201 protein-coding genes, 6 pseudogenes and 1 riboswitch are annotated in these 217,098 nt (G+C 74.1%); of the genes and pseudogenes, 98 read left to right on the top strand and 109 right to left on the bottom strand.

The annotated features are described in order from the left end of the window. Positions 1–310: 310 nt before the first annotated feature. From AB0469_RS18650 to AB0469_RS18640, 3 genes are all read left to right on the top strand, one after another. Positions 311–1,201, top strand: a complete 891-nt coding sequence (locus AB0469_RS18650) for an endonuclease/exonuclease/phosphatase family protein (RefSeq protein WP_366452506.1) — start codon at positions 311–313, stop codon at positions 1,199–1,201. A gap of 69 nt (positions 1,202–1,270) precedes the next feature. After that, positions 1,271–2,017, top strand: a complete 747-nt coding sequence (gene cseB / locus AB0469_RS18645; RefSeq protein WP_366452498.1) for a two-component system response regulator CseB — start codon at positions 1,271–1,273, stop codon at positions 2,015–2,017. A 13-nt stretch (positions 2,018–2,030) separates the two neighbouring features. Continuing rightward, positions 2,031–3,284 carry a HAMP domain-containing sensor histidine kinase gene (locus tag AB0469_RS18640; protein ID WP_366452497.1) on the top strand — a complete coding sequence of 418 codons (1,254 nt, stop codon included), beginning with the start codon at positions 2,031–2,033 and terminating at the stop codon, positions 3,282–3,284. An 18-nt stretch (positions 3,285–3,302) separates the two neighbouring features. On the opposite strand, the gene AB0469_RS18635 is transcribed toward AB0469_RS18640, so the two are convergent. After that, positions 3,303–3,989, bottom strand: a complete 687-nt coding sequence (locus AB0469_RS18635; RefSeq protein WP_366452496.1) for a hypothetical protein — start codon at positions 3,987–3,989, stop codon at positions 3,303–3,305. 173 nt (positions 3,990–4,162) lie between these two features. Between AB0469_RS18635 and AB0469_RS18630 the strand changes: the two genes are divergently transcribed. Next, entirely contained in the window at positions 4,163–4,615 is a 453-nt protein-coding gene (locus tag AB0469_RS18630; RefSeq protein WP_366452495.1) for a hypothetical protein, read from the top strand. Between the two features lie 81 nt (positions 4,616–4,696). Further along, positions 4,697–5,335 (top strand): SMI1/KNR4 family protein, encoded by a 639-nt coding sequence (locus AB0469_RS18625; protein WP_366452494.1) that lies wholly within the window; start codon positions 4,697–4,699, stop codon positions 5,333–5,335. On the opposite strand, the gene AB0469_RS18620 is transcribed toward AB0469_RS18625, so the two are convergent. The 4 genes from AB0469_RS18620 to AB0469_RS18605 all read right to left on the bottom strand — a co-directional run bounded on the left by AB0469_RS18620 (position 5,325) and on the right by AB0469_RS18605 (position 9,186). After that, positions 5,325–5,969, bottom strand: coding sequence for a response regulator transcription factor (locus AB0469_RS18620; protein ID WP_366452493.1), 645 nt, complete (start codon positions 5,967–5,969; stop codon positions 5,325–5,327). The two genes, AB0469_RS18625 and AB0469_RS18620, sit on opposite strands and share 11 nt — an antisense overlap. Further along, the gene (locus AB0469_RS18615; RefSeq protein ID WP_366452492.1) at positions 5,933–7,279 is read right to left on the bottom strand and encodes a histidine kinase; all 1,347 of its coding nucleotides are present in this window, start codon (positions 7,277–7,279) and stop codon (positions 5,933–5,935) included. The genes AB0469_RS18620 and AB0469_RS18615 overlap by 37 nt, the downstream gene beginning before the upstream one ends. Next, positions 7,276–8,139, bottom strand: a complete 864-nt coding sequence (locus tag AB0469_RS18610) for a CPBP family intramembrane glutamic endopeptidase (RefSeq protein WP_366452491.1) — start codon at positions 8,137–8,139, stop codon at positions 7,276–7,278. The genes AB0469_RS18615 and AB0469_RS18610 overlap by 4 nt, the downstream gene beginning before the upstream one ends. Positions 8,140–8,274: 135 nt before the next feature. After that, positions 8,275–9,186: a CPBP family glutamic-type intramembrane protease gene (locus AB0469_RS18605; protein ID WP_366452490.1), complete on the bottom strand. Its 912-nt coding sequence runs from the start codon at positions 9,184–9,186 to the stop codon at positions 8,275–8,277. 112 nt (positions 9,187–9,298) lie between these two features. On the opposite strand from AB0469_RS18605, the gene AB0469_RS18600 reads away from it, so the two are divergent. Together AB0469_RS18600 and AB0469_RS18595 are read left to right on the top strand one after the other, a co-directional pair. After that, positions 9,299–10,543: a sensor domain-containing protein gene (locus tag AB0469_RS18600; RefSeq protein ID WP_366452489.1), complete on the top strand. Its 1,245-nt coding sequence runs from the start codon at positions 9,299–9,301 to the stop codon at positions 10,541–10,543. Beyond that, the gene (locus AB0469_RS18595; protein WP_366452488.1) at positions 10,531–11,232 is read left to right on the top strand and encodes a response regulator transcription factor; all 702 of its coding nucleotides are present in this window, start codon (positions 10,531–10,533) and stop codon (positions 11,230–11,232) included. The genes AB0469_RS18600 and AB0469_RS18595 overlap by 13 nt, the downstream gene beginning before the upstream one ends. Positions 11,233–11,304: 72 nt before the next feature. Here AB0469_RS18595 and AB0469_RS18590 read toward each other — a convergent pair whose 3' ends face one another. Further along, positions 11,305–12,468 (bottom strand): acyltransferase, encoded by a 1,164-nt coding sequence (locus tag AB0469_RS18590; protein ID WP_366452487.1) that lies wholly within the window; start codon positions 12,466–12,468, stop codon positions 11,305–11,307. Between the two features lie 152 nt (positions 12,469–12,620). Here AB0469_RS18590 and AB0469_RS18585 point away from each other — a divergent pair, with 152 nt between their 5' ends. From AB0469_RS18585 to AB0469_RS18575, 3 genes are all read left to right on the top strand, one after another. Further along, on the top strand, positions 12,621–12,896 hold the full coding sequence (locus tag AB0469_RS18585; RefSeq protein ID WP_366452486.1) for a hypothetical protein: 276 nt from the start codon (positions 12,621–12,623) through the stop codon (positions 12,894–12,896). Between the two features lie 476 nt (positions 12,897–13,372). After that, a complete protein-coding gene (locus AB0469_RS18580; RefSeq protein ID WP_366452485.1) occupies positions 13,373–14,737 on the top strand; it encodes a glycosyl hydrolase family 28-related protein in 1,365 nt (454 codons plus the stop codon). Between the two features lie 132 nt (positions 14,738–14,869). Then, on the top strand, positions 14,870–15,103 hold the full coding sequence (locus AB0469_RS18575) for a hypothetical protein (protein WP_366452484.1): 234 nt from the start codon (positions 14,870–14,872) through the stop codon (positions 15,101–15,103). Positions 15,104–15,216: 113 nt separating this feature from the next. Here the strand turns inward: AB0469_RS18575 and AB0469_RS18570 are convergent, their stop codons facing one another. Then, complete coding sequence (locus tag AB0469_RS18570) at positions 15,217–16,401, bottom strand: cytochrome P450 (RefSeq protein WP_366452483.1); 1,185 nt, start codon at positions 16,399–16,401, stop codon at positions 15,217–15,219. A 198-nt stretch (positions 16,402–16,599) separates the two neighbouring features. Between AB0469_RS18570 and AB0469_RS18565 the strand changes: the two genes are divergently transcribed. Further along, a complete protein-coding gene (locus AB0469_RS18565) occupies positions 16,600–17,082 on the top strand; it encodes a VTT domain-containing protein (RefSeq protein WP_366452482.1) in 483 nt (160 codons plus the stop codon). A 247-nt stretch (positions 17,083–17,329) separates the two neighbouring features. On the opposite strand, the gene AB0469_RS18560 is transcribed toward AB0469_RS18565, so the two are convergent. Beyond that, complete coding sequence (locus AB0469_RS18560; protein ID WP_366452481.1) at positions 17,330–18,439, bottom strand: FUSC family protein; 1,110 nt, start codon at positions 18,437–18,439, stop codon at positions 17,330–17,332. A 32-nt stretch (positions 18,440–18,471) separates the two neighbouring features. Next, positions 18,472–18,711 carry a hypothetical protein gene (locus AB0469_RS18555; RefSeq protein ID WP_366452480.1) on the bottom strand — a complete coding sequence of 80 codons (240 nt, stop codon included), beginning with the start codon at positions 18,709–18,711 and terminating at the stop codon, positions 18,472–18,474. A gap of 220 nt (positions 18,712–18,931) precedes the next feature. Here AB0469_RS18555 and AB0469_RS18550 point away from each other — a divergent pair, with 220 nt between their 5' ends. From AB0469_RS18550 to AB0469_RS18535, 4 genes are all read left to right on the top strand, one after another. Beyond that, positions 18,932–19,906: a helix-turn-helix domain-containing protein gene (locus AB0469_RS18550; RefSeq protein WP_366452479.1), complete on the top strand. Its 975-nt coding sequence runs from the start codon at positions 18,932–18,934 to the stop codon at positions 19,904–19,906. A 145-nt stretch (positions 19,907–20,051) separates the two neighbouring features. Continuing rightward, positions 20,052–20,798 (top strand): MBL fold metallo-hydrolase, encoded by a 747-nt coding sequence (locus AB0469_RS18545; protein ID WP_366452478.1) that lies wholly within the window; start codon positions 20,052–20,054, stop codon positions 20,796–20,798. Between the two features lie 399 nt (positions 20,799–21,197). After that, positions 21,198–21,659 carry a lamin tail domain-containing protein gene (locus AB0469_RS18540; protein WP_366452477.1) on the top strand — a complete coding sequence of 154 codons (462 nt, stop codon included), beginning with the start codon at positions 21,198–21,200 and terminating at the stop codon, positions 21,657–21,659. 187 nt (positions 21,660–21,846) lie between these two features. Next, entirely contained in the window at positions 21,847–22,512 is a 666-nt protein-coding gene (locus AB0469_RS18535; protein ID WP_366452505.1) for a DUF5701 family protein, read from the top strand. Positions 22,513–22,537: 25 nt separating this feature from the next. Here AB0469_RS18535 and AB0469_RS18530 read toward each other — a convergent pair. The 3 genes and pseudogenes from AB0469_RS18530 to AB0469_RS18520 form a co-directional block, all read right to left on the bottom strand. After that, positions 22,538–22,765: pseudogene (locus AB0469_RS18530) on the bottom strand (SWIM zinc finger family protein); the annotation flags it as partial. Between the two features lie 83 nt (positions 22,766–22,848). After that, positions 22,849–23,622, bottom strand: coding sequence for a hypothetical protein (locus AB0469_RS18525; RefSeq protein ID WP_366452476.1), 774 nt, complete (start codon positions 23,620–23,622; stop codon positions 22,849–22,851). Between the two features lie 69 nt (positions 23,623–23,691). Continuing rightward, complete coding sequence (locus AB0469_RS18520) at positions 23,692–24,543, bottom strand: LysR substrate-binding domain-containing protein (protein WP_366452475.1); 852 nt, start codon at positions 24,541–24,543, stop codon at positions 23,692–23,694. 82 nt (positions 24,544–24,625) lie between these two features. On the opposite strand from AB0469_RS18520, the gene AB0469_RS18515 reads away from it, so the two are divergent. The 10 genes and pseudogenes from AB0469_RS18515 (at position 24,626) to AB0469_RS18470 (ending at position 31,494) form a co-directional block, all read left to right on the top strand. Beyond that, the gene (locus tag AB0469_RS18515; protein ID WP_366452474.1) at positions 24,626–25,135 is read left to right on the top strand and encodes a cupin domain-containing protein; all 510 of its coding nucleotides are present in this window, start codon (positions 24,626–24,628) and stop codon (positions 25,133–25,135) included. 131 nt (positions 25,136–25,266) lie between these two features. Further along, positions 25,267–25,617, top strand: a pseudogene (locus AB0469_RS18510) (DoxX family protein); the annotation flags it as partial. A gap of 580 nt (positions 25,618–26,197) precedes the next feature. Beyond that, positions 26,198–26,521 (top strand): annotated as a pseudogene (locus AB0469_RS18505) (SDR family oxidoreductase); the annotation flags it as partial. 91 nt (positions 26,522–26,612) lie between these two features. After that, a complete protein-coding gene (locus tag AB0469_RS18500; RefSeq protein ID WP_366452473.1) occupies positions 26,613–26,948 on the top strand; it encodes a hypothetical protein in 336 nt (111 codons plus the stop codon). 46 nt (positions 26,949–26,994) lie between these two features. Next, positions 26,995–27,633: a hypothetical protein gene (locus AB0469_RS18495; protein WP_366452472.1), complete on the top strand. Its 639-nt coding sequence runs from the start codon at positions 26,995–26,997 to the stop codon at positions 27,631–27,633. Between the two features lie 68 nt (positions 27,634–27,701). Continuing rightward, positions 27,702–28,379 carry a signal peptidase I gene (lepB, locus tag AB0469_RS18490; protein WP_366452471.1) on the top strand — a complete coding sequence of 226 codons (678 nt, stop codon included), beginning with the start codon at positions 27,702–27,704 and terminating at the stop codon, positions 28,377–28,379. A gap of 133 nt (positions 28,380–28,512) precedes the next feature. Beyond that, positions 28,513–28,866: a PRC-barrel domain-containing protein gene (locus AB0469_RS18485; protein ID WP_366452470.1), complete on the top strand. Its 354-nt coding sequence runs from the start codon at positions 28,513–28,515 to the stop codon at positions 28,864–28,866. 251 nt (positions 28,867–29,117) lie between these two features. Next, a complete protein-coding gene (locus tag AB0469_RS18480; protein WP_366452469.1) occupies positions 29,118–29,507 on the top strand; it encodes a hypothetical protein in 390 nt (129 codons plus the stop codon). Positions 29,508–29,662: 155 nt separating this feature from the next. Further along, positions 29,663–30,202 (top strand): winged helix-turn-helix domain-containing protein, encoded by a 540-nt coding sequence (locus AB0469_RS18475; protein ID WP_366452468.1) that lies wholly within the window; start codon positions 29,663–29,665, stop codon positions 30,200–30,202. Then, positions 30,199–31,494, top strand: a complete 1,296-nt coding sequence (locus AB0469_RS18470; RefSeq protein ID WP_366452467.1) for an MFS transporter — start codon at positions 30,199–30,201, stop codon at positions 31,492–31,494. Before AB0469_RS18475 ends, AB0469_RS18470 begins: the two co-directional genes overlap by 4 nt. Positions 31,495–31,584: 90 nt before the next feature. On the opposite strand, the gene AB0469_RS18465 is transcribed toward AB0469_RS18470, so the two are convergent. After that, positions 31,585–33,714 carry an MMPL family transporter gene (locus tag AB0469_RS18465; protein WP_366452466.1) on the bottom strand — a complete coding sequence of 710 codons (2,130 nt, stop codon included), beginning with the start codon at positions 33,712–33,714 and terminating at the stop codon, positions 31,585–31,587. 63 nt (positions 33,715–33,777) lie between these two features. Here AB0469_RS18465 and AB0469_RS18460 point away from each other — a divergent pair, with 63 nt between their 5' ends. Continuing rightward, complete coding sequence (locus AB0469_RS18460) at positions 33,778–34,272, top strand: MarR family winged helix-turn-helix transcriptional regulator (RefSeq protein ID WP_366452465.1); 495 nt, start codon at positions 33,778–33,780, stop codon at positions 34,270–34,272. Position 34,273: 1 nt separating this feature from the next. Here AB0469_RS18460 and AB0469_RS18455 read toward each other — a convergent pair whose 3' ends face one another. From AB0469_RS18455 to AB0469_RS18445, 3 genes are all read right to left on the bottom strand, one after another. Next, a complete protein-coding gene (locus AB0469_RS18455; RefSeq protein WP_366452504.1) occupies positions 34,274–35,491 on the bottom strand; it encodes a VWA-like domain-containing protein in 1,218 nt (405 codons plus the stop codon). A 140-nt stretch (positions 35,492–35,631) separates the two neighbouring features. Beyond that, positions 35,632–36,906 carry a MoxR family ATPase gene (locus AB0469_RS18450; protein WP_366452464.1) on the bottom strand — a complete coding sequence of 425 codons (1,275 nt, stop codon included), beginning with the start codon at positions 36,904–36,906 and terminating at the stop codon, positions 35,632–35,634. Between the two features lie 234 nt (positions 36,907–37,140). Beyond that, positions 37,141–38,592, bottom strand: a complete 1,452-nt coding sequence (locus AB0469_RS18445; RefSeq protein ID WP_366452463.1) for a hypothetical protein — start codon at positions 38,590–38,592, stop codon at positions 37,141–37,143. A gap of 292 nt (positions 38,593–38,884) precedes the next feature. Here AB0469_RS18445 and AB0469_RS18440 point away from each other — a divergent pair, with 292 nt between their 5' ends. Then, positions 38,885–40,849 (top strand): translation factor GTPase family protein, encoded by a 1,965-nt coding sequence (locus tag AB0469_RS18440; protein ID WP_366452503.1) that lies wholly within the window; start codon positions 38,885–38,887, stop codon positions 40,847–40,849. Positions 40,850–40,863: 14 nt separating this feature from the next. On the opposite strand, the gene AB0469_RS18435 is transcribed toward AB0469_RS18440, so the two are convergent. The 5 genes from AB0469_RS18435 to AB0469_RS18415 form a co-directional block, all read right to left on the bottom strand. Continuing rightward, entirely contained in the window at positions 40,864–41,403 is a 540-nt protein-coding gene (locus tag AB0469_RS18435; RefSeq protein ID WP_366452462.1) for a hypothetical protein, read from the bottom strand. Between the two features lie 155 nt (positions 41,404–41,558). Continuing rightward, complete coding sequence (locus AB0469_RS18430; protein WP_366452461.1) at positions 41,559–41,999, bottom strand: VOC family protein; 441 nt, start codon at positions 41,997–41,999, stop codon at positions 41,559–41,561. Between the two features lie 23 nt (positions 42,000–42,022). Continuing rightward, positions 42,023–42,757 (bottom strand): dienelactone hydrolase family protein, encoded by a 735-nt coding sequence (locus AB0469_RS18425; RefSeq protein WP_366452460.1) that lies wholly within the window; start codon positions 42,755–42,757, stop codon positions 42,023–42,025. Positions 42,758–43,039: 282 nt separating this feature from the next. After that, the gene (locus tag AB0469_RS18420) at positions 43,040–45,064 is read right to left on the bottom strand and encodes an ATP-binding cassette domain-containing protein (protein ID WP_366452459.1); all 2,025 of its coding nucleotides are present in this window, start codon (positions 45,062–45,064) and stop codon (positions 43,040–43,042) included. Between the two features lie 470 nt (positions 45,065–45,534). Next, positions 45,535–46,953 (bottom strand): cellulase family glycosylhydrolase, encoded by a 1,419-nt coding sequence (locus tag AB0469_RS18415; RefSeq protein ID WP_366452458.1) that lies wholly within the window; start codon positions 46,951–46,953, stop codon positions 45,535–45,537. 314 nt (positions 46,954–47,267) lie between these two features. Between AB0469_RS18415 and AB0469_RS18410 the strand changes: the two genes are divergently transcribed. The 3 genes from AB0469_RS18410 (at position 47,268) to AB0469_RS18400 (ending at position 48,866) form a co-directional block, all read left to right on the top strand. Continuing rightward, positions 47,268–47,513, top strand: coding sequence for a hypothetical protein (locus tag AB0469_RS18410; protein WP_366452457.1), 246 nt, complete (start codon positions 47,268–47,270; stop codon positions 47,511–47,513). A gap of 364 nt (positions 47,514–47,877) precedes the next feature. Then, positions 47,878–48,390 carry a hypothetical protein gene (locus AB0469_RS18405; protein WP_366452456.1) on the top strand — a complete coding sequence of 171 codons (513 nt, stop codon included), beginning with the start codon at positions 47,878–47,880 and terminating at the stop codon, positions 48,388–48,390. Positions 48,391–48,392: 2 nt separating this feature from the next. Beyond that, positions 48,393–48,866 (top strand): flavodoxin family protein, encoded by a 474-nt coding sequence (locus tag AB0469_RS18400; RefSeq protein WP_366452455.1) that lies wholly within the window; start codon positions 48,393–48,395, stop codon positions 48,864–48,866. A gap of 117 nt (positions 48,867–48,983) precedes the next feature. Here the strand turns inward: AB0469_RS18400 and AB0469_RS18395 are convergent, their stop codons facing one another. Beyond that, positions 48,984–50,336: a cytochrome P450 gene (locus tag AB0469_RS18395; RefSeq protein WP_366452454.1), complete on the bottom strand. Its 1,353-nt coding sequence runs from the start codon at positions 50,334–50,336 to the stop codon at positions 48,984–48,986. Between the two features lie 659 nt (positions 50,337–50,995). On the opposite strand from AB0469_RS18395, the gene AB0469_RS18390 reads away from it, so the two are divergent. Then, a complete protein-coding gene (locus AB0469_RS18390) occupies positions 50,996–52,288 on the top strand; it encodes a cytochrome P450 (protein WP_366452453.1) in 1,293 nt (430 codons plus the stop codon). Positions 52,289–52,371: 83 nt separating this feature from the next. On the opposite strand, the gene AB0469_RS18385 is transcribed toward AB0469_RS18390, so the two are convergent. After that, positions 52,372–53,619, bottom strand: a complete 1,248-nt coding sequence (locus tag AB0469_RS18385; protein ID WP_366452452.1) for a cytochrome P450 — start codon at positions 53,617–53,619, stop codon at positions 52,372–52,374. Positions 53,620–53,865: 246 nt separating this feature from the next. On the opposite strand from AB0469_RS18385, the gene AB0469_RS18380 reads away from it, so the two are divergent. Beyond that, the gene (locus AB0469_RS18380) at positions 53,866–55,152 is read left to right on the top strand and encodes an MFS transporter (protein WP_366452451.1); all 1,287 of its coding nucleotides are present in this window, start codon (positions 53,866–53,868) and stop codon (positions 55,150–55,152) included. Between the two features lie 87 nt (positions 55,153–55,239). Here AB0469_RS18380 and AB0469_RS18375 read toward each other — a convergent pair whose 3' ends face one another. The 6 genes from AB0469_RS18375 to AB0469_RS18350 all read right to left on the bottom strand — a co-directional run bounded on the left by AB0469_RS18375 (position 55,240) and on the right by AB0469_RS18350 (position 63,666). Next, on the bottom strand, positions 55,240–57,828 hold the full coding sequence (locus AB0469_RS18375) for an acyl-CoA reductase (RefSeq protein ID WP_366452450.1): 2,589 nt from the start codon (positions 57,826–57,828) through the stop codon (positions 55,240–55,242). After that, the gene (locus tag AB0469_RS18370) at positions 57,825–58,976 is read right to left on the bottom strand and encodes an acyl-protein synthase (RefSeq protein ID WP_366452449.1); all 1,152 of its coding nucleotides are present in this window, start codon (positions 58,974–58,976) and stop codon (positions 57,825–57,827) included. Before AB0469_RS18370 ends, AB0469_RS18375 begins: the two co-directional genes overlap by 4 nt. Further along, positions 58,973–60,133 (bottom strand): GNAT family N-acetyltransferase, encoded by a 1,161-nt coding sequence (locus AB0469_RS18365; protein ID WP_366452448.1) that lies wholly within the window; start codon positions 60,131–60,133, stop codon positions 58,973–58,975. The genes AB0469_RS18370 and AB0469_RS18365 overlap by 4 nt, the downstream gene beginning before the upstream one ends. Beyond that, complete coding sequence (locus AB0469_RS18360; protein ID WP_366452447.1) at positions 60,130–61,623, bottom strand: MFS transporter; 1,494 nt, start codon at positions 61,621–61,623, stop codon at positions 60,130–60,132. Before AB0469_RS18360 ends, AB0469_RS18365 begins: the two co-directional genes overlap by 4 nt. Then, on the bottom strand, positions 61,620–62,888 hold the full coding sequence (locus AB0469_RS18355; protein ID WP_366452446.1) for a phenylacetate--CoA ligase family protein: 1,269 nt from the start codon (positions 62,886–62,888) through the stop codon (positions 61,620–61,622). Before AB0469_RS18355 ends, AB0469_RS18360 begins: the two co-directional genes overlap by 4 nt. Positions 62,889–63,144: 256 nt before the next feature. After that, positions 63,145–63,666 (bottom strand): GNAT family N-acetyltransferase, encoded by a 522-nt coding sequence (locus tag AB0469_RS18350; protein ID WP_366452445.1) that lies wholly within the window; start codon positions 63,664–63,666, stop codon positions 63,145–63,147. A 135-nt stretch (positions 63,667–63,801) separates the two neighbouring features. Here AB0469_RS18350 and AB0469_RS18345 point away from each other — a divergent pair, with 135 nt between their 5' ends. After that, on the top strand, positions 63,802–64,725 hold the full coding sequence (locus AB0469_RS18345; protein WP_366452444.1) for an endonuclease/exonuclease/phosphatase family protein: 924 nt from the start codon (positions 63,802–63,804) through the stop codon (positions 64,723–64,725). Positions 64,726–64,867: 142 nt separating this feature from the next. Here AB0469_RS18345 and AB0469_RS18340 read toward each other — a convergent pair whose 3' ends face one another. After that, positions 64,868–65,209 (bottom strand): HopJ type III effector protein, encoded by a 342-nt coding sequence (locus AB0469_RS18340; protein ID WP_366452443.1) that lies wholly within the window; start codon positions 65,207–65,209, stop codon positions 64,868–64,870. A gap of 276 nt (positions 65,210–65,485) precedes the next feature. Between AB0469_RS18340 and ligA the strand changes: the two genes are divergently transcribed. The 3 genes from ligA to AB0469_RS18325 all read left to right on the top strand — a co-directional run bounded on the left by ligA (position 65,486) and on the right by AB0469_RS18325 (position 71,631). Next, the gene (gene ligA, locus AB0469_RS18335) at positions 65,486–67,537 is read left to right on the top strand and encodes an NAD-dependent DNA ligase LigA (protein ID WP_366452502.1); all 2,052 of its coding nucleotides are present in this window, start codon (positions 65,486–65,488) and stop codon (positions 67,535–67,537) included. 99 nt (positions 67,538–67,636) lie between these two features. Continuing rightward, on the top strand, positions 67,637–70,447 hold the full coding sequence (locus AB0469_RS18330) for a hypothetical protein (RefSeq protein ID WP_366452442.1): 2,811 nt from the start codon (positions 67,637–67,639) through the stop codon (positions 70,445–70,447). 158 nt (positions 70,448–70,605) lie between these two features. Continuing rightward, positions 70,606–71,631 (top strand): hypothetical protein, encoded by a 1,026-nt coding sequence (locus tag AB0469_RS18325; RefSeq protein ID WP_366452441.1) that lies wholly within the window; start codon positions 70,606–70,608, stop codon positions 71,629–71,631. A gap of 91 nt (positions 71,632–71,722) precedes the next feature. Here the strand turns inward: AB0469_RS18325 and AB0469_RS18320 are convergent, their stop codons facing one another. Continuing rightward, the gene (locus AB0469_RS18320) at positions 71,723–73,522 is read right to left on the bottom strand and encodes an ATP-binding cassette domain-containing protein (RefSeq protein ID WP_366452440.1); all 1,800 of its coding nucleotides are present in this window, start codon (positions 73,520–73,522) and stop codon (positions 71,723–71,725) included. Positions 73,523–73,790: 268 nt separating this feature from the next. Between AB0469_RS18320 and AB0469_RS18315 the strand changes: the two genes are divergently transcribed. The 3 genes from AB0469_RS18315 to AB0469_RS18305 all read left to right on the top strand — a co-directional run bounded on the left by AB0469_RS18315 (position 73,791) and on the right by AB0469_RS18305 (position 76,005). Continuing rightward, entirely contained in the window at positions 73,791–75,020 is a 1,230-nt protein-coding gene (locus AB0469_RS18315) for an acetylhydrolase (RefSeq protein WP_366452439.1), read from the top strand. A gap of 197 nt (positions 75,021–75,217) precedes the next feature. After that, positions 75,218–75,403 carry a hypothetical protein gene (locus AB0469_RS18310; protein ID WP_366452438.1) on the top strand — a complete coding sequence of 62 codons (186 nt, stop codon included), beginning with the start codon at positions 75,218–75,220 and terminating at the stop codon, positions 75,401–75,403. 149 nt (positions 75,404–75,552) lie between these two features. After that, entirely contained in the window at positions 75,553–76,005 is a 453-nt protein-coding gene (locus AB0469_RS18305; RefSeq protein WP_366452437.1) for a hypothetical protein, read from the top strand. A gap of 91 nt (positions 76,006–76,096) precedes the next feature. Here AB0469_RS18305 and AB0469_RS18300 read toward each other — a convergent pair whose 3' ends face one another. Beyond that, on the bottom strand, positions 76,097–76,312 hold the full coding sequence (locus AB0469_RS18300) for a zinc-binding dehydrogenase (protein ID WP_366452436.1): 216 nt from the start codon (positions 76,310–76,312) through the stop codon (positions 76,097–76,099). 84 nt (positions 76,313–76,396) lie between these two features. Between AB0469_RS18300 and AB0469_RS18295 the strand changes: the two are divergent. Further along, positions 76,397–76,600, top strand: a pseudogene (locus AB0469_RS18295) (TetR/AcrR family transcriptional regulator C-terminal domain-containing protein); the annotation flags it as partial. 225 nt (positions 76,601–76,825) lie between these two features. On the opposite strand, the gene AB0469_RS18290 reads toward AB0469_RS18295, so the two are convergent. The 6 genes from AB0469_RS18290 to AB0469_RS18265 all read right to left on the bottom strand — a co-directional run bounded on the left by AB0469_RS18290 (position 76,826) and on the right by AB0469_RS18265 (position 81,339). Beyond that, positions 76,826–77,713, bottom strand: a complete 888-nt coding sequence (locus AB0469_RS18290) for a hypothetical protein (RefSeq protein WP_366452435.1) — start codon at positions 77,711–77,713, stop codon at positions 76,826–76,828. Positions 77,714–77,880: 167 nt separating this feature from the next. After that, positions 77,881–78,738 carry a hypothetical protein gene (locus AB0469_RS18285; protein WP_366452434.1) on the bottom strand — a complete coding sequence of 286 codons (858 nt, stop codon included), beginning with the start codon at positions 78,736–78,738 and terminating at the stop codon, positions 77,881–77,883. Beyond that, a complete protein-coding gene (locus AB0469_RS18280; RefSeq protein WP_366452433.1) occupies positions 78,719–79,612 on the bottom strand; it encodes an aldo/keto reductase in 894 nt (297 codons plus the stop codon). Before AB0469_RS18280 ends, AB0469_RS18285 begins: the two co-directional genes overlap by 20 nt. Further along, complete coding sequence (locus AB0469_RS18275; RefSeq protein WP_366452432.1) at positions 79,609–80,793, bottom strand: cupin domain-containing protein; 1,185 nt, start codon at positions 80,791–80,793, stop codon at positions 79,609–79,611. The genes AB0469_RS18280 and AB0469_RS18275 overlap by 4 nt, the downstream gene beginning before the upstream one ends. A 19-nt stretch (positions 80,794–80,812) precedes the next feature. Beyond that, positions 80,813–80,944 (bottom strand): hypothetical protein, encoded by a 132-nt coding sequence (locus AB0469_RS18270; protein ID WP_366452431.1) that lies wholly within the window; start codon positions 80,942–80,944, stop codon positions 80,813–80,815. 167 nt (positions 80,945–81,111) lie between these two features. Continuing rightward, the gene (locus tag AB0469_RS18265; protein ID WP_366452430.1) at positions 81,112–81,339 is read right to left on the bottom strand and encodes a hypothetical protein; all 228 of its coding nucleotides are present in this window, start codon (positions 81,337–81,339) and stop codon (positions 81,112–81,114) included. Positions 81,340–81,764: 425 nt separating this feature from the next. Between AB0469_RS18265 and AB0469_RS18260 the strand changes: the two genes are divergently transcribed. Together AB0469_RS18260 and AB0469_RS18255 are read left to right on the top strand one after the other, a co-directional pair. Further along, a complete protein-coding gene (locus tag AB0469_RS18260; RefSeq protein WP_366452429.1) occupies positions 81,765–82,880 on the top strand; it encodes an XRE family transcriptional regulator in 1,116 nt (371 codons plus the stop codon). After that, entirely contained in the window at positions 82,877–83,695 is an 819-nt protein-coding gene (locus AB0469_RS18255; RefSeq protein WP_366452428.1) for a class I SAM-dependent methyltransferase, read from the top strand. The genes AB0469_RS18260 and AB0469_RS18255 overlap by 4 nt, the downstream gene beginning before the upstream one ends. A 69-nt stretch (positions 83,696–83,764) precedes the next feature. Here the strand turns inward: AB0469_RS18255 and AB0469_RS18250 are convergent, their stop codons facing one another. Then, positions 83,765–84,181 (bottom strand): hypothetical protein, encoded by a 417-nt coding sequence (locus AB0469_RS18250; RefSeq protein ID WP_366452427.1) that lies wholly within the window; start codon positions 84,179–84,181, stop codon positions 83,765–83,767. Between the two features lie 163 nt (positions 84,182–84,344). On the opposite strand from AB0469_RS18250, the gene AB0469_RS18245 reads away from it, so the two are divergent. Next, positions 84,345–84,503, top strand: a complete 159-nt coding sequence (locus AB0469_RS18245) for a hypothetical protein (RefSeq protein WP_366452426.1) — start codon at positions 84,345–84,347, stop codon at positions 84,501–84,503. A gap of 23 nt (positions 84,504–84,526) precedes the next feature. On the opposite strand, the gene AB0469_RS18240 is transcribed toward AB0469_RS18245, so the two are convergent. The 3 genes from AB0469_RS18240 to AB0469_RS18230 form a co-directional block, all read right to left on the bottom strand. After that, positions 84,527–85,423, bottom strand: coding sequence for a YhjD/YihY/BrkB family envelope integrity protein (locus tag AB0469_RS18240; protein WP_366452425.1), 897 nt, complete (start codon positions 85,421–85,423; stop codon positions 84,527–84,529). A 112-nt stretch (positions 85,424–85,535) separates the two neighbouring features. Next, positions 85,536–86,405: an ion channel gene (locus AB0469_RS18235; protein WP_366452424.1), complete on the bottom strand. Its 870-nt coding sequence runs from the start codon at positions 86,403–86,405 to the stop codon at positions 85,536–85,538. Positions 86,406–86,407: 2 nt separating this feature from the next. Continuing rightward, a complete protein-coding gene (locus AB0469_RS18230) occupies positions 86,408–87,439 on the bottom strand; it encodes a YncE family protein (RefSeq protein WP_366452423.1) in 1,032 nt (343 codons plus the stop codon). Positions 87,440–87,544: 105 nt separating this feature from the next. On the opposite strand from AB0469_RS18230, the gene AB0469_RS18225 reads away from it, so the two are divergent. After that, on the top strand, positions 87,545–88,078 hold the full coding sequence (locus AB0469_RS18225; protein ID WP_366452422.1) for a hypothetical protein: 534 nt from the start codon (positions 87,545–87,547) through the stop codon (positions 88,076–88,078). On the opposite strand, the gene AB0469_RS18220 is transcribed toward AB0469_RS18225, so the two are convergent. From AB0469_RS18220 to AB0469_RS18175, 10 genes are all read right to left on the bottom strand, one after another. Continuing rightward, positions 88,057–90,114, bottom strand: a complete 2,058-nt coding sequence (locus AB0469_RS18220; RefSeq protein WP_366452421.1) for a PE-PGRS family protein — start codon at positions 90,112–90,114, stop codon at positions 88,057–88,059. The two genes, AB0469_RS18225 and AB0469_RS18220, sit on opposite strands and share 22 nt — an antisense overlap. Positions 90,115–90,319: 205 nt before the next feature. Further along, positions 90,320–91,177: a carbohydrate-binding protein gene (locus tag AB0469_RS18215; protein ID WP_366452420.1), complete on the bottom strand. Its 858-nt coding sequence runs from the start codon at positions 91,175–91,177 to the stop codon at positions 90,320–90,322. Positions 91,178–91,290: 113 nt separating this feature from the next. After that, entirely contained in the window at positions 91,291–92,223 is a 933-nt protein-coding gene (locus tag AB0469_RS18210) for a helix-turn-helix domain-containing protein (RefSeq protein ID WP_366452419.1), read from the bottom strand. Between the two features lie 529 nt (positions 92,224–92,752). Then, positions 92,753–93,721: an ABC transporter substrate-binding protein gene (locus AB0469_RS18205; RefSeq protein WP_366452418.1), complete on the bottom strand. Its 969-nt coding sequence runs from the start codon at positions 93,719–93,721 to the stop codon at positions 92,753–92,755. A gap of 1 nt (position 93,722) precedes the next feature. Next, entirely contained in the window at positions 93,723–95,780 is a 2,058-nt protein-coding gene (locus tag AB0469_RS18200; RefSeq protein WP_366452417.1) for an ABC transporter permease subunit, read from the bottom strand. A 70-nt stretch (positions 95,781–95,850) separates the two neighbouring features. Further along, complete coding sequence (locus tag AB0469_RS18195) at positions 95,851–96,993, bottom strand: glycine betaine/L-proline ABC transporter ATP-binding protein (RefSeq protein WP_366452416.1); 1,143 nt, start codon at positions 96,991–96,993, stop codon at positions 95,851–95,853. After that, the gene (locus tag AB0469_RS18190) at positions 96,990–98,633 is read right to left on the bottom strand and encodes a GMC oxidoreductase (protein WP_366452415.1); all 1,644 of its coding nucleotides are present in this window, start codon (positions 98,631–98,633) and stop codon (positions 96,990–96,992) included. Before AB0469_RS18190 ends, AB0469_RS18195 begins: the two co-directional genes overlap by 4 nt. Then, entirely contained in the window at positions 98,630–100,162 is a 1,533-nt protein-coding gene (locus tag AB0469_RS18185) for an aldehyde dehydrogenase family protein (protein WP_366452414.1), read from the bottom strand. The genes AB0469_RS18190 and AB0469_RS18185 overlap by 4 nt, the downstream gene beginning before the upstream one ends. Before the next feature lie 211 nt (positions 100,163–100,373). Beyond that, positions 100,374–100,697 (bottom strand): multidrug efflux SMR transporter, encoded by a 324-nt coding sequence (locus AB0469_RS18180; RefSeq protein WP_366452413.1) that lies wholly within the window; start codon positions 100,695–100,697, stop codon positions 100,374–100,376. After that, positions 100,694–101,347 carry an NAD(P)H-dependent oxidoreductase gene (locus AB0469_RS18175; RefSeq protein WP_366452412.1) on the bottom strand — a complete coding sequence of 218 codons (654 nt, stop codon included), beginning with the start codon at positions 101,345–101,347 and terminating at the stop codon, positions 100,694–100,696. Before AB0469_RS18175 ends, AB0469_RS18180 begins: the two co-directional genes overlap by 4 nt. A gap of 112 nt (positions 101,348–101,459) precedes the next feature. Between AB0469_RS18175 and AB0469_RS18170 the strand changes: the two genes are divergently transcribed. After that, entirely contained in the window at positions 101,460–102,020 is a 561-nt protein-coding gene (locus AB0469_RS18170) for a helix-turn-helix domain-containing protein (RefSeq protein WP_366452411.1), read from the top strand. A gap of 168 nt (positions 102,021–102,188) precedes the next feature. Next, positions 102,189–102,695 (top strand): hypothetical protein, encoded by a 507-nt coding sequence (locus AB0469_RS18165; RefSeq protein ID WP_366452410.1) that lies wholly within the window; start codon positions 102,189–102,191, stop codon positions 102,693–102,695. A 9-nt stretch (positions 102,696–102,704) separates the two neighbouring features. On the opposite strand, the gene AB0469_RS18160 is transcribed toward AB0469_RS18165, so the two are convergent. From AB0469_RS18160 to AB0469_RS18145, 4 genes are all read right to left on the bottom strand, one after another. Next, the gene (locus AB0469_RS18160; RefSeq protein WP_366452409.1) at positions 102,705–103,775 is read right to left on the bottom strand and encodes a hypothetical protein; all 1,071 of its coding nucleotides are present in this window, start codon (positions 103,773–103,775) and stop codon (positions 102,705–102,707) included. Positions 103,776–103,899: 124 nt separating this feature from the next. Beyond that, positions 103,900–104,445, bottom strand: coding sequence for a hypothetical protein (locus AB0469_RS18155; protein ID WP_366452408.1), 546 nt, complete (start codon positions 104,443–104,445; stop codon positions 103,900–103,902). Next, positions 104,442–106,037, bottom strand: coding sequence for a cytochrome c oxidase subunit I (gene ctaD / locus AB0469_RS18150; protein ID WP_366452501.1), 1,596 nt, complete (start codon positions 106,035–106,037; stop codon positions 104,442–104,444). Before ctaD ends, AB0469_RS18155 begins: the two co-directional genes overlap by 4 nt. A gap of 390 nt (positions 106,038–106,427) precedes the next feature. Next, positions 106,428–106,874, bottom strand: a complete 447-nt coding sequence (locus AB0469_RS18145) for an acyl-CoA thioesterase (RefSeq protein ID WP_366452407.1) — start codon at positions 106,872–106,874, stop codon at positions 106,428–106,430. A gap of 122 nt (positions 106,875–106,996) precedes the next feature. Then, a riboswitch (cobalamin riboswitch) is annotated at positions 106,997–107,237 on the bottom strand. 378 nt (positions 107,238–107,615) lie between these two features. Between AB0469_RS18145 and AB0469_RS18140 the strand changes: the two genes are divergently transcribed. After that, complete coding sequence (locus AB0469_RS18140) at positions 107,616–109,148, top strand: NCS1 family nucleobase:cation symporter-1 (protein WP_366452406.1); 1,533 nt, start codon at positions 107,616–107,618, stop codon at positions 109,146–109,148. 79 nt (positions 109,149–109,227) lie between these two features. On the opposite strand, the gene AB0469_RS18135 is transcribed toward AB0469_RS18140, so the two are convergent. Next, entirely contained in the window at positions 109,228–110,682 is a 1,455-nt protein-coding gene (locus AB0469_RS18135) for an amidase (RefSeq protein WP_366452405.1), read from the bottom strand. Positions 110,683–110,800: 118 nt separating this feature from the next. Here AB0469_RS18135 and AB0469_RS18130 point away from each other — a divergent pair, with 118 nt between their 5' ends. Continuing rightward, a complete protein-coding gene (locus tag AB0469_RS18130) occupies positions 110,801–111,412 on the top strand; it encodes a helix-turn-helix domain-containing protein (protein WP_366452404.1) in 612 nt (203 codons plus the stop codon). A gap of 145 nt (positions 111,413–111,557) precedes the next feature. Beyond that, entirely contained in the window at positions 111,558–112,319 is a 762-nt protein-coding gene (locus tag AB0469_RS18125) for a maleylpyruvate isomerase family mycothiol-dependent enzyme (RefSeq protein WP_366452403.1), read from the top strand. A gap of 239 nt (positions 112,320–112,558) precedes the next feature. On the opposite strand, the pseudogene AB0469_RS18120 reads toward AB0469_RS18125, so the two are convergent. Further along, a pseudogene (locus AB0469_RS18120) lies at positions 112,559–113,069 on the bottom strand (HAD domain-containing protein); the annotation flags it as partial. Between the two features lie 385 nt (positions 113,070–113,454). Here AB0469_RS18120 and AB0469_RS18115 point away from each other — a divergent pair. The 3 genes from AB0469_RS18115 (at position 113,455) to AB0469_RS18105 (ending at position 115,977) form a co-directional block, all read left to right on the top strand. After that, positions 113,455–113,730, top strand: a complete 276-nt coding sequence (locus tag AB0469_RS18115; RefSeq protein WP_366452402.1) for a hypothetical protein — start codon at positions 113,455–113,457, stop codon at positions 113,728–113,730. Positions 113,731–113,882: 152 nt separating this feature from the next. Beyond that, a complete protein-coding gene (locus AB0469_RS18110; protein WP_366452401.1) occupies positions 113,883–114,089 on the top strand; it encodes a hypothetical protein in 207 nt (68 codons plus the stop codon). A gap of 241 nt (positions 114,090–114,330) precedes the next feature. Continuing rightward, on the top strand, positions 114,331–115,977 hold the full coding sequence (locus AB0469_RS18105) for a sialidase family protein (RefSeq protein WP_366452400.1): 1,647 nt from the start codon (positions 114,331–114,333) through the stop codon (positions 115,975–115,977). A 62-nt stretch (positions 115,978–116,039) separates the two neighbouring features. Here the strand turns inward: AB0469_RS18105 and AB0469_RS18100 are convergent, their stop codons facing one another. Further along, the gene (locus AB0469_RS18100; RefSeq protein WP_366452399.1) at positions 116,040–116,255 is read right to left on the bottom strand and encodes a hypothetical protein; all 216 of its coding nucleotides are present in this window, start codon (positions 116,253–116,255) and stop codon (positions 116,040–116,042) included. 261 nt (positions 116,256–116,516) lie between these two features. Further along, entirely contained in the window at positions 116,517–116,696 is a 180-nt protein-coding gene (locus tag AB0469_RS18095) for a hypothetical protein (protein WP_366452398.1), read from the bottom strand. 362 nt (positions 116,697–117,058) lie between these two features. Here AB0469_RS18095 and AB0469_RS18090 point away from each other — a divergent pair, with 362 nt between their 5' ends. Together AB0469_RS18090 and AB0469_RS18085 are read left to right on the top strand one after the other, a co-directional pair. Next, positions 117,059–117,520, top strand: coding sequence for a pyridoxamine 5'-phosphate oxidase family protein (locus AB0469_RS18090; protein ID WP_366452397.1), 462 nt, complete (start codon positions 117,059–117,061; stop codon positions 117,518–117,520). Positions 117,521–117,790: 270 nt separating this feature from the next. Then, positions 117,791–118,351, top strand: a complete 561-nt coding sequence (locus tag AB0469_RS18085) for a PepSY domain-containing protein (RefSeq protein WP_366452396.1) — start codon at positions 117,791–117,793, stop codon at positions 118,349–118,351. Between the two features lie 154 nt (positions 118,352–118,505). On the opposite strand, the pseudogene AB0469_RS18080 reads toward AB0469_RS18085, so the two are convergent. Together AB0469_RS18080 and AB0469_RS18075 are read right to left on the bottom strand one after the other, a co-directional pair. Next, positions 118,506–119,434: pseudogene (locus AB0469_RS18080) on the bottom strand (ADP-ribosylglycohydrolase family protein). A gap of 64 nt (positions 119,435–119,498) precedes the next feature. Next, positions 119,499–120,488, bottom strand: coding sequence for a helix-turn-helix domain-containing protein (locus tag AB0469_RS18075; RefSeq protein WP_366452395.1), 990 nt, complete (start codon positions 120,486–120,488; stop codon positions 119,499–119,501). A gap of 52 nt (positions 120,489–120,540) precedes the next feature. On the opposite strand from AB0469_RS18075, the gene AB0469_RS18070 reads away from it, so the two are divergent. Next, a complete protein-coding gene (locus AB0469_RS18070) occupies positions 120,541–120,933 on the top strand; it encodes a cupin domain-containing protein (RefSeq protein WP_366452394.1) in 393 nt (130 codons plus the stop codon). Between the two features lie 46 nt (positions 120,934–120,979). Here the strand turns inward: AB0469_RS18070 and AB0469_RS18065 are convergent, their stop codons facing one another. Then, positions 120,980–121,429 carry a glutaredoxin domain-containing protein gene (locus tag AB0469_RS18065; protein ID WP_366452393.1) on the bottom strand — a complete coding sequence of 150 codons (450 nt, stop codon included), beginning with the start codon at positions 121,427–121,429 and terminating at the stop codon, positions 120,980–120,982. A 138-nt stretch (positions 121,430–121,567) separates the two neighbouring features. Here AB0469_RS18065 and AB0469_RS18060 point away from each other — a divergent pair, with 138 nt between their 5' ends. Next, positions 121,568–121,768 (top strand): hypothetical protein, encoded by a 201-nt coding sequence (locus AB0469_RS18060; protein ID WP_366452392.1) that lies wholly within the window; start codon positions 121,568–121,570, stop codon positions 121,766–121,768. A 4-nt stretch (positions 121,769–121,772) separates the two neighbouring features. On the opposite strand, the gene AB0469_RS18055 is transcribed toward AB0469_RS18060, so the two are convergent. Continuing rightward, the gene (locus AB0469_RS18055; protein ID WP_366452391.1) at positions 121,773–122,681 is read right to left on the bottom strand and encodes a hypothetical protein; all 909 of its coding nucleotides are present in this window, start codon (positions 122,679–122,681) and stop codon (positions 121,773–121,775) included. Between the two features lie 83 nt (positions 122,682–122,764). Continuing rightward, the gene (locus AB0469_RS18050) at positions 122,765–123,169 is read right to left on the bottom strand and encodes a hypothetical protein (RefSeq protein WP_366452390.1); all 405 of its coding nucleotides are present in this window, start codon (positions 123,167–123,169) and stop codon (positions 122,765–122,767) included. Between the two features lie 408 nt (positions 123,170–123,577). On the opposite strand from AB0469_RS18050, the gene AB0469_RS18045 reads away from it, so the two are divergent. Next, positions 123,578–124,546 carry a WYL domain-containing protein gene (locus tag AB0469_RS18045; protein WP_366452389.1) on the top strand — a complete coding sequence of 323 codons (969 nt, stop codon included), beginning with the start codon at positions 123,578–123,580 and terminating at the stop codon, positions 124,544–124,546. Positions 124,547–124,800: 254 nt separating this feature from the next. Then, positions 124,801–125,295: an SRPBCC family protein gene (locus tag AB0469_RS18040; protein ID WP_366452388.1), complete on the top strand. Its 495-nt coding sequence runs from the start codon at positions 124,801–124,803 to the stop codon at positions 125,293–125,295. A gap of 62 nt (positions 125,296–125,357) precedes the next feature. On the opposite strand, the gene AB0469_RS18035 is transcribed toward AB0469_RS18040, so the two are convergent. Next, positions 125,358–125,939: a hypothetical protein gene (locus tag AB0469_RS18035; protein ID WP_366452387.1), complete on the bottom strand. Its 582-nt coding sequence runs from the start codon at positions 125,937–125,939 to the stop codon at positions 125,358–125,360. A gap of 178 nt (positions 125,940–126,117) precedes the next feature. Between AB0469_RS18035 and AB0469_RS18030 the strand changes: the two genes are divergently transcribed. Together AB0469_RS18030 and AB0469_RS18025 are read left to right on the top strand one after the other, a co-directional pair. Then, positions 126,118–126,870 (top strand): hypothetical protein, encoded by a 753-nt coding sequence (locus AB0469_RS18030; RefSeq protein ID WP_366452386.1) that lies wholly within the window; start codon positions 126,118–126,120, stop codon positions 126,868–126,870. Between the two features lie 242 nt (positions 126,871–127,112). After that, positions 127,113–127,553: a hypothetical protein gene (locus AB0469_RS18025; RefSeq protein ID WP_366452385.1), complete on the top strand. Its 441-nt coding sequence runs from the start codon at positions 127,113–127,115 to the stop codon at positions 127,551–127,553. Positions 127,554–127,741: 188 nt separating this feature from the next. Here the strand turns inward: AB0469_RS18025 and AB0469_RS18020 are convergent, their stop codons facing one another. Then, positions 127,742–128,911 carry an aminotransferase class V-fold PLP-dependent enzyme gene (locus AB0469_RS18020; RefSeq protein WP_366452384.1) on the bottom strand — a complete coding sequence of 390 codons (1,170 nt, stop codon included), beginning with the start codon at positions 128,909–128,911 and terminating at the stop codon, positions 127,742–127,744. 546 nt (positions 128,912–129,457) lie between these two features. Then, the gene (locus tag AB0469_RS18015; protein WP_366452383.1) at positions 129,458–130,423 is read right to left on the bottom strand and encodes a winged helix-turn-helix domain-containing protein; all 966 of its coding nucleotides are present in this window, start codon (positions 130,421–130,423) and stop codon (positions 129,458–129,460) included. Between the two features lie 92 nt (positions 130,424–130,515). On the opposite strand from AB0469_RS18015, the gene AB0469_RS18010 reads away from it, so the two are divergent. Beyond that, complete coding sequence (locus AB0469_RS18010) at positions 130,516–131,589, top strand: acetylhydrolase (RefSeq protein ID WP_366452382.1); 1,074 nt, start codon at positions 130,516–130,518, stop codon at positions 131,587–131,589. Positions 131,590–131,754: 165 nt separating this feature from the next. On the opposite strand, the gene AB0469_RS18005 is transcribed toward AB0469_RS18010, so the two are convergent. After that, positions 131,755–132,036, bottom strand: coding sequence for a pyrimidine/purine nucleoside phosphorylase (locus AB0469_RS18005; RefSeq protein ID WP_366452381.1), 282 nt, complete (start codon positions 132,034–132,036; stop codon positions 131,755–131,757). Between the two features lie 417 nt (positions 132,037–132,453). On the opposite strand from AB0469_RS18005, the gene AB0469_RS18000 reads away from it, so the two are divergent. Beyond that, positions 132,454–133,083 carry a hypothetical protein gene (locus tag AB0469_RS18000; protein WP_366452380.1) on the top strand — a complete coding sequence of 210 codons (630 nt, stop codon included), beginning with the start codon at positions 132,454–132,456 and terminating at the stop codon, positions 133,081–133,083. 70 nt (positions 133,084–133,153) lie between these two features. Here AB0469_RS18000 and AB0469_RS17995 read toward each other — a convergent pair whose 3' ends face one another. Then, positions 133,154–133,813 carry a TetR/AcrR family transcriptional regulator gene (locus AB0469_RS17995; protein WP_366452500.1) on the bottom strand — a complete coding sequence of 220 codons (660 nt, stop codon included), beginning with the start codon at positions 133,811–133,813 and terminating at the stop codon, positions 133,154–133,156. Between the two features lie 119 nt (positions 133,814–133,932). Between AB0469_RS17995 and AB0469_RS17990 the strand changes: the two genes are divergently transcribed. Beyond that, the gene (locus AB0469_RS17990) at positions 133,933–134,976 is read left to right on the top strand and encodes an aldo/keto reductase (protein ID WP_366452379.1); all 1,044 of its coding nucleotides are present in this window, start codon (positions 133,933–133,935) and stop codon (positions 134,974–134,976) included. 169 nt (positions 134,977–135,145) lie between these two features. Here AB0469_RS17990 and AB0469_RS17985 read toward each other — a convergent pair whose 3' ends face one another. Further along, the gene (locus tag AB0469_RS17985; RefSeq protein ID WP_366452378.1) at positions 135,146–135,508 is read right to left on the bottom strand and encodes a hypothetical protein; all 363 of its coding nucleotides are present in this window, start codon (positions 135,506–135,508) and stop codon (positions 135,146–135,148) included. Positions 135,509–135,761: 253 nt separating this feature from the next. Continuing rightward, a complete protein-coding gene (locus tag AB0469_RS17980; RefSeq protein ID WP_366452377.1) occupies positions 135,762–136,535 on the bottom strand; it encodes a glycosyltransferase in 774 nt (257 codons plus the stop codon). A 251-nt stretch (positions 136,536–136,786) separates the two neighbouring features. Here AB0469_RS17980 and AB0469_RS17975 point away from each other — a divergent pair, with 251 nt between their 5' ends. Then, positions 136,787–137,581 (top strand): inositol monophosphatase family protein, encoded by a 795-nt coding sequence (locus AB0469_RS17975; RefSeq protein ID WP_366452376.1) that lies wholly within the window; start codon positions 136,787–136,789, stop codon positions 137,579–137,581. Positions 137,582–137,673: 92 nt separating this feature from the next. After that, positions 137,674–138,339 (top strand): HAD-IA family hydrolase, encoded by a 666-nt coding sequence (locus AB0469_RS17970; RefSeq protein ID WP_366452375.1) that lies wholly within the window; start codon positions 137,674–137,676, stop codon positions 138,337–138,339. On the opposite strand, the gene AB0469_RS17965 is transcribed toward AB0469_RS17970, so the two are convergent. Beyond that, complete coding sequence (locus AB0469_RS17965) at positions 138,324–139,292, bottom strand: patatin-like phospholipase family protein (RefSeq protein WP_366452374.1); 969 nt, start codon at positions 139,290–139,292, stop codon at positions 138,324–138,326. The genes AB0469_RS17970 and AB0469_RS17965 overlap by 16 nt on opposite strands. 82 nt (positions 139,293–139,374) lie before the next feature. On the opposite strand from AB0469_RS17965, the gene AB0469_RS17960 reads away from it, so the two are divergent. The 3 genes from AB0469_RS17960 (at position 139,375) to AB0469_RS17950 (ending at position 140,635) form a co-directional block, all read left to right on the top strand. Further along, entirely contained in the window at positions 139,375–139,950 is a 576-nt protein-coding gene (locus AB0469_RS17960; RefSeq protein ID WP_366452373.1) for a TetR/AcrR family transcriptional regulator, read from the top strand. 116 nt (positions 139,951–140,066) lie between these two features. Next, entirely contained in the window at positions 140,067–140,378 is a 312-nt protein-coding gene (locus tag AB0469_RS17955; protein ID WP_366452372.1) for a DUF6247 family protein, read from the top strand. Next, entirely contained in the window at positions 140,375–140,635 is a 261-nt protein-coding gene (locus AB0469_RS17950) for a hypothetical protein (protein WP_366452371.1), read from the top strand. The genes AB0469_RS17955 and AB0469_RS17950 overlap by 4 nt, the downstream gene beginning before the upstream one ends. Before the next feature lie 95 nt (positions 140,636–140,730). Here the strand turns inward: AB0469_RS17950 and AB0469_RS17945 are convergent, their stop codons facing one another. Beyond that, a complete protein-coding gene (locus tag AB0469_RS17945; RefSeq protein WP_366452370.1) occupies positions 140,731–141,513 on the bottom strand; it encodes an MBL fold metallo-hydrolase in 783 nt (260 codons plus the stop codon). A gap of 295 nt (positions 141,514–141,808) precedes the next feature. On the opposite strand from AB0469_RS17945, the gene AB0469_RS17940 reads away from it, so the two are divergent. Next, on the top strand, positions 141,809–141,997 hold the full coding sequence (locus tag AB0469_RS17940; protein ID WP_366452369.1) for a hypothetical protein: 189 nt from the start codon (positions 141,809–141,811) through the stop codon (positions 141,995–141,997). A gap of 107 nt (positions 141,998–142,104) precedes the next feature. Here the strand turns inward: AB0469_RS17940 and AB0469_RS17935 are convergent, their stop codons facing one another. Then, a complete protein-coding gene (locus tag AB0469_RS17935) occupies positions 142,105–143,079 on the bottom strand; it encodes a helix-turn-helix domain-containing protein (RefSeq protein ID WP_366452368.1) in 975 nt (324 codons plus the stop codon). Between the two features lie 104 nt (positions 143,080–143,183). On the opposite strand from AB0469_RS17935, the gene AB0469_RS17930 reads away from it, so the two are divergent. Further along, entirely contained in the window at positions 143,184–143,903 is a 720-nt protein-coding gene (locus tag AB0469_RS17930) for an HD domain-containing protein (RefSeq protein WP_366452367.1), read from the top strand. 151 nt (positions 143,904–144,054) lie between these two features. Here AB0469_RS17930 and AB0469_RS17925 read toward each other — a convergent pair whose 3' ends face one another. Beyond that, positions 144,055–145,815 (bottom strand): Imm49 family immunity protein, encoded by a 1,761-nt coding sequence (locus AB0469_RS17925; RefSeq protein ID WP_366452366.1) that lies wholly within the window; start codon positions 145,813–145,815, stop codon positions 144,055–144,057. A gap of 153 nt (positions 145,816–145,968) precedes the next feature. Between AB0469_RS17925 and AB0469_RS17920 the strand changes: the two genes are divergently transcribed. The 3 genes from AB0469_RS17920 to AB0469_RS17910 are packed head-to-tail and all read left to right on the top strand — an operon-like array spanning position 145,969 to position 147,695. Beyond that, complete coding sequence (locus AB0469_RS17920) at positions 145,969–146,409, top strand: hypothetical protein (protein WP_366452365.1); 441 nt, start codon at positions 145,969–145,971, stop codon at positions 146,407–146,409. An 18-nt stretch (positions 146,410–146,427) separates the two neighbouring features. Further along, positions 146,428–147,045: a TetR/AcrR family transcriptional regulator C-terminal domain-containing protein gene (locus AB0469_RS17915; protein WP_366452364.1), complete on the top strand. Its 618-nt coding sequence runs from the start codon at positions 146,428–146,430 to the stop codon at positions 147,043–147,045. 29 nt (positions 147,046–147,074) lie between these two features. Beyond that, the gene (locus tag AB0469_RS17910) at positions 147,075–147,695 is read left to right on the top strand and encodes a nucleoside/nucleotide kinase family protein (RefSeq protein ID WP_366452363.1); all 621 of its coding nucleotides are present in this window, start codon (positions 147,075–147,077) and stop codon (positions 147,693–147,695) included. An 88-nt stretch (positions 147,696–147,783) separates the two neighbouring features. On the opposite strand, the gene AB0469_RS17905 is transcribed toward AB0469_RS17910, so the two are convergent. From AB0469_RS17905 to AB0469_RS17895, 3 genes are all read right to left on the bottom strand, one after another. After that, positions 147,784–148,296: a DUF1203 domain-containing protein gene (locus AB0469_RS17905; protein WP_366452362.1), complete on the bottom strand. Its 513-nt coding sequence runs from the start codon at positions 148,294–148,296 to the stop codon at positions 147,784–147,786. A gap of 109 nt (positions 148,297–148,405) precedes the next feature. Beyond that, complete coding sequence (locus tag AB0469_RS17900; RefSeq protein WP_366452361.1) at positions 148,406–148,696, bottom strand: hypothetical protein; 291 nt, start codon at positions 148,694–148,696, stop codon at positions 148,406–148,408. A gap of 99 nt (positions 148,697–148,795) precedes the next feature. Then, complete coding sequence (locus tag AB0469_RS17895; protein ID WP_366452360.1) at positions 148,796–148,945, bottom strand: hypothetical protein; 150 nt, start codon at positions 148,943–148,945, stop codon at positions 148,796–148,798. Between the two features lie 69 nt (positions 148,946–149,014). Here AB0469_RS17895 and AB0469_RS17890 point away from each other — a divergent pair, with 69 nt between their 5' ends. Continuing rightward, positions 149,015–149,218 carry a hypothetical protein gene (locus tag AB0469_RS17890; RefSeq protein ID WP_366452359.1) on the top strand — a complete coding sequence of 68 codons (204 nt, stop codon included), beginning with the start codon at positions 149,015–149,017 and terminating at the stop codon, positions 149,216–149,218. Then, positions 149,215–149,517 carry a hypothetical protein gene (locus tag AB0469_RS17885; RefSeq protein ID WP_366452358.1) on the top strand — a complete coding sequence of 101 codons (303 nt, stop codon included), beginning with the start codon at positions 149,215–149,217 and terminating at the stop codon, positions 149,515–149,517. Before AB0469_RS17890 ends, AB0469_RS17885 begins: the two co-directional genes overlap by 4 nt. A gap of 112 nt (positions 149,518–149,629) precedes the next feature. Here AB0469_RS17885 and AB0469_RS17880 read toward each other — a convergent pair whose 3' ends face one another. From AB0469_RS17880 to AB0469_RS17850, 7 genes are all read right to left on the bottom strand, one after another. Beyond that, positions 149,630–150,511 carry a helix-turn-helix transcriptional regulator gene (locus AB0469_RS17880; protein WP_366452357.1) on the bottom strand — a complete coding sequence of 294 codons (882 nt, stop codon included), beginning with the start codon at positions 150,509–150,511 and terminating at the stop codon, positions 149,630–149,632. A 221-nt stretch (positions 150,512–150,732) separates the two neighbouring features. Next, complete coding sequence (locus tag AB0469_RS17875; RefSeq protein ID WP_366452356.1) at positions 150,733–151,674, bottom strand: NAD(P)-dependent oxidoreductase; 942 nt, start codon at positions 151,672–151,674, stop codon at positions 150,733–150,735. Beyond that, a complete protein-coding gene (locus tag AB0469_RS17870) occupies positions 151,674–151,970 on the bottom strand; it encodes a phosphopantetheine-binding protein (RefSeq protein ID WP_366452355.1) in 297 nt (98 codons plus the stop codon). Before AB0469_RS17870 ends, AB0469_RS17875 begins: the two co-directional genes overlap by 1 nt. Before the next feature lie 71 nt (positions 151,971–152,041). After that, on the bottom strand, positions 152,042–153,328 hold the full coding sequence (locus AB0469_RS17865; RefSeq protein WP_366452354.1) for an MFS transporter: 1,287 nt from the start codon (positions 153,326–153,328) through the stop codon (positions 152,042–152,044). Next, positions 153,325–157,290: an amino acid adenylation domain-containing protein gene (locus tag AB0469_RS17860; protein WP_366452353.1), complete on the bottom strand. Its 3,966-nt coding sequence runs from the start codon at positions 157,288–157,290 to the stop codon at positions 153,325–153,327. The genes AB0469_RS17865 and AB0469_RS17860 overlap by 4 nt, the downstream gene beginning before the upstream one ends. A 175-nt stretch (positions 157,291–157,465) precedes the next feature. Next, positions 157,466–158,950: an adenylosuccinate lyase family protein gene (locus tag AB0469_RS17855; RefSeq protein WP_366452352.1), complete on the bottom strand. Its 1,485-nt coding sequence runs from the start codon at positions 158,948–158,950 to the stop codon at positions 157,466–157,468. After that, a complete protein-coding gene (locus AB0469_RS17850; RefSeq protein ID WP_366452351.1) occupies positions 158,947–160,167 on the bottom strand; it encodes a Glu/Leu/Phe/Val dehydrogenase dimerization domain-containing protein in 1,221 nt (406 codons plus the stop codon). Before AB0469_RS17850 ends, AB0469_RS17855 begins: the two co-directional genes overlap by 4 nt. Before the next feature lie 232 nt (positions 160,168–160,399). Between AB0469_RS17850 and proB the strand changes: the two genes are divergently transcribed. Genes proB through AB0469_RS17835 form a run of 3 tightly spaced genes read left to right on the top strand, consistent with a single transcriptional unit; the run spans position 160,400 to position 167,590 of the window. After that, entirely contained in the window at positions 160,400–161,446 is a 1,047-nt protein-coding gene (gene proB, locus AB0469_RS17845) for a glutamate 5-kinase (protein WP_366452350.1), read from the top strand. Continuing rightward, complete coding sequence (locus tag AB0469_RS17840) at positions 161,436–162,989, top strand: AMP-binding protein (RefSeq protein ID WP_366452349.1); 1,554 nt, start codon at positions 161,436–161,438, stop codon at positions 162,987–162,989. The genes proB and AB0469_RS17840 overlap by 11 nt, the downstream gene beginning before the upstream one ends. After that, a complete protein-coding gene (locus AB0469_RS17835; protein ID WP_366452348.1) occupies positions 162,986–167,590 on the top strand; it encodes a thioester reductase domain-containing protein in 4,605 nt (1,534 codons plus the stop codon). The genes AB0469_RS17840 and AB0469_RS17835 overlap by 4 nt, the downstream gene beginning before the upstream one ends. A 163-nt stretch (positions 167,591–167,753) precedes the next feature. Here the strand turns inward: AB0469_RS17835 and AB0469_RS17830 are convergent, their stop codons facing one another. Then, positions 167,754–168,437 carry a LysE family translocator gene (locus tag AB0469_RS17830; protein WP_366452347.1) on the bottom strand — a complete coding sequence of 228 codons (684 nt, stop codon included), beginning with the start codon at positions 168,435–168,437 and terminating at the stop codon, positions 167,754–167,756. Further along, on the bottom strand, positions 168,434–169,978 hold the full coding sequence (locus AB0469_RS17825; RefSeq protein WP_366452346.1) for a DUF885 family protein: 1,545 nt from the start codon (positions 169,976–169,978) through the stop codon (positions 168,434–168,436). Before AB0469_RS17825 ends, AB0469_RS17830 begins: the two co-directional genes overlap by 4 nt. 53 nt (positions 169,979–170,031) lie before the next feature. Between AB0469_RS17825 and AB0469_RS17820 the strand changes: the two genes are divergently transcribed. Beyond that, the gene (locus AB0469_RS17820; RefSeq protein WP_366452345.1) at positions 170,032–171,528 is read left to right on the top strand and encodes a PLP-dependent aminotransferase family protein; all 1,497 of its coding nucleotides are present in this window, start codon (positions 170,032–170,034) and stop codon (positions 171,526–171,528) included. A 136-nt stretch (positions 171,529–171,664) separates the two neighbouring features. Continuing rightward, positions 171,665–171,844 carry a hypothetical protein gene (locus AB0469_RS17815; RefSeq protein ID WP_366452344.1) on the top strand — a complete coding sequence of 60 codons (180 nt, stop codon included), beginning with the start codon at positions 171,665–171,667 and terminating at the stop codon, positions 171,842–171,844. A 28-nt stretch (positions 171,845–171,872) separates the two neighbouring features. On the opposite strand, the gene AB0469_RS17810 is transcribed toward AB0469_RS17815, so the two are convergent. Together AB0469_RS17810 and AB0469_RS17805 are read right to left on the bottom strand one after the other, a co-directional pair. After that, complete coding sequence (locus tag AB0469_RS17810) at positions 171,873–173,129, bottom strand: serpin family protein (RefSeq protein ID WP_366452343.1); 1,257 nt, start codon at positions 173,127–173,129, stop codon at positions 171,873–171,875. A gap of 56 nt (positions 173,130–173,185) precedes the next feature. Next, positions 173,186–174,424, bottom strand: coding sequence for a GNAT family N-acetyltransferase (locus AB0469_RS17805; protein WP_366452342.1), 1,239 nt, complete (start codon positions 174,422–174,424; stop codon positions 173,186–173,188). Positions 174,425–174,657: 233 nt separating this feature from the next. On the opposite strand from AB0469_RS17805, the gene AB0469_RS17800 reads away from it, so the two are divergent. After that, on the top strand, positions 174,658–175,746 hold the full coding sequence (locus AB0469_RS17800; protein WP_366452499.1) for a MerR family transcriptional regulator: 1,089 nt from the start codon (positions 174,658–174,660) through the stop codon (positions 175,744–175,746). A gap of 152 nt (positions 175,747–175,898) precedes the next feature. Then, positions 175,899–176,822: a class A beta-lactamase gene (gene bla, locus AB0469_RS17795; RefSeq protein ID WP_366452341.1), complete on the top strand. Its 924-nt coding sequence runs from the start codon at positions 175,899–175,901 to the stop codon at positions 176,820–176,822. A 135-nt stretch (positions 176,823–176,957) separates the two neighbouring features. Here bla and AB0469_RS17790 read toward each other — a convergent pair whose 3' ends face one another. Beyond that, the gene (locus AB0469_RS17790) at positions 176,958–178,331 is read right to left on the bottom strand and encodes a TerD family protein (RefSeq protein WP_366452340.1); all 1,374 of its coding nucleotides are present in this window, start codon (positions 178,329–178,331) and stop codon (positions 176,958–176,960) included. Between the two features lie 208 nt (positions 178,332–178,539). After that, positions 178,540–179,535, bottom strand: a complete 996-nt coding sequence (locus tag AB0469_RS17785; RefSeq protein WP_366452339.1) for a hypothetical protein — start codon at positions 179,533–179,535, stop codon at positions 178,540–178,542. A 36-nt stretch (positions 179,536–179,571) separates the two neighbouring features. On the opposite strand from AB0469_RS17785, the gene AB0469_RS17780 reads away from it, so the two are divergent. Further along, on the top strand, positions 179,572–179,781 hold the full coding sequence (locus tag AB0469_RS17780; protein ID WP_366452338.1) for a DUF3253 domain-containing protein: 210 nt from the start codon (positions 179,572–179,574) through the stop codon (positions 179,779–179,781). Positions 179,782–180,133: 352 nt separating this feature from the next. Here the strand turns inward: AB0469_RS17780 and AB0469_RS17775 are convergent, their stop codons facing one another. The 7 genes from AB0469_RS17775 to AB0469_RS17745 form a co-directional block, all read right to left on the bottom strand. Beyond that, positions 180,134–180,256: a hypothetical protein gene (locus tag AB0469_RS17775; RefSeq protein ID WP_366452337.1), complete on the bottom strand. Its 123-nt coding sequence runs from the start codon at positions 180,254–180,256 to the stop codon at positions 180,134–180,136. An 83-nt stretch (positions 180,257–180,339) separates the two neighbouring features. Beyond that, complete coding sequence (locus tag AB0469_RS17770; RefSeq protein WP_366452336.1) at positions 180,340–181,335, bottom strand: YihY/virulence factor BrkB family protein; 996 nt, start codon at positions 181,333–181,335, stop codon at positions 180,340–180,342. 167 nt (positions 181,336–181,502) lie between these two features. Continuing rightward, positions 181,503–183,230 (bottom strand): thiamine pyrophosphate-dependent enzyme, encoded by a 1,728-nt coding sequence (locus tag AB0469_RS17765; protein WP_366452335.1) that lies wholly within the window; start codon positions 183,228–183,230, stop codon positions 181,503–181,505. Positions 183,231–183,392: 162 nt separating this feature from the next. Further along, entirely contained in the window at positions 183,393–184,982 is a 1,590-nt protein-coding gene (locus tag AB0469_RS17760) for an FMN-binding glutamate synthase family protein (RefSeq protein ID WP_366452334.1), read from the bottom strand. 597 nt (positions 184,983–185,579) lie between these two features. Continuing rightward, positions 185,580–187,499, bottom strand: coding sequence for a molecular chaperone HtpG (gene htpG / locus AB0469_RS17755; RefSeq protein ID WP_366452333.1), 1,920 nt, complete (start codon positions 187,497–187,499; stop codon positions 185,580–185,582). A 79-nt stretch (positions 187,500–187,578) separates the two neighbouring features. Beyond that, the gene (locus AB0469_RS17750) at positions 187,579–188,247 is read right to left on the bottom strand and encodes an HSP18 transcriptional regulator (protein WP_366452331.1); all 669 of its coding nucleotides are present in this window, start codon (positions 188,245–188,247) and stop codon (positions 187,579–187,581) included. 186 nt (positions 188,248–188,433) lie between these two features. Further along, positions 188,434–189,066: a TetR/AcrR family transcriptional regulator gene (locus AB0469_RS17745; protein ID WP_366452330.1), complete on the bottom strand. Its 633-nt coding sequence runs from the start codon at positions 189,064–189,066 to the stop codon at positions 188,434–188,436. A 109-nt stretch (positions 189,067–189,175) separates the two neighbouring features. On the opposite strand from AB0469_RS17745, the gene AB0469_RS17740 reads away from it, so the two are divergent. Continuing rightward, a complete protein-coding gene (locus AB0469_RS17740) occupies positions 189,176–189,847 on the top strand; it encodes a hypothetical protein (RefSeq protein ID WP_366452329.1) in 672 nt (223 codons plus the stop codon). Positions 189,848–189,898: 51 nt separating this feature from the next. Here AB0469_RS17740 and AB0469_RS17735 read toward each other — a convergent pair whose 3' ends face one another. Beyond that, the gene (locus tag AB0469_RS17735; protein WP_366452328.1) at positions 189,899–190,774 is read right to left on the bottom strand and encodes an alpha/beta fold hydrolase; all 876 of its coding nucleotides are present in this window, start codon (positions 190,772–190,774) and stop codon (positions 189,899–189,901) included. A gap of 233 nt (positions 190,775–191,007) precedes the next feature. Between AB0469_RS17735 and AB0469_RS17730 the strand changes: the two genes are divergently transcribed. Beyond that, on the top strand, positions 191,008–191,769 hold the full coding sequence (locus AB0469_RS17730) for a class I SAM-dependent methyltransferase (RefSeq protein WP_366452327.1): 762 nt from the start codon (positions 191,008–191,010) through the stop codon (positions 191,767–191,769). 98 nt (positions 191,770–191,867) lie between these two features. Here AB0469_RS17730 and AB0469_RS17725 read toward each other — a convergent pair whose 3' ends face one another. Then, positions 191,868–193,475, bottom strand: a complete 1,608-nt coding sequence (locus tag AB0469_RS17725) for a hypothetical protein (RefSeq protein WP_366452326.1) — start codon at positions 193,473–193,475, stop codon at positions 191,868–191,870. A 336-nt stretch (positions 193,476–193,811) separates the two neighbouring features. Between AB0469_RS17725 and AB0469_RS17720 the strand changes: the two genes are divergently transcribed. Continuing rightward, complete coding sequence (locus tag AB0469_RS17720) at positions 193,812–195,056, top strand: histidine kinase (protein WP_366452325.1); 1,245 nt, start codon at positions 193,812–193,814, stop codon at positions 195,054–195,056. Continuing rightward, a complete protein-coding gene (locus AB0469_RS17715; protein WP_366452324.1) occupies positions 195,053–195,733 on the top strand; it encodes a response regulator transcription factor in 681 nt (226 codons plus the stop codon). Before AB0469_RS17720 ends, AB0469_RS17715 begins: the two co-directional genes overlap by 4 nt. A gap of 98 nt (positions 195,734–195,831) precedes the next feature. Here AB0469_RS17715 and AB0469_RS17710 read toward each other — a convergent pair whose 3' ends face one another. Beyond that, positions 195,832–197,235: an erythromycin esterase family protein gene (locus AB0469_RS17710; protein WP_366452323.1), complete on the bottom strand. Its 1,404-nt coding sequence runs from the start codon at positions 197,233–197,235 to the stop codon at positions 195,832–195,834. Between the two features lie 238 nt (positions 197,236–197,473). Next, positions 197,474–198,367 (bottom strand): NADP-dependent oxidoreductase, encoded by an 894-nt coding sequence (locus AB0469_RS17705; RefSeq protein ID WP_366452322.1) that lies wholly within the window; start codon positions 198,365–198,367, stop codon positions 197,474–197,476. A gap of 70 nt (positions 198,368–198,437) precedes the next feature. Between AB0469_RS17705 and AB0469_RS17700 the strand changes: the two genes are divergently transcribed. Beyond that, the gene (locus AB0469_RS17700; RefSeq protein WP_366452320.1) at positions 198,438–199,013 is read left to right on the top strand and encodes a helix-turn-helix domain-containing protein; all 576 of its coding nucleotides are present in this window, start codon (positions 198,438–198,440) and stop codon (positions 199,011–199,013) included. A gap of 304 nt (positions 199,014–199,317) precedes the next feature. Next, a complete protein-coding gene (locus AB0469_RS17695) occupies positions 199,318–199,875 on the top strand; it encodes an EF-hand domain-containing protein (protein ID WP_366452319.1) in 558 nt (185 codons plus the stop codon). A gap of 135 nt (positions 199,876–200,010) precedes the next feature. Here AB0469_RS17695 and AB0469_RS17690 read toward each other — a convergent pair whose 3' ends face one another. From AB0469_RS17690 to AB0469_RS17680, 3 genes are all read right to left on the bottom strand, one after another. Further along, entirely contained in the window at positions 200,011–200,646 is a 636-nt protein-coding gene (locus AB0469_RS17690) for a VOC family protein (protein ID WP_366452318.1), read from the bottom strand. A 138-nt stretch (positions 200,647–200,784) separates the two neighbouring features. Continuing rightward, positions 200,785–201,381, bottom strand: coding sequence for a dihydrofolate reductase family protein (locus AB0469_RS17685; protein ID WP_366452317.1), 597 nt, complete (start codon positions 201,379–201,381; stop codon positions 200,785–200,787). 307 nt (positions 201,382–201,688) lie between these two features. After that, positions 201,689–202,102 (bottom strand): hypothetical protein, encoded by a 414-nt coding sequence (locus AB0469_RS17680; RefSeq protein ID WP_366452316.1) that lies wholly within the window; start codon positions 202,100–202,102, stop codon positions 201,689–201,691. Between the two features lie 497 nt (positions 202,103–202,599). On the opposite strand from AB0469_RS17680, the gene AB0469_RS17675 reads away from it, so the two are divergent. The 3 genes from AB0469_RS17675 (at position 202,600) to AB0469_RS17665 (ending at position 206,156) form a co-directional block, all read left to right on the top strand. Next, positions 202,600–203,184 carry a hypothetical protein gene (locus AB0469_RS17675; protein ID WP_366452315.1) on the top strand — a complete coding sequence of 195 codons (585 nt, stop codon included), beginning with the start codon at positions 202,600–202,602 and terminating at the stop codon, positions 203,182–203,184. A gap of 206 nt (positions 203,185–203,390) precedes the next feature. After that, positions 203,391–205,064 (top strand): SulP family inorganic anion transporter, encoded by a 1,674-nt coding sequence (locus tag AB0469_RS17670; RefSeq protein WP_366452314.1) that lies wholly within the window; start codon positions 203,391–203,393, stop codon positions 205,062–205,064. Between the two features lie 108 nt (positions 205,065–205,172). After that, positions 205,173–206,156, top strand: coding sequence for a formylglycine-generating enzyme family protein (locus tag AB0469_RS17665; RefSeq protein ID WP_366452313.1), 984 nt, complete (start codon positions 205,173–205,175; stop codon positions 206,154–206,156). 127 nt (positions 206,157–206,283) lie between these two features. On the opposite strand, the gene AB0469_RS17660 is transcribed toward AB0469_RS17665, so the two are convergent. Next, on the bottom strand, positions 206,284–208,635 hold the full coding sequence (locus AB0469_RS17660) for an arylsulfatase (protein WP_366452312.1): 2,352 nt from the start codon (positions 208,633–208,635) through the stop codon (positions 206,284–206,286). A 217-nt stretch (positions 208,636–208,852) separates the two neighbouring features. On the opposite strand from AB0469_RS17660, the gene AB0469_RS17655 reads away from it, so the two are divergent. Both AB0469_RS17655 and AB0469_RS17650 read left to right on the top strand, forming a co-directional pair. Further along, positions 208,853–209,350: an SRPBCC family protein gene (locus AB0469_RS17655; protein ID WP_366452311.1), complete on the top strand. Its 498-nt coding sequence runs from the start codon at positions 208,853–208,855 to the stop codon at positions 209,348–209,350. A gap of 100 nt (positions 209,351–209,450) precedes the next feature. Further along, positions 209,451–210,035 (top strand): potassium channel family protein, encoded by a 585-nt coding sequence (locus tag AB0469_RS17650; RefSeq protein WP_366452310.1) that lies wholly within the window; start codon positions 209,451–209,453, stop codon positions 210,033–210,035. Between the two features lie 219 nt (positions 210,036–210,254). Here AB0469_RS17650 and AB0469_RS17645 read toward each other — a convergent pair whose 3' ends face one another. Both AB0469_RS17645 and AB0469_RS17640 read right to left on the bottom strand, forming a co-directional pair. Then, positions 210,255–210,617 (bottom strand): PRC-barrel domain containing protein, encoded by a 363-nt coding sequence (locus AB0469_RS17645; RefSeq protein ID WP_366452309.1) that lies wholly within the window; start codon positions 210,615–210,617, stop codon positions 210,255–210,257. Further along, positions 210,614–210,895 carry a hypothetical protein gene (locus AB0469_RS17640; protein WP_366452308.1) on the bottom strand — a complete coding sequence of 94 codons (282 nt, stop codon included), beginning with the start codon at positions 210,893–210,895 and terminating at the stop codon, positions 210,614–210,616. Before AB0469_RS17640 ends, AB0469_RS17645 begins: the two co-directional genes overlap by 4 nt. Positions 210,896–211,363: 468 nt before the next feature. Between AB0469_RS17640 and AB0469_RS17635 the strand changes: the two genes are divergently transcribed. The 4 genes from AB0469_RS17635 to AB0469_RS17620 all read left to right on the top strand — a co-directional run bounded on the left by AB0469_RS17635 (position 211,364) and on the right by AB0469_RS17620 (position 216,788). Continuing rightward, positions 211,364–212,242 carry an AraC family transcriptional regulator gene (locus AB0469_RS17635; RefSeq protein WP_366452307.1) on the top strand — a complete coding sequence of 293 codons (879 nt, stop codon included), beginning with the start codon at positions 211,364–211,366 and terminating at the stop codon, positions 212,240–212,242. 159 nt (positions 212,243–212,401) lie between these two features. Next, positions 212,402–214,492, top strand: coding sequence for a serine/threonine-protein kinase (locus AB0469_RS17630; protein ID WP_366452306.1), 2,091 nt, complete (start codon positions 212,402–212,404; stop codon positions 214,490–214,492). After that, the gene (locus AB0469_RS17625) at positions 214,489–216,003 is read left to right on the top strand and encodes a serine/threonine-protein kinase (RefSeq protein ID WP_366452305.1); all 1,515 of its coding nucleotides are present in this window, start codon (positions 214,489–214,491) and stop codon (positions 216,001–216,003) included. The genes AB0469_RS17630 and AB0469_RS17625 overlap by 4 nt, the downstream gene beginning before the upstream one ends. 224 nt (positions 216,004–216,227) lie before the next feature. After that, positions 216,228–216,788, top strand: coding sequence for a GNAT family N-acetyltransferase (locus AB0469_RS17620; RefSeq protein WP_366452304.1), 561 nt, complete (start codon positions 216,228–216,230; stop codon positions 216,786–216,788). Positions 216,789–217,098: the final 310 nt, after the last annotated feature.

The raw sequence follows: 217,098 nt of genomic DNA, 5'->3' as shown, positions 1-217,098 counted from the left end.
GGGGGCCGGCCCCCCCGCGCCCCCCCCCCCCCCCCCGCCCCACACCCCGCCCTGCCGGCGGGGTGTGCCCGTCGAGGGCGGGCGACGACTGCGGCGCAGGGGGTCGCGGATGCCTCGGTCGTCCCCGCCGATACACGGCTGAAGCACAGCTGTGAGGTTCTCGAAGCGGCACCCTGACCGGGTCGAAGTGCGGCTCCTGGAGCCTTCCGGTGTGAGTACCTCGAACGTCACCGATCCGCCCGTCACCGCGCGCCCGGCCCCCGGCGACGCCCCCGACGCCCCCGCCCGCCGCACCCGGGGCCGTGTCCTCGTGGCCGCCGCGGTGGGTTGGGCCCTGCTCATGGGGTTGCACGGGTGCGTGCCGAACGGGGCCGGGAATCCAGGCAGCCTCCTGCGGACCTTCCTCCCCTGGACCGGGCTGGGCGTGCCCGTGCTCCTCGCGGCCGCGTGCGTGCACCGGTCCCGGCTCGCGGTGGCCGCCGCCCTGGTGCCCGCGGTCGTCTGGGGGTGCCTGTTCGCCGGCACGCTCGCCGACAAGCGGGGCGGCGGCGGGGAGCTGACCGTGGTGAGCCACAACGTGGACGAGAACAACCCCGATCCCGCGCGGACCGCCCGCGCACTCGCCGCGTCGGGGGCGGACGTCCTCGCGCTCCAGGAACTGTCCGCCGAGTCGGCGCGTGCGTACGAGCGCGAGCTGGCCGCCCGGTACCCGTACCGCTCGGTGCACCTCGGCGTCGGGCTGTGGAGCAGGTACCCGCTGAACGGGGTGGAGACCGTGCCGATCATGCCGTGGACGCGCGCGGTGCGGGCCGCCGTCGACACCCCCCAGGGGCCCGTGGCCGTCTACGCGGTCCACCTCGCCTCGGTACGCGTCACCGCGGAGGCCGGTTTCGCCACCGGGCGGCGCAACGACTCGGCCCGGAAGCTGGGCGAGGCCCTGCGGGCGGAGCCGCTGCCCCGGGTCCTGGTGGTGGGCGACTTCAACGGGACGGCCGAGGACCCGGCGCTGCGGCCGGTGACCTCGGGGCTGCGCTCGGCACAGCGGGAGTCCGGCGCCGGCTTCGGCTTCACCTGGCCGGCCGCGTTCCCGGTGGTCCGCATCGACCAGGTGCTGCTGAGGGGGATGACCCCGGTCTCCGCGTGGACCCTGCCCGCCACCGGCAGCGACCACCTGCCCGTCGCGGCCTCCGTCCGGCTCTGAGCGGCACGTCCCGTGCGCCCTGTGGCTACGGTGGACCCCGTAACCCGTACGTATGAGCGAGAAGGCAGCATGTCGGAAATCCCGGTCCCGGAACTCGTCAGCGTCCTGCTCGTCGAGGACGACGACACCATCCGCCGCGCGGTACAGCTGTCCCTGGAGCGCTACGGCTACCGCGTCACGCCGGCCGCGGACGGACTCGCCGGACTGGAGGCCCACCGGACGGGCGTGCACGACCTGCTCATCGTGGACGTGATGCTGCCCGAGCTCGACGGCATCGGGCTGTGCCGGCGGGTCCGCGAGGAGAGCCCGGTCCCGGTCCTGATGATGTCCGCACGCGGCGACGCCCTGGACGTGGTCGCCGGGCTGGAGGCGGGCGCCGACGACTACGTCGTCAAACCCGTGGACACGAGCGTCCTCGTCGCCCGGATCCGGACCCTGCTGCGCCGCGCGACCTTCCGGCCACCGCAAGAGCCGGCCGGACGGGGGACCGGACCGTCGGCCCCGCCCGCCGCCACCGCGCCGGCCGGGCGCACGCTGGTCTTCGGGGACCTGACCGTGGACACCCTCGGCCTGGAGGTGCGGCGTGGCGGGCGGCCCGTCCCGCTGACCCCCACCGAACTGCGCCTGCTGCTGGAGTTCGCGTCGGCCCCCGGAACCGTGCTCGACCGCCGCCGGCTGCTGCGCGAGGTGTGGGACTACGGCTGGGAGGGCGACACCCGGGTCGTGGACCTGTGCGTGCTGCGGCTGCGCAAGAAGATCGGCGCCGACCGGATCGAGACGGTTCGGGGCTTCGGCTACAAACTCGTCCGCGGCTAGGGCGGGCCGGCCGATGGCGTTCCCCAACCCCCGCGCCCTGCGCTGGAAGATCGCCGCGCTGACCGCGGCCGCGTGCTGCGCCGTGGCCGCGGTGGTCGGCGTGCTCGTCCACCGCTCGATGGCGGACCGCAGCGAGCGGACGGGCACCGATCGCGTCGTCGCCCGGCTGGGCGCCGCCGAGCGCGAGTACGCCCGTACGGGCACCACGCCGCTCGACGTCCAGGTCCTGCGGCCCGAACAGCTCGATCCGCCGCTCGCGCGGGCCCTGGGGGCCAAGGCGCCGGCCGACGTGTACGCGACCTGGTACGACCGCGACCCGCCCAACTCGTTCTGGCTCTGGGCGGCGGTGCCCGTCGAGGGCGGGCGGGTCCTCGTCGCCCGGACCGACATGAGCTTCGAGGTCCGGGCCCTGCAACTGCTCGACCGCAGCATCGTCAAGGCCGTGCTCGCCGCCCTCGTGGTCGTCGTCCCCCTCGCCGCGCTGGCCACCGAACCCATGAACCGCCGGCTGCGCAGGGGTGCCCGTACCGCCCGGGCCATCGCCGACGGGGACCTCGACGCCCGGATCGGGCCGGGCGGACGGGCCCGCGACGAGATCTCCGAGATGGCGGCCGCCATGGACGAGATGGCGGGGGCCCTCCAGCGGAAGCTGGAGGGCGAGCGGCGGTTCACCGCGGACGTCGCGCACGAGCTGAGGACCCCGCTGATGGGCCTGACGACCGCCGCGGGGCTGCTGCCGGACGACGACGAAGCGGCCGCGCTCGTACGCGACCGGGCCCGGGCGCTGAGCGGGCTGGTCGAGGACCTCCTGGAGGTCTCCCGGCTCGACACCGGCGCCGAACGGGCCCGTACCGACCCGGTGCCCCTGGGCGAACTCGTCGCGGACGTGGTCGGGCGGACCGGCACGGACGTCCGGGTCGAGGCCGCGGAGGACGCCCGGGCGGTCGAGACCGATCCGCGCCGGGTGGAGCGGATCGTGGTCAACCTCGTCACGAACGCGCACCGCCACGGGGCGGCCCCCGTACGGGTCACCGTCACCGGCACGCGGATCGTCGTACGCGACCACGGGCCGGGCTACCCGCCGGGCCTGCTCGCCGAGGGCCCGCAGCGCTTCCGCACGGGGGCGGCGGAGCGGGGCCGGGGACACGGCCTCGGACTGACCATCGCCCTCGGGCAGGCGGCCGTCCTCGGCGCCCGCCTCACCTTCGCCAACGCCCCGGAGGGAGGCGCGGTCGCCACCCTGGACCTGCCGTCGGCGCCGGTCTGAGGTACCGCGCGGGCGGCGTCAGGTGCGGGGTCGGGTGACGGCGTCGAGGGCGAGGTGGACGAGGCGGCTGCCCAGTGCGGTGCCGGCGCCCAGCGCGACGCCGCCGCAGAAGAGGGCGGCGACCGCGGTACCGCCCCACCGCGCCGTGGACCGGGGCCGCGGGGGGTTCTGCGGCGGGGTGGGGTCCGCCGGCGGCTCCTGCGGGGCCGGCACGGCCGGTGCGGGGGCCGGGCCGCCGCTCGGTGCGGGCCGGGGCGGGGCCGGCGAGGCGCCGCGGGCGCGGGGGATGCGGTGTACGGAGGCGGCCGCGGCCAGCCGTTTGCCGACGGGCTGGGTGTCCCAGGCCAGGACGTGCAGCTCGCCGAGGGGGGCGAGGGCGGCGAAGGCGGCGTCGGCGGAGACGACGGTGAAGTGGCGTACGCCCTCCGCGGCGGCCTGGCGCGCACGGTTGAGCAGGACCTTGTCGGCGGCGTCGGGCCCGGTGCCGGCGGACAGCACCTTCACGCCGTGGTCGGTCAGGACGCGTTCGACGTCGGGTCGCAGGCGTGAGGGCGGGCAGGCGGCGACGACGAGGGCCTCGGCGGGAACGTGTTCCAGGAAGGCGGTCAGCCGGGCCAGGGCGACGGGGGGCTGCGCGAGGGCGCCGATCGCGTTCTCGACGTCGATCAGCACCAGGGCGGTCTTCTTCGGGGCGCGGGCGGTCACCGGGCGGTGTCGGACACGTCGGTCGGAGTCGTCACGGACGACAGTCTGCCGTCAAGTGGCCCTGGAGACATCAAGGTTGGACATCTCCGCGCCGTTCTTCCCTCGCGCGCCCGGGGTGTGTCGGGGCCGTGGGGTAGTTTCGGCTGCGGCGACGAAGGGCGAGGGGGGACGGCATGGGGGCGGCCGGCGACGAGGTCTTCTCCTGCGCCGTGTGCGGTGGCCGGCTGTCCGCGCCGGTGCGCGAGGTGGCGCCGCCGGCGGAGGACGGGACCTGGACCCCGCTCGACTCCCCCGTGGACCCCTGTCCGCCCAGGATGGCTGCGGGTACCTTCGCCCGCGACCCGCAGCCGGGACGCATCACCTGGGGCCCGCTGCCCAAGGGCTTCCGGCGGTCCCGGGCGGGGCACGGGCCGGGAGCCGACCCGGTGTTGAGCCCGGGTGATCTGGTCGGCACCGTGGAGATCCCGAGCCGCTGGGGCGGCTGCTGCGGGCCCGGCGGGCACGACGGGGCGAATCTGGCGTGCGCGGGGTGCGGGGCGGAGGTCGGGCTGTGGACCGGTGACTGCTACACCTGGCTGGAGGTCGTCCTCGACGGGCGCCTGGTCGTCCGTTCCCCGTCGGAGTGAGCGCCGCACGCCCGCGCGGACCGACGGGTGCCGCCGCCCGCCGCCGGTAGAGTGGCGGCGGACAAGAGAAGAGATCCTCCGGTGGATTCCCGTACCGTGCGCATCCGGTCCAAGCTGGCGAAGGTGCCGTACCAGCCGCAGCGCAGTCATTCGACGGGCGCCGAGCGCCATGGCTTCCGTCTCGGCCCGCGCGTCCGTTCCGCGCGGGTGGACGCCTTCGAGCGGGAACACCGCATCGTGTTGCCGCCGGCCTACCGGCGGTTCCTCACAGAGGTCGGGGGCAGTGGCGCCGGCCCCTTCCTCGGTCTGCTGCCGCTGGAGGAGTGCAGGCTGTTCACCATGGACCGGCAGCCGCCGGACGGCGCCCCGCGGGGATTCCACCACGAGCACCACCCGGAGGCGCTGCGAGGAGACCGGTTCCTCCACGTCGTCGAGATGGGCTGCAGCGATCTGTGCCTCATCGGGGTCACCGGGCCCCTCACCGGCCGCGTGGTCACCGGCAACGCGGACGGCTTCCGGCAGGCGAACGTCTCCTCGGCCCGGGACTTCCTGAGCTGGTACGAACGCTGGCTCGACCACATGCGGGACGGCAAGGACAACGGGGCGCTGGGCCTCACCTCTCCGGCGGTCGTCGCGACCGCCCCCTGGGGTCCCCGGGCCGCGGACGAAGCGGAGGCCCGGCGGCGCCTGCGGCTCCAGGCCTGCGGCTTCAGCGTCTGAGGTAGGCGAGGACGGCGAGGACGCGCCGGTTGTCCTCGGCCGAGGGGGCTATGCCGAGCTTGGCGAAGATGCTCGCGGTGTGCTTGGCGACGGCGCTCTCGCTGAAGTGGAGGGCCCCCGCGACGGCGGCGTTGGAGCGGCCCTCCGCCATCAGTTCCAGGACGTCGTGTTCGCGCGGGGTGAGGGCGGACAGGGTGCCGCGGGCCGCGCCGCGCGAGAGCAGCCGTCCGATCACCTGCGGGTCCAGTACGGTGCCGCCCGCGGCGACGCGGCGCACCGCGTCGATGAACTGGCCGGTGTCGGTGACCCGGTCCTTCAGCAGGTAGCCCACCGCGCCGTCGTCGCTCGACAGGAGCTCGTTCGCGTAGAGCTGGTCGACGTACTGCGAGAGCACGAGCACGGGCAGGCCGCGGTGGCGGCGCCGGGCCTCCAGGGCGGCCTGGAGGCCCTCGTCGGTGTGGGTCGGCGGCAGGCGCACGTCGACGACCGCCACGTCCGGCCGCTCCTCCAGCAGGGCGCGCAGGAGACCGGGGCCGTTGTCCACCGCGGCGACGACGTCGAAGCCGTGCTCGGTGAGCGTGCGGACCAGGCCGTCCCTCAGCAGGAAGAGGTCTTCGGCAAGGACGACGCGCACGGGATCTCCAGGGTGACGGTGGTCGGGCCGCCCTGCGGGCTGTGCAGGACGAGGCTCCCGTCGAAGGTAGCCAATCGCCCCCGGACGCCGAGCAGCCCGGTCCCCCGGGAGGGATCCGCACCGCCGCGGCCGTCGTCGGTGACGGTGACGCGCAGCCGCGGGCCGTCGGCGCCCGGGCTGCCCGGGTCGGCCGGGCGGCGGCCCCCGTCGTCGTGCGCGTCGTCCTCTGTGTCGTCGTGTGCGTCGTCGTGTGCGAGGCGGATGTCCACGCGGCCGGCACCGGAGTGCTTCGCCGCGTTGGCCAGCAGCTCGTTGACGGCGAAGTAGGCGGCCGACTCCACGGCGGCCGGCAGCCGGCCCGCCATCCGGACCTCGACGTCCACGTCGAGGAAGCTGTCGAGGGCCAGGGAGCGCACGGCGTCGCCGAGGCCCCGGTCGACGAGGACCGGCGGCTGGATCCCCCGGACCAGGCCGCGCAGGTCCTCCAGGGCCCGCCCGGACAGCTCGCGCACCTCCAGCAGTGCGGCCCGGGCGGCCGGCGGATCGGTGTCCAGCAGCCGGGTCGCGCCGTCCAGGCGCATCCCGAGGGCGACGAGCCGTGCCTGGGCCCCGTCGTGCAGGTCCCGCTCGATGCGCCGCAGCTCGGCCGCCTGCCCGTCCAGTACCTCGGCCCGGCTGTCCGTCAGCTGTCCGACGCGGCGCCGGAGTTCGGTGACGCGCGGGGCAGCGAGCAGCCGCCGTCCCCACCGGGCGTGCAGGCGCAGGACGGGTGGTGCGAGGAGCAGCCCCGCGGCGGTGAAGCCGACGCCCAGTACGGCCGCCGCGAGCATCAGGGCGGTGCTGTGCACGGGCACGAAGGCGTACCAGTTGCCGTCGTCCAGGAGCCGCCACACGAACGGCTGCACGAGCGCCCCGAACAGCCCGTACACGGCCAGGGACGGTGGTACGGCGACCAGCAGGCCGCCCACCAGCGGCTCCAGCCACGCCCAGGACAGGTCCCGCCAGAACCCCGCGTCGGCCAGGACCTCGCGAGCCCCCGCGGTCCGCGGGAGCGGATCGGGCGCGGTGATCCGCACCCCCGACCACCGCTCCGCCCGCTCCCGTGCGCGGTCGCCGCACCGGCGCAGCGCGGCCGCGGCGGGCGGCAGCAGGCGCAGGCCCAGTCCGACGGGGAGCAGCAGCAGGGCTCCGACGACCCCCGCCCCGACGGCCGCCACCCGCAGGCCCAGCAGACCGGCGAGCTGGCACCGTCCGACGGCTGCCGCGAGGAGGGTCAACTCCGTACGGAGAGGGCGTGATGTCGAACTCATGTCCCGTGCAGGGTAGCCGGTGCGGGCACCGCCGCCGGCCCGGGTGCACGCCGGCCGCGGCGGAGGGCGGCCGCGAGCACGGCCACCACCAGGCAGGACAGCCCGAAGCAGAGCATGGGCCGGACCGCTCCCGACTCCTCGTCCAGGAAGAGGAGCAGCCCGAGGTTGACCAGCGCGTGGAAGCCACCGGCCAGCAGCAGCCGCCGCCACCCGCCCGTGCCGTCGAGCGCGATGCCCAGGAGCACCGACATCGCCGTGGTGGCCACGAGGAACCCGGCGGCGTAGGCGGGCGCCTGGGCGAACACCGGCACGTGCCAGGCCCCCCAGAGCACACCCACCGTCACCGAGGAGGCGAGCGTGCCCAGACGGGTGCGCAGCAGCGGCTGGAGGAAGCAGCGCCAGCCGACCTCCTCCCCGCACGCCCCCACCAGCTGGGCCACGGCGATCAGCACGAAGGAGTGGTGCAGCGACCCCGGCGGCGTGAAGTCCGCCTCCCCGCCGGCCGCGCAGGACCCGAGCACGGAGAGCGCGACGATCAGCCCGGCCGCGCCGAGGAGCAGCGCACCGGCGAGGGGCCGGGAGCCCGCCGCCGTCTCCGCGGCGCCCCGCAGCAGCGCACGCGTCCGGCGGAGCCGGAACACGGCGACCGCGCCCACCGCGAGGGCCGGGCCGAACTGGGTCAGCTGCACGACCTCTTCCGGTATCCCGGTCCCCGGCTGCGCCGCCCCCAAGGCCCCGGCCGCCAGGAAGGCCACGGCGGTGAACACGCCGGCCACCGCCCACACCCCGGCACGCCCCGCCCGGTCCCCGTTCCCGTTCTCGTTCCCGTTCCCGTTCCCGTTCCCGTCTGCCCTGCGCATCCTGCGCCCCATGAGTCCTCCCCGTCCGTCCGTGAACCCGTACGCGGACCACGATGCCGCCCGGAGCCCGGCGGGCCCCTGCACCTGGCAACCGGACCGGGGTGGACCTGGATACACCCCGACCCGGTACCGCCCCTACGACGAGGTGCGCCCGGCCCCGCCGGGCAGGCCGGCCCCGGCCTTGCCGCCGGCCGCGCGGCGCCCGTCGCGCCGCCGGTGGGCCAGCCAGACGCCCACCACCGCGAGGGCGCTCGCCGGCCAGGTCGCCACGCTCAGCGGTCCGGCGAGCAGCGGGTCGACGAGCGGGCCCGAGACGTGGCCGGTCAGCGGCAGCGCGAACTCGTTGAGCGACAGGTGCGCCGCGACGGCCGCCCACACCGACCCGGTGGACAGCCGGACGGCGGCGATCACCGTTCCGAGCAGCATGGCGGTCACCACCGCGACGGGTATTCCCAGCAGCGCCGGATGGCCGGGGTAGCTCCCGCCGAGCGCGGTCATCGGGACGTGCCAGGCCCCCCAGATCGCACCGCCGGCCAACAGGCCGCGCATCCTGCCCAGGGGCAGCAGCCGGGGCAGCAGGTAGCCCTGCCAGCCGAGTTCCTCGCCGAAGTACAGCGGAACCGACACCAGCGCGCTCAGCACGAGCGGCGCGATGGTGCCGGGCCCCGGCAGGTGCGCGGGGGCGTACCAGCCGGCCAGGGTGGAGACGGTGAGGCCGACGGCGGTGAGGCCGAGCGGGATCGTGAGGGCCGTCGCCACGGAGCGGACTTCGTGCCGCCATGGTGTGGCCCTGGTGAGCCCGAGGACCCGCACGGCCCCGCGCGGTCCCCGATGGCGCGCGGTGAGACCGAAGGCGGTCAGCGCCGGCACCAGCATCATCAGGATCATGCAGAGCGCCGCGAGCGGCGGCGTCCCCTGCGCGGCGCTCGTCCGGCGGAGGCCGTCGGCCCACAGCGGGATCATGGTGACCCACGCTCCGGCGAAGCTGATCGCGAGGAAGGGGACGAGACCGGGACCCGGACGGTCCGCTACGTTCGTTCGTTTCATGGCCGTGACGCTACGAACGGCCGGGTGACCGGGACGATCGTGCACGCTCCCCTCCCGATGGTGGAGCAGGCTCCACTGCGCCGGGAGACCGGGGCGAGGAAGACTGGGCGCCGTGAAGGACTTACTGAAGGCGCGCGAGCGCGCCTCGCGTTCGGCCCGGGCCGCCGGATACTGCGCGGGCGTGGCCGTCCGCGGACTGGCCCTGGTCGTGCTGGTGCCCGTGCTGGTGTACTCGGCCCTGCTCTGCCTGGTCGGCGTGGGCCTGCTCGTCCTGCCGCTCGAACTCCGGCTGCTGCGGCGGCTGGCCGACGGCGAGCGCGAGCGGCTGGGACGGTGGGCGGCGGCACCCGCGGCACCGGCCGGACCGCATGCGCGGAGGCGGCTGAGGGCGGTGCTGTCGGACCCGGCGACCGGCCGCGACCTGCGCTGGGCGCCCTGCATGGCGGTCGCCGGCACCCTGCTCGGGCTGATCGGCGCGGTGCTCTTCGTGTTTCCGGCGGTCGTGCTCGTCCTGGTCTGCCTGTGGTGGCTGTTCCCCGCGGACGAGCCGGTCAAGGTGATGATGAACGTGCCGATCGACGGCTGGGGATCCGCGGTCTGCGCCGGAGTGCCCCAGTTCCTGCTGAGCGTGCTGCTCGCGCTGTTCGGCCCGCCCCTGCTCGCCGGGTCGGCGGCCGCCGCGAGCCGGCGGCTGCTCGCCCCCTCGGCCGCCGCCGTCCTCGCCGCACGCGTGGCGACGCTGGACCGGACGCGCACGGGGGCGATCCACGCGCACGGCGACGAACTGCGCCGCATCGAACGCGACCTGCACGACGGCACCCAGGCACGGCTCGTGTCCCTCGCCATGCAGCTCGGCCTCGCCGAGCGGACGCTCGCCGCAGACCCCGCCGCGGTGGGTCCGCTGCTGACCCGGGCGCGGGAAGGCGCCGAGGAGGCGATGGCCGAACTGCGGGACGTGCTGCGCTCCGTCTACCCGCCGGTGCTCGCCGACCGGGGCCTGGCGGGCGCCGTCTCGGCGGTCCTCGCCCGCTGCCCTGTACCCGCCACGGGGCGGTTCGGCGAACTCGGCGACGTACCGGCGCAGGTCGAGGTCGCCGTGTACTTCGCCGTCACCGAGGCGCTCACCAACGCGGCCAAGCACGCGGACGCCGGCTCCGTACGGGTCACCCTGACGAGGGCCGGCGGCATGGTCCGTGCGGAGATCGGCGACGACGGCCGGGGCGGGGCGGCCGAGGGCCGCGGCACCGGGCTTCTCGGCATCCGCCGGCGGGTCGAGGCGGTCGACGGGGTGCTGCGGGTGCAGAGTCCGCCCGGCGGGCCCACCGTGATCACCGTGGAGTGCCCGTGCGCATCCTGATCGCGGAGGACAACGCACTGCTGGCCCAGGGGCTTTCCGCGATGCTGGAGGCCCTGGGCAACGAGGTGCTCGCCACGGCCGAGGACGCCGGGTCCTTCGTGACGGCCGCGCTCACCCACCGCCCGGACGTGGCCGTGGTCGACGTCCGCCTGCCCCCGACCTTCACCGACGAGGGCATCAGGGCGGCGCTGCACGCCCGGGAACTCCTGCCCGGCCTCCCGGTCCTCGTGCTCTCCCAGTACGTCGAGGACACCTACGCCCGCGAGCTGATCGCCGACGGCACGGGCGTCGGCTACCTGCTCAAGGACCGGGTCGCCCGCGTCGACGACTTCCTCGACGCGCTGCACCGGGTGGCGGCCGGGGGTACGGCGCTGGACCCGGAAGTCGTCCGGCAGCTGCTGGTGACGCGCGGCGACCCCCTGGCGCGGCTGACGGGGCGGGAACGCGAGGTGCTCGCGATGATGGCCCAGGGATACGGCAACTCCGAGATCGCCGCCCGCCTCGTCGTCACCGAGCGGGCCGTGCACAAGCACGTCGGGAACGTCTTCCTGAAGTTCGGCCTCCCGCCGGAGGACAGCGGCGACCGGCGCGTCCTGGCCGTCCTCACCTACCTCGGTGCCCCCCAGCGGGCCGCTTCCGCCTCCCCTCCCGCGCGGTTCCCCCGGCGCGGATCACGCGGCGCCGGCTGAACCGGGGAGCCGGCGACGACGGCCTCGGCCGGGGCGGGGGAGGAGCCGTCGCCGCCGGCCGTCCGCCCGGCGCTACCGCCGGGCGGGGATGCGTTCCGCGTCGGGGCCGGAGGGCTGTGCGGGCAGGGCGCCGAGGGCGGGCCGGGGCGGGGTCGCCACCCGTACGTCCCGGATCCCGCGGCGCAGCGCAATGCCCAGCCGCCGGCCCAGCGGGCGTTCGACGAGCCGGTGGAGGAGCCAGGCGAGCACCAGCATGCCGGCGGTGGTGGCGAGCACCAGCGGTACGGGGGCGACGCGGTCGCGGAAGTGGTGGATGACGGTCAGGCCCACCATCATGTGGATCAGGTAGAGCGGGTAGCTGACCGCACCGGCGTGCGGGAGCCAGCGCCACCGGATGCGGTCCAGGACGCCGAGCGCGAGGGCGGCCATGACGGCGAAGCCCAGCAGGATGACCACGTGGGCCGGCCAGACGGGGGTCTGGTCGGCTGCGGCCCGGCCGAGGCTGGAGGCCATGCGGTCGTGGACGTAGTGCTGCGCGAGGAGGAACTGGACGCCGACGACGAGCCACAGGACGGCGTTCGGCCCGAAGCGGCGCATCAGGTGGAAGGCGATGCCGGCGACGAAGTACGGGGACGCGGACGGCATGGCGAAGAAGGACAGCACCCCGTCGTCGACGGTGGGGGCCACCACGCCCGCCGCGGTCCAGAGGCCGCAGAAGAGCAGGCAGCCGCGGTAGGTCACCCCGCGCAGGACGGGGAGCGCGAACAGCGCGTAGAACTTGAGCTCCACGAAGAGGGTCCAGTACGCGTCGTCGACGTGCGGGACCCCGAGGCCGCCCTGCAGCATCGACAGGTTCACCACCATGTCGGTGTAGTTCGTGATCGGCCGCACCTCGGGCCAGGCGAGCAGCACCACCGAGGTGAAGGCCACGGCCGCCCAGTAGGCGGGGAGGAGCCGGGCGGCCCGCGACACCGCGAAGTCGCCCAGGGTGCGGCCCCAGGCGCTCATGCAGATGACGAACCCGCTGACGAGGAAGAAGATCTCGACGCCGAGCCAGCCGTACACGGCGAACCGGCGGGCGACCGGGAAGACGGCGGTGGTCGGCTCGCCCCAGGCGCTGGCCAGGACCGTGTAGTGGTAGAAGAGGACGGCCAGCGCGGCGAGGATCCGTATGCCGTCGAGGACCGCCAGGCGAGGGGAGTTCCCTCCGCCGTCGCCCGTTCTCTGCGTTCTCATCCCTCGTCCGCCTCCTTGTTCGCACTGTCGTCCGATTACCGATGCGTAAAGTCGTCGGGACTTTACCCTGGGTTCACAGGCGGTCCACAGGGAAATCGGGGTGCCCGTCAGTACCGTGGGAGCGAAAGCCCCTCCCGAGGTGAGGAGTTGGTATGGCTGACGAGCTGGATGCGGTCGGGGAAGCCCCCGGTGCGGGCGGGCTGGTGGACGGGAGCACCGAGGGCTCCGAACTGGCCCGGCGCCTGGAGAGGATCAAGAGGATCATCGAGCAGGAGCTGGCCGGCGAAGGCGAAGGCGAAGGCGAAGGCCCGCGTGACGGTCTGGTCGATACGACCACCGCGGGTTCCGCGGTGAGCCTGCGCGTCGAGAGGGTGATGGAGAGGATCAAGCGGGAGATGGCCGAGGGGGCCGGGTCCGACACGCCCTGAGGCCGCCCGGCGAGGCGCCGGCGTCCGCGGCCTCCTCGATCACGGCGTACGGGACCGCGTACGCGGCACGCGCGGCCCCGGGCGCCGTCGGGCCCGTCGTCCGGCGGCCCCGGGCCGTGGCGGGTGTCCGGCGGCGGACTTCGGCTTGGTCGCCGGCCGCGGCCGCGGTGCCTCGACGGGCTTCCTCTGCGGCGGGGGCGACTTGGGAGGGAAACTCGGGGGGACCTTCGGACCTCTGGCTTCGGCGACCTCGCTCATACCCCGCCACGCTACCCCGGCCGCCCCACGGCGCGCGGTCATGCGGGGAAGGGGGCCATCCGGCGGCACCCCGGCACCCCGGAACCTCCGGCACCCCGGCACCCCGGCACCGAACTCACCCTCCGCGCGCGACACTTGCACCGTCACGCACCTCCCGGCGGGTGTCACCGCCAGATGACAAGATCATCCCCGTTGTCCGTCATCACAAGGGGGAGACCATGACCGAACGGCACAAGACGGCCCGCCGCGCCCTGCTCACGGGAGCGGTGGCCGGGCTCACCGGGACCGCGCTGACATCCGGCACCGGTACGGCCGCCGCGGCGACCACGGCCGCCGGGACGCCGGACTGGTTCGACGTCAAGAACCACGGCGCGGTCGGCGACGGCTCCGCCGACGACACCGCCGCCGTCCAGCGCGCACTCGACGCGGCGGCCGCGGCCGGCGGCGGCACCGTGTACTTCCCCGTCGGGAAGTACCTGGTCAAGCCCGCAGCCGGCGCACCCGCGCTGGCCCTCAAGGCCGACGGCATCCGCCTGGCCGGCGCCGGGGCGAAGGCCTCCACGCTGATCAAGGGCGGCGACGGCATCCTGCTCCGGATGTCCGGCACCGGAGCGGCCTACTCCACCGGCTCCACCCACCGCCGCTACTGCTCCGTCGAGAACCTCGGCTTCAACGGCAACGGCAAGACCGGCCTGCTGCTGGAGCTCTACTACAACAACAACTCCTACTTCCGCGACGTCTTCATGACCTCGAACCGGGACATGTGCATCGACGCCGTGGAGTTCTGGGACTCCCGCTTCTACAATCTGGTCATCGAGGACTGCACCGGCACCACCGCCAGCACGAACCAGCCCAACATCTGGCTGCGCAACGCCTCGTCCGCCACCGAGGGCGCCTGGGGGCACAGCAAGGACAACATCAACCAGATCCACTTCATCGGCTGCCGCCTGGAGGCCTTCGGCACCGGCGCGCTGTGGATCGGCCAGGGCGCCGTCACCACCAACAACCCCAACGGCGTCTACCTCACCGACTGCAAGTTCGAGACCTCCCGCATGCAGGGCGGCCCCCACCTGAAGACCGACGCGGGCTGCCGGCACGTCTACGCCACCAACATCTACTGCTACGCCGGCGACTTCGCGCAGGGCACCCCGGCCACCGCGCGGAACATCATCAGCTGGGCGGCGAGCGCCAGCGCGCTGGAGAACGTGGTCATCGCCAACCGGGACAAGGCCACCGTCAACGCGGGCGTCGCGCTCTACTCGGGCCCGGGCTCCACCGCCGTGCTGCGCAACGTCGTCGGGTTCTACACCACCGCGCCCACCGGCACCCACATCTACTACGAACAGTCCTCGACCGGCGACTTCCGGGTGGAGAACAGCTACGGCAGCATCGGCGCCCAGGCGACCGGGACGATCCCCGTCAAGAACGCGCCGAACCCGCCCCTGCGGCTGGTGCCGGGCCCGGTCACCGACGCCTCCTTCACCCGCCAGCCCCTGGACGGAACCATGGCCGTGGACTCCGCGAACAAGCGGCTCTACGTCCGGGTAGGCGGCCAGTGGCTGTGGTCGGCGCTCAACGCCTGACCGCCCGACGCGTCCACGGCGGGGTGGTACGGGTCGTGCCTCCCCCTCTCGGAACGGCAACCCGTATAGGGAGTACGGACGGCCGCCCCGGCGCGGGTGGTCCCCGTGGGCCACGGCCGCTAGCCTGCGGGGATGGACACTCGACCCGGCTCGCCCGAGGACCCGTCGCGACTCCTGGACGCCTTGGAGATCACGGAGCAGGAGTGCCGGCAGTGCGGGACGCTCATCGCCGGGCTGAACGGCCGCTACGCCTGCGCCCTCTGCGGGTGGGTCAACGACCACTCCGAGGGGCACAGTCCCTTGCCCCGGGCGGAGGACGACCCGGACGCGGGGCGCGACAGGAGGTCCCGCTCCGCACGGCGCTGAACCGCCGGACCGGCGGGTCGAGTGGCGGGTGGACCTGGTGGGGGAGACGACCGTGTGGCCGACCTCCCCGCCCCCGGGGCCCGACGACGCCGGGGACGGGGACGACCCGTGGCTCAGAACCGCACCGGCAGTGCGACCAGGCCCCGGGCGCGCATCGACGGCCGCCGGCGGAGCTCGTCGCGCGGCACGTCCAGGGCCAGGCCCGGGAAGCGGCGCAGCAGCGTGCCCACGGCGATCTGCGTCTCCAGGCGGGCCAGCGGTGCGCCCACGCAGTAGTGGATCCCGTGGCCGAGCGCCAGGTGGCCGCCGTCCCGCCGGTCCACGTCGAGGCGGTCGGGTTCGGCGAACCGCTCGGGATCGCGGTTGGCCGAGGCGAGCGAGAGCATCACGGTCTCCCCGGCCGGGATCCGTACGCCGCCGACCTCTACGTCCTCGACGGGGAAGCGGCGGATGGCCAGCAGCGCCGGGCCGTCGTGGCGGGCGAACTCCTCCACCGCGGCCTCGATCCGGTCCGGGTCCGCGCGCAGGGCCGCCGCCAGCTCCGGGTGGTCCAGGAGGGCCAGGGCGGCGGTGCCGATCAGCTGGACGGTGTTCTCGTAGCCGGCGGACAGGATCAGGAAGGCCAGCGAGGTCAGCTCGTCCTCGGTGAGCCGGTCGCCGCCGTCGCGGACCTCGACCAGGTCCGTCAGCAGGTCGTTGCCCGGCGTGCGGCGCTTGTCGCCGATGAGCTGCGGGAAGTACCCGAGCATGGCGACCACGGCCTGCTTCGTCGCCGCCGGGTTCGCCGGGTCGGGGGCGATCAGCGCATCGGTCCAGGCGCGGAAGTCCGGACGGGAGTCCTGCGGTACGCCCAGCAGGTCGCAGATGACCGTGATCGGCAGCGGTGCGGCGTAGTCGGCGACGAGGTCGGCCCGCCCGCGGTCGGCGACCTCGTCCAGCAGCCGGTCCGCCAGGGCCTGGATCCCGCCGCGCATCCCCTCCACGCGGCCCGGCGTGAACGCCTTGGCCACGAGGCGCCGGATCCGGGTGTGGTCCGGCGGGTCCATGTTCAGCAGGTTGGCGTCGAGCGCCGGGGGCAGCGAGAAGCCCCGGTACCGGCCGGGCAGGCGGTGCGCCTTGTCCAGGGAGAGCCGCGGGTCGGCGAGGAGCCGGCGCACGTCGTCGTAGCGGGTGACGAGCCACACGGGCAGTCCGTCCGGCCCGGTGACCCGGTGCACGGGCCCGGCCTCCCGGAGCCGGACGTACGCTTCGTGGGGGGCGGCGATCAGCGAGGTCAGGTCAGGAAGCTCGGTAGGCATGATCAAAAGCCTATGTCGGCACCTGCGGGCTCCTTCCGCGGCCCCCGCGGTCGACGGACCGGCGCGGGGCACGGCGCGGACGGGGGCGGGGGCGGCGGGCGTCCTACGCTTCCGCATGCATGTTCGGTTAGGCTAACCTTGCCTGCATCCGGCGGGCGTGCCGGCCCGGGCTCCGGCCCGGAGTTCTGGAGGAGGCTCGTGGACGGCATCGTGCTCACCGCCGGAGCCCTGTACGCCATCGTCCTGCTCCGCGCGGGAGGGACCTTCGCCGTCGGATGGCTCACCGGCGCGGGCGCCCGGCGCAGCAGGTTCGCCGCGCGGATCTCCTCGGCGAAGTTCCTGCGTGCCGAGCGGGCGATCCAGCGGTGGGGCGCCCCCGTGGTGGCCGTCTCCTTCCTGACCGTCGGACTCCAGACCGCCGCCAACTTCCTCGCGGGCAGCATGCGCATGCCGTTGTCGCGCTACCTCCCGGCCCTGTTCGTCGGCGGAGCGGCCTGGGCGCTGATCTACGCGACCGCGGGACTCGGCGTGCTCGAAGTGCTGGGCAGGCTCTTCGCCGAACGGACGGCCCTCGGGGTGTCCGCCGTGGCCGTCCTGCTCCTCGCGGTGTGCGCGGCGGTGGTGTACCGCAGGAGGAAGGCGGCCCCGGCCTGCGGTGACACCGAGCCCGAGGGGTCCTGAGCCCGTCCGCCCGGCCCGTGGGGCGTGACGGACCGGTCAGGTCGACGGGAGCCTTGCGCAGCGCGGCTCCACGGGCTGCCTTCCCGGGCCCCGGCTCCGCCGTCCCGATCCCCGATCCGGTGCCCGCGATCCCGGCCCTCTGGGAACGCCCCCGGATCGCACGGACGCTCATCGAAGGAGACCTCGGACCGGTGGCCCGACCGGCGGGTCCTGCCCGTGTCCCGGGGAGGCCGGCGGCCGCGCCCCGTCACTCCGGTGGCGGGGGCCGGCCGGGTGTGCCGGGGCGGGCGGCGCCGCTGCGGTGGAGGTGGTCGGCGAGGGCCTCGTGGGTCAGGTGGAGCCCGGCCCGCAGCACCGCGTCGTGCCGGGACGGGTGTGCCGTGCGGTGGGCCAGGTCGAGGGCGCGGGCCCGGTCGAGGGGCTCGGCGAAGTCGCCGCCCCGCAGCGCGGCGTCCAGGGCGCCGGCGGTGACCCGGACCAGGGGTGCGAGGGCGTGCAGAGCGGGGTCGTGCGGACCGTCCGCGCCGGGTTCCGCGGGCCCCGCGGAGCCGCGGGGGCGCGTCCGCTCGTACAGCTCCTCGGTGAAGTACTGGAGGGTCGGCGCCGTACGGGCGGCCAGGACCAGGCGTCCGTCGAGCCCCTCCGGCGGGCGGCCGGCCCGGCGGCGCAGCGGGGTGCGGCCGCCCGCCGCCCGGTCGAAGGCGTCCCGGCAGGCCTGGGGGCGCAGCCAGAGGCGCGCCCGCTCCGGCAGGGCGCCCGCCGCCAGGGCCCGCACGGCCTCCGGGGCCGTCGCGGCGCGCTCCAGCCCGTCGGTGATCCCGGCCAGGAGCTCCCCGACCGCGGTCCGGTAGCCGTCCAGTCCCTCGGTGGCCGACCGGTAGGGGTCGGGAGGCCACAGCAGCGGCCCGAGGAGGACGACCACGGCGATGCCGACGAAGGTCTCCTCCAGCCGCGCCAGCGGGTACCCGGGGACCGCGGTCGCGTAGACCATCAGCGCGGTGATGAGCACCTGCTGGTTGGGCGAACCGGGGCGCCCCAGCAGGTACATCCCGGCGCAGCCGCAGAGGAGCACGAGCGGGAAGGACCACGTCGGATCCGTCACCCAGTGCAACAGGACCGTGCTCAGCACCACGCCCACGACCACCCCGGCGAGGCGCTCCCACCCGAGCCGCGGCCAGGCGTAGACGTCCTCGCGCAGGATCAGCACCGCGGGGAGCGCGGCGGGGACGGGGGTCGTGCTCGTGCCCCACCACAGGCACAGGTACCAGGACGCGGCGGCGCAGAGGGCCAGCCGTGCGGCGGACCGCAGTCGGCCGCCGGGGGTGGACACGTACGGAACGGCGACCAGACCGGACATGTCGGACATCCTAGTGATCCGGGCCGGTTCGCCTACGCCGCCTCCGCCCATCGGCGCGCGCGGGCCTGGCGGCGCAGCTCCACGAGGGCGGCCCGGGAGCGGCCCGGGGCGGTCCAGTAGGGGTGGGCGGCGATGCGGCAGGAGAGGCTGATGAGCCGGCGGCGCTGGGCGGCTGTGCCGGCGCGTGCGGGTCGGCGGGCCAGGGCCGCGTAGGTGGCGAGCCATGCGGCCTGCAGCTCGACCAGGTCGTCGGGGAAGCGGAGGGACGTCACTCACCTATTAGAGCACTTGTTCGAATGTTCGGGCGAGTCGGCCGCGGCCCCCCATGGGCGGCGGGGAACGTGGGTAAGGGTCCTTACAGGGGGCGCGGTCCGGCCATCCTGGCTGCGACGGGGCCGTGCCCCCGCCGCCTCGCCCCCGTCCTCCCCGATGGCCCGATGTGACAGGTCCTGGTCATTGCGGCCATGCCGGAGCGGGCGGAATGATCAGGGCATGCCCGCACCGCACCACATCGTGATCGTCGCCTTCCCGGGAATCGAGCTGCTGGACGCCACCGGCCCGGCCGAGGTGTTCTCCGTCGCCTCCCGGCTCGCAGGAGCCGGCCGGCCGGGCTACCGCGTGCTGATCGCCACGCCCGACGGCGCCCCGGTGGCCACGTCCAGCGGTGTGCGGCTGATGGCCGATCTGGCCTTCGACGAGGTGGCCGCCCCGATCGGCACCCTGGTGGTGTCGGGGGCGATCGAGCTGGTCGAAGGCGGTGTGGAGCCGGTGGTCGACCCGGAGGTCGTCGCGTGGCTGCGCCGTGCGGCGCCCGGAGCCGGGCGGATCGGGTCGGTCTGCGCGGGGGCGCACCTGCTGGCCGCGGCGGGGCTGCTGGAGGGCCGGCCCGCCACGACCCACTGGCTCACCGCGGACCGGCTGGCCGCCGATCACCCGGGCGTGCGGGTCGATCCCGACCCGATCTTCATCCGGGACGGGCGGGTGTGGACCTGCGCCGGAGTCACCTCGGGGATGGACATGGCGCTGGCCATGGTCGCCGAGGACCACGGCCAGGACCTCGCGCTCGCCACCGCCCGGACGATGGTGATGTACGTGAAACGCTCCGGCGGGCAGAGCCAGTTCAGCGTGCCCCTGTCCGTCCAGGGTTCCTCGGACGACCGCATCGACGAGCTGCGCAGGTGGATCGCCGACCACCTCACCGGGGACCTGTCCCTCGAAGCCCTCGCCGCCCGTACGCACCTGAGCCCCCGCCACTTCAGCCGGCTGTTCCGGCAGCGCACCTCCACCACACCGGCCGCCTACGTGGAGGCGGCCAGGCTGGAGGCCGCCCGGCGGCTGCTGGAGGACGGCGAGCGCGGCCTGCCCGAGGTCGCCGCCGCCAGCGGCCTGGGCTCCGTGGAGACGCTGCACCGCGTCTTCCGGCGGAGGCTGGGGACCACCCCGGCCGAGTACCGCCGCCGCTTCTGACCCCGCTCCGCCCCACCCCGCCTCGGTTCACCCCACCCCACACCACCCCACCCACACCACCGCCGGCCACCGGGCGCACCCGCGCACCGGGCGGGCCCCGCCATGCCCTCGTGCGGCGCAGGCCGGCACGTTTCGGAGGAGAGCCATGTCCCGCACGAAGGTCGTCCCGATCCCGGTCCTGGGCCGGCACCACATCAACGCCTACCTGCTCCTCGGCCGCCGGCCCGTCATCGTCGACGCTGGAACCCCCGGCAGCGGCCGCGCGATCCTGGCCCGGGTCACCGGCCACGGCGTCGATCCCGCCGATGTCGCCCTGATCGTCATCACGCACGGCCACATCGACCACTTCGGCTCCGCCGCCGAACTGCACCGGCTCACCGGCGCGCCGCTCGCCGGCCACGTCGCCGATCTCGGCCCGTACCGCTCGGGCCGGGTCCGCGAACCCTACCTGCCCACCGGCCCGATGGGCCGCCTCATGGCCCGCAACCGCAAGCTCCACGCCCGGGCCGAGCCGTTCGAACCCGCGGTACTCGTCGACGGCGAGACGAGCCTGGACGACTTCGGCCTCGCGGCGCGGATCATGCCCACCCCCGGCCACACCGCCGGATCGGTCTCGGTCCTCACCGACGACGGCGACCTCGTCGCCGGTGACCTCGTCGCGAACTCCTTCATGGGCCTGATCCCCGGCCGGCCCGCCGATCCGCCCTTCCACGACGACCCCCGGCAGAACCTCGCCAGCCTGCGCGAGATGCTCGCCCTCAACCCCACCCGCCTGCACGTCGGCCACGGCAGCGCGCTGGATCCCGACCGGGTCCGGCGGTGGGCCGAGAGGGAACACGACCGCCTCGCACGGCTCGCCACCGCCGGCCGCCTGACCGCCCGCGGCGAGTGACCTCGGGCGGCCAGGAGTGCGAAGGCGTGAGCCGGTTGCGCATGTACGTGCGAAGAAATCAGGCGAACGGTTGTTACGGAATATCCAGCTCCGCTTGGGTGGCGGGATTCCCGAGTGCGCCGGGTGGTGCGCCGGTGTGCGGCGACGGCCGTGCCGGTGGGACGGGCGGGTGGGTGCAGGAGGCACCGGTTGTCAGGGCCGGGGCGGTGGGACATGCGTGGGGTGTGCAGTCGAGCGTGACGGAAATGTCCGCTTCTGGTAACCGGCCCCGGCGGGGGCTGCAGCGGGGCGGGTGCCGGGTCGAGAGTGTGGCCACCGGCTCACTCCGGGCCGGGAATCCGAACCGCTGCTGCCACCTGTTTCGGCTGGTGGAGCACGCTTCTTGAGGGAGCGTCACCCATGTCCTCCGCATCTTCCTCCGCCCGTCGTATCGCCGCCACCGTGCTGGCCGCCGGAGCCGTCGTCGGCGCGGCCGCCCTGCCGGCCGCCGCGCAGGACCGTGACCACCGCCAGCACCCCCGGGTCGAGATCAGCCGGGTCCAGGCCGACAGCCCCGGACGCGACGACCATTCCAACCGCTCCCTGAACGCGGAATGGGTGGAGATCACCAACACCACCCGCGACGCCATCAACCTCCGCGGCTGGACCCTGCGCGACGACGACGGCAACCGCTACCGCTTCGACAACGTCCGCATCAACAGCCACGCCACCCTCCGCATCCACACCGGAACCGGCCACAACACCCGTTCCGACCTGTTCCAGAACCGCCACGAGTACATCTGGGGCAACCGCGGCGACACCGCCACCCTGCGCGACGAGCGGGGCCGCGTCGTCGACACGGAGACCTGGGGCCGCCGCTGACCCCCTGACAGGCGGGCCTCCCCCCTCCGCCGCAGCGGGAGCGGCGGCGGAGGGGACAGGCGGAGGGGACAGGGGGAGGGGCGGCGGCTCGGCGGGCGGGCCGGGAACATTCGGGCGGTCCGCCTCGTTGAGCCGGGGCCGCTGCTTCGATCACGAAACGAGGAGTACCGTGCCCGTGCCCGTGCCCGTGCCCGAAACCGTTTCCGCCGACACCGTGACCCCGCTCCCGCCGCTCGCCGCCCAGGCCGAACGCCTGATCGAGCTCGGGGTCCCCGAAATCGCCGGGATCTCCGCGGCCGAACTGCGGGACTTCGCCCGCAGCGCCGGGGGCGCCGGAGCGGCGGACGGCGGCGCCCTGCTCGCCGTCCACCCGGACCGGGCCCCCGCCTCCGCCCTCGCGCCGCTGCTCCGCCGCGAGGGCAAGCCCGGTTTCGTGGTCGTCGACATGACCGATGTCGACGGCTTCGTGCCGCACCACGCCGAGCTGCCCGACGCACCCCTCTACCTCGTCGACGGACTCGACCGGGGCGACGACCTGGCCAACCGGAGCCCGGAGGAGGCCCTGCCCGTCCTCGGCGCGAAGGGCCGCACCCCGCTCGTGCTCACCGAGGGCATCCACTGGCTGTTGCAGCAGCCGCAGGTGCTGGAGCGCAACCACTGCTTCATGACCATCGGTTCACGGCTGCGCAAGCCCAACGGCGCTCTGGACACCCGCACCCCGGCGATCTGGATCAGCAACGGCACCGGCCGGGACGGCCGCGAGCGGCGCGACGCCCCCAAGGTGGGCTGGTGCTGGTGGCACAACCGGCACACCTGGCTGGGCTTCGGCTCGGCCACCGGCCGCCGCGGCTGAGGTCCCCGGCCGCCGCCCGCTACTTCCGCAGGAACCAGCGGGCCTCCCTCGACCCGGCCACGTCGGCGACGGCCAGCAGCCCGCGCGCGGCGGCCTGGGGCTCGCTCAGGAATCCCGCGAAGAAGCGCGGGTGCGCCTCGGCGCCGGCCGGGGTCAGCCCGCCCGCGGTCTCCAGACCGAGGCTGCGGCTCGCGCCCGAACCGGTCAGCGCGGAGGGGCCCGCGTAGGCGAAGGTGTGTGCGGTTCGCGTCATGCCCCAGACGCTACGAGGGGCCACTGACAACGGCGTTCGGACGAAGGCGCGGGTCCGCCCGTCTGCCGCCGCGCGACGCCGGCTCAGCCCGTCGCCTCCTCCAGGCGTCCGAGGAGGACGCGGAGCATGTGGGCACGGTCCGTCGCGGTCTGCGGGAGCCCTGCGAGGCACGACCGCAGCTGCCTCACCGTGGACAGCCGCACGCTGTCCGGCCCGATGGTGTCGATCACCGCACCGACCGCCCTCAGCGCCCAGAACTGGGCGAACGCGAGGGGCTCCTCGGTGGCCGCCTCCACGAGGGCCGGCAGGTACTCCCCCTCCGGGTAGGCGTACAGGCGGGCGTAGGCGCTCAGCCGGGCGCCTCCGTTCGCCGAGCCGAGGGCGCCGACGACGTCGAAGTCGGCCGACTGAGGTGTCAGCCTGGTCAACTCCGCGAAGATCTGCTGCTGCCGGTAGGTCCGCGTCGGCCCGGAGGGCAAGGTGCGCCGCAGGTCGGTGAACTCGTCCCGGAGCCGGCCGATCGCCTCGGCCGCCCCTTCGCCCCGACCGCTTCCGTCCCCTGAGGCCACCAGCGCGACCCTCGCCTGGCGGCTCGCGTCGTCCACAGCCAGCCGTACCGACTCGGCCTGCTGCTCGGCGGCCTCCAGGCGCTCCTCCAACCGGCGGTACTGGAACTTGGCACCGCCGGGAAGCTCGATGCTCTCGAACAGAGCGCCCAGCCACGGCACGACCGCGATCGCGGCCAGGGCCAGCGTGGCGCCGTCGATCCTCACATCCGGTTCGACGACGTGGAGGGCGGCCAGTCCCAACGCCCCGATCGATATCACCGGCGCCGTTAATCGCTTGTGCGTACCCATCGGCATACCCCCCGGGGTCCCAGGGCACCCGACCCGTCCGTGTGCCCGGATGTCCAAAGTACCCGCCCCTCAGCCGCGGTAGGCCGCGACGGCGGTCCGGGCGAACGTCGTCACCAGTGGGTTCGCGTCGCCCTGCCGCCAGGCCACCACCACGGGGTTCGGAGCCATGTCGGCGACCGGCACCAGGGCCAGCCCCTCGGGCGGGGCGTGGACGAGCGGGGCGAGTCCGACGGTCCCGTTCCACCGCACGGCCTGGAGGCACTCCTGGACCGCGCGGACGACGGGGCCCTCGCGGGGTTCCCCGCCGTTCCAGTAGGACTGCCAGAGCGGATCGGTGCCCGGGGGGAACCGGAACCAGGGCCGGCCGGACAGGTCGGCCAGCTCCAGGCGGTCCCGGTCCGCCAGCGGGTCGTCCGCGCGCAGCACCGCCCCGACGGGGTCGGCGCGCAGCTCACGCACCGTCAGGCCGTCCTGCCCGAACGGCCCGCGGGTCAGGGCGACGTCGACGAGGCCGGCCCGCAGCCCGCACGTCGGATCGGCCAGGTCGGTCTCGCGGACGCGGACCTCGACACCGGGATGGCGTCGCCGGTACGCGGCGGCCAGGCGGTGGGCGCCCGGGTCGGCGTGATCGGTCATCATGCCGACCGTGAGGGTCCCGGCGCCGGCCGCGGCCGCCACCCGCACCCTCGCCCGCTCGACCCGCTCCAGCAGCGTGCGCGCCTCGTCCAGCAGCGCCGCACCGGCCGGGGTGAGCGCGACGCCCGCGGCCGAGCGGTCCAGCAGCACGGCTCCGACGTCCGCTTCCAGCCGCCTGATCGCCCGGCTCAGCGGCGGCTGGCTCATGTGCAGCCGGGCGGCGGCCCGCCCGAAGTGGAGCTCCTCGGCGACGGCGACGAAATAGCGCAGCGTTCTCAGCTCCATGACCGGCGACGATACCCGCACGGTATCGGGGTTCTCCAGACGGTATTGGACGCCCTGCGGGCCCCCGGGCTGCAATCGGGACATGACAGACCACACCCCGGCCGGGCGGCCCGGAGCCGACCCCGCCGTGTCCGTCGTCCTCCCGGGCCAGGGCGAGACGATCGTCCTGGGCACCACGCGGATGCGCATCCTGGAGGACGGCACCGCCACCGGGCACCGCATCGGATTCGCCGAGTCCGTCCTCGCCCCGCACACCTCCGGACCGCCGCAGCACCGCCACGACCGGCACGACGAGGGGTTCTACGTCCTCTCCGGCACGGTGCGCTTCACCGTCGGGCACCACAGCCACGACGCCCCCGCCGGCACGCTCGTCGTGGTGCCGCCCGGCGCCCCGCACACCTTCGCCAACGTCACCGACCAGCCGGCCGTCATGCTCAGCACGTTCACCCCGGCCCGCTACGCGCAGTACTTCCGGGACCTGCAGGACCTGCTCGCCGACGGACGGCCGCTCACCCCGGAGGCGAACGCCGCGGCCATGGCCCGCTACGCCACCCGCCCCGCCGCCGAGTTCCCCGCCGCACCGCCCGCGTGACGGCCGTACCCGGCCGCATGTGTGACGGCCGTCCGCCGCCTCCCGCGTGACGGCCGTCCGCCGCCTCCCGCGTGACGGCCGTCCGCCGCCGCCCGCCCCCCGTCCCGCCGACCGTAGGAAACGGAACCCCCATGCCCGCCGTCTACTGGACCGTGGCCGCCCCGCTGGCGCTCTTCTCCCTCTACTCGGGCGCCTTGAAGCTGATCCGTACCCGTGAGCGGCTCCTGCCGATGATGGCCTGGGTCGACACGATGGCGACACCGGCCGTCAGGACCCTCGGAGCGGTCGAACTGGCCGGCGCGCTGGGCCTGGTCCTGCCCCCGGCCACGGGGATCGCCCCCTGGCTCGCCCGCACCGCGGCGGTCGGCCTCGTGCTCCTCCAGGCCGGCGCCACCCGCGTCCACCTGCGCCGCGGCGACCGCCGGATCGGCCTGAACGTCACCCTCCTGCTCGCCGCGGCGCTCGCCGCGTACCTCTCGACGACCCCGGCCGCCGTGGCCGCGGACAGCCCGCCGTCCCCCGGCTCCCCGCCCCCGGCCGGCGCGCGGTCCGGGCCCGCCGTCCTCACGCAGCACCCCGGGCGTCAGGTCCGTGGTCCGGGCCCGGTCCAGGTGCCCGGAACCGCCCCCGGCCACCGCGGACAGCTCCTCCAGGCTGGTGAGCCGCACCAGGTGCAGGCGGATGTGGTCGCGCAGCTCCGCCGGCCGCCGCGGGGGCGGTCCGCCCGGGGGCGCGTCCGGCGTGCGCCCCGCGGCGTTGCGCACGCCTGCGTCCCGTTCCCCAGGGCCTGGGTCTCCAGTCACCAGGGGGCGACGGAGGGGAGCAGTGGTCCGGCCGCGCATTCCGGTCCGGGCCTGGCACGTGAACCGGCCGCCCTCGGAAGGAGCATGCGCGGATCGTCCAACCGGGTCGCGTGGATCGTCCGAGAACCCTCCCCCCGGCCGCGACGCATGCCGCGGGAGGCGGGTGCGCCGGATCATACGGACGGAGGGGCCCACCCCACCCCTCCGCTCTCAAGGAGACAGCCATGGTGAACACCCCCGGCGCGACGCTGGCAGGAAAGGTCGCCTCCTGAAGAAGCCCCTCACCGAGATCACGGAGGAGGAGTACGACCGCATGTTCGCGGTCAACTCCAAGGCCGCGTTCTTCGTGATGCGCGAGGCCGCCCGCAGGATGGAGGACGGCGGCAAGATCATCACCATCGTGACCTGGCTGCTCGCTGCCTACACCGGCCTCTGCTCCTCCTACGCGGGCAGCAAGGCCCCGGTCGAGCACTTCACCCGCGCGCTGTCCAAGGAGCTGTTCGGCCGCAACATCATGCTCACCGACGGCTGGTGGGCCAACGGCCAGACCCTGTTCCTCAACGGCGGCCACACCACCCGCTGACCCCGTCCCGGCGGTACCTGAGTACGCGGCCTCCGGCGATCTGAGTAGCCGGACGCTGCCGGAGGCCCGGCCGCCCGGGTTGGCTGGGGGCATGAACGCATCCGCTTCCCTTCCCCCGGTCTCCTCCGCACCGCCGCGTGACCTCACCCGGATCCGGGCGGTCGTGGCCGCCCTCCTGTTCCTGCCCGCGGCCGCCGTCGCCGGTGTCCTGACGCTGGCGTCGGAGCGGGCGTCGCGGTGCGTGACGTACGGGGAGCAGTGCGCCTCCGGACTGCCGGGGTGGCTGTTCGGATGGGGTGCCGGACTCGGCGTCGTGGCACTGGTCGTCGCCCTGGCCGCGCCGGCCGTGCGGATCCGGCGGGTGGCGCTCGCCGTCCAGCTCCTCGCCGAGTGCGCCGCGCTGCTGGTGATCGTCAGCCACGCCTGAGGCCCGCCCGCCGCACTGCGCGAGTCCCCTGCTAGAACGGGGGACGATGGGTACCCGGGAACGCGAGCGCAAGGTGTACCGGCCGCTGCGGCGGGCCGGCCTCGAGGTGATCCCGGACGCCGTGCCGGACGGCACGGTGCCGTTCGTCGTCGGATACCGCTCCGAGGACGTCGCCGGCGGTTTCACCCACCGGTACGACACCCCCCGGCTCGTCGACCGGCTCAACGAGGACTGGTACGGCCTCGCCGTCTCCCAGGGGCTCTTCGACCACCGGCGCGAGTTCCTCGTCCAGCTCCCCCAGGGCACGCGTACGCACCGGGCGGCCGTGGAGCACCTGCACGGCGACCGTTGCGCCGCACCGGCGCTGTGGACCCGGGTCCGGCTCCAGGACCGCTGGGACGTCATGGGCCGGGGTGCGGCGTCGGCGTTCCTCGGCGTCCACGCCGGCCACCCGGGCTTCGCCATGATGGCCCTCGACGGCAGCGTGTACATCAGCGCCTCCACGGGCGAGACCGGCGTCGGCGTGATCGCGGTCCGCCGGCCGGACCGCTCGGAGCACGTGCTGCGGCATCTGGAACGCATCGCGTCCGACGACAGCCCCTACGTCCTGCGCGAGTTCAAGGAGCGGACCGCCGCCTGGCTCGCGGACCGTCCACGCGCCGCGGCCGCCGGCCCCGACCGCTGATCGCCTGCGGTCCGGAACTGACCGTATTGTTTTGGCCAATGATGACTGCTGGGAGAGGACACGGCCGGATGCAACGCAGACCCGGGCGCAGGAGGGGCATCGGGGCGGTCGCCTCGCTGGTGCTGGGCGTCGTGCTGATCGCCGGTCCGATCGCGTTCATGCTGAACCGGTTCACCGCGTCGCACCAGTCCGGCGAGAACATGCGCCCCACGTACGCCCCCGGCGACCTCGTGGTCCTGCGCAAGGACACCTCCGGGGTCCGGCGCGGGGACGTGGTGCTGTACGACCCGGCGGAGTGGGGCCTGAAGGGTCCGTTCCTGGGACGTGTGGTGGCGGTGGGCGGCGACCGCATTTCCTACGCGAGCGGGGACAAGACCCTGACGCTGAACGGGCGGCCGCTCGACGAGCCCTACGTGCAGGACGCCCCGGGCGACGGCGGGGTGCCCTTCGACGTCGCGGTGCCGCAGGGCCGGTTCTTCGTCCTGGGCGACAACCGGGGCAATTCCGCCGACTCCCGCTTCCACCCGGAGGCCGGCCAGGGCACCCTGCCCGTGGCGGCCGTGACCGGGGTCGAGGAGGACCAGGACGCCCCGGCGGCCGTGGGCCTGGGCCTGGCGATGTCCGCCGGGGTGCTCCTCCTGCCGGTGGGGGTCGGGCTGGGCATCGCCGCCCTGGTGGCGCGCCGGCGCGGGCCGGTAGCGGCCGGACCGGTCCACGGCGCCTTCCCGGCGGGCCCGCACGTCTGACGGTGCGCCACGACGCCGTCGGCGTGACTGCCGGGACGCTTCAGGTGCTTGACCGCGCCGGTTCCGGGCAGGCGAGGGTCGGAGCGGAGCAGTGCCCGCTTCCGAGAGACCGTCGAGAGAGGGAGTCGCGCTCGTGAACGACAGCATCTGGGCCTACCACCTGACCGTCGCCCGTTTCGAGGACAGGGACCTCACCGGCTACACGGTGGAGGCGGTGGACGGCAGCATCGGCAAGGTCGACAAGCACTCGTACGAAACCGGGAACTCCTGGATCGTCGTCGACACCGGGCCCTGGATCTTCGGCCGGGAAGTGCTGTTGCCCGCCGGAACGATCACCCGGATCGACACCGCCGAGGAGAAGGTCCACGTCGACCGGACCCGGGAACAGGTGAGGAACGCGCCCGAGTTCACCCCGGGCGGCCGCCTGGGCGATGCCGACCACCACCGGGAGACCGGCGGCTACTGGGGCGACACGGCGCGCTTCTGACCCCTGGGGTCGTCCCGGCCGCGACCCGCAGGACGGAGCCGCCACCGGCCGGGCGCCGTCCGCGAGTTCGCCGTTCACTCCGCGCACCGCGTGATGCGCCGCGTCGGCGTCGTCGTGGATAGGGTGGGCCGCTCGGGCAGTACCGTGCGGGCGGAGCGTCCTGTTTCCGGAGGGGGTGAGGAGCGTGTTCTTCTCCGGCTTCCGTTAGGGCCCCACCCAGAACCCTTCTGGGGCGGCCGTACGGAGCGCACATGTCCCGCACCGCCCACCACGTTCCCCACCACCGGACCCCCCACGGGATCCGGCTCCGCAGCCTCAGGGGCGTTCCCTGGGGCGAGTACCCGCGCAACCACCCCGAGCGCAGCCACACCCTGACGGGCCTGCGGTACACCCCGGCCGAACTCGCCCGGGCCGGAAGGGAGGGCCGGCGCCCCCGCCCCGCCGAGGTCGGGCGGTCCTTCGCGGTCTACGCGTACTGCTGTGCCTGGATCCACCGGAGCCGGTACGTCAAGACCGCCGCCGCCCTCGACGAACGCGCGGCACGGGCCCGGCTGCGGACCGACCTGCGCAAGGCCCTCTTCGACGAGGAGGCCGACATCCGCCCCGTGCGCCATCGGCACGGCGCCCACGACGACTTCTGATCCCGAACACGACGGAGCCCCCGCTGTCCGGCCCGGTGCCGCAGCGGGGGTTTCGTCATGTTCCGGCGGCCTTCGGGGCGGGTGCTCGGAGTCGTTCCGGGAATCCGCGCGGAAACCCCTTGCTCAATGGTCAAGAATCGTTGACCATTACTCCCATGCCAACCGATGATCTTCCCGAGACGTTCCACGTCACCACGGACGAGCAGCTGCGCGCCGTCTCCAACCTCACGCGCCACCGCATCATGGCCGTGCTCCGCTTCGAGCCCGCCACGATCACCCAGATCGCCGAGCGGGTCGGCCTCGCGAAGGGAAGCTCCAGCTACCACGTGCGGCTGCTGGAGCGGGCCGGCCTGGTGAAGGTGGTCCGGACGCGCAAGGTCCGCGGGGTCAACGAGCGGTACTACGCGATGGCCGCGCGGTCGATCGTGCTGCCGGACCCGGGCGAGGGGGGCCCGGACATGCTGATGCGGCACGCGGTGGCGGACCTGGAGGCCGCGCCGGCGGACGGCGAGCGGCACGTGCGGATGGCGCACCTGCGGCTCACCGACGAGCAGTTCGCCGAACTGGGGGCACGGCTGGAGGCGCTGGCGGACGAGTACCGGGCGCTGTCCGATCCGTCGCTGCCGGACGCGTCGCTCGTCTTCGCGCTCTTCCACCCGGCGTCGGGCCGACAGGCCGGAGGGGAGGCCAAGTGACCTCGGACGTACAGAAGCTGCCGGCCGGGTTCGGACGGCTGTGGACCGCGCAGACGGTGTCCTCGCTCGGTGACGGGGTGACCCATGCGGCGCTGCCGCTGCTCGCGCTCACGCTGACGCGCGATCCGATGGCGCTCGCCGTCGTCACGGCCGCCGGAACGCTGCCTTGGCTGCTCTTCGGGGTGCTCGGCGGCGCGCTCGTGGACCGCTGGGACCGGCGGCGCACGATGTGGGTCACGGACGCGGCGCGTGCGCTGCTGCTCGGGATACCCGTGGTGGCGTCCGTGCTCGACGTGCTGAACATCGGGCTGCTCGCGGCCGTCGCCTTCCTGCTCGGCCTCGGCGGACTCTTCTTCGACACGGCCGCCACGGCCTATCTGCCCGATCTGCTCGGCCGCGACCCCGCGCTCCTGGAGCGCGCCAACTCCCGCCTGCGCGGCACCCAGACCGCTGCGTCCGGCTTCGCCGGCCCGCCCGCGGGCAGCGCCCTGCTGGCGCTCGGGCGGGCGGTCCCGCTGTTCGCCGACGCGGTCTCGTTCGCGCTCTCCGCACTGCTCGTACGGTCACTGCCCGCCGTGCCCCGGCCCGTACCGCAGGCCCGTGAGTCGCTGCTGCGGCAGGCGCGGGCCGGTGCCTCGTACGTGTTCCGGGACCGGTTGCTGCTCGGACTCGCGCTGCGTCCGGCGGTCGGGAACGTCGCCTTCATCGCCGTGGAGACCGTACTCGCCCTCTTCGCGCACGAGCGCCTCGGCATCGGCACCTTCGGCTTCGGCCTGCTCCTGACCGCGGAGGCCACCGGCGGTCTGCTCGGGGCGGGCATCGCCTCCTTCCTCGGCCGCCGCCTCGGCACCGGCACCGCGCTGACCTGCACGGCAGCGGTCGAGGGTCTCGCCGTCCTGGGTCTCGCCGCCGCCCCGAACGCCTACGTCGCAGGCCTCGCGCTCGCCGTCTGCGGCGCGGGCATGGGCGCCACGATGGTGCTCGCCCCCTCCCTCCGCCAGACGATCGTCCCCGCCCACCTGATGGGCCGGGTCGCCTCCACCTCCCGCATGCTCGCCATGTGCGCCGCCCCGTTCGGCGCCTTCCTCGGCGGCTGGCTGGCCACCGCCTACGACATCCGCACCCCGCTCTACGCCGCCGCGGGCCTCCTCCTGGCGATGACGGCCGTCACGGCGTCCATGACCAACAACCGCCGCGTCGAAGCGGCGCTGCGCGCCGCCGCCCCGGCCGCCGCTCCGGACCACCCGGCGGACGAGGCGCCCGCCCGGGAGGGCGCACCCGAGCTGACGTGACGCCCGCGGGAGGGGCGTCACGCGAAGCCGGGCGCCGGCCCCCGGCCGGGATGGCCGGCCAGCCGGAGCCTCCTGTCGCATACGAGTCCTTCACGTCCTCGGTTGCGTCGTCGCGGCAGCGGCAGGGGGACCGGTGCCGGCGCCCCGGTCGCGGCCCAGTGCGCTGGGCCACCAGCTCCGGGGGCCGATGTCGATCACGAGGGCGGGGACCAGGAGGGAGCGTACGACGAGGGTGTCGAGGAGGACGCCGAAGGCGACGATGAAGGCGATCTGGACGAGGAAGGCCAGCGGGATGACCATGAGCGCGGCGAACGTGGCGGCGAGGACGACGCCGGCCGAGGTGATGACCCCGCCGGTGGCCGTGAGCCCCCGCAGGACGCCCCGGCGGACACCGTGCCCGAGGGTCTCCTCGCGCACCCGGGACATCAGGAAGATGTTGTAGTCCACGCCGAGGGCGACGAGGAAGACGAACCCGTAGAGCGGGACGGACGCGTCCGCGCCGCTGAAGCCCAGCACGTGCTCGAAGACGAGCGCGCTGACGCCGACGGTGGCGAGGAAGTTCAGCGCGACGGTGGCGACGAGCAGGAGGGGCACCAGGACCGAGCGGAGCAGCAGGACGAGGATGAGCAGGATGATGGCGAGGACGACGGGGACGATGAGGGTGCGGTCGCGGGCCGCGGTCCGTTCGGTGTCGTAGGCCTGGGCGGTGTAGCCGCCGACGAGCGCGTCCGCCGCGGGGACGGAGTGCAGGCGGTCCCGGAGTTCGGCGACGGTGTGCTTCGCCGCGTCGCTGTCCGCCGCCGCCGTCAGGGTGGCGTCGATCCGGATCCGGCCGTCCACGACCAGGGGCTCGCCCCCGCCGGGCCGCCCGGAGGCGGTGACCGGCGAGGCGGAGGCCACTCCGTCGGTCGCCCGCGCCGCCGCCTGCACCTCCGGAGCGGCGGCCGCGTTGGCGATGATCACCGCCGGCTGGCCGGATCCGCCGGGGAAGTGCCGCCCGAGGGCGTCCTGGGCGGCTACGGAGGGGGCGTCCTTGACGAAGACCTCGTCCAGCGGGACGCCCCGTGCGGACAGGGCCGGTGCGAAGGCCGCCAGGACCAGCAGGAGCAGCGACGTCGACACCCACACGCGCCGGGGTGCCCGGTCGATGAGGGCGGCGACCCGGCGCCAGAGCCGGCGGCCCTCGCCGGCGGTGTCGGACGCCCTGGGTGCGGCGGGCCAGAAGGCGGTCCGGCCGAGGAGGGCCAGGACGGCCGGGAGGAACGTCAGGGTGGCCAGGACCGAGCAGGCGATGCCGATCGCCCCGACCGGGCCCAGGGCCCTGTTGTTGGTCAGGTCGCTCGCCAGCAGGGCGAGCAGGCCGAGGGCGACCGTGGCGGCGCTGGCGGTGATCGCGCCCGCCGAACGGCGCACGGCGGCGACGGCGGCGGCCGCGCGGTCCTCGCGGGCGGTGAGCTCCTCCCGGAACCGGGAGGCGAGGAGGAGCGCGTAGTCGGTGGCGGCGCCGATGACCAGGATGGACAGGATGCCCTGGACCTGCCCGTCGACGCGCACGACGCCGCGGTCGGCGAGGGCGTAGACGACCGCGCAGGCCAGGCCGAGGGCGAACACGGCGCTGATGATGATCAGGAAGGGCAGCAGCACACTGCGGTAGACCAGCAGCAGGATCAGGAGCACGGCCCCGAGCGCGACGCCCAGCAGCAGTCCGTCGATGCCGGAGAAGGCGTCCGCGAGGTCGGCCTGCGTGGCCGCCGGTCCCGCGATCTGCGCGGTCAGCCCCGGTACGGCGGCCGCCGCGCGCACCTCGTCGAGGACGGCGGCCCGTTCGTCGCCGAGCCCGGGGGACAGGGGGACGACCGCCTGGAGCGCCGCGCCGTCCGCGGAGCGCAGGGCCGGTGACGGCTGTCCCGCGATGCCCTTCCCGCCGGCCAGGCCGGCCACGGCCCGTGTCGCGTCCTGCTGCTGCCCGTCGCCGATTCCGCCGCCCCCGGAGGCCTGCCAGACGATGACCGCGGGTACCGACGCGGAACGCTCGAAGGCCTTGCGGGCCTCGATGACCCTGGTGGACTCGGCGCTCCGGGGCAGGAACGCGGCCTGGTCGTTGGTGGCGACCTCGCCGAGCCTTCCGGCGTACGGGCCGAGCGTTCCGCCGATGCCCAGCCAGACCAGCAGCAGTACGACGGGCACCAGCCGGCGGGCCCGGCGCGGTGTGCGCGCCATGACGAACCTCCCCTTGCTCGATCATCAAGTATCTCAATCATTGAGAGATCTTATGCTGGTCCCATGCGCAGCACTGACACCTCCCGGCCCGTACTTCCCTCCGACGACCCGATCGGGTTGCACTCCTTCGCCGTGCTGCTGCGGGCGATGAACGCCGAGTTCAACCGCATCGCCCAGGAATTCGCCCATGCGCAGGGCCTGCACCTGACGGACGTACAGGCGCTCATCGCCGTCCTGGACGCCGAACACGACGAGGACGCCGGCCCGATGACGCCCGGCGGCCTGCGGACGCGCATGAACCTGACCTCGGGCGCCGTCACGGCCTGTCTGGACCGGCTGGAGAAGGCGGGCCACATCCGCCGGGTCAGGGCGGCCGACGACCGGCGCGTGGTCCACCTCCACTACGCCGAGGCCGGCCGCGACGCGGCCCGCGCGTACTTCCGCCCCCTGGCCCGGGCCACCGATGCCGCCCGCTCGGGCTTCGGCCCCGACGAACTGCACGTCGTCATCCGCTTCCTGGCCGAGATGAACCGCGAGCTCACCCGGGTGGGGCGCTGAGCTACCCGATCGGGACGACGCGCGCCCACGCGGGCGGGGCGTCGGGGGTGTAGTCCGGGTCGTCCTCGTCGTCGTCCTCGTCCACGGCGCGGGGGACGCGCGGGAAGAGACCGACGACCGTGCGACAGGGCGGCTGCGCGGACGGCCACGGCGTCTGCCCGTCCGTCAGGGCGACGATCACGTCCGGGCGGGGCCGCGAGCGCAGCGCCCGCGCGAAGCCGGACCGCAGGTCCGTACCGCCGCCGCCGATCAGTTCGAGGTTCTCGGCCCTGCTCAGCGGCACGGCGACGCCCGCCGCCGCGTCACAGGAGATCACCGAGACCAGGTCGCGCCGTCCGCCCACCGCCCGCGAGATCGCCGCCACCTCCAGCAGCGCGCTGCCCAGCTCCGCGTCGCTCACCGACCCCGAGGTGTCGATCACCACGCACACCCGGGGCGGCATCCGGCGCAGGCTCGGCAGCACCACGCCGGGGAGGCCGGCCGAACGCCGCGACGGGCGCCGGTAGCTGTGGTCCTCGCCCGCCCCCGGCGCACCCGCGGCCGCGCGGACCGCCGCACCGAGCAGCTGCCGCCACGGCTGCGGAGGGTGGAACGCCTCGTCCGCCCACCGCCGCCACCCCTGCGGCGCGTCCCCCGGCCGGCCGGTGATTGCCTCGGACACCCGGAAGCGCACCGCGTCCCGCTGCTGCCGGCTCAGCCCGTGCGCCCCCTCGGGCCCCAGCTCCCAGGGCCGCGCATGCCCGTCCGCCCCACTGCCGCAGTCCAGCCAGGACGTCCCCGCGGTGAGGCCCGCCATCGAGCACGTCCGCAGGTACTCCTCCATCAGCAGCCCCTCCGGCAGGCCCAGCAGCGAGGCCCGTACCGCCCCCGCCGGCATCGGCAGGCCGTCGCCGTAGATGTCGTCGTTGATCTCGAAGTCCGCCGCGATGTTCTGCCGCAGCCGCCGGCCGGGCCCCTGCTCCCCGTGCTCCCGCGCGTACCGCTCGCCGCGCCCGTGATGGTCCCGGAGCAGGTGGGACACCTCGTGCACCCACACCCCCGCCAGCTCCTCCAGCGGGGTGCGCGCCACGAACAGCGGGGAGACGTAGCAGCGCCAGTGGGTGTCCACCGCCATCGTCGGCACCGACCGGTCCTCCACCACGTGCAGCGCGAAGAGCGCACTGGCGAGGTACGGGCGGACCTCGACCGCGTGCAGCCGGGCGGCCAGCAGCTTCTCCAGGTCCAGCGGGACGGCCGGCCCCGGCGGCGGCCCGGGCACGGCGACCCGCACCGGCCGCGGCGGCGGCGGGTTCATCGGCCGGGGCAGCGGGCGCGCGGCCGGGGCCGCCGGGCGCCGCTCCGGCGGCTTCACGGCCCCGGTCACGCGCACCCGCCCGCCGCGCTCCGGGCACCGGTGGCCGCGGCGGTCCGGGCCACCGAGCCCTCCGCCCGCCGGGCCAGGCCGACGACCGAGGACAGGCGCTCCACCGCCTCCGGCACCTCCCAGCCCTCGCGCCGCAACGCGGCCAGCGCCTTCGCCGGGCCGACCAGCAGATCCGGTGCGCCGGTCTCCAGCGCCCTGACCAGCACCGCCCAGGCCGCCTCCCAGCGCTCCCGCTCCGGGCGGGCGCCGACGGCGGCCACCACCGCCTCCAGCACGGCCTGGCGCAGGTCGCCGCGCGCGGGCAGTTCGGCGGCGCCGGGGTCGGCCAGCAGTACGTCCGGGTCGGGCAGCTCCATCCGGTCGACGTGCGCGAGCAGTTCGAGGCCGGGCCCGTCCCCGACCGCGCCCCGGACCAGCAGCGCCAGCACGTCCCGCGAGACGGAAGCGGCCGTGCCGAAGGCGAGCAGCGTCATCGCGGCCTCCCAGCTGCGGGGCGAGGGCCAGGCACCGCCGCGCCGGGTCTCGGTGGTCGGCAGCCGGTGGATCAGCGTCGGCCGGGTGTTCAGGAAGCCGCACACCGCGCGGCGGGCGAAGGCCACCGCGTCCGGCAGCCCCGCCGCGTCCAGCCGGGGCAGCTGCGCGCTCGGCCAGACCCCGCCGAGACCGCGCACCACCACCTCCCGGTCGTGCACCCAGTACAGGTGCACGAACCGGTTCGCCAGCGGCGGGCTCAGCTCCCATCCGTCCGCGGCCGACGCCCGCGGATTGGCGGCGGCCACGATCCGCACGCCGGGCGGCAGTTGCAGCGCACCGACCCTCCGCTCCAGGACCACGCGCAGCAGCGCGGCCTGCACGGCCGGTGTGGCGGTGGACAGTTCGTCCAGGAACAGCAGCCCCCGCCCGGCCCGCACCAGCTCCACGGCCCACTGCGGCGGGGCCATGGGCACCCCGTTCACCGCCGGGTCCTCGCCGACGACGGGCAGCCCGGAGAAGTCGGTGGGCTCGTGCACGCTGGCGATCACCGTGGTCAGCGGCAGGTCGAGGGAGGCGGCGAGCTGGGTCAGCGCGGCGGTCTTGCCGATGCCGGGCTCACCCCAGAGGAGCACGGGCAGGTCCGCCGCGACGGAGAGGGCCAGCGCCTCCAACTGCTCGTCGCGGCGCGGCTCGGTGGTGGTCGTCCGCAGCAGGGCCAGGAGGTCTTCGGCGAGGCCGAGCTGCGGCCGGTCGGCCGTCGGCGGTACGGGCGGGGCGAGGACGGTGCTGGAGGTCATGGGCATCACCTGGAGGGGTTCGTGGACGGGAGACCCGTCGGGAGGGAGCGCGTACGGCGGTGCGCGCCAGGGGGAGGCGGTGGCTACGGTGGTGCGCCGGTGGTCCGGCGCCGGGTCGGCCGAGCCGTCGGGGTGGGGCGGGGGCGGGGACGCGGCCGCCCGGCCCCGGACGACGGGCCCGGGACGACCGGTTGGTGAAGGCCGGGAGCGCGGGAAGGCGGGTCCCGCGGGGCTTCAGCCGCGCAGGACGGTCCGCGGCCGGGTACGGCCGGCGCGCTTGCGGAGCAGGTCCAGCGGCAGACGGCGGTCAGGCCGTGACCGGTGGCCGTCGTCCCCCGCCCCGTCCGCGGCGGGGTGCACCGGTACCAGGCCCGAACGGAACAGCCCGTGTTCCAGGCGGCCGGCCAGCGCACCCTGCAGGGCGTCCCGCAGCGGCCCCTCGCGCAGGACCGCGCCGGGGCCGAGCAACCCCTCGACCACGGCCAGGGCCCCGGTCACGTCACCGTGGCCGAGCCGGTCGCGGACCGCGGGCAACGCCTCGGGGCTGCGGTGCACCGCGTCGATCGCCCGCAGGCAGGGCAGCACCGGCCCGCCGAGGGCCCCGAGCAGGTCCTCGCGGGCCAGCTGGGCCGGCTCGTGGTCGACCGCCGCCAGCACCCCGTCCCGCAGCGCGATCCGGTGCACCTCTCCCCGGCACTCGACCCGGTGCGGGTCCGCGGACCCGTGGCCCGGGCCCGCGTCCCCACCGGCGGCCGCGGCCCCGGGCCCGCCGGGCGGCCACGGCTCCGCGGGGCCCGTGGGCCCCGACGCCGCCAGTGCCGCCGCGACCAGCGGGTGAAGCCGTTCCGCACGGAACAGCCCGGCCCGCAGGAGCTCCAGGTCCGGAAGGGCGCGTACCGCGGCCTCCGGCAGCACCGGGAGCTCCGCGGTCCGCTGCGGCGACAGCGCCTCCCGTACCGGCCTGAGCACTGGGGCGTGGCCGTCGTCGGGGGCGACGAGTTCGAGCACGGCGCGGCTGCGCGCACCGAGGCGTACGGTCAGGGCCCCGCGCGAGCGGCCCTCGGCGCGCAGCAACAGCTCGGCCTCCGCCGCCCAGTGGTCCGGCGGCCACGCGGGCCCCCCGCCACCGGGGCCGTCCGGTGCGGCCGCGCCGCACCGCCGCGCCAGTTCGGCGCTGCGCGTGCCGTCCCAGAGGTGGCGGTGCAGATCGAGCCGGAAGCGCCGGTCGGGGTGGGGGTGCGGATGGTGCCCGGGCGCGTCCGTCCGGGAGTCCTCCCAGAGCGCCAGGGACATCCGCTGGCCCGCGTCCGCCCAGGCCGGCGGCGTCCGCACGACGAGATGGGCCACCGCGGCGTCCGGGCCGCCGTAGCGGGCCAACGACAGGGTGAGGCCGGGCCGCAACCGCCCGTCGGGGGCGATCCGGGGCATGTGCCAGCGCAGCAGGTCCGGCGCCAGCCGGCGCAGGTCCGCCCGCAGGCGGGAGGCGAGGTCGGTGCCGTGGCGGAGGCGCACGGCGCGCAGATCGAGATCGACGTCGATCCGGGCGGCGGCGCAGGCGCCCGCCCAGTCACCGGCCGCACGGCGGGCGGTCGCGGTTTCGATCATGGACGGTGGCACGGCGTACTCGCGTACGCGCTGCCACATCAACAGGCGGGCGGGAACCGGTTCCGCGAAGTGAGCTGCCATCAGCACTCACCTTGCGCGGACGATTCCTCCGATCCGGGAGAGGGGAAGGTCTTCATCGGCGGCATCATAGGCACCTCCCGGACGATCTGTCAGCCGCGTATCCCGAGCCCTGCCGTGGTGTCCCGAGCCCTGCCGGGCCGGGCGGAAAACCAGTGGCCGTCCCGCCCGCCCGCGTGCGAGCCTCCCGGGGAGAGCCCTCTGCCTTCAAGGAGCCGACCGATGCGCCGAACGTCCGTGTCCCCCGCGAAAGGAACGCCCATCCACCTGAAGGACATGACGCTCTGTGCCATCCATTGCACGCACGCTGAACCTGGGGATCCTCGCCCACGTCGACGCCGGTAAGACCAGCCTGACCGAGCGGCTGCTGTACGCGGCCGGGGTCATCGGCGAGATCGGCAGTGTCGACGAGGGGAACACCCGGTCCGACAGCCTCGAACTGGAACGCCGCCGCGGTATCACCATCAAGTCGGCGGTGGTCAACTTCCCGCTCGGCAGCGGGGATTCCGCGGTGTCCGTCAACCTGATCGACACACCGGGGCACCCCGACTTCATCGCCGAGGTGGAACGCGCCCTCGGCGTCCTGGACGGCGCGGTCCTCGTCGTCTCCGCCGTGGAGGGAGTGCAGCCGCAGACCCGCGTCCTGATGCGGACGCTGAAGCGGCTCTCCATCCCGACCCTGCTGTTCGTCAACAAGGCCGACCGCGCCGGCGCCGACGTCGACCGCGTCCTGCGGGAGATCGGGCACCGGCTCGCCGTGCCCGCGATCCGCATGGGGCGGGTCACCGGCGGCCTCGGCACGAGCGCGGCCCGGGTCACGGCCCTCACCCCGGACGACACCGCCTTCACCCGGCGTCTCCTGGACGTCCTCACCACCCACGACGACGACCTGCTCGCCGCGTACGTCGCCGACGAGCGGTCCCTCCCGTACGCACGGCTGCGCGCCGCGCTGGCGGCGCAGACCCGCGGCGGGCTGGTGCACCCGGTGTACGTCGGCTCGGCGATCACCGGCGCCGGCATCGCGGACCTCGTCGAAGGCATCGGGGAACTGCTGCCCGGCGAGCACGGCGATGCCCGGGGTCCTCTGTCGGGGCGGGTGTTCAAGGTGGAGCGGAGCGAGGGCGGCGAGCGGATCGCCTACGTCCGGCTCTTCTCCGGACAGGTCCGGGCCCGTGAGCACGTCCGGGTCGCCGGCACCCGCTGCAAGGTCACGGACCTGGCCGTCTACGACCGGGGCACGGCGGTGCGCCGTACCGTCGCCCGGGCCGGGCAGATCGCGACGCTGCGCGGCCTGTCGGCGGTCCGGATCGGGGACGTGGTGGGCCGGGAGCCCGAGGGCCGCCCGTACGGCCGCGCCTTCGCCGCACCCTCCCTGGAGAGCGTCGTGGTGCCGGCCGACCCGGACGGCACGGGGGCCCTGCACGCGGCCCTGGCCCGGCTCGCCGAGCAGGACCCGCTGATCGGCCTGCGCCAGGACCCGGACAGCGGGGAGCTGACGGTGTCCCTCTACGGCGAGGTCCAGAAGGAGGTCCTCGCGGCCACCCTGGCCGAGGAGTACGGAACCGCCGTCTCCTTCCGCGAGACGACACCGATCTGCGTGGAGCGCGTCACCGGGACGGGCGCCGCGTACGAGATCCTCGACCACGACGGGAACCCGTTCCTGGCGACGGTCGGCCTGCGCGTGGAGCCGGCCCCGGCCGGCAGCGGGGTCCTCTTCCGCCGGGACGTCGAACTCGGCTCGCTCCCGCTGGGCTACATGCGCGCCGTCGAGGAGACCGTCCACGCCACGCTGCGGCAGGGGCTGCTCGGCTGGCAGGTGCCCGACTGCCTGGTGACCATGACCCACTCGGGTTTCTGCAGCATCCGCAGCACGGCGGGCGAGTTCCGGGGGCTGACCCCGCTGGTCCTGATGTCGGCGCTGCGGCGGGCCGGGACCGTGGTCCACGAGCCGGTGCACCGGTTCCGCCTGGAGTTCCCCCAGGACGCGTACGCGCCCGTGTCGCTCGCCCTGGCCCGCCACCGGGCCGTTCCGGGCACCCCGGCGGCCGTCGGGGACGCGTACGTCGTCGAGGGCCACCTGCCCGCGGAGCACGTGCACGGCCTGGAGCGGGAGCTGCCCGGGCTCACCGGCGGGGACGGCGTCCTGGAGACGGAGTTCGCCCACCACCGCCCGGCCCGGACCCCCCGCGCCCGGGAGCGGACCGACCACAACCCCCTGCACCGCGAGGAATACCTCCTCCACGCCCACCGAAGGCTCTGAGACCCGCACGAGCGCTAGCCGTGCGGCTCCCGGGTCGCCGCTGCGCGGCGGAAGGCCCGGTCGCAGGTGTGGCCGGAGCGGGTGGCCGTCAGGGAGAGGTTTTCGAGGAGGCCGCCGTTGGTGAACTCCAGGTGCCAGGAGCCGCTCTCCAGTGCCACCGCCGGGGCGGGCTCCCCCTTGCGCGCCGTGACGTGCCAGCCGCGTTCCTCCAGGGCGGATTCCAGGGCTGCCAGCCGGCCGTCGTCCGCGGGGCCGTTGCCGGACCAGTGCGCCGAGCAGTCGGCGAGGTCGCCCTTCTCGGCGGGGGACGCGGCGCCCGGGGTGAGCCCGGCCGCCGTGGCGGCGGCTGCGAGTTCCGCCTCGACCGTGCCGCGCGAGGGGTCCTTCCCGGCGCGGGCGGGGGCTCGGCCGTCGGCGGGTTCCCGGACCCAGCCCGCCCGGTGGGGCCCGTCGGCCGGTGTCCGGACGATCCCGCCGATGACGAGGCTGCCCGCGAGTGCCGCGACGGCCGCGGCCGTCACCCCCACGGTCCTGCCCCGGCGGCTGCTGCTCACGTCCGTACCCTCCGCACCGGTGACCTGCACCGGAGCGGTGTGCTCCGGTGCAGGTCACAGGCTAAGGGGTCCCCGACCGTCCGTTGACCGGCGTCATGCACCGTTCATGTTCCACGGGCGGACGCCAGGGGGGTCACCAGGGCGGCTCCTCCTCTTCAGGGCAGCTGCTCGGCCAGTCCGACGATGACGCCCTCCGGGCCGCGGACGTAGCAGAGCAGATGGCTGTCCTCGAACCGGGCGATCCCACCGACGAGTTCGCCGCCGTGCGGGCGCAGGCGGGCAACGGTGTCCTCGATGTCGTCGACGGCGAACATGACGCGGTGCGTGCCCAGAACGTTGTGCGGCCGGTTGCGCGGCCCGGCGTCGATCACCGCGGGGCTGCGGTACCTCGACAGCTCGATCCGGCCGTGCCCGTCCGGCGTCCGGAGCATCGCGATGTCGCAGCGGACGCCGTCGAGTCCGGTGCACCGGTCGGCGAAGGGGCCCTCGACCTGCGCCGTGCCCTCCAGCTCCAGACCGAGTTCCACGAAGAACGCGATCGCGGCGTCCATGTCCTCGACCACGATGCCGACGTTGTCCATCCTCCGGACCGCCATGCCGGTCCCACCTTCCTCTTCCCTCAGTCGCTGGTCAGGGCCCGGTCCAGGAGGGGGAGCAGACGGTCCCAGTGGCGCTCCAGCCCGGAGGCGCTGAACGCGTCGGTGTCGGACATGGTGAAGCCGTGGACGGTGCCGGGGTAGACCTCGGAGGTGTGGCGGACGCCTGCGGCGTCCAGGGCCCGGTTGAGCTCCTCCAGGGCCCCGGGCGCCATGTCGCCCTCGGCGTGGCCGAGGTGGACCTGCGCGGTGATGGTGGAGAAGAGGCCGGGCCCGTCGGCGCCGACGGGAGCGTGGAAGGCGCCGACGGCGGCCACCTCGCCCGGGTGGGCCGCGGCGGTGCGCATCGCCAGGAGGCCCCCGAAGCAGTAGCCGGTCACCGCGACCGGGCCGGCGGCCACCTCGGGCCGGGCGGTGAGGAACCGGAGGTAGGCGTCGGCGTCGCTCAGGGCGCGTTCGGCCGTGTGCGCCCGGATCAGGGGCATCAGCTGGGCCATGACCCGGAGGCGGTCCTCCTCTCCGATGTGCTCGGGGAGTTCGATCACCGGCGTCGGGCCGTGGCGGTAGAAGGGGTTGGGCACGAGCACGTAGTACCCGTGCCCGGCCAGTTCGCGGGCCAACTCCCGCAGGACCGGCCGGATGCCGAAGCCGTCGGGGTACATCAGCACCCCCGGGTGCCGTTCGCCGTCGTCGGGAAAGGCGGCGAACGCGTCGGACCGGCCGTCCGCGGTCGGAATCTGCAGCGGTGTGACGGGCATGGATCCTCCTGTCGTGGCTGATGTGTCGAACCCGTGGTCAACACGACGGAGGCGGAGCCCGTGCGACGGCGCAGGATCCCGGATCGGACAGCGGGCCCCCACCGGCCCGCGAGGTGCTCAGAAGGGCACCGGGTCACCGATCCGTGCGTGGCGCGATGCCGTCCCGGTGGTCATGCCCCCAACGTAGACCACGGAACGAGCCCGGCACCAGCACCCGCCCGCCGCGACACGCGTCGGGGCGACTCCTCCGGCAGCTCCCGCTCCACGGCGGTGCGGCGGGCGTCACGGGGTCGCCTCCCCGACGTCGGTGGCGCCCGTCCGGTACCCGCTGGCCTGCAGGGTGAACATGGCGGCGTAGTCGCCGCCCAGGGACATCAGCTCGTCATGGGATCCGGACTCGACGATGCGACCGCCGTCGAAGACGAGGATCCGGTCGCAGGCGACGACACTGGCCAGCCGGTGGGAGACGAGCACCGTGATCTGGTCCGGGCGCAGGCGGCCGCGGAGCACCGCCTCGTACACGGCGTGTTCGGACGGCGGGTCCATGCTGGCGGTCGGCTCGTCCAGGAGGAGGAGCACCGCCTCCTGGTACAGGCCCCGGGCCACGGCGATCTTCGCCCACTGGCCGCCGGAGAGCTGCTGTCCGTCCTTGAACCGCTTCGACAGCACCGCGTCCCACTGACCGGGCAGCCCGGCGATGACCCGGTCGGCCCCGGCCGCGCGGGCCGCGGCCATCGCCCGCCCGGGGGCGACGTCGGTGAGGGTGCCGGCGCCGGCGGTGACGTTCGCCAGTGCGCTGAAGGGGAACCTCACCGGATCCTGGAGCACGCAGGCGACCCGCCGGTGCACGGACTGCGCGTCCATGTCGCGGACGTCGACGCCGTCCCAGCGGACGCTGCCCCGCTGCGCCTCGTACAGGCCCGCCAGGAGTTTGGCGCAGGTGGACTTCCCGGACCCGTTGAGTCCGACGAACGCGACCGTCTCCCCGGCCCGGAGGGTGAAGGAGATCCCGTCCAGGGCGGGGGCGTCCTTGCCGGGGTACGTGAAGCGGACGTCCCGGACGGCGATCTCCTCGACCCGGCCCGGCGCCTCCAGCGCGGAGGTCCGCGACAGCAGGCCGCGGCAGCGTTCCTGGACGGCGAGGAGGTCGTCGACCCACAGGGCGTGCTCGTAGACGAGGTGGCCGACTTCGACGAGCCGGGTGAGCGAGGTGCGGCCCGCCTGGATGGCCAGGACGGCGCCGGCTCCGGCGGCCAGGGGCAGCCAGCCGGCGATCAGCATGGCGGCCAGCGCCGCGTACGTGACGCCGGTGCCGATGCCGCCCACCGTCCGGCCGGCGAGGTCGAGCGTCGCGGAGCCCACACCGAGCCGGGTGTCCTCCTCGGCGATCCTGACGGTCAGGCGGTGGTGCTCGTCCAGCAGTGCGTCCTGGACGGCGTCGGAGCGGAGCTCGGCGGCCGCGTCCACGTCGAGCAGCAGCCAGGAGAACACCCGGACGCGGCGCTGCAGGGCGTTCCAGCGCTTGAAGGACCGGAACCGGGCCCGCGCATTGCCCACGGCGGCCGCGCCGACCGGCAGGACGGACAGCAGGAGAAGGGGCAGGAGGGCGGGGTGCAGGACGCTGACGACCCCGGCGCTGCCGATGAGGCCGAGGACGGCGGAGAGGAGGGAGACGACCTGTCCGACGATCATCCGGGCGTAGAAGAGCCCGCGGTCGTTCGCGCGGTACACCTCGTCGTGCCAGTCGGGGTCCTCGACGGCTTCGAGCCGCACGTGGGCGGTGAGGCGCAGGAACTCGCATTCCAGCGCGGTACGGATCTTGGGCGTGACCCGCGCCTGGGCCACGGCGACGGCCGCTTCGAGCAGGGCCCGGGCGGAGAGGAACCCTGCCACGAGCAGGATCTGGGGGAGGGCGGCGCGCACGCGGTCGGGCGTGGGGCCGGCGGCGAACAGGTGCTGGAGGACGTGCACCGAGGCGACCAGGCCGAAGGCGGCCATGGCCGCCGAGCCCAGCTGGCAGACGACGGCCGCGAGGGTGGCACGCCGGTCCGCCTGCCAGGCGAGCCGCCCGATCAGCAGGGCGATCCGCGGAAGGCGGGCCAGGACCTGCGGCACGGTGGCGCTCGCGGCGGCGCCGTCGTGCACGGACCAGTACGCCTCCTCCAGTCCCTCGGTCACGTCCGCGTCCCGGGACGCGCCGGGCACCGCGGCCGGAGGCAGGGGCAGTGACAGGGGCAGTGACGGGGGCAGGGGCGCGGACCGGGGCCCGGGTACGGCGCCGGACGCCGTGCGGGGGGACTCGCTCATGCCGTCCACCTCGTATCCGCCCGCGCCGGACGGCGTGCGCCCGTGGCGGACGGCCGCCGTCGTTCGATTTCGGGGACGGCGTGGGCGGGGGCAGGTCCGGGAGCCATCGTGTCCTCCATGGGGGCCGTCGGTTGGCACAGATGCTCCAAGAACGTCCCCGATCCGGCGTCGTCACGGTCCCGGAAGGGCGAACCGGTCGAACACGACTGCGAAACCGGGGCGCGGGGCAACTGCTGCCTGACCGGCGCCGTTTGAACTCCTTCGTTCGAGTGGTCGCCGCCGTGTTCCTACCCGATCAGGTACTTGCGCGGGCCGAGCCGCCGGTTCGAGGCCTCGGCGAGGTCCGCCGCCCGGCGACGCGCCGCGCGGCCACCCGGGCACGCAGCACGGGGCGGCGATGGGAGGAACCCCGCGGGGCCGCGGACGCGATTTCCGGAGCGGGCGGCCGGGTGGCCGGGTGGCCGGGTGGGCTACCTCGGGGTGATCGTGACCCGGTACGTGGTTCCGGCGCGTCCGCGCGCGGTCACGTCGACGGTCCGGCCGCGCCCGTCCCACCTGGCGTTGCCGCCCTGGACCGCGACGCGGTAGCCGTCGGGGTAGGTGTCCCGGGGCACGGTGATCTCGGTGGGTCCCTCGGCGTCGTCGCGGGTGCGGAAGGTGAGGGTGTAGGTGCGGGTGGCGGGCTCGTACGCGAAGCCGAGCGGGTCACCCGCGACGGCCCGCGCGTACGGCTGGGCGAGGAGCCGGGCGTTGGGCTTCGCCGCGCCCGTCTGGTCGAGGAAGCAGTAGCCGCCGCCCCGGCACCACTGCCACCAGGTCCAGCCGCTGGAGAACCGGTCCAGGGAGGCCGTCATGTCGGTGACGAACCGGCTCGCGTGGGGCACGTACGGGTTGCCGCCCCACTCGCCGACGATCACCGGCATGCGGTTGCGGGCCGGGTAGTCGCTGATCGCGGCCTCGTAGGCGGGGATGAAGGTGCCGTCGGGGTCGTAGTCGCCGCCGGTCTCCATCGCGGTCTCGTAGAAGTGCGGCGCGTACCCGGCGTGCGGATCGTCGATGCGCCCCAGCCGTGTCGGGACGCCGAGACCGACGATGACGGTGGGCTCGACGAACACCCACGACTTCCGGTCGACCAGCCGGATCGCACGGGCGAGGCGGTTCCACATCTCGGTGAGCTCGCCGGCCTCGAAGCGGGCCGCGGCGGCGGGGAGGTCCTCGCCTTCGAGGAACTTCGCGAACGGCTCGTTCATCAGGTCGTAGCCGAGCAGCGCCGGGTGACCGCCCAGGGCGGAGGCGACCGTCACCCACATGCGGGCGTGCGCGGCGCGGAGGTCGGCGTCCTTGTACAGGTGGTCGAAGGCGGTCTGCACGGACGGCTCGAAGTACTCGGAGAACCAGTCGTCGGGTATCGGCGTGAACGGCAGCCCCTCGTCGCGGGTGGCCCAGGCGGGAACGCCGCGCGAGCCGAAGTGCGGTCCGTACACGTCCTGGTGGGCGTCGAGGACGACCTTGACGTGGTAGCGGTCGGCCCAGTCGAGGATGCGGCGCATCTTGGCGAGGTATCCGCGGTCGTAGCGCCCGGGAGCGGGTTCGAGGTCGTCCCAGAAGAACGCCAGGCGCGCGAGGTTGAAGCCCCGGGCGGCCATGTCCCTGAGGTCGCTCTCGTGGATGTCGGCGAACGCGTCGGCGCCCCGGCTGCCCTTGTCGGAGAGGTTGAAGCCGCGCCACTGCAGCGCGCGGCCCTGGCCATCGGCGATGAAGGTGCGGTCACCGACCGTGACCCGGTCGGGGGAGCGGTCGGGGCGTGCCTGGGCCTGCGCGGGGAGCGCACCGAGCAGGAGGGCTGCCACGGCGAGGCCGACGGGGGCGAAGCGGGAGGTCCGGCGCATGCAGGAGGGCCTTTCGAGGGGGTCTTCTCGGGACGGCGTGCTACTGGCCGGTCGGATGTTACTGACGGGTGACTCAACTTCCCATCCCTTCGCAGGAGTTGGATGGACTTCCTTCTCCTCGGCCTCCCCCGGGCCGCCGAGGCCCCGTCCGCTGGGAACCGGCGGCCGAGGATCCGCCTGGGGCGGTGGTCGCCGTCGTCGGCGTGCGGAGTCGGTTGCCGGGCGGTACGGTCGCAGAGACCCCTGCGCGGGATCCGCCCGATCGAGGAGCGCGCACGCGGTGCTGCGCTCCGCCGTCCGGAGAGGACAGACCGATGAAGGGACGACTCGCCTTCGCCGCTCTCGCCGCGGCGGTCGTCGCCGTACTTCCCGCCGCCGCGTCGGCTCGGGCCGTCCCGGTGCAGCCCGGCGGGGACTGTGCGGCGCTCATCAACCTGATCTCCGACCCGGGCGTCTCCGTCCAGGAGAAGAAGCAGGCCGGCCGGGACTTCGTGAACACCCACACCAGGGATGAGATCGACGACTGCCGCCGCAGCTACCAGGGCGGCATCCCGCAGTAGCCCGCGACCGTACGGACCGGGTCTTCCCGATTTCCGCCCCGGCGCCGATGATGCGGCGGCGGTCCCGGCGGCTGACGCCGGTCAGGGCGGGGGGTGGTTCCGGGACGGAGTACGGGCGGGAACTCGTGGCGGGCGTCCGGCGGGGGGACGCGGAGGCCGTGGGCGTACTGCCGGGGGCGGGAACGGCTCCGGACACGCTCGCGGACGACGGCCTGCCGGGTTCTGTGCCTGGCGGTCGGCGCCCACGACGCCGCCGTCGCAGGAACGCTGGTCCGGGCCGGCGCGGACCCGGACCGCCGGCTGCCGGACGGTACGACCCCCCTCCTGCGGGCCGTCGACGGCGGTTCGCCGCGGTTCGCCGGCGATGACCGGGGCCCTGCTGGGGGAAGGCCCGCTGCGGCTCGCCGCGGCCGAACGGGAGCGGCTGCTCGCGCTGGCCCGGCACCGGTACCGGAGGTGTGCCGAGGCGGGCCTCCGCGACGGGACGGCGGAGTTCGGCCCGGTGCGCGAGGAGTACGTCGAGGACGGCGAGGACGACGTGGCCCGGCTGACGCTCGGCTGCCTCACGGTCCGTGCCGGGCACGGCGCGGTCCTCACGGAACCGGAACGTGCTGCGCGGGACGCCCTGCTGGTGCTCGTCGCCGACGGGGACCCGCGCGTGCGGCGCGGGGCCGGCCGGGTGCTGATCGTCGGCGACGACGGGAGCCGCGAGTTCGCCGACGCCCTCGCCGTTCTGCTCCGCGATCCCGAACGCGCGGTGCGGCGGGACACCGCGGCCTGCACCGCGGCCTACGGCCGGCCCTCTCGCGGGCGGGGCGGTGTCACATCCGACGGGGCTGCGCTGTCCTCAGGGAGGAAGCGAGAGAAAGGACCGTGAGGATGAAGACCGTCATCGTGTGCGCCTCCGTGTCGCACGGCAATACGCGCCGGGTCGCCGACAGCATGGCCCGGGTACTGGGCGCGCAGGTCGTCGCCCCCGAGCAGGCAGACCCGGCGGAGCTGGCGGGCGCCGACCTCGTGGGATTCGGCTCGGGAGTCTTCTACGGCAGGCTCCACCCCCGGCTGACCGACGTCGTCAAGGCGCTCCCCCGCGGGCGGGGGCGGGCGTTCGTGTTCGCCACCAGCGGGCTCCCCGAAACACCGCTGGCACCCTTCACCCGCCCCGTGGTCCGGCTCCTCGAAGGCAAGGGCTTCGCGGTGGCCGGGAGCTTCTCGTGCCGGGCGTTCGACACGTGGATGCCGTTCAGACTCGTCGGCGGAATCAACAAGGAGCGGCCGGACGCCGGGGACCTGGCCGCCGCGCGGGAATTCGCCGGACGGCTGCGGCAGGACGGGCGAGGGCCGGCCTCCTGACCTGACCTCTCCTGACCTGACCTGACCTGACCTGACCTGACCTGACCCGGCCCGCTCCGCGGGGCTCCCGTGCGTCCGGCGCGACCGGAGCCCCCGTGTCCGTTCCTGCCCCCGGTGTTACCCCCGGGGCGTGACGATCATGGGAACGCGGTCCGCGTGCGCCACGGCGGACGCGACCTCCTTCGGCGTGTGACCGGGCACGGGGGTGAACTTCCAGCGGGCGAGCCAGGTGGCCAGGGCGATGGTCGCCTCCGTGTAGACGAAGGCGTCGCCGATGCACTTGCGGTTCCCCGCCCCGAACGGCAGGTAGGTGTCGCGGCCGATGCCCGCGGCGGCCTGGCGTTCCGGCAGCCACCGGTCCGGGTCGAACCGGTCGGGGTGCTCGTAGACGTCCGGGTCGCGGTGGACGGCGTAGAGGCTGAACGCCACCTCGGTGCCCTCGGGCAACTCGACGCCGGCCAGCCTGACAGGAGCGGTGGTGCGGCGCATCAGCATGGTCACGCCGTGCAGGCGGACCACCTCGTCCAGGACCCGGCGGATGGCGGGCAGGCGCGGAACGTCGTCGATCGTCACCGGCCGATCGCCGACGACCTCCCGGATCTCCGACACCACCTGCTCCTCGACCTCGGGATGGGTGGCCAGCTTGTGGAAGGCCCAGGCGAGGGTCGCGGCCGTGGTCTCCGCCCCGGCGAACAGGATGGTGCTGAGCTCGTCCCTGACCTCGACGTCCGTGAGGCCGGCGCCGCTGTCGGGGTCCTGGGCGGAGAGCAGCAGGGACAGCAGGTCACCGTGGTCGGTGTGTCCCGTCCGGCGGGCCGTCGTGACGACGTCGTCGATCACCTGGCGCAGCGCGGCCGCGGCGGTGTCGAAGTCGCGGTTGGCCCGGATCGGCAGGCGGTCCAGAACCTTGGGCGAAGCGGCGCGGATCAGCAGGTTCTTCAACAACACGGGCAGGTGTTCCCGCACCGCCGTCACGGCCGGCAGGCCGATGTCCGTGGAGAAGAGCGTCGAGGCGAGCGTCTCGATGGCGTACCCGGCCATCGCCTGCTCCATCTCCACCTCGTCGCCCGGCTGCCAGGAGTCGGCCAGGGCGAGGGCGTTGCGGCTCATGGTCAGGGAGTATCCGACGATCCGGTCGCGGGCGAACATGGGCGCCATCAGGCGCCGGTGCTTGCGGTGGAGTTCCCCGTCCGAGGTCGATATGCCCTCGCCCGCGAGGGGTTTCAGCCGCTGGAAGAAGCGGCCCTTCTCGAACGACCGTGCATGTGTGGTGGTGATCTCGTGAACGAGCCGAGCGGTCGTCGCCACGTACATCGGCATGGTGCCCAGGTCGACCCGGACCAGGTCCCCCTGGGACCTCAACGAGCAGAAGAAGCGGAGCGGATCACGCCACAGGTGCACGGCGTGCCCGAGGAGGGGCAGGCCGCCACGTGCCCGCGGAACTGACTGGAGTGCGTCGACAGTCGACATGACAAGTCCTTCACTGGGGACGGCCGTTGCACGGTTGGTGACCGGCCGTCAAGGGGTCCGGGGAGGCGCGCAGGCCCCTCCGATCGCTCGGCATGCTCGTTGAGCTGGCCTTACTCTGCCGGATTCCGCCGGGAGCGCCAGGAGGCAGGATCTGCGTTTCCGGTGTGCTGAACGGCCGGCCATGACCGGTGGACACCGTCCCACGTGCGGTTTTGCTTCCCCCGGAACGGTGATCGCGGGTGGCGTTGCAATGGATGGGTTCGCTGAGGACGCAAGACGGGGCGGCCCGGCCCTGGAAGCGCGGTGACCTCCACGGCCGTGCTCGTCCTCCTCGCCGTGCAGCGGCCGTGCGCCGGGTTCGAGGATCCTGCCGAGCCCTCGCGCAAGGAGCCTTCCAGCCCCTGTCCGCACGACAGTTGGAGGTGCGCGGGGGAGACGGCCGCGCCGGTCGGCCGTCTGCGGGCCATGGATATGCTGCGATCGCTGCTACCCGTATGCGTCGGCCTGACCAGCCCCATCGATGCATCACCTTGGTCAGTGCCGGCACCGCCCCGGAGGCTTTTTTGAGCACATCACCGCACCACATAGGACCCTCGCATGCCTCTGTGCCGCCGCCGGAGTGTCCCGCCCACGCGTTCGGCGGCGGACGCACGCGACTGATGGAGTCCGACGTTCCGCCGCAGGAGCTGCACGAGCGGCTCCGCGAGGCGCACGGCTCCGTCGTCCCGGTGCTCCTGCCCGGGGACCTGGAGGCGTGGCTGGTGGTGGGGTACCAGGAGATCCAGTACGTGCTCCGGAACACCAACCAGTTCTCATGCGACTCACGGCACTGGAACGCCGTCAAGGAAGGGCGGCTGGCGCCCACCAACCCCCTGCGCCCGGTCACCGAGTACCAGCCGCTGATCGCCTTCACGGACGGCCAGGAGCACGCCCGCCTCCGCAGTGCCGTCACCGACGGCCTCGAACGGTTCAACCGGCAGGGCATCCGCCGCTACGTCACGCGCTACACCCACCAGCTGGTCGGCAACTTCGCCGCCACCGGCAGGGCCGATCTCGTGGCCGACTTCGCCGAGCCCCTGCCCGCCCTGGTCCTCGGCAAGCAGTTCGGCGTTCCGTCCAAGCAGGCCATTCCGCTGGGATGGGCCGTACGCGACATGGTGCGGGGTACCGACAGCGCGCTGGAGAGCAACCGGTTCATCACGCAGATCATGCGCGAGCTGGTGCGGGAGAAGCGGGCCAGGCCGGGAAACGACTTCGCCAGCTGGCTCCTCGCCCACGAATCCGGCCTCAGCGACGTGGAGGCCGAGGAGCACCTGCGCCACGCCATGGTGGCCGCGGTGGAGAACACGGTGAACCTCACCGCCAACGTGCTGCGCGTGGTCCTGACCGACCGGCGCTTCCGCGGCAACCTCGCCGGCGGGCAGATGACGCTGCCCGACGCCCTGGACCACGTCATGTGGGAAGCGCCCCCGCTGACCCTGATCCCGAACCGCTGGGCCACCGAACCGGTGTTCCTCGGGGGGCAGCACATCCAGTCCGGAGACATGGTCATGCTCGCCCTGGCCGCGGGCAACCGGGATCCGCAGGTCCGGCCCGACCTGTCCGTCCCCATGCACGGCAACCGCGCCCACCTGGCATTCGGCGCCGGCCCCCACCAGTGTCCGGGCCAGGACATCGGGCGCACCATCGCCGACACCGGCATCGACACCCTTCTGGCCAGTCTGCCGGACATCGAGCTCTCCGTGCCGGAAGCGGAGCTGCCCATCGAGTTGTCCTTCATCTCCAGCCCGCTCGGAGCCCTGCCCACCACGTTCCGGCCCCGCCCCACCGCACAGCCGGGGGCGAACCAGCTGCGCTCCCCCGAGCCCGCGCTCCGGGCAGCCGGGCACACGCCCCCGCCCGCACCGCGCCGCCGCTCGTGGTGGGCGAGCCTGTGGGGCAGCCGAAGCTGACTCCGGCCGCGCCGCAGGGGGACGGACCATCGACGGTCCGCCCCCCGTGGCGAAGGGTCCCTCATGCGGGGACCGGTGACGATCTACGCCGGCTGCGTCCCGGCCGCCGACCGACGGACCTCCAGGTGGACGAGGACGGACTGCGGCCCGTGGATCGGGATCGAGGGGATGCCCTCGGGCTGGGCGGCCGTCGACACGTCGAAGCGCTCGAACAACCGCTCCAGCGCGATGGCGGCCTCCTGCCGCGCCAGTGCCGAGCCGAGGCAGTGGTGCACCCCGTGCCCGAAGGCCAGGTGGGTTGCGGCGGTCGGACGGGAGGGGTCGAAGTCGTCGGGGCGCTCGTGCTGCTCGGGGTCCCGACCCACGGCGTAGGTCGCCACGAGAACCGGGTCACCCTTCTCGATCGTCACCCCGCCGATCTCCAGCTGCCGGGTCGCGTACCGCATCAGGGCGTAGCGCACGGACGGATCGTGCCGCAGGGTCTCCTCCACCACCGCGTCCCAGCTCACCTCTCCGGCCCGCACCGCCCCCACCACGGCGGGGCGCTCCGCCAGGTGGTGGATGGCGCTGGCCAGAAGGTTGATCGTCGTCTCATGTCCGGCGATCATGAGGAGGAACAGCGTCTGGACGAGCTCGTCCTCGCTCAGGCGCTCGCCCTCCTCGCAGGCCTCGATGAGCCGCGTGGTCAGGTCCGGTCCGGGATGCGCCCGCTTGTCGGCGATCAGCCGGGCGAGGACCCGGTCGATCTCGGCCTTGGCGGCCGGGATGTCGTCAGGGTGCTCGGGAGGCGTGACCATCTGCTCGAACGCCGACCGCAGCCCGGCCAGGATGTCCGTGGGTACGCCCAGGACGGTGCAGATGACGCGAATCGGCAGAGGCGCTGCGAACGCCGCACGCAGATCGATCGCCGTCCCGGGGCCGGCAGCCGCCAGGTCCGCGAGGAGCTCGTCGGCGATCCGCTCGATCTCGGGCCTGAGCTCGGCGACGGACAGCCGCTTGAAGGCCGCGCTGACCAAGCCGCGGTGACGCCGGTGCGCCTCGCCGTCCTCGTGGAGGAATCCGCCGCCGGCGACCACGGGCAGCAGGGGCCAGCTCATCGGTATGGACCCTTCGGCGAACGCCGGCCAGTTCAGCGGATCCTTGGTCAGGTCCTCGTGACGCCGGAACACCTCACGAGCCGCCGCGTGCTCGACCGCCGCCCATGCGGCCACCGCGGGCTCTCCGGGCAGCTGCACCGGGACGACGGGGCAACCGTGCGTGCGCAGCTTTCGTGCCTCCTCGGCAGGGTCGGCGTGCGGGTCCAGACTGAGGACGGGCTGAGACAGGTCCAACGGAAGGCCTCCAATGATCAACAATCCGAATGACAAGCCGTCCTGCTCCGAACGGCAGTGACAGTGTGCCAACTGATCGCCGCCCCTCCGAGCCCTGAACAGGGGCCGAAGGGACCAAAGTTCAGGAATCCCGACGTCATGGCCACCTGCGGGGCGCGTCCGGCCGGGAGGTCGGCGGGCGGCGGCCGGGGGTAGGCCGGGTGGGGTGGTGGCGTACGGGGGGTGCTCGGCGGGCAGAGCGTGATCATGACAGAGATTGCGACGCACGCCCCCGCCCCGCCGCGCCACCCGTTACGCCAGCTGCTGGCCGCCTCCGTCGGCAACGCCGTGGAGTGGTACGACTGGTACGCGTACACCTTCCTGGCCACCCACATCGCACGGCAGGTCTTCCCATCCGGCGCGGACGACTCCCTCGTCCCGTTGCTCTCCACCTTCGCCGTCTTCGCCGTCGGCTTCTTCATGCGCCCGGTCGGCGGGCTCCTGATGGGCACGATCGCCGACCGGCGGGGCCGGCGCACCGCGCTGACCGTGACCATCCTGCTGATGGGGGGCAGCAGCCTGCTCGTCGCCCTCACGCCGACGTACACGGCCGTCGGCGTGCTCTCCCCGGTCGTCCTCGTCGCCGCACGGCTGCTCCAGGGCCTGTCCGTCGGCGGGGAGTTCGCCGCGTCGACCACCTTCCTCGTGGAGTCCGCCGGGCCCGGCCGCAGGGGACTCTTCTCGTCGTTCCAGTACGTCTCCACGACCCTCGGCCAGCTCGCCGCCTCCGGCCTGGCCGCGCTGCTCGTGGCCGTGCTCGCCGAGGACGCCATGAACGGCTGGGGGTGGCGCGTGCCCTTCCTGCTCGGCGCCGTCCTGAGCCTCGCGGGATTCTGGATCCGGCGGGGCGCCGAGGAGACCCTCGCCGCCCCGCCCGCCGCGGCCCCCCGCCCCGGGCTCTTCGACGCGCTCCGGCACCACCCCGGGGCCTCGCTGCTGATCGCCGGCATCACGGCCGGCGGCACCCTCGCCTACTACACGTGGACCTCGTACCTGCCCACCTACGCCGAGCTGGAGACCGGCATCGCCAAGCGCGACGCGCTCCTCGCCGGGACGCTGTCCCTGGCCTTCTTCGCCCTGCTCCAGCCGCTCGGCGGCCTGCTCTCCGACCGGTTCGGACGCAAGCCGCTGCTGCTGTTCTTCGGCCTCGGCTTCGCCCTGCTCGTCGTACCGCTGCTGCGCGCCCTGGACGGCTCGTTCGGCTCCCTGCTGCTCGTCCAGTGCGCCGGCATGGTGCTGCTCACCGGCTTCACCTCCGTCTCGGCCGCCGTCAACGCGGAGGTCTTCCCGGCCCGGGTACGGGCGGCGGGCATCGGCTTCCCTTACTCGCTGACGGTCGCGCTCTTCGGCGGCACGGCCCCGTACGTCGGCACGCTGCTGCAGGACGTGGGCAGGCCGGGCCTGTTCCCCTGGTACGTCGCCGTGCTGTGCCTGTGCTCCTCGGTGGTGTACCTGCGGCTGCCGGAGAGCGCCCACCGGCCCCTCGACCGCTGACGGGGCCGCCCGGGAGACAGGAGCCCGTCCTGCGGCGCCGGCCGTCGGACCGGGGCCGCGGGACGGGCGGGACTCCGCGGACACCCCCTAGCGGCGCGCGTCCACCACCGCGAGGAGCTTGCCGCTGGTCGGGCTGCGGTCCAGCGACGCGCCGTCGACCGCCTCGACCACCAGGTCCAGCAGCCGCTCCGCCACCGCCGAGCGGAGCTCCGGGTAGCCGGACAGGAAGACCTCCCGCAGCCGCTGCGGATCCGTCGCCGGCGTCCGCTCCACCCGTACGGTCAGCCGCTCGCGCGCCTGCGTACCGTCGAGCCTGACCTGCAACTCGCCGCGGTGGCCGCCCTCCTCCTCGGCCAGGGCCAGGAAGCGGCGGTGGTTGAGGAAGTACGTCGCCACGCGCATCACGTCACCGGTGCGCCCCATCAGCTCGAAGCGCGGCGCGTGCCGGCCGCAGGGGCAGCGGCCCGGGACCTCCCGGCCGAGGTCGCCGATCAGGTAGCGGCCCAGCTGCTGGCCGCGCCGGGCGTGCGTGGTGAACACCAGCCGGCCCGTCTCGCCCGGGGCCACCGGTCGGTCCTCGGCCAGGTCCACGATCTCCAGGCTGTGGAGGTCGGCGTGCAGGTGGTGGACGCCGCCGGAGCTCTCCTCGCACTGGTAGCCCAGCGGGCCGAGGTCGGTGCTGCCGTAGGTGATCGAGCGGACGACCTCGATGCCGAACCGCGTCTCCAGCGTGCGCTGCTGCTCCCGCGTGAAGTGCTCCCCGCCGTAGAAGACCTTCCGCAGGCCCCCGTACGCGCGCAGCGCCTCCTCCTCCGCGTGCAGCAGCTGCCACAGGTAGGAGGGCATGCCGAAGAGGGTGTCGGCCCCGTGGTCGATGACCGCCCGCGCCGTCGCCCGGTGGTCGGGGCCGGCCGACAGGGGCAGCTGCACCCCGCCGAGCCGTTCGAGTACGGAGAAGAAGCTGATGAAGCTGCCGTACATGGCGCCGCAGTAGAAGAGGTTGGCGGTGCGGTCCCCGACCGGGTCGTAGCCGGCGGCGAGCAGGCCGCGGGCGGCGGCGTGCATCTGGGTGTCGTAGTCGTCGTAGCTGAAGACCGACAGGGCGGGAGCGCCCGTGCTGCCGCCGCTGCGGAAGTAGAGCTCGGCATCGGCCCGGGACAGCTCCCGGGCCGGTCCCTGCACGTCCTCCTTGCCCCGCAGGGGGCCCGTCGGCAGCGGCAGCACGACCGGCCGGGCCAGGTCGTCGAGGCAGGCGGTGGTGGCGAACCGGGCCGGGTCGGCCTGGACCGCGACGCGGCGGCTGTAGCGCTGGAGGGCGTAGACCCCGTCGTGCGGCTCGCCGGCGTAGCTCGCCTGCATGGCGCCGACCGGCGTGACGCGGGTGACGCCCGCGGCCAGCGCGGTGCGGGAGAGCTCGGCGACGTCGGACCGGCTGCCGGCGAGGCCCGCCGTCTGCAGGTAGCGGCGCATCGGGCGCAGGGTGGCGATCAGCCGCTCGCGCGGCAGCGGCTTGACCCACACGCTGCGGTGCAGCGGCGAGGCCGTGAGCGGCGACCGGGTGTCGGCCATGACCCGCCACGATCCGTCGGCCGCCGCGAACACACGGGTCAGGCCCAGGTGCTCCTCCAGCCGGGCCACCAGCTCGGTGGTGGTCAGCTCGGCCGCCTCGGCCGGATCCGGCTCGTCCGCAGCAGCGGGGCCCGCGGCCGGCGGGCGGGCCGCGAGGACCGCGGCGAACCGCTCGGCGAAGGCGAACACCTCCGCCTCGTCCTCGGTGTCGAGGTAGACGACCTGCGGGCTGGAACAGGCCTGCTGCTCGTACAGGCACACGTCGTCCGCGAGGGCGTCGAGCGTGCCGGCGTCCGACCAGGCGTCGCCCGTCAGGTACGCGAAGGAGATCCGGTGCCCCCACTCCACCAGCCGGCACCCGGCCGGAACATGGGCCGCCACCCCTTCGACGGCGCCTTCCCCGCCCCAGACGGCGACGGCGTCCGCGGGCGCGCACATCAGGCGCAGCCACTCCTGCCGGGAGGACGGGAAGCGCAGGACGACCACCCGTGCGGCGAGGGCCCCGCTGGGGTCGAGGGCCGCGAGCTCGGCCACCAGGTGCTGGGTCAGGAGGGTGTCGGCGCTGCTGGTCTTGAGGATGTTGACGTTCCCGGCGAGCAGCCCCTCGACGATGCTCAGCGGTGCGACCGTCGCGGCGTTGCCGGGGGCGACGTGCGCGACCAGGCCGACGGGCGCCCACGCCTCGTAGACCGTCTCGCGGGGATCGGCCCGGTTCAGCCGGCCGGGAGTGGCGCTGCCGAGTTCGCGGCGCAGCTTGCGGGTCAGCTCCCGCCGGCTCAGCAGGCCGCCGAGCTCTGCCAGGACGGCCGGGTCCTCTCCCGCGGGCAGGTGCGCGGCGAGCCGGGCGCGCACCGGGTGGGCCGGGTCGCGCAGGGCGGTGGCGAGGGCGTCGCAGGCGGCCAGCACGGTCTCGGTCTCCAGCACCGTGGCCAGCGCGGCCTCGACGGCGGCCGGCAGGGCGGCGAGGCGGCGCCCGGCCTCCTCGTCGCCGATGAGCGCGCCCTGCCAGTAGTGGTGCGCGCCGCCGGCGCCGTGCGGCTCGTACGCGGCCGAGGACGTGCCCTGCGTCTGCGTCGTGGTCTGCGTCATGGTCTCCGTCACGGTCACGCCATGCCCTTCATCAGTTCCGCTGCGGCCACCGCGCAGCTGCGGTTGCGGCTCACCCCGGCCCGGCCGTGGACGGTGAACCAGGGGGTTTCCAGCTCGCACCCGCAGGCGTCGCCCGGCTGGAGGGAGGCGAGGTCGCCCATGACCACGCTCTGCGCCGGCACCGAGGTGATGTACGGCGAGACGAGGTGCAGGTAGCCCCGTTCCCCGTACGGCAGGGGTTCGAGGGTGCGCGTGGAGCGGATCGTGACCCGGGACCACACGGGGGCGTGCAGCCGGTGGTGGTCGCACTCGATGTACGGGATGCAGTGCTCCACCGACCCGAAGGTGTCCCGGATCCGCTCGCCCGGGATGCCGAGCTGCTCGGTGACGCGGGCGTAGAGCTCCTCCTTCTCGATGCGCCGGTCGGAGTGCCCCTTCCAGCCGCCGCCGAGGATGACCAGGGAGCCCTCGGGCAGGCGCAGCGGGGGCAGCCCCATGGCCCGCATCCGCTCCAGGGTGAAGAAGAGGAAGGCCGGGAAGCCGAGGATGCGGACCGGGGCGTCCTCCCGCTCGAAGCGGCGCAGCGCGGCGATGCAGCCGAAGGGGTCGAACTCGTGGTCGCCGCCCGTGTTGCGCAGGGCGTACGCGACGCTGCGCGCCGGGGCGAAATCGCACAGGTAGTTGTCGGTGAAGGCGGTCCCCAGGTTGAGGGAGGGGGCCGGTTCGTAGCTGTACAGGAGGTAGTTGACCTCCTGGTCGGGGGTGATCCAGCCGTTGCGCTCGAAGATCCGGGCGACCATCCGCTGGGCGGAGCGGATGGTCCAGTGGTCGAAGAACATCTGCGACTTCTGACCGGTGGTGCCGGAGGAGGTCAGGTGCAGCTCGACGTCCTCGCGCGGGATGGACAGGACCTCGTGCCGCTTGAAGAAGTTCGCGTGGACGAGCGGCGTCCGGTACGGCCCGTCACCCGGGGGAGCGGCCTCGTACAGGGAGCGGAAGAAGGGGGAGCGCTCGACGTGCCAGGCGTTGGTCTCCGCCATGGCGGCGGCGAACAGCTCGTCCTGCGCGGGCCCGTGGGCGTACGGGTCGGTCAGGTCGCACAGCTGCTGTACGTGCGGCAGGAGGGCCGGGTCGGGTACGGCGACCGGCGCGAGATGGGGGTTCATGGGGCAACCTCGGATGATGTGGGCAGGTGTGCCGACGCCCAGGCCGACACGTAGCAGTCCAGATAGGGCTGGAGGGGCGGTTCGACGGCGACGCCGCGGAAGTCGATGCGTTCGCCGGAGCGGGACAGGACGGCGTAGTCGTGGAAGCCGTCGCCGTCCGCGCGCATGGCCGGGTAGACGGCGCCGGCGACGAAGCCCTCCGCCAGGAAGGCCGAGAGGACCTCGTGGTGCGCGAGCGGCACCAGCGCCTCCACGTAGCCCGCACCCGCGCGGGCCAGGGCCCGGGTGACGGGTTCGAGGCACGCGGCCGCCGCGGCCGGATCGGGGTGGGCGGTGAGCAGGGAGCAGTACCCTCCGGCGCGGTTGAGGTAGGCGTAGACCTCGAACCGGCCGTCCTCGGGGGTGAGCAGCACGTTCGGGGTGTGCAGCGGGTAGAACCAGCCCTCGGCGTTCGGGAACCGCTCGCGGAAGCGGCGGCGTACGAAGGCCGGCGCCTCGATCATCTCCAGCCGGTCGCCGGCGCCCGGCGGCGCGGGCGGCACCGGACGCGGGGCGGTGGCGGCCTGCACCCCGGGGTAGCCGATGCCCAGTGCGGCCCCGGCGGTGCGCAGCAACGGCAGGAGCGGGGCGGGCACTTCGGTGACGGGGATGCGGCGCTCCAGCACCCCGGCGGAGTGACGCGCGTAGAGTGCGAGGCTTTCGCGGCTGCGGAGATCCACCGCGTTGGGCAGGATGCCCAGCGGGCGGAAGCCGTTGCGCGCGACGACGCGTTGCGGGCCGGCGCTGACGGTGCGCACGGTCGCGTACACCGAGTCCAGCCGCCCCGTGTCGAGCATGCCCGCGCACAGGGCCTCGGTGAGGGTGGCGGCCAGTCCCGCCGAGCGGTGCTCGGGGTGCACGGCGATGCCCTCCAGGCGGCCGATGCGGCTGCCCGCCTCGCCGTGGATGGCGGCGGACGCGGTCAGGGCCCCGGTGTCGGCGCAGCGGCCGACGAGCCACAGGGAGTACGGGTCCTCGATGAGCCGGGCCATCTCGGCCGGGTCGGTGCCGAGGGCGACGGGGTAGTGCGGTCCGTAGACGGCGTAGTAGAGCTGGCGCAGTTCGGCGATGTCCGAACGCGCGGCGGGGGTGATGAGGGGGGTGACGACGGGGCTCACCGCTCACCTCCGGCGGGTCCCGACGGGGCCGGTGCGGCCGCGGGGGACTTCAGCAGGGCCAGGGCGCAGGCCGCGGGGACCAGGCCGACGCCCTGCACCAGGCACAGCGTCCGCGGGGAGAGGAAGTCGCCGGCGAAGCCGAACGCCAGCGACGCCACCGGCAGGGAGGCGCCCAGCACGGCCTGCATCACGGCGAAGAAGCCGGGCTTGTCGGCCGTCGGCACGAGCCGCTGGAACAGGGCCACGAAGCGCACGCTGACGGCCCCGGCGCACCAGCCGGCCACGGCCAGGCAGCCCGCGACGACCGGGCGGTGCGCGAGGAGCCCCGGCAGCGCGAGGGCGAGGGCCATCAGGCCCAGGCAGCAGGCACCGGCCGTCGTGGGGCGTCCCGGCACGCGGGCGCCGGTGAAGGCACCGACGAGCGCCCCCGTGCCCAGGGAGGCCTCCAGCAGGGCCACGGTGCCGCCGCCGCCCGCGAGGACCGAACGGGTGTAGAGGGGGATGACGACGAACACGGCGGTGGTGAAGAGGTTCGCCGCGGTGAAGCAGACCAGGATCCGCCGCACGTAGGGGAGTTCCCCGAGGATGCGGCGCAGCGGGCGCGGCTCGGCCGGGGCGGCCGGCGCGTCGGCTCCGGGGCCCGGGACGGCGGTCACGACGGTACGGAAGCGGGCGCCCGCGACGAGGAGGGCGGCGCCGAGGTAGGCGGCCGCGCAGCCGGCGGCCAGCCCGGCCACACCGGCCCGGTCGACGGTCAGGGCGCCGAGCAGCGCACCGGCGAGGCCGGCCAGCGACTGCGTGGACAGCTCGAAGCCGGTGGCGGTCTCGATGTCGGCGTCGTCGACGAGTTCGGGCACCGAGGTGGTCAGGCAGGGGTCGAAGAACGCCTGGCAGGTCGCCAGGGCGAGGCCGGCGGCGTACACGGCGGCGAGCGGCGGGCCGCCGTCGTACGCCCACAGCGCGAGGGCGCCCGAGGCGCCCCCGGACAGGGCGGCGGCGGTCCACAGCACGGTACGGTGCGGGTACCGGGCGACCGCCGCGGCCACCACGGGCGCCAGGGCGACGGCGGGCAGGGTGCAGGCCGCCATGAACAGCCCGGAGGCGAGCCCGCGCGCGTCCTGCACGGCGTAGGCGACGATCCACCAGGCCACGCCGACCTGGAACATCCGTACGGCGGCCTGGGTGAGGACCTGGCCGAGCCACACGGCGCCGAAGGCGCGGTTGCGCAGCACCAGCGGAGCCCGCCGCCGGACGGCCGCGGTCTCTGCCGGGGTCCCTGCCGGGGTCTCTGCCGGGATCCCTGCCGGGGTCTCTGCCGGGGTCCCCGCTGCGGTCTCCGTCCCGGTCTGCTGCGCCCCGGTCTGCTGCGCCCCGGTCTGCGTCCGGGTGTCCGTGCCGGTCTGCGTCCCGGTGTCCGTCATGGTCTCCGGCCCGGTCTGCGTCCCGGTCTGCCGGGTCCCGGTCCTCGTCACGGGTGAGGCGGTGTTCATGCGGTCGGCCTCTCGTCGAGGACCCGGACGAGCTTGCCCGAGCGCGGGTTGACGGCGAGGTCGCGGTGGCGGACCCACTCCACGGACAGCGGGTGCACGAACCCGGTGCGCACGCTGTCCGGATACAGCGGCCGCACCTTCTCCAGCTGCGCGACGACGGCCCCCGCCAGCTCCTCGCGGTTGCCGTGCCGCCCGCCGGGTGCCGCGGCGAGCCGCAGGACGAGCCCGTCGCGGCCGTCCCAGCGGCGGACGACGAGCTGCATGCCGACCACGTCTCCTGCGGTGTCCGCCGCGTCCACGGCGTCCTGGGCGTCCTGGGTGTAGAGCGAGACGGGCCCCACCCGGACGCCCTCCTCGGCGCGGCCGAGTATCCGGAAGTGCCCGGGCCCGCTGCCGGTCCACTCGGCCCGGTCGCCCGCGGGGTAGCGGATGATCGGCATGAGGCGGCGGAAGAGGCTGGTGACCACGACCCGGCCGGGCCGGCCCGGTTCGGTGATGGGCTCGTCGGTGGAGTCGTCGAGGATCTCGACGACCGAGTACGGCGTGAAGGCACGGTGCACCCGGGCGTCGGGCCCGGGTACGGGGCGGCCGAGCAGGCCCGCGTCGACGCTGGCGTACCCGACGGAACGGGCCTCGGCCCGGGGGAACGCGGTGGCCAGCAGGCGCCGCTGGTCGTCGAAGAGGGCCTCACCGCCGAAGAGGAGCAGCTCCACCGCGTCCAGCCGGACACCGGACGCCACGACCTGCTCGGCGAGCCGGCACAGGGTGGTCGGCGTTCCGGCCAGCACCTGGGCGGCGAGGTCGCGCAGCGTGGGGATCGTCGACTCCAGCGGCGCGCCGCCGCCGACGGGCAGGCGGACGTTGTCCACGGGCGCGTGGGCGAGGGAGTCGAGGACGAAGAGGAAGCTCGCGTACAGCTCCCCGGCGTAGAAGAGGTCGGCGACGCGGTGCCCCGGGCGCAGACCCGTGTCCACGAGCCCCTGGCCGAAGGCGGTGACGAACGTGCGCCACTCGTCACGGGTGTAGACGGAGAACTTGGGGGACCCGGTGGTGCCGCCGGTCTTGTAGACCGTGGCCTCGCTGAGCGGGCCGGTCAGCACCCGGCTGTCGTGAAGGGTGTTGGCCGCCCAGAACGCCTGCTGGTCGACCACCGGCAGGTCGGTGAGGCGGTCGGCGTGCGGCGGCAGGGACGCGTAGAGGTCGCGGTAGAAGGGCGAGTTGTGACGGGCGAAACGTATGAGGTCCGAGAGCTGCTGGGCGGACATGGGCCTTTGCCTAGGTGACGGAATGGGACGACGGAGCCGCGGCGCGGCTCGGCGCGGCAGGAGCGCGGACGCTCCGGCCGGGCCGGCCGGTGTGAACGGGGGACCCCCCGGTGCCCCCGCCTGCGCTCACTGTGCGTCAGAACTTGACGTACAGTCACGATGATGAAACATCAATGCGCTTGTCACCAAATTGAGCAAGGATTTCCGGCCAGCGCGGCCACATCCGTAAGAATTTCCCGTGTCTCTGCGGCGGGCTCTACGGGAGGGTGAAGCGCCAGTCGTTGCTGGCGTGGTGCTCGCCCGGGGGGTACTCGTGCACCGTCTCGGCGACGAGGGTGAAGCCCGCCGCGCGGCAGACCGCGTTCGAGGCCGCGTTCGCCACCCGGGGAAAGGCGTGGACCGCCGGCCGGCGGTGCGCCGGGGGGAGGGCTGCCAGATGGCCGAGGAGGGCTCGGACGGAGGCCGTCGCCCAGCCCTGGCGCTGGTGCTCGGGGAGGACGCCCCAGCCCACTTCGAAGACCGGCTCGCCCCCGTGCTCCTTCGGCGTGAAGGAGACCGTACCGACGGTGTCGCCCGCAGGGGATTCCACGCGGAACACCCGGCCCTCGTGCGGGGCGTTCGCGCTCATGGCCGTCCAGCGGCGATGGCGGGCGAGGAGCGCGCCGTCGGGTTCGGGGCCGCCGAGGTGGGCCGTCATGTCCGGGGTGTTGCGCCTCCGGAGCAGCCAGAGGTCGTCGTCCGCCCAGGGGCGCAGACGCACGTGTCGCGTCGTGTTCATGAGGTGAGACAACAGCCCGGGGGCCGTCGGCCGCACCCGGTTTTGCGGACATCGGGCGGCGGGGCCCGGCCGGGAAACACCTCGATCGTGCGTCGAGGGCGCCGTGTGATGATGTGCGTCCACTCCGGGGAGGCGATGGTGCTGAGCAGGGGCGCGCGGTGGGCCGCGGGCGCGGTGACGGCGGTCTGCATGCTGCTGCTCCTGGGGTCCGGCGCACCGGGCGGCGGCGCCCGCCTCGCCCGGCCGCTGCCGTTCGGCGTGCCCGCGCAGGCCGTGGCGGACCGGGTCGCCACGTGGAACATCTGCAACCCGTGCGGCGGGATCGGGCACGACTTCGGCCGGGCGACCGAGATCGCCAGGTCCGCGCCGCAGGTCATCGGCCTCCAGGAGGCGTGCGTACGGGACGTCGAGGAGATCCGCACCTACCTGGAGGAGGTCTACGGGCTCGTCTACCGGGTCGCGTACGGGTCGGTCCTGCGGAACTGGAACCGCTGCGGGGGACTGCCGTGGCGGCCCGGAGGCTTCGGCCAGGCGATCCTCTCGGCGGCGCCGATGACGGACCGGGTGAACGTCGAGTACCCCGACGGCGGCTCCGAGGACCGCGGCTACCTGGCCGTCACCACGCTGGTGGGCGGCCGGCCCGTCCGCGTCTTCAACACCCACCTCGCCGAGCGCCGGCAGCCGCAGGCGCGGGCGGGCCAGGTGCGGGTGCTCGCCGCGGAAGTCGCCCGCCACGACCGCGCGATCGTCCTCGGCGACTTCAACGCCGTGCCGGACGCACCCGAACTCGCCCCCATGTGGCCCCTGGCCCCGGACACGGACCCCGCCTGCCGCCCCGCAACCACCGGCACCGTCACCAGCGCCGGCATCGGCATCGGCACCAGCGCCGTCACCAGCGCCGTCACCAGCGCCGTCACCAGCGCCTGCATGGCGACCACCGACTGGAACCTCACGTTCGACTACGTCTTCCTGCGCGGCATCACCCCGCGCACCCACCACGTCCGCCCCAGCGGCTACTCGGACCACCACCTGGTGTCCACCGACCTGGACCGGGGTTAGCGCTCCTGCGTGCAGTGCTCCCTCTGCCCACGCCGTCGACAGCGACCGCGCGCAGCGGCGGTCGGCGGCGGAGGCCGGTCGTGAAGCGCCGCACGCCCATGCAGGAGGCCCGACTCCTCCCCGTCGCCGGGGCCACGGCCGTTCAGCTCTTGCGGGCCAGCGGCTGCCCGGTGAAGCTCACCCCTGCCAGGCCGTGGGCCATGAGGTTGCGGATGTTGCCGTGATCGGTGCCCTCCGGCGTCGCCAGCACACCGCGGTAGTACTCACCGAAGGCCAGCAGGGCCTCCTGGTCGCTCAGCCCTTCGAGCAGCGCCAGTCCCAGCGTCTTGCAGGAGCCCTCGTTCTCGCCCGCGGCGTTCTCCAGCGTCCCGTTGCGGAACGCCTGCGGCTGGTACTCGTAGTGCGCCGCCACGAAGGCCAAGGTGTCGGCGAACGCGTGCTCACCCGACGCAAGGCTCGCCCGCAGCGCGTTCAGATCGGACATGTCGGCTCCCCTGGGTTGAACGGACGGCCCGCTGCCGTCCGCGACCGGACGACCATAACCCCCGTGGGGCCGGCCGGTAACGAGCGGTATCTCCGCAGGTCACGTGCCGCGATGGTGCGATCCGCCGAGAGCAGGACCCGGTCCGGGCGGTCGATCCGCGGGGGCGGTGCCGGTCAGCGGGCCGCCGCCGCACCCGCCCGGTGCCGAGGGCGCGCCGACCGCGCGCGGCGCCGGCGGAGGGGTGGGAAGGCGGCGTTGTCAGTGCCGGGCAGCATGATGATCCGCATGACCGAAAACAGTGCCCTGCTCTCTCCCGCCGCCTACCTGGAGGCCGTGACCACCGCCGTCGCGGCGTCGGCCGCGTACTACGGCGACGGGACCACCCCGCTCGGCGACGACGAGTACGACGGGCTGCTGCGCGCCATCGCGGCCTACGAGGAGGCCCATCCGGACGAGGTGCTCGCCGAGTCGCCGACCGGGAAGGTGGCCGGCGGGGCCGTCCAGGGCGACGTGCCGCACTCGGTGCCGATGCTCTCCCTCGACAACGTCTTCGACGCCGACGAGCTCGCCGAGTGGGCCTCCGGGCTGGAACGGCGCCTCGGGCACCCCGTGGCCGGCTGGTGCGTGGAGCCGAAGCTCGACGGCCTCGCGGTGGCCGCCCGCTACCGGGGCGGCCGGCTCGTCCAGGTCCTCACCCGCGGCGACGGCCTGGCCGGCGAGGACATCACCCACGCCGCCGACGCCGTCCTCGGTCTGCCGCCGGTCCTCACCGAGCCGATCGACGTCGAGCTGCGCGGCGAGGTGCTGCTGACGACCGCGCAGTTCGAGGAGGCCAACCGGATCCGGCTCGCCCACGAGGCCACGCCCTTCGCGCACCCGCGCAGCGGGGCCGCCGGCACCCTGCGGGCCAAGGACCGCCCCTACCGGGTCGAGCTGACCTTCTTCGCCTACGGCGCGATCGGCCTGGACGACCTCGGCCACACCGCCCTGCTGGAGACCCTGGCCGCGCTCGGCGCGAACACGGCCGCCAGCACGGCCGCCGCCCCCCTGCGCTGCGAGACCCTGGAGCAGGTGCAGGAACGGATCGACGTGATCGCCGGCCTGCGCTCAGACCTGCCGTTCGGGATCGACGGTGTCGTCGTCAAGGCGGATGCGGCCGAGGACCAGCGGCAGGCCGGCAACGGCTCGCGCGCCCCGAGGTGGGCGGTGGCCCGGAAGCTGGCCGCGGAACACAAGGTCACGCGCCTGCTGGCGGTGGAGTGGAACGTCGGCCGGACCGGGATCATCGCCCCGCGCGCCGTCCTGGAGCCCGTGCTCATCGACGGGGTGACGGTCACCTACGCCACGCTGCACAATCCGTCCGACATCACCCGCCGCGGGCTCATGATCGGCGACCAGGTGTTCGTCTACCGGGCCGGCGACGTGATCCCCCGGGTCGAGGCACCGCTGGTCGACCAGCGCACGGGCGCCGAGACGCCGATCGTCTTCCCCGGGGCGTGCCCCCGCTGCGGCGACGCGATCGACACCGCCGAGCAGCGGTGGCGGTGCGTGCGCGGCCGGAGCTGCCAGGCCGTGGCCTCGGTGATCTACGCGGCGGGCCGGGACCAGCTCGACATCGAAGGCCTCGGCGGCACCCGTGCGGTCCAGCTGGTGGAGGCCGGTCTGGTCAAGGACGTCGCCGACCTGTTCACGCTGACCCGCGAGCAGCTCCTCGGGCTGGAGCGGATGGGCGAGACCAGCGCCGCCAACCTCCTGACCGCGATCGAGACCGCCCGCGGGGCCGCGTTGAGCCGCGTGTTCTGCGCGCTCGGCGTCCGCGGCACCGGCCGCACGATGTCCCGCCGGATCGCCGCGCACTTCGGCTCGATGGCGGCGATCAGAGCCGCCGACGCGGACACGCTGGCCGCGGTCGACGGCATCGGCGCCGAGAAGGCCCGCGTCATCGCGGCCGAACTCGTCGAACTCGCCCCGCTCCTGGACAAGCTCCAGGCCCAGCGGGTCGGCACGCAGGTCACCGAGCCGCAGCAGCCCGCGACCGCGCCGACGGGCGACGACGAGGCCCCGGCGGGCGGTCCGCTGGCCGGACAGGCCGTCGTGGTCACCGGCTCCATGACCGGCCCCCTCGCGGACCTGTCCCGCAACGAGATGAACGAGCTGATCGAGCGGGCCGGCGGAAAGGCGTCGTCGTCGGTGTCCAAGCGGACCACCCTCCTGGTGGCGGGCGAGAAGGCCGGCTCCAAGCGCACCAAGGCCGAAGAACTGGGCACCCGCATCCTCGACCCCGAGGAATTCGCCACCCTCGTCGCCGATTTCCTCCCCACTCCCTAGGAACCGCCCACGACCCGGGCCGCCCTGGTTTCCGGCAGGGCGGCGCCGCGACTCGTCCGAGTCGGAGGGCGTCGGGGCCGCGGGGTAGCGTGTGGTGATGTGAGCACGCCAGAAACCGAAGAGTTCGACCCCGCGTTCCTCCGCCTGTTCGCCCACGCGTCGGCGGACGCCGCCGCCCGGGTCGCCGAAGCCCTCACACCGCACGAGCGCGCCGGCATCCTGCGGCGGCCGCGGTACACCCCTCCGCAGGGCCTGCGCGACTGGATGGCCCGGCACGTCGAGGGCGACGAGACCACGGCCGAAGCGGCGGCCCGAGCCGTGGAGGAGCAGTGGCGTGCCCCGCGCGCCGGGGACTTCGCGGCCGGACCCCGGCGTGACGATCCGCTGCCCGGGGTGCAGCAGCGGTTCAAGGAGCGGCTGGGCGAGGACGAGGCGGCCTGGCACAGCGCGTTCGAGCTGCTCGCGACCAGCTTCAAGGGTGACATGGAGGCCCTGCTCGACGCCGCCGCGCGCCACGAGACGTCCCGCGCCTCCCGGGACAGCTCCATCGACCCGAGCACGCCCGTGTCCTGGATGATCCGGATCGCACCCGCTGGGCTGCGGCTGGGCCTGCTCAGCCGTCTGGCCTCGTGGCAACTGCGCACGTTCGTCTCCGCCGCCCCGCCCGGGGCGTCACTCCCGCAGGCCCTGATCGACACCGGTGACCGGAGGGTCTGGGAGCGGCTGATCGGCGCGTCGTACGCGGGCGGACGGCGCAGCGGTGTCGAGGACGCGGCGTTCGAGTCCTCCTTCCTCGACCGGGACGACCCCGAGGTCAACGAGTGGCTGCTCACCGGGCTCGACGCCGGGCGGCGGTCCAAGGACCACCGGCTGGCGCCCTCCGTCCGGCTGGCCCTCCTCGAAGGCCGCCCCTTCGGATCCGCTGCCCCCGATCCGCTGCCGCGCACGGAGGCCGTCCACGCCCTGATCGCGGGGTCCTTCCCCGCGGAGCCCGATCTGCTGCGGATCTGCTACGACTCCCGTGAACCGGGGCTCGCGGCCCAGGCGCTGCGCGCCTCGCTCGACGGCGCGGAGGAACTGCTCACCCCCTACCAGCAGGTGGTGGCGGCGATACGGCTGTGGGGGACCGGCCTGGCCGGTGAGCTCCTGGCCCGGGCGGCCGAGGCCGACGGCGTCGGCGATCCGCGCGTGCGCGAAGCCTTCCGTGCGGCACTGGCCGGCCACTCCCTCCGGCCGCTGTACGAGGCCGCGGAGACGTTGCGGCGTGACGCCGACCGCCACCTCGACGAGGCGCTGCGGGTATGGAGCCTGCGTTTGCCGGCGGAGGTGACCTCCTCCGCGCTCCGGTACTGGACCCAGGCCGAACTCGCCGCCGCGAGCCGGGTCATCACCGGGGACCGCTGGTACACGGTGGACTGGGACCTCGTCCGCAGCCGCCTCGCGGACCCCGACGTACGGCACGACCACGGGCGGGCCCGCGAACGGTACGGGGTGCTGCTGGCCCGCGCCGACTGCCCGCCGGACGTCGTGACGGCCCTCGGCCACCCCCAGTGGAGCGGGCTCGACCTGCTCCGGCTCTTCGCCGACCGGGACACCGCCGTCACCGCTCTGACCCGCGGAAACCTCGGGGCGCTCGAGAACGCGTGGACGGTCGCGGCGGCCGCGGTACCCCGCCCGGGCTGGGAGCCGGCAGTGGGCGTCGAGGACCTGCTGCGGTACGCGCGCCCGTGCGGAGACCTGCTCGGCGCAGTCCCCGAGGAGGCGGTCGGCCGCGCCCTCGCGGAGTTCTTCGCGCGGGAGGGCATCGACACCCCGGCGGCCGAGGCGCGGCTGTGGCTCGCGCTGCGCCGCCTCACCCCGTACTACGCCGGTCCGCTGCCGCACCTGCTGAGCACGGCCGCCCGGCTGGCCGGGGGCGGTGAACCGCTCGACGTGGTGCCCGCCGCCGAACTCCTCGTCGGACCGGGGCCGGAGGAAGCCGCCGGTCTCATCGGCGACCGGCTGGGCAGCGCCCCCGGCACCTGGACGCGGGCCGTACGGCTCCTCGTCGAAGGCTTCGGCGGGACCCTCCCCGAACTCCTCGATGCGGTGGACGGGGAGGCGCCGTCCATGGGGCAGGGGCAGGGGCAGGAGTCCGCTCCCGTGCTCCACGGGGCGGCGGCAGCCCTCCTCGGGCTCGCCCCCGGCCGCATCGCCGACGCCGTCGTGGGCGGTCTCGGCGTGCCCGCCCGCCTCGTCCTCGTCCGGACCACCCGCCACGCCGATACGCTCCGCGCCCTGGCCCGCCACGGCGGCCGGCCGGTGTGGGACGCGCTCCTGGACGGCGTCCGGGTGACCCTGCCCTCCGACCCGCCGCACCCCTGGCCGTACGGACACCTGCGCCGCGACGTGGTGATCCCCGAACTGCTCGTCCAGGACGACCCCTGGCTCAACGCCCGCCTGGTCCGGGACACGTTCTCATGGGACCCCGCCGAGAACGCCGCCCATGCGGGCGCCGTCCTCGCGGGACGCCGCTTCGGACCGGGAGAGGGGCCGGTTCCGGTGCTGCCCGGGCTGCGCGCCGACTTCGCCGCCTGGACCCCCGACTCGGCCGTGCAGCCGCCGCGATGGACCCGCAACCCGTACTTCTACACCTCGCCCGAGCCCGTCCTCGCCCTCCAGTCCCTCATGGCCGTCCGCAAGCCCAACCGCGTCGATCCGCCGACCACGCAGCTCGACGTCCGCCAGAGCCTGCTCGCCGCGTCGACGATCGCGCACGCCGGCCGCTTCGACCTCCTGGAGTACGCCGTCCGGCAGTGGAGCGTCCGCTACCCGTACGGGGAGCACAGCGAGGTCCGCGACCTGTTCGAGCGCGCCGTAGCGACCCGTTCGACGGAGGAGATCGACGCGGAACTGTCCGCGCCGCGCTGACGCCGCCGGGCGCGCGGGCCCGGCGGTCCTCGTCCGGCCGGCCGGGCCCGGACGCCCGGGGATCCAGCCGGGCCGATTCTCCCCTTGTGAGGTACCGGGGCGCACGGGAACTGTTGGCCTCATCGCCGGCACGACCGAGCCCACAGGAGGCAACAGCCATGCCCTTGAGGCACACCGCCGTCGGCGCGCTCGTCACGGGGCTCGTGCTCGTGGCCGCGCCCACGCTCCCGGCCGCGGCCGCCACGGCCCCGGCCCTCCCGCCCGGCTGCACCAGCAGCACCCTGCCCGGCGGCGGTGCCCACATCGTCTGCACGCAGGGCCTGCGTCCTGCCGACGGGCCCCTCGACGGCACCGACCAGGCGGACATCATCGAGGTGCGGGGCGGTGACGCCCATCTGCACGGCGCGGTCAACGGCCTCGGCGGCGACGACGTCATCACCGTCGACCGCATCGTCGCCGGCGGCGACCCCGTCGAGGTCCGCGGATCCATCGACGGCGGTGACGGGGACGACCGGATCACCGTGACCGACACGGACCGCTTCAGCGCCGAGGGCCCCGTCCGGGGTGGCGCGGGCGACGACACCATCACCACCGGCGACATGTCGTACCGCGGTCTCATCGACGGCGGCACCGGGAACGACACCGTCACCACCGGCCGGGTGCACGGCACCGGCATCGACGGCGGACCCGGCAACGACACCCTCCGCCTCGCCGCCTACGTCGTGCCCGAGTACGACAAGACGAGCAGGCTGAGCGGCGGACCCGGGAACGACACCCTCACCGTCGGCACGCTCGGCGGCCCGCTGACGGCCGGCCCCGGCAACGACGTGATCACCGTGGACGCGATCAACCGCGCGACGTCCCGCCTGCCCAGGCTCGTCGTCGTCGACGGAGACGAAGGCGACGACGCCATCCGCCTCGGGCCGATCGGCGCCCACGAACCCGAGGAGGAGCGGGGCAGCGTCATCCGCGGGGGAGCCGGAGCCGACCTGATCGAAGTACCGTCCCTGGGGCAGGGCCGCAGCGCCTCCGTCTCCGGGGACGACGGCGACGACGTCATCCAGGGGCCCGGCGGCACGGTCACCGTGGTCGGCCCGCAGGGAACCGTCGACGGCGGCAACGGCGACAACCTCTGCCGCACGGAGCAGCCCGAGGGAGGCACCGTCGTCAACTGCCGGGCGTAGCAGCACCCGAAGGCGCCCCGGGCCCGCAGGTCACCGCGGCGCCGCCCTCCACTGCCGCGACGGGCCCGCTCTCTTGTGTGCGGGGGGGCGGTCAGTTCGGCGGTGCGCTGACGCGGGCTGCGCGGCCGTCGAGCGGGGTGCCGACGCTGTGGGGGAGGAGGGACCCGGCGCAGAGGCCGGCGTCTTCGGCCGCCCCGGCCGCTCCCGCCGGTGCGGCGGTGGCCGCACGTCCGGGGCACGCACGCCCCGAGGCCGCGTCGGCGGTGCCGGAACGGGCCCCCGGGGCGCCCTCCCCGCCCAGTTCCAGCCGCTGTCCGGAGAACCCGGACCGGAGCCGCCGGTCGTGGCTGACGACGATCAGGGTGCCGGTGTACGGGGCCAGCGCCGCCTCCAGGTCCTCCACCACCCCCGGCGCCAGGTGGTTGGTCGGCTCGTCGAGGAGGAGCAGGTCGTACGGCCCGCCCGCGACGAGCCCGCCCAGCTCCAGCTTGCGCCGCTGCCCCGCGGACAGCTCCCGCACCGGCCTGTCCGCGTCGGCCGCGCCCAACAGCCCGAACCGCACCAGGGCTCGCGCCACCTCCTCCCCGAGCGCCCCCGTCACGGAGCGGCCCTCGCCGGACCAGGGGTCGTCCTGCCGCAGCAACCCGACCCGTCCCGGCACCCGTACGCTCCCGTGCCCGGCCGGCACGAGACCCGCGAGCACCTGGAGCAGGGTCGACTTCCCCGCCCCGTTGGGACCCGTGACCAGCAACCGCTCGCCCGCGGCCAGCCGGAACGACACCGGTTCGAGCCGCCCCGGTACGGCCAGCCCCTGGACGTCCACCCCACCGCCCGGGCCGTCGTCGGCCCCGAACCGCCCGGTGAACCGCAGGGGCTGCGGCGGCTGCGGAACCGGATGCTCCGTCAGCCGTGCCAGCCGTCCCCGGGCGTTGCGGATGCGGCTCATCGCCCCGTGCGCCCGCGACCGGGCGCGGAAGGCCCCGGCGCCGCTGAACGCGGCCGGCGCCTTGCGCGGGATCTGCGCGAGCCGCCCGATGTTGCTGTCGGCGAGCCGCTCCATGTGCCGCGTCTGCGCGACCCACTCCTCGTACTCCCTCTCCCGCCGCGCCCGCGCCGCGGCCCGCGCGACCAGATGGCCGGCGTAGCCGTTGCCGTGCCGGTGCACGGTGGACCGTTCGGGGTAGACCTCCAGGATCGCGGTGGTGACCCGGTCCAGGAACGTCCGGTCGTGGGTGACGGCCACGAGCGTTCCGGTCCGCCGCACCAGATGATCCTCCAGCCACCCGACGGCCTCGTCGTCCAGGTCGTTGGTGGGTTCGTCGAGCAGCAACAGTTCCGGCTCGGCCGCCAGGACCGCGGCCAGGGCCAGCCGCGACCGCTGCCCGCCGGACAGCGTCCCGAGCAGCCGCCCGCGCTCGATCGGCTCCCGCTCGCCGAGCCGCCGCAGGACGGCGGCCACCCGCCGGTCGGCGTCCCGCCCGCCCCGCACCTCGTACTCGGCGACCAGCCGGCCGTACGCCTCGACCTCCTCGGGGCCGGCGAGACGGAGCCGCTCCTCGGCGGCCCGGATCCGCCGCTCCAGCTCCCGCAGCCCCGCAAGCGCCCGGTCCACGGCGTCACCGGCCCGCGCCCCGGCCCGGAGGTCGAGGGTCTGGGCGAGGTACCCCACCCCGCCGGGCGCGCGTACGGACACCTCGCCCGCACCGGGCCGTTCCCGTCCGGCCAGCAGCCTCAGCAACGTCGACTTCCCCGCCCCGTTGTCCCCCACGACCCCGACCCGCTCCCCGGGCCGCACCGAGAACCCGACCCGGTCCAGCACCGTCCGGGTCCCGTACCGCTTGCCCACCCCGGACAGCACGACCTGACTGCCGCCACCTGATGAAGCACGCACGGCGTGACCCCCTTTCCCCACACGACCAAACAAGACGAAACGAAACGAAATGAGGCGAGACGAGACGAGACGAACAAAACGATACGTTCCGTCTCGCCTCACTCTGGACCGGCACCTCCACCCCCGACAACAGGATTTCTCCTGGTAGCCCCGGGGCGTAAGCCCGTGGGCCGATGCCGCGCGGGAGGGTGCCGTGACAGGGTTCCCCCGTGCCGCGACGGTCCCACCGTCGCGGCACGATGGACGATCCGTCACCAGGGGAGGGCACTTGATCACCACGCCGTTCACCAGCCCGAAGGGCATGACGCGCCGCCGCATGATGGGAGCCGCGCTGGCCGCCGGGGCCGCCGTGCCGCTCGCCGCCGCCGCTGCCGGCCCCGCGTGGGCCGCCCCGGCCGCGGCCGCCTCCGGCCCGGCGCGGCTCGTACTGCCCGGGCCGACCGGCCCGTACCCGGTGGGCACGGTCCAGCTGCACCTCGTCGACCGGTCGCGCCCGGACGACATCGCGGGCCCCGGGCGCTTCCGCGAGCTGATGGCCACCGTCTGGTACCCCGCACGCGACGTCGAGCGGTACCCGGTGGCGCCCTGGATGCCGGCCGGCGCACTCCAGGCGTTCCTCACCGACGTCGGGCTCGCCGGTCTGGTCCCCCTGGGGCCGCTCACCGCCGGCCACGTGGGCGCTCCGGTGCGGCGGACGGGCCGGCGGCTGCCCGTCGTCGTGTTCTCCCACGGCGCGCACAGCCACCAGGGCGACCACACCGTCATGGTCCAGGAGCTCGCCAGCCACGGATACGCGGCCGTGACGGTGGCCCACCAGTACGACACGTACACCGAGTTCCCCGACGGCCGGATCGGCGTCCCGCTGCGCGACCGGCAGGCGCCGACGCTGCCCGGAGACTTCGCCGCCGACCTGCGCTTCGTCCTCGACTGCGTCGAGCAGCTCGCCGCCGGGTGCAACCCCGACGTCGACCGCAGGGAGCTGCCGGCCGGGCTGCTCGGCTCCCTCGACCCGCGGTGCACGGGCGCGTTCGGCTGGTCGAAGGGCGGGACGGCCACCGCCTGCGCCGCGCTCGCGGACGAGCGCATCCGGGCCGGGCTCAGCCTCGACGCCCCGATGCAGATGAACCCGCCGCTGGCCGGCGACCTGGACCGGCCCTTCATGATGATGTCCGCCGTGTTCACCCGGGCCGCGGACCCCGAGGCCGCCGCGTTCTGGTCGCACCTGCGCGGCTGGCGGCTGAACCTCCAGGCCCAGGGTGCCGCCCACGTCTCGTACGGCGACAACGAGGCGCTGTTCCCCCAGGTGGCGAAGCTGCTCGGATGGAGCGGACAGCAGCTCCAGCAGGTGATCGGCACCCTCGACCCCGACCAGGCGGTGAGGATCCAGCAGGCGTACCCGCTCGCGTTCTTCGACGAGCACCTGCGCCACCGCCGGGGACACCTCCTCGACGGACCGTCACCGGCCTTCCCGGCGGTGGCGTTCGTCGGCGACCGGTGAATCCGAGCGTCTGCACCGACACCGGTGCGGCCCCCAACACCCCACCGACCGTGGCGAAAACCGAGCCGTCTGTAACACCCTCCGGTGCTCGGCGGAGCGTTGTGCGCTCCCCGGAATAAATTCCTCCGGAAGGGTTGACGCGGGCCTCCGGTCGGACGGATCGTGATCGCCTCGGCTACGCGAGCGCTGGAGGTCCCGTGAGCAAGTTCCACACGAGAGCGATGACCCTGCCGAACGGCACCGCCGTCCGCACGGCGGCGACGCGGGCCGAGGTGGAGCTGACCGACGAGGAGCTCTTCGAGCGGTACCCCGCCGTCGCCGAGATCATGGTCCGCTGGAGCCTGGAGCGGATGGGCGACGCCGAGATCGGTTTTGCGCCGTAGTGGGGCTTTTTCGTTGGTTTGAAGTGGGGGACGGGGAGATCGCGGGGGAGTGAAGTGGCGTTTCGGCGCTGAAGGTGCTGGGCCGGACGGGTGAGTGCGTCGTTTCTGCACTGTCTGCCCGGGACGCGGCGCGACTACAACTTCGTTCCATGATCAAGCACTTCGTGCGGCGCGGTCTTCCCGTGCTGGCCCTCGCCCTCCTGCCCGCCCTCGCTTCCGTCCCGGCTGCCGACGCCTCGTCCGCGCCCGCCGCCTCCAGCGCGCGCAGCGACGCCCACTTCTCCGGCGGCTCCACCCTCCACAAGAACCAGGCGTGGACCTCCGGCAACGGCCGGACCGTCCTGCGCGTCCAGAGCGACGGCAACTTCGTCCTTTACAAGGACGGCCGTGCGGTCTGGCAGGCGCCGGGCGTCTGGCCCAAGGCCGACACCGCGGTCTTCCAGGCGGACGGCAACTTCGTCGTCTACGACAGCAGCGGCAACCCCGTCTGGGCCGCCGGCACCTGGCACAAGGGCCAGTACCTGTCCGTCCAGGACGACGGCAACGTCGTCGTCTACAACGGCAGCAACCAGCCCGTCTGGGCCACCAACACCGGCGACTGACCGGTCCGGCGCCACGGCATGGCGAAAGGCCCCGCCGGACCTCGTACGGTCCGGCGGGGCCCGTCGTGCGGGCTGCCGCCGGCGGGCCGTGTCAGCCGGCGGCCACGGTGAGCGCGACCTTGCCCGTGGTGCGGCCGTCGAGGAGCCGGCGGAGGGCCGTGGCGGTTTCAGTGAGCGGGTGGACGCGGTCGACGACGGGCTTGAGGGTGCCCGCGTCGATGTGGGCGGTGACGTCGCGCAGCCCGTCGGCGTGCTCGGAGGCGATGAAGGTGCCGAGGTGCCGGCTGGTGAAGGGGGACGGTGCCACGGCGCGGGTCCGGCGAGGAAGTCCTCGCGCGTGTAGTCGATCACGCGGTCCGCGCCCAGCGCCCGCACGGCGTCGAGCTTGGCGGTGCTCGCCACGGCGGTGACCCGGGCGCGGTCCACGCCGGAGCCGGGCACCCTGCGCCACCACGACGCCGTTCTCGGCTGCCTGCGCCGGGGAGGCTTCTCCCTCGCGATGACCGCGCATGCCGTCGCGGTCTTCGACAGCTACATCTACGGGTTCGCCCTGCAGGAGAAGAGCCTGCCGTTCGGGTCGCCCGAGGAGACCGCCGACCCGGCGGACGCCGTCATGAGCGGTTTCGGCGACGGCGAGTACCCGTACCCGGCCGAGATCGCGACGGCTCACGTCATGCGGCCGGGCTACCGCTTCGGGGACGAGTTCGGTTACGGACCGGACCAGATCCTCGACGGCCTCGGACAGGGCCGGAGGCCGCTGAAGGCCCCACGGGCGGGCGGGACGTGCCGCTCGCCCGTGGGGCGCGGACCCGGGGGCCGGTCAGACCTTGTTGTAGGTCCCGGAGTGCCAGAGGGCGCCGCCCTTGCCCGGGCCGCCGTCCTTCTTGTAGACGACGAAGTTGCCGTCGTCCTGGAGCAGGGCGTAGGCACCGGTGTTGTTCGCCGTGCCCGTCCGCCAGCGGACCGTGGTGCGGCCCTCCTCGACGAGGGTCAGGTCCCCGCGGTCCTTGGGCGCCATCTGCAGGGTCACCCGGCGGCTGCCCCCGTACGTGCCGCTGCTCCAGACGGCCTTGCCGTCCCGCTTGCGGTACATGACGAGGTTGTTGTCCTGCTGGAGGACCAGCCACACGGTCGCGGACTGGGCCCAGTTGCCCGTCCACCAGCCTTCGGCGGCCGTCGCGGCGTCCGAGCACAGCCAGGCCTGCCGCTCCGAGCTGCGGGTGGACCACCGCGTGGCGCTGCGGCCCTCGACGAGGAACTCGCCGCCGAGCAGGGACGCCTTGACGCTGCCCGTCCCGCCGTTGCCGTACGTCCCGGTGTGCCAGAGGGCGCCGCCCAGACCGTCGCCGCCGCCCTTCTTGTAGACGACGAAGTTGCCGTCCGCCTGCATGGTGGCGTAGGCGCCGGGGTTGCCGTGCGTGCCGCTGGCCCACAGGGGGAGCTTGTAGCCGCCCGGGGTGCCGAGTGCGTACAGCACCAGGTTGCCGTCGGGCTGCATGACCAGTTCGGTGGTGCTGACCCTGTCCACGAGGCGGGCCCCCGCCTCCAGGCGCTGGCCGGGGTAGAGCGTCGCGAGGACACCGCTCTGCGGTCCGCGGCACTGGGCCGGGGCGGCCGTGGCCGGGGCGGCCGCGGCGGGAACCAGCGTCGCCGAGGCGGACACGACGAGCAGGGACACGAAGGTTCTTCGGAGCGCGTGGGTGCGCATGATGGGTTCCCCCCAGGGAAAAGTGGGTCTGACCAGGCGGTTGTCGCCGGCCGTTCGAGATCTCTTTCTACACGGTCCGTCAAGCCGTCGCGGCACGAGTCACCGTGGGTTCAGATCCCACACCCCCGCCACACGTCAGGGCGGGCCGGGGCTCGTACGGACGCCGGTCAGGCGGTCGGCTGGGCGAGGGACGAGGCCGGAGGACGGACCCCTGTCAGATCTTCCGCGCGTTGGCGGAGGAACGGGGCCAACTCCACGTACCAGCCACGCCCCACGGCCTGGAGCATCTCGGCGAGGGCGATCTGTTCGCCGATCCGGCCGGCGGGGGTGTCGAGGACGGGGGCGAACTCGGCGCGGATGCGGTCGGCGACGGCGGGGACGCGGAGGCTGTTCACGTAGAGCATCGCAGGGTCGTAGCCGACGGGGACCGCGCCCCAGCGCTCCCAGTCCAGGATGACGAGAGGATCGTGGGTGAGGTTGGCCCACTGGAGGTCGCCGTGCCCGGTGACGCGTTCGGTGATGGCCGGGGCGGGGATTCCCAAAAGCTCGGGGAAGGCCCGGTCGGCCCAGGACTGACGGATGGTCTCGCGGGGCGGCTCGGCGGTGCCGAGAGCGGTAAGACTCTCCCGCAGGGTCGTCCACCAGGAGTCCGGCAGGCCCGGGTCCTCGGTGAGTTCCGGCGTCTCCGGCGAGATGACGGGCTGGGCGATGTAGTCGATCAGCTCAGCCTCGAAGACGTACGCGCCGCCGTCCCAGCGGTGCAGGTCGTGGAGGCGCGGCCGGGACACCTTGTCGGACACCCGTTCCTCGGCGAGGGCGATCCCCTCGTTGCGGGTGGCGGGGGTCTTGGCGGCTTCGCCGCAGTGGACGCGGAGCCAGTGGCCGCCCTCGGTGCGGCTTCCGATGGTGCGACCGAGCCATCCCCAGGCCGGCGCCCCGGTCGTGGTGGCCGAGAGGCGGGCGGCGGCATCGGCCAGGGCGTCCTCCATGCGTACCCTGGTGGTCTCATCCTCGGGCGAGTACATCGGTGACCTTCCTGAGGTGGCCCGGATCGAGCGGGGCGGCGACGGTGGCCTTCGCGGCCGCCCAGTGAGGGGCGGTTCCGGCAGACAGCAGTACCACGTCCAGGCTCGGGCATGAGGCCGCAGCGAGGAGACAGGCGGTACCCGGCGAGGCCCCCGGCCGGATGAATTTGGCCAGTTCGGGCGTGACGAGGCTGGGCAGCTCACCGCCGTGCAGCGGCGAGGAGCCGAAGGTGATCAGGCCCGCCGCACGGGCCAGGACGAGGGGGCCCCGGCCATCGAGGGAGAGGGCGATGGGCCTTGCCATGACGAGGCTGACCGGCTGTTGGACGGCCCGGAGGTGATGCTCACCCGAACCGGCCGCTTCGATGGCCAGGCCCAGGAGTTCGGACACGGAGAAGGCGTCGTGCGCGAACCCGGACCAGGTGGCCACGCCGTACCCGCCGATCCTGCCCGCGGTAGCGAAATCCTCCAGCACCGCGAACACATCACGGAGTGCCGCATGGAGCTCCGTGGGACGGAGGCCGGCGTGCTCCGGGTTGTGCACGAACACGAGGTCGATCCGGCCGAGAGCAGCCAGAGACCTCTCCGTCTGCCAGCGGACGAATCCGGGATCGAGGCTGTGTCCGGCCGCAACCTCGGCGGCGGCGAGGGCCCCGGCTCGAAGTGCAGCCGCGCCCTCATCCGGAGCGAAGAAACCCGTCTTCGTCGCCACCATGGCGCGCGGGTGGTGAGCGATGACGGGGCCCAGTACCTGGTGGGCGCTGCCGTAGTTGGGGGCGGTGTCGATCCACACGAGCCCGTCGGCGCATGCGGTGCGAGCCGCCTGTTCGACGGCTCGCACCCGGTACGTTCCCAGCCCCAGGGAAGCCGTCACAGGGAGCCCCCGACGACGGCAACGGCCTGACCGGCAACCAGCGCGGAGACGACCTCCGCCACCTGGACGAGGGGGAGACCGGACTCGGCGGCCAGGTCCGCGAGGGTGGCCGGCGGTCCGTCGGCGAGAAGGCGGAGGACCGGGGCGACGGGGAGGGCGAAGGTCCACTCGCTCCCCGCCCCGGCGAAGGACACGGCCTGGTCGTCCTGGTCGATACGAGCACAGGACACCGTGACCTGGACGGTGATGCCCGGTTCGGCCGGAACGGCGGCGATGTGGGGCAGCGACAGCCGCGGGCGCCCGGGGTGCGTCACGTCCAGGGACGCTTGCCAGCGGTCCAGCACCGCAGGGTCGTCCAACGCGGCCAGTACGTCCTTGCGTACGGCAGCCAGGTAGTCCGCCCGCTCCTCAGGGGTGCCGAAACGCGGTACGTCCGCCCGGACGGTCACGCTGGCCCTGAGGTCGTCACACAGCCAGCCCAGGAACTCGGCGCCGGTCTGCGCGGCGAGTCCGAAGGTGAGGTGGAGAGATGCAGTGCCCTGGTCGGCACTCACGGCGTGCCACCAGCCACGCGGAAGGTAGAGCAGATCGCCGGGCGTCAGGACGATGTCCGCGATCGGCTCCCCTGTCGGGGTCTCGGGTGCTTCCACGTCGCGCCAGGCAGGGGCCTGCCGGGTCGGGCCGTAGATCTTCCACCGCTTGGAGCCTTCGAGCTGGAGCACCACGACGTCGTGGTCGTCCCAGTGGGTGCCGAAGCCTTCCTCGGCGGTCCACGAGGCGTACGCGTTGACCTGCACGGGGGTGCGGAAGAAGCGCTCGAGGCCGGCCGCGGCTTCCCGGACGGGCGGGTGAATCTGGTCGATCGCGTCGATGACCAGGGACGCGCCCTCGGCAAGCCGTGCGTGGAACTCGGCAGGTTGCGGCAGGTACCAGGACACCCCTCGACGGTTCGTGCGGAGGACCGAGTACGCCGTCGCCGGAATCACTTCCCCGGCGCGCGAGAGCCGCATCCGGGGCGGTCCGAGGCGGTGAGAGGCGACGATCTCGTTGAGGTCGTCCCAGGTCAGCAGCGAGAGGCGGGCGCTGCCGTTGGAGCGGATCACTGTGTGGGCCTGGAAGCACGTCCGGGCGAGGAACGTGTCCCCGCCCAGACGCCCGGCCCACGATGCGGAATCAATCACCGTGGGTCTCCTCGGTCGATCAGCTGTCGTTCATGTCCGACCGGCCGCCCGTGTTGTCCGAGGCCTCCTCGGCACGCGAGCGGGCCGCAGCGATGCGGCGGACACCGATCAGCAGACCGCTGGTCTGCTCGGTGGGAGCGTTCTCGTCCATCACGAACTCCTTCTTGGTCTCAAGGGATCCCGCCGGGGTCTCGACGGGAAATCTGTGAGTCAGCTCCCGGGGTCTCCGGCAACGGCCAGGGTGACCACCAGGACGCTGACGGCGATGACGTACAGGAGGACGGCGAGCTGTTGGCGCCAGCCCCAGGGGGCTTGCTGTCAGCCGCGTTCCAGGCTGGAGGGGTCCTCGACCACCCACTCCACCCCACCGCTCTCAGGCCGCGCGAAGACGGCGTTCTGCATGACGACGCGGGTCTTCGGGTCCTCGAACTCGCCGATGAACTGCACGATGCCGGTGCGGCCCTTCAGCGGGTCGTGGACGAGGGTGCCTTCACTGACCCAGCCCGGCACGGTCTGACGCTGACGGATACGGCTCTTGGCGGACACTGCGCCTCTCCTCGGTCTCGGTCGGGCACTGCACTCCAGGGACGCAGCGGGCCGCAGGCGTGACGTTGCGGACGGCCCTACGGCCCGCTGCGAGGGGAGGCCGCCTCTCCGGGCGGCTGAGATCAGTCAACTCCGCCGGCCAGAACCCCAACAGGGCATTCCGCTGGGCACGTTGTAGGCACTCGGAAGGCAGATTGCGGCTACGCTTTCGGCGCCCGACTCGACCAGCGGACGGCGGGATGATGGCGAACGAAGCTCTTCGCGGACGCAGGAATGCCCAGCGATGGACTCAGGCCCAGGTCGCGGGGCGCGTCTGTGCGCAGGTCCAGGAGGCCACTGGGCGAGTCCCGGAGCTTGACGCGAACTGGGTCTCCCGTCTTGAGCGAGGAGCCTGGCCTTCCGGCGAGTACAGGGCGGCCTTGTGCGTGGTGTTCCAGGTCGCCAGCGAGGCGGAGCTGGGCCTCTACCCCAAGGGGGCTGCCGCACCGGAAGGAAGGCCGGCCGCAGGGGCCCCGCCTGGTGATGTCCGATCGCTGGCCGCCGATACGGAGCTGTCCGCCCGGTTGACTCGGCATGCGGCGGAGACCAACGTCAACGCCCTCGTGCTGGAGGAGTTCGACGCGGACGTTGAACGACTCGCGCGGGACTTCGTCAGCCGACCTCTGTCCCTCATGGTCCCGGAGATCCGCACGGCTCGTACGGAGGTGTTCCGGTTACTGGAGGGCCGACAGCACCCCAGGCAGACTCGGCACCTGTACGTGGTTGCGGGGTGGCTGTCCGGTCTCGCGGCGCATGCGTCACTCGACCTGGGGCACCGCTCCGCCGCGGCCACGCATGCCCGCACTGTGGTGCAGTGCGCGGAGATCTCTGAGCACTCACCCTTGCGCGCATGGGCACGGTCGTTCCAGTCACTGGCCGCTTACTGGGCGGGGGAGTACCGGCGGGCAGGAGACCTTGCACAGGCCGGGCAGAGCGAGGGCCGAGGCCCCGGAACGGGAACGATCAAGGCCCGGCTGCTGAGCCTGGAGGCACGGGCCCGCGCAGCCGAAGGGGACAACCACAGCGCGCTGCGGATACTGGCACTCGCCCAGGAGGCGCGGGGTGCCGCGGGACGCGACGAGTTGCCCGGGGTATTCACCTTCCCCGAGGCCAAGCAGTGGACCTACGCCGGGACCACGCTGTTGGCCGTCGGGGGCGACGAGCAGATCCGGCACGCCATAAGCGCGTCCGATCGCGCCGTGGAGCTGTACCGGGCCGGGCCGGAAGGCGACCGCTCGCCCGGCGATCTACATGCCGCCCATCTGGACCTGGCCACGGCCTGCCTTGCCAGTGGTGAGATCGAGGGAGCTGCTGCGAAGCCCTCGGAGGTGTTCACCGCCGAGGGATACACGGCGAGCATCACGATCAGGCTCCGCAATCTGGCCGCGCTCCTCGGAAGCGAGCCGTACCGTGGCGCACAGTCGGCAGTCGATCTCCGCGCGCACATTCACGAGGTGACCGTCCGGCCCGCTCTCGCCAGCAACCCCACGGAGCCCCGATGACCGCCCAGCCCACGCATGATCATTCGGTCACCGACCGCAGCCTCCTCTCCACCAAGGCGTACGGCACGGGCCAGCACCTGGCCGCCCGACAGTCCCTCTACCAGTGGCAGACCCCGCGCCACGATCTTCCAGGCATCGTCGTGAACGAGCTGGCCGGCACACGCGGCGCGGTCGCGGACGCGGGCTGCGGCAACGGCACGTTCGTCGCCCGGGTACGGGAGGACCGTCCCGACCTGACCGTGCTTCCGATGGACGTCTCCCACGGCATCCTCGGCGCCATCCCCGGAGCCGTGGTCGCGGACGTCCAGCAGCTGCCCATCGCGGATGGAGCCCTCGGCGCGGCTCTGGCACTGCACATGCTGTACCACGTCGAGGACCAGGCCCAGGCCGTGCGGGAGCTGGGCCGTGTACTGGCACCCGGCGGCATCGCCATCGTCTCCACGAACAGTCAGACCGACAAGCGGGAACTGGAGCAGCTCTGGCGCCAGGCCGCGGGCGACGTGCTGGGCGTCCACGAGGGTCCGGCCCGAGTGCAGCTGTCTGCCCGCTTCACCCTGGAGGACGCGCCGACGATCCTCGGCACGGTCTTCGGCGAGATCCGCACGATCCTCCTCCCCGGGGTGATCGAGGTGACCGACGCCGAACCGGTCGTCGCGCACCTTGCCTCGTACGAAGCCTGGGCGGACAGGATGGGCGTTCCGTTCAGGGAGACGATCGAGCGCGCACGGGAGCGGGTCGACGAGGTCATTCGGGCAGAGGGCGCGTTTCGCGTCACTTGCCTGGGCGGCATGCTCGTCTGCCGGCCTCACCGGTAAGGCCCGCAGGATCGGGGAGGCCCTGTACGCGCTCGCCCGGGCGGCTGCGGAGGAGTTCGAGCGTGGTTGTCAGCGGGCGGTGATGTGGGTGAGGGCGGTGTGGAGCCGTCGGACGGCGTCTTCGGCCTCGGTGTACTGCTCGGGGGTGGGCTGGACGGCGCCGAAGCTGAAGCCGTCCTCGGCGGGCAGGGCGCGCCAGTGCAGCACGGGCGTCAGGGCGGTGGAGGCCGCGCCGAGGAACCAGGCGAGGCGTCCGTGGACGCTGGCGACGGCGGTGGCCAGGACGGCGAGCGCTTCCCGCAGGCATTCCAGGCGGTCGATCGCGGAGAGGGCTTCCTGGGCGTGCGGAGAGCCGATGGCGGCCTGGAGGTCGGCGGCGGCCTTCGCGGCGACGGTGCGGTCGGTGGGGGCCGGCTCCCAGGTGCGGTCGCGGACCTGCCGCTCGGCTTCCTCGGCCAGACCCTCGATGCTCGCCCGCATGTCCATGCGGTCACCATAAGACCCGGGGCCGGTCGCGGGAGGGCGCCGCGACGGGGGGGCGGGGAACGCCGGTGTCGCCGGGTCTTCGCCCGGCGGCCCTCGTGCAGTGCGCACGAGAGAAGTGCCGTCAGCGGGCATGGACTGCGGCGCAGCGGTCCAGGATGTTCCCATGCCCGAAGATCCTGTTCAGCTCGTCGAGGCCATCGCCACCGCCGTGCGCGAGGGAGACGACCGCCGCATCGGCCTCCTGTTGGGCCGGCTCAAATACGTGGCCGACGTCTCCCACCTGATACAGCTCCGCCGGAGGCTGTACTCCTCCGAGGGGTAGGGAACCCGGGCGACTCGGCCCGCTCAGCGTCTTCTGGTCAGGCGGGTCAGGAAGGCCTGGCCGCGGGTGGTCCGCCAGCGTGACCGCGTCTGGCGCAGGAGGGTGTCCCATTGGAGCCGGACCTCGTGGTCGGGCGGCCGTTCGCCTCGGCCGATCCTGACGAGTTCGTCCTGCACCTCGCGCCCGAGGGCGGCCGAGCAGACGGTTGCCAGCATGGCTCCGAAGAGCGCGGAGAGCATGGCGAAGACCGCGCCGACGGCGCCGTAACGGTTCGTGTAGGAGTTGAACATGCGGGGGAGATAGGCGGTCATGGCCATCGAGTAGCCGGCGAGCAGGACCGCTCCGATGCATCCGAAGGGCGTGAGGCCGCGCTTCGTGATCCGGCCGGCGGACAGGATCCGCCCGCCCCAGACGAGGAAGGCCGCCGTCAGCGGTGCCATGACGGCGGACGCTCCCAGGGCCAGGGGTCTGCGGCCGAGTGCTGCGTGGATCCAGCAGCTCAGCGCGGCGTACACGGCCAGCAGCACGATCCATTTCAGGTCGTTGACCGTGTTGCGGACGCTCAGTGGCCGCAGCTCCCAGCCCTGCTCGAAGAGCCGTTGGGCGGCTCGCGCGAAGCTCAGCACCGAGATCAGGAGGAAGACGGCTCCGAAGACCCCCAGCGAGGCCGGGTCGCCGGACGCGGACAGGACGTGGCGCACGGCTTCGGCGCCGTCCCCCGTCAGCCCGTAGCGGTTGATCACGCCTTCGGCGATGTCCTTGCCGACCACGCGCGTCGTGAGGAGGCCGCAGAGGATGGCCAGGGGCACCAGGGCCGTCAGTGCGGCGGAAGCCAGGGCCATCGACCGGTCGAAGCCGACGAGCCGCTGGAACCTGTTGGCCACGCGCAGCGCGAACGCGGGGCGGAGCCAGAAGGTCACGGCCCTCAGAACGGTCTCGCGGCTGACGGGTGGCGTTTTGGGCCTCCGAGCGGTGTGTGGTGACGTGGGGTGTGTGGTGACGTCAGTCGAGTGTGCCGACCGGGGCTTTCCGTCAGTGCGGTGGATCGGCGCCGCCGCCGTGTCCCGCGGGCGGCGGATCCGGACCGGCCCCGGAGACCGCCCGGGTGAGGGCCTCCACCTGCCCGCGGAGGGCGGCGATCTCGGCGCGCAGGGCCTCCAGGGTCGCCGGGGCGGGCTGCGCGCCGGAATCCTGCGCGGGCCCCCCGGGACCCGCGAGCGGCTCCTCTCCGTCCTCACCCCCGAAGAAGCTGGCCAGGGAACCGGCCAGGAGGCCCAGAACGGCGAGTCCGGTGATCATGATCATGAAGCCCGCCCAGCGTCCGGCGGGCGTCTGCGGGGTGATGTCGCCGTAGCCGACCGTGGTGAGCGTCACCACGCCCCACCACACGGCGTCACCGAACGTGGCGAACTCCGGATTCACGGGCCGCTCGGCGCGGTAGGCGACCACGACCGCGACGAGCACCACGCCGGTGGCGACCACGACCAGCCGTTCCAGCCGCGCCAGGAGCCGCCGCGCCCCCCGGGCCGCCAGCAGCAGGCGGGCCAGCCTCGCCAGGCGCAGGACGATGACGAACCGTCCCGCCTCGGCGCCGGGCAGCAGGAACCACGGGGCGGTGGCGATCACCACGAACAGGTCGAAGCGGCCGAGCACCGAGCTCGCGTAGTTCCCGCGGAGGCGTACGCGCACCACGTAGTCCGTGAGGAAGACCAGCCAGGCCGCGACGTTGACGGTGGCGCTGAGCCACTCGCCGGGCTCGGGCACGACGACGAGCGGCAGGAGCGCCGATGCGACCATCGGCAGCCGCATCCGCGCGTCGAACCGCTTGAGCCGGTCGCCGTCACCGTCACCGTCTGCCGCCGACCGGCTGAACTCGTTCCGTGCCTCAGGAGCGGTGCCCATGCTCAGATCCCGGGCCGCCGCGCCGCATCCGGTGCCGCCACGCCCGTCGGCCCGTCGCCCACGGGCACCGTGTCCGTCGTGCGGGCCGTCGAGGTGTCGATGACCGACAGGGTGTCCGAGTCGAAGTTGCTGACGTAGACCCGGGAGCCGTCCGGGCTGACGGCGAGGCCGTTGGGGCCGCGTCCCACGGCGACGGTCGCCGTCACGGCACGCTCGCGGGTGCTGATCACGGACACGTTGTCGGAACCGATGTCGGCGACGTACACCTGTCGCCCGTCCGGTCGCACCCCGATGCCCGCAGGCTGGTCCCCGACCGGGATGCGGTCCGTTTCCGCGCCGTCGTGCACGTCGACCACCGACACGTCGTCCGACGTCAGGTTGGAGACGTACAGGCGGCGGCCGTCGGGGGTGAGCACCAGAGCGGTCGGTCCGCTGCCGACGGGGATGGTGCCGGTGACCGTTCCGGTGGCGGTGCGGACCACTGAGACGGTGCCGGACGCGGCGTTGGCGACGTACAGGGTGCATCCGTCGGGCGCAACCGCCACGCCCAGCGGGGCATCGCCCACCGCGATGGTGTCCGTCACGGCATGCGTGCGGGTGCTGATGACCGACACGTCGTCCGACCCGACGTTGGCGACGTAGACCTTCCGGTTGTCGGGCGAGACCGTCACCCTGCTCGGTTCGTCCCCGACGGCGACGGTGGCGACGACCGTCCTGGTACGGGCGTCGACCACCGATACGGTGTCCGCCGCGGAATTGGTGACGTAGACCCGGGTGCCGTCGGGGCTGACGGCCACGCTGTCCGGTCCGTTGCCGACGGGAACGCTGTCCACGAGCGCGCCGGTGCCGCTGTCGACGACCGACACCGTGTCGGAGTGGAGGTCGGCGACGTAGACGAGGGCATCGGGACGCGGGGACGGCCCGGCCGCCGGCGTTCCGGCGGATGCGCCGGCCGGGGTTCCCGGTCCCGTCAGCGCCGCCGCCGCACAGAGCGCCACGGCTGCTCGCCGCCCCATGGTCCGATTCCGCGTCATGGGGCCACGCTAGGGCGCCGGAGCGGAATCCCGTGTGAGGCTCACGGCTCCGGGGGCCGGCGGCGCTGTCCGGGGTTGTCGGTGCCCGGTGTTAGCGTCGCAGCCATGGCAAACCGTTCATACCTCTACTCCGCCGACTCGATGCCGAACGAGGTGGAGATCCCCCAGCGGATCCGCTGCATATCCGAGCACAACCGGGACGTCCCGCTCGCGCACAAGCTCATGGTGGGGCGCGGGACGACGGTCGTCCCGTCCATGATCTGGAACCCTCCGATCGGCATCGCCGCGGACTACGCCGGCGGAGCGGCCCTGCTCCGCGACCTCCTGCGCGCGGTCGGCGAGGGCCTGGAGGACGACGCGGAGTTCGCCGCGTGCGTGGCCAGGACCACGGCCCACCTGGAGAAGCAGCAGGCGAAGTACTTCGTCCTCGAGACCGGGGAGATCGTCTCGATGTCGGACGGCGATCCGACGGCGAGCGTGCGGAGTCTGGTGTCCGACGACATCCCCGACGCCGTCGCCCAGGCCGAGGCGGCGATCGCCGGCGGCAACGACGACTGGCTGGCTGCGGTCCGGGCCGACTGGCAGACGCACTTCGCCTCCTTCTACGCCGACGCGCTCTACTTCTCCTTCCCCGGCTGACGGGCGACGGCGGCCGCACCCCCCCCGCAGCGGGCGGCCACGGCGTGGACGACCGGCAGGGGGACGGTCGGGTTGCGGGCGGCGGCCGCGGCCGTGTGCGGGTCGAGCAGACGGGCCGCCAATACGCCCGCGGGCAGCGCGCGGTGGGCGAGCGCGAGGTCCCGTATCCCGTCGTCCGGGTCCTGCGCGAGGCGGACCGCGTCGGTCGCGGACAGCCGGGGGTCCTCGGCGGCCCGGCGGCGCACCTCGGGGTCGCGGTCGCGGGCGAAGCGGGCGACGAGCGCGGGCGTCGACAGCGGATCGTCGAGTGCCAGCCGCCGCATCCGCCCGTGGGGGTCGTCGGCGTACCGCAGGAGTCCCGCACGGGGGAAGTTGGGGTGCGAGCGGGGGCGGTCCGGGGACGACAGACTGCCGGTCCACCAGGTCCACACCCGCAGGAGCATCTCGGCGGGGGCATCGTCACAGGACTCGGCGAGGAACAGCTGCACGGCCCGGTCGGTGTCCCAGGCGAGGCGGCCGACCACGTCGGGCGGGAGGCGGCGGGCACGGGCGACGCTGCGGCGCACCAGGACGTGGGAGGAGGCGGCGAGCCGGCGCATGGCCTCCGCGTCCCCGTGCAGGTCCGCGACCCATTCCAGGATCCCGTAGCGGCTGCCCGGGGCGATGGAGACGGGGATCGCGGCCCGCTGCTCCTCGGTGAGGTCCGCGCGGAGCGCGACCACGTGGCGGACCCCTTCGTCGGCGTCCGAGGCGAGCCGGGCCACCGCGTCCGGCGTCAGGCGGGGGTTCTCGGCGAGGGCCCCGCGCAGGCCGGGTTCTCCGGTGGCGAGGAGGTGGTCGACGAGGGCGGGGGCGAGCAGGCAGGACCGGACGGCCCGCTCCCCGAGCGCCCCGCCCTCGAAGTCCTCGAAGTCCTCGCGGGACAGGGGGACTTCGGTGTGGTGGCACAGCCGGGCCGCGATCCGTACGCCGGCGGATCCGTCGGCGAGCAGGGCGCGGCGGCGCTCGGCGGGCAGGGCGGCCCAGGCCCTCGGGCAGGCCGCCGCCCGCACCGCGGGTGCGGGGTCCCCGGCCAGGGCGGTGGCGTACCGGTCGGGCAGGCCGGCGAGCCGGGCCGTCTCGGCCCGGACCCGTGCGGAGGGGTCGGCCGCCAGTGCGGCCCAGGTGCCGTCGTCGAGGACGCCGCGGGTGTCGACCGCGGTGAAGGCGAGCATCCACCGCTCGCGTTCGGTCGCGGCCGCGCGGAACAAGCGGGTCCAGTGGGCGGGGCCGAGAGCGCACCCCCGCTCGGCGACGTGAAGCCTGAGCTTCGGGTCGCCTGCGGCGAGGGCTGCCTCCACCGCCTCGTCCGGCGGGAGGAGCCACATCAGGCCGGGGTCACGGCGCATCAGGTCCAGCCGTACGCCGCGCGGGGTGCCCGGGTTCGCGACGAGGCCCCGGCGCCAGTCGTCGGGGACGGCCGTCACGGCGTCGGCATCCGCGGAGGGCGGCCGGGCGGTGTGCGCGTCGAGGGCGTCCGCGAAGGCGGCCCAGGCCGCCGCGCCCTCCTCGGGGGTCTCCCGGCCGGCGGCCTCGGCCGCCGCCTCGACGCGGGCGGTCCATCCGGTCACGGCGAGCAGCCGTGCGGCGCCGCGGCCGGACGGCACGCCGACCACCGTCTCCCCGTCCGTCGCGGCCAGCAGCAGTCCGCGGGGGTCGGGGTCGGCCGCGGTGAGCAGCCCCGCGACGGCGGCGACCGGGTCGGCGGCCGGGCAGCGCACTCGGTGCCACGCCCGGCCCGCGCAGCCTCCCGGGGCGTGCGGTCCGCCGAAGGCGAGGAGGAACTCCCGGCCCTCGCCGAGCACGAGCCGGACCGCCCGTGAGGGCCCGGTGCCGGCCTCACCGGCCCCGGCGGCCTCGTCCAGGAGCCGCCGGGCCGCCCCGGCCCTCCGCACGCCGGGGACCCACCAGGTGCCGACGGGCTCCAGGCCCATGGCGGCCAGCAGGGCCGCGTGACCGTCGTGGTCCCGTAGCCGCTCGTCGTGCCCGTCCGCCATGCCCTGCTCCCCTCTCCCCACCGGTCGCTCCGGCGGGCCATCCTCCCCGATCAGGTGCTGCCCGGGCACGGCGGGGCGCCCGGGCCGCCCCTTCAGGACCGTGTCCGGTCCCGCACCGGCCGGTGCGGCGGCCCGTCTCCTCGTGGGTCCGGCCCGAGGAGGCGGGCGCGCCGCTGTGGAGTCCCGGACCCGGGCCGGGCGGTCCTCAGAGGCGTTGCCAGAGGGCCGGGACGTTCGGCGGTTCCCAGCCGGTGACCGCGGTGTGGGCCTGCAGGCAGCGGTAGGGGAGTCCCGCGTACGTGGCCCCGTCGCCGGCCCGGTACGCCCGGCCCGGCGTCCAGGTGCCCGTGGGCGGAGTCGTCGGCGGGGGAGTGGTCGGCGGGGTGGTCGGGTCCTGGGACACGTCCAGGACGAAGTCGAAGGTGCCCTCCTGGCCGGGGCCGGCCTGGCGCAGGTTCATCAGCAGGCGGCTGTCGAAGAGGGTGTCCGTGCCGTTGCGCGGCTCGCCCGGGAAGTACAGCTGGGTGGTGACCACCCGGCCGCCGGGAGCCTGGAGTTTGACGTGGAGGTGGCGGGTGCGCCCGGGGTAGAGCCCCGGAACGATGGTGGAGAGGCCGAAGGCGCCCTGGGCCGTGCTGAACTGGTGCCCGCGGAAGGCGTAGCCGCCGTTGTCGTACGCGCCGTCGTGGTCCGCCTGCCAGAAGTCGAGCAGTACGCCGGGGACCGGGCGGCAGGCGCGCCCGAAGACGTACCCGGTGACGGTGAGCCGGGTGCCGGGTGTACCGCTCGTGACCAGGGAGGTTCGCAGCGGGGAGTCCGGCTTGAAGTACGGGCCCTCCATCTGCTCCACCGTCGGCTCGTCGCCGTCGTGGCAGTCCGGGGTCGGGGCGAGGGCGGTGGCACTGCCCGGGGCCGGTCGTTCGCGGGCGAGTGCGACCGGTCCCCCGACCAGCAGCGGGGCGGCGCCGAGTGCGGCGGCCGCGCGCAGGACGGTCTTGCGGCTGACCCGGCGTTCGCTTCCTGTGGGTTCCGGTGGTGCGGTGGGCTCCTCCGGTACGGGCATCGAGGCCTCCTCGGGTGGGCGGTTCGGGGTGGGGCGAGGGAAAGGGGGGAGGGGCGTGCCCTGCCGGGCATCCGTCCCGGTCGGCCCCGGTCCGCTCGCGATCAGCAGCCAACCTACGGGCCGTCCGGGTGCGCGGCGATGGACTCGATCCGGGGATCGTGGTGATTTCGGCAGGCCCAGTTCCGGAACTCGCCCGGCGACATCCCCGTCTCCCTCCTGAAGAACCGGCAGAAGTACGCCGCGTCCGCGAAGCCGGCCAGGTTCGCTATCCGGCGGACGGTCATGTCCGTGCCGGACAGCAGCCTCTTCGCCTCCAGCGTCTGCTGCTGGCGGATCAGGCTGCCGGGCGGGCGTCCCGTGGCCCGCCGCACGAGCGTCTGGAAGTGCCCGGCGGACAGGCCGAGCTCCCGTGCGTACCAGCCGACCGGCCGGTGCGCTCCACCGGGCTCGCAGAGCAGGCGGCCGAAGGCCGCGGCCAGTTCGGCGGCCCGGTCGCGCGCCGGGGCCGGTGCTTCCGGTGGGGCGCCGGTGCGGTCGAGGGTCCGCGACGCCCGGGCGATCAGGATGTGCAGGCAGGCCCGCAGCACGTTCTGGTACCCGGACCGCAGGTCCCGGTACTCGCCGCCCATGTCGGCCAGGAGCGCGGCGATCGGCGCGGCCTGGTCACCGGCCGGGTGCCCGGGCCGGCCGGCCAGGATCCGCAGGGCGGCCGCGTCGTCCGCGTGGGGCAGGAGGAAGTCCTCGTTGAAGAGCACCACGTGCCCGGTGAGTCCGTCCGCCTCGGCCCAGTGGTGGACCTGGCCGGGGGTGATCACGCACAGCTGCGGGGGCTCCACCGGTCGGCGGACCAGGTCGAGCACGTGCGCGCCGCTCCCGCCGGTCACGTAGACGATCTCGTAGAAGGTGTGCCGGTGGGGGAAGGCGGCGCGCGACAGCGGGCCGATGGTGTCGAAGGTCCCGATCGCGAAGGGCAGCAGGTGGGGGAGGGGGACCTCCAGGTGGTGCAGGGGCAGGTCGGGGAGGCGGGTGTTCCGGAGCCGGTCCATCCCTGAAGTCTCCGGCCCGTCCCTCCCATAGGTACAGACCAATCACGGTCGTCCGGCGTCGGCTCCGGCCCGATCCGCGGATTCCCGCGCCCACCCGAGCGGGCGGCCGGTCCGGCTGGGCGCCGGCCGGTCCGGGCTGCTGTGGCACCATCCCTGTCGTGGTCGACCGCACGGATGACGTGGACTGGTCCGGGCTGTTCCACGGCCTCGGGCCGGCCTCCGGTACTCCGCGGCACCTCGCGGCACCTCGCGGCACCTCGCGGCGCTCCGGGGTGACGACGCGGGGGCGTTCGTCGACGGGTACTCCCACCTCTGGTCGGCTCGTGCTCACGTACGACCTGCTCCGGCGGGTTGACGCCATCGCAGCGCGTGACCGGGCAGCCGGCGGGAGGCCGGAGGGCGCGCCGTCCGCTTCGGATGCGTTGGCCGGCCGGAGGTGGACGGCGCCGAGGTGGGGCCCTGCCGGGGAGGGGGCGGCGGTCCTGACCACCGCCCCCGCTCCCCCCGCTCCCGTCGCTGCCGTGTGCCGTCAGGCGGGCAGCCAGGCCTTCCAGGTGGCGCGGTTCTCCTTGACCCACCGGGCCGCCGCCTCCTGCGGGGTCAGCTTCTCCTCCGCGATCATCAGCGCGACGTCGTTCTGCATGGCCGTCGTCCAGCGGAACTTCTTCAGGAAGGCGGCCGCGTCACCGCCGTCCTTCGCGAACCGGGCGTTGAAGAACTTCTGCAGCGGCGTGTGCGGGTACGCGCACGCCACCTTCTCCGGATCGGCGTCGCAGCCCTTCTCGTACCCGGGCAGCGCCACCTCCGTCAGGGGCACCTTCTCGAACAGCCACTGCGGCTCGTACCAGTAGGTCAGGAAGGGCTTCTTCTCCTTGGCGAACTGCCTGATCTGCGTGATCTGGGCCGCCTCGGAGCCCGCGAAGACCACCTGGAAGTCCAGGCCCAGGTTCTTCACCAGCGCCTTGTCGTTGGTGACGTACGACGGGGAGCCGTCGAGCAGCTGCCCCCTGCCGCCGCTCTCCGCGGTGCGGAACAGGTCGGCGTACTTGCCGAGGTTCTTCCAGTCGGTGACGTCCGGGTGCTGCTCGGCGAAGTACGTCGGCACGAACCAGCCGATGTGCCCGGTGACCCCCAGGTCGCCGCCGCGGGCGATGGTGCCCTTCCCGTCGATGTACCGCTGCTCCTGCTCCGGGTGCCCCCAGTCCTCCAGGATGGCGTCCACCCGGCCCTGGCTGAGCGCGTCCCAGGCCGGCACCTCGTCGATCTGCACGGTGTCCACGTGGTAGCCGAGCTCGTGTTCCAGCAGGTACTGGGCGACGGCCACGTTGGCCTGCGCACCCACCCAGGACTGCACGGACAGCGTCAGCGTCCGGGAGCCCCCGGTGTCCGCGAACGGGGAGGACTGGCGGGTCATGTCGGCGGCGCCGCAGCCGGCGAGGCCGGCCCCGACGGTCAGGGCCGCGGCGGCGGCCAGGGCTGCGATACGGGTACGGGCCACCTCAGGCCCCCTTTCCGGTGCGGGTGCGGCGTTCCGTCGGCTGGGTGACCCGGTCGAGCACCAGGCCCAGGCAGACCATCGCGGCACCGGCGACGAGACCGGTCGCCAGGTCGCCCCGGGCGAGTCCGAACACGGCGTCGTAGCCGAGTGCCCCGCCGCCCACCAGGCCGCCGATGACGACCACGGCCAGGACCAGGACCACGCCCTGGTTCACGGCCAGCAGCAGCGCGGGCCGGGCCAGCGGCAGCTGGACCTGGAACAGCTGCTGGCGCGCGGTCGCCCCGAGCGAGCGCGCGGACTCCACCGCGCCCTGGTCGACCGCCCGCAGGCCCTGCGCGGTGATCCGCACCACCGCGGGCAGCGCGTACACCACGGCCGCGGCGACGGCCGGGGCGCGGCCCACGCCGAACAGCGCGACCACCGGGATCAGGTACACGAACTGGGGCATCGTCTGGAACACGTCCAGGACGGGCCGCAGCACGCCGTCCAGGCGGGCGCTGCGCGCGGCGGCCGCGCCGAGGGCGAAACCGAGCGGCAGGGTCACGGCGACCGCCGCCAGCACCTGGGAGAGGGTGTCGAGGGCGGGCGCCCACACGCCGAGGGCGCCGATCGCGGCCATCGCCAGGACCGCGGTGGCGGCGGTCCGCCAGGTGCCGATGAGCAGGGCGAGGGCGCCGACCGCCAGCAGGACCGACCACCAGGGCAGCCACTGCAGGCCCGAGCGCAGCGGGTTGAGGACCCCGGTGGTGAAGTGGGAGGCCCAGTCGGCGGTGCCGCCGACGGCGGGCACCTCGGAGTACAGGTGCGCGGTCATCCAGTCCACGGCCCGGTTGACGGGCCCGGCGGTGTCCACGGTCCACGCCCGCGGCCAGTCGAGCCGGCCGGTGAGGTGGCCGGCCGCGGCGATCGCGGCCACCAGGGCGGCCGACGCCGGGGCCACGGCGCGGCCCGGGCCGGCCGGGCGGTCCGGAGCGGACCCGAGCCGGGCGCCCGCGGCGGCGGTGACACGGTCCAGGACCGCGGCGAGCAGCACGATCGGCACGCCCGCGGCGAGCGCCGCACCGACGTCCACGGAGGCCAGCGCCTGGTACACCCGGTCGCCGAGGCCGCCCGCGCCGATCACGGAGGCGATCACGGCCATGCCGAGCGCCATCATGATCGACTGGTTGACGCCGAGCAGCAGCTCCTTCCGGGCCAGCGGCAGCCGGGCCGTCAGCAGCCGCTGCCGGCCGGTCGCACCGAGGGAGGCCGAGGCCTCCATCACCCCGGCGTCCGCGCCGCGCAGCCCGAGCGCGGTCAGGCGGGCCATCGGCGGGGCGGCGTACACCACGGTCGCCAGGACCGCGGCCGGCACGCCGATGCCGAAGACCAGCACCACCGGCAGCAGGTAGGCGAAGGCGGGCAGCACCTGCATGGTGTCGAGCAGCGGGCGCAGCACGCGGTCCATCCGCCCGGACAGGCCGGCGGCCAGCCCGAGGAGCGCGCCGAGCACCACCGACGCGAGGACCGCCACCACCATCAGGGCGAGGGTCTGCAGGGTGGGGACCCACATGCCGAGCAGTCCGCACGCGGCGCACGCGGCCACGCAGACCAGGGCGAGGCGCACCCCCGCGAGCCGCCAGGCCACCAGGCCGGCCGCGGCGGTCACCCCGGCCCAGCCGAGGCCGAGCAGCAGCAGGTACACGGCGCGCACGGCCACGACCACGGCGTTGCTGACGTGCCCGAGGAAGTAGAGGAAGAGCGGGTGGCCGTCGCGGTTGTCGACGATCCAGTCGCCGGCGCGCTCCAGCGGCCCCGACACGTCCACGGTGAGCCCGCCCGGCCAGCTGCCGCCGCCGAGCAGGACGGCGCCCAGGACGAGCAGGAGCGCCGTGCCCGCACCGATCAGCCGGCCGCGGCGGCGCCGCAGCGGGGCCCGCGCTCCACCGGAACCGGAGTCCGCGCCGGGGCCCGGCTTCAGGGGCCGGTCACCCGAGCCGGGCCGTCCGGTCGTGGCGGCCGGGCCGGCGCCGCGCTCGGTCGTACGGTCGGCGGGAGCGGAAGGGGCGGTGGCGCTCATCGGCCGCACCGCCCGCGGCCGGGAACCCCCGTGCCGCCGCACGGCGGCGGCCAGGTGGTGTGGGGGTACATCAGGCCACCGCCTTCCCGGCCGCGGCGGGGACCCCGGCGACCACGCCCAGCAGCGCCGACTGGTCGACCACGCCCAGGCACCGCCCGTCCTCGACGACCCGCGCGTTCTCCCCGGTCCGGGCGACCGCCTCGATGGCCTCGTGGACGGTCGCGGTCGGTGCCAGCGCGGGCCCGGCCCCGGTCTCCTCGGCCCGCGCCGGGCGCATCGCCGAGCGGACCGTCAGCACCTGCTCGCGCGGCACGTCCCGGACGAAGTCGCGGACGTAGTCGTCGGCGGGGGAGCCGACGATCTCCTCGGGTGTGCCCAGCTGCACGATCCGGCCGTCCCGCATCAGCGCGATCCGGTCGCCGAGCCGCAGCGCCTCGCCGAGGTCGTGGGTGATGAAGACCATGGTGCGGCCCTCCTCGCGGTGCAGGCGGACGACCTCCTCCTGCATGTCCCGCCGGATGAGCGGGTCGAGCGCGCTGAACGGCTCGTCGAAGAGCAGTACTTCGGGGTCGACCGCGAGCGCGCGGGCCAGCCCCACCCGCTGCTGCTGGCCGCCGGACAGCTGCCCGGGCCGGCGCAGCTCCATGCCCTCCAGGCCGACCTTCGCCACGAACTCCGCCGCGCGCTCGCGGCGTTCCCCGCGGCCCACGCCCTGGATCTCCAGGCCGTAGGCGACGTTGTCGAGGACGGTGCGGTGCGGCAGCAGCCCGAAGTGCTGGAAGACCATCGCGGCGCGGTGGCGGCGCAGTTCGCGCAGCCGGGCCGGGTCCATGCCGAGGACGTCCTCGCCGTCGATGGAGAGGCTGCCCGAGGTCGGCTCGATGAGCCGGGTCAGGCAGCGGACCAGCGTCGACTTGCCGGAACCCGACAGGCCCATCACCACGAACACCTCGCCCCTGCGCACGTCGAAGGAGACGTCGCGGACGGCGGCCGTGCAGCCGGTCCGCTCGCGCAGCGGGGCGGCGTCCAGCGACGCCAGTTCCGGATCGGCGGGAACCCGTCCGGCCTTCGGCCCGAACACCTTCCACAGGTTCCGTACGGCGAAGACGGACCCGGACCCGGCCTCCGGCACGCCCTTCGCGGGGCCGGCGGCCGGCCGGCTGTCCGGCCGGTCCTCGGGCCGGTCCCCCGCATGTCTCGTGCTCCGGCTCATCGGCGGGCACCTCCCAGCAGTTCGGCGCACTTCTCCCCGACCATCAGCACCCCGATCATCGGGTTCACGGCGGGCATGGTCGGGAAGACGGACGCGTCGGCGATCCGGACGCCGGACAGGCCCCGGATCCTCAGATCGGGTGTGACGACGGCGAGCGCGTCGTCCTCGGCACCCATCCGGCAGGTCCCGGCCGGATGGTAGACGGTGTGCGCGACATGCCGGGCGTACGCGCTGAGCTCCTCGTCGGAGGTGACCTCCGGGCCCGGGCAGACCTCGCGCCGCAGCCAGCCCGCCAGCGGCTCGGCCGCCGCGATCCGCCGGGCGATCCTGATGCCGTCGACCAGGGTCCGGCCGTCGTAGTCGTCCTCGTCGGTGAAGTACCGGAAGTCCAGCGCCGGCTTGACCCCGGGGTCGGGGCTCGTCAGGTAGAGCCGGCCGCGGCTGCGCGGCTTGGGGATGTTCGGGGTCATCGACACCCCGTGGGCGGGGCGTTCGTAGCCCAGCCGCTCCGGGTTGTCGGTGAACGGCACCTGGTAGAAGTGGAACATCAGGTCGGGCCCCTGCGCCGCCGGGTCCCGGCGGACGAACAGCCCGGCGTCCGAGTCCATCGCCGAGTTCTCCGGTATCGGACCGTGGGTCTCCCACACGATGACCGACTCCGGGTGGTCGAGGAGGTTCTCGCCGACCCCCGGCAGGTCGTGCACGACCGGGATGCCCAGCTCCTCCAGGTCCGCCCGCGGTCCGATGCCCGAGTGCAGCAGCAGCCGCGGCGAGTCCACGGCGCCCGCGCACACCAGCACCTCGCGGCGGGCCCGCACCACGTGCTCCCGGCCGTCCGCGGTGCGCACGTGCACTCCGGTGGCCCGGGTCCCTTCCAGCTCCAGCCGGAACGCCCACGTCTCCAGGGCGAGGTGCAGGTTCGGCCGGTCCAGGAAGGGGTGCAGGTAGGCGACCGAGGCCGAGGACCGCTTGTTGTCCTCCGGGTGGTACGCCAGGTCGAAGAAGCCGACCCCCTCGTGGAAGGCCTCCTTGTTGAACCCCTCGACCCGGGGGACGCCGAGGGCGCCCTGAGCCGCCTCCACGAAGTCCCGGGCGATGGCGTTGCGGTCGTCCTCGTGGACCGGGACGATGTGGTTGCGGAGCCGGTCGAAGTACGGCTCCATGGAGGCGGCGTCCCAGCCCTCGGCCCCGGCGTCGGCCCACTCGTCCCAGTCGGAGGGGAGCGGCTTGAACGAGATGAGCGTGTTGTGCGAGGAGCAGCCGCCCAGCACCCGCGCCCGGCTGTGCCGGATGTGGGAGTTGCCGCGGGGCTGCTCGGTGGTGGGGTAGTCGTAGTCCAGTTCGCCGCCGAGCAGCCCCGTCCACCGGCGCAGGGTGAGGACGTCCTCGCGGCCGACGTCACTGGGGCCGCCCTCGATGACGGCCACGCTGACCGCGGGGTCCTCGGTCAGCCGGGAGGCGATCACGGAACCGGCGGTCCCGCCGCCGACGACGACGTAGTCGTACACCTGCCCGTCATGCGGGGCGTCCGGCTCGCGGCGGGCGTCGCGCTCGTGCGGGGCGTCGCGCTCCTGCAGGGCGTGCCGGTCGTGCCGGGTGTGCCGGCCGTACTGGTCGTGCGTGTCGGGCCGGTGGTTCATGCCTGGTCCTTCTGCTGCTCGTTCCGTGCGCCGTCGTCCTGTCCGCCGGCGAACCACCGCACGGGACGGGGGGAGAGGTTCCGGTAGACGTGCTTGGCCTCGCGGTACTCGGCGAGGCCGGTGGGGCCCAGCTCGCGGCCGATGCCGGACTTGCCGAAGCCGCCCCATTCGGCCTGCGGCAGGTACGGGTGGAAGTCGTTGATCCAGACGGTGCCGTGGCGCAGCAGCCCGGCCACCCGCCCGGCCCGCTCCTCGTCGGAGGTCCACACCGCGCCGGCCAGGCCGTACTCGGTGTCGTTGCCGAGGGCGACGGCCTCCTCCTCGGTGCGGAAGGTCTCCACGGTCAGGACCGGGCCGAAGACCTCCTCGCGCACCACGCGCATGCCGCGGTGGCAGCGGTCGAGGACGGTGGGCCGGTAGAAGAAGCCCGGCCCCTGCGGCCGGACCCCGCCGGTGCGGAGCACCGCGCCCTCGGCGAGGGCGGAGGCCACGTACTCCTCGGTCCGCTCCCGCTGCGCGGCGGAGACCATCGGTCCGCACTCGACGCCGGGGTCGGTGCCGCGGCCCAGCCGGATCAGGCCGGCCCGGCGGGACAGTTCGGCGACGAACCGGTCCCGCAGCGGCTCCTCGACGATGAGGCGGGAGCCGGCCGAGCAGACCTGGCCGCTGTGGATGAACGCGGCGTTGAGGGCCTGGTCCACGGCGGTGTCGAAGCCCTCGGGGGTGGCGCAGGCGTCCGCGAAGACGATGTTGGGGTTCTTGCCGCCCAGTTCGAGCGCGACCTTCTTGACGCTGTCGGCCGCCGCCCGCGCGACCTCGGTGCCGCTGGCGAGCCCACCGGTGAACGAGACCAGGTCGACGTCGGGGTGCTCGGCGAGCCGCGCGCCCACGGTGGGCCCGGGGCCGGTGACGATGTTGGCGGCGCCGAGCGGGAGCCCGGCCTCCAGCAGCAGCTCCACCAGGGCGACCGTGCTCAGCGGGGTGATCTCGCTGGGCTTGATGACGAAGGTGTTGCCGGCGGCGAGGGCCGGTGCGATCTTCCAGCTGGCCTGGAGGAGCGGGTAGTTCCACGGGGTGATCAGCGCGCAGACGCCCACCGGTTCGTGGACGACCACGCTGCGGACGTCCGGCGATCCGGTGTCGACGACGCGCTCCGTGCTCTCCTTCTCCACCAGGTCGGCGAAGTAGCGGAAGGTGTCGCGCACGCAGTCGACGTCGGTGCGGCCCTCCTCCAGCGTCTTGCCCGCGTCCCTGCTCTCCAGGGCGCCGATCCGCTCCCGATCGCGTTCCAGCCGGTCGGCGACCCGGCGCAGCAGGGCGGCGCGCTCGGCGACCGGCGTACGGGGCCAGGCGCCCGCGTCGAAGGCGGCGCGGGCGGCGGCCACCGCGTCGTCGGTGTCCCGTACCCCGCCCTCCGCGACGACCGCGAAGGCGGTGGCGTCGACGGGGTCGATGATGCGGCGGGTGTCACCGGAGAGTGCTGCGCGCCACTCGCCGCCCACGTGGATGGTCTGTTGTGCTGCGGTCACGTCGGGTACTGCCTTTCGTTCCTTGGATCCCCCGCCGGTCGCCCGGAGGACCGGAGCGCCCTGCCGGCCGCCCGGAAGCCCGGGTGCCCCCGCCTCCCGGAAGCATGTGCAAGACGGTGCGGAGAGTGATCCACTTCACTGGTCGTATCAGGACATGAGTGAAGATTCAGGACGAAAGACGGCCCGGCGCGGCCACGGAACGCAGTGCTCCCTACACGGCCGGGGAGGTCGCGTGGGACAGTGCCACGCCGCCGATGATCAGGGCGAGGGCGAGGAAGCGGCCCGGGGTGACCGGTTCCTCGTGGACCACGACGCCCAGCGTGATGGCACCGGCCGCGCCGATCCCGGTGAAGACGGCGTAGGCCGTGCCGACCGGCAGGCCCTTCATCGCCAGGGACAGCAGGTAGACGGCGACGGCGGCGAGCGCGAAGCAGAGCAGCGTGGGCAGGGGGCGGGTGAACCCGGCCGTCGGCTTGATGCTCTGCGACCAGGCGACCTCCACCAGGCCGGCGGCGACGAGGAGGAGCCAGTTCACAGGGATCCTCCCGTCGTGCGGGCGGCCTCCAGCGCGGCCGCGCGGGACGCGTCGTGCGCCCCGCGCCGGCCGGCGAGGGCCGGATCGGTGAGGGAGTTGGCCAGTTCGGTGCCGAGGAAGGTCATGTCCTCCTCCGGCACGGCGAAGTGCCCGGCGAAGAAGTCGCGCAGGTAGCGCTCCTGGTGGTCGTACGGGTGGCGCGGGGTGCCCGGGCCGTACGCCCCGCCGCGGGCGTACGCCACGACGAACCGCCGTCCGGCGAGGGACATGCGCGGGAAGGTGACCTGGTCGATCCAGGCCTTCAGGGACGCCGGGACCGAGTAGTTGTACATCGGCGTGGCGATCAGGACGACGTCGGCGGCGACGAGTTCGGACAGCAGCGGCTCGACCACGGCCCAGGCCGCCTCCTGCGCGGGAGTGCGCACGGCCTCCCGGTAGCGGGAGGGGTCGGTGATCCCGTGCTCCAGGACGTGGTCGCACAGCTCGGTCCACGCCTCGCCGATCTGCGGGACGGGGGTCCTGGCCAGATCGCGGCGGATGTGGACGCCGTCCGGGTGGGACGCGCGCCAGGCGGCGGCGACGGCGTCACCGGCCTCCCGGCTGAAGGACCGGCGGCGGGCACTGGCGTCGAGATGCAGCAGCGTGGTCATGACGGGGACCCCTCGGTATCGGCTGGACAGTAACCGGACACAGCGTCCAGTTATACCCGACGAGGGGCTCAACCGGACAGTGCGTCCGGTTATTCGTGTAGGCTGCGGTGCCATGGGGACGAGGGAACGCGCGGACGCCGCCCGCAACCGGGCCAAGGTGCTCTCCGCCGCCGCGGAGCTGTTCGCCGCCGGTGATCCGCGGTCGGTCACGATGGAGGACGTCGCCAGGGCGGCCGGCATCGGCCGCGGCACGCTCTACCGCCGCTACCCGGACGTCACGTCCATCGCGGCGGCCCTCCTCGACGAGCACGAACGCCGCCTGCAGGAGGAGCTGCTGCGCGGCGCTCCTCCGCTGGGCCCCGGCGCGCCGCCGGCCGAGCGGCTCACCGCCTTCTACGGCGCCATGGTCGACCTGCTGGACACCCACGGCCACCTGGTGCTCGGCGCCGAGACCGGCGAGAAGCGCTTCACCGTCGGGGCGTACGGCTTCTGGCGCGTCCACGTCCTCGTCCTGCTGCGCGAGTCCGGCACGCCGGACCCGGAGGCCCTGGTCGACGGCCTGCTCGCGCCACTGGCGCCGGAGGTCTTCCTCCAGCAGCGCGCACAGGGAGTGACGCCGGAGCGGATCAAGGCGGCGCTGGGGCGGCTGGCGGGCGTACTGCCGGCCGTCTGACCGGCCCGGCGGCCCGTCCGGGACGCGTCCCGGCGCGCATCCGCCGCTGCCGGCGAGGGCCCGCCCCCGCCTTCCAGGTGAGCCCGTGGGCTGCGGCGGCGTTCCCCCTCCGCACCGCCGTTGGTATGTTCCGTACCCCGCTCGCCGACCAGGAAGCACGAGGCCCCGATGACGACGTCGTCCCCCGACCCGATGCTGGAGCTGCTGTCGGCGGAGGGTCCGGATCCGGACCACGCGGAGGCGCTGATGCTCTACGGCCGGCTGGTCGGAACGTGGAACATCAGCAACCGGTACCGGTTCGCCGAGGGCCGGTGGCGTACCGCGGCGGGCGAGTGGCGCTTCGGCTGGGCCCTGGGCGGCCGGGTGGTCCAGGACGTGCTCCACTGCCCGGAGTTCCACGACCGGTTCCCCGGCACCACCGTCCGCATGTACGACGTCACGACCGGGCTCTGGCGGATCACGTGGATCTCACCGAAGCTCCCCTCCCACTTCGTCCAGGTCGGCCGGCCCGACGGTGCCGGCGGGATGATCCAGGAGGGAACCGACGCCGAGGGCGTGCGCTCACGGTGGACCTTCACCGACGTCACACCGACCTCTTTCCGCTGGCAGGGGTTCAGCGCCACCCCGGACGGCGAGTTCGAGCTGTTCCAGGAGATGCACGCGACACGCCGCTAGGCCGGCGGCCTAGTGCCCGAACGCCGGATAGCCCGGCAGCGGAGCCACCTCCCAGCCCGCGGCCACCTCGCGCAACAGCAACCGCATCGTCTCCGCCAGGGCCGGGAACTCCTCCAGCCCGCTCGCCGTCTCCCAGCGGTGCCTCAGCACCTGGCGCCTCGTCGGGGCCGGGCGGCGGGTCCGGTGGAGCGGACCGTCCTCCCCGGTACGGGGCAGCAGGCGCACCGTCGCGTCCACCGTCCAGACCGCCGTGGCCTGCCGCATGCCGGCCCGCCACACCTCGTCCTCGGCCAGCGCCGGATACGCGCCGACCACCTCCGCGCGGTATGCCTGCTCGACCTCCGCGGCCGGCCCGGCCGGCAGGGTGAAGACGCACCAGCAGCTGGAGAACGGCATCCGGCAGTACGCGGCCGTCAGGAACACCGACTGGTAGCAGGCCGCCTCGAAGTCGATCAGCCGCAGCCCGTCCGGGGTGAGCAGGTTGTTGTCGGGACAGGTGTCACCCGGGGTGAAGGCCGGGTATTCCTCTCCGCCCGCCGTGCCGATCCGTGCCAACTCCTCCGCGAGCCCGGCAGGAGGCGCGATTCCGGCGCCGGCGAGCAGCGCGGGCAGAGCGGTGGCGTTCTGCGCGGTCCACGGCTCGTCCTCCCAGGACGGCATGCCCTTGTGGTACAGGGACCACAGCCGTGCGAGATCGGCGCGCCGGTCCACCGATGCGGCGGCCAGCGCCCCGAGTCCACGGGCCCAGGCCAGCAACCCGTCCTCGGCCGCGGCCGGATCGTCCCCGAGCAGCACGTCCGCCAGGGTGGGTGCGTTCCCGAGGTCCGCCATCACCAGCAGCGGCACCTCGGGGTCCACGCCCAGGACCTCGGGACCGGCGATCCCGAGGGACAGGCCGGCGGCCTCGGCCGTGAAACAGCGCAGGGACTCCGGCTCGTTGCCGAACGCCTTGACGACCACGCTGCCGCCGCCGGCGGTCGCACAGCGCAACACGGTGCTGCGCGCGCTGCCGCCCAGGTCGACCGGGTCGGACAGTTCGGCACCCAGCAGTTCACCGGCGGCTCGCAAGATCGACTCCATCGCGGCATTCTGCCACCGGCGGCCCGGCACCCCAGGGCGATTTCCGACCGCCGACGCCCCGTAGCGGAGGCCTGGCGCCGCCTCGGCCGGGCCCGGCGGCAGGGGCTCGTACCCGCCGGTCGCCTCATCCCGGAGCGCGCAGCCCCTTCGGCCGGCGGGCGGCCCTGGCCGCCAGCGCCGCCACGGCGGCCACCGGCACCGCCGGTCCCAGCACCAGTGCCGCCGGCCCGGCCCCCAGGGCGGCCGCGGCCGGCACCAGCGCCACCCCGGCGGCGAGCGCCAGGCCGAGCCAGGCCGCCACCCGGCCCGGCGAACCCGCCCGGTCCCCGCCGGCACCGGGAAGCAGGTCCGGCAGCCGCAGCGCCGCCCAGTCGGCCGCCGCCTCCCGCTCCTCGCGGCGGCGCGCCGCCACCGCGAGGAGCCGCAGCACCGCGGTGGCCGCCGCGCCCGTCACCGCCGCCCCGAGCAACGCCCACCCGGGCGCCAGCAGCAGCGGGACCAGCAGGGCGACCGTGGACCAGCCGACGAGACAGCCCGCGGCGGCGACTCGGCGCGAGGCGGGCCGGTCGGCGCCCGCCCGCAGTTCCGCCAGCGAGGGTACGTACCAGACGCACCCCGCGGCCGTCACCACGGCGAGACCCAGCACGGGAACCACGGGAGAGCCGGTCATTCCCCCTCCCGCGTGACGGCACCGGCGGCCACCGGGACGGGCGTTTCGGCGGAGGCGGAGGCGGCGGCGATCTGCGGGTGGTGCAGGTCGAAGGCGGGCGACTCCGAGCGGATGCGCGGCAGCACCAGGAAGTTGTGGCGGGGCGGCGGGCAGGAGGTCGCCCATTCGAGCGAGCGGCCGTACCCCCAGGGGTCGTCCACCTCGACCTTCCTCCCGCACTTGGCGGTCTTCCAGACGTTGTAGAAGAACGGCAGGAAGGACAGGCCGAGCAGGAACGAGCCGATGCTGGACAGGGTGTTGAGCGTGGTGAAGCCGTCTGCGGCCAGGTAGTCGGCATACCGCCGGGGCATGCCCGCGGCGCCCAGCCAGTGCTGCACCAGGAAGGTCAGGTGGAAGCCCACGGTGAGCGTCCAGAAGGTGATCTTGCCGAGCCGCTCGTCCAGCATCCTGCCCGTGAACTTGGGCCACCAGAAGTGGAAGCCGGCGAACATCGCGTACACGACGGTGCCGAAGAGCGTGTAGTGGAAGTGCGCGACGACGAAGTACGAGTCGGAGACGTGGAAGTCCATCGGCGGCGAGGCCAGGATGACCCCGGTCAGACCGCCGAAGACGAACGTCACCAGGAAGCCGGTGGTCCAGAGCATCGGCGTCTCGAAGGACAGCGAGCCCTTCCACATGGTGCCGATCCAGTTGAAGAACTTCACACCGGTCGGGACCGCGATCAGGAAGGTCATGAAGGAGAAGAACGGCAGCAGCACACCGCCGGTGACGTACATGTGGTGCGCCCACACGGTCACCGAGAGGCCGGCGATCGCGATCGTCGCGGCGACCAGGCCGATGTAGCCGAACATCGGCTTGCGGGAGAAGACCGGGATCACCTCGGAGACGATGCCGAAGAACGGCAGCGCCAGGATGTACACCTCGGGATGGCCGAAGAACCAGAAGAGGTGCTGCCACAGCAGCGCACCACCGTTGGCCGGGTCGTAGACGTGCGAGCCGAACTTGCGGTCCGCTTCCAGGGCGAAGAGCGCCGCCGCCAGCACCGGGAAGACCAGCAGCACCAGCAGCGCGGTGAGCAGCACGTTCCAGGTGAAGATCGGCATGCGGAACATCGTCATGCCGGGGGCGCGCATGCAGATGATCGTGGTGATGAAGTTGACCGCGCCGGCGATGCTGCCGAAGCCGGAGAGGGCCACGCCCATGATCCACATGTCGGCGCCGAGGCCGGGGGAGTGGGTGGCGTCCGAGAGCGGCACGTAGAGGAACCAGCCGAAGTCCGGGGCGCCTTGCGGGGTGAGGAAGCTGCCCGCCGCGATCAGCGAGCCGAACAGGAAGAGCCAGAAGGCCAGCATGTTCAGCCGGGGGAAGGCCACGTCGGGCGCCCCGATCTGCAGCGGCATGATCCAGTTGGCGAAGCCGGTGAACAGCGGCATGGCGAAGAGCAGCAGCATGATCGAGCCGTGCATCGTGAACGCCTGGTTGAACTGCTCGTTCGACATGATCTGGGTGCCCGGCCGGGCCAGTTCGGCACGCATGGCCAGGGCCATGACGCCGCCGACGACGAAGAAGAAGAAGGCCGAGACCAGGTACATCGTGCCTATCTTCTTGTGGTCGGTGGTCGTCAGCCACTCCACCCACGTCGGACGTTCCGCCCGCGCCGGCGCCCCGCCGGCTGCGGGGGGCCGCCGCCCTGCGGTCGCCAACTCGTCACCACGCACCGTGTCCACCGGACAGGGCCTCCCCATCTGCATCCGCTCCGCTGCGCACGGGAGTCCGTCCCGGGCGACGGCAGACCGGCTGCCGCCGGATCATGATCAAACGGGTGCGTTCCCCGTCGACAGGGACGAATGGTCCCGACCGGGCCTCGAACGCAGGGCCGAACGGCCCTCTCGGGCCCGATCGGCCGCGCGGACGCCGGGTCGGACGCCGGGTCGGACGCCGGGCCGGACGCCGGGCCGGACGCCGCGGCGCCCCGCCTACGCCTACGCCTCCGCCTCCGCCTCCGCCTCCAGCAGTCCCGGCACGGGGCGCGGCCGGCCCTCGGCGTCGACGGCGACGAAGGTCAGACGGGCCGTGGCCACGTCGGTGGCGGGGGTGGTGGTTGCGTTCCAGCGCTCGGCGGTGACGCGTACGGCCACCGTCATCGAGGTGCGGCCGGCGCGTTCGAGGAGGGCGTGGACGGTGAGGAGGTCCCCGGCGCGGGCGGGGGCGAGGAACGTCATCCGGTCCACGGAGACCGTCACGGCCGGCCCGTCGGCATGACGGCCCGCCGAGGCCGCGGCGGCGTCGTCGATGAGCTTCATGACGACGCCGCCGTGGATGGTGCCGTAGAGGTTCGTGTCGTGCTCGCTCATGATGTGGGCGAGGGTCACACGGGAGTCGGCCGGCGCCTTGTGGGCACGGGAGCCTGCGGTGGTGTCCGTGGTCACGGAACTCTCCTTCGCGAGTCGTGGTCCGACCCGGCGGCGTGCCGCGGGCGCGAAGGAGCGACGGGCCGGTGGGTGCCCGCTGCCGCCGGCCCGCCCACGAGGCCCCGGGTCTCCGTACGCGCTCGTCGCGCACGGGCAGTGGCAGGTCTTCGGACTCACGGGCACGCCTGCCGGCTCTCCTGCTCTGCCGGCGGGCCCCTACTGGCCGTCGCTTCCCAGGACCGCTGCGTTCTCCGGTCCCAGTGCGTATGACGGCGGTCGTTCCCGCTCACCGCTGCGGGGCAGTCCCGGATTCCCACCGGGTTCCCTCTTACGACGCATCCCGCCTGGCTGACGGGGCGAACCAGCTGCGCTCTCACCCTAGGCCAGGGTCGCGGGCACGGCGACGGCCGAGCCGGATGGCGTACGTCTCACCTCCCGAGCCGGGGCCGAGCCGCGTCGAGCCGGCGCCCCGCGGACGCGCCCGGGTCGGGGTGCCGAAGCCCGCCGCCCCACCGCACGACCCCCGGCGGCGGCGCGGCCGCCGGCCCGCCGCCCGCCGGGGGGCGCTGCGCACCGTCGTTCCCCCCTGCCGCCGGACCCTTGGCCCTACGCGATCGCAGGCCCCCGGATGATCCGCCGGACAGCGTCTGGCTCTGCGGTGTCCCGGGCGACACGATGGAGTGGCTCCTGGAGGCGGAACCGCGGACCGGTTCCCCGTCCCGACCGAGATCTCCACCCGACCCGAAGGGGTGTGCGCCCATGCCCGACCACCCGACCGCCGAGACCGGGGACCGCGTCGAGCTCGCCCCCGGCGAGGTCCCCTCCGACGGCCGCTTCGCCAACCCCGACCTCCTCCCCGTACCGGTCGCGGCCCGGCGCTGGACGACGTACAACTTCACCGCCCTGTGGGTCGGCATGGCGCACAACATCCCCTCCTGGCTGCTCGCCTCCGGGCTGGTGGCCCTGGGGATGGACTGGAAGCAGGCCGTCTTCACCATCGCGCTCGCCAACCTCATCGTGCTCGTGCCGATGCTCCTCACCGGGCACGCCGGCCCCAAGTACGGGATCCCGTTCCCGGTGCTGGCCCGGGCCTCGTTCGGGGTCCGCGGGGCCAACATGGCCGCGCTCGTCCGGGCGGCCGTGGCCTGCTGCTGGTTCGGGATCCAGACCTGGATCGGCGGGTCCGGGATCTTCGTCCTGCTCGGCAGGATCTTCGGCGGCTGGGCGGGGGCCGCCGAGATCGGCGGCGAGCCGTGGACGCTGTGGCTGTGCTTCGTCGTGTTCTGGGCCCTCCAGCTCGCCATCATCTACCGGGGGATGGAGGCCCTGCGACGCTTCGAGAACTGGGCCGCGCCCTTCGTCATCGTCGGCGCGCTGACCCTGCTGGTGTGGATCGGGGTGAAGGCGGGCGGCTTCGGCGAACTGCTCGACCAGCCGTCCCGGCTCGGCTGGGGCGCGGACTTCTGGCAGGTCTTCTTCCCCGCGCTCATGGGGATGATCGCCTTCTGGTCCACCCTCTCCCTCAACATCCCCGACTTCACCCGCTTCGGCGCGGGCCAGCGCTCCCAGATCCTCGGACAGACCCTCGGGCTGCCCACGACGATGACCCTCTTCGCGCTGCTGTCGGTGTTCGTCACCTCCGGGTCGGAGGCGGTGTACGGGGCGCCGATCTGGGACCCCGTGCAGCTCGTGGCCAAGACCGACAACGTCTTCGGGCTGTTGTTCGCCCTGGTCACCGTACTGATCGCGACGATCTCGGTGAACGTCGCGGCCAACGTCGTCTCCCCGGCCTACGACCTGGCCAACCTGGCGCCCCGCCGGATCGACTTCCGCCGGGGCGCGCTGATCACGGGCGTGGTCGGCGTGCTGATCATGCCGTGGAAGCTGACGTCCACCCCCGAGCTGTACATCTTCACCTGGCTGGGCCTGGTCGGCGGACTGCTCGGCACCGTGGCCGGCGTCCTCATCGCGGACTACTGGATCGTCCGCCGCACCCGGCTCTCGCTGCCCGACCTCTACCGGAAGGGCGGCCCGTACTGGTACGCGGGAGGCTGGAACTTCCGGGCCGTGGCGGCGTTCGTGGTCGGCGGGGTGCTGGCCATCGGCGGCTCCCACTCGGCCCCCGGCAAGGGCCCGTTCCCCGAAGAGGGCGTGATCCCCTTCCTGAAGCCGCTGGCGGACTACGGCTGGGCGGTGGGCCTGACCGCGTCCGTACTGCTCTACACGGCGCTGATGAGCAGGGTGCGCCCCGCTCCGCCGGGAGCCGGCGGCGAGGACGGCCGCCCGGCATGACGACAGCGGGGCCCGTGTCCCGGAGGCTGCGCGGGTTCACCGTCCGCGGGGCGGGCCGGGGGCTCCGGGGAACCGGGGATCAGGAGCAACGGTGTGCGCCCGCCCACACGGTGGGCCTGCGCTCCGCCCAGGGCGCGGCCTTCTCCAGTTGGGCGGCGAGCCGGAACAGCAGGTCCTCGCGTCCGTAGCCCGCGGCGAACTGGACACCGACCGGCATCCCGGTGGCGGGGTCGGACGCGAGCGGCACCGACATCGCCGGTGTGCCGGCGACGTTGAAGGCGGCGGTGAACGGCGAGCGGTGGAACAGGTGCTCCAGCCAGCCCAGGCCGTCGGCGTCCTCGGCGCCCCGGCCGTAGGTGCCCAGGGGCAGCGGTATCTCGGGGAGGGTGGGCGTCATCAGCAGCTGCTCCCGGGTCTCGAAGTGGGTGCCGACCGCGCGGGCGACCCGGTTGCGCACGTCGAGGGCGTGCACGAAGTCCGTGCCGGTCACCTCGCGTCCCCAGGCGTAGCTCGCGAGCATGCGGGGTTCGACCGTGGACCCGTCCACCGGGCGTCCGAGCGCGCCGGCGAGGCCGTCGATCCAGGTCACCAGGTTCGCGGTCCACAGGCGGGCGTTGGCGAGCACGAACTCCTCCCAGGACACGCCGAGGTCCACGGTGGTCACGTCGACGCGGTGGCCGAGCGATTCCATCAGCCGGGCGGCGGCCAGGGTGGCCTTCAGCACGGCCGGTTCCACGTCGCGCCCGCCCCAGGGGGTGGTGAGCAGGCCGACCCGCAGACGTCCGGGCTCCCTGGTGATCTCTTCGCCGTACGGGCGACGGGGGCGCTCGGCGAAGTAGGGGTCACCGGCCTCCGGGCCCTGGATCAGGTCGAGCAGGGCCGCGCTGTCGCGCACGGTCCGGCTGAGCCCGCCGTGCACGGCGAGGCCGTTGAAGACCTCGTCGGCGTCCGGGCCCAGGGAGACCCGGCCGCGGGTGGGCTTGAGGCCGAACAACCCGGTGCTGGCGGCCGGCACCCGGATCGATCCGGCGGCGTCGGTGGCGTGCGCGAGGGGGGTGATCCCGGCGGCGACGGCCGCGGCGGACCCGCCGCTGGAGCCGCCTGCCGTCCGGGCGGGGTCCCAGGGGTTGCGGGTGGCGCCGTACAGGACCGGCTCGGTGGTGGTGCTGTAGGCGAACTCGGGGGTGGCCGTGCGGCCCAGTGTCACCAGGCCGGCCCGGCGGAAGCGCCGCATGAGGAACGAGTCCTCCCGTGCCACGTTGCCGGCGGCGAGGCGGCTGCCCAGCTCGACGCGCTTGCCCCGCATGGACACGGCCAGGTCCTTGATCAGGAACGGCACCCCGGCGAGCGGGGTGCTGCCCGGGACCGGGCTGTCTCCGGCGGGCCAGCTCTCCACGACGGCGTTGACCTGAGGATTCACGGCCGCCATCGCGGCCTGGGCCGCGTCGGTCAGCTCCGCCGCGGTCACCTCCCGCCGAGCGACGAGCGCGGCCAGTCCCACGGCGTCGTACTGGGTGTATTCGTGCAGCTCCACTGTGCCCCACCTGTAATCCCGATCGGTCCCGTGCGATACCGATCGGTATCGCTTGAGGATGATCGGTAACGTAACATGGTCCGGGACGTCGGCAAGCGCGACCGGAGCGAGGCGGATGATGACGAGCAGCCCCCCCAGGCCGGGCCGGGACTCCAGGGTCGCCCGTCTTCCCCCGCGCGAGCGCATCCTCGACGCGGCCGAGGAGCTGTTCCTCAGCGAGGGCGTCAGGGCGGTCGGGGTCCAGGCCATCGCGGAGCGGGCGAACACCACGAAGACGGCCCTCTACCGTCACTTCGCCACCAAGGACGCGCTGATCGAGGAGTGGCTGAGGATCGTCGCGGCGGGCTACGCGGCCGCCTTCGACCGGGTGGAGGCCGAGCACCCCGACGACGGCCGGGCCCAGGTCCTCGGCGTGGCGCGGTTCGTGGCCGAAGGGCTGCCGGACATCGTCCTCAGGGGCTGCCCCTTCGTGAACTCCACCGCCGGCCTGCTCGACCCCGGCCATCCGGCCCGCCGACTGATCGAGAACCACAAGGCCGCCCAGCGGCGCCGCCTCACCGCCATGTGCGAGCGGGCCGGTGCGCACGCACCCGACGACACCTCCGCAGAGATCACCTTCCTCCTGGAAGGCGCCCAGGTGAGCGCGCAGAACGGCAGCGTCGACCGCGCGGGGGACCGGCTCGTGTCCGCGGTCCGGGCGGTCCTCGACCGGGCGGCGCCGACCGGCTGAAGCCGAACCGCCAGCTCGTTCAACGAGCCTGCCAGGATGGGGAGATGGCTGCGACCAGGCCTTCTGTCAGGTGCTCTGACGCCCGCAGCCGGCGGCCTCGGAAAACCGGGTGCGGCCGGCCGAGCCGGGTTGATAGGCAACCGGTGTGACAGAGAATCTTGAGTACGCCGCCCTGCTGGAGCTGATCGACGAGCGGTCGGCCGCGTTCCGGAGCGCGGTCGCCGCCGCGCCCGGTCTGGACGCGCCGGTGCCTTCCTGCCCCGAGTGGACGCTGTTCGATCTGGTGCGGCACCTGGGTACGGGCCAGCGCTGGTGGGCCGCGATCGTCGCCGCGGGCCCGGCCGGGGCTCCGCCGGCCAAGGAGGCCGCGGGGGCGCCGCGCGAGCTCGAGGCGCTGCTGGCCTGGTACGCCGAGTCGAACGAGCTGTTGCTGCGTGCGCTGCGCGAGGCCGGCCCGGAGCGCGCGTGCTGGACGTGGTGGAGCGCCGGCGTGTCGCCGGCGAACGCCTGGGGCGTCGCCCGGCGCCGGGTGCACGAGGTGCTGGTGCACACCTACGACGCCCAGCTCGCCGCGGGCGCCGTGCAGCCGATGCCGGCGGACGTCGCGCTCGACGGCGTGGCCGAGTTCCTCGACACCTGCAACTCCACCCCGGCGGCCTGGCCCCACGAGGCCGCCACCATCCACTACCACGCCACCGAGGGCCGCTCCTGGCTCCTCGCGCTGGACGGCACCGGCGCCTGGCCCGCACCCCTCACGGCGGACTCCGCGCCCGCCTCCGCTTCGGCCACGGGCACGGCCGAGCAGCTGCTCCTCTTCGTCTGGGGCCGCCTCACCCTGAGCGACCTGAAGATCGAGGGCGACCAGCAGGTGTTCGAGCGGCTGATCGCCTGGGAGCCCGAGGAGTAGCCGGTCGACACCGGCTACTCCGGCGGACGGCCGGTCCAACAGGGCGAGTACGGGCTCCGGTTCGGGCCGCCCGTACACGTCGCGGCAGCTCGTCAGCAGGGCCCGGATGGCGGTTGGGCGCCCTCCCCGGTGAGGGCCTCGGCGGCCGGCTCCGCGTCGTACCAGGTGGCGTGCCCGGTCTGCGCGACACCGTCCTCGGCGAGCCGGCGCCGGGCGGTCCCGCCCGGTTCGGACAGCTGTCGCAGCCACGAGCCGAGGGCCTCGTAGTCGCCACCGGTCAGGCCGAGGCGGGCGTCGACGCGGTGGAGCAGTGCGCGTCCCGGATGGTGGGCGGCGACCCAGGCCCGGTCCCTGTCGGTGAGTTCGTCATCGACCCAGACGAACGGCCTGCCCGCCGCCCACGCGACGAGGGCACGGGTCTTCCAGTGCAGTCCGCCGCGTGCGTCCTGCTCATCGCCATCGGACGACGGCTCCGGCCAGACGACCACGGCCAGTTGGGAGACCGATCAGCGGAGCGATGCACTCGTTGGCGTCATCCGTCCACGTCGTGGCCCAGACCACCTCGCACGGAAGGGCGGCCAGCCTGGGCCCGTGCTCGGGGTCGATCCTGTCCAGGAGCGGATGCGCGTCGGTCGCCCTCGGATGGAGCCCGGTCGCGTAGCTCGGATACGGCTGCGACGCGGCGCCGAACGGGATGAGGGGTCCGTCTACATCGAGGAACAGCAGCGGGCGCCGTGGAGAGCTGGTCACACCGGCACGATAGGCGACGGGCCCGAGGGTGACGGGCCGGCCGCACGCTTCGCGCCGTCGCCGTCGCCGTCGCCGTCGCCGTCGCCGTCGCCGTCGCCGTCGCCGTCGCCGTCACTCGGCGCGGCCGCCGCCCCCTGCCCAGGACGGGCGGGGGAGAGGGTGCGACGCTGGAGTGAAGGGCCCGCGCGTGGAGGTCCGAGCGCGTCTCGTCCGGTCCGGACCTCCCCTTCGGCCGGGCGACCCCGTCCCGGTGCGGTGCGATGGGTGCGACGCAGGATCAGGCGGTCGGCCTGTGGGTCCGCCGCCGACGGGCGGCCCCGCGCACGTGGATCCGGCCCGCCGGCATCCAGGGCCGCGCGACCAACACGGAAGGCAGGTGCGTTCCATGCGCACGTCGACCCGTATCGCCGGTGCCCTCACCGGCCTGACGCTCGCCCTCGGTGGTGCGGTCCTCGCCGCTCCCGCGGTCCGGGCGGACATCCCCGCCTGCACGCAGATGGCCGAGCAGGCCGGTGCCACCTCTTCCGACTCCGTCACGGCGGCCTGCGGCCGCGGCGTGTCCGGAGACCTCCAGGGTTGTGTGTCCGGGCTGACCGGGGCCGGGGTGGCGGGCGGTGCCGCGACCGGTGCCTGCCGGGCGGCGGCCCACGAACCGCGCTAGAGGACCGCGCACGGCAGCCGCCCGGGCGCGGCGCCCGGCCTCGCCTCGCGGGCCCCGTGCGGAGCGCCCATCCTGAGGAGGAGGGCGCCGTCGTGTCGAGACCCGCTCCTTCCCGAAGGCCGAACGAAGGCGCCTGAGAGGAGGAGGAAGTCATGCGCATGCGGAGAATCCTGGGTCTCGCCCTGGCCGCGGCAACCCTGGTCGGCGCGAGCGCCGTCGGCGCCGTCGGCGCCGGCGCCGCGTCGTCTCCGGACATCTCCAGAGACGACTGCACGGCCGCCGGCGGACAGGTCGTTTCACGCCCCTACGCCGGCGAGGCCTGCGCGCTCCCCGACGGGACCACGCCGGCGATCACCTGACCGTCGGTGGACGGCCGGGCGCGCCGGTCCCGATCCCCGGCGTCCGCGACGGCGGACGCCGACGGACCCGGCCCCGTCGTCACACGGTGACCGCGCGGTCGTCCGTCCGCCTGGGCCGGCCGCATTGATGCGGCTCTCCCCGCCGTCCGCATCGAAGGCCACGCCCTGACAGCACGACAACAGCACGACACCAGCACGACAACAGCAGGACAGCAGCACGGCCAAGGAGCCGACCGGCACGGTGCACCCGCCGGTCGGCTCCGTCGTGCTCCTCGACGACCCGGGGCACGACTCCGTCGTTCGGCCGATCAAGGGCACCGGCCGCAACGCCGAAAACGACCAAGCAGAGTCGCCCCAAGCCGCCCCGATGACGGCGGTCCCCTACCCCGGCCGACCGGCCCGCAGGAGATCCCGCATGCGCGTCCTGATGCCCCTGACCGCCGTCACCACCGCCGCGCTCCTGCTCGTCACGGTCACCGGCGCGCACCCCGCCGCCGCGGACGGGAACCCCGACGGCACACCCCTGGTCAAGGTGTCCCACGACGACCCGTACGCGAAGTGCACCATCGGAACGAGGTCCCCCGACAGCATCGTCTACCCGGCCACCGAGGTCGAGCCGTACCTGTCCGTCGATCCGCGCGACCCCGGGCGCGCGGTCACCGTGTTCCAGCAGGACCGCTGGAACGACGGCGGTGCCCGTGGCCTGGTGGCCGGCTGGACCACGGACGGCCGCACCTTCCACCAGAGCACGCTGCCGTTCAGCCTGTGCGCCCCCGGCGGCGCGGACTACGAACGGGCCTCCGACCCCTGGGTGAGCACCGGACCGGACGGCACGGTCTACGCCAGTGGGGAGGGCGTCGACTTCACGAAGAGCACGCGCAGCGCCCTCCTGACCGTCACGTCCCGCGACGGCGGCCGCACTTGGCGGAACCTCACCACCACGCACGTCGACGAGCAGCCGTTCTTCAACGACAAGCCCTCGCTCACCGCCGACCCGATCCGCAAGGGCACCGCCTACCAGGTCTGGAACCGCCTCGACAACGACCCGCCCGGCCCCAGCTCCCTCGACGGTCCCGGCTACATCTCCCTCACCCGCGACGGCGGCCGCACCTGGAGCAAGGCCCGGCCCTTCGTCGACACCGGCGCCGTGCCCAACACCCAGACCATCGGCCATCTGATCGTCGTCGACCGGCGCACCGGCACCCTGTACGACTTCTTCGACCGGATCACCTACTCCGCCGACCTGGGCACCGTCGTCGAAGCCCGCTACGAGATGGTCACCTCGACCGACGCCGGAGAGACCTGGAGCGCCCCGGTCGCCGTGGCCCGGGACACCTCCGTACCGGAGGTCGACCCGAACGACCCCGGCAGACTGCTGCGCGCCGCCGCCACCCTGCCGAGCCCGGCCGTCGACCCCGGGACGGGCACGCTGTACATGGCCTACGAGGGCTCGGACTTCTCCGGCGGGACGTTCGACGCCGTCCAGCTCGTGCGGTCCACCGACGGCGGACGCACCTGGGGGCGCCCGGAGCTGATCAGCCCCGAGGGCGTTCCGGCCTTCTCCCCGTCGATCGCGGTCTCCGAGCGGGGCACGGTCGCGCTCACCTACTACGACCTGCGCTTCCTCGAGCCAGGCAACACCACCACCCTGCCCACCGCCTACCAACTGGCCACGCTGCGGCACGGGAACCCGAAGCTCCGGACCGAACGACGGATCTCCCGGGTCTTCGACTGGCTGCAGGCGCCCTACGCCGGGGGCTACTTCCTCGGCGACTACCAGGGCCTGGTGGCCGACGGCCAGGGAGTGAGGGCGGTGCTCACCGAGGCCCACTCCGGGGCGCCACGGAACCGTACGGACGTGTACACGGGCGGGTTCCGTATCCGCTGACCGGCGCCATGCCGGCCGGGGAGCGCCCCGCGGCGCGGGGCTGCGGGGGCGCCCTGCGGGGCTCAGTCGACCTGCTGGCCGTCGTACGTACCGCCCTTGCAGTAGTTGCCCGCGTCGTTGACCGCGGGGATTCCGCCGCCCTGCTTGCACTGGGACGGGGTGACGTAGGTGGGGGCACCCTGCGCGGTGGCGGCGGTGGCGGTGGCGGCGCCGGTGAGGCCGAGTCCGGCGAGGGCTGCCGTGGCGATGACGGCGGCGAGGGTTCGTCGAATGCGCATGTGGTTTCCCCTTTCACGGACGACCGCCTCGGTTGGGGCACGGTTGTCTTGATCGTCTCTCATCCGGGCACGCTGCGCCATTCGGGTGTACCGGCCCCTGGTCAAGACCCTGTTGACCTGCGGAGGCGTCCCCTCGGTCGCGGAGGGTGACCGTACGCCGGGCGGAGCGTGCACCGTGCCGGCCCGTACGGTGGTTCCGCGTTCCGGCGGGCTCCGGGGCCGGTCGCGGCCTGGCGCCGCGCGCAGACCGGGGACGTCCCGTCAAACACCCCGGGTTTGAACCGTGCTGACGACCTGCCGGGCCACCGCTCGCCGGGCCGGGGCGAGTTCCGCGGCGATGGCGGCGGCCCGCTCGTCGCCGACGTCGACCCGGGCAGCCTGTGGCTCGCCCTGCGCCAGGCAGCGCAGGCGCAGGTGGGCCGGCGGGTGGGTGTCGTCCACGCCGTGCCCGCGCCGTCCGGAGACCCGGCGCAGCCGCTCGTATGGCGCGCGGCTACGGCAGGGTAGCCGACCCCGCCCCGGCGGCCCGAACCCCGCCCCCGCCCGGGTCCGGCTCCGGGTCCGGCCCCGGGTCCGGCTCCGGGGCCGACCTCGGATCCGGCGCCGTACCCGATCCGCCGGACGGGATCCCGGCGCGGGCCGGTCGTGGACGTGGCCGGCGGCGAAATGGGGGACGCCGGGGGCCGGCGGACTGCTCCGGGGCGAGCACGTCGGTGTCGGCGCTCCACCGTACCGGGTCCGTCTCCAGGCGTAGGACCTGCGCCCCATGCGCACCGCGCATCCGCTGGCTAGGGTCGGCCTCCATGCAGGCTACGGAGATCATCCGCCGCACCACGGCGGAGCGCAGGAGAGACACCCTGGAACGGCTCGGCTCGGAGCGCGACATGTGGGTGTCGACGTCCCGTCCCGACCACGGCCCCCATCAGGTGCCGCTGTGGTTCCTGTGGGACGGGCGGGCGGTGTGGATGTGCACCGGCGCGGGCTCCGCGACCGCGCGCAATGCCCGCAGGGAACCGCGCGTACGGCTGGCGCTGCCGGACGCCTTCGACGTGGTGCTGCTGCAAGGGGAGGCGACGTGCCATCCCGCGCGGGAAGTACCGCAGGACGCGGCCGATGCGTTCGCGGGCAGGTTCGGCTGGGATCCGCGTACGGAGGAAGCCCCCTACCTGTACCTGCGCGTGGCACCGCAGACGGTGCGTGCCTGGCGGGGAGTGCCCGAACTGCGGGGCAGGGTCGTGATGCGCGACGGGGTGTGGCTGGGATAGCGGGGCGCCGCAGCCCACGAGCCGGCCCGATGGCGTCCTGTGCGCGACGGGCCCGACACCGGGGCGCGGTGCGCGGCGGACCGGTGCGGGTGGTGCGCGGCCGTGCGCGCCGTCGGCGACCGGGCCCCCTTCACGTCCGGCCCGCCCGCCGTGCTTCGGGCGGCGGATCGTGGCGACCGGCCGGACAATGGGCGGGAATGCTCGCTGCCGGCCGCCCTCTCCGGGCAACCGCGGGTACGCGGTCCTGGCCGGCCTGAGGAGGTCGAGCCCATGAAGCGCAACGTGTACGGCGTCGCGGCCGCGGTCCTGCTGGCCTGCGGCCCCGCGGCCACCGCCTTCGCGGCGTCCGCCGAAGCGGTATCCACGGCTCCCGCGGCCGTCTCCGCCGCCCTGGCGGACGTCACGGCCGAGGGGGCTGCCGCCGCGGCCCTGAAGGCCTACCCGGGGGTCGTCGAGTCCCTCGACCGGGACGCCAACGTCTGGCACGTGGACGTGATCACCAAGGACGGCAAGGGCCACGCCGAGCTGAAGGTCGACGCGGCGACCGGCAAGGTGACCAAGGGCAGCGTCGACAGCGACGAGGACGCGGGCGAGCACAAGGACCTGCTGGCCGCCAAGGTCACCGCCGCGCAGGCCCTCAAGGCCGCCGTCGCCGCCCACCCGGGCGAGGCGTGGAGCGTCGAGTGGAACTCCGACGACGACGACAACGGCAAGGCGGCGTCCTGGCACGTCGAGGTACGAGGGTCCGACGGCAAGACCTGGGACGGCTCCGTCGACGCCACGACCGGCAAGGTCACCGCCGAGTCCGACTCGGACGACGACAACAGCTGACCCCGACCCCGACGGGAGCCGCACCCCGGGCCCGGGGCGCGGCTCCCGTCCCACGCCTGCGCCCCACCGCCCGGCGGCAAGGCGCAGTTCGACCGGGCCGACAGGCTACCCAGCGGCCCTTGGGGTGCGGCCCGACGAGAGGGGCCCGACCGGTTCAGCCTCCGAGGCGGTGCGTGAGGTGGAGGAGGTCCGGCAGGTGCAGGACCCGCCCATCGAAACCCGGGAGGGGACGTGGAGCGGCTGGGTCCAGCGGGCGGGGATGGCGTCCAGCCCGTAGTACGCCCCCGCCAGGCCACCGGTCACCGCGGCTACCGTGTCCGTGTCGCCGCCGAGGTCGACCGCCGCGCGGAGCGCCTCTTCGAAGCCGTCCGTGGTGCGCAGGGCCCAGACGGCGGAGCCGAGGCAGGGCCAGACGGCACCGTTGAACTCGGTTGCGCGATCGGGGTGCCAGTCCGGCGCGAGGACGGTGGCGTAGCGGTCGCGGTGGTCGGGATGGACGAGGTCCAGGACGTCCCGCAGCGCGGTGAGGGGGTCGCCGCCCTCGAGGGTGACGCGGACGAGCTCGTGGAAGACCGCGGTCCCCTCCCAGGCCGCACGGTCGCCGTGGGTGAGAGCGGCGATGCGGCGGGCCGCGTCCATGGTGGCTTCCCGGCCGGCGGGTGCGAAGCGGACCGCGGCGGTCGATGCCCGCATCAGGGAACCGTTGCCCGCTGCCCGCTGGTTGACCTGGAAGTGGAGAGCGGCGGCGCCGTCCCAGGGCATGCCGTTGGTGAGGACGTCCTCGGTCTGCAGGCCGATGTCCTTGGGCCCCGATGCCGCCCACCGCTGGAAGCGGGCGAAGACGTCCGGCAGGTCCAGTGCGCCCCGCTCCAGCAGGGACTCCGCGACCAGGACGGCCATCTGCGTGTCGTCGGTTGCCTCGCCGGGGTCCCAGCCACCGCCCCCGCACATCTCGCCACCGGCACCGGGCGCGGGAAACCGCGCGGAGAACGCGCCCGGTGGACCGAACTCGAAGGGGGCACCCAGGGCGTCACCCACCGCCGAGCCCACGACCGCGCCGGCAGCGCGCCGTATCCGCTCCATCCGCGCAGCCTATCCGTGCCGACTCGGCGACGGTGCGGCGCCCACCACCTCGGCGCCCCGCCGGTCAACCCGTCCCGGGACCGAACCGGCGCCTGTACGCCGAGGGGGTGATGCCGGTCTCGCGGCGCATGAGGGACCGGAGGTTGGCAGCCGTGCCCAGCCCGCTGCGCCGTGCGACGACCTCGAAACGCGACTCGCCGCGCTCGATCAATCGGCATGCCAGGGCGAGCCGTTCCCCCGTGAGCCACATCAAGGGTGTCGTTCCCAGCTGCGCCCGGAAGCGGCGGTGCAGCGTGGCCGGGCTGACCGCCGCCCTCCCCGCGAGGTCGGCGACCGTGAGGGGTGCGTCGAGCCGCCCCTGTGCCCAGGCCAGGACGGGGGCCAGGGATTCGTCGGGGAGGTCGGGAAGGGGGCGCTCCACGAACTGCCGCTGTCCGCCGTCCCGGTGCGCCGCGAAGACCAGCCGCCGGCTCACGGAGTTGGCGATCTCGGCGCCGTGGTCGCGGCGGACCACGTGGAGCCCGAGGTCGAGTGCGGCCGCGCTTCCCGCGGCGGTGAGGATGTCGCCGTCGTCCACGAACAGCACGTCCGATGCGAGGCGGACCGCGGGGAAGCGCCGGCGGAAGTCGTCCGCCCACTGCCAGTGGGCGGTGGCCCGGCGCCCGTCGAGGACTCCGGCCTCGGCCAGGGTGAAGGCGCCGCTGCAGAAGCCGATCAGACGGGCACCGCGGGCGTGCGCCCGCCGGACGGCGTCGAGCACCGCGGGTCTGCGGGGCACTTCGACGTCGGGCCGGTTGGGGACGATCAGCGTGTCCGCCGTATCGGCCGCCTCCAGGCCGGCGACTCCCGTGAGCGTGAAGAATCCGTCCCGCATCGCCGTGCGGGGCTCGGGGGAGCAGAGCCTGAAGTCGTAGAGGTCGCGGCCGATCTCCGGCCTGCGGAGGCCGAAGACCTCGGTCGCGCAGCCGAGCTCGAACGGGTTCGAGTTCTCGTCCACGATCACGACCACCCGGTGGACGCCCGTCTGGGCCCGGTGCGAGGATTCTTGCGCCATGTGCAATTCCTAGCACTCACGCCGGCCCGGTGGAACAGCTCAGGATGAACGCATGAGCGACCGACCCATCTCCCTCGACGAGGCCCTGGCTGGCTTCGACGCGCTGTGGAGCCCCCGCATCGTCACGCACGTCAACGACTACGACGTCCGGATCGCCAAGGTCCGCGGCGAACACCTCTGGCACGCCCACGACGACACCGACGAGTTCTTCCTCGTCCTCGACGGTGAACTGCACATCTCCTTGCGCGAGCCCGGGGGCGAGCGCACGGTCGTGCTGCCCCGGGGGGCGGTCTTCACCGTCCCCGCAGGGACGGAGCACAAGCCGTCCGCGCCGTCCGGCGCCGCGATCCTCCTGTTCGAGCCGACCGGGACGCCGACCGTGGGCGACCGCCACGACCCGGTCCCCGCCCATGTGGACGTGACCACCGGACACGCCCTCGCGTGAGCCCGTGTCGTGGCCCGGCGCGTCGGCACCGGGCGCCGGAGCTCCCTCAGGGGTGCTGCGGCGCCGAAGAGGAGAGCTGCTCGCGCACCCATGCCGGATCGGGGTTGGTGTGCGGCCGGCCCGCCACGAAGACGGTCGGGACGGTTTCGTTGCCGTCGTTGGCCGCCCTCACTGCCGCCGCTCCCGCCGGGTCGCGCCAGATGTTGACCCAGTGCGCGTGGCGGGCGCTGCGGCCCAGCCGGAGGCGCAGCCGTATGCAGTACGTGCAGCCCGGCCGCCAGAACACGACGGGCCGGCCGTCGACCGCGCCGCGGCCTCGTGCCTCCTCCGCCCGGATCGACCTCGGGAAGATCAGGGGCGAGTTCACACCGGCGAGCGCCAAGAACCCCGCCAGGAGGACGGCGGCCGTGCCGGGGCTCCCCTCGGAGAACTCGCCGGCGGCCACGGCCGAGCCGCAGAGCACGAACAACATCGGCAGGATCCAGGCGCGCATCATGGTGGCACAGGCTATAGGCGAACCGAACGCCACCCGCACGGCATCCCCGAGACGACCCCGCCCGGGGCGACCCGACCGCGGGATGCACGCGTCCGGTGCGCGTGGTGGTAAGTGACCAGCCGGGGCGGGGGTTTGGGGGTGGACGCGGTCGATGTCCGGGGTATCAGGGACGACCTCTCCGCCCGGCAGGCCCACACCACCGGACCCGCCGCCCTGCACCTGCCGCCGGGCGGCCACTTCCACCTCCGCGCACACGAGGACCGCTTCCTGGCCCGCCTGCGGGACCGCCTGACCCGACTCGGCCGCGGGCCGACCCTGCCGACGCCGCTGCCGGCCTGACCGTTCAGGCGGTGGTGGGCACGGAGAAGCGGATCGTGTAGCGCTTCTCCATCTCGGTGAGCAGCGCGGGCAGGCCGCGGACCTTGTCGAGCTCGGCCCGGTGCTCCGCGGCGAACCGTTCCCGCAGCTGCGCGCGCAGCGGTGCGCGGGCTGCTTCGACCGGGTCGATGCACGCGGCGTAGACCGCCCCGAGCCTGCGGTCCTCGGCCTTCACGGCGTCGCGGCCGTCGATCGTCTGCAGCTTCCTGTCGACTCCGTCGAAGAAGCCGTTCTCGTCCTTCGCCTGTACGCCCTTGCCGGCCAGGCAGGACGTGAAGGACGCGCGCGCGGACACGACGGTCGCGTCCTGCTCCAGCGGTGCGAGCTGGAGGAGCCAGCGCGACAGCAGCGGGCCGTAGACCGACCGGAGCTCGGCGGCAGCCGCGTCGCCCTGCCGGGTGCAGCGCTGGACCACGGCGTCGTCCGCCTTCGCGGAGGGCGAGGGCGACAGCGCCGGACCGGGAACGACGCCGCCCTGGAAGCCGTTGCGTGCGAGGGCTTCGACGTCCGGGATCTCGAACAGCCGGATGAACATGGGCGGAGGCATGTCGGGCACAGGAGCGTGCGCGGTGGCCAGGCAGTCCCGCAGGGCCTGCGAGCGGACCAGGCTGGCGAAGCCTTCGAGCCCTTGCGTGAGCCGGGTGTCCTTGCCGGTGGCGGGCAACACCATGGCGGTGACGTCCTGCGGGATCCCGTACGACACCGGCGCGGCGGGTTCGACGGCGACCGCGCCCGCCGGGACGCCGCTCGGTGCGGCGTCGGAGTGCCCGGGCGTCGAGCAGGCGGACGACAGCATCAACAGCGTGCCGGCCAGCACTGCTCTGAAAGCGGTGGGGGGAAGGGGGCGGCGGAAGGGCCGGGCGGGTCTGGACATACCGCCTACCTCCGATGACGAGGGCGATCAGGTGCTCGGAGCCGTGTCCGCCGGACCGCATGCCCGGCAGACACGGAGCCGGGTCAGTGGACGATGGTGACCTCGTCGCCGGGGTTGCGGCTGATCACGGTGAACTGCGTACCGGGCGTCAGGTCGGTGACCAGCGCGAAGTAGGAGTTGTTGATGTCGTGGTAGCCGTTGTCCATCTGGACGTAGCCCCTGGAGCCGCCGATCCAGCCCGACGTGCTCGACTTGCGGTACAGGCCGAAGTAGCCCGAGCCGCTGCCGGAGGGGTTGTAGGACCAGGAGACGTTCAGGTCGTGACAGGGCGAGTTGGCCTTGGTCGCCACCATGGCGCCGGTCGTGGTCGTTCCGGGGCTCCTCAGCCAGGTCGAGGTGCAGCCGGAGGCCGAGGCGGTGGGCGCCAGGGTCACGACGGAGGCGGCGGCAAGGCCGACCACAGCCAGGGAGGCAAACGACTTCTTCAACGGAAAACCCATCTGTGGAGATAGAACAAGGCCCGATCACCATGCCGGGCCAAACGAGAGGCACAGTAGCAACTCCCTTCCTGACCTGGACAGATGGGGTTCCACGGGCCGGCCGGCGACAGCCGCCGATGGGTGGCCAACGACCTGCGGGACTACCTCGGTCGTTCGCTTCGTACCGGTGGAGACGACTGGTACCGGCTGTAGGGGAGGGGGACGTGGAGGCGCTCGACTTCGACGAGGAGCGCGGCCCCGTCCGGCAGCGGGACCGCTCGGTGGTGCCGGGCTCGGCACCCGTCACACCGCGCGCCCGGCGGGCCGGGGCCGGACGGGCTGCGGCCCGTGCTTGTGCTGGGGAGCCGGAACCTTTGAGGACACCAGGTGTCCTTTGACCCCGTCATAGTGGAGGCCATGACGAGCGACATGACGGCCCGCATGCTGCGCCTGCTGTCCCTGCTGCAGACCCGCCGTGAATGGTCCGGCCCGGACCTCGCCGACCGCCTCCAGGTGACCGTCCGCACCGTCCGCCGCGACATCGACCGGCTGCGCGGGATGGGCTACCCCGTCGACAGCACCCGCGGCCACGCCGGCGGCTACCGCCTCGCCGCCGGCACCGACCTGCCCCCGCTCCTCCTCGACGACGCCGAAGCCGTCGCCGTCGCCGTCGCCCTGCGCACCGCGGCCGGCGGCCTGACCGGCATCGAGGAGACCGCCCTGCAAGCGCTGGCCAAACTCGAACAGGTCCTGCCCCGCCGCCTGCGCACCCAGGTCACCGCCCTCCAGCGATCCCTGGCCGGCATCGCCTGGGAAACCCGGGGCCCACGTGCCGACCCCGCCCTCCTGGCCACCCTCGCCGTGGCCTGCCGCGACCACGAGATCATCACCTTCGACCACACCGCCCGCACCGGCACGACCCTTCCACGCCGGGTCGAACCCCAGCACCTCGTCGCCTCCGGAGACCTCTGGTACCTCCTCGCCCACGACAGGGACCGGGACGACTGGCGCATCTTCCGCCTGGACCGCATCACCGGCGCCGCCACCACCGGCCACCGCGTCCCCGCCCGCGACCTGCCCGGCGAAGACCCCGCCGCCTTCGTGGCCGCCCGCCTCTCCGCCGCCCCCACCCGCCACCGCGCCGTCGCCACCGTCCGCGCCTCCGCCGACCGCGTCCGCACCCGTACACGCCACCCGGCCGGCCGGATCCGCCCCCTCGACGGGGCCACCTGCCTCGTCGACGCCTCGGACGACTCCCTCACCCGCATCGCCCGGACCCTGGCCGGCCTCCCCGCCGACTACACCCTGGACGCGGACCCCGACGTCCTCGACCACCTGCGCACCACCGCCCACCGCACCCTGCACGCCACCGGTCGCGGCCACTGACACGGCGCCGACCTCGCAGACGATCGTGCAGCCGGCAGCCGGCAGCCGGCAGCCGGCAGCCGTCACTCGGCACTCGTCACTCGTCTGGGGTCCTCGGGCTGTGCAGACACCGTGCCGGGCATGACGCTGGAAGCCGAGCCCGTGGGACGGCCGGAGAGACGACCCGTCGCACCGGGTCCGCCCGGTCGCCCTCGTCCCAGGGGACGCCGTGACCGGGGGCGCCCCCATGCCGCCCTTCCTCCAGGAGCGTGACCGTGGCCCGGACCCGCCGTCTGATCCTCAGCTCGCCGCCCGAAGTCTGGGACCTGCTGTCCGACGGCCACCGCTACGGGGAGTGGGTGACGGGAACCCGGCAGGTCCTCGCCGTGGACCCGCAGTGGCCGGACGTCGGCGCACGGCTGAAGGTCCGCGTCGGCGTCGGCCCCCTCACCCTTGACGACACCTGCGTCGTCCGCATCTGCGAACCACTGCGCCGCCTGCAACTGGAAGCGAAGGCGGGACCCTTCGGTGCGGCTCGCATCGCCATGCAGTTGCTCCCCTGGGGCGAGCACACCCTCTTCACCCTCGACTGGCACCCCCTCCGGGGCCCCGGCACGCGGATGCACGGCCTCCCCGTGGACTACGTCGTCGCAGTCCGCAACGGCATGATGCTCACGAAGCTGGCACGGATCGCGGTGCGCGAACACGCCGCACGCGGCCCGGGCAGCCCGACACCGGGAGCCGCCGGAACGTCGTCCTCTCGAACGTGACGCAGCCGGGAAACCCGCACCGCCCGGCGACATCGCAGGGCCCCGGGGCCGGACGAGACCCGTCAGATGTAGTTCATGGGGCACTGGCGGCGGAGCGAGTGCTCGGCGGCGCGGAGGTAGAGCGCCGTGTAGTACGCGGCGTCCAGGTCGTCGGCCCACGCGCCGGGGTGGGTCGTGGCGGCCCGGGCGGCGGCCGGGCTGTCGAACCAGTTGCCGAGGCCGAGGCCGTCGGAGTGCCGGGGCACCTGCGGCGGCAGGGCGAGATGGGCGGCCAGACGCCGCGCCGTCCCGAGGACGCGACGTGCGCTGTGGACGGTCGTGGTGTCGTTGTACGGCCCCGACACCGGCAGGTTCAGGGCACCTTCGAAGTCGACCGGTATCAGCAGGTCCCAACCGAGCAGCGCCTCGCAGCACTCCTCACCGTCCGGCTGGGCTCGGCACAGATCCTCGAAGGTCTGCATCGGCCGGTACATCTTCTCCTCGAACGACGCTCCGGACCGCGGCACGAAGTCGCCCGCCGGTGGCGGTGGGCAGGGTGGAAGGCCGCGCCCCACCAGTTCGCCGTCGAGCAGCCGGGCAGTCGGGCCGAGGATGTCGTCGTCCGACCAGTCGTCGGCGTGGACGCAGCACACGTAGATTCCCACGGGGAGACTCTACGATCCGCCTCGGACACTGCCCGGCGGCCAGTGGCTCCAGAGCGGTATCGGCGTCCTCGATCGGCGGCCGGCCGCCGGGCCGTGGCGCCCGGACCGGTCCGGTGCCGGCCGGGCCCTCTCGGATCTTCGGATCTTCGGATCTTGCGGGGCTTGTCATACTTGCCGCATGGAGACGCAAGCCGCGGAGGCCGCGCGGCGTTGGCTGGCCGACGAGGGTGTTCGCCAGGTGCGCGACGGGTGGGTGAGCGACGCGGCGCCGGAGGTACTGCTCACGGCCGGCGACGTGGCACATTCCCGGGCCGGCGACGTGTTCGCCGAAGATCTGGACCCGGCCGACCAGCTCCGGTTGGCCTTCGGGCTGCTGGACCTCCTCGACGCGTACTGGGTCACCTGCGAGATCCGGTTCGCGAACGAGAGCAGCGAGGGTCCCCTGCCGGCCGACGTGCTGTGGGACGGCTACCGCCGGCGGCTGGAGGCGGACGGGGAAGTCGAGGCCGTCACCTACTCGCTGTGGGTGGACTGGTTCGAGGACCAGGCCACGTCCGCGACGGCGTTCGCCGAGGTCCTCGGCAACGACATCGGCCGCATCGTGGCCGAGCCTTCGGATGCCCTGCTCCGCCGGGCCCGTCTGGTTCTCGAGTGTTCGGGACCGGTGCGCTGGACGGTGAAGGAGCCGGCGTACCGCACGGCGCTGCGACTCCCCGCCCTGCACCCAGCCCTCTTCCGCGGTCTTCGGGCCAGCTTCCACGACGTCTACGGCGACCTGGAACCGGCTGCCGCACTGGCCCTCCTCGACCGGTTGGACCTCCCGGCGGACACCCGGCACCTCGCCGGACTGCGCCACGTACTCGCCGCGGGGCACAGGAACCACCACCGCAGTCCCGGTGCCTGGGACGCCGCGGTTCGCTCCTGCTCCTGAGGCCTGGGCCCGGCAGACCAGGACTCCGGCCGGGCGGAGGTGGAGGAGCCCGTCCGGCACGAGCGTGCGGCTGCCGGGAACACCGCTCCCACGGGCCGTCGGCGGCACCCATCCGCGGCTGCGTCTTGCGACGGTGCCCAGACGGCGGGACTGGCCCGAACCCGCCGCTCAAGAGCACTGAATGGCGGTAGGGTTGACGGGCAGTTGAACTTTCAGCCGAATCGAGCGGGGGTGCCGAGCTGGTGAGCGGACCATTACCGGCCTCCTCGCAGGGCCCGCCGGGGCCTGACGGGCAGGGGGACGTCCTCGGCGTCTACCTGGCGGCGCTCGCGGCCCGGTGCGGGCCGTCGGGTTTCGAAGCGGTCGTCGCTGCGGCCCGTGACACCTGCGCCATGCTCGCCGAGGGCCATCCCGCGGTGCTGGCCGGCCCGGACGGCGAAGCCTTCGGCCCCGCGCTCCAGCGTGAGTACCTGGCCCTCCTCGCGGTCCTGATGACCGGCCGCTGCGACCTGGAGGTCATCGCCGTTCCCACTGCGGGCGGCCGGCCGGGCTGGGCGGTCGTCGAGCCCGGCGTCGCCGCCGACCCGGACAGCGCGGCCGAGGTCCGCGCGCGCGTGGCGGCGGGCGAGGCGGACCGCGTGTACGCGCTGGGCCTGCTGGAAGCACTCCACGACGGAGACTGACACCGCCGCCCCGAGCCCATCGCGACGCGCCCGCTGCCGAAGCCGGAGGCCACCGCCTCGGCCCCTCCGCCGAGCAGGTCGCGGAGCCGACGTCGCGTGGGCTGCTCGGCGGGATCGCCGTGGGCCTCCAGCCGCCGGCCGGCGCCCAGCGGCAGCGGAGGACGTCCGGCTCCGGCGGAAGGAGCGAGTCAGGGGGTGGGTGGGGCGTCGAGGGCGGTGTCGAGCGCCTCGAAGAGCCGGTCGATGTCGCGGGTGGTGGTGTGCAGGTGGGGGCTGATCCGCAGGGCGTCGCCGCGGGCTCCGACGAACACGCCGGACCGTTCCAGTGCGCGGACGGTGGCCTGCCGGACGTGGGCGGGGACGGTGATGCCGAGCATGTGCGGGCCGCGGGGCGCAGGGACGGTCAGCCCGCGCCGGCCGGCGTGCCGGGCGATGAGGGCGGTGGTGTCCTCCAGGGTGGCGCTGACGCGGGGGACGGTCCAGTCGGTGAGCCGGCGCAGGGCGGCGACGGCCATGGGGGTGAGTTCGAAGGCGGTACGGCCCCCGGCGTCGAAGCGGCGCGCGCCGGGCTGGTAGGCGGCGCGGTAGTCGACGAGTCGGGCGAAGTCCTGGGCGTCCTGGCGCAGGATCCAGTTCTCCTCCAACGGCCGGCCGTCCTGGTGGGCGGGCGCCGCGTAGAGGTAGCCGAGACCGAAGGGCCCCAGCAGCCACTTGTACCCCACGGACACCAGGAAGTCGGGGCGCAGGGACGACACGTCCAGGGGGACGGCGCCGGCGGACTGGCTCGCGTCGACGACCAGAGCCGCGCCCACGGCGCGCGCGGCCCCGGCCACACGGTCCAGTTCCAGCCATGTCCCGTCGGTCCAGTGCACCTGGGGTACCGACACCACGGCCACCGTCTCGTCCAGCGCGTCCAGCACGGCGTCGGTCCAGGTCTGGCCGGCCTCGCGCCGTACGGTCAGCATGCGCGCACCGGTGCGTTCGGTGAAACGCCACCAGGTGTAGATCCCCGACGGGTACTCGTCGGCGAGGACCAGCACCCGGCTGTCGGGCGCCGCGTCCAGGTTGGCGGCGGCCACCGCCATGCCGTAACTGGTCGCCGGCACCAGCGCGATGTCGTCCGCGGCCGCCCCGATCAGCGCGGCGAACAGGGCCCGGCGCTCCTCCGCCGCGCCGAACCAGTCACCGGCCCGGATCCGCCAGGGCTGCGCCCGCCATCGCAGGGCCGCACTTCCCGCGCTGAGCCCGGCCCGCAGGGTCGGGGCCAGGCTGGCGGTGTTGAAGTAGGCCACGTCCTCGGGGATGTCGAACAGCTCACGGGCCGGCGGGAGCGGTCCCGGGTGATGGGGTGCCGACATGAGCAAGCCTTCCGCGAGGGGCCGTACCGGTGTGGCCGGCGGGAGCGTGGGGCGTACCCGCTGCCGCCAGCATGGCCCCGTTCCGGGCGGCCGCGAGGGAACGGCGCGCCCGGGTGGTGATCAACCGGCCGCTGCGGCCGCTCATCCCCGCGACGCCGCCGTGCGTCCAGGACGCGGTGGGGTGAGGGTGGCTGGACGGCTGCCCGGGGGTGGACGGGCTTCCCTGCGCGATGCTCGCCCGCGGGGAGGGTGCACCGGCCGTGCCGCGTCCCGTCGCCGCGTCCGGCGACTCGGCCGCCGTCCCCCGGCCCGTCGCCACCGCCGGGGCGAGCCGGCTCGGCCGGGCTCCTCGGCGATCACGTCGGTGACGCCGAGCGAGGCCCCTCGTGCGAGCACGGTCAAGAGCCACCTGGCGACGATCCAGAACAAGCTCCGGGTCCGCAACAGGGTCGGGATCGCTGCCTGGGCCCGGGGGAGCCGCCTCATGGACGACGCCCGGCGACCGTCCCGAGCCCGACGCCCACGACCGCCGGCGGCCGTGCCGTACTACGGTGGCCCGCCACCCGCCACCAGTGTGCCGAGGGCGGTGCGTTCGTGGGTGACCGAGCGGCCTGTGCGGGTCGTCGTCGCCATGCCTGCCGATCTGAGCGCCGCCGCATGGGACGAGGCGGTCGCGTCGCTGACGCGGAGGGCGCGGGCCAGGGACGTCGTGGTGTGGGGCTCGGCGAGCAGGCGCAGGGCTTCGAGCCGGGTGCGGCCCAGGACGGCGGCCAGCGCCTCGGCGGGAACGGCCGCGCGCTCCGGGGCGGGAGGGAGCCCGGGGCCGGCCGGGTAGGTCAGCACGGCGGGGCGGCCCGGGACGTCCTGAAGCAGCGGGCCCGACGGGTGGTGGAAGGTCGGGAGCAGGACCAGGCCGCGCCCGTCGAGGCAGACGTCCCGGGCCGGCGCCGTGCCGGGCCATTCCCACACGCCCCCGTGGAGCCGGCTGCCCGGGGCCAGGCCGGTGAGCGTGGCGGCCAGGCCGTGCTCGGCGACGGTCAGGGCGTAGCGGGTGAACTCCTCCCGGTGCAGATCCTGTACGACGCACCAGACCGGGGCGAGGACCGCCTCGTACGCGGCCTGCTGGGCGCGGCGCAGGGTGTGCCAGGACGTCGCGTCGCCCGCGTGCAGGCCACGGATCCAGCGGGGCGCGGGCACCGCCCCGTGGACCCGCTCCAGCTCGGAACGGACGAGGCCGGGGCCGGCGGCGCGGATCAGGCGGAAGCCGTCGGCCATGGTGTCGCCGAGCACGTCGAGGAAGGACGGCGGGCGGCCCGCCGGAACCAGGTCCGCCAGCGGGCCGGTGGCAGCCGGAAGGGAGCGCAGGACACGGCCGCGCCACGGGGCGAACAGGGGGCCGGTGCGCGGGGCCACGGCTGTCGTCAGGGCGGCGTGCAGCTCCTGGAGCGGCGCCGGGCGGGGCGCGAAGCGGATCCGGGAGAGGTCCTCCGCGGTGAAATGGATTCGCAGCACGCGCACAGCTCACAACTCCCCGTCCTGGTCCAGCCTTTCGGGCAGGGCCTGAACCTTCGCACCACGACGGCCCCCGCTCCCAGGATGCCCGTATGACTTCACGACGCACGCTCCTGAAGGGCACCCTGTTCGGCAGTGCCGCCGCCCTGCTGCCCACGACCGCATCCGCCTCCGGTGGTGGCCCGGTCCTCCGGCTGCCCGCACCCTCCGGCCCCTACCCCGTAGGCCTGCAGACGGTCCATCTGACGGACCCGGCTCGTACCGACCCGTGGGTGGGCGGTGTACGGGAGCTGATGCTGACCGTCCTCTACCCGGCCCGAACGGTGCGCGGCCTCGCCCGTGCCCCGCAGCTCACCCCGGCCGAGGCCGAGGCGTTCGCCGCGTACGCGCCGCACGTCCACCAGGGGCTGCCGGAGCCGGGAGCGGTGGACTGGGGTGCGGTCCTCACCCACGGGTGGGTGGGCGCGCCGGCGCTGCCCGGGCGACGGCCGGTGCTGGTGTACTCGCCGGGCGGCGGCGACTCCCGCGTACTCGGCACGGGCCTCGCCGAGGACCTGGCGAGCCATGGCCGGGTGATCGTCCTCGTCGACCATCCCGGTGACCCTTCTCAGGTGGAACTGCCGACCGGGATCCGGAGGACCGTGCTGATGGGGCCGCCGGACCCGGCGACCTTCCGCACGATGGCGGACACCAGGATCGCGGACCTCCGATTCGTCCTGGACCGGCTCGGCGGCCTCTCGCTCGCCCCGGTCATGGACCTGGACCGGATCGGGCTGTACGGGCACTCCGCAGGCGGCACGGCAGCGGTGTACGCGGCCCGCGGCGACCGCCGGGTCGCAGCGGTGGCGAACCTGGAGGGCTATCTCGACCTGCACCCGGCGCCGGCCGACCACGACCGGCCGTTGCTGCTGTTCCGTACCGACGGATTCGAGGGCGCCGCCCGTATCGAGTCCTCCTGGGCAGGCCTGCCCGGCCGCCGCGCGCTGCTCGCCGACGCGAACCACTGGGCGTTCACCGACTACGGCTCGCTCGTCCCGCAGCTCCAGGCCACCGGCCTCGTGACGGCGGCGGCGCGCGCCGCCCTCGTGGGCACAGGCGACCCGGCGGCGACGCTCGCCGAGGTACGGCGCCGGGTGAGGGCCTTCTTCGCCCGCCATCTGCCGTAGCGGTCTTCTGGCGGCCTCTTCGCCGTCTCCCACCGCGAGCCCGTCGCCGGCCTCGGCACCCTCCCCGGGCGGGGGGCCGGGGAGACCGCGCTGCGGGGACGCCGAGGGTGCCGGTCCGGCCGTTCGGCGGGGCTCAGGGGCGGGTGCCGGGGGACCCGCAGGCGATCAGCGGTACTCGCAGAGGTAGGCGGTCTCGACTGCGACGGTGAGCCGGAAGGTGCTGTCGCCCGGGACCTGGAAGCGGCTGCCGGCGGGGAAGGTCTCCCAGCCGTCCGCGCCGGGAAGCCTCACGGTCAGCGCCCCGCTGACCACGTGCATCGTCTCCGGGGCGGCGGTGCCGAACTCGTACTCGCCGGGAGCCATCACCCCGATGGTCGCCGGACCCTCTTCCTGGGTGAAGGCGACCGACTTCACCGTGCCGTCGAAGTACTCGTTGACCTTGAACACGTGCGTCCTCCTGGGGAGCGAGCGGGAACGGGGCCGGTTCGTCGCGCGCTGTCTCCGGCGAGGGGAAGGCTACCGGTGCCGTCCGGGCCTCCTTCAGCGGGTCCGCCGGCCCCCGCCCGCTTCCGCCGTGCCACCTGTGCCCCCTCGCTCCCGCCCGCCCGCCCGGCCGGTCGTCCCGTTCCGTCCGGGCCGTCCCCGTCCGTCCGTTCTGTTCCGAAGATCATGACGCCTCCCGTGCTCCTCCGGTTCTGCGCCGGTGCACGCCCTTGGTCTGAAGGTCCCCCCTCATGTCCGTGCGACGGACCCTCACCCGTGCGGGGGAGCCGTTCGTGCCTGCGGCTGATGTCTGCCGCCCCCCGCGGCTGCGATCTTCGACGCACCAGGACCGGGAGTCGTCACGTGAGCCGAGGAGTACCGATGAACACCTTCGACGAGACACGGCGAAGCGGATGGGGCGGAGCAGGGCGGGCCGGCCCTGCTCCGGTCGCGGACGTCCCCCGCTGGGCCCGGGTCGTCGCCCACGGCATCCCGCTGATCGTCCTGCCGTCCGGGGTCTGGCGCATCGCGGCCGTGGTGTCCGGTGCGGGGAGCGGCAGCGGGCGCCACGGTACCGCGGGCGCGCCCGCGGACCTTCCAGGGCTGGTGTACGTCACCTTCCTGTCGGTGCTGTCCGAGCTCCTCGCGTTCGCCGCCGTCGGTCTCGTCGCCGCGTGGGGAGAGGTCTTCCCCCGCTGGGTGCCGGTCCTGCGCGGCCGCCGGGTACCGGCCCGGGCCGTCGTGACGGCCGCCTTGCTCGGAGCGGCCGTCCTCACGGTCCTGTGGACGGCCCTCGCCGTCCGGATCGGTTCCGGGACCACCCTCCAGGGCGACCCGCTCCCGGACGACTTCCCGACCGTGGCCCTGCACGGCCGGCACCTCGCCTTCTTCGTCGCCTCCTACGCCCCCCTCCTGCTCTGGGGGCCGCTCCTCGCCCTTCTGGCCATCGCCTACCGGCGCCGCCGCCGCGCCGAGGTCCCGTGCGCCCCCGCGCCGGAGGCCGAAGCCTGACCGCGGCGGGTGCGCCCCCGGACGTCTCCCGGGGGCCCTTCCCCGGCGGCCGCGCCCCCGGGGCCTGCGCTCACGGAGTCCGTACGAAGGCCCCCGCGCGGGCCGCCGCGACCGCCGCCGCGGCGGCCCGTCGGGCCGCGGCCTCGTCCAGCGGTGCGTCGGTGGTCAGCAGCCGGTAGTACAGCGGGGCGGAGACGGCCCGTACCACCTCGGCGGCGTCGGTGTCCTCGGGCAGCTCCCCCCGCGCGACGGCCTCCTGGACGCAGGGCGCCCATTGCGCGACCCGGACCTCGTAGAAGCGGTGGAGGGCCTCGGCGGTCCGGGCGTCGCCCGTTGCGGCCGCGATGACGGCTTCGAACAGGGGGCCCTGGCGCGGGTCGGTCAGGGTGCGCCGGACGAGCCGGGCGTTGGCCAGCAGGTCCTCCTCCAGCGAGCCGGTGTCGGTGCGGGGGAGGGACTGCTCGGCCATGTCCGTCAGCAGGTCGGCGACCAGGCCGGCCACCGTTCCCCAGCGCCGGTACACGGTGGTCTTGCCGACCTCGGCCCGCCGCGCGACCTCGGCGAGGTCCAGGCCGTGGAAGCCCTGCTCGGCCAGCATGTCCCCGGCCGCCTCCAGCACGGCGGCCCGCACCCGGGCGGTCCGGCCCCCGGGGCGCACGGTCCCCGGCTCGGCGGCCCCGCCCCCGGCGGCACCTGCATCCCGGGTGTCCCGCGAGCCGTCGGCGGGCATCGGGGCATCACTCGGCAACGTCATAACGGGTCCCTGGTTCCATTAATGGTGATCGACTGCTACGTTGGGATCATCTTAATGGGTCTGTGATCCCATTACTGCTCAGGGAGGAGTCCGTCATGGAATACAGGCAGCTCGGTGCGTCCGGTCTCAAGGTCCCCGCCCTCGGATTCGGCGCCGGCACCTTCGGCGGCCGGGGCCCCGTCTTCGGGGCCTGGGGCAGCACCGACGCCCGGGAAGCCCGCCGGCTCGTCGACATCTGCATCGAGGCCGGCATCACCCTCTTCGACACCGCCGACGTCTACTCGGCGGGCGCCTCGGAAGAAGTCCTCGGCCAGGCCGTCAAGGGCCGCCGCGACCAGGTGCTCATCTCCACGAAGGCGGGGCTGCCCACCGGGGACGGCCCCGGCGACCACGGCACCTCCCGCTCCCGCCTCGTCACGGCGGTCGAGGACGCCCTGCGCCGGCTCGGCACCGACCGCATCGACCTCTTCCAGCTGCACGGGTTCGACGCCGCCACCCCCGTCGAGGAGGTGCTGTCCACCCTCGACCAGCTCGTCCGCTCCGGCAAGGTCCGCTACACCGGCGTCTCCAACTTCGCCGGCTGGCAGCTGATGAAGTCCCTCGCGGCCGCCGACCGGCACGGCTTCCCCCGCTACGCGGCCCACCAGGTCTACTACTCCCTCATCGGCCGCGACTACGAGTGGGAGCTGATGCCCCTCGGCCGCGACCAGGGCGTCGGCGCGATGGTGTGGAGCCCCCTGGGCTGGGGCCGCCTCACCGGAAAACTCCGCCGCGGCCGCCCGCTGCCCGCCGGAAGCCGGCTGCACGCCACCGCCGACTACGGCCCGCCCGTGGAGGACGCCCACCTCTACGACGTGATCGACGCCCTCGACGAGATCGCGCAGGAGACGGGCCGGACGGTTCCCCAGGTGGCCATCAACTGGCTGCTGCGCCGCCCGACCGTCTCCACCGTCCTCGTCGGCGCCCGCGACGAGCAGCAGCTGCGGCAGAACATCGGCGCCGTCGGCTGGGAGCTGACCGCCGGACAGGTCGCCCGCCTCGACGCCGCCAGCCACCGACCCGCGCCGTACCCGTACTTCCCGTACGAACGCCAGGAGGGCTTCGCCCGCCTCAACCCCCCGGTCCTCGCCCGTGCCTGACGCCCGGGGCCGGGCCGGACCGGCACGCGTTCCCGGGCTGGATGCCCGGTGACGGCTCATGCCCGACCGGCCGACGGCCCGCCGGGGCCAGGGTGGTCGCGCCGGGGCGGTGGCCGACACCGGGCCGGCCGACGGGCCGGTGTCCCGGCCGCCGGTCGGCCCGCACGGGTCAGCAGCTCACCCAGGACACCCCGGCCGTGTAGAAGAAGTCGCCGTCGGGTGCGTAGATGACGATGTCCCGCGAGGCGCCCTTGGGCCCGATGGACGGGGAGTGGACGTAGTACTTGTTGTGGTAGAGGTACCCGGAAACCCGCGGGCACCGGCCGTCCGCCTTGTCGTCCGTGACGGTCGCCACGATGACGTTCTTGTCCTCGCAGTACCGGATCCAGGCGTGGCCTTCCGCACGGCTGGACAGCCAGGCGTCCCCGCACAGCCAGGTGGCTCCTGCGGGAGCCGCCGACGCGGTTCCGCCGAGCAGTGTGGTGGCGAGCAGTGCGGCGCCGCCCAATGCGGCCGCGGTCCTCTTGCGCATGCCGAGCTCCTTCGCGATGACGGTGGACTACCGGGGTGGCCAGCGTGCATCACCCCCCGACCCAATCTGACGGATCATCAGCCGCAGGGGATGCGGGCGGGGGAGGAATGGCCGGGCGAAGCGGCCATCCGGCCGGGCGGGCCGCCTTGACGGACGGGCCGACCACCGCACGGGTCCGCCGCGAGGCCCTGGAACGCCCAGACCGGGCCCTGCGAGGGCTCCCGCGCGCCCGGCCCCATGCGAAGGACACGTCCTAGATGCGCGAGTTGCGCACCGACTGCCACACCGCGCCGGCCAGCGCCCGCGTCGCCCGCGGGACCGACAGGTGCTCGTGCTCGCGGTACAGCGCCCAGTTGTACTGCACGAGCGACATCTTGTTCGAGGACAGCGACCCCGCCTGGTGGGCCCTGTACACCGCGAGCGGTTCGGCCAGGCCCCGGGCGTCGGCGCCGTCCCGCATGATCGACAGCCACAGGGCGTAGTCCTGGCGCTTGCGCATCTCCGGCATGAGCCTCGTGCCCAGGGCGTTGCGGTCGTACATGGCGGTGAGGGCTCCGATGTGGTCGCGGACCAGCATCGCGCGGTAGTCCACGTGTTCCCGCGCGCGCACCACGCGTCCGTTCGGGACCCATTCGGTGCTCTCGCCGGCGTGGTCGGCGTCCATCTTGAAGTACGAGGTGAACGTCAGCGGCGCGGTCGCCTCCGCGGCGAAGGCGAGCTGCTTCTCGGTCTTCTCCGGAAGCCACATGTCGTCGCTGTCGAGGAAGGCGACGTAGTCCCCGCGGGCCCGCTCGATCGCGAGGTTGCGCGCCCGGCCGGCACCGCCCTGTTCGGGAGCCCGCTCCGGCAGGACGCGCTCGTCCTGCTCGGCGAACTCGCGGAGCAGGTCCATGGAGCCGTCCGAGGACTGGTCGTCGGTGACCAGCAGCTCCAGGTCGCCGTGGGTCTGGGTGAGCACCGACCGGACGGCCGCACCGAGGGTCGCTGCCGAGTTGTACACGGGCATGACGACGGACACCAGGGGCACAGCACTTCTCCTTGCCAGACCGGGAAACGACGGTCCATTCAAACACCGCAACCGAGCAGGAGCCGCCACGCGGATCGTTGTCGCAGGTCAGAGGCATATAGGGCTCCGTGGCGGGCCGCTCCGACCCGCGTGGCACGGGCGGTGCCCGCGCTCCCGCCGCGCCCCGCCGGAGCGGGAGCGTCCCGCGGCGCCGTTCCACCCGTTCGCGCAGTGCCCTCGGGGGGCGGATTCGTCTCGGTAGTCTGCACGACATGATCGATTCGAACGCGGGCTCCGACGATGTCGCCGTCGCGATAGCCGGGGCGCGGGCCGGCGCGGACGTGGTCCGGACGATGTACGGCCGGCGCCTCGACCGCATCGACAAGGGTGCCGGGGACTTCGCCACCGCCGCCGACGTGGAGGCCGAGGAGGCGATCCTCGGCGTCATCCGTGCCGCACGGCCGGATGACGCGGTGCTCGGCGAGGAAGGCGGGCAGCGGGGCACCGTCGACGCCGTGCGCCAGTGGATGGTGGATCCCCTGTGCGGCACGCTGAACTACGCCGTCGGCACCATGCTGGTGGCCGTCAACGTGGCGCTGCGCGACGGAGCGGCGGCCGTGGCCGACCCGTTCAGCGGCGAGGTCTTCTTCACCGACGGGGAGACCGCCTGGGTACGGCAGGACGGGGCCGGCGACGTACGGCTGACGCCCACGCCCGCCACCCGGTTGGTGGACGTCAACCTGGATCCGCCGTTCCCGGGCGCGCCGGGATTCCGGGCCGTGGAGCTGCTGGCCCACCCTGAGTTCGTGGATCGTTTCCGGCCGCGCGTGGTGTCCACGACGCTGGCGCTGGCCTGGGTGGCCGCCGGCAGGCGCGCCGCGTACGTCACCGATGGCGGTGACCTCTCCGGGAGCGTGCACTTCGCGGCCGGCATCGCTCTGTGCCGGGCCGCCGGCTGCGCGGTCACCGGGATCGACGGTGCCCCGGTGGGCGAGGGAGGCCGTGGGCTGGTGGTCGCCGCCGACGAGGAGACCCACCGCCTGCTGATGTCGATGGTCCACGGCTGAAGCCAGTGCCCGCCCTGCTGAAACCCGCTCGGCGATCCGCTCGGGCCTGTCCTGTGAACTGCCTGCTCAGGGCCTGATGACATGATCGAGGCGTGATCAACGAACCCGGCCGTCCCGGCGCGATGAAGTACGTCCTGTTCGATGTCGATGGCACCTTGATCGACGCCGTGGACAACCAGCGCCTGGTCTGGCGCACGTGGGCGGAGCGGTACGGACTGGATCCTGACGAGGTCTACCGAGTGGCGCTGCGGACACGGCCGATGGAAACGTTCTCGCAGGTGGCCCCGGACCAGGACCCCCGGGAGTGCCTGGCCGCACTCCACGAGCTGGAGGACGAGGACGTTCGGTCCGGTTCCTATGCGGCCTTCGACGGAGCCTTCGAACTGCTGGATGCCCTGGAACCCGGGGCGTGGGCGCTCGTCACCTCGAACTACGAGCACCGGGTACGCGGACGTTTCGCGCGGACGGGCTTGCCCGTCCCGAAGGTCGTCGTGGATGCCGCCGCCGTGGCGGAAGGCAAGCCGTCGCCGGTGCCGTACCTGCAGGCGGCCGCGCAACTCGGTGCCGACCCGCAGGACTGCCTGGTCATCGAGGACGCCCCTTCGGGGGTGGTGTCCGGGTTGCGCGCCGGGATGACGGTGTGGGGCGTCAACACCCCTGCGGCGGTGGAAGGCGTGCACCGTCACTTTGGCAGTCTGCGGGAAGCGGTCCGAGACATTCTGGCCTTGGTGTCCGGAGCCCGTCAGCCGGCCGGCTGAGGGTCCCCGGCACTCCCAGGGCCTGTCGCAGAACTCCCGTCTGCTCCGCGACTTTGACGACAGGCCCTGGAAACGCCCGCAGGGCGAGCCGGGGCACTTCGGTCCCGGCGGTGCGGGGCGGGCCGCCAGTGCGCGCGCAGGGCTGCCGCTGCCGCGGCGGCCCCGGCCTCGCCCGCCTGGTAGGCGGCCGCCCATGCCTGAGGATCGCTCCGCTCGGAGTCCAGCAGGCGGGCCGTGGCCGCATCGGGGGCCACGAGGTGGACGTCGTCGCCCGCGGGGCGGGGGTGGCGGTGGGCGAGCGGGTCGATGACCACCACGGTGCGGGCACCCGCCGCCAAATCGACGTTGGTGCCGTCACGCAGGGCGCCGTCCAGGCAGCGGCGGCCGCCGACGGCGACGGGCGGCTCGACTCCGGGGAAGGCGCTGGACGCGGCGACCGCGTGTGCCAGTGGGACGCCCGCGGCGGCGTCCCACACGACCGGCTCGCCCGTCTCGGCGTCAACAGCCGGGATGAGCAGGGGCAGCGACGGCCAGTCCTCGGCGGCGATCAATGCGGCACGCTGGGCGATCAGGCGGCCCTCCGCCTCCGCGTCGACCGTCTCCAGGGCGATCCGGCCCACCCGGCGCCGGGCATCGGCGGGGTCCAGACCCCGGTCCCCGAGGACGGCGAGTACCGCCCCCATCACGGCCCGGTCGGGACGGCGCGGCGCGGACGACGCCTCGGCGGGAGGCCGGGCCGGGAGGGCGGCGAGACGGCTCGGGTCCTGCCCGGTGGCGAGGACCGCACCGACGATCGCCCCGGCGGAGGTCCCCACGATGAGGTCCGCCCCGCCCAGGTCCACCCCCGAGCCGCGCAGGCCCGCCGCGAGTCCCGCCGTCCATGCGGTGCCCAGACGCCCGCCGGGCCCGAGGACCAGAGCCTGTCCGAGGTCGTGCCTGCCGTCGGTCCCCATGCTTCTCCGCCCGTTGTTGAAACACCTGTGTCATATACTGGCACGGATCGTGATCGTGGATCGGGTGAGAGGAACGTGCACCGTGGGACGACCTGCCGATCCCGGCCGGCGCGACCGTGTGCTGGGGCGGGCCACCGACCACGTACTCGCCGAGGGGCTGGCCGGGCTGAGCCTTCGTCCGCTGGCCGCGGCACTGGGTTCCAGCCCCCGGATGCTGCTCTACGACTTCGGCAGCAAGCAGGAACTGGTGGCCGCCGTTCTCGCCGAGGCACGCCGACGCGGCGCGGAGCGGCTCACCCACGGCCTGCCGCCGAGCGGCTCCACCGTCGAGGAGCGGCTGCGCGGCATCTGGGCCTGGCTGAGCGCGCCCGAGCGCGCCCCGTTCGTCCGGCTGTTCTTCGAAGTCCACGCCGACCTGCTGGCCCACCCCGAGAACTACCCGGACCAGGCCGGAGCCGTCACCGACTGGTTCGATCCCCTGCGCACCGTCTTCGCCGACATCAGCACCGGCGACGACGACACCTCGACCCCCACCCTCGTCATGGCCGTCATCCGCGGCCTGCTCTTCGACCTCACCACCACGGGCGAACGCGAGCGCACCGACCGCGCCCTGGAGCAGTTCGCCACCCTCCTGCGCGCACCCGTGGCCAACACCTGAGCCGAAGGGCCGCGCCGCTTGCCGACGTCGGCATTCCGAGTGCGGTGGGCGAAGGCGGTCGTGTCCGAGGACGCGTCGTTCTACGGTGGTGGCAGCACCTGCCGCAGGAGGAGCCGATGAGCGCGCAGCCCGACCACACGCCCGCACCCGCCGTGGCGTACGCGCCCGCGCCGGGCGCGCCGGCTGAACTCCTCGGCCGGCTGCGCGCGGACCGTCGTGCGCGGCAGTGGGTGCCGGCGTTCGAGGGCGAGTGGGCGGCGGCGCTGGAGGAGTCGCGGCGCACGTTCTCCCTGACCACCCTCTACGAGGTGGTGCAGGTCTGGCAGGCGCGCCTCGCATCCGCCCCCGAGGTCGACGCGTTCGTGGCCTCCGGCCTCGACGAGAGCGGTTTCGTGGACATGGCCGAGCTGCGGGGCCGGCACCGGTGAGCCCTCAGCCGTATGCGGTCCGCCTCTCGGTACGGGCCGCGAAGGTCCTCGCCGCGCTCCCCGAGCGCGCGGAGGAGTCGGTGTGGGCCCTGCTCGACGCGGCGGCGGCCGCCCCGTGGGGCTTCGGCCGGTGGGACACCACCGACCCCGAGGGCGAGGACGTCCGCATCGCGTCCGCGGGCCGGCTGTCCGTCGTCTACTTCGTCAACCGGCCGCAGCGGCGCCTGTCCGTCCTGGACGTCGTCTGGCTCGGCTGACCGAGCCGCGTCACCGTGCCGATGCCGCGGCCCACCCCTGCGGGCGGGGCGCGCCGAAGTCGGTGCGGGTCCGGCTCGCGCGGACGGGCACCTCCTCAGGAATCGGCCCGGCCGATGGCGAAGGTGGTGCCGGGGGCGGCGTGGTCGACGGGACCGCCGAACCGCGCCGCGGCACGTGCCACCGCTTGCCGCGGCGTGAGGAAGCGGCCGACGTGCGTGACGATCAGCCGGCCCGCCCCGGCCGCGCGGGCTGTGTCGCCGGCGTCCTCGGGCGTGTGGTGAACCTGTTCGCCCTCGACCGGGGCCCGTGCGCTCTCGGCTTCGCACAGCAGCGCGTCGCATCCCCCGGCCAGCTCCGTGAGGCTCGGGCACGGTGCCGTGTCTCCGGAGTACACCAGCGACGTGCCTGCCGCCTCGATGCGTACGGCGAAGGCCGGAACGCCGTGCGACACCGCCCGGGTGGTGAGTCGGAGCGAGCCGACGACCGCTTGGTGCCCGTCGTGCAGCTCGGATATCGCGAAGGCGGATTCGACCGGGCTGCGAGCCGGAGTGTGGGTGAGGAAGCCGGCCAGCCGGTCGGCGGTTCCGGGCGGACCGTAGAGGGGGATCGGCGCGGCGAGGTCGATGTCCGCGTACAGGGCGCCGTAGTAGGCGGTGAGCAGGTCAGCGCTGTGATCGGCGTGCAGGTGCGAGATCCAGATCGCATCGAGCTCATCCAGCCGCACGTGCCGCTGGAGCGGGCCGAGCGTCCCGCTGCCCGCGTCGACCCAGATACGGGTGTCCCCGCTCGACACCAGATAGCCGGAGCACGGATTGTCCATGCTCGGGTAGGGCGTGGCAGAGCCCAGGACCGTGAGGTGGAGAAGCGCGTCGCTCATTCCGGGATCCTAGAACGCGCGATCCGCACGTCGTGACGATTTCCGGCGATGGCCGGCCTGGTCTTCGCGTCCTTCACGGACCTGCTGGACACCACGTCGCCGGACTGCTGCCCCGTACCGACCACCGGGCATGGTCACCCCCTGGCCGACCCCGTGCAACAGCGCCGGCCGCGGCCCACCGCCTTTCACCCGGACGGCCTACAAGCCCTCGCGGCGAGGGTGTGCGCGGCTCAGCCTGGCGTCACTGAGGTCTCTGCCGCCGTATCCCGTGATCACTGACCTTCCGGGAGGCGCCATGGTCGTGACAGCCCTGGTCCTGTCGCTCGTGGTCCTGCTGATGCCGTTCGGACTGGACGCCTTCGAGAACTTCCTGTTCCCCCGGCCCCCTGCCCCCGATGGGACGGAAGCCCCCCAGGCGACCGTGACCGACCCTCCCGAACACGAAGGGCAGGGCCTCCGGTACGACCTGCCCGGAACCGTCTGATGCCCTCGGGGCGTCCGGGCCGCCGATGTGGCGCGGGCTCGTCCCGAACCGGGCCGGCCGCCGTGCGGGCAGGTGCGGACGGACGGTCCCGCACCGGGAGGGGCCGCTCAAGGCCCGCCGCCGGGGGCCTGCTGCCGGAAGGCGGCACGGTAGGCATGGGGAGAGGTGCCGGTGTGGCGGGTGAAGTGGTGGCGCAGGGCCGCCGGTGAACCGAATCCCGTCCGGTCGGCGAGGAGCGTGACGGGCAGGTCGGTGGTCTCCAGCAGCTGCCGGGCCCGGTGGATCCGGGCGTGCAGGAGCCACTGCAGCGGAGTGGTTCCGGTCTGGGCACGGAACCAGCGGTTGAGGGTGCGGACGCTGATCCTGGCGTGGCCGGCGATGTCCGCGAGCGTGAGCGGCCGGTCGAGGACGCCCTCCATCCAGTGCATGACGGGCTGTAGCGCGCTGGGTTCGGTCGGGGCCGCAGGGCGCTCGATGTACTGGGCCTGGCCACCGTCGCGTTGGAGGGGCATGACGATGCGGCGGGCGGTGGCGGCGGCGAGCGCCGCGCCGAGGTCGCGGCGCACGAGATGGAGGCACAGGTCGAGTCCGGCGGCCACCCCGGCCGAAGTGATCAGCCGGCCGTGATCGACGAAGAGCACGGCGGGGTCGACGTCGACGCGCGGATGGCGGCGGGCGAACTCGTCGGCGTACTGCCAGTGCGTGGTGGCGCGGTACCCGTCCAGCAGGCCGGTGGCGGCCAGCGTGAAGGCGCCGACGCACACCGAGGCCAGACGTGCCCCCCGGGCCGCCGCCCGCTCCAGCGCATCGGTGACGGTCGAGGGCGGCTGGGCCAGGAAGCCGGCGTGGGCGGGGATGACGACGGTGTGGGCGCCGACGAGGCCCTTGAGACCGTACGGGGTGTCGATCCGGAAGGCGCCGTGCTCGGGGGAGGTCGTGGCGCTGCCCCCGGGAGCGCAGACCCGCATCTCGTAGTGCACGGTGCCGGCGGCCTCGTTGGCCGCCCCGAAGACCTGGCCGGGCGTGGCCAGTTCGAAGGGGACGACACCGTCGAGCGCGAGTACGGCCACCCCGAGAGTCATGGCCAGAATTTAGCGCAGGACGGCATTCCGGCCGCTGGCCGGGTGGCGCGCGGGGCCGCACGATCGAGGACGTTCCCCTTCCGCACACCTGAGGAGTTGCCGCCATGGTGGTCGCCCTGCCCGCCGTCTACGACGCGTTCGACCTGCCCCGGACGGACTTGACCGCCCGCGCCCTGCGCTTCGCCGAGGAGGCGGAGCCCGCGGTGATCTTCCGCCACAGCGTCCGCAGCTATCTCTTCGCCCGGGCGCTCGCGGACCACGACGGCATGGAAGCCGGAGCGGACTTCGACGACGAGCTGGTGTTCCTGGGCTGTGTCCTGCACGACCTGGGGTTGTCGGAACGGGGCAACGGCGACCAGCGGTTCGAGGTGGACGGTGCGGATCTGGCAGCCCGCTTCCTGCGCGAACAGGGCGCCGGCGAGGAGGCCGTGGCCGTGGTGTGGGACGCCGTCGCCCTGCACACGTCGGAGGGCATCGCCTCCCGCAAGGGGCCGGAGATCGCCCTGGCCCATGCCGGCATCACGGTGGACGTGCTGGGCCGGGGCAAGGAGCTCCTGCCGGAGGGGTTCGCCGACCGCGTGCACGCCGCGTTCCCCCGCGCCGACCTCGCCCACGCCATGACGGACGTGATCGTCCGGCAGGCGTTGGACAACCCCGCCAAGGCCGGCCCGCTCGGCTTCCCCGGCCAGCTGCTGCGCCACCACGTGCCGGCCGGCGCGCTGCCCGACTGGTACGACCTGATCGACGCGGCCGGCTGGGGAGACCGGCCCACCACCGCCCGGCACGACGGGCCCCTTCAGGAGCGGGCCGCCGAATCCGGGTGACCGTCCCGCCGGCGGCCGGCGGTACCGGGACCCGGCCGCACGGGCGCGCGGCGGCTGCTACCGGGATCGTGCTCCGGACGACCGTCGCCGCATACGTCCACGTCCTGTTCGCCGGGGCACGCGCACCACCGTCGAGGCCGTCGGCCCGAGCTCACCGCAGAAGCGGTTCAGCAGCCCGCAGGACGTCCTCGGGCAGGTAGGGGGAGTCCACGCGGATGGACCAGCCCCGGCGGCGCGCGTGGCAGGCCAGGGCGAGGACGTCGAGGTTGACGGAGACGTCCGGGCCGTCGTCGCGGTCGGCGACCTGGTGGTGGGCTCGGTGGGCTTCGAGCGCGTCGGCCAGGGCGAGGTTGAAGCTTTCCTCGTCACCCTCGACGAGCTGCGACAGCAGCACGGCCGGCGGCATCGCGAAGCCCCAGTCCCTGGCCTTCTCGGCCTCCAGCAGCGCCCGCCGCGCGGCCGCTTCGGGCTCGGCGCCCTTCAGGTAGGCGTGGAGCGCTTCGCGGTACGCGGTGAAGGCGGAGCCGTCCGGGTGGGCGAAGGCGGGGCCGGTGAGGAGCAGCGGGGCCAGGTCCTCGCGCACGCCCGTGATCAGGGCGAAGTTGGTGGCCCGCTGCCAGTTCCCGGGACCGGCCTTGTCGCTCCGCTCGGCCGTGTACCGCAGCGTGCGGCCGCCGACGGTCACCTCGGTCTCGGTGACCGGCTCCGCCAGGGCGAGGCGGAACAGGGCCGCCCCGAGACCCGAGGCCAGCCGGAGCGTCGCGTGCTGGGCCTCCGCGACGTCGCCGGGATCCCCCGCCCGCCACTTGAAGAGGCGCTCCTGATCGGCCATCAGGCTGCCGAGGTGCCACACGGCGAGGGGCTGTCCGTCGACGGGGGTGAGGGCCTCGCGCACGCGCTCCTCGTACCGGGCCTCGATCGACGAGAGGTCTCCCCGCCCGCACTCCGGCCGCTCGACGACCAGCGGGCCCGAGGCCAGCGCGGCGACCGCGTCCGGCCGGCGGGCGCGGCCGAACCCGGCGACCCGCGGGGCCCGGCTCTCGAAGCCCGTCACCAGGGCGTGCGGGAGGTAGTCGGTGCGTACGGCCGGTGCCCAGCCCAGCGTCCGGTACGCGAGCGCGGCGAGCGCGATCGGAACGAGGGGGAGCAGACTGCTCGCGCCGGCCGCGGGCCCCTGCGCGGCGGCATGCCCCACCAGCAGCTCGGCGAGCGTGGCGTCGAAGGCCGTCCGGTCCTCGACGAGCAGCGCGCGCAGCGCGCGGAGCGCCGCCGTCTCCGGCCGGTCCGGGAGCGGCTCACCGCTCTGCGCGGCGCGGCTGCGGACACGGTCCAGGGCGGCGTCGACGGCGGCCAGCCTGGCCTGCGCGCTCGGCGGGTACTCCCCGTCGCCGGCGTCGTCCAGGACCACGGCCATCAGCCCGGTCGCGAGCTCGCCGCCGGGGGTGCCCTGCGCCTGGTCGGCGAACTTCCGCCGGGCGAAGTGGAAGGCCTCGCCGTGCCACGTGGCCTTGTCCCTGAGGACGGCGAGGCACAGCGCGTCGGTCCAGGCGCCGGCCGTGACGCTCTCCTGGGGGGCGTCCTCACCCGGGTCGTAGCCGATGCCGAAGTTCACGTAGTCCAGGAAGACGTGGAAGCTGCAGTGGGGGTGGTAGGCGGCGTAGGCCACGGCGCCGGCAGCGGCCTCGGAGGCGTCCTTGAGGGCGGCCTTCGCCTCCGGGGTGTCGAGGTCCGGCGTCGCGACGGAGAGGGCGCCCAGGTAGTCGAGGAACTCGTCGGCGATCGCCTGCCAGGCGTGGACGGCCATCCGGCCGCCCCGCGACATGGACCGCACACGCCCGCCGATGCGGTTCGCGAAGTCCTCGCGCGCTGCGGACACGACGGCCCCGTCCATCTGGTGACGCTCTATCAGCATTGCTCTGCTCCTCGGTCGGTCTCTCCAGCACCCTAGGCGCAGGCTCTGACAGGCCCGGTCGTCCGGTGGGTCCACCGCTGCGGACGACCGGTGCGTACGATGTAAGCTTACGTCGTACGCAAACTGCTGTGCGCGACCTCGAAGGGGAGTCCCATGCGTCCCATGCACGCGTTCGCCGTGGCCATGCCGCTCGTCTGGCTGGCCTGGCTGGCACTGACCGAGTGGGTGCCGATGTTCCCGCTGAACGACCTGAGAGACGACAACCACCGCGAACGCCTGGGCGACGCGGCCCTCAACTACCCGGTACCGCTGCTCATCTCCGCCGGCGTCGCCGCCGGCTGCGAAGGGACCCGGATCGCGTCCCTCGTGCTGTGCGTGCTGGTCCTCGTGGGGCACGTGGCGAGCTGGTGGCTGCCGTACTTCGGGATCAGTACACAGGCGCAGCGGGACTCCTACGCGCGGGACTACGCCCGCACCCTCAAGATCCTGCCCACCCGGGGCCGCACGGTCGTCCCCGACGTCCAGCACCTCGTGGTCGGCGTCCTGACCCTGGCCATGACCGGCACCACCCTGGCCGTCACGGCGAGTGGGTGAGTCTGCCACCCTGAGGGCATGACTCAGGCTTCACGACCCGGCCGGGGAGGCCGGCCCGCACAGATCAGCGTGGACCGGATCACCCGCGCGGCCATCGACCTCCTCGACCGGGAAGGCGCGGACGCGCTCACCATGCGACGCCTGGGCACGCACCTCGGGGTGGCCGCGATGTCCCTCTACCGCCACCTCCCCAGCCGTGACGCCGTCATCTCCAAGGTCGTCGACCACCTCTTCACCACCGCCCTGACCGGCCTCGACACCGCCGGAGCCTGGCCCCGGGCGCTGACCGACTTCGCCACCGCCTACCGGCGCATGCTCCTGGACCACCCCCACGCCGTGCCCCTGCTGGCCACCCACCCCGTCGACCCCGACACCGCCCGGCCCCTCCTGGCACCCCTGCTCCGGTGCTTCACCACCGCCGGCATCGATACCGACGACGCACTGATCCGCATCCAGTCCGTCGGCGTCTACACCCTGGGCCACGCACTGGCCCAGGTCGGCCGCCCGCCCGGCACCGGAGCCTCCGAGGACGAACCGGCAGCCGCCCCGGAGGCCGACGAGTACTACCGGCGCTGGTTCGAAACCGGCCTGCACGCCATGATCAGCGGCTTCGACACCGGCCGACCACTCCCCTGACGGCTCTGTCCCTCGGGCAGGATGGAGGGATGCGGACGACGGAACCGGTATCGAGGGCCGAGGCGCTGGCCGCCACGGGCGGGCGGCGCCTCCTGGGCATCGCGGGACCCCCGGGGGCCGGGAAGTCGACACTGGCCGCCCGGATCGCGGAAGCACTGGGGCCGGAGAGGGCCGTGGTGGTGCCGATGGACGGCTTCCACCTCGCGCAGGCCGTGCTGGAGCGCACGGGCCGCGCCGACCGCAAGGGCGCCCCGGACACCTTCGACGCCGCCGGCTACGTGGCCCTGCTGCGGCGGCTGCGCCCGCCGCGGCAGGGGCCCACGGTGTACGCGCCCGCCTTCGACCGCCGCCTGGAGGAGCCGATTGCGGGCAGCATCCCCGTCGCCCCGGACGTACCGCTGGTGATCACCGAGGGGAACTACCTGCTGCACGACGCGGGGGAGTGGGCCTCGGTACGGCCGCTGCTGGACGAGGCCTGGTACCTCGACCCGGCCGAACCCCTGCGCCTGGACCGGCTGATCGCCCGCCACGTCGAGCACGGCAAGGACCCGGCCCACGCACGCGCCTGGGTGGCCCGGTCGGACGAGGCCAACGCCCGACTCGTCGCCCTGGGCCGCCACCGCGCCGACCTCGTCATCGACACCGGCTGAGGGAACGGGGACGGCCGCACACGGAACCCGGACCGGGCCGCGCCCCCGCACCGACACCGTGCCGGGGACGGGCCGGACCGCCTCGCCGTCAGGGCCTGCGCACCTCGTACAGGAAACAGCCGTACTCCACTGCCCGTACGTGTACGAGGGCGACGTCGGGTGAGGCGAAGGCCGTGCGCAGGGCCTGTTCCACGGCCTCCTGTGACCGGGTGGGACCGTCCGGCAGCCGTACGACCGCGCCGCCCGTGATGTGGCCCTCACCGTTGTAGCGGCGGAACGCGCGCAGCGCTCCGGTCTCGGCGAACGGCTGACCGGAATCCGGATCCGGCCCCTCGCACCGGCCGGTGTGGATGAAGACGGGGCCGGTCTCGTCATAGGCCCCCGGGTCGCAGCCCACTTCCGCCGCCCACCTGCGCAGCGGGGCGTAGGACACGAGTGAGATCCGCTCCTCGGCGCGGCCGCGCCGCAGGCAGCAGCGCAGAGGTGCTCCTGCCGCGTCGTACGCGTAGGGACGGGGGACGACGCCGGCGTCGTCGCGGTCGCGGAGCTCCCGCAGGACGTGCGCAGTGATGGCCGACGGGTGAGGGGTCGATGTGGTCATGTGCCCAGCCTGCGGGGCGGAGTCCGCCGACGCTGGCCGAAATCCGACCACACGCTCGATCGGGGCCGCTGGTCGTCGACCGGTGGGGGTCATCGGGGTGCGGGAGGGGTCAGTCCTCGTCGTCGGCGATGAACTGCATGTCGTCGAGGACCGCCACGACGATGACGATCATGACGCCTTCGAGGATGCCGTACTCGATCAGCAGGGACTCGGCGACCATCGCCTTGCGGCTGTAGTCGTCGGGGCCGATGGGGGCGGAGTACTTGGTGTAGGGGTCGCGGGCGAGGACGCGGATGCCGCGTGCGAGCTGGGCCTGCCGCTCCTCGGGGAGGGTGTCGCGCACGGCGGCGGCGGACTCGGTGAACTCGACGCGGTACGTGGGGCGGCCGGGCTGGGGCATGGGCGGGTCTCCTGCGGGGCTTCGTCTCGTCTCACGGTACCGGCCCGCGCGGGGTGCGCGGGCCGGGGTCGCGAGGCTGGGCGGCCGTCCGCGGGCGCGTCAGTGGGCCCAGGGGAGTCGTACGAGTCGTACGGCTTCGGTCTCCGGGTCGGCGAGGAGGGCTTCGACGAGTGGGGGCGGGTCCACGAGCCGGGTGCGCCTGGCAGCAAACTGCAGCCCCAGCGGCAGTTTGCTGGCGTCGCGAGCCATTGGAGGGGGCTTCCGCGGATGACAGATTTCCACCTGTCACCAGCACGACGGACTCACTCGGAGGAAGACATGAACACCCAGCTCACCACCCGTGCCAAGGCTGCCGCCGTCCTGATCGGCCTCTGTACGGCCCTTGCGCTGGGCGTCGTGGCCGCCACCGAGGAGCCGGCCGCGCGGGCCGAGAACGGCTGGCAGTCGACGCCCGCCACCGCCGTCCTCGCGAACGGCTGGCAGGTCGCCCCCCTGGACAAGTCCGAGAACGGCTGGCAGTGACCGCCCGTCTGGAGCACCGCGCGCCGGTCCGCAACCGACAGATCGAGCTGGTGGCGCGCGCCGGCTCGGCGGCCATCGCCGAAGGCGCGCCGCTGAGCGTGGTCCGCTGGCTCGCGTTGCTGCCCGCCGCCTGGCAGGCGCAGTTCCACGGCCTGGGGGACGACGGGCTCTCGATCGTCCTGCGGTTCTCGCGGGACGGGGACGTAGCGGTGTCGCGCGCCTGCGCCGAGGCGCGGCGCGCGCTGAGCGATCCCGCCATGGACGGCTGGGAGTTCCTGTCGTGCCGTGAGGTCGGGTGAGGCGCGCGGCGCGGGCGTACGAAGCAGGGCCTGATCCACTGGGTGCAGTGGTCAGGCCCCTTTTGTCATGCGCGCATTTCGTGGTGCGCGGGGTGCGGTACGGACCGTACGGCTACATCCAGCCGCGGTCTTTGGCGAGCATGGCCGCCTGGAAGCGGTTCGACGCCCCCAGCCGCAGGAGGAGGTCGGCCACGTGCCGTCGGAAGGTGCGGATGGAGATCCCCATCTCGCGGGCCGCGATCTCGTCCTTGTCGAACCGCGAGAGCAGGGTCAGCACCTCGCGGTCGGTCTCGGTGATGGTGTCGCAGGCCCCGCCGCCGTCCTTGCCGGGGAGGGTTTCCGCCGAGGCCCACACCTTCTCGAAGAGGGCCACCATGTTGGACACGAGTCCGCTCTGGCGGACCAGGAGCGCCCCGCGGGCGCTGTCGGCGGGGTCGAGCGGTACGACCGCGGTGGCCCGGTCGTAGATGACCATCCGGTCCATGACCTTCTCGACCACTCTGAACTGTGCCCCCAGGTCGGCCATCTCGTAGAGGTAGCCGCGGGTGGCGGAGTCTTCCAGCGCTGTGCGCAGGACCACCGTCCTCATGGTGATCCCGCGCCTGATACATCGGAGGTCGAGCGGGCGGGCGGCCTCGATGAAGGCCGGTGTGAGGGGCCCGTCGGGCTGCAGCGCGGACATCTCCTCGCGGGCGAAGAAGGCGAGGTCGTCCAGCCGGGCCCGGATCTCGGCGAGTCCGTCGATCCGCTCGATCCCGCCGGCCGGGCTCTCCGGACGGTCCGCCGCGCGCGCCTCCTCCACCAGTTCGGGGATGAGCGAGCGGGCCGAGGAGACCAGCCGCAGCTGTTCGTTGAGCTCGCCCAGCCGCTGCTCGATCAGGCGCTCGATCCCGAGCGCGGGGTCGATCGCGACCCATCGTCCCTCACCGGCGTCCCGGACCAGTTTGTGCCGGCACAGACTGCGCAGTGCGGAGTCCGCTTCGTCCCGGCTCATCCCCAGTTTCTCGCCCGCCGCTTCGGGGCCGAAATCCGGTGTGCGAAGGAAGTGCCGATAAACGCTTTCCTCGCCCCGGCTCAGTCCCAGACTCATCAGACTCACGATGCATTCCCCCCTGCAGGTCTGAGAATTCCAGCGCGGATGCTACCGCAGGGGGTCTATTTTGGAAATGTAATTTCACATTGTGGAATAACATGCAAACGGTGAAGACTGCCTGGTCAGGCGGTGAGCTTGAGCCGCTCCAGCGGGGCCAGCGCCTCGTCCAGGAGCTCGACCACCCGCTCCCCGATGCGGCGCTGGGCCTCCCGGGTCAGTGCCCCGATGTGCGGCGTCAGCACCACGTTGTCCAGCGCCGCCAGTTCGGTGGGCGCGCCCTCCCGGAGCAGTACGTCGGTCGCCGCTCCCGCGAGCGCCCCGGAGCGCAGCGCCTCCAGCAGGGCCTCCTCGTCGACCGTCCCTCCCCGGGCCACGTTCACCAGGTACGAGTCCGGCTTCATCAGGGCCAGTTCGGCGCGGCCGATCAGCCCGCGGGTGTCCGCCGTCAGCGGCACGGACAGGCAGACGACGTCCGCCGCGGGCAGCAGCTCGCCCAGGGCCGCCAGCCGGATCCCCCGTTCGGCCAGCTGCCGCGCCCGGTCGCGCCCGGGGCGGGCGACCGCCACGGCCACCTCCATGCCGAACCCCTGGGCCAGCGACGCGATCCGCGATCCGATGCCGCCGAAACCGATCAGCCCGAGCGTCTTGCCGCGGAGCTCGCTCCCCATCAGCCCCTGCTTGTGCCACACGGTGGACCGGGTGTGCCGGTCCCCCACCACGATCCGGCGGCACACGGCGAGCATCAGCCCGAGCGCCAGCTCGGCCACCGCGTCGCTGGAGCCGCCGGGCACGTTGCGCACCTCGACCCCGGCCCGGGCGGCCGCCGCGAGGTCGATGTTGTCCAGCCCCACGCCGGCCCGGATCACCGTCCGCAGGCGGGGCGCGGCGGAGATCACCTCCTCCGTCACCCGCACCCCGGCCCGCAGGACCAGGGCGTCCGCGGTCCGGGCGAGCTCCACGAGCCGGCCGGGGTCGGGCTTGGGGTGCAGGGCCACCTGGTAGCGGCGGCGCAGGTCGTGCAGCGCGTCGGGGTGGATCGGGTCCACCATCAGTACGCGGGCCATCAGACGGCCGTCACCAGGACGCGGCCCGGGGCCGGGGCGGCGACGTGCAGGGCGAAGTCGGCCAGCGTGTCGGTGTCGAACAGCTCGTGCACGGAGGGCCGGGTGCCGGTGACCCGCTCCACGCCGGCGCAGATCCGGGAGGCGAGCATCGACGTGCCGCCCAGCTCGAAGAAGTTGTCGTCCCGCCCGACCGGGCGGACCTGGAGCGCCTCTTCCCAGAGCCGGACCAGCGCGGCCTCGGTCTCGTTGGCGGCGGGCACGGCGGGGGCGTCGGTGAACAGTCGGCGGTCGTCCATGGTTTCCTCCGGGGAGTGTGGTGTGCGCGAGTGGGGTGAACGGAACGGACAGGGGCCGCCCGGCCCCGGGTTCAGGCCCGTGCGGCCGGCCAGGCCAGGCCCCGTACGGCGGGGACCAGGGCGGTCGCCGCGCTGACCACCAGGGCGGCCGCCGCGGCGGTGATCAGGACGGTCGCGGGGGTTCCGTACGCCAGCAGGTGCGGCACGGCCACCAGGGCGAGCGGGGAGACGCCCAGCGAGATCAGCCAGTCGACGCTGGAGACCCGGCCGATCAGCTCACCGGGCACCTTGCTCTGCAGGGTGGCCGCCCAGGCCACGGTGGCGGCCGACAGGACGGCTCCCACCAGGGTGGCCACCAGGACGGAGGCGATCACCGACGGGGACAGGCCGAGCACGACGAACCCCCCGCAGACGACGGTCATTCCGCCGAAGACCAGCAGGCCCGGCGGGATCCGCCGCAGCCGGCCCACCAGCAGCCCGCCCAGCAGGGCGCCGGCGGCCTGGCTGCCGACGAGCAGGCTGTACGTGCTCGCGCCGCCGCCGAGCACGTCGGCGGAGGCGAGCGGCAGCAGGGCCTTGGCCGGGGCGACCACGAGGGCCACGCTGACCCCGAAGCTGCCGATGGAGACCCACAGCCAGGCGTGGGAGAAGACGTACCGGATCCCGCCGGTGGCCTCCTTGAACAGGCCGTCCCCCGAGGCGGGACGGTCGGCCACCGGCCACCGTCCCGCGAGCAGCACCAGCGCGAGGGCCAGGGCGAACCCCGCCGTGCCCAGGCCCAGCGAGACGGGGGCGCCGGCCGCCGCCAGCAGTATCCCGCCGAGCGCCGCTCCCGCGATGCCCGCGGTGCGCAGGGCGATCGCCTGGAGCGAGTTGGCGGCCAGCAGCTCGGCCTTCGGCAGCAACTCGGTGAAGGCGAGGGTGAACGCGGGCTCGAACGCTCCGTCGCCGAGGCCCAGCAGCAGCCCGCAGGCGGCGATCGCCCAGACGCTCCGGCCGCCCGCCGCGACCTGGGCGGCCACGCCCGCGGTGGCCAGGACGCGGGCCAGGTCGGCCCAGAGCATCACCGTGCGCGCGCCGAACCGGTCCGCGAGGGCCCCGCCGGCCAGCAGCATGAGCACGGTGCCGGTGGCCTGCCCGAACAGGGTGTAGGCCAGCAGCGCCGGGCTGCCCGAGGTGACGGCGTACCCGGCGAGCGACACCTGGAAGACGAAGTCGCCGGTGCGGGAGAGGCACTGTCCCGTGTACAGCAGCCGGAAGCGGCGTCTGCGCAGGGGTGCCCGCAGCCCGGTCCGCGCGCCGTCGGCGCCGGCCTCCCCTCGGCGGACCGCGGCGGTGTCCTCGGCGGCGGCGCTCATCGGTGGGCCGCCAGTTCGGCGTCGATCAGGCCGCACAGCGTCTCCAGCGGGCCGCCGGCGTCCATCATCGTGAAGTGGGTGCCGGGCGTGTCCCGGACGGTCAGCCGGCCGCCACAGCGCATGTTCCAGCCCAGGTCGTACGCCTCCTCGGTGACGTCCGCGCTGCGGTCCTCGGCGCGGAACAGGACCACGTCCCCGTCGAGCGGCTCGATGACGTGCCGTTCCAGGGCGCTGCCGTTGTGCCGGTAGGCCTCCAGCATCCGCCGCAGCCGGTCCTCGTCGTAGTCCGCGGGCAGCGAGCCCGCCGCGATGCCCTGCTCCAGCAGCTGCCGGATCCGCTCCGGCTCGGGCAGTTCGCCGAGCGCGGCCAGGTCGAGGTCGAGCCTGAGCGCCATGGTGACGAGGATCCGGGTGGCGTAGTCCTCGGTGGGGTCCAGGTCCATCCGGGGGTTGGTGTCCAGCAGGGCGACCAGCCCGATCTCCTCGCCGGCCGCCTTCAGCTGCCGGGCCGCCTCGAAGGCGATGACCCCGCCCATCGAGTACCCGCCCACGTGCCAGGGACCGCCCGGGTGGACCTTGCGCATGTGCTCGATGTAGACGCGGGCCATGTCCGCGAGGGTGGAGCAGGCCTCCTCGCCGGGCTGGATGCCCGGCGACTGCAGGCCGTAGACGGTCAGCCCCTCGCCGAGGGCGCGGGCGACCGGGGCGTAGCGCACCACCGTGCCGGCGAGCGGCGGGAAGAGGTACAGCGGCGCCGTACCCTCCACGCCCGCCCGCAGCCGCACCAGCGGGCCGGCCGGCTCGGCCTCCGCACCGTCACGGACCCGGCGCGCCAGGGCGGCGACGGTGGGGGCGCGGAAGAGTTCGTTGAGCTCCAGCCCGGTTCCGAAGTGGGCGCGGACCGAGCCCATCAGGCGGACCGCCGTGAGCGAGTCCCCGCCGAGGTCGAAGAAGTCCTCGTCGATGCCGACGGTGGCGCGGCCCAGGGCCTTGGCCCACAGGTCGCACATCTCGAACTCGACGGCGTCGCGGGCCGCGGCCGTGCCGCCGCCGGCGGCCGCCCCGGGCAGGGGGCGGGCGGCGAGCGTCTTGCGGTCGACCTTGCCGCTGGGGGTCAGCGGGAAGCCGTCGACCACCACGTAGGCGGACGGCAGCATGTAGTCCGGCAGGACTCCGCGCAGGGCCCGGCGCAGGCGCTGCGGGGACAGCTCGGCGCCGGCGGCGGGCAGGCAGTGCGCGATGAGCCGCTTGGCCCGGGTGGGCGATTCGTCCACGACGACCACCGCGTCGGCGACCCCCTCCTGACGGCGGACCTGGGCCTCGATCTCCCCCAGCTCCATCCGGTAGCCGCGGACCTTGACCTGGCCGTCGCGGCGGCCCAGGCACTGGATCCGCCCGTCGGGCAGGGTCCGGCCGAAGTCACCGGTGCGGTAGAGGCGGTGGCCGCCGCGGACCACGAAGCGCTCCGCCGTCATCTCGGGCTTGCCGCGGTAGCCGTCGGCGAGCGCCGCTCCGAAGACGCAGATCTCGCCGGGCACACCGGCCGGCAGCGGCTGCTGGCGGTCGTCGAGGATCTCCACCCGGGTGTGCTGCACGGCCAGGCCGATGGCCGGCAGGTCCGGCCAGCTGTCCGGCGTACCCGCCAGGCGTTCCGCCGTCACGACGTGCGTCTCCGAAGGGCCGTACTGGTTCTCCAGGAAGGCGGGCACACGGGTGAAGAAGGTGCGCAGCGCGTCGGTCACCTGGAGCTGCTCGCCGGCGGTGACGACCTCGCGCAGCGCCTGCGGGTAGATCCCGGTCTCGGCGGCCGCGTCGGCCAGCTGCTGGAGCGCGACGAAGGGGGCGAACACCCGGTGCACCCGCTGGGTCTCCAGGTAGCCGAGGAGCCGTGCCGGGTCGCGGCGCACCTCCTCGTCGACCAGGACCAGCGTGCCGCCGCTCGCCCAGGTCGAGAAGTGCTCCTGGAAGGCCACGTCGAAACTGAACGCCGCGAACTGCAGGGTGTTCCAGCCTTCCGCGGACGCGGAGCGGCCGAGCTGCCAGTCGATGAGGTTGGCGAGCGGCCCGTGCGGCATCTCGACGCCCTTGGGCAGACCGGTGGAGCCCGAGGTGTAGATGACGTAGCCGAGGCCGGACTCCGCCGGGGCGTCCCCTTCCCGTCGTGCGGGCGCCGTGTCCGGCGACTCCGGGGCGTCGAGCCCTTCGAGGACGTCGTCCAGCAGCAGCACGCGCACGCCCTCGGGCACCGTGAGGGTGCCGGCCACGTCGGAGTGCACGAGCAGGAGCTCGGCCCCGCTGTCCTCCAGCATGTAGTCCAGGCGCTCGCGCGGGTACGCCGGGTCGAGCGGCACGTAGCCGGCGCCGCTCCTGAGCACCGCCAGCAGGGCGACGGCGAGTTCGGGGGAGCGGTGCGCGCACAGGGCCACCGCCCGGTTGGCCCCGAGCCTGCGGGCCAGCCGGTCCGCGGCGAGCCGCAGCCGGGCGTAGTCGAGCTCGCCGCCGTCCCAGCGCAGGGCCGGGGCCCCCGGGATGCGGTCCGCGGTCCGGTCGAACAGCTCGTGGGCGGTCGCCGGTCGCGCGCTCCGCCGCCCGCCGGCGGGTTCGCCGTCCGTACGGACGTCCGCCGCCGCGGTCAGCGGGAGGGCGCCCACCGGGGCGAGCGGGTCGGCCGCGGCGCCGCGCAGCAGGTGCAGCAGGGCGCGGGTGAACTCCTGGGCTGCCGCCGGGGTGTAGACGCCGGTGGCGTACTCCAGGGTGCCCCGGTAGCCGTCGGCCGCGTCGGGGACCAGGGTCAGGGTGAGGTCGAACTTCGCGGTCCCCGAGTGCAGCGGGACGGCGCGTCCGGTCGCCGTGCCCAGCCGCAGCTCGGCCTCGGGCGCGTCCTCCACGACCAGCATCACCTGGAAGAAGGGCGAACGGTCCGGGCTCCGCCCCGGTGCCAGCGCCTTCACCAGGGCCGGGAAGGGCAGGGCCGCGCGTCCCAGGTCGGCGCGCAGTTCCTTGCCGGTGCGGGCGACGAGGTCGGCGAAGGACTCCTCCGGCGAGATCCGGCGGCGCAGCACGACCGTGTTGGCCAGGTAGCCGATCAGCTGCTCCGCGGCGGCGTGCTCGCGGCGGGCCACCGGGGTGCCGATCGCGACGTCGACGGTGCCGTCGGGGGCGGCGGGCTCCTGCGAGACCCTGGCCAGGAGCAGCTGGACGGCGGCCGTGAACAGGGCGAAGGGAGTGGTGCGCTGCCTGCGGGCCAGGGCCCGCAGGGCGGCGGCCAGTTCGCCGGGGACGCCGAAGGCCTCGGTCGCGCCCCGCTGGGTCGCCGCCTCGGGACGCGACAGGTCGTGCGGCCAGGTGCTCTCCGCGGGGGCGCCGGCCAGCCGCTCGGTCCAGTAGGCCAGGTCCTCCGCGTGGCCCTCGGCCGCCTCGGCCAGCGCGATCCGGTGCTGCTCGGCGTAGGCCGGCAGTTCTCCGGAGGGCAGCGGGGTGCCGGCCAGGGCCGCCTCGTAGCCGGCGGTGAGCTCGCCGCGCAGGACCTCGACGGACCAGCTGTCGAAGCACCCGTGGTGGACGACCAGGACGAGCAGCGCCTCCCGCTCGCCGGTGCGGAGCAGCAGTGCGCGCAGCAGCGGCAGCGCGGACAGCGACAGCGGCTGCGCGGCGAACGCCTCGGCGGCGCGGGCCGCTTCGGCGGCCGGACGGCCGCGCAGGTCCCGTACCTCCAGCGGCACCTCGCCCGGGGCGGCGGTGACCAGCGACGGCTCCCCGTCGGTGACGTGGACGCTGCTGCGCAGCGCCGGGTGGCGCGCCAGGAGCGAGGTCAGGGCCCGGGCCAGGGCACCGGTGTCGAGGGCGCCGCGGATCTCGTAGGCGACGGGGACGTTGTAGACGGCGGACCCGCCGCGCAGCGATTCGTCGAGCCACAGCGACTGCTGGCCGGAGGAGAGCGGGACGGCGGTTACGGGGTTCATCGGATCGTTCCTCGAAACGGGGTGGGGGCGCGGCCGGACCGCGCGGAGGAGGCTGGTGGGGATGCGGGCGTACGTGCCGCACGGACCGGCGACGGCGGTCCGGGGGCGGCGCCCGGCGCCGGCGGCGCCGGGCGGCTGCCCTCGGCGGGCTCCCGCGGGAGCGCCGGGGGCAGCCCTAGGCGGCCGTGTCGTCCCGTCCGCGGAGCCATGCGCGGGCCCGCTCGGTCACGCGGTGGGTCAGGCGGACGGATTCGCCCAGGTACCGCGCGGGGTCGAAGAGCACGTCCAGCTCCTGGGCGCTCAGCACCGGGCCCAGCTCGGCGTCGGCCTCGATCAGCTCGCGCAGGGACCGCTGCTCGCTGATGCCCTGCTGGATCAGCTGGTAGATCCGCTCGTGGGCGGTCTGCTTGCCCAGGTGGCCGGCGAAGGCGAGCATCAGGCTCTCGGTGGCGACCTGGTCCCGTACGGACAGCACGTTGGCCAGTGCGCGCTCGGACCGCACCGACAGTCCCTTGAGGACCCGCGTCGTGATCTCGCAGGCGGTCAGGGTGTAGTGGGAGACGTCCGGGACGCACACCCACTCCATGCGCAGCGTCCGGCCGTCCCGTTCGTGGTCGCCGCCCATCGCGGTGAGCGCCGTGCCGACCTGGGCCGCGGCCAGCCGCGCCATGACCACGATCTGCTCGCAGCCCTCGGGGTTGCGCTTGTGGGGCATCGTGGAGCTGCCGACCTTGCCCAGGTACCAGGCCTCCTGCACCTCGCCGATCTCCGGCCGGCCGAGGGTGCGGATCTCGTCGGCGATCCGGCCCAGGGTGCCGGAGACCATCGCGAGGGTGGAGACGTACTCGACCATGCGGTCGCGGGCCGCGTGCCAGCCGGTGTCGGGCACGCTCAGGCCGAGCCGCTCGGCGAGCCGCTCCAGCAGCTCCGGGCCGCGGCCGTCGAAGCCGGCCATGGAGCCGGCGCCGCCGAACAGCTGGAGCACCAGCACGCGCGGCCGCATCGCCTCGATGCGCTCGGCGTGGCGGAGGAGTTCGTCGATCCACCCGGAGGCCTTCAGGCCGAAGCCGATCGGCAGGGCCGGCTGGGCGTGGGTGCGTCCGAGCACCACCGTGGCGGCGTGCTCCTCGGAGATCTCCACCAGGCGCGCCACCAGTCCGGCGATCAGCTGCTGCAGGTTGTCCAGCACCCGCTTCATGGCCAGGACCTGGCCGGTGTCCTGGACGTCCTGGGTGGTGGTCCCGAAGTGGATGAACTCGCCCGCCTCGGGTCCGCACACCGCCTGGAACGCCCGCAGGACGCCGACCAGCGAGTGCGCGGTGCGGCGGATCTCGGCCCGGACACCGTCCAGGTCGAGGAGGTGGACGCGGGCGCTGTCGGCGATGCGGTCGGCGGCCCACTGGGGGATCATGCCGAGTTCGGCCTGGGCGAGGGCGAGCTGGGCCTCGACGTCCAGCCAGCTCTGGAAGCGGCAGACGTCGCAGAAGATCTCCCGGCTGGTCTCGGTGGCGTAGATGTGGCCGTAGAAACGGGAGTCGGTGATGTGGCCGCGCTCGTGGGTACAGAGCCCGTCGTCCGCTGCGGTGTCCATGGTCGTGGTCGTGTCCTGGGTGGGAGCGGCGGCGGTGGCCCGGGCTGCGGGCAGGGTGAGGGTGCTCAACGGTTCTCTCCGGTGGTGGCGCCGATGACGGTGCGGCGGGAACGGGCGGCACGGCGCAGCGCGCTCTGGGAGTAGGGGCCGGTGCCGTAGGGGCGGTCGCCCCGCTTGTCGATCGCCACGGACGCGAAGTCGAGGGCCGCCTGGCGGGGGGTGGTGCGCAGGTTGCGCGCCCGGCTGAGCAGGTCGTCCAGGAGGTCGTCCATCATCGCGGCGACGCTGTCGAGGACCTCCTGGGGCGTGGGGGTGGCGGCCGGGCCGAACAGCGCGTCGATCGAGGCGGAGCCGCCGATCCCGCCGATGAAGTCCGGTACGACCAGCACCCCGTGGTCGGCGAGCGTCTGCTCGACGGGGGCGCTGAGCCCGTGGTTGGACCCGACCACGACCACGGGGCACGGCAGCACCCGGGCCTGCTCGTCGCCGATGGCGTTCTCGCCCGCGGCGAGGATCAGCACGTCCGCGGGCAGGTCCAGCAGGCTCTCGCGGGGCAGGCGCAGGGCGCCCGGGGCGAGGGAGTCGACGGCGCTGGTCTGGTCGCTGTCCAGCATCCGGGCGATGTCCAGCCCGCGGGGGTCGACCACGCAGGCGTGGGCGTCGGCGACGGCGGTGATGCGGACGCCGTGCTCCAGCAGCGAGTAGGCGGCGGCCCGGCCCATGTTGCCGAAGCCCTGGAGGGAGCAGGTCAGGGCGGAGAGCTCGCGGCCCTGGCGGCGAGCGGTCGCCAGGGCCGCGTGGGCCAGTGCGTGGCCGGCCCGGCGCTGGCCGAGGGTGAGTGCGCCCACCGGGGCGTCCAGGGCGCGCAGCCGGTCGAAGAAGTCCTGGTCGCCGATGCCCTGGGCCTTCTTCACCACGTACTTGATGGAGGGGATGCCCTCCAGGGCGGCCAGCTCCTCCAGCTCGTGCCAGCGGGTGCCCATGTCGCAGCCCATGCTGAACCGCTCGGACAGCTCCTCGCGCAGGAAGGCCAGGAACCGGCGGACCGCGGCGGGCTTGCCCGGGGAGGCCGGGTCGTAGTCGATGCCGGCCTTGGCACCGTCGACGCCGAGGCCGAGCACGCGCTGCTTGAGGGTCATCCGGGAAGCCAGGGAGGCGACCAGTTCCTCGGTGACGCCGGGCTGGACACGGAATCCGCCGGCGGCGATGTCGGCGGTGTGCCCGTCGTAGACGAGCCAGCCGCCGAAGCCTTCGACAGGGTCGGTGTACTCAATGGTGGTGGACACGACTTCCCTCTTTCCTCCGCACCGGATGTGGCTGCCGGTCGAGCCGACGGAAGAAATCTCGCACCGGGAATTCGGCGGTACCAGATCCGGCCGGATCAGGAAGCTGCACCGGTCCCGGCAGTTTCCTGTCAGCCGTCGCCGGGCCCCGCCCCCGGTGCGCTGGTAGAAAGAACCAGCCAGGCCGGTTCAGGCCAACTCCACTGGAAGAAAAGCCTTTTGAGGGGGATCTGTCGTGCAGACAGTCGTACGGACACGGGAACCGGGGACACCGGACGGGGGACGGGACGTCCGCACCGTGGTGAAGGTGGGCTCCTCCTCGCTGACGACCGCGGCCGGCGGCCTGGACGCCGAACGGCTGGACGCGCTGGTCGACGCGCTGGCCGCGGCCCTGGGCAGGGGCGAGCAGCTGGTGCTGGTGTCCTCAGGGGCCATCGCCGCGGGCCTGGCTCCGCTGGGCCTCGCGGCCCGGCCGGCCGACCTCGCCCATCAGCAGGCCGCCGCCAGCGTGGGACAGGGGCTGCTGATCGCCCGCTACACGGCCTCGTTCGCCCGGTACGGCATCCGCGTCGGCCAGGTCCTGCTCACGAACGACGACGTCACGCGCGACGGGCAGTTCGGAAACGCCCGCCGCACCCTGGACGCGCTGCTGGCGATGGGGGTGCTGCCGGTGGTCAACGAGAACGACACCGTCGCCACGGACGAGATCCGCTTCGGGGACAACGACCGGCTCGCCGGCCTGGTCGCCGGACTGGTCCGGGCCAACCGGCTGGTGCTGCTCTCCGACGTGGACGGGCTCTACGACGCCGATCCGCGGCTGCCCGGCAGCCGGCGCATCCCCGAGGTGCGCTCCGGCGCCGAACTCGGCGGACTCGACCTCTCCTCGCCCGGATCGGGGCTCGGCACGGGCGGCATGGCCAGCAAGCTCGCCGCCGCCCGCAGCGCCACCGAGGCCGGCATCACGGTCCTGCTGACCTCCGCCGCGCAGGCGGCCGAGGCGCTGTCCGGCCGGCCGTGCGGCACCCTCTTCCACGCGCACGGGGCAGGGGGAGCCGATGTCCCCGACGCCTTCCTGGAGGTGGTCCGCGATGTCACCGGGAATGCGGACGTCACCCCCGGCACGCAATTCCTCGACATCGGCGGAACGTCACTCCAGGCGATGCGCATCTGCGCCCGCCTGCGCACCCTGACGGGAATTCCCTTCGCCCCGCAGGACCTTTTCGAAAGCGCTTCCCTGCGGGAATTCCTCACCTCCTGTACGGAGATGCGCAATGCCGCGTGAAAGCGCGGCCGCGCCGGGGCCCGGCAGCCGTCTCGTCCACACGGCCGTCACCCGGCAGGCACGTCTGCGCCCCGGGGCCACGGCGCTCGTCGAAGGCTCCGCCCGGATCTCGTACCGCACCCTCGACCACGCCGCCGACGCGTACGCCGCCGGCCTCCAGGACCTCGGCGTGCGCCCCGGCGACCTGGTGCCCGTCGGCATGCCCCGCGGCGCGCGGCTGATCGCCGTCCTGCTCGCGGTCCTCAAGTGCGGGGCCGGGTACGCCGTCCTCGACCCCGCCCAGCCGGCGTTCCGGCGCCGCGAGACCGTCAGCCGGCTCGGGTCCCCCGTCATGGTCACCTCCGCCCCGCAGTCCGACGACGAGCCGGCCGCGGGCCGCCGTACCCGCGTGTGGACCCCGCCGGCCGGGACCCTGGAGGAGGCCGCCGCCCGCCGGGTCCGGGCCGTCGACCTCCAGGTCGACGCCGGCTCCACCGCCGCGGTCTTCTTCACCTCGGGCACCAGCGGCCCGCCCAAGGCCGTGCTCTCCCCGCACGCCGCCACCACCCGGCTGTTCGCCGGCCGGCCCCTCGCCGGGCTGGGCCCCGGACGCACCACGGCCCAGGCGGCGCCCGCCTCCTGGGACGCCTTCTCCCTGGAGGTGTGGGGCCCCCTCACCACCGGCGGCACCTGCGCCCTCGCCGCCCCCGACCAGCTGCTCCCCGACGACCTGCGCCGGCTGCGCGAGCGGAGCGGGGTGGACACCCTCTGGCTCACCTCCGCGGTCTTCAACCTGTTCGTGGACGAGGACGTCGACGCGTTCGACGGCCTGCGCACCGTCCTGACCGGCGGCGAGACCCTCTCCCCGCCCCACGTGCGGTCCTTCCTGGCACGCCACCCCGGCATCACCCTGATCAACGGCTACGGCCCGGTGGAGAGCTGCGTCTTCGCCACCACGCACACCATCCGCCCCGAGGACTGCGATCTGCCGGACGGCATCCCGATCGGCACCCCCGTCCCCGGCACGGACGTGCACCTGGTCGGCGGCGAGATCTGGGTGACGGGCGAGGGCCTGGCCCGCGGATACCTGGCCGACCCGGCCGCCACCCGCGCCGCGTTCACCACCCTCACCCTGGAGGGGCGGCCGCGGCCCGCGTACCGCACCGGCGACCGGGGCGCGTTCGACCGGCACGGCGTGCTGCACTTCCTCGGCCGCGCCGACCGCCAGGTCAAGATCGCCGGCCATCGTCTGGAGCCCGCCGGCATCGAGTCGGTGGCGCGCACCGTTCCCGGCATCCGGCACTGCCACGTCCTGCCGGTCCCCGCCCGGGAAACCGGCCCGGGCGCGGCCGGCGCCGCCCCCGACCACCTGGCGCTCTTCTACACCTCGTGGTCCAGCGATCTGACGGCCGCCGTCATCCGCCGCTCCCTCGCCGACCGGCTGCCCCGCTACAGCGTGCCCGCCGCCGTCTACCGGGTGCCCTACCTGCCCGTCACCCCCAACGGCAAGGTCGACCCGGCCGCCCTGCTGTCCACCCTCACCGCCGCACGGAGCACGTCATGACCGCCGCCTCCCCGTCCGCTCCGTACCCCATGACGTACGAGCAGGAGTCGATCTGGCTCAACGACCAGCTCCACGACGGAGCCTCGCGCTACGTCGAATCGTGGAACCACCGGCTGCGCGGCCCCCTCGACGCACGGGCCGTCGAGACCGCGCTCACCGGGATCGTGGAGCGGCACGCCACCCTCCGCTCGCGCCTCGTCCTGGAGGACGGCCGGGCCGTGCAGTACGCCGAGGAGCCCCGCCCCGTGCGCGTGGACCGGCGCACGGTGCCGCCCGGCGAGCTGGACCGGGTTCTGCGCGAGGCGGTCGCCGGCCCCCTCGACCTCACCCGGCCCCCGCTCCTGCGGGCCACGCTCCTGCACGTGGGGCCGCAGGACGCCGTCCTGGCCGTCGCCCTCCACCACGCCCTGGTCGACGGCTGGTGCTTCCGCCTGCTGGACCTGGAGTTCAGCGCCCGCTACCGGGCGGCGCTGGAGGGGCGGCCCGCCGAGCTGCCGCCGCTGGAGAAGACCTTCGCCGACCACGCCCGCGAGCAGCGGTCCCGGCCCGCCGCCCACCACGGGGAACTGCTCGCCCACTGGCGGCGGGTACTGGCCGGCGCGCCCGCCCGGTCCACCGTGCCCTCCGCGCGCACCCGCCCGGACGTTCCCGACCACCGCGGCGGGCAGGTCCGCTTCCGCATCGGGCCCGGCACCGGCCGCCGGATCCGCGCACTCGCCCGGCTCCACCGCACCAGCACCTTCTGCGTCCTGGCCGCCGCGCTCACCGCGCTGGTGGCCCGCTCCTGCGACCAGGACGACGTGGTCATCGGCACCCCGGTCTCGCGCCGCGACGAACCGGACCTCGAACCGCTCCTCGCCTGCCTCACCGACGTCCTGCCGCTGCGTCAGACCGCGGACCCCGCGCGCACCTTCGCCGAGCTCCTGCGCTCCACCAAGGAGACCGTGTGGGACGCGGTCACCCACCGCGACATCCCCTTCGGCCACCTCGTGAAGGCCCTCGACGGCGAGCGCAGCCCGGCCGGGTTCCCGTTCTTCCAGGTGGTCCTGACCGTCGACGACGCCGCCGCGCCCGGCCTCGACCTCCCCGGGATCACCGCCCGGCAGGTCCGGATCGACCACGGCACCGCCAAGTTCGACCTCTTCTTCCACCTGGTGCCCGAGGACGGCGGCTACCTCGGCCTGCTGACCTTCGCCGGCGCCCTGTACGACGCCCCGCACGCGCAGCGCATCGCCCAGTGGTTCACCACCCTGCTCGACGGTGCCCTGGCCCGGCCGGACACACCGGTCGGCGAGCTGCCGATGCTCTCCGACGCCGAGTACGACCGCGTCGCCCGGGAGTTCACCGAGGGGCCCGCGGCCCCCGCCGAACCGCTCCTGGCCCATGAGGCGTTCAGCCGCCAGGCACGGCTCACCCCGGACCGGCCGGCCGTCGTCGACGGCTCCCGCGAGATCGGCTACGCGGCCCTCGACGCCGCCGCCGACCGGCTCGCCCGGCGGCTCACCGCCCTCGGCGCGGGCCCCGGCCGGCGCGTCGCCGTCCGCCTGGACCGGGGCCCCGACGTCCCGGCGGCCGTACTCGCCGTCCTCAAGAGCGGTGCCTGCTGCGTTCCGCTCGACCCCGCCCTGCCGGCCGGGCGGACCGACCTGGTGCTCGCGGACAGCGGCGCCTCGATCCTGCTCACCCGCACGGACACCACGGGGCCCCGCCCGGCCGCCGCGAACCTGCGGGTGCTCGACCTGAACACCCCGGAGCCGCCGGCCGGGCCCGGCGCGCCCCGGCCTGCCGTGCCCGGGCCTGCTGTGCTCGGGCCTGCCGCGTCCGGGCCTGCTGCGTCCGGGCCTGCTGCGCCTGAGTCCGCCGCGTCCGGGCCTGCTGTGCTCGGGCCTGCCGCGTCCGGGCCTGCTGCGTCCGGGCTTACTGCGCCTGAGTCCGCCGCGTCCGGGCTTACTGCGCCTGAGTCCGTCGCGTCCGGGCCTACTGCGCCGGAGTCCGCCACGTCCGGGCCTGCCGTGCCCGAGCCCGCCGCTTCCGGAGCGGACGCGTCCCCCCTGGCCTCCGCCGGCCCGGACGATCCGGCCTACGCCGTCTACACCTCCGGCTCCACCGGCGCGCCCAAGGGCGTCGCCATGCCGCACCGGAGCCTCGCCAACCTGGCGGACTGGCAGCGCCGCCGCTCCGCCCCGGCCCCCCGGACCCTCCAGTTCGCCCCCATCGGCTTCGACGTCTTCTTCCAGGAGCTCTTCGCCACCTGGGCGGGCGGCGGCACCCTGGTGCTGGCCGGGGAGGACGCGCGCAAGGACCCCGCGTTGCTCCTCGCCCTCGCCGCCGACCAGCGCGTCGACCGGCTCTTCCTGCCCTTCGTCGCCCTCCAGCAGCTCGCCGACCACGCCGCCGCGTCCGGCATCGGCTGCCCCGTCCCCGAGGTGGTCACCTCCGGCGAGCAGCTCCACGTCACCCCCGCCGTCCGCGCGTTCTTCGCCGGCACCGGGGCGTCGCTGGACAACCAGTACGGCCCCTCGGAGACCCACGTGGTCACCGCGCACCGGCTGACCGGCGACCCCGCGCACTGGCCCGCCCGGCCGCCCATCGGCCGCCCCGTGCAGAACGCCCGCGTCGAGATCCTGGACCGGGCCGGGCGGCCCGTGCCGCAGGGCGCGCCGGGCGAGATCCGGGTGGCCGGCACCCCGGTGGCCGACGGCTATCTGGGGAACCCGGAGCAGACCGGGCTCCGCTTCCGCCCGGACCCCCGCGCGGCGGGCGGACGGTGCTACCGGACCGGCGACCTGGGCCGGTTCGGCCCGGACGGGCTCATCGAGTTCCTGGGACGCGACGACGACCAGGTCAAGATCCGCGGCCACCGGGTGGAACCCGGCGAGGTGGAGTCTGCGCTGCGCGCCCTGCCGGGCGTCGCGCAGGCCGCCGTCACCGTGGTCCCCGGGCCCGCCGGCCCCCGGCTGCACGCCCACTTCGTACCCGGCCCCGGCGCGCCCGGCCCCACCCCCGGCGAGGTCCGTACCGCGCTGGCCGCCGTGCTGCCCGCGTACTGCGTGCCCTCGCGGGTCCTGGCCCACGCCGGATTCCCGCGTACCGCGACCGGCAAGCTCGACCGGCTCGCGCTGGACCGCGCCCTGCCTCCCACGGGGCCCGCCACCACCCCCGCCGCACCCCCGGCCACCGCCGCCGGGCGCATCGTCGCCGCGGCCTGGCAGGAGGTGCTGGGGCAGCCGCCCGCCGGCCCGGACGAGAACTTCTTCGAGGCCGGCGGAGACTCCCTGCTGGCCGTCCGCCTCGTCCTCGCACTGCGCGCCGCGACCGGCACGGCCCTCCCCGCCCATGCCGTCTTCGGCTCCCCCACCCCCGGCGCCCTCGCGGCCCGCCTCGACGGAACGGGCGCGGCCGACGAGGAGGCCCGCGGCCTGTCCGCCGACGCGGTCCTGCCCGCCGACGTCCGGCCCGCCGGGACCGTCGCGTCCTGGACCGCCGATCCGCGCCGGCTGCTGCTCACCGGGGCCACCGGGTTCCTCGGCGCCCACCTCCTGTACGAACTGCTCACCCGGACCCCGGCCGAGGTGCACTGCCTGGTCCGCGCCGCCGACGCGGAAGCGGCCCGGGCCCGGGTCCTCGCCTCCCTGAACGCCCGCCGGCTGTGGCGGCCCGGGTTCGCCGGCCGCGTGCACGCGGTCCCGGCCGATCTGGCCGCACCGCGCCTGGGCCTGGCGCCGGAGCTCTTCGACGAGCTGGCCCGTACCGCCGACGCCGTCTACCACTGCGGCGCCGCCGTCAACCTGGCGCACACCTACGACCGGCTCAAGGCGGCGAACGTCGGCGGCACCGTCGAGCTGCTCCGTCTCGCCGCCCGGCACCGGACCGTACCCCTCCACCACATCTCCACCGTCGGCGTCCTGGCCCCGGAACCCGGTGCGGGTCCCGTCGTCCACCCTGACGACCCGCTGCCCGGCCCCGGGCTGCTCCGGCACGGCTACGCGCAGAGCAAGTGGGCGGCCGAGAGGCTGCTGGCACAGGCCGCCGACCGCGGCCTGCCGGTCACCGTCCACCGCCCGACCCGGATCGCCGCGGACACGGCCACCGGCATCTGCCAGCCCTCCGACTACTTCTGGCTGCTGCTCAAGGCATGCGTGGAGGCGGGCCTCGCCCCCACCGAGGACCCCGGCGGGGAGACCGTCTTCGACCTGGTCCCGGTCGACCACGTCCGGGCCGCCGTGGTCGCGCTCACCCGACGCCCGGACACCGTCGGCCGTACCTTCCACATCGCCGCCGACCGGAGGCTGGGCCTGGACACCGCCGTCGGCTGGCTCCGCGCGCTGGGCCACCGCATCACCGGCACCACCGGCGCCGCCTGGGCCGCCCACGTCGAGGCCCACCGCCTCCCCACGGGCCTGTCCCTGCTCGCCACCGTCCGCGACGGCGGAGACGAGACCGCCCTGCGGTACGACGTCTCCCCGACCCGGACCCTGCTGCCGGACGTCCTCCCGGCGCCGCTGACGGCCGAGGGCTTCGCCGCGACGGTGGCCCACTTCACGCGGTCGGGCTTCTTCCCGCCGCCGGAGGAACCCTCCCGCCACGGCACCCGGGGGTAGGGGGCACGGCCGGCGGGCTTGCGGGATCAGCGCCCGGATCCGTCGGCGCCGCAGGGGAGCGGTGCGCACGCCGGGCCGAGCCCGAGGGCGTGGCGGGCCGGCGGCGGGCGCAGTGCCCGGTCGGCCGGCCCCGCCCCGGCCGCGAGGACCGGCGCCCCCCGCGTCAGACGAGCACCAGGGCCGCCAGGCCGAGGTGGACGCCGCCGGTCACGTACGACAGGCGGCGGTCCCGGCGCGGGGTGCCGCGCAGGCGGCCGGCGAGCGCGGCGCCGACCAGCGCGTAGCAGAGGTCGAAGGCGAGGGCGATGGCCAGGAAGACCGCGCCGAGGACGAGCATGTGCGCGCGGGTCTGCGCGGAGGACAGGCCTGCGGGCACGAACTGCGGGAGGAAGGCCAGGAAGAACAGGACGACCTTGGGGTTGAGCACGTTGACGAGCACGGCGTCGCGATAGAGGCGCAGCAGCCGGCGCCGGTCGGGCCGGTCGGCCGCGGTGGCGCCGCCCCCGCCGCCCCCGCCACCCCCGGCGCCGTCGGCTCCGGGCTCCCCCCTCCCCACGGCGGCGGAGGGCCCGCGGCGCAGCAGTGCCCGTACGCCCAGCCAGGCCAGGTAGCCGGCGCCCGCGTAGCGCAGGACGGCGAAGGCGGGGGGATGGTCGGTGATGACGGTGGCCAGTCCGCAGACCGCGACGAGGAAGTGGACGAGGGTCCCGCTCTCCACCCCGAGGGCCGAGACGATGCCGGCCCGCCGTCCGTCCTGCACGCTGCGCGTGACGATGTAGAGCAGGTTGGGTCCGGGCACCGCCACCAGGACGACCGTGGCCAGGGCGAAGGCGGCGAGGGGGTTCATCCGCGTTCCAGTGCCGTGTGTACCAGGCCGAGGGGCGGGGCCCCGAGGTCGAAGAGGGCGCCGTGGAAGCGACGGAGCGAGAAGGCGCCGCCCCAGCGGGCCACGGCCTGCTCGCGCAGGTCGAGGATGGCGAACTTGCCCCAGGTGTAGCGGCCGTACGTGGGGTCGAACAGCCCGCGCTCCGCCTCGTGCAGGGCCGCGGGCCCGGCCAGCGAGACGTCCTCGGTGAACCGGGCCGCCGCGTCCGCCAGGGTCATCGCTCCGGTGTGGAGGCCAATGGCGCAGGCGAAGCGGGTGACGCGGCGCAGCGCGTCCTGGGCGACCGCGACCGCGACGCGCGCGTCGCCCGCGCGGAAGCCCTGCTCCAGGGCCAGTTCCTCGCAGTAGTGGGCCCAGCCCTCGATGAAGGCGTCCGAGTGGAGCGTGCGGCGGACGTCGGACGCCGCCCGGCGCAGCGCCCGGCCGTGACTGGCGTGTCCGGGTGCCACCTCGTGGACGGCCATGTTGGGCATCAGGGTCCGGTTGAAGCCCGTCGACAGCCACTGGTCGCGCTCCGCCCCCGTCCACCCGGAGTCCGGGAGGCAGACGCGGAAGGCGCTGGGTGCGTCGGGCTCGTGGGGCGCGGACGCGAAGAGCCCGGCCAGGGCCCGGCGCTGGGACTGCGGCATCGGCAGGACGTCCACCTCCACATCGTGGTGGGGGACCAGATCGTGCCGGGCGGTCCAGGCGACCGTCTCCTCGACGAGCGCCGCGAACTCCCCCAGCAGGCCGTCGGCTTCGGGATGGTCGGCCTGCAGGGCCCGTACGGTAGCGGCCGGCGCGGCCTCCGGGTCGACGCGGCGCAGCGCTTCGTCGAGCAGCGTGCGCAGGCGGTCCCGTTCCGCATCCACCCGGGCGGACAGTGCGGTCAGGTCGACGGCGCAGGCTTCGGCCGAGCCGAGGAGCCGGGCGAGGGCCGGCCCGCCGAGCGCCGCCGACGGCGGGCCCTGGACGGCGGCCCGCTCCAGATGGGCCACGAAACGGGCGTGCGCCCGGCCGGCGGCGGCGTGGACCGGGCCGCCCCGGGGGTCGAGGCAGGCCGCCAGACCGCGGGCGAGCGGCAAAGTGGCCCCGGCCAGCGGCGCGGGGACCCGGTCCAGGGCCCGGATCGCCCCGTCCACGGCGTCAGGCCACCGGCCCAGGTGCGCCCTGCGGGCCGCGTCCCGCTCGTCCGCAGGCGCGTAGGGGCGGTCGTAGCCGGCCAGGTCCAGGTTCTCTATGTGCCACAGGGGATTGCTGCGGTGCAGTTCGAGTTCACCGAAGCGGACCCGGAGGGCTTCCTCCGCGGCCGCCGCGTGCGCCTCGTCGTGCGGGTCCGCGTAGGGCTCGGTGCCGGCCGGCCCGCCGAGCGCGGCGAGGCCGCGCCGTACGCCGTCCGGGGACAGGTCCTGGACGGTTCCGTCGTACTCGTGCCGTCCCGCACCGTCGCGCGCCGCGAAGACCGAGAGGTCGCAGACGGCCGCCAGCCGGGGATCGAGTGGTGAGGTGGATGGGGAGGTCATGCCGTTAGCCTCGCGGCAGGGGAGCCCGTGCTCCCGTGCCAATGGAGGGGAAAGTGGACCGGAACCGTGGAGCGCCCGAGCCGGACGGGCTGATCGACCTGCTGGGCGACTGGAGTTCGGGCGGGGGACCGCTGTACCGGCGGCTCACCGAGGCGTTCGGCCGGGCCGTGCGGTCCGGGGACCTGCGCGCCGGCGACCGCCTCCCGTCCGAGCGGCGGCTCGCCGACGCCCTCGCGGTCAGCCGGGCCACGGTGGTCGCCGCGTTCGACGCACTGCGCGGGTCGGGCCTGATCGAGACGCGCCGGGGCAGCGGCACGCGGGTGTCGGCGGGCGCGGCCGGCCGCCGGGCGCCGGTGGACGGGCGCGTGCGCGGGGGCCGGGCGACCGCGGTGGTCCAACGGCTGATCACACCGCCGCCGGACCTCATCTCACTGGGGCAGGCGGCCGAGGGCGGCGGTCCGGACCTGGGCCGGGCCCTGCTCGAGCTGGTACGGGAGGACCTGCCCGGGCTGCTCCGCGAGGCCGGCTACCACCCGGCCGGACTGCCCGCGCTGCGGCAGGCGATCGCCGCCCACCACACCCGGCACGGACTGCCGACCGTGCCCGAGCAGGTGGTCGTGACCACCGGTGCCACCCAGGCCGTCTCCCTGAGCGCCCAGCTGTACCTCGGGCGCGGGTCCACCGCCCTGGTGGAATCACCGGGGTGGCCGGGCTGCCTGGACGTCTTCAGAGCCGCCGGCGCCCGGCTGGCCGGCGTCCCCGTCGACTCCGACGGGGTCCGGATCGACCGGCTCGCCACCGCGCTCGCCGCACACCGGCCCGCGCTGCTCTACCTCATGCCGACCCACCACAACCCCACGGGCGTCCTGATGTCCGCCGGCCGCCGCCGCCGGGTGGCCGAACTCGCCGCCGAACACGGCGTCCCCGTCCTGGAGGACAGCGCCCACGAGGCGGCCCTCGCCCCCGGCGAGGCTCCCCCGCCGATCGCCGCGCACGCGGCCCGGGGAACCGTCCTGACCGCGGGTTCGCTGAGCAAGGCCGTATGGGGCGGCCTGCGGATCGGCTGGCTCCGCGCACCCCAGGACGTCGCGGCCCGCCTGGCACGGCTCAAGGCGCTCGGCGACCTCGGCAGCCCGCTCCTGGACCAGGCCCTCGCCGCCCGGCTCCTCCCCGAGCTCCCGGCCCTCGCGCCCGAGCGGGCCCGCATCCGCCGCGAGCAGCTCGCCACCATGACCCGGCTCCTCGCCGAACGGCTTCCGGAGTGGAGCTGGCAGGAACCCCGGGGCGGCTCCGTCCTGTGGATCCGGCTGCCCCCGGGCACGGACGCCCGGGTGTACGCCCAGCTGGCACTGCGCCACGGCGCCGAGGTCATCCCGGGCGACGCCATGGACCCGAGCGGCGCCCACGACGACCACATCCGCCTCCCCTTCTCCTTCGCCGCCCGGACCACGACGGAACTGGTCGACCGCCTGTCGGCAGCCTGGACCACCCTGTCCCGCAGCCCCCGCACACGCCCCACCCCACCGCCGGCCGGAACCCCGCACGGCTGACCCTCGCGGTACGCCGGGCGGCCGACCCCGTAAGCCGCCTGGCCGCCGCCCTGGCGGCCCCACCTCGGCGACGGCTCCTGGGAGGGGCTGTTCCCTCGGCTGGCTCAGCGAGGGTGGGGATCCCGACACGTGGCCGGTGATCGTCTGGCCCCGGCACGCGGACCGGGGACCACCGCTCGACGGCGGCCTGATCGACACCCTCCTCGACCGGCAGCGCGGCACGCTGGTCACGCACGGGTTCGCCGCCCTGGACGAGGACGACGACCCCGTCGAGTTCGCGGACTTCCGGCCCTGGGACGACCGCGCCCACCGGTGAGCGCCGCGCAGGCCCAGCTACGCCGCTGTCACCAGTCCATCTCGGTCTCACGGTAGGGCTGCGGGTCCGTGACCCAGCCGGCCGCGAGGACGAGCCGGGAGGCCTGGTGGACGGCGAGGAAGCCGAAGGGGCGGTGGAAGCAGGCGTGCACCTCCCTGTTCGTGTACTTCGGCTCGGGCTCGCGGGCGCTGGTTTCCCCCATCGCGATCGCGGTGACGACCGCGGCCTCGAAACCCTGGTCGGTGAAGGCCGCGGTGGCCGACTGCCGGGCCCGGGTGACGGCGAGCCGCCTGCCGGAGATTCCGGGGAAGTCGGCCGACGCGCGCGTTGCCGAGCGCAGCCCGAACACGTCCGCACGGGCCGTCAGATCGTGTTCGGCGGCGATGTCGAAGGCCACGGTCCGCACGTGGAGCTTCGGCCGGGCGGGATACCAGTTCCGGACCGACTCCACGGTGAGCCCGGGCCCGGCTTCTCCCTGCGGAAGCCGGCTGCCGGGTACCAGGGCCTGCCGCCCGGCGAGGACGTCCACGCCCGCGGCGAGCACGCGGCCGGCCGGCATGCCCGGCTCGCCGAGGAGCAGGTGGACGTCGATGCCCCGGTCGCCCACGACGCGGAGGCCGGTGACGTGGCCTGCGGGGGTGTCGGCGACGCCGACCCGGTCGAGCAGGGAGGTGGTGCGTGACAATCCGGCCAGTTGCCGAGCGCTCCAGGGACCCTTGCGGGGGAGGGCGGACTCGGCGGTGAAGGGGCGGATCCACCGGGTCGCCAGCGTGAACGCGCTGGCCAGGACCAGCTCGGCGTGACGGCTCAGGCCGCCCGGCATCCTCGTGACGCGCCCGTCGGTGCACTCGGCCGCCCAGGCGTCGAGCGCCCTGCGGTCGAGGGCGTGCCAGCCGGTGAGCTTGCCGTGGGTGCGCGGCGGCAGCTTGGCGGTCCACTCCTCGCGCACCTTCAGCCGGCGATGGGTCCACAGGCCCAGGGCCGCGTCGACTCCGCGCAGCCGGTCCGCCGCGGCCAGGAACTCCCGCGCCCTGTCGGCGGCCCGCTCGGCCGGCAGTCCGACGGCCTCCGCCAGCTCGGCGCGGGCGGGTCCGCTCGCGCCGTCGGCGAGGAACGCGAGCAGGGGCCACACCGCGGCGGCGGAGAAGACCGTACCGCCGGTGTCACCCGGCCCTGCGGCACGAGCGTCGCCCGCCGTCCCCGTCGTCACCGCCGCCCACCGCGCGGTCAGCGCGTTGACCGCTTCGACGGTCTCGTCGACCGTTCCACGCGTCCATGTCGTCATCGACGTCCTGCCCCCGTCGTCACCCTCAACATGATCAACACACTATGCGCCGCCGGTCAGAACCAGTGCAGGCAGTGCGGGGAGCGCTCGGCCCGGAAGAGGGCGTCGGCGAGGGCGGCCGCGCCCGGGTGGTGGGCCCTGATGTGCCCGGCGCGCACGAGGGTGCTCGGGGCGGTGCCGCCGAGGTAGACCGAGGCCAGGTCGCTCACGTCCAGGGACAGGTCGGGCTCCCGGTCGGTGGGGACGCAGTCGGCCTTGCCGCTGCGGACGGTCAGCAGGTGGCGGCCGCGCTCGCCGAGGAACCGGTCCTCGACGTCGAGGACGAGCTCACCGTCCGCGCACCAGCCGCGCGCGGTCAGCGCCGCCGGGACGTCCAGCAGCCGCACCCAGAGCCAGTCGCCGGCTCCCGTCACCTCGCCGCCCCGGAAGTCCTCGAACTGCCAGCGCAGCGGGTGGTCGGTCGGGACGTGCTTGAAGGAGACCTGGTGGACGAGGTCGTGCTCGAGGAGGAACCGGGCCAGGGCCGTGTGGACGGCGTCGTCGGCGGTGATGATCTCGTCGACCTTCATCGTCCTCGAGGCTCCGGGCTCGATCGTGTAGCTCGCGTACCCGTCCGCGACGCCGTCGGCGTCCCGGTGGAGGGCGACGTACCGCGGCGCGGGCGAGATCGGGGGCTGCCCGGCACGCAGGGACCACCAGCGGTGAGGGCGCGAGAGCGCGCCGGGCTGTGAGCGGCGGTACCGGTCGTAGACCTCCTCCAGGACCCCGCCGCAGTGGCTGCTCCGCACCACCTCGATCGAACCGGCCGCCGTGCCCGCGACCGGTTCGCCGTTCCCCCCGCGCGCCCGGGGAACGGCGAGGGCCGCCCGGTGGCGCGGCACCGTCAGCCCTGCCGTGTACGTCGCCGGACCGTAGCCGAACCTGCGGTAGATCAGGGCCTCGGAGGCCAGCAGCACGGAGAGGAACTCCCCGCGGGCGCGCAGCTCCGCGAGCTGATGCCGCATCAGGGCACTGAGCGCGCCCCGGCGCCGGTGGGAGGGCAGGACGCCGACGGCGGTCACCCCGGAGACGGGGACGGGGCTCCCACCGGGCAGGGTGAGCTCGAAGGAGTACGCACCGGCGGTGCCGACGGGCTTCCCGTCCGCCGCCACCGCGAACAGGCACCGGTCCATTTCGAGCGCCGACCACCACTGCCCGCCCCCGTCGACCGGGGGTTCCGGATAGAACCCGAACGCGGCGAGCATCGTGTCGACGAAGACGTCGAAGTCCTGGTCGGTCGTCGGACGGATCTCCATGTGCGCGGCTGCCTTCCCCCGGATACCGGCACCGCCGCTCGCGGTGCCCCGCGACAGTGCAACGCCGACCCGCAGCCGGGTCAACCGAATTACGGCCGGGGCCGCGCCCGCGGCCCGGTGGACCCCGGCGGGGCGCGGTGCGAGGTGGGGCCCGGGAAGCGCTTGACCCTCACGTGACGTGATGCCGCATAGTCGCCGGTGTGGAAGAGCACGAGCACCTGACCGTTGGACGTGTGGCCGAGTTGGCCGCTGTGAGCGTCCGTACCCTGCACCACTACGACGAGATCGGCCTCGTCCGCTCGTCCGCGCGGACGAGCGCGGGGTACCGGGCCTACTCGGCGGGCGACGTGGAGCGCCTGCGGGAGGTACTGGCCTTCCGGCGGCTGGGGTTCGGGCTGCGTGAGATCGCGGACCTGGTGGACGACCCTGCCACCGACGCGACCGCGCGCCTGCGCCGGCTGCGCGGCCTGCTGGTGGAACAGCGCGACCGCACCGCCGTCATGGTGACGGCCATCGACAAGGAACTGGAGGAGCGGGCCATGGGGGTCAGGACGACGCCGGAGGACCAGTTGAAGGTGTTCGGCGCCCAGTTGTACGAAGCGATCGGCTCCGCCTACCCGGCGACCCGGCGCACCGAACCGCGGATCGCGGCGAGGATCTGGGAGGCGCTCGGGGACGCACGGACCGTGCTGAACGTCGGGGCCGGCACCGGCTCCTACGAGCCGCCGGACCGTGAGGTCACGGCGGTCGAGCCGTCGGCGGTGATGCGGGCGCAGCGCCCGGCGGGCGCCGCGCCGTGCGTGGCCGCCAGTGCGGAGCGCCTGCCGTTCGCCGACAAGTCCTTCGACGCGGCGATGGCGGTCAGCACCGTCCACCACTGGCCGGACCCCCTCGCAGGGCTGCGCGAGATGCGGCGGGTGGCCCGCCGCGTGGTGGTGTTCACGTACGACGCGAGCACCACCGGCTGGCTCCAGCGGTTCTGGCTCACCCGCGACTACCTGCCCGAATTCGGCGGCCTTCTGGCCGACTGGCCGTCGCTCGCCGACATGACCCGGGCGATCGGGGGCCGCGCGGAGCCGGTGCTCGTCCCGTGGGACTGTGCCGACGGCTTCTTCGAGGCCCACTGGCGCCGGCCCGAGGAGTACCTGGACGAACGGGTGCGCCGCGCGGTGTCGGTGTGGACCAGGGTCGGCGCGCAGGCCGAGCAGCGGGCGGTGAACATGCTCCGGGCCGACCTCGCCTCGGGCCGCTGGACCGAGCGCAACCGCGACCTCGTGGCGCTCGACGCGGCCGAGCTGGGCCTGCGCCTGCTCGTCGCCTGAGCCGTCGCGTCGCGGGGCCCCCGCGCCGGGTGACCGGGACCGGGTGCGGGCCGAAGGGGCCGGTCCCGCCTCGGTGTCGTGGGCGGGTGCAACCGTCCTGGGGCGGTTCGCGTGTTTCCTCCCGTAACGATGATCAACGGTGAGGAGACGATGTGAAGCGCGTGGCAAGCCCTCCGTCCCGGCGTACGGTCCTGGCCCTCGCTACCGGCGGCCTGGCCGCCCTCGGCCTCGGCGCCGCCGGCCGGGCGTCGGCGGACACCCGGCCGGGCGCCGGCCCGGGCACCCTGCGTCGGCTGCGGGACATGGAACGGGAGCACGGCGCCCGCATCGGCGTCTACGCCCGCAATCTGGTCACCGGCCGCACGGTGGTCAACCGGGCGGAGGAACTCTTCCCGGTCTGTTCGGTGTTCAAGCCGCTGGCCGCGGCGGCCGTCCTGCGGGACCTCGACCGCGACGGGGAGTTCCTGGCCCGCCGGATCCACTACACCGCGGCCGAGGTCGAGGCGGCCGAGTGGGCCCCGGTCACCAAGGACCACGTGGCCGACGGGATGACGGTCGAGGCCCTGTGCGCGGCCGCCGTGAGCCAGAGCGACAACCTCGCGGGCAACCTGCTCCTGCGCGAGCTGGGCGGGCCGACCGCGATCACCCGCTTCGCCCGGTCCCTCGGCGACCGCGTCACCCGCCTCGACCGCTGGGAACCGGCCCTGAACTCCGCCGAACCCTGGCGCACCGAGGACACCACCAGCCCACGGGCCATCGGCGAGACCTACGCCCGGCTGGTGCTCGGCGACGCGCTGCCCCGCCCGGACAGGGACCGGCTCACCGGCTGGCTGCTCGCCAACACCACCAACACCCAGCGGTTCAAGGAGGGCCTGCCCGGCTGGCGGCTGGCCGACAAGACCGGCGGCGGCAGCGCCTACGGCGTCGCCAACGACGTGGGCGTGGTCTGGAGCCCGGCCGGTGCGCCGGTGGTGATGGCGGTCCTGACGACCAGGCCGGAGGCGCCGCAGGGGCCGAACGACAGCAAGCTCGTCGCCGACACGGCTCGCCTGCTGGGCGAGGCCGTCCTGGGCTGAGCCGCTCCGCCCCGCGGGACGGGCCGGGAGCGGGAGCACGGGCCCGCCGGCAGCGCGGCCGGCCCTTCCCGGGGCGGCCGCCGCCGGCGGTTCCCGCCCGACCGGCGGATCGCGGGGCGGGAGGGGCCCGTGTGCTCAGCGCAGGCGCTTCCAGAAGGGCGGGATCTCCCCTTCGCGCCGGTTGGGGTGCGGGGTCACCTCGCGCGGGGTGATCGACCACGGGCTGTCGCACGAGACGACCAGCAGGCGCGCCCCCCGCGTCAGGGCCACCGTGCTCCGACCCGATCGGTACCCGGTGTACAGGTCACGGCGCGAGGCGCTGCGCCTGACGGACTCCAGCCGGAACCAGGCCTCGTTCCTGCTGTTGCGGTGCCGGACGGCCAGGTCGATGGCGGGGCCGGCGTACGCCAGGACGTCAGGACCGGCGCCCTCGATGCGTTCGGAGACCTCCCGCAGCACCGAGACCGGGCTCACGGTGATCTTCCACTCGCCCCGTCCCTTCACGCGCAGCCGCAGCGGTCCGTTCCCGTCGTGGTCCACGAGTCCGCGGCCGTTGAAGTCCTCCATCCAGCTGTGGATGACCGAGGGGGACCTCGCCCGGTTGCGGTGGTCCAGCGCGGTGACGTCGAAGACGCTGTCTCCCACCCGGGCCACGTCGACCACCGCGAACCCGGCCGGCACGGGAACGTCCACCCGGACGACGTCCTCGCCCCTTCCCTCCTGGGAGAAGACGGGGAAGTCCGCGGCGAAGTCGGTGGGGAGCCTGTTCAGCCGCGTCGTGAAGGTGCCCAGAAGTGGCGCGCCCGTCTTGGAGACGGGCGTGCCGACGGGCGGGGCGAGGGCCGCCTCGGGCACGGCGTCCGTGGCCCCGGCCGAGACCGGCTCCGGGAGCGGTGGGGCGGGCGGGGGAGCCTCGGGCAGCCCGGGTGCGGGCGGCGGCGCGACGGCCGACTCCGCGTCGGGCTCTTCCTCCTCCACCGTGAACCCGTAGTCGGTGGCCAGCCCCGGGAGTCCGGACTCGTACCCCTGCCCGACCGCACGGAACTTCCAGCCCCCGTCCCGGCGGTAGAACTCGCCCAGTACGTAGGCGGTTTCGGTGGTGGCATCGTCGTCGTCGACCGAGTACACCGCCATCCGCCGGCCCGTCACCGTGCTGACGGCCTCGACGTACAGCCCCGGTACCTCACCGAAGGTCCCGCCCTCGGCGGAGGCCGCGATGACGATCCGTGCCACCTCCGGCTCGATCCGCTCCGGGTCGATCTCCAGCCAGTCCGCCAACCTCCCGTCCTCGCTGCGGGCGTTGCCCAGCAGCGCCACGGCGCTGGTGGCGTGCGCGCGCTGGTTGTAGAAGATCAGGTCACTCCGTCCCCTGACCCTGCCGCTGTCGTCCAGCAGCAGTGCCGCCGGGTCGACCTCGGGCACGCCGGGCCCGTCCGCGCCACGGACCACGGCGACCCGCATGGGCTCGCCGGACACGGGCAGGTTGCCCCCCTTGATGATCTGCGTCATGACGGCATCGTCGCAGGCCGGTCGTCCCGGCGTCGAGCGTTTGTTCCCCGGGCAGTTGACCCTCACCCCCCGCCGCGTCAGGAGCACCGGCACCTCGTCGACGTCCTCGCTGGCGACCCCTCAGCATCACGGACGCGACCGCCGCCGCCGACGGACTGCGCCTCAAGGCCGGGGCCACCAACGCCGAACGGCGGGACGTCACCACGTCCTAGGAGAGGATCCAGCGGGGCGGGTGGCCGGGGTCGGCCGGGCAGGTGAAGACGTGCAGGTCCCGGTCGCGGCCGAAGCGGAGGCGGGTCGGCCGGGCAACGGACGGGCCGCCCGGGCGCGGGGCCGTTCCCCGCGGGGACGGGTCGCGCTCCTCCAGCGGTATCCAGCTGTGGGAGCAGGCGTCCGTCTCATCGCTGCCGGCGGTCAGCAGCAGTCGCATCGAGGTCGAGCAGGATGCGCAGCCGATGGTCATCGGGCCCGTTGACGCCCAGCTGGGGAAGCCGCCGACCCTCCAGCCGGGCGGAATCGACAGGTCGGACTGGTAGCTGGGGGCGTCGGGACCGTGTTCCGCCGCCCGGGCGTCGTCCCATGCGTCGATGCGGGCGATGAGGGAGGCGGGCAGCGTGTCGCCCTCCGCCCAGGGATAGGTGTCCACCTCTTCGGGATGCAGGACGCACGGCTCGGGGAGTTCGTCCTCCCACCGCAGCATCGGCACCTCCGGCGGGACCGCGAGGAAGCGTTCCGCGCGCTCGGTGTCCGTGGCCCGCCGCCACCGCAGGTGGTACCGGCGCTCCAGGTGCGGACCGTGCGTGAACGGGCAGCGGAAGATCTGCACCAGATCCGCCCCGTCGGGCCCGGACGCCAGGGCAGGGACGTCGCGGCGGAAGATCTGGGCGAGGCCCATGAACGGCGCCGGGCCGTCTTCGCCGGGCGTTCCGGAGGCCGGCCACGGACGGCTCCGCGGCCGGACGCCCTCGGCCCGGGCACTGCGGATCTCGTCCGGCTCGTAGCCCTCGGTCTCGGGCCGGTGGGGCTCCCGGCAGAGCGGCCACGGCTCGTCGGCCGGCCACAGCACCGGCCCGCCGACATGGCTCTCGTGCGTGCCGGGCCGCCCCGGCCTGGGGTGCAGTCGGGTGGTCCGGCCCCGGTGGGCGGCGAGCTCGGGGAACACCGCCTCCACGAGCACAGGTCTCGCCGGCGTGGTCCTCGTCATGGGCAGAGCCTACGCGGACGGGGCAACACCCCGCGCGTGCAAGGGGGCCGCGCCCTCCCCGTCCGCCCGGATGCCGCGCGGGCGGCGTACGAAGGAGGGGGCGACGGATGGCGCGCCCTCATGGAACCGGTCCGCCGCGCGGCCCGGCGGCTGGTCACCGAGGGCGCGGTGGAGATCACCCGGGCCGGCCGGCCCGTCGAGCCCGCGAAGGCGCGCGGCCCGGTGCGGATCCGCCGGACCCCCTGACACCGTCCGCCGCCCCGTGAGCAGGCTGCGAGGAGCACACGGGGGCCTCCGTCACCGGCTTCAGCCCGCCGGGCGGGACGTCCCTGCGGGCGGGCCGGGAGTCCGGGGTGCCGGACGGTTCGCTCCGCTGCCCGCGGAGCGCCTGTGTCTGCCGCCGGGACGCGACGGTGCCGGGCGCCCGGACGCCCTGCGGTGCGCACCGGCGGGCGGCGCGGCGTGCGGGGGTCCGATCCGAGGGGCTTGGGCGCCGGGCCCGGACGGACCCAGCACGTACTCCTCGTAGCGGGCGAGACCCAGGACGGCACAGAGCAGCAGGGGCGGCACGAGCAGGGCCAGGAACAGCATGGAAGGACTACCTGTGCCGGATGAGCGTCGCCACCAGGACGAGAAGGGCGAAGGCGATGACCAGCAGGTGGAGCCAGACGGGACCGGACTGGGCGGCCCAGGCCGAGGGCACGGTGGGGTTCGGAGTCATCTGACGCGCATGCCCCCGTACCGGGCGGTGACACAGCGCGGTCGCCGCTGATGCCGGACGAGGAGGGCGAGGAGGACGGGGCGTCACGGGGCGTCGTCGTCCGCCCCCGAGCGACTCCGACGGCGGCCGTCGTCGAAACCGACGTCGACGTGTTGCTCGGGGCGGCGCTCCTCCTGGCAGGCGATGGCGCTGAGCACCCTCTCGTCGCCCTCGGTCAGCGGGGGCTGCAGCAGGCTGCGGGGGAACAGCCGGCGGGCGCGCACCACGTTCGTCTCCGCGGCGTACACCGTGATCTGCGCGGCGAGGAACAGCCAGGACAGCAGGCCGATCACGGTCGCGAAGAAGCCGTAGACCTGCGTGGCGTGACGCAGCTGATGAGCGACCAGGACGGCGCCGAACGCCTGGAGGACGGTGAACAGCGGCCCGGCCACGACCGAGCCGGGCAGCATGGCGCGCCACCGGATCTGCGGTGGCGTGAGGATCCGGAAGCACGCCAGGCACAAGCCGGTGTTCACCGCGGCGGACAGGACCAGTCCCCCGGCACGAGCCGGAGCACCGGACAGCGTGGTCGCGATCAGGCTCGCGGCCGCGGTGGCCAGGACCAGACCGCTGCCCAGGACCGCGAACAGGAGCAGGCCGCGGCCCAGGCGCGGCCAGTAGCCGGGGCGCTCGACGCCGGGGACGTTCCAGACCTCGGCCATGGCGTGCTGGAGGACCTGGGCGATGCCGAGCGCGCCGTAGAGCAGCCCGAGCGTGCCGATGACCAGGGCCAGGCCGCTGCCCCGGACGGAGTGGACGTTCTGGCGCAGCTGGTCGCCGATGATCGGGAAGTCGGCGAGTGCGGAGTCGACCACGGCCCGCTGCGCCCCGGGGTGGCCGTGCAGGACGAAGCCGAGAACGGTGGACAGCAGGAGCAGCATGGGGATCAGTGCGATGAAGCCGTAGTAGGTGATCAGCGCCGCCAGGAGCGACCCGCGGTCGTCGCCGTACTTCTTGACCACGCCCACGGCGACGGCGGGCCCCGTGTGGCGCTGCTGGGTGCGGTCAAGCGCCCGCAGCGCGCGTTCGACCGGGTTCATGCGCACTCCTCCCGGTGGGGCCTTCGCATCCGCTGCCTGCCTGCCTGCCTGCCTGCCTGACGGACGGCCTGCCTGACGGACGGCCTGCCCATGAGGGTGCCCGCTTTCGCGTCAGCGAACCCGGAGCGAGAGCGTCTGCCGCGGTCGCGTGCGAGCAGGGCGGCCCGTCAGCCCCGGTCGCGGGTGAGCGCCTCCTTGACCTTGGCGAGTGCGAAGCCCCGGCCCTGGTCGGCGGTGGGCTTGGGGGGTACGGCGATCTCGCGGGGGTTGGTGAGCACGTCGAGGAGGACGGGGCCGGGGGTGTCGAGCGCCCGGCGTACGGCATCGTCGAGCGCGGCCGGGTCGGTGACGCGGATGCCGGTCAGGCCGAGGGCGGTGGCGACGGCGGCGAAGTCGGGGTTGTCGAGCTCCGTGCCGAACCCGGGCAGTCCCGTCTGCTCCTGTTCGAGCTTGACCATCCCCAGGTGCCGGTTGTCGAAGACGACGAGCTTGACCGGCAGCCGGTAGGACGTGATCGTCATCAGGTCGCCGAGCAGCATGCTCAGGCCGCCGTCGCCGCAGAAGGCCACCACCTGGCGGTCGGGGGCCCACAGCTGCGCGCCGAGCGCCTGCGGCATCGCGTTCGCCATCGACCCCAGGTTGTAGGAGCCGAGCAGCCGCCGCGTCCCGCGCATGGTGACGAAGCGGGAGAGCCAGACGGTGGCCATGCCGGTGTCGGAGGTGAAGACCGCGTCGTCGGCGGCGTGCCGGTCCACGGCCAGGGCCAGGGCTTCGGGACGGATGTCGTGGTCCCGGTTGTCCGCCAGGGCGCGCAGCCTGCCGGTCCAGCGGCGGTCGTGACCGGGGTCGGCGAGTTCGCGCTGGTCCTCGGTCCAGGACGCGAAGCGGGAGCGCGCGTCGTCGAGGTGGGAGCGGTCGGACGACGCCTCCAGCCGGGGGAGCAGGGCGCGCAGGGTGGCGCCGACGTCCCCGGCCAGGGCGGCGTCCACCGGGACCCGGCGGCCCAGGTGTTCGGCCCGGCTGTCGATCTGGACGACCTTGCAGCCGGAGGGGTACCAGTCGCGGTACGGGAAATCCGTGCCCAGCATGACCAGGGTGTCGCAGGCGTCGAGGGCACGGGACGCGGCGGGGTTGCCGATCAGTCCGGTCTGACCCACCTGGTACGGGTTGTCGTGCTCGAAGCCCTCCTTGGCCTTCAGGGTGAGCACCATGGGCGCGTCGAGGAGCTCCGCCAGCCGCAGCACCTCCGCCCGGGCCTCCCGGGCCCCGCGGCCCACCAGCAGGGTGGTCTTCGAGCCGGCGTTGACGAGCTGCGCGGCCTCGGCGAGCGCGGGATCGTCGGGTTGGGTCACCGGCCGGTCCGGGGCCGGGCGGACCGGGCGGTCGTCGTCGATCTCCTGGTCCCCGAGGTCGCCGGGAATGGTCAGGACCGCCACGCCGCCCCGGCCGACGGCCGCGCGGACCGCGGCCTCCAGCATGCGCGGCATCTGCTGCGTCGAGGTCACCGTCGCCCGGTGGACGGCGACGTCCCGGAACAACTGATCGTTGTCGACCTCCTGGAAGTAGTCGGTGCCCATCTCCGCGAGGGGAACCTGCCCGCAGAGGGCGAGGACGGGGGCGTGGCTCTTGGCCGCGTCGTAGAGGCCGTTGAGGAGGTGGACGGAGCCGGGGCCGACGGTTCCCGCGCAGACGCCGAGCCGACCGGAGAGCTGGGCCTGCGCGCCGGCCGCGAAGGCTGCCGCCTCCTCGTGGCGGCAGCCGACCCACTCCACCCCGTCGGTGGTGCGGATGGCGTCCGTGAGCGGGTTGAGGGCGTCACCGACGACGCCGAAGACGTGGCGGACGCCGAGCTCCGCGAGGGTGTCGACGATCGCGCGGGCAACGGTGCGTGTCATGGGGCGGTCCTCCGGGTCGTGGGGTCTGGTCGGGGGCTGTCGGGTTGTCGGGTTGTGGCGTCGTCGCTTCGTCGCTTCGTCGCGTCGTGGGGTCGTGGGGTCGTCGGGTCTTCGGGCCGTGGGGCGGCGGGGTCGCGGGGCGTGGAGCGAGGGCGCCGGCGGTCAGCCGGCGAACCGGTCGGGGTCGGCGGCGGCCCAGTCCTCGGCCCAGGAGGCGGGCGCCCGGTCGAGGAGCTGCCCGGGGGCGAGCCATGCGTGGAGTTCGGCGCTCGAGCGGACGGTGTGCGGGTCGACGCGGTGCAGCAGCAGCCCCGGGTGCAGCTGCCTCGGGTGGTCGACGCCCATCGCCGCCATGATCTGCAGGGCGCTCTGGACGGTGGCCCGCTGGTAGCGGTGCACGCGGTCCGCCTTGTCCGCGACGTCCAGGGCGGCCGCCCGGCGGGGGTCCTGCGTGGCGACCCCTACGGGGCACGTGTTGGTGTGGCACCTCTGGGCCTGTATGCATCCGAGGGCGAACATCATGGGCCGGGCGGCGTTGGTGTAGTCGGCGCCCTGCGCGAGGCGTTTGACCAGGTCGCTCCCGGTGGCGACCTTGCCGCTGGCGCCGATCCTGATGCGGTCGCGCAGGCCCGTGCCGACGAGGGCGTTGTGGACGGTGACCAGGCCGTCGGTGAGCGGCAGTCCGACGTGGTCGGCGAACTCCAGGGGCGCGGCACCCGTCCCGCCCTCGGCGCCGTCGACGACCACGAAGTCCGGGGCGGTGCCCTCGTCCAGCATGGCCTTGCACACGGCGAGGAACTCGCGGCGCGAGCCCACGCAGAGCTTGAAGCCGACCGGCTTGCCCCCCGAGAGTTCCCGCATCCGCGCGAGGAAGCGCACGAGCCCGCGGGGCGTGGAGAACGCGGTGTGGAACGGCGGCGAGACGACGGTGACCCCTTCGGGCACCCCGCGCACCGCCGCGATCTCGGCGTTCACCTTCGCCCCGGGCAGCACCCCGCCGATACCGGGCTTGGCGCCCTGGCTCAGCTTCAGCGACAGGCACTTCACCTGCTCGTGGGCGGCCTTCTCGGCGAACTGCCGCTCGTCGAAGCGGCCGTCCGCGGTGCGGCAGCCGAAGTAGCCGGTTCCGATCTCCCAGACCAGGTCGCCGCCCGGCCCCAGGTGGTACTCGGACAGGCCGCCCTCCCCGGTGTCGTGGGCGAAGCCGCCCCGCCGGGCGCCGGTGTTGAGCGCCGTGACGGCCCGCGCCGACAGCGAGCCGAAGCTCATGGCCGAGACGTTGAGCAGCGCCATCTCGTAGGGGCGGGTGCAGTCGGGGCCGCCGATCACGACCCGCGGGGGTTCTTCGGGAACCGGCCGCGGGGCCATCGACGGGACGAGGTACTCGCCGCCCGGCAGGTAGAGGTCGCGTTCCGTTCCGAACGGCTCCTCGGCGTCGGTGCCCTTGGCGCGCTGGTAGACGAGGGTGCGGGTGTCGCGGTCGAAGGGGCGGCCGTCGAAGTTCCGCTCGATGAAGTACTGCTGGAGTTCCGGGCGCAGCGCCTCCAGCGCGAAACGGAGGTGGCCGAGGAGCGGGTAGTTGCGCAGGACGGAATGCCGTCGCTGGCACGCGTCCCGGACCGCCAAGGCCACCAGCAGGGCCATGGGGGCGGCCAGGACCCACCACCAGGCGGAGAGCGCCACGGCCGCGACGGCGGCGCCGGCCGCCAGGGCGCCGGGCAGCGCGAACGTCATCACCTTGAGCTTCGTCATCACGACGCGCGCATGCCCCGACGGCATCCGTGCATGCGGCGGACGGCGAGCGGCTCTGCGCAACAGGCGCACTCGGGAGGGGCGTCGCCGGGCAGATCGGCCGTCCGGCCGGCAGGGCCGACGGGCCTGCCTCGGCCGCGGGCGGGCTGCCGGCGGGGTCCGCGTGCCCGGGGAACGGCGGTCTGAGCGCCGTGGCCGGGGGCTTGCCGGGGACGTGGACGGTGCCCGGTCGGGGAGGTGGCCGGGGCGGTCGTGCCCGGGTGCCGTGCGGATCCCGTTCGGCATGGTGGTGCCCAGGGTCCGGGACCGGGAAGTGCAGCGTGGCGAAGCGGTTCGGACCCAGGAGCGGAGTTCCCGTGTGCTTGTCGGCCCCGCTGCCCTGCGTGTGACCCGCATACCGTCGGGCAAACGGGGTCGGCCTGAATTCTTTTGAGACCCCGTCAAAGAAAGGACGACGGGGCGGCCGGGAACGCACCCGTCCGCCCCGACCCCCTGCGGGGTATCGGGGCGGACGGGTTCTCGGGGGGCGTGAGGGTGGCGGGGCCGGGGGTGGGTGCGACCGGGTGTTGCGGCCCGCCGGCCCGCCCGCCCCCGCGGTTACAGCGTGCGGGTCAGGCGGTCGGTGAGCAGCCGGGAGAAGCGGGCCGGGTCGGGCAGGTCGCCCCCTTCGGCGAGCAGCGCGCTGCCGTAGATCAGCTCGGCGATCTCCGCCAGCGCGGGGTCGTCGGCGCCGGCGGCGTGCGCCGTGCGCAGGGCGGTGACCAGCGGGTGTGCCGGGTTGAGTTCCAGGATCCGCTTGACGGTGGGCATCTGCTGGCCCATCGCCCGGTACATCTTCTCCAGGGTCGGCGTCACGTCGTGGGCGTCGCCGACGATGCAGGCCGCCGAGGTGGTCAGGCGTGAGGACAGGCGGACCTGCTTGACCTGTTCGGACAGGGTGGTGGTCAGCCACGGCAGCAGGGCGGCGAAGTCCTGCTCCCGCCGGGCCTTGTCGGCGTCGGTCTCCTTCTCGCCGTCGGCGGATTCCTCGAGGTCGACCTGGCCCTTGGCGATGGACTGCAGACGGTGGCCGTCGAAGGCGGGGACCTGGTCGACCCACACCTCGTCGACGGGGTCGGTGAGGATCAGGACCTCGTAGCCCTTGGCGGCGAAGGCCTCCATGTGCGGGGAGTTCTCCACCATGGCGCGGCTCTCGCCGGTCAGGTAGTAGATGGTGTCCTGACCGTCCTTCATGCGCTCGACGTACTCGCGCAGGGTGGTGGTGGCGTCGGGGTCGTGGGTGGAGGCCGCGGACACCAGCCGGAGCAGGGCCTCCGTGTTGTCCGTGTCCTCGACCAGGCCTTCCTTCAGCGCCCGGCCGAACTGGGCCCACACCTTCGCGTAGCGCTCGGCGTCCTTCGACTGCATGTCCTTGAGGGCGCCGAGGACCTTCTTGACCAGGCGCCGGCGCACGCCGCGGATCTGGCGGTCGTGCTGGAGGATCTCGCGGGAGACGTTCAGCGACAGGTCGTGGGCGTCGACGACACCCTTGACGAAGCGCAGGTAGTTGGGCATGAGCGCTTCGCAGTCGTCCATGATGAACACCCGCTTGACGTACAGCTGCACGCCGGGCCTGGTCTCGCGGGAGAACAGGTCGAAGGGCGCCTGCGAGGGGATGAAGAGCAGCGCCTCGTACTCGAAGGTGCCCTCGGCGCGCATGTGGATCGTCTCGGCCGGGGGCAGCCAGTCGTGGCTGATCTGCTGGTAGAACTCGTTGTACTCGTCTTCGGTCACCTCGGCGCGCGGACGGGCCCACAGCGCCTTCATGGAGTTGAGCGTCTCGACGTCGCGGGTGGTCTCGCCCTCGGCGCCGGCGTGCTCGGTGGCCATCCGGATCGGCCAGCGGATGAAGTCCGAGTACTGCTTGACGATCTGGCGGATCTTCGACTCGGACAGGTAGTCGGCGAGCCCGTCCTCGCTGTCGGCGGGCTTGAGGTGCAGGGTGACCGAGGTGCCCACGGGCAGGCCGTCGACGGCCTGGATGGCATAGGTGCCCTCGCCGTCGGACTCCCACTGGGTGCCGGAGTCGGTGCCGGCCCGCCGGGTGCGCAGGGTGACCTTGTCGGCGACCATGAACGCCGAGTAGAAGCCGACGCCGAACTGCCCGATCAGGCTCTCGGCGGTCGCGGCGTCCTTGGACTCCTTGATCTTCTCCAGCAGGCCGGCGGTGCCGGACTTGGCGATCGTGCCGATCAGATCCACCAGGTCGTCCCGGGTCATGCCGATCCCGTTGTCGCGGACGGTCAAGGTGCGGGCGCCCTTGTCGACTTCCAGCGAGATGTGCAGCTCGGTGGGGTCGGACTCGGTGAGGGCGGAGTCGGTCAGCGATTCCAGCCGCAGCTTGTCCAGGGCGTCCGAGGCGTTCGAGATCAGCTCGCGCAGGAAGATGTCTTTGTTCGAGTAGATCGAGTGAATCACCAGCCGGAGCAACTGGCGGGTCTCGGCCTGGAATTCCAGCGTCTCGACACTGCTGCCCATGGGGCTCTCTTTCTGTGGGAACGTCATGAACGGATGGGGACTGGGGCCGGGACGGACCGTTGCCCGTCGTCGGCGTGGTTCAGGAGTTGCGCTGGTCGTTGCTGTCCTGGCGGAGCCGGTCGGTGTGCCGGGTCATGGCGTCGATGCGGTCCGTGATGCCGGCGTCCTGCGGCCGCAGATGGTCCCGGGACGCGGTCAGGGGGCCGACGAGCCGGGCGGCGTCGTTGTCGGCGAGGGCCAGGTTCAGCTCGCCGATCGCGCCGTCCGCGCTGGCCGGGAGGCCGGTGAGGGAGGTGACCTGTCCCGCGAGGCGTCGGAGGGCGGCCGCGTTGTCGCGGGCCCAGGCGGTGACGGTGCGGTCGGCGGCACGCGAGTCACGGGTGGCCTGGACCCGCTGTTCACCCGTGCTTCCCGCGGCGCCCGGGCGCAGCCGCAGGTAGCGGCGCTCGGCGGCCTGCCGGCTGGCGACACCGAGAGGGCCCGCGAGGTCGGCCCAGCTGGCACCCTCGCCACGGGCGGCTTCGATCAGCACGCTCTCCCAGCCGGCGAGCTGCTCGCGGACCTCGCGGAGCATCAGCAGCGCGGCCAGGGCCGGGTGCGGACCGCCGTCACCCGCGGGCGGCGCCGAAGCCGTGGAGGTACCCGATGAGGGCTGCTGCGCGTCCGTCACGGCCCGGGTGATGGCCTCCAGCGCCGCGGCGGCGGCACGGAAGGACACCGGTGCGGTCGCCGGGTCTGTTTCGGTCATGGCACCTCCGTCTGCCCCGTCATCCCCTGGATGACGCCTTGCCTGTCATCGTTGCGATGACACGTTACAGCGGGAACGTGCCGAAGCGCAGGGGAAGTTCCCGCCACGAACCACCCGGAGGCGTCGCGCGATGTCGATGCGCACCGACCCGGCGCCCGCCGGACCGGGCCCGGGCGCGCCGCTCGTCTACGGCCGGGCGAGCGTCGCGAAGCCGGCGCAGAGCAGGCGGACGCTCCGGATGAACTTCTCGTCCTGGCCCGGGCGTTGTGTCAGCGGGTCCATGACCAGGGGGAACCGCTCGCAGAGGTCCGCGTAGAGCTCGGCGGTGACGGGCGGCGGCGCGGCGGGCTGGTTCTGTTCCTGGAGTACGAAGCCGGTGACGTGGCTGAGCAGGGTGTCGGCGGCGATGGGGCGGTGGTCGGCGGGCAGCCCGGCGTCGAGGAGGGTGCTCAGCAGGCGTTCCATCAGGGCGAGGGCGCCGGTGCTGAGCATGCCGGGGCTCTCGGCGAGGAGCTGGGCGCCGCCCGGGTGCTGTGCGATGCCCCGGCGCAGGCTGGTGGCCTGGGCTTCGATGCGGTCCTGCCAGGCGGCGGCGGGCGGGAGGGCGGCGAGGGCTTCGGTGCCGGCGTCGTAGGCGCGGCGGCAGACCCGGTCGGCCATCAGGGCGAGCAGCTCGTCCTTGCCGCGCACGTGGTAGTAGAGGCTGCCCGCGTGGGTGTCCAGGCGCTCGGCGACCTGGCGCATGGACAGGTTCTGGTAGCCGACCTCGGCGAACACGGCCATGCCGGCGTCGACGATGCGCTCCTTGGTGAGCTTCATGCGTCCCACCGTACAACGATTTCTAACACTGTTGGAATTCTCTGCTAGCTTGGCCCCCTCACGTTTCCAACGGTGTTGGAAAACCGTAGCCAGGGGGAGGAGTCAGGTCATGGAGGCGATCGTCTTCAACGTGACCACGGCCGCGCTGATGGTCATGATGGTCAACTGCGGGCTGGGTGTGGTCGGCCGCGACACCCTGCGCGGGCGGCCGCTCCCGTGGGCGGCGATCGGCCTGACGGCCGTCGCCGTGTGCGGGGTCGCGCTCCAGCTGGTGTGGCCCGGTGCCATGGACGCGCTGGACGCCGACCCCGCCAAGTCCGGCTGGTGGCGCGAGTTCACCTCGGTGTTCATGCAGAACGGCGGCTTCTTCGGCGGCCTGTGGAACCTCGTCACCCTGGCCGCCGTCAGCGCGCTCGCCCAGTGGTACTGGGGCGGGCCCCTGACCCTCGGCTTCTTCCTCGCCGGCATCGTGCTCCCCGTCCGGATCGACACCCTGCTCGGCTTCGGCGACGGCCCCGGCACCGACCCGCGCAACTTCGCCGGCAGTTCCGGCGCCACCTACTTCCTCGGCGCCACCCTCGCCCTGGCCCTCCTCACCCGCACCCGCCTCCCCAAGGAGACCGCCCTGGCCCTCGGGGTCCCCGCCCTGGGCCTCGCGGTGTGGCTGGCCCAGGACAACGGCCACGGCCTGGTGTCCGTCTACGGCTTCGCCCTCGCGGCCGCGGTCTGGGCGCTCCGCAGCCGCCTCCCCCGCCGCGCACCGGGCCGGACGGCGGCCTGACCCGCACGCCGTCGGCCCGGTGGCCCGGCCGGTGGCCCCGCCGCCGGGGGTTCAGCGGCAGAGCCGGGCGACCCGTTCGAGTTCGTCCGCCAGGAGTGCCGGGTCGCGGGGGCCGATGTGCGGGGCCGTCAGGGACCTCACGCGGAAGGGGTTGTCGGGGGTCAGCTCGTCGGCTTCCCGGATCATCAGGTCCTGGAGGGCCGGCGGGAGCGTGCGGTCTTCGGTGAAGCGGACGAAGGTGCGCGGGATGCGCCCCCACCGGTGCGGCAGGCCGCGGCCGTCGCTCGCTCCGATCGCCGCCGACTCGTCCGGTTCGAGGATGTTGAGCATCGCCCTGACCTCAGCGTCGGAGTAGTCGGCGGCCATCGCCTCCTTGGCGATCCGGAAGAAGGCCGGGTCGTTGCTGCGCCAGTTGACCCGGGTGACCCCGAGCTCCGGCGGTGTGGGGACGGGGGTCATCCTGAAGATGTGGCTCGAGGCTGCCTCCGGGGTCGCCAGCAGCTCGTTCACCGAGGCCCGTTTCGCCGGGCACAGGGCGGAGACGTACACGAGGTGCGAGATCAGCTCCGGGACCAGGTCGGCGGTCGCGTTGAGGGTGACGCCGCCGAGGCTCTGGCCGGCCAGGACCACGGGGCCGTTGCGGTGTGCCCGCCGTACCACCGAGGCCACGTGTGCGGCGAAGTCGGCCAGGGTCGTCCCTGTGAGGGGAGAGGGCTCCAGCCGCAGTCGCTCCAGGTCCTGGGGCGCCTGGTAGGAGACGGGGAAATGGGCGCCGGGCCCGTGCCCCGGCAGGTCGACGGCGACCGCGCGGTGTCCGCGCAGCCCGAGTTCGGCCACCACGGGGGACCAGCCGTAGGCGTTGCTGCCCGATCCGTGGACCAGGACGAACGTGAACGGCGGCGTGTTCTCGGCAGTTAAGTTACTCATGAGTAGATCATAGGGTGCCGATGCGCGGGCGAGGCGGGCACGGACGGGATTTCGGGTCCCGGCGGGCGGTCCGCGGCCCGAGGACGGGTGCGCCGGCGGCGTGGTCGGGGCATTCTTGTCGATCACGGGAAGCGGTCGGTCTCCCCGTACGGCGTGCGCCGGCGGACGGGTTCGGCCGGTCCGGTCCGGTCCGGTACGGTCCGCCCGCCTTCCCGGACGCCGCAGCAGACGGGATGCCCATGGCCAGAATCACCTATGACGACACGACCGCGGCTTCCTTCCGGGCCGCCCGGGAGATCCCGCGCAGCGGGCTGGGCGCGTGGGAGGACGCCGTGCGCCGCCATCTGCACCCCGTGCGGGACATGACCGTCCTGGACGTCGGCGCGGGAACCGGAGCGTTCGCGACGGCCTTCTGCGACTGGTTCGGGGTGAAGGTGGCGGCCGTCGAGCCCTCGGAGGCCATGCGCGCGCTGATCCCCCGCCGCGGGGACATCGAGGTCCTGGCGGGCCACGCGGCGTCCCTGCCCCTGCCGGACGCCGGCGCCGACGCGGCATGGCTGTCCACGGTGACCCATCACGTCCCCGACCTCGCGGCGGCCGCCCTCGAAATCCGCCGCGTCCTGCGTCCGGGGGCGCCCGTACTCATCCGCAACGCCTTCGCGGGCCGCTACGACCGGCTCCGCATCGTCCGCTGGTTCCCCGAGACGGCACGGCTGCTCGACACCTACCCGTCCGTCGAGGAGACCTGCGAGGCCTTCGCGACCGCCGGCTTCACCCCCGCCGCGCTGGAGCCCGTCCCGCAGACCGACCTGGCGAGCCTGGCCGAACTCCTGGAACGGGCCGGCACCCTGCGCACCGCCGATACGCTGATGCGCAGCCTCACCGAGGAGGAGTTCGCCCGCGGCAGGGAACGGCTGCGCCGGGCGGTCCGCGCCGGCCGGGCCCCCGGGGACGCGGACCTGACGTCCTCGCTGGACCTGCTCGTGCTGCGATGAACCGGCGCGGCGCGCGGCGGGCCATGCGCGGGCCGAGAGTTCCGCCACGAGGGGTGCCGTGAACGGCACTGGTCGGACCCCGCGAGCGGAACGGCCGGTCAGCGACCGCCGCCCGGTCGGTGGGTGCCGAGTTCGCCGTAGGCCCGCAGGGCGTCGGCAGGGTCGCCCGGTCCGCCCCGCCCGTCCCACCCGTTCCGCAGTACGGCGTCCAGGAAGGCGAGGGTGGCCCCCGCGACGACCCGGGGGCTGCGGGTGCGGCCCAGGGAGCCGACGATCGTGGGCACCGGCGGCAGGTACAGGGGACCGTCCGTGAAGGCGAGGTGCGCGGCGCCGGGGACGGTGAGCCGGTAGCTCGTCGCGGTGTTGGCGTCGAGCGCCTCGGTGAGGCGGGGCAGGTAGCGCGGATCGGTCCCCGCGGTGGCCTCCTGGGTGAGCGCGAGCGCCGGCCGGTCGAGGGCGGGCGATGCGGGGCCGTGCGGGAAGCCGTCCAGATCGACGACGGCGGCGAACCGGTGGTCCTGCCGGGCCGCCTGGAGCGCGGCGGCACCGCCCAGCGAGTGGCCGGCCACCGCGACCCGCCCGGTGTCCAGGCGTCCGGTCAGCGGGTCGGCGACCCCGTCCGGCCCCTGAACGGCCTGGCCCGCCTGCGCGACCTGGACGCTCTGTCCGCTCTGCTTGCCCCGTCCGCCCTGCCCGGTCAGGCCTCCCTGTCCGCCCTGCCCGGTCAGCCCGGTCAGCCGGGTGAGGACGAAGCCGAGGTCGGCCGCCCGGATCGCCGTCCAGCCGGCCGCCAGCTTCGCGTCCTCGGCGGCGTCGCCGGAGGAGCGGGTGGCCGTGGTGATCGTCCGGCCGTCGGAGAGGACGACGGCGGCCGAGTCGTACGGGTGGTCGAGGGCGGCGACCACGTAGCCGTGACTGGCCAGTTCCTCGGCCCAGGCGGTGTTCTGGGTGCGCACCCCGCTCGACCCCGGCGAGAACAGCACGACGGGGAACCGCCCGCCCGCGTCGGCCACCGGGGCGTCGAAGACCGCACGGCTGCGGGCCCGCGGCACTCCGTCGACCAGGAAACCCGGCAGCCCGACCCCGCGGGCGAGCGCCTCGGAGACCGTGCGCGCCTCCTGCGCCGTGCGTCCGAGGTACGGGGCCCGCTCCGCGCCGTCGGGGCTCCTCTGCGCGGGGTACCAGAGCTGGACGACGACCGTGCGCCGGTCGTCCGGATCGGCGGTGAAGGTCTCGGGGCGCTGCGGATCCGTCCACTGGACCACCCGGGTGCCGACCGCGAAGCCGCCCGTCGGCTCGGGGAAGACCGGCACCGGGAAGGCCCAGGCGGCCACCGGGCCGGCGGCGATCAGCCCCAGGCAGGCCGCCGATCCCGGCAGCGCCAGCCACCAGCGGGCCCGCCACGCCGGCGGGCCGGCCCGGCGCCGCAGCAGCGGGGAGCAGGCGAACGGCAGCGCGCAGCCGGCGCCCGCCAGTACCGGCAGCAGCTGCCAGCGGACGCCCGTCAGCCCCAGTAGGAGCGCGGACAGCACGAGCAGCGCCCCCGCCACGACGGTGAGGCGCGAGCGGGCGGCCGGGGGGAGCCAGCGCGCCGGCACCAGCGCGGCGGCACTCGCCACGACGAGGAATTCGAGGGGGGACAGGGACGGTCCCGCGATGATCTCGGTCACCCGGCCATCGTCGGCGCCGGGTGCGCGCCGCCACATCGGTCCCGGGTCGCCGTCGCGGGCCGCCGGGGGCGACCGGGGTCGCAGTCCGCGACGGCCGCCGGTGCCACCGGAGCAGCAACCCGGCACGCCGGAGCGGTATCCGCGGTGCGACCGGGGGAGGTGGCCGCACTCATCCTGGGGTCGCATCCCGGCCCGGTGTCATCAGACTCCGGGCGCATGCGCCGCGCGGGGCCCGCGATCTACCGTGTCAGGGCCGCGGTACCCGCCGGACGGCGCGAGGCGTGCGCTCCCCGTGCCCGGGCCGGATCCGGCCGTCCGCGGCGGCGGCCCCCGACCGGCGCCGCCACGGCGCCTCATCGACAGGGACGTGGGATGACCGAGGCGGCAGCGGAAGCCGGCAGGGCCCACCGGGTGCGCCCACCGCGCCCGGGGCGGGCCCACTGGGCGCGGTGGGCGCGGGCGGCCGCAGTCGCGCGCCGGGGCACCCGGCTGCCGCCCCTGGTGGGGGACTCGCTGCTGCCGGCGCTCCTCCTCGTCCACGTCCTGACCACGCACGCGCCGCCGGAACTGCCGGCGGCCGTGGCCCTCACCGCCGCCCTCGCACTGCCCCTGCTGTGGCGGCGCCGCGCCCCGCGCGCGGTGTTCGCCGCCGTCACGGCCGCGGCCTTCGTCCAGTGGCTGGTGGGCGTCCAACTCCCGGCGGACATCGCCCTGCCGATGGTCCTCTACACGGTGGCCGCGAACACGGGCCGCCGCTCCACGCTCCTGGCCGGCGCCGTCGTACAGGCCGGCGTCCTGCTGGCCTGCCTGCGCTGGGCGCCGGAGGGCGCGTTCCTGACCCCCTTCGTCGCGGTCACCGCGACGGTCGTCGCCGCCGCCGTCCTCGGTGTGAACGTACGCACCACGCGCGCCTACCTCGCCGCGGTGGAGGAGCGGGCCGGACGCCTGGAGCGGGAACAGGAGCAACAGGCGCGCCTGGCCGCCGCCGAGGAGCGGACCCGGATCACCCGGGAGATGCACGACATCGTCACCCACAACCTGTCCGTCATGGTCGCGCTGACCGACGCCGCGGTCTACGCGCAGCACCGGTCGCCGCAGCGGGCCACCGCCGCGATGCTCCAGATCTCCGAGACGGGCCGGCAGGCCCTGACCGACATGCGGCGCGCGCTGGGCATCCTGCGGACCGACGAACCCGACGCGGAGCGCCACCCGTTGCCCGGCATCGCCCAACTGGAGTCCCTCGCCGACCAGATGTGCGCCGCCGGCCTGCCGACCCGGCTGGAGGTCCGCGGCGGCCACGAGCACGTCCCCGCCACCGCCCAGCTCACCGTCTACCGCCTGGTGCAGGAAGCCTTGACCAACACCCTGAAGCACACGCCCCCCGGCACGACCGCGGAGGTCCGGGTCCGCTGTTCGACCGGGGCCGTCACCGTGGACGTCACCGACAGCGGCGCCTGCCCGCCGCTGCCCGCCGCCGCGCCCCCGGGCCACGGCCTCCCCGGCATGCGCGAGCGCGCGGCCGCCTACGGCGGGGAACTGCGCGCCGGACCGCTCCCGGGCGGCGGCTGGGGGGTCCGCACCCGCCTCCTCCTCGACGGCGGGACGGTGTCCGCATGACGATCCGCATCCTGGTCGCCGACGACGAAGCACTGCTCCGGATGGCCTTCGGCACCGTCCTGGACGCCCAGCCCGACATGGCGCCGGTCGGCGAGGCCGCGGACGGCGACCAGGCCGTACGCCTCGCGCGGGAGCTGCGCCCCGACGTCGTCCTCATGGACGTCCGGATGCCCGGGACCGACGGGATCGAGGCGACCCGGCAGATCGTCGAGGTCTCGCCGGGGAGCAGGGTGCTGATCCTCACCACCTTCGACCTGGACGCGTACGCCTTCGCCGGACTCCACGCCGGGGCCTCGGGCTTCCTGCTGAAGAACACCAGGCCCGAGGAGCTCCTCACCGCGATCCGCAGTGTCGCCGCCGGCGACGCGGTGGTCTCCCCGCGGATCACCCGGCGCCTGCTGGAGGGTTTCCGCCCGCACCTCCCCGACGGCAGCGACGACGCCCGCGCGGCCCGGTCCGAGCACGACGAGCGGCTGGCCCGGCTCAGCGCGCGGGAACGCGAGGTGCTGGTCCAGGTGGGCCGCGGCCTGTCCAACACCGAGATCGCGGCCGCCCTGTACCTCGCGGAGGCGACCGTGAAGTCCCATCTGGGGCGGATCCTGCACAAACTCGAACTCCGCGACCGGATCCAGGCCGTGGTCTTCGCCTACGAGAGCCGCCTGGTCCACCCGGCCTGACCCCGCCTGACCCGGCCTGACCCCGCCTGAGCCCGCCGGGAGCCGCCGGGAGCCCAGGGGAGCCGGCCCGCAGCCTCCGCTCGGTCGTCCTGCCGGCCTCATGCGGTTCGGAGTCCGTCGGCCGCCCGGACCCGGTGGAGGTGGACGAGGACGTCGTAGGCCCGGCCGATCGCGAGGGTGGGCAGCGGGTCGGGGGTGAAGGTCGAACCGGCGTCGTAGACCGGCCGGGGCCGGTCGAGCCAGGCCCGGGCCTCGGCGGGAGCCGCCCGCAGGTCGGCGTAGAAGTCCCGGTACCCGACCTGGTCCAGGGTGTGCTCGTGCATGCCCGGGCGCGCCGTCGGTACGGTGACCGGCTTCCATCCGCCCTCGAGGAAGGCGTCCTTGGTGAGGAAGGAGCCGCCGGCGAAGGTGAAGCCGACGGCCGCGTAGGCGCGGCCCAGGCGGTCGCGCAGCACGGCGCCCTGGGTCCGCGGGTACATGTCGGGATGGGCGGACAGGTAGCCGACGTGGCCGTTGTGGGCCGACAGCAGCATCCTGTGGCCGGTCCGGCGCTGCCACCACAGCACGTTGTCGGCCATGGCCCGGTCGCGCAGGCGTTCCGCGGACGTGACGGAGGCCGGGTCGGCGAGGTCGACGGTGGCGAAGGCGAAGGTCTGCGCGATGTTCCGGGCGTGCTGCACGGTCCACGCGTACTCCTCGCCACCGGCTTCCTGGTGCCCGCTGACCAGGTCGAGGGCCTCCTGGGCCCGAGCGGCGCTCTCCCTGCGTTCCGGGAGCGGCTTGCGCAGGTGGGTGAAGATGTCGTCGAAGGGGCGCAGCCCCGCGTACAACTCCTTGAGCCGGGGCAGTTCCGCCGGCCTGGCCGTAGCGACGGACGACAGCACTCGTTCGAAGATGTCGTCGCCGAGTTTCGGCCCCCCGAGGTCGTCGCCCATGAAGTGGACCCGGCGGTCGGGGTGGCGCCTGTTGTGCTCGCGCATCCAGCCGATCAGACGCACGAATTCGTCGCGCTCCCAGGGGGATCCGGCCAGCGTCTCCTGCGCGATCCGCTGCGGATCGCCGGAGCCGCCCTGGAGGTACTCGTCGATCCTGAGCCCGGCCGACCAGCTCATCTCCAGGGCGAAGGTGGTGAAGCCGTGCTCCTCGACGAGGTACTGGAAGACGCGGTGCTTCATGGTGAAGAACTCGTGGGAACCGTGCGTGGCCTCGCCGAGGCCCACCACTTGCGCGCCCCCGACCATGGCGCCCAGTGCCCGCAGGTCCGCCGTCGAACCGCCGGGGTCCGTGGAGCGCAGCGGGTGTGCGGCACGCTCCAGGGAGCGTATGACGCCTGCCGGGGACGCCGGGGACGTGGGGGACGTGGGGGACGTGGGGGACGCGCCGGGTGCGAGGGGCGGGGACGGCGCCGCGGAAGCCCTGGTGCCGGCCCCGGCCGTGACGGCGAGCGCCGCCGTGAGCGCGAGCAGTCCTCGTCGGCCGATCGGCCTTTCGTACCCGTACATGGTGATCACTCCTCGTGTGGCGCGGCTTCCCGAGCCGATGCAGTGATCTTGGTGCGCGGTGGTGCGGACCGCGCTGGTGCCTCCCACCGTCCTTCTCCGGGGGACCTCCCCCGCACACCGGCGCAGGGATGCCCCCACCGGTTCCTGGTGCGGGCCGGATGGTCCGGCCGGCACCGGAGCGAACGGGGTTGAACCATCCGGACGTGCGAACGGAGGGAACCCCGGCCGGCCGCGTCCTTCAGATGATCAGGACCCGGCGCCCCCGGGTGTGGCCGGCGCGGCTGTCGGTGTGCGCAGCCGCTGCCTCGCCGAGCGCGTACGACTTCTCGACCGGGATGTGGAGCATGCCCCGGGAGATGAGGTCGACGGCCTCGGCGAGCGCGTCCGGCACGCTCCCGGCCACGCCGGAGAAGCGGACACCCAGCCGTGGCGCGTCGAGGTCGGCGATGGAGACGACCCTGCCCGGGTCCCCGGTCAGGCCGACGAGTTCGCGGATCACACCCGAGCCGGCCAGGTCGAGGGCCGCGTCGACACGGCCCAGCCGCCGCACCCGTTCGACCCAGCCCTCGTGGTAGGTCGTGGCGAGGGCGCCCAGCCCGCGCAGGTAGTCCTGGTTCGCAGCCCCGGCCGTGCCGATCACCGTGATGCCGCGCGCGCGGGCGATCTGCAGGACCGCCGACCCGACGCCGCCGGACGCGCCGCTGACCAGCAGCGTCTGCCCGGGCCGCACGCCGACCTCGCGGATGATGCGCAGGGCGGTCTCCACCACCGACGGGTACCCGGCCGCCTCCTCGAAGGCCAGTTCCCCGGGCATCCGGGCCCAGGCCGACAGCACGGCGAATTCGGCGTAGGTGTCGGCGCCTTCGCCGAACACGCGGTCGCCGACCTCGACCCCCTCGACGCCCTCGCCGACCTCGTCCACCACCCCCGCCGCGTCCAGTCCGACCCCGGCGGGCAGTTCGACCGGATGGGCGCCCAGGACCTGGCCCTCCCGGATCCTCCAGTCGACGGGGTTGACCCCCGCCGCCCGTACGGCGATGCGTATCCGGCCGGGACCCGCGTGGGGTGCCTCGGCTTCCACCAGGTGCAGGACCTCGGGACCGCCGAACTCGGCGAAGCTGATTTTCCTCATACCGCCGACCATAAAACTAACGGTTAGGGTTTTACAACGGTTAGGTATTCGTACCTGATAGTGTCAGGGCATGACCGAGCCGTCCGGACGCCGTGAACGCAAGAAGGCCGCGACCCGCCAGAAGATCGCCGACACCGCGCTGCGCCTCTTCCTGGAGCGCGGGTACGACGCCGTGGGCATCCGTGACGTGGCGGCCGAGGCCGACGTCGCCGTCACCACCGTCTTCGCCCACTTCGCCTCGAAGGAGGCCCTGGTCTTCGAACGGGACCAGGACTTCCAGCAGCGCCTCACGCGGGCGGTGACCGACCGCGCTCCGCACGAGCCCCTCATCGCGGGGCTGCACCGCGAGGTCCAGGCCCTGGTACGGCACTGCACGGCGGAGGGCGCTGCCCCCGTCCGCCGCATGATCGGGGGATCGCCCGCGCTGCAGGAGTACGAGGAGTCGATGAGCCTGCGTCATGCAGAGGCACTGGCACAGGCGCTGGCCGACGATCCCCACCTGTCCCGGAGCACGACGGCCTGCAGGGCGACCGCGCGGTTCGCCATCGACGCCTACGCGCTGGCCTGCCGGGCGGACGATCCCGAGGCCACGGTGGACGAGGTCTTCCGGATGATCGAGGCGGCCTGGGAAGCCACCGCGCCCTGAGCCGCGCCGGTTGACCGGACGGCCGCATCCGTACGCCGCCCGACCCGGCCGACGGTGCACCGGCCGGGGCCCGCCGTGTGCACCCCTGCGGCGAAGCGGCACGCAGGCGCTGCGCGAGGGGCTCGCCACCCCCGCACGGACGCCGGCCGTCCCGCGGGGCGTCGACGGGACGCACCGGGACCGCCGTTCACGGCCGGACCCGGCTCCCACCGCAGCGGCGAAGCCGCGTTCTCCTGTCGCCCGATCGTGGGTCACCCCTGCGACCGGCGCCCGGACCTGCGGCTCCTGCGCTACGTTCACCGCCATGGACATCCTGCGCGAGAAGATCAGCCACGGCTTCGATCTGCTGGACGCCGACGGCGACGGGGCCCTGACCGAGGCCGACCACGTCATCATGGGCGACCGGGCCGCCGACCAGCTCGGCTACGCCCGCGGCTCGGCCGAGCACATCCGCATGACCGACGCCTACGTGGCGGTCTGGCGCGACCTGCACGCCCGGCACGTCGGCGGGTCCGACGGCCGCATGACCAAGCAGGAATTCGTCACCAGCACCCTCACCCTGGCCGCCGACCCCGAGGCCGCGGCCATCACCGTCGGCGCGCTCGCCCGGGCGTTCTTCGCCATCGCCGACGTCGATGCCGACGGCCTGGTCAGCAGGACCGAGTTCGACGCCTTCCAGCGCAGCCACTTCCCGGGGATCGGCCAGGAAGACCTGGACGCGGCGTTCGCCCACCTGGACCGCGACGGCGACGGAGCCCTCGACCCGGCCGAATTCGAGTCCGCCGTGGTCGAGTACTGGTCCAGCACCGACCCCACGGCCCCGGGCAACTGGTGGATGGGCCGGCCCGACACCCGGGGCTGAGACCTCCCGAACCGGGTGCCTGCCGGACTCGGATCTCGGCGCCGTCGATGATCCGGGTCTGTCCGCGCCACACGAACCCGATCAGGGACCATGATCCACCCGGGCCCATCGCTCCCGCAGGGCCGTCGGCCGGGGTCAGATCGTGACCGGGCCGTGGGCGGTGGCGAACTCGACCGAGACCAGGCCCGGTTCCTCATCCTCGACCCAGGTGACGTCGATCTGGTCGAGGGGGTGGTCGGCCGGTTCGCCCAGGAATTCGGCGATGGAGGCGGCGTCGCCGGCGATGGAGACCCCGTGGATGGTGGTGGAGGTGCGCGGGCCGGCGCTCGGGCGCTCCTCGGTGGGGACCAACCACTGGAGGAAGTAGGGCAGTTGCGGGTCCTCCATCAGCTCCAGCAGGCCGATCTGCTTCCACCGCAGGTCGAACCCGTCGGGGCGGACGCGGTGGCCCTCGGCCGAGGTGCGGCCGAGCCGGGCCTCGACCGGGGCGATGTCGTCGACGGAGACCACCCAGCCCAGCCAGCCGCCGCCCTCGGCGGCGCGGCGCGCGACCGCCTGACCGAAGGGTGCGCGGTCGGCGGCGGGGTGGTCGAGCGTGGTGACCACCTCGACGTAGGTGCCGCCGCTCAGCGGGAGGATGAAATTGCGGGTGCCGAATCGCGGGTGCACGCCTCCGTCCACGAACCCGGCGCCGAGGGCCGATCCGATCCACTGGACGGTCGAGACGAAGCTGTCGCGGGCCACCGCATAGGACACATGATCAAGTCGCACGGCGCCATCATCACCCGCCGACCCGCACAAGTCCCGACGCCACGCCACGCCACGCCCTGCCGGGCGCGTGCTGCTGTCACAGGATCCCGACCCGGCATGCAGCACCCCGCGCGCAACAGCGCCGCCCGTGCGGAGCGTTCAGCTGCCGACGCGCGTGTAGGTGAGGAACACGGCGCCGCTCCCGAGGACGACATGGTCTGCGAGTGCCCAGGTGCGGGGGTCGAAGGCCGCCTTGCGGGAGAACAGCGGGATCCCGTCTGCGACGGTCAGCGGGCCGACCTTGAGGATGAGCGTGTCGATCTCGGCGTACAGGGAGCCCGCGAGCTCGGCGCCGCCCAGCAGCCAGATGTCCTTGCCGTCCTGCTGCTTGAGTTCGCGTACGGTCGCCACCGGGTCGTCGGCGACCAGTTCGACGGCCGGGTCCGGGCTCTCGGTCAGGGTCCGGGAGAACACCAGGTGACGCAGGTGGGGGTAGGCGTCGGCGATGCCGGCCGCGAGACCGATCTCGTAGCTGCGCCGCCCCTCCAGCACGGTGTCGAAGTGCGTGCCCTCCGCCGTGATGGACAGTGCCTGCCGGACATGGACGGGCAGCGTCTCCGGATACTCGGCGACGAGGTGCTGTATGTAGTCCTCCGGTATGGGCCAGAAGCCGTTGGGGCCCGTGGGGTCCCCGCCGTCCGGGCCCGCGATGAAGCCGTCGAGAGTGGTGGCGATGTAGTGGACGAGTCTGCGCATGCCGGGTTCCTTCCGCTGGTCTTGCCGTCGCGCTACGGCCCGGCGGCACTGCCCGATGGCGTGCCGAGGTGCGAGGCCGCTGAGTGATCATGACACGCGTCCACCCGGCGCGAGCACCGTGCCGTCGAGGAGGAGGCCGGACCGCAGGCGGCGGCCCACGGAGCGAGCTGGTGGGTGGTGCGCACCCCCGGCACGGGGTGGTTGCGCCGTGACGACGGCCCCCGTGAGCACTGCTGCTCGCGGGGGCCGTCGGCTGGGCTGGGGGAGTCCCGCCCAGGCGGTGGGGACTCCCGGTCGGGCTCGGTGGTCAGCCGTTGAGCGGGGTGTCGTAGTGGGTCCAGGGCGACCAGTTGCCGTCGTGGTCGCGGTTGCGGCCCCAGTACTCCCCCCTCTCGTCGTAATAGAACACCCTGAAGGACCAGGCGTCGCTGGTGTCGTAGTCGTAGGCGTACGCCGTGCTCGACGCCCTTCCGCCCATGGATATCCACTTCGACCAGTCGCCGTCGGAGTCGGTCCAGCGGGTCCACACCGCACGGTCGGTGCCGACGACGAACTCCTGCTTCGTGCTGTTGGGGAGCTTGTAGCTGGTCACGCCGTACTCGCAGACGTATGCGCGGCCTCCGCGCGAGCAACTGCCCGCCTCGGCGGGGGTGGCCACCGCCGCGACGCTCGCGACCGCGGCGGCCGCGATCACGGCTGCCTTGAACTTTCGGACCAGCATGCTCTCTCCTTCGTGCGACCGCCCGTTCGGGCAGAGACGCGAGTGCCCGGCAGCGGGCTTTCCGGCCCGCCGCCGTCGTCGGTTCCCCAACCACCGAGGGGGCCGGGCCGGGGCGCCGTGGGGCAGTGGTGGTGGGGTCGTCCGCCAGTGCGGGGCAGCGCCCCTGCGGCAGGCACAGTCGATCACGGTCGGGGGGTACGAACCAGGCAGTTCCACCTGCAAAAGTACGGTCGGCGTTCTTCTGCTGGGCCTTGGATCTGCCGCTCCCGCCCGGGGCGACGGGATCCGGGGCGGGACGGGACGTCGTGGGATGTCGGGGGAGCGAGCCCGTCGAGCGCCGGCGGGCTCGGGTTTCGACGGTCCCGCTGACGGCGTGGCGGGTTGTCGTCCGCAGGGGATGCTCCCATCCTTCGTCCGGGGGGTGCTGGATACGGGCTGCGTGCATGCGTGAGCGGAACGGCTCGCCATGACGGCTCGTGGGAGCGGTCGGAGTGGGGATGAGTGAAGAGGCGTCCGGAGTTCCGGGCCGGGAGCGGAAGCCTGATCTGCCCGAGATCGACCCCGCCCTGCGTGCCACGGCCACCGCGGCGGCGGGGGGTACGCTCGTCATCTGGTGGCCCGCGTTCACCCTGGGCGCCTACAGCGCCATCTTCTTCGACGACGTGCTGACCCTGTGGGCGGTGGCGACGACGGTGCTGCTCTCGGGTGTGCTCCTGCGCAGCAGAGGGGGGCTGCCCTGGGGCGGCTGGGTCGCTCTGTCGCTTCCGTCGGTCTGGATCGTCCTGGCCATCGTGGCGCCGAAGAGCAGCGGGTTCCCCTATCTCCACTACTTCGAAGTGGCTCTCACCCTGGTGGGTGCCCCGGTGCTGGCGTGGCTCCTGACGCGCATCCTGGTACCGGACTACGGGGCCCTGCCCCTGATCCAGCGTCTGGGCGCCGTCGGCATCACCATCGTGATCGGGGTTCTGGCCTTCCTGATGGGCAAGTTCAACTATCTGTTCCTCACCTGCGCCGACTTCGACGTGAGCAGCAACAACGAACCTGCCGATTGTGCCAAGGGCGCGCCGTTCAACCTCCGCTGATGCGGTGTGCCGTGCTGCCGCCCCATCGGCCCGTCGCCAACGTCAGGACACTCCGAGGGGCTCGAACGGCCCGGAGCCGCCCATGGGCCGCGGGAGTCTGCCGGTGAGCGAGCGTGGGCCGTGACGGCGAAGCTCACGGCCGCACGCGGTTCGCTCCCGGACAGTGGACACGCGCTTCCGACAATGGAGGGGTGACAAGACGTCGGATGTCCGCAGCGCAGGCAGTGCCGCTGCTGGGCCAGCTGCGGCGATATTCCTGGCGCGGGGTGCGCGGCGACGTCGTGGCCGGGTTCGCGGTGTCGGTGACGCTGGTGCCCCAGGCCCTGGGGTACGGGCAGGTGGCGGGGCTGGGCCCGGCCGCCGGTCTGTACACCGCGGTGGGGGCCATGGTGGTCTTCGCCCTGGTGACGTCCACCCGGCTGGTGGCCGTCGGCCCGTCGTCCACCATGGCGATCATGACGTTCGCCGCGGTGAGCGGGCGTTCCGGCGGCGACGCCCGACGTGCCGTGGCGCTGGCGGCGTGCCTGGCGCTGATGACGGGGGTCCTGCTGCTGCTCCCCGGACGGCTGCGGGGCCTGACCACCTTCATGTCCGGGCCGGTGGTGCTCGGGTACCTCGCCGGCACGGCCGTGCAGGTGATGGCCAGCCAGGCGGGAACCCTGCTGGGCGTGCCGACGCACAGCGACCGCCCGATGGTGAAGCTGTGGGAGGTGCTCACGAACCTGGACCAGGTCCAGGCCGTGACCGCCGTCGTGGGCGTCTCCTCCCTGATCGCCCTCGTCGTGCTCAAGAAGGTCTTCCACGCCGTTCCCGCCCTGCGCGCCGTTCCCGCCACACCCGTGGTGTGCGTGGTGGCGATCACCGTGTCGGCCGCGGCAGGGCTCGCCGGCCACGGGGTGGCGATGACCGGCGGCATCTCGGGCGGGCTGCCCGTACCGGCCTGGCCGCAGGTGAGCGCCGGGGACGTGTGGGCGTTGCTGCCGACCGCGGCGGGGATGGCCATGATCGCCTCGATCGAGGGGGTGGCGGTCCTGCGCCGGACGGCGGCCGCCGAGGGACAGGTCTCCCTGGTCCGGGAGTCGGTCGCCGTGGGTGTCGCAGGGGCGGGATCGGGATTCCTGGGCGGATTCGCGCCGATGGCGAGCACCCAGCGGACCCTGTCCGCCCAGGGGGCGGGAGCGCACTCGCAGCTGTTCCAGCTGGCCGGCGCCGGCTTCGTGGTGGTCGCGCTGCTCACCACCGGCCCGGTGATCGAGCTGCTGCCGAAGACGGTGCTGGCCGCTGTCGTCATCGTGTCCGCTTCGAACCTGATCGACGTCACGGGGTTCGCGGAACTGTGGCACGGCTGGCGTACCGAGGCCGTCCTCGCCGTGGCCACCATGGTCGTCGTCCTGGCCCTCGGGGTCCTGAACGGCCTGCTGGTCGCCGTGGTCCTCGCGCTGCTGCAGCTGCTCCGGCGCGTCGCATGGCCCCACGACGCCGAGCTCGCCGTCACCGATGACGGGGCGCCCCACGAGGTGGTACCCGGCGAGTCCGCCGACACGGACGTCCTGATCTACCGGGTGGACGCACCGCTGTTCTTCGCCAACGCGGGCCGCATCCACGAGAGGGTCCTGACCCTGGCCGCGGCCCGGTCGCCGTACCCCCGGTACGTGGTCCTGGACGCCGGGGCCGTCTTCCACGTGGACGCCACCGGGGCCGAGATCCTGGCCCAGCTCACCGTCGACCTGCGCGCCCGGGACTGCGAGCTGGTCCTCGCACGCCCCCGCGACTCGGTCCTGGCCACCGTGCGCGCCAACCCGTACCAGGACGGCGCCACCCGGAAGCTGCGTACGTTCCCCACGGTGAGGGAGGCGTACGCCGTCCTGCGTACGCCCTGACCACCGGCGGCGCACCCGACGGCGGGGTGGACGTGTCGTCGTCCGCCTCCGGACACCCGCTGCCCCAGAATCGCGTGCGGTGATCCCGATCCCCGTGGAGGCTGGTCCATGTCCGACGGTGAGCTGCGCTCCGGCTGCTGTGGCCCTGTGCGTCCCTCCGGAGGGGCAGCGGCCGGGCCGGCCGGGCGCGCCCCGCACGTCTCCGCCGCCGGTACCGCTCCCGGCCGCGCGGGCATGGTGCGGTTGGAAGCGGCCGTCTTCCCGATGGGGTCCCGCGACGGATGGACGGTCCGGGGCGACGGTGAGGGACCGGTTCACGACGTGGCACTCGATGCGTACTGGATCGACCGCTGCGCGGTCTCCAACGCCGGCTTCGGGGCCTTCGAGGCCGCGACCGGATACGTGACGGAAGCGGAACGGTACGGCTGGTCCTTCGTTTTCGCCGGGTTGCTGCCGAGCGGCTTCCGCGACACCCGGGCGGTCGCCGCGGCCCCCTGGTGGCGCCAGGTCGACGGTGCCTCCTGGCGGCATCCGGAAGGGCCCGGGTCCGACCTCGCCGGCCGCGCGGACCACCCGGTGGTGCACGTCTCCTGGAACGACGCCTGCGCCTACGCGGCGTGGGCGGGCAAGCGCCTGCCGACCGAGGCGGAGTGGGAGTACGCCGCCCGCGGCGGCCTGCAGGGAGCCGCGTTCCCCTGGGGCGACGAACTGGAGCCGGGGGGTGAGCGCCGGATGAACGTATGGCAGGGCCGTTTCCCCGACCGGCACACGCGGCCGGACGGCTGGTACGGCACGGCTCCGGTCACGGCGTACCCACCCGGGGGACACGGCCTGTACAACATGTGCGGCAACGTATGGGAGTGGTGCGCCGACTGGTACGCCCCGGACTACTACGCCCGCAGTCCCCGCGAGAATCCCACGGGCCCCGCGCTCGGCACGGTCCGGGCTCTGCGCGGCGGGTCGTACCTGTGCCATGCCTCCTACTGCCGCCGCTACCGGGTGGCCGCCCGCGGCTCCAGCACCCCCGACAGCAGCACCGGCCACCAGGGCTTCCGCTGCGCCGCCGACGCCGCCCCCCGGGAGGGCCGGTGAGCGGGCGACACCGGCCCACGCGGCTGCCGCGCAGCCGCGTGGGCCCGGCCCTGAGGGGGCGCCGGGATCGCCACCCGGCCCTGGCCGGGACGGCTCCGGGTGGCGCGGCAGCCTCGGCAGGCCGGCGTCAGTCGCGGTGGAACATGCCGATGAGCTCCTTCTCCATGTCGGCGAAGGCTTCTCCGCTGACGTCCACCACCACGTTCCTGATCGTGCCGCCGAGGAAGGCGAAGGGCGTCTCGTAGTCGCTGGACACCGGCTGACTGCTGTCCTCGCCGATGGCGAGCCCCTCCCCGACCAGGGAGAAGTTGCCCGGCTGGGTCTTGATGCCGGCTTCGGCGACCTGCCGGTCGCCCACGTAGAGGGCGAGGCTCCCGTGCGTACTGCCCTGCTCGTCACGCTTGCCCGCGCGGAACACCGCCGAGAAGGTGAGGTCTCCGACACCGACCGGCTCCGGCGAGCTGACCTTCTGCTCCATCCGCCCGAGCCAGTTGTAGACGTAGTGCAGACGCCCGTCCATCAGGTACATGCTGTGGCCGCCGAAGCGCCCGCCGTGCGAGAAGAGAGCACCACGGGCCTCGGGCGTCTCCAGATGCACATCGGCGACGATCGAGTAGGACCGGCCCCGGATGTTGACCGCCACCGCCTCGGGCACTTCCGCACAGCCCGGGTAGTACACGTACCGGTCACGGGGCTTGGAGAGCTGCGGCCGGGGTGTGGAGAGGATCTCCACCGGACTGCGGTCGTCCAGCGGCAGGCCGTGGTACTTGGCGGCCTCCGTCGACCACAGGCGCTTGAGCTCCTCCAGCTTCTCCGGGTGTTCGGCGGCCAGGTCCCGGTTCTCGGAGCGGTCCTCGCGCAGGTCGTACAGCTCCCAGGCGTCCTGCTCGAAGTGGCTCCAGTTGGAGGGGGCCGGGGGGTGCGCGGTGGCCGCGTGCCAGCCGTCGTGCCAGATCCCGCGCGTGCCGAGCATGGTGTAGAACTGCGTCTGCCGCGGTTCGGGCGATCGGGCGTCCTCGATCACCTTGCGGAGGCTGGCGCCCTCGATCGGATTCTGCGCCACGCCGCCCACCGTCTCCGGCGGCTGGATGCCGAGCATGTCGTAGACGGTCGGCACGATGTCGATGGCGTGGACGTACTGGTGCCGGACCTCGCCCTTCTGCTTGATGCCCTTGGGCCAGGAGATGATCATCGGGTCGGCGATACCGCCCTCGTACGACACCCAGCGCTTCCAGTACTTGAACGGGGCGTTGAACGCCCACGCCCAACCGGTCGGGTAGTGGTTGTAGGTCTTGGGGCTGCCCAGGTCCTCGAGGTGGCGCAGGTTTTCGGCGATGTCGTCGGGTACGCCGTTGAAGAAGTTGTTCTCGTTCGTCGAGCCGTTCGGGCCGCCTTCGGCGCTGGCGCCGTTGTCCGAGACCGCGACGATGATGGTGTTCTCCAGCTGTCCGGACTCCTCCAGGTAGTCCAGCAGGCGCCCGATCTGCGCGTCGGTGTACGAGACGAAGCCGGCGAAGACCTCGGCCATCCGGGCGAACAGGCGCTTCTCTTCGGTGCTCAGCGAGTCCCATGGGCGGACGAAGTCCGTCCCCGGCCACGGCTGCCCCTGGGGGCCGGTGGCCTCCGGCTCGCCGTGCGGGTTGATCGGCGTGAGCTCGGTGCCCTCGGGCAGGATGCCCAGCTCGATCTGCCGCTGCAGCGTCATGCGGCGGTACACCTCGTAGCCGTCGTCGAACTTCCCGGCGTACTTGTCCGCCCACTCCTTGAAGATGTGGTGCGGGGCATGGCCCGCACCCGGGCAGAAGTACGTGAACCAGGGCTTCTCCGGGGCGATGACCTTGGCATCACGGATGAACTGGATCGTCCGGTCCACCAGGTCCTTGGACAGGTGGTACCCCTCGTCCGGGGTGTACGGCGGCTCGACCGGGTGGTTGTCGTAGACGAGGTCGGGGTAGTACTGGTCCGCCTCACCGCCCAGGAACCCGTAGAAGCGTTCGAAGCCGCGACCGAGCGGCCAGTGCCGCTTCGAGGAGGCCATGTTGGCCTCGTCGGAGGGGACCAGGTGCCACTTGCCCAGCGCGTAGGTGTTCCAGCCGCGCTCGACCAGCACCTCCGCCAGACTCGCGTTCTCGAACGGGATGCGCCCGTTGGAGCCCGGGAAGCCGCTGGTCATCTCGGCGACGCAGGCCATGCCGTTGCTGGTGGCGTTCCGCCCGGTCAGCAGGGACGAGCGCGTGGGCGAGCACAGCGCGGTGGTGTGGAAGTTGGTGAACTTCACCCCCGTCTCGGCGAGCCGGCGCATCGCCGGGACCTCCACGAGGCCGCCGAAGATGTCGAACGTGCCGAAGCCGACGTCGTCCCACACCACGTACAGCACGTTCGGCGCACCATCGGGGGCCTGGGGCTGCTTGTAGGGCTCCCAGTCCGGCACCGACTGCCTGATGTCCTCTTGGATCACACCGTTGAACGAAACCGCCATACTCGACCTCCTCGGTGTTCGAGGCGTCTGCCTCCGACCCGAGAAGGGTCCCCCGGCGGTGATGGCCGCTAGACCGGTGCCGCCCTCAGTCAGCCCATCGGACGAACCAGAGCTGAGAGCCGTCCCGCGCCGGGCGAGGATGGTGGCGGCGCGTGCGCCCCGAACGGGTCCGGACCTGCGGCCCGGCAGAGCCGCCACGGGAAGGGCCGGAGGTACCGTGAAGTACGAGCTGCGTCCCGAAGACCTCGCGTTCACCGAGCGCGCCCGCTTCCGGCGCCACTGCACCGGGACGGTCCGGGCGCCCGCCGAAGCCGTCTTCGACCAGCTCGCGCGGTACCCGCAGAACTGGCCCCGCTGGTTCGGCCCGGCCGACGACGTCCACTACGAGGATCCGCCCCCCTACGGCGTGGGCAGCACGCGCTTCTTCCGCCTGTACCGCGTCATCCGGGCCCGCGAACGGATCATCGCCTGGGACCCCGGCCGGCACTTCGCCTACCGCGTCCACGAAGCCAACGTGCCCGGCGTCGCGGCCATGATCGAAGAATGGACCCTGACCCCCTCCCCGGGCACGGGAACCACCGTCGGCTGGACACTCGCCGTCGACGCCGGACCGCTCGTCGACCGGTTGCTGCGGGCCGGCCACCGCCACATCGACCAGCTGTTCCGCCAGTCGATGCAGCGCCTGGAAGCCCTGTGCGGGCACACCCGCCCGTAGCCGTTCGACCGTGCCCGCCCCGCACACCGTTCCCCACGCGATCGGAGGGCGATCATCCTGAAGCCATCGGCACGATCCGGCGCGAGCGCGGTACGTCCTCGTGGACGCGCGGGACATGATGACCGCCGCCACAGCACCGGCCCCCCAGGACCCACCAGAGACCCGGCCCTCGTTCCGTCAGGTCGTCTGGGCCGTGCTGCGCGTGGCCGGCATCGTCGCCGCCCTGGTGGCCCTGTACTACGTGCTGCCCCTGGACCACTCCTCGATGGGTGCAGCCGCCACCGTGCTCCTCACCGGTCTGGCGGGGTTCGCCGGCCTGGTCGCCGTCCAGGTCCGCGTGATCCTCCGCTCGCGCTTCCCGGGGCTGCGGGCCCTCGAGGCGCTGGCCACGAGCATCCCGTTCTTCCTGCTGCTGTTCGCGGCCGCCTACGTCACCCTGGCCGCCCAGTCTCCCGGCAGCCTCAGCACCAGCCTGTCCCACACCAACGGGCTCTACTTCACCGTCACCGTGTTCTCCACCGTCGGGTTCGGCGACATCACGGCGAAATCCGAAGCGGCGCAGCTCCTGGTCACCCTGCAGATGCTCGCCGACCTGGCCGTGTTCGGCCTGGCCATCAAGGTCATCCTGGAGGCGGCCCGCCGCGGCCTGCAACGCAGGAGCGCCCCGCGCGGGGGCGGAGGATGATGAAGCGCGCAGACGAGGCCCGTCCGCAGAGCGCCGCCCCCGGCCCGGGGCAGTCACACCTCGCCACCTTGATCATCTGCTTGGCCGTCACCTGTGCAACAGTCTTGAACGCATTCAACTTGGTGCGGGTGGCGACGGCATGGACGGCCTGGGGAGGGCCGGCTCCGCTGCGGCGTCGGCGCCGTCCTCCTGCTCCGCGCCCGCACCCCGTCACTGCGGTCACTGCTGCCGGCGGCGCACCGTGTCGCCCCAGTAGCCGCCGACCTCCCGGTGGTAGGCGGCGTCACCGAGGTGCTCGTCCCTGACGAAGTCCGGGGCGTGCTTGATCTGTTCCCTGGTCCGGTCGACGTAGACCTTCTCCTCGGTGGTGTCGACACGGGTGACCGTGCCGGCGGGCAGGAGCACTTCCCTGCCGAAGATCCAGGGGCCGGTGTCGACGACGATCCAGGAGGCGTCGGTCTCGTAGGAGTGCTTGTCGACCTTGCCGAGGGCGCCGTTGAGGGCCTCCACCGTGTAGCCGGTGAGGTCCCTGTCCTCGACGTGGGCGACGGTCGGGTGGTAGGCCCAGATGTTCTCGTTCACGGGTGCGGGTTCCCTTCTCGGTGGTGGGTCAGCGCGCGGATGCCGAGGCCGAGCAGGCCGGCCGCGACGGCCGGCAGGGCGGCGCGGCGGGGGCCGGCCGTGCGGGTCCCGGGGCCGGGTTTCGGCCGCGCCGCGTGCGGGGCGACCGCGGCGGACCCGGCGGGGGCAGGGTCGGCCGGCCGGGGCAACACGGGCAGGAAGCGGCGCAGTTGCCGCGGGATCGTGCCGGATCCGGACGGGTAGCGTGGGCGGCTTGCGCCCGGGGGGTGGGTCGCCATGCGGCGCGCCTGCCCCGGATCGGCGGATCGACGCACGCCGCTTTCCGGGGTCCGCGGCCGGCGGACCCGCCTGCCGCCGGCGGCTGCGCCGTGGCCCGGGGCTCCCGGTCGCCAGCGTCGTCGGCCCCCGGTCCGCGAACGGTCTCGGCCCGGGGCACACGAGCGGTTCGTGGCATCCGATCCGTGCAGCGCACGTGCGGAGTAGCGCCTGCCGGCGTGGACCCACCCACGGGGGTCACCCACGGCCGAGGCCCGGCTCAGCATCCGCCGGTCGGTCGCATCGCCCGCGTGTGCGGGGCGATGCGACCGGCACCCGCTTGCGTCAGCACTGCCTCTATGACGCTCCTGCGCGCCCTGTATATCGTGGGGGCGAGCGGGGCCGGCCACCGTGGACCTCCCTGACCGACGAACCTCCGGCTGAGGCGAGCCCGCCCCCCTCTGGAACGTTACGGGCGAAGGGGATGTCTCGTGGACCGTGGGGTCGGGCGTGCTGGCGGAGCGGACCGTGAGGTCACGGTCTCCGGTGCCGGAGGTCTGCGACGGGTCACCCGACCCCTCCACCCCGCACTACGGCCCTACCTGTGCGGCCGTATCGGCTATTCCCACCTGGCCCCGCCCTACCAGGTCCGGATGGTTCCGACCGGCCACGTCGTACTGGCCGTCAGCCTGGCCGAGCCGTTCAGCCAGGTGCGCCGCATCGGAATGCCGGGCTCGGGCACCGGCCGGATCGGTTCGGTGGTGGTCGGCATGGAGGACCGGCCCGCGTGGTGCGTACATCCCGGGGGCCGACAGGAGGCGATCCGCCTGGAGTTCACCCCTCTCGGCGCCTACCGGTTACTCGCCCTGCCCATGCGCGAGCTGACCAACCGCGTGGTCGGGCTGGATGACGTCCTCGGTCCCCGGGGCGGTGAGTTGGTGGAGCGTCTGGCGGCCGCCCGGGACTGGGCCGCCCGGTTCGACCTGCTCGACGCCGCGCTGCTGGCCCGGCTCGGGCGCGGCCCGGAGCCGGCTCCCGAGGTGGAGCACGCCTGGTGCCTCCTCACGGGCTCGGCCGGTGCGGTTCCCATCGCCCGACTCGCCGACGAGGTGGGGTGGAGCCGCAGTTACCTGGTCCGCCGGTTCACCGAACAGGTCGGGCTCACGCCGAAGACCTCGGCCCGGGTCCTCCGGTTCCGCCGCGCCGCGCAGCTGCTCGCCCGCGGTCCCGTGGACCTCGCCGCGCTCGCCGCCGGCTGCGGCTTCTACGACCAGGCCCACCTCACTCGGGAGTTCCGGGCCCTCGCGGGTCTCACCCCGGGCCGGATGGCGACGGCCACCCGCCCGGTGGACGAGGCCCTCGCCCTCTAGGACGAGGTCACATTCGTCCAAGCCGAACCCGTCGCCGCGCCGCTACGTTCGAGGGCGGGCCGGAGCCGGCGGAAGCACGCACGCCGTCGCCCCACCCGCTCCTTTCGATCGATCGTGACTACGGGGGCACCCCTTGGACGTGGCACAGACGGTGCAGCGATGACGACACCCCTGCAGGCGGGCGATCCGCGTGAGGTGGGCGGGTACCGGCTGGTCGGCCGGCTGGGCGGCGGGGAGCTGGGGACGGTGTTCCTCGGCCGCTCCCGCTCCGGCCGGCTGGTGGCGGTGCGGGTGGTCGCGCCGAAGCCGGCGCTCGATGCGGAGTTCCGGCGCCGGTTCTCGGAGCTGACCGCCACCGCGCGGAAGGTGAGCGGCTTCTACACGGCGCAGGTGGTGGACGCCGCCGCCGAGGGGGACGTGCTGTGGGTGGCGAGCGCGTACTTCCCCGGTCCGTCGTTGCGGGAGGCGGTGGCGGCGCACGGGCCGCTGCCGGAGGAGGCCCTGCGGGCGCTGGGGTCAGGGCTGGCGGAGGCGTTGGCCGGTGTGCACGCGGCCGGTCTGCTGCACGGGGGTCTCACCCCGGGCGACGTGATCCTCGCGGATGACGGTCCGCGGCTGACCGACTTCGCGCTCGCCCGGCTGTGGGACGCCGCACACCCCTCCCGGACGGTCGGTGCGGCACCCGGCGGCGTGTTCCTCGCGCCGGAGCAGGTCCGCACCGGCGCGGCCGTACCGGCCTCGGACGTCTTCTCCCTCGGCGCCGTGCTCGCGTACGCCGCCACCGGCCGCAACGCCTTCGGGGACGCACTCGGCTCCGACGCGTTGCTGCGCGTGGTGACGCAGGAGCCGGACCTTGCGGGGGTGCCCCGCCCGCTGCTCGGTCTGGTCGGTGCCTGCCTGGCCAAGGACCCGCAGGCCCGCCCGGACCTCGATGACCTGGTACGGGTCCTGGCCGGGCCGGGACCGGGCGACTGGCTGCCGCCCACCCTCGTGGAGATGGCCGGGGAGCGCAAGGCCGAGGCCGACGCCCACACCGGGACCGGGGCTCAGCCGCCCCGGCTGCGGCGGCGGGCTCTGCTGGCTGCCGCCGGTGTCGCCGCGCTCGCCGCCGTCGGGGTGCCGGCAGGGATCTGGGCCGCCTCCGGCGACGACCAGCCCGCCACCGGCACCCCGGGGCCCACCGGCGGCGCGTCCGCGTCCGGCTCCGACTCCGCGGCCGGCGTCGTGAAGTTGACGGCGGGCGCGCTGGTCGAGGTGGGCCGCGAGACGGGCGACGGCAAGGGGATCGCCTACAGCCCGGACGGCAAGCTCCTGGCGACCGGCGGGAAGAACAAGGTCGTCCTCATAGACCCGGTGGCCGGGAAACAGCTGGGTGTGCTGGCGGTGGACCGTGCCCTGGGCGGCGCCGGCGCCGTCGCCTTCTCCCGCACCGGCGGCCTCCTCGCCGCCGCCTACACCCTGCCCCCCGACCTGCGCAGCCGCGACGACAAGGACCGTGCGCACGGCCGGGCCGCCGTCACGGTGTGGGACGCCGCCTCCCGCCGGGAGGTGATCACGGTGGTCGCCGCGTCCCAGGGCAACTTGCTGGCGCAGCCGTACGCGGTGGTGTTCAGCCCGGACGGCCGACTGGTCGCACTCGGCCGGGACGGGCGCGACAGCATCGGAACGGCAGTGGTGTGGGAGGTGGCCGGCGGCAAGGAGGTCGCTTCCCTCGTCGTCGGCCCGGGTTCGAACGGCACCCTGGGTGCCGCGCGCAGCGTCGCGTTCAGTCCGGACGGCAGGAGCCTGGCCGTCGGCTACGGGAGCGACCTGAGGGGTGCGGTGGACCTGTTCGACGCCTCCTCGTCCTTCGCCCCGATCGCGACCCTCGCCCTGGACAAGACCGACCCGTACGGCGTGACCTCGCTGGACTTCACCCCCGACGGGAAGACGCTGGCCGGCTCCTTCGGCGGCGTCGCCGTGTGGGACGTGACCAGCAGGAAGCTCACCGCGACCCTCGCCGACGTCAACTCCCACTACCAGTCGGCCTCGTTCAGCCCCGACGGGAGACTGATCGCCGGCGCCGCCAGCGCCTACTCCCAGGGCGGCGGGGTGACGGTGTGGAACCTCGCCACCCGCAAAGGAACGCCGGTGACGACGGGGCGCAGCGGCGGAGGGGACGTCGAGTTCGGTCCGGACGGCCGGACGCTCGCCGCGACCACCGACACGGGCGAGCTGCTGGGCGCCGTCCAGTTGTGGGCGGTCGGATGATCGAGCCGCTGGCCGGGGAGGACCCGCGCCATGTCGGACCGTACGAGCTGGTGCGGCGGCTGGGCCGGGGTGGGATGGGGGAGGTGTTCCTCGGGCGCTCGCCGGGCGGGCGGCTGGTGGCGGTCAAGGTGGTGGCCGCCGAGCTGGCGCACGACGCCGATTTCCGCCGGCGCTTCGCCCTGGAGGTGGCGGCGGCGCGGAAGGTCGGCGGCTTCTACACGGCGCAGGTGGTGGACGCCGATACCGACGCGGTGCGCCCCTGGCTGGTCACCGCGTACATCCCCGGCCCGTCGCTGCACCAGGTGGTCCGCGACGCCGGGCCCCTGCCGCACCGGGCCCTTCGGGTCCTCGGCTCCGGCCTGGCCGAGGGCTTGGCCGCCATCCACGCCGCCGACCTGGTCCACCGGGACCTGAAGCCGGGGAACGTCATCGTCGCCGACGACGGTCCGCGGGTCATCGACTTCGGGATCGCCCGTGCCCTGGACGGCGGTCAGCACACCGGCACGGTGATCGGTACACCCGGATTCATGTCGCCGGAGCAGGCGCGGGGCGAGCCCACCGGGCCGGCCGCCGACGTGTTCGCGCTCGCCTGCGTCCTGACCTTCGCCGCCACCGGGCACAGCCCCTATGGGCAGGGACGCCCCGACGTCATCCTCTACCGGACGGTGCACGAGCCCCCGGATCTGCAGGGGGTGCCCGACGAGCTGAGTGCGTTCATCCGGATCTGCCTGGCCCCCGAGCCGGGCCGGCGTCCGCTGGTGTCGGACGCACTGCGTCACCTGGCGACCTCCGCCGAAGACACGCAGTGGCTGCCCGCCGGGGTCGCGGCGATGATCGGCGAGCGGCGCGCGGTGACGATCGCCCTGCGCGCGCGTACCGACCCCGAGCCGCCCGGCAGCGGGCCGCGCTCCGGCCCCGAGTCCGGGCCGGTGCGGCGTCGTCGCCGCGCGGTGCCGCTCGCGGCCGCCGCGACCCTGGCCGTCGGCGGCGCCGCCTGGGCCGCCGTCGCGCTCCTGCACCCCTTCGACACCCGGAGCGGCTCGGACACGTCCGGGTCGTCGGCGACCGCGAAGACCGCCGCCTGGAGCGGGGACCCGTGCGACGTCACCACCTACACCCTCATCCAGGACCACCAGCTCACCAGCGTCGGGCAGGCCGGCGGCTTCACCAACGGCTCCGACCGCGTGAAGACCTGCACCTGGAAGGTCGGGGCCGCGACGGTGGACAACAACCGGACGATGACGCTGGCCTACTCCACTGCCCCGTTCCACCTGATCACGGACCGCAAGGCACCGAAGGAGTCCGCCAACCTGCACCTGGACGGGCTCACCTCCGCCGCGGCCTACGCGAACCAGGAGGAGGACCGGTGCGAAGTCGGCTGGCGGACACCTGGCGGCTACGCCGCCGTCCTCGAATCCGACCCCGGCGTCATCGGTGCCTCGTGCGTTCTCGGCGCCCGTTTCGCCCAGGACCTGGCCCCCAAACTGACCGACGGAGCAAAGAGCAGCTGAACGACCACCCGTGCGCCTGCGAGGGCCGTACGGCATGGCGTCCGTCAAGGCCGAGCCGATGTCGATGTCGATGCCGTCGGCGGCGGAGTCGACCGCGCCCGGCGCCACCGAGCCGACCCACCGTCCGCCGGGGCCCCGCTGCGCGCCCTGCCAGGCAGTCGGCGTGGACCCGGCGACGCCGAAATCGGGTGGCAGTGCCGGTCGGCCATGGTGAGGATCACGTCATGAGCCACTTCCTGAAGACCGACCGGCTGGTCCTGCGCGCGTTCGGGCCCGACGACGCGGATCTCCTGCTTGCCCTGGACAGCGACCCCGAGGTCATGCGCTTCATCAACGGCGGTCGCCCCACCAGCCCCGAGACCGTCCGTACGCGGGTCCTGCCGAGGCTCCTGCACGTCTACGACTGCTGGGACGCACAGGCGTACTGGGCCGCGTACGAGGAGGCCGCCGGCACCTTCCTGGGCTGGTTCGAGTTCCGGCCGCTGGACGAGGACAGCTCCGCCGTGGTCGAGCTCGGATACCGGCTGAACCGGGCGGCGTGGGGGCGCGGCCTTGCCACCGAGGGGGCGCGGGCCTTGATCGACAAGGGGTTCACCGAACTCGGGGTGGAGCGGGTCACGGCGAACACGATGGCCGTCAACACCGCTTCCCGCCGCGTGATGGAGAAGTCCGGCCTGTCGTTCCTCCGGCATTTCACCGGGGACTGGCCGGAGGCGATCGAGGGCTCCGAACACGGCGAGGTGGAGTACGAGCTCACGCGGGCCACCTGGGAAGGGCTGCGGTAGAACGGCCGGTGCGTCCGCCGCGCCCCGGTCCTCCCGGTGGCGTCGGCGGACCGTCGACTTCGCGGGGGGGGGCGAGGACGCCGAAGACGCCGAGGACGCGCCGGTCGTCCTCGGCGGCCGGGGCCGTGCCTCGCTCCGCGAGGCTGTCGGCGGTGTACTCGGCGACGGCGCTCGCGCCGGAGTGGTGAGCGTCCTCTTCGCCCTGGCCTGCCCGCCCTAGCTGTATTGCCCGGTGAGGTTGGGGACGCGGCTGGCGGGTGGTTTGCCTGCGAGCGCGGTGTGTCCGCGGTGGTGATTGTAGGTGTGGAGC

The organism is Streptomyces sp. NPDC093801 (genome assembly GCF_040701585.1).
Classification (GTDB): domain Bacteria; phylum Actinomycetota; class Actinomycetes; order Streptomycetales; family Streptomycetaceae; genus Streptomyces.
The sequence above is the reverse complement of the archived record's forward strand: the minus strand, read 5'-3'. Positions and strand labels throughout refer to the sequence as shown.

Bases quoted from the DNA above. Each gene is read 5' to 3' on its own strand.
- cseB (WP_366452498.1), top strand. From the start codon at position 1,271: ATGTCGGAAATCCCGGTCCCGGAACTCGTCAGCGTCCTGCTCGTCGAG.
- AB0469_RS18640 (WP_366452497.1), top strand. From the start codon at position 2,031: ATGGCGTTCCCCAACCCCCGCGCCCTGCGCTGGAAGATCGCCGCGCTG.
- AB0469_RS18630 (WP_366452495.1), top strand. From the start codon at position 4,163: ATGGGGGCGGCCGGCGACGAGGTCTTCTCCTGCGCCGTGTGCGGTGGC.
- AB0469_RS18615 (WP_366452492.1), bottom strand. From the start codon at position 7,279: ATGAGTTCGACATCACGCCCTCTCCGTACGGAGTTGACCCTCCTCGCG.
- AB0469_RS18610 (WP_366452491.1), bottom strand. From the start codon at position 8,139: ATGCGCAGGGCAGACGGGAACGGGAACGGGAACGGGAACGAGAACGGG.
- AB0469_RS18605 (WP_366452490.1), bottom strand. From the start codon at position 9,186: ATGAAACGAACGAACGTAGCGGACCGTCCGGGTCCCGGTCTCGTCCCC.
- AB0469_RS18590 (WP_366452487.1), bottom strand. From the start codon at position 12,468: ATGAGAACGCAGAGAACGGGCGACGGCGGAGGGAACTCCCCTCGCCTG.
- AB0469_RS18585 (WP_366452486.1), top strand. From the start codon at position 12,621: ATGGCTGACGAGCTGGATGCGGTCGGGGAAGCCCCCGGTGCGGGCGGG.
- AB0469_RS18580 (WP_366452485.1), top strand. From the start codon at position 13,373: ATGACCGAACGGCACAAGACGGCCCGCCGCGCCCTGCTCACGGGAGCG.
- AB0469_RS18575 (WP_366452484.1), top strand. From the start codon at position 14,870: ATGGACACTCGACCCGGCTCGCCCGAGGACCCGTCGCGACTCCTGGAC.
- AB0469_RS18570 (WP_366452483.1), bottom strand. From the start codon at position 16,401: ATGCCTACCGAGCTTCCTGACCTGACCTCGCTGATCGCCGCCCCCCAC.
- AB0469_RS18560 (WP_366452481.1), bottom strand. From the start codon at position 18,439: ATGTCCGGTCTGGTCGCCGTTCCGTACGTGTCCACCCCCGGCGGCCGA.
- AB0469_RS18550 (WP_366452479.1), top strand. From the start codon at position 18,932: ATGCCCGCACCGCACCACATCGTGATCGTCGCCTTCCCGGGAATCGAG.
- AB0469_RS18545 (WP_366452478.1), top strand. From the start codon at position 20,052: ATGTCCCGCACGAAGGTCGTCCCGATCCCGGTCCTGGGCCGGCACCAC.
- AB0469_RS18540 (WP_366452477.1), top strand. From the start codon at position 21,198: ATGTCCTCCGCATCTTCCTCCGCCCGTCGTATCGCCGCCACCGTGCTG.
- AB0469_RS18525 (WP_366452476.1), bottom strand. From the start codon at position 23,622: ATGGGTACGCACAAGCGATTAACGGCGCCGGTGATATCGATCGGGGCG.
- AB0469_RS18520 (WP_366452475.1), bottom strand. From the start codon at position 24,543: ATGGAGCTGAGAACGCTGCGCTATTTCGTCGCCGTCGCCGAGGAGCTC.
- AB0469_RS18515 (WP_366452474.1), top strand. From the start codon at position 24,626: ATGACAGACCACACCCCGGCCGGGCGGCCCGGAGCCGACCCCGCCGTG.
- AB0469_RS18500 (WP_366452473.1), top strand. From the start codon at position 26,613: ATGAACGCATCCGCTTCCCTTCCCCCGGTCTCCTCCGCACCGCCGCGT.
- AB0469_RS18495 (WP_366452472.1), top strand. From the start codon at position 26,995: ATGGGTACCCGGGAACGCGAGCGCAAGGTGTACCGGCCGCTGCGGCGG.
- lepB (WP_366452471.1), top strand. From the start codon at position 27,702: ATGCAACGCAGACCCGGGCGCAGGAGGGGCATCGGGGCGGTCGCCTCG.
- AB0469_RS18480 (WP_366452469.1), top strand. From the start codon at position 29,118: ATGTCCCGCACCGCCCACCACGTTCCCCACCACCGGACCCCCCACGGG.
- AB0469_RS18475 (WP_366452468.1), top strand. From the start codon at position 29,663: ATGCCAACCGATGATCTTCCCGAGACGTTCCACGTCACCACGGACGAG.
- AB0469_RS18465 (WP_366452466.1), bottom strand. From the start codon at position 33,714: ATGGCGCGCACACCGCGCCGGGCCCGCCGGCTGGTGCCCGTCGTACTG.
- AB0469_RS18460 (WP_366452465.1), top strand. From the start codon at position 33,778: ATGCGCAGCACTGACACCTCCCGGCCCGTACTTCCCTCCGACGACCCG.
- AB0469_RS18450 (WP_366452464.1), bottom strand. From the start codon at position 36,906: ATGACCTCCAGCACCGTCCTCGCCCCGCCCGTACCGCCGACGGCCGAC.
- AB0469_RS18445 (WP_366452463.1), bottom strand. From the start codon at position 38,592: ATGGCAGCTCACTTCGCGGAACCGGTTCCCGCCCGCCTGTTGATGTGG.
- AB0469_RS18430 (WP_366452461.1), bottom strand. From the start codon at position 41,999: ATGGCGGTCCGGAGGATGGACAACGTCGGCATCGTGGTCGAGGACATG.
- AB0469_RS18425 (WP_366452460.1), bottom strand. From the start codon at position 42,757: ATGCCCGTCACACCGCTGCAGATTCCGACCGCGGACGGCCGGTCCGAC.
- AB0469_RS18420 (WP_366452459.1), bottom strand. From the start codon at position 45,064: ATGAGCGAGTCCCCCCGCACGGCGTCCGGCGCCGTACCCGGGCCCCGG.
- AB0469_RS18415 (WP_366452458.1), bottom strand. From the start codon at position 46,953: ATGCGCCGGACCTCCCGCTTCGCCCCCGTCGGCCTCGCCGTGGCAGCC.
- AB0469_RS18410 (WP_366452457.1), top strand. From the start codon at position 47,268: ATGAAGGGACGACTCGCCTTCGCCGCTCTCGCCGCGGCGGTCGTCGCC.
- AB0469_RS18405 (WP_366452456.1), top strand. From the start codon at position 47,878: ATGACCGGGGCCCTGCTGGGGGAAGGCCCGCTGCGGCTCGCCGCGGCC.
- AB0469_RS18400 (WP_366452455.1), top strand. From the start codon at position 48,393: ATGAAGACCGTCATCGTGTGCGCCTCCGTGTCGCACGGCAATACGCGC.
- AB0469_RS18395 (WP_366452454.1), bottom strand. From the start codon at position 50,336: ATGTCGACTGTCGACGCACTCCAGTCAGTTCCGCGGGCACGTGGCGGC.
- AB0469_RS18390 (WP_366452453.1), top strand. From the start codon at position 50,996: ATGGAGTCCGACGTTCCGCCGCAGGAGCTGCACGAGCGGCTCCGCGAG.
- AB0469_RS18380 (WP_366452451.1), top strand. From the start codon at position 53,866: ATGACAGAGATTGCGACGCACGCCCCCGCCCCGCCGCGCCACCCGTTA.
- AB0469_RS18370 (WP_366452449.1), bottom strand. From the start codon at position 58,976: ATGAACCCCCATCTCGCGCCGGTCGCCGTACCCGACCCGGCCCTCCTG.
- AB0469_RS18360 (WP_366452447.1), bottom strand. From the start codon at position 61,623: ATGAACACCGCCTCACCCGTGACGAGGACCGGGACCCGGCAGACCGGG.
- AB0469_RS18355 (WP_366452446.1), bottom strand. From the start codon at position 62,888: ATGTCCGCCCAGCAGCTCTCGGACCTCATACGTTTCGCCCGTCACAAC.
- AB0469_RS18350 (WP_366452445.1), bottom strand. From the start codon at position 63,666: ATGAACACGACGCGACACGTGCGTCTGCGCCCCTGGGCGGACGACGAC.
- AB0469_RS18345 (WP_366452444.1), top strand. From the start codon at position 63,802: ATGGTGCTGAGCAGGGGCGCGCGGTGGGCCGCGGGCGCGGTGACGGCG.
- AB0469_RS18340 (WP_366452443.1), bottom strand. From the start codon at position 65,209: ATGTCCGATCTGAACGCGCTGCGGGCGAGCCTTGCGTCGGGTGAGCAC.
- ligA (WP_366452502.1), top strand. From the start codon at position 65,486: ATGATCCGCATGACCGAAAACAGTGCCCTGCTCTCTCCCGCCGCCTAC.
- AB0469_RS18325 (WP_366452441.1), top strand. From the start codon at position 70,606: ATGCCCTTGAGGCACACCGCCGTCGGCGCGCTCGTCACGGGGCTCGTG.
- AB0469_RS18305 (WP_366452437.1), top strand. From the start codon at position 75,553: ATGATCAAGCACTTCGTGCGGCGCGGTCTTCCCGTGCTGGCCCTCGCC.
- AB0469_RS18290 (WP_366452435.1), bottom strand. From the start codon at position 77,713: ATGCGCACCCACGCGCTCCGAAGAACCTTCGTGTCCCTGCTCGTCGTG.
- AB0469_RS18285 (WP_366452434.1), bottom strand. From the start codon at position 78,738: ATGTACTCGCCCGAGGATGAGACCACCAGGGTACGCATGGAGGACGCC.
- AB0469_RS18270 (WP_366452431.1), bottom strand. From the start codon at position 80,944: ATGGACGAGAACGCTCCCACCGAGCAGACCAGCGGTCTGCTGATCGGT.
- AB0469_RS18255 (WP_366452428.1), top strand. From the start codon at position 82,877: ATGACCGCCCAGCCCACGCATGATCATTCGGTCACCGACCGCAGCCTC.
- AB0469_RS18250 (WP_366452427.1), bottom strand. From the start codon at position 84,181: ATGGACATGCGGGCGAGCATCGAGGGTCTGGCCGAGGAAGCCGAGCGG.
- AB0469_RS18245 (WP_366452426.1), top strand. From the start codon at position 84,345: ATGCCCGAAGATCCTGTTCAGCTCGTCGAGGCCATCGCCACCGCCGTG.
- AB0469_RS18235 (WP_366452424.1), bottom strand. From the start codon at position 86,405: ATGGGCACCGCTCCTGAGGCACGGAACGAGTTCAGCCGGTCGGCGGCA.
- AB0469_RS18230 (WP_366452423.1), bottom strand. From the start codon at position 87,439: ATGACGCGGAATCGGACCATGGGGCGGCGAGCAGCCGTGGCGCTCTGT.
- AB0469_RS18225 (WP_366452422.1), top strand. From the start codon at position 87,545: ATGGCAAACCGTTCATACCTCTACTCCGCCGACTCGATGCCGAACGAG.
- AB0469_RS18220 (WP_366452421.1), bottom strand. From the start codon at position 90,114: ATGGCGGACGGGCACGACGAGCGGCTACGGGACCACGACGGTCACGCG.
- AB0469_RS18215 (WP_366452420.1), bottom strand. From the start codon at position 91,177: ATGCCCGTACCGGAGGAGCCCACCGCACCACCGGAACCCACAGGAAGC.
- AB0469_RS18210 (WP_366452419.1), bottom strand. From the start codon at position 92,223: ATGGACCGGCTCCGGAACACCCGCCTCCCCGACCTGCCCCTGCACCAC.
- AB0469_RS18200 (WP_366452417.1), bottom strand. From the start codon at position 95,780: ATGAGCGCCACCGCCCCTTCCGCTCCCGCCGACCGTACGACCGAGCGC.
- AB0469_RS18195 (WP_366452416.1), bottom strand. From the start codon at position 96,993: ATGAGCCGGAGCACGAGACATGCGGGGGACCGGCCCGAGGACCGGCCG.
- AB0469_RS18190 (WP_366452415.1), bottom strand. From the start codon at position 98,633: ATGAACCACCGGCCCGACACGCACGACCAGTACGGCCGGCACACCCGG.
- AB0469_RS18175 (WP_366452412.1), bottom strand. From the start codon at position 101,347: ATGACCACGCTGCTGCATCTCGACGCCAGTGCCCGCCGCCGGTCCTTC.
- AB0469_RS18170 (WP_366452411.1), top strand. From the start codon at position 101,460: ATGGGGACGAGGGAACGCGCGGACGCCGCCCGCAACCGGGCCAAGGTG.
- AB0469_RS18165 (WP_366452410.1), top strand. From the start codon at position 102,189: ATGACGACGTCGTCCCCCGACCCGATGCTGGAGCTGCTGTCGGCGGAG.
- AB0469_RS18160 (WP_366452409.1), bottom strand. From the start codon at position 103,775: ATGGAGTCGATCTTGCGAGCCGCCGGTGAACTGCTGGGTGCCGAACTG.
- AB0469_RS18155 (WP_366452408.1), bottom strand. From the start codon at position 104,445: ATGACCGGCTCTCCCGTGGTTCCCGTGCTGGGTCTCGCCGTGGTGACG.
- ctaD (WP_366452501.1), bottom strand. From the start codon at position 106,037: ATGTACCTGGTCTCGGCCTTCTTCTTCTTCGTCGTCGGCGGCGTCATG.
- AB0469_RS18140 (WP_366452406.1), top strand. From the start codon at position 107,616: ATGCCCGACCACCCGACCGCCGAGACCGGGGACCGCGTCGAGCTCGCC.
- AB0469_RS18130 (WP_366452404.1), top strand. From the start codon at position 110,801: ATGACGAGCAGCCCCCCCAGGCCGGGCCGGGACTCCAGGGTCGCCCGT.
- AB0469_RS18115 (WP_366452402.1), top strand. From the start codon at position 113,455: ATGCGCACGTCGACCCGTATCGCCGGTGCCCTCACCGGCCTGACGCTC.
- AB0469_RS18110 (WP_366452401.1), top strand. From the start codon at position 113,883: ATGCGCATGCGGAGAATCCTGGGTCTCGCCCTGGCCGCGGCAACCCTG.
- AB0469_RS18100 (WP_366452399.1), bottom strand. From the start codon at position 116,255: ATGCGCATTCGACGAACCCTCGCCGCCGTCATCGCCACGGCAGCCCTC.
- AB0469_RS18090 (WP_366452397.1), top strand. From the start codon at position 117,059: ATGCAGGCTACGGAGATCATCCGCCGCACCACGGCGGAGCGCAGGAGA.
- AB0469_RS18085 (WP_366452396.1), top strand. From the start codon at position 117,791: ATGAAGCGCAACGTGTACGGCGTCGCGGCCGCGGTCCTGCTGGCCTGC.
- AB0469_RS18075 (WP_366452395.1), bottom strand. From the start codon at position 120,488: ATGGCGCAAGAATCCTCGCACCGGGCCCAGACGGGCGTCCACCGGGTG.
- AB0469_RS18070 (WP_366452394.1), top strand. From the start codon at position 120,541: ATGAGCGACCGACCCATCTCCCTCGACGAGGCCCTGGCTGGCTTCGAC.
- AB0469_RS18065 (WP_366452393.1), bottom strand. From the start codon at position 121,429: ATGATGCGCGCCTGGATCCTGCCGATGTTGTTCGTGCTCTGCGGCTCG.
- AB0469_RS18055 (WP_366452391.1), bottom strand. From the start codon at position 122,681: ATGTCCAGACCCGCCCGGCCCTTCCGCCGCCCCCTTCCCCCCACCGCT.
- AB0469_RS18045 (WP_366452389.1), top strand. From the start codon at position 123,578: ATGACGAGCGACATGACGGCCCGCATGCTGCGCCTGCTGTCCCTGCTG.
- AB0469_RS18030 (WP_366452386.1), top strand. From the start codon at position 126,118: ATGGAGACGCAAGCCGCGGAGGCCGCGCGGCGTTGGCTGGCCGACGAG.
- AB0469_RS18020 (WP_366452384.1), bottom strand. From the start codon at position 128,911: ATGTCGGCACCCCATCACCCGGGACCGCTCCCGCCGGCCCGTGAGCTG.
- AB0469_RS18010 (WP_366452382.1), top strand. From the start codon at position 130,516: ATGACTTCACGACGCACGCTCCTGAAGGGCACCCTGTTCGGCAGTGCC.
- AB0469_RS18000 (WP_366452380.1), top strand. From the start codon at position 132,454: ATGAACACCTTCGACGAGACACGGCGAAGCGGATGGGGCGGAGCAGGG.
- AB0469_RS17995 (WP_366452500.1), bottom strand. From the start codon at position 133,813: ATGCCCGCCGACGGCTCGCGGGACACCCGGGATGCAGGTGCCGCCGGG.
- AB0469_RS17990 (WP_366452379.1), top strand. From the start codon at position 133,933: ATGGAATACAGGCAGCTCGGTGCGTCCGGTCTCAAGGTCCCCGCCCTC.
- AB0469_RS17985 (WP_366452378.1), bottom strand. From the start codon at position 135,508: ATGCGCAAGAGGACCGCGGCCGCATTGGGCGGCGCCGCACTGCTCGCC.
- AB0469_RS17975 (WP_366452376.1), top strand. From the start codon at position 136,787: ATGATCGATTCGAACGCGGGCTCCGACGATGTCGCCGTCGCGATAGCC.
- AB0469_RS17965 (WP_366452374.1), bottom strand. From the start codon at position 139,292: ATGGGGACCGACGGCAGGCACGACCTCGGACAGGCTCTGGTCCTCGGG.
- AB0469_RS17955 (WP_366452372.1), top strand. From the start codon at position 140,067: ATGAGCGCGCAGCCCGACCACACGCCCGCACCCGCCGTGGCGTACGCG.
- AB0469_RS17945 (WP_366452370.1), bottom strand. From the start codon at position 141,513: ATGAGCGACGCGCTTCTCCACCTCACGGTCCTGGGCTCTGCCACGCCC.
- AB0469_RS17940 (WP_366452369.1), top strand. From the start codon at position 141,809: ATGGTCGTGACAGCCCTGGTCCTGTCGCTCGTGGTCCTGCTGATGCCG.
- AB0469_RS17935 (WP_366452368.1), bottom strand. From the start codon at position 143,079: ATGACTCTCGGGGTGGCCGTACTCGCGCTCGACGGTGTCGTCCCCTTC.
- AB0469_RS17930 (WP_366452367.1), top strand. From the start codon at position 143,184: ATGGTGGTCGCCCTGCCCGCCGTCTACGACGCGTTCGACCTGCCCCGG.
- AB0469_RS17925 (WP_366452366.1), bottom strand. From the start codon at position 145,815: ATGCTGATAGAGCGTCACCAGATGGACGGGGCCGTCGTGTCCGCAGCG.
- AB0469_RS17920 (WP_366452365.1), top strand. From the start codon at position 145,969: ATGCGTCCCATGCACGCGTTCGCCGTGGCCATGCCGCTCGTCTGGCTG.
- AB0469_RS17915 (WP_366452364.1), top strand. From the start codon at position 146,428: ATGACTCAGGCTTCACGACCCGGCCGGGGAGGCCGGCCCGCACAGATC.
- AB0469_RS17910 (WP_366452363.1), top strand. From the start codon at position 147,075: ATGCGGACGACGGAACCGGTATCGAGGGCCGAGGCGCTGGCCGCCACG.
- AB0469_RS17905 (WP_366452362.1), bottom strand. From the start codon at position 148,296: ATGACCACATCGACCCCTCACCCGTCGGCCATCACTGCGCACGTCCTG.
- AB0469_RS17900 (WP_366452361.1), bottom strand. From the start codon at position 148,696: ATGCCCCAGCCCGGCCGCCCCACGTACCGCGTCGAGTTCACCGAGTCC.
- AB0469_RS17895 (WP_366452360.1), bottom strand. From the start codon at position 148,945: ATGGCTCGCGACGCCAGCAAACTGCCGCTGGGGCTGCAGTTTGCTGCC.
- AB0469_RS17890 (WP_366452359.1), top strand. From the start codon at position 149,015: ATGAACACCCAGCTCACCACCCGTGCCAAGGCTGCCGCCGTCCTGATC.
- AB0469_RS17880 (WP_366452357.1), bottom strand. From the start codon at position 150,511: ATGAGCCGGGACGAAGCGGACTCCGCACTGCGCAGTCTGTGCCGGCAC.
- AB0469_RS17875 (WP_366452356.1), bottom strand. From the start codon at position 151,674: ATGGCCCGCGTACTGATGGTGGACCCGATCCACCCCGACGCGCTGCAC.
- AB0469_RS17870 (WP_366452355.1), bottom strand. From the start codon at position 151,970: ATGGACGACCGCCGACTGTTCACCGACGCCCCCGCCGTGCCCGCCGCC.
- AB0469_RS17865 (WP_366452354.1), bottom strand. From the start codon at position 153,328: ATGAGCGCCGCCGCCGAGGACACCGCCGCGGTCCGCCGAGGGGAGGCC.
- AB0469_RS17860 (WP_366452353.1), bottom strand. From the start codon at position 157,290: ATGAACCCCGTAACCGCCGTCCCGCTCTCCTCCGGCCAGCAGTCGCTG.
- AB0469_RS17840 (WP_366452349.1), top strand. From the start codon at position 161,436: ATGCCGCGTGAAAGCGCGGCCGCGCCGGGGCCCGGCAGCCGTCTCGTC.
- AB0469_RS17835 (WP_366452348.1), top strand. From the start codon at position 162,986: ATGACCGCCGCCTCCCCGTCCGCTCCGTACCCCATGACGTACGAGCAG.
- AB0469_RS17830 (WP_366452347.1), bottom strand. From the start codon at position 168,437: ATGAACCCCCTCGCCGCCTTCGCCCTGGCCACGGTCGTCCTGGTGGCG.
- AB0469_RS17825 (WP_366452346.1), bottom strand. From the start codon at position 169,978: ATGACCTCCCCATCCACCTCACCACTCGATCCCCGGCTGGCGGCCGTC.
- AB0469_RS17810 (WP_366452343.1), bottom strand. From the start codon at position 173,129: ATGACGACATGGACGCGTGGAACGGTCGACGAGACCGTCGAAGCGGTC.
- AB0469_RS17805 (WP_366452342.1), bottom strand. From the start codon at position 174,424: ATGGAGATCCGTCCGACGACCGACCAGGACTTCGACGTCTTCGTCGAC.
- AB0469_RS17790 (WP_366452340.1), bottom strand. From the start codon at position 178,331: ATGACGCAGATCATCAAGGGGGGCAACCTGCCCGTGTCCGGCGAGCCC.
- AB0469_RS17785 (WP_366452339.1), bottom strand. From the start codon at position 179,535: ATGACGAGGACCACGCCGGCGAGACCTGTGCTCGTGGAGGCGGTGTTC.
- AB0469_RS17775 (WP_366452337.1), bottom strand. From the start codon at position 180,256: ATGACTCCGAACCCCACCGTGCCCTCGGCCTGGGCCGCCCAGTCCGGT.
- AB0469_RS17770 (WP_366452336.1), bottom strand. From the start codon at position 181,335: ATGAACCCGGTCGAACGCGCGCTGCGGGCGCTTGACCGCACCCAGCAG.
- AB0469_RS17765 (WP_366452335.1), bottom strand. From the start codon at position 183,230: ATGACACGCACCGTTGCCCGCGCGATCGTCGACACCCTCGCGGAGCTC.
- AB0469_RS17760 (WP_366452334.1), bottom strand. From the start codon at position 184,982: ATGACGAAGCTCAAGGTGATGACGTTCGCGCTGCCCGGCGCCCTGGCG.
- htpG (WP_366452333.1), bottom strand. From the start codon at position 187,499: ATGGGCAGCAGTGTCGAGACGCTGGAATTCCAGGCCGAGACCCGCCAG.
- AB0469_RS17750 (WP_366452331.1), bottom strand. From the start codon at position 188,247: ATGACCGAAACAGACCCGGCGACCGCACCGGTGTCCTTCCGTGCCGCC.
- AB0469_RS17745 (WP_366452330.1), bottom strand. From the start codon at position 189,066: ATGAAGCTCACCAAGGAGCGCATCGTCGACGCCGGCATGGCCGTGTTC.
- AB0469_RS17740 (WP_366452329.1), top strand. From the start codon at position 189,176: ATGGAGGCGATCGTCTTCAACGTGACCACGGCCGCGCTGATGGTCATG.
- AB0469_RS17735 (WP_366452328.1), bottom strand. From the start codon at position 190,774: ATGAGTAACTTAACTGCCGAGAACACGCCGCCGTTCACGTTCGTCCTG.
- AB0469_RS17730 (WP_366452327.1), top strand. From the start codon at position 191,008: ATGCCCATGGCCAGAATCACCTATGACGACACGACCGCGGCTTCCTTC.
- AB0469_RS17725 (WP_366452326.1), bottom strand. From the start codon at position 193,475: ATGTGGCGGCGCGCACCCGGCGCCGACGATGGCCGGGTGACCGAGATC.
- AB0469_RS17720 (WP_366452325.1), top strand. From the start codon at position 193,812: ATGACCGAGGCGGCAGCGGAAGCCGGCAGGGCCCACCGGGTGCGCCCA.
- AB0469_RS17715 (WP_366452324.1), top strand. From the start codon at position 195,053: ATGACGATCCGCATCCTGGTCGCCGACGACGAAGCACTGCTCCGGATG.
- AB0469_RS17710 (WP_366452323.1), bottom strand. From the start codon at position 197,235: ATGTACGGGTACGAAAGGCCGATCGGCCGACGAGGACTGCTCGCGCTC.
- AB0469_RS17705 (WP_366452322.1), bottom strand. From the start codon at position 198,367: ATGAGGAAAATCAGCTTCGCCGAGTTCGGCGGTCCCGAGGTCCTGCAC.
- AB0469_RS17700 (WP_366452320.1), top strand. From the start codon at position 198,438: ATGACCGAGCCGTCCGGACGCCGTGAACGCAAGAAGGCCGCGACCCGC.
- AB0469_RS17695 (WP_366452319.1), top strand. From the start codon at position 199,318: ATGGACATCCTGCGCGAGAAGATCAGCCACGGCTTCGATCTGCTGGAC.
- AB0469_RS17685 (WP_366452317.1), bottom strand. From the start codon at position 201,381: ATGCGCAGACTCGTCCACTACATCGCCACCACTCTCGACGGCTTCATC.
- AB0469_RS17680 (WP_366452316.1), bottom strand. From the start codon at position 202,102: ATGCTGGTCCGAAAGTTCAAGGCAGCCGTGATCGCGGCCGCCGCGGTC.
- AB0469_RS17675 (WP_366452315.1), top strand. From the start codon at position 202,600: ATGAGTGAAGAGGCGTCCGGAGTTCCGGGCCGGGAGCGGAAGCCTGAT.
- AB0469_RS17670 (WP_366452314.1), top strand. From the start codon at position 203,391: ATGTCCGCAGCGCAGGCAGTGCCGCTGCTGGGCCAGCTGCGGCGATAT.
- AB0469_RS17665 (WP_366452313.1), top strand. From the start codon at position 205,173: ATGTCCGACGGTGAGCTGCGCTCCGGCTGCTGTGGCCCTGTGCGTCCC.
- AB0469_RS17660 (WP_366452312.1), bottom strand. From the start codon at position 208,635: ATGGCGGTTTCGTTCAACGGTGTGATCCAAGAGGACATCAGGCAGTCG.
- AB0469_RS17640 (WP_366452308.1), bottom strand. From the start codon at position 210,895: ATGGCGACCCACCCCCCGGGCGCAAGCCGCCCACGCTACCCGTCCGGA.
- AB0469_RS17630 (WP_366452306.1), top strand. From the start codon at position 212,402: ATGACGACACCCCTGCAGGCGGGCGATCCGCGTGAGGTGGGCGGGTAC.
- AB0469_RS17625 (WP_366452305.1), top strand. From the start codon at position 214,489: ATGATCGAGCCGCTGGCCGGGGAGGACCCGCGCCATGTCGGACCGTAC.
- AB0469_RS17620 (WP_366452304.1), top strand. From the start codon at position 216,228: ATGAGCCACTTCCTGAAGACCGACCGGCTGGTCCTGCGCGCGTTCGGG.